Raw genomic sequence first — 227,089 nt, forward strand, 5'->3', positions numbered from 1 at the left:
TGGTGGCCCTGGACGAGGCGGGCGCGGTCGTGCTGCCCGCCTCGCCGGGCTTCTACGCGGGGGCGACGCACATCCAGGATCTGGTGGACTTCGTCGCGGGGCGGGTGCTGGACGCGGCGGGTGTGCCGCACCGGCTGTACCGCCGCTGGGAGGGGGAGCTGGGGGGTGGCTCCCCGGGCTGACCGGGTGATCCGGGCTTTCCGGGGGTCAGCGCTTCTTGGGCGCGCGCCGGGGGCCGCGGGTGCGGTCGGCCCGGAGGGCGGCGGCGGGGTGGTGGGCACGCGAGCGGTTGGCCAGGTCCTGAAGCTCGCGCATGCGGGCGTAGGCCATCTCGATCGTGTACACGGTGTCGTCACTCCTGAAGATTCGTAAGCGATTTTTGGTTGTGCGAGAAGATTTGCAGGCTTCAATGCCTGTGCACCTTGGATTCTACACGTAGACTCGCGGTACTGCTGAACAATGGAAGGTTTCAGTCACATGGACGCGGTGGACAGGCAGCTCATCCAGGCCCTCCGGGAGAACGGCAGGGCCTCGTACGCCGAGCTCGGGCGGCTCGTCGGGCTCTCCGGGCCCAGCGTCACCGACCGCATCAACCGGCTGGAATCCGCCGGTGTCATCACGGGCTACCGCGCCACCGTCGACGCGGCCTCGCTCGGCCTCGGCGTCACCGCCCTCATCGGCATCTCGCTCTCCGACGCCGCCGACCACGAGGACGTGGCGCACCGGCTGAAGGACCTCGCGGAGATCGAGGACGCGTGGTTCATCGCGGGCGACGACTCGTACATGCTCAAGGTCCGCGTGGGTGACGTGGACGGCCTGGAGAAGACGATCCGCCGTCTCAGCTCCACGAAGGGCGTCTCGCGCACCCGTACCACCATCGTGCTCTCCACCAAGTGGGAGAACCGGGTCGGAGACCTCCCCGAGGAGAGCTAGCGCCCCTCCCGGCAAGCTTTGCCCCGTCGCGTCGTCCAGCACGCACGCTCGCCGCGTTGGCCAAAAGCCCTGGTAGCTCCGCTACAAGGACTTCCGGCCGCCTTGCGACCGCACGCACTGGACGACGCTTCTTGCGGGGCAAACATTGCCGGTCGCGGCGCTAGGCGTACGGTGGCTGGGTTCGGTACGGCGAGGAATTGAGGAGCACTGGTGGACGCGGGACTCAAGCGCGAACTGGAGCAGAAGGTCGAAGCCGGTGAGCGGCTGAGCCGCGAGGACGGGATCGCGCTCTACGAGTCCGACGACCTGGCCTGGCTCGGCGGGCTGGCCCACCAGGTGCGCACGCGCAAGAACGGCGACGTCGTCCACTTCAACGTCAACCGTCACCTCAACATGACCAACGTGTGCACCGCCTCGTGCGCGTACTGCTCCTTCCAGCGCAAGCCGGGGGAGAAGGACGCGTACACGATGCGCATCGAGGAGGCGGTGAAGCTCGCCAAGGCGATGGAGGGCGAGAACCTCACCGAGCTGCACATCGTCAACGGGCTGCACCCCTCCCTGCCGTGGCGCTACTACCCGCGCTCGCTCAGCGCGCTGAAGGAGGCCCTGCCGCAGGTCTCGCTCAAGGCGTTCACCGCCACCGAGATCCACCACTTCGAGACGATCTCCAAGCTCTCCGCCTCGGAGATCCTGGACGAGCTGATCGAGGCCGGGCTCGAATCGCTGACCGGCGGCGGCGCGGAGATCTTCGACTGGGAGGTCCGTCAGCACATCGTGGACCACAACACCCACTGGGAGGACTGGTCGCGCATCCACCGGCTCGCCCACGAGAAGGGGCTGAAGACGCCGGCGACCATGCTGTACGGGCACATCGAGGAGCCCCGGCACCGGGTCGACCACGTGCTGCGGCTGCGTGAGCTCCAGGACGAGACCGGCGGCTTCCAGGTCTTCATCCCGCTGCGCTACCAGCACGACTTCGTGGACATGAAGGACGGCAAGGTCCGCAACAAGCTCCAGGCGCGGACCACGATGGCGACCGGCGCCGAGGCGCTGAAGACCTTCGCCGTCTCCCGGCTGCTGTTCGACAACGTGCCGCACGTCAAGGTGTTCTGGGTGATGCACGGCGTGCAGACCGCGCAGCTCGCGCTCCAGCACGGCGCGGACGACATGGACGGCTCGGTCGTCGAGTACAAGATCACGCACGACGCGGACAACTACGGCACGCCGAACAAGCTGACCCGCGAGGACCTGCTCGACCTGATCCGCGACGCGGGCTTCCGGCCCGTCGAGCGCAACACGCGCTACGAGATCATCCGCGAGTACCCGGGCCCGGACGCGGAGCGGCGCGAGTCGCCGCAGCCCATGCGGGTCTGACCCGGCGCGCGCCGCGCGCGCGGCGCTGCACGTACGAAAGCTCCGGCCACCGTCCCCGGCCGGAGCTTTCTCGCGTTCGGGCGCCGGTTGAACCTGCGACCTGTAATAGTTAATCTGCGCCTATGGCTCTTACATTTGAAGTGGACCCGGCCTACGACCGGTCCCTGCAAGAAGGCATCGTCACGCTCTGGGCCGATGTCTCCAACGCGGGCGGCGCGGTGGGCTTCGTGCCGCCGGTGTCGGAGGAGGACGTCCGGCCGGAGCTGCTCAAGCACCAGGTCGCCCTGACCGAGGGGCGGACCCGGCTGGTCGTCGGCCGCGACGAGGAGGGGCGCGTCGCCGCCACCGCGTTCCTGACGCTCAACACGCACCGGTTGATGCGGCACTGGCTGTGGGCGTACACCGTCATGGTCCACCCACGCCACCAGGGCCGGGGGTACGGCCGCGACCTGATGGAGGCGGTCGCGGACGCGGCGCGCGCGACCGAGGGCATCGAGGCGATCCGGCTGACCTGCCGGGGCGGCACCGGCGCCGACCGCTTCTACGCCGCCTGCGGCTACAAGGAGGTCGGGCGCGTCCCCGGCGCGATCCGGGTGGCCGAGGGCGACGACCGGGACGACGTCTTCATGCTGCTGCCGCTGGGCTGAGCGCCTCGGGACGCAGCCCAGCGAATCGAGCGATTGCGGGGCATGCTTCACTGGTCGGGCAGGACTGTCGTACGTAGAGAGAAGGCCAGCTGTGTCCGCTGCCAAGCCGAGCGCAACGATCCGGTACACCGCGATGCGTCTCAGCATCTTCGTCGGCTGCTTCGTCGTCGCCGCCATCGCCGTTCACTTCGGGGTGATCCCGTCCGGGGTCGGCGGGTCCAACGTCGTCTGGGTCATCCTCCTCGCCCTGGTGCTGTCCGCGCCGCTGAGCTTCGTCCTGCTGCGCAAGCAGCGCGACGAGATGTCCCAGCAGATCGTCTCCTCCGTCGACCGCGCCAAGGCCCGCCTGGAGGCCAACCGCACGCGCGAGGACAGTGTCACGCAGTAAAGGGAACGTAAGCTTCCTCACACCTCGCACCTTTCTCCGTCGAACCCCAGCGCGGGAGCAGCCGCTCCTGTACTGGGGTTTTTCGTGTGTCCAGGCGGAGTTGGGGATTCCGGGCGGCCGGAGGCCGGTGTCTCGCATCAAAGAAGACCTTTGAGGTTCTCAAAGTTCAAGTGTTAACGTGTTCGACATGAAGACTGATGTGCGCCTCCGATCTGCCACGAGCGTCCCGCTCGTGGAGCGCCTTCACGTCGATCTCTGCCGCTGTATGTCCGCGGTCTGTTGCCGCAACGTCTGATACCGGCACCATGCAGCGGCGCCGCCCCTGACGCGGGCGCCGCACCCCCGTCCCCCGCACACCGTCCCCGTGCGTCCCGATGCGTCACATCTGGAGTGTGTCCGTGTCCGCGAACCCCGCGTCCACCGCCGAGAAGCCCGCGGGCTCCGGCTTCCGCATACCCAAGGTCCCGTTCTGGGCCCAGATCGTCGCCGGTCTGGTCCTCGGCGTCCTGCTCGGCTGGCTCGCCCGCAGCCAGGACATCGACTGGCTGTACACCACGCTCGACAAGGTCGGCCACATCTTCGTCCAGCTGCTGAAGCTGGCCGTCGCGCCCCTCGTCTTCTTCGCGATCCTGGTGTCGATCACCAACCTGCGCAAGGTCAACAACGCCGCCCGGCTGGCGACCCGCACCCTGCTCTGGTTCATGATCACCTCGCTGATCGCCGTGGCCATCGGCCTCGCGATCGGCCTGATCACCAACCCGGGCTCCGGCACCGGCCTCACCCCCAAGGACGGCAAGCTCCCCGAGCACGCCGGCTCCTGGCTCGACTTCCTGACCGGCATCATCCCGGACAACGTCGTCACGCCGTTCGCCGAGCTGAACGTCCTCCAGATCGTCTTCATGGCCGCCGTCGCCGGCATCGCCGCCCTGCAGCTCGGTGAGAAGGCGCAGCCGATCCTCACCCTCAGCGAAGCCGTCCTGGAACTCCTCCAGAAGGCCCTGTGGTGGGTCATCCGCCTCGCCCCGCTCGGCACCGTCGGCCTCATCGGCTACGCGATCGCCGACTACGGCTGGGACCTGATCGGCAAGTACGCGACGTTCACCGCCGACGTCTACATCGGCTGCGCCCTGGTGCTGTTCGGCGTCTACCCGCTGCTGCTCGCCACCGTCGCCAAGGTCAGCCCGCTCCAGTTCTTCAAGGGCGCCTGGCCCGCGATCCAGCTGGCGTTCGTCTCGCGCTCCTCGGTCGGCACCATGCCGGTCACCCAGAAGGTCACCGAGCGCCTGGGCGTTCCGAAGGAGTACGCCTCCTTCTCCGTCCCGTTCGGCGCCACCACCAAGATGGACGGCTGCGCCGCGATCTACCCGGCGCTCGCCGCGATCTTCATCGCGCAGATCTTCGACGTGCAGCTGGGTGTCGGTGACTACATCCTGATCGCGTTCGTCTCGGTCATCGGTTCGGCGGCCACCGCCGGTCTGACCGGCGCGACGGTCATGCTGACGCTGACCCTGTCGACCCTGGGCCTCCCGCTGGAGGGCGTCGGCCTGCTGATGGCCATCGACCCGATCCTGGACATGATGCGCACCGCCACCAACGTGGCCGGCCAGGCGCTCGTCCCGGTGATCGTCTCGGCCCGCGAGAAGATCCTGGACCACGACGCCTACAACTCGGCCTCCGCCTCCCCGGTGGACGAGGACGAGGTCCGCGACACCGAGCCGGAGCGCGTCCCGGTCGCCGCCTGATCGCTTCGCATCACCCGAGGGCCCCTTCTCCCGTGCGGAGGAGGGGCCCTCGGCATGGCGGCGCACGACGGGGTCCGCGCGGGCCCCGTACCCTTACCAGGGAGTAGTGCTGCGGGGGCGGGAGGAGTCGGCGTGGGTGCTGTGCGGAACAAGCGGATGCCGCGGGCGGTGCGCGAGCGGCAGATGATGGACGCCGCGGTGCAGACGTTCGGGCAGCGGGGATACCGGGCCGCCTCGATGGACGAGATCGCCGAGCTGGCCGGGGTGTCGAAGCCCCTGGTCTACCTGTACCTGAATTCAAAGGACGAGCTGTTCACCGCGTGCATCCGGCGCGAGGCGCAGGCGCTGCTGGCCGCCGTGCGGGGAGGCGTCGAGCCCGGCCTTCCGGCCGACCGGCAACTCTGGGAGGGGCTGCGGGCGTTCTTCACGCACACCGCGGAGAACCCGGACGGCTGGGCGGTGCTCTACCGGCAGGCGCGGACGCACGGGGAGCCGTTCGCCACCGAGGTCAACGTGATGCGCGAGGAGATCGTCGCGTTCGTGACCGGTCTGATCGGCGCCGCCGCCCGCGAGGCGCACCACGACCCGGCGCTCCCGGACCGGGACGTGGCGGGCCTCGCGCAGGCCCTGGTGGGCGCCGCGGAGGCGCTGGCCGGGTGGGCCAACGAGACCCCGGGCGTCTCGGCCCGGGAGGCGGCGGCCACGTTGATGAACTTCTCCTGGGCGGGCCTGGAGAACCTGATGAACGGCCGCCCGTGGCAGGCGCCTAGTCCGTAGTCCCCGTGAGGTGCAGCCGCGCCCCGTCCGCGCCGCCGCGCAGCTCGAACGCGGTGCCGTCGGTGGCGTACGTGACGGTGCCGGGCAGCAGGACCGGGGCGCGGAAGTCGGCCCGTACGGTGCGCAGCGCGGCCGGGTCCGGGATCTCGGCCAGGCAGCGGGCGACGGTCCACATGCCGTGGGCGATGGCCCGGGGGAAGCCGAAGAGCCGGGCGGTCAGCGGGTGGAGGTGGATCGGGTTGCGGTCGCCGGAGGCCGCCGCGTACCGCCGTCCGAGGCTGCCGGGGAGCCGCCACTCGGTGACGGCGGGGAGCGGCGCGGAGGGCTCTGTCTTCGGGGGCGCTTCCGTACGCGTCGCGTGCCGGGACAGATAGCCGCTGCGGGACTCCCACACGAGCGCGCCCGCGAGCCGCGCCTCGGTCACCACCGTGACTTCGGTGCCGCGCCGGTGCGGGTTCAACTCCTGGGCGTACACCGTGAGTTCGAGCGGGTCCTCCGGGCGGAGGGTGCGGTGGGCGGTGATCTCGATCCAGGTGTGGACGAGGCCGGTGACCGGGAGCGGGAAGTCGCGGCGGGTCATCAGCCGCATGGCCTGGGGGAACGCCATCACGTGCGGGTACGTCACCGGCAGCGGCCCGGTCGCCGGGAAGCCGCAGATCGCGCGGTACGCGGCCAGGCGTTTGGGTGCGGGCGGCGCGGCGGGCAGCCGGAGGCGGTCGGCGGGGAGGGTGGCGCCGGGGCGTCCGGCGCGCTTGAAGGGGGAGGTGACGGCGCCCCGGGCCAGCGAGAGGGTGAGGCTCATCGGGTCACGCACCCAGCAGGCTCTGGCCGCAGACCCGGACGACCTGGCCGTTGACGGCGGCGGACGCGGGCTGGGCGAACCAGGCGATGGTCTCGGCGACGTCGACCGGGAGGCCGCCCTGCGCGAGGGAGTTCATCCGGCGGCCCGCCTCGCGGATGAGGAGCGGGACGGCCGCGGTCATCTTCGTCTCGATGAAGCCGGGGGCGACCGCGTTGACCGTGACGCCGTGGTCGGCGGCGGCGCGCGGGGCCAGCGAGCGGACCAGGCCGATGACGCCCGCCTTGCTGGCCGCGTAGTTGGTCTGGCCGTTGTTGCCGGCGATGCCCGCGATGGAGGCGGTGGCGACGATCCGGCCGCCCCGGTTGACCGCGCCCGCCTTCAGCAGCGCGTCGGTGGTGCGCAGGACGCTGTCCAGGTTGACGTCGATCACCTGGGCCCAGCGGTCGGCGGCCATGTTGGCGAGCCGCCGGTCGCGGGTGATGCCGGCGTTGTGGACCAGGACGTCGAGCCCGTCCGGCGCGGCGGCGGCGATGCGTTCGGCGGCGTCCTCGGCGGTGATGTCGAGGGGGAGCGCGGTGGCGCCGAGGCGGTCGGCGGTGCGCACCAGGTCCTCCTGGGCCTGTGGCACGTCGAGGCAGATCACCCGGGCGCCGTCGCGGGCCAGGACCGAGGCGACGGAGGCCCCGATGCCCCGGGCGGCGCCGGTGACCAGGGCGGTCCTGTCGGCCAGCGGGGCGGCCCAGTCGCGGACCGGGCCGGGGGTGGCGTCGGTGACCTCGATGACCTGGCCGCTGACGTACGCGGACCGGGGCGAGAGCAGGAAGCGCAGGGTGGACTCGGCGGAGGCGACGGCGGACGGGGTGATCCGGACCAGCTGCACGGTCGCGCCCTTGCCGATCTCCTTGCCGAGCGAGCGCGTGAAGCCTTCCAGGGCCTGCTGGGCGGCGGCCTGGTGGTGGTCCTCCGGTGACGGCCGCACCCCGAGGACGACGACCCGGCCGCCCGGGGCCAGTGAGCGGACGACCGGGTGGAGGGCGGCGTGCACCGCGCCCAGCCCGGCCGCGGTGTCCACGGCCGTCGCGTCGAGGACGAGCGCGGCGGGCCGGTCGGCGCGGGCGACGACCTCCAGGCCGGTGGCGGTGAGGAGCGCGGCCACCTCCTCGGTGACCGCGGACGCGCCCGCGGTGAGGTGGAGGACGGGGCCGGTGAGCGTCGGCGTCTCCAGGGTCCAGCGGCGCAGCCGGGCGGGCTGCGGGAGACCGAGCTTCCGGGTGAGGAACTTGCCGGGTGCCGTGCCGGTCAGGTGCAGATAGCGGTCGGCCATTGTCCAGACTCCCTGCTCGGTCGTAGATTTACTCTGGAGTAAGGTTACTCAAGAGTCAGGAGCTGGTCGAGATGAGTTGGTCGAGTTGATTCCCCTCGCACTCCCGCAGCCCCGCCGCGTCGCGGTCATCGGCGGCAGCCGCATCCCGTTTGCCCGCTCCGACGGGCCCTACGCCCAGGTCTCCAACCAGCAGATGCTGACCGCCGCGCTCGACGGCCTGGTCGAGCGATTCGGGCTCCAGGGCGAGCGCGTCGGCGAGTTCGCGGCGGGCGCGGTCCTCAAGCACAGCCGCGACTTCAACCTGGCCCGCGAGACGGTGCTCGGCTCGCGGCTGGATCCGCGCACCCCCGCGTACGACGTCCAGCAGGCGTGCGGCACGGGCCTCCAGGCGGTGATCGCCGCCGCGAACAAGATCATGCTGGGGGCCATCGACTCGGCGATCGCGGGCGGCACGGACACCACCAGCGACGCCCCGCTCGGCGTCAACGACGAACTGCGCCGGCTGCTGCTCTCCGTCCGGCGCGCGAAGTCGGCGGGCGCCCGCGCGAAGGCCCTCACGGGCGTACGCCCCCGGCACCTCGTCCCGGACATTCCGCGCAACGCCGAACCCCGCACCGGGCTCTCGATGGGCGACCACGCGGCGCTCACCGCCCGGCAGTGGGACATCGGCCGCGCGGAGCAGGACCGCCTCGCCGCCACCAGCCACCAGCGGCTCGCCGCCGCGTACGAACGGGGCTTCCTGGACGACCTGGTCGTCCCGTACCAGGGCCTGGAGCGCGACCAGAACCTGCGTCCGGGCTCCACGGTGGAGAAACTCGCCACGCTGAAGCCCGTGTTCGGCACGGACCGCCCCGGTGCCACGATGACCGCGGGCAATTCGACGCCGCTCACGGACGGCGCCGCGACGGTGCTCCTGGCGAGCGAGGAGTGGGCCGAGGCGCACGGCCTGGAACCGCAGGCGTACCTCTCGCTGTACGAGACCGCCGCGGTGGACTACGTGAACGGCGAGGACGGGCTGCTGATGGCGCCCGCGTACGCCGTGCCCCGCCTGCTGGAGCGGGCCGGGCTCGGGATCGAGGACTTCGACCTCTTCGAGATCCACGAGGCGTTCGCCTCCCAGGTGCTGGCCACGCTGGCCGCCTGGGAGAAGCAGGGGCTCGCGCCCGTCGACCGGGACCGGCTGAACGTCGCGGGCTCCTCGCTCGCCACCGGCCATCCCTTCGCCGCGACGGGCGCGCGCATCGTCGCCACCCTCGCGAAGCTCCTCGCGGAGCGGGACGGCCCGGGCCGCGGGCTGATCTCGATCTGCGCGGCGGGCGGCCAGGGAGTCACGGCGATCCTCGAACGCGTGTAGCAGGGCGGTGCGTGGCGCGGCCGGGCCGCCAGGACGAAGGTCCCCCGCCCCGCACCCCCGTACGACAGCAGCGAACCCGCCCGTCCCCCTTGCCGAGGAGCCGCACGTGTCCACGCCACCCGCACCTTCCCCCGCATCCGCCGTTCCCGCCCTGGTCGAGCCGACGATGGAACGGGACGCCCACGGCACCGTCCGGCAGGTCTCCGTACCGGCGTTCGCGCCGCCCGTCCGGCGCGGGTCGCTCGCCGAGATCCCGTTCGACAACGCCCGCGAGGCCCCCGCCGACGCCGTTCTCAGCCGCAAGCAGCCGGACGGCAGCTGGCAGGACGTGTCCGCCGCCGACTTCGCCGCCGAGGTGCTGGCCGTCGCCAAGGGCCTGATCGCGGAGGGGCTGCGCGGTGGCGACCGGATCGCGATCATGGCGCGTACGACGTACGAGTGGACGCTGCTCGACTTCGCGGCCTGGGCGGCCGGACTGGTCACCGTGCCGATCTATCCGACCTCGTCCGCCTTCCAGGCCCGCTGGATTCTCCAGGACTCCGGGGCCGTGGCCTGCGCGGTCGAGACCGCCGACCAGGGCCGGATCATCAGCCAGGAACGGAAGCAGCTGCTCGGGCTCGCGCACCTGTGGCAGTTCGACACGGGCGCCCTCGGGCGGCTGAAGAAGCTCGGGCAGCACCTCCCGGACGACGTGGTCGCCGAGCGCCGCGCGACCCTGGAGCCGGAGACTCCGGCGACCCTGATCTACACCTCGGGGACCACGGGCCGGCCGAAAGGGTGCGTGCTGACCCACGGCAATTTCTTCGCCGAGGTCGACAACGCCATCGAGCTGCTGCATCCGGTCTTCAAGTCGGTGAGCAAGTACCCCGCCTCGACCCTGCTGTTCCTGCCGCTGTCGCACGTCTTCGGCCGGATGGTCGCGATCGGCTGCCTGCGCGCCCGGGTCCGCCTCGGCCACGCGCCGTCGATCCGGACGGAGGACCTGCTCGCCGACCTGGCCGGCTTCAAGCCGTCGTTCCTGCTGGCGATCCCGTACGTCCTGGAGAAGGTCTACAACACGGGCCGGGCCACCGCCGAGAAGATGGGCCGCGCCTCCTCCTTCGACCGGGCCGCCCGGATCGCCCAGCGCTACGGCCAGGCCGTCGAGGCCGCCGAACACGGCACCGGCCCCGGCCCCGGCCTCGGGCTGCGCGCCGCCCGGGCGCTGTACGACCCGCTGGTCTACCGCCGCATCCGGGCGGCGCTCGGCGGGCACGTCCGGTACGCGATCTGCGGCGGCTCCCCGCTGGGGCGGCGGCTCGCGGCGTTCTACGCGGGCGCCGGAATCCAGATCTTCGAGGGCTACGGCCTGACCGAGACGACCGCCGCCGCCACGGTCACCCCGCCGCTCAAGCCCCGCCTGGGCACGGTCGGCTGGCCGATGCCCGGCACCGCCGTACGCATAGCCGAGGACGGGGAGGTGCTGCTGAGCGGCGGGCAGGTGTTCCAGGGGTACTGGGACGCGGAGCGCGGGGCCGCCGTGCCCGTGGCGGCCGGCGGCTGGTTCGCGACGGGGGACCTGGGCGCGCTCGACGACGACGGCTACCTCACGATCACCGGCCGCAAGAAGGACATCATCATCACGTCCGGCGGCAAGAACGTCACCCCGGCCCCGCTGGAGGACTGGCTGCGCGCCCATCCGCTGGTCAGCCAGTGCATGGTCGTCGGTGACAACCGCTCCTTCGTCACGGCCCTGATCACGCTGGAGGCGGACGGGCTCGCGCACTGGTGCCGGATGCGCAAGAAGCAGGACGTCCCGATGCGCGACCTCGTCCACGACGAGGAGCTGCGCACCACGCTCCAGCGCGCCGTGGACGAGGCCAACCGCCTGGTCTCCCGCGCCGAATCGATCCGCAAGTTCACCGTGCTGCCGGTGGACTTCACGGAGGAGGCCGGGCACCTCACCCCGTCCCTGAAGCTGAAGCGGGACGCGATCGCGCGGGACTTCGCGGGGGAGATCGAGGCCCTGTACCGGAAGTGAGGCCGCGTCAGGCCGGGGGCTCCGGGGCCTTCGTGTGGAGGATGGCGCGGGCCTGCTCGGCGGCGCGCGCTATCGACTCGGAGACGAAGTCCAGGTAGCGGGACATGTTCTCCAGGCGGGCGCCCGCCGCCGTGTCCGCGCCGAAGACGGGGACGCCCTCGCGGGCGGTCGTGGCGAGCTGGGCGGTCGAGTGGGCGCTCGCCATCATCGACTGGTGCATGATGTCGTCGTCGACGACGTACCGTTCGCGGCGCCCCTCGCGCTCCCGGCGGACCATGCTCTGGGTCTCCAGGAACGCCACCGCCTTGGACACGGAGGCCGGGCTGACCTTCAGGCGGGCGGCGAGCTCGCCGGCGGTGAGGCTGCCGCTGTCACTGAGGATCAGGGCCGCGAGGACCCTCGACATCATCTGGGGTGCGCCCGAGGCCGTCAGGACGGTCGTGAGGATCTCCTCGTACGCGCGTACCGCCTGGGCGTCCCGGCCGTGCGGCTGCGGGTCCGGGCGCGCGTCGCGGGGCGCGGAGCTCTTGCGCCGGTGGGCGCGCTGCTCGGCGGTGCGGTGGGCGACGTCGGCGCGGTAGCCGGCGGGACCGCCGTTGCGCGTCACCTCGCGGGTGATGGTCGAGGTGGGGCGGTCCAGCTGCCGGGCGATCTCGGCGTAGGCCAGGCCGTCGGCGAGGCCCCGGCCGATCTGGCGGCGTTCCTGCTGGGTGAGCCTGCCTCCCGGCATCGCGTACTCCTTCGTGGCGCGGGCCCGGCCGTGCGGTGGCCGGTGGGCCGACTATAGCGTTCGCCGACAGTTCATTGCAACGAATCCTCGCTCTCCCGTTGCGTTATGTCTGAGCTCATTGCTCCAACTTCTCTATTCTGACGTGCGGTTACGCGGATCTGGCGCAACAAGTGTGTTGCCGGGATCGTGAACGCAACGTAGCGTTTCTCTCATCGGAAAGCGCGAGTCGCTCGGACTCGCACACCGCACAAGGAGCGCATCATGCAGAAGTTCGACACCCCCGCCGTCGTCACCGCCCACGTCGACATCTCGGCCGGCCACATCCGGTTCATCGCCGCCGACCGCACCGACACCGTGGTCGAGGTCCTGCCCGCCGACGCCTCCAAGAGCCGCGATGCGAAGGCCGCCGGCCGCGTCGAGGTCGCGTACGCCGACGGCGTCCTGAACATCCGGACCGCCAAGGAGGGGCGCAACCGGCTCCTCGGCGAGACCGGCTCCGTCGAGATCACCGTCCAGCTGCCCGCCGGGTCGCACGTCGAGGCGAAGGCCGGGGCCGCCGAGTTCCGGGGCGTCGGGCGCCTCGGGGACGTCGTCTTCGAGGGCGGATACCGCTCCGTCAAGGTGGACGAGGCCGCGAGCGCCCGGATCTCGGCGCACGACGGTGCCGTGATCGTCCGCCGCCTCACCGGCCCCGGCGAGCTCAGCACCCAGCGCGGCGACGTGACCGTCGAGGAGGCCACCCGCGGCGAGCTGATCCTCAGCACCCAGGCCGGCGACATCACGGTCGGCGCGGCGCGCGGGGTCCCGGCCGTGCTCGACGCGGGCACCGTCGTCGGCCGCATCGACAACGCGCTGAGGAACGACGGCGCGCCCGGCCTGACCATCCGGGCGACCACCACCAAGGGCGACATCACCGCCCGCAGCCTCTGACCAGCCCCCACCCCGTAGAAGCAAAGGAGCCACACCCATGACGAACCCGGCCATCGCGGCGAACGGACTGCGCAAGGCGTACGGCGAGAAGACCGTGCTCGACGGGATCGACCTCAGCATCCCGGCCGGAACGGTGTTCGCGCTGCTCGGTCCGAACGGCGCGGGCAAGACGACCGCCGTCAAGATCCTCTCCACACTCATCCCACCAGGCCAAGGGTCGGGCGCGATCAGCGTCGGGGGCCACGACCTGGCCACCGACCCGCAGGCGGTGCGCGCCGCCATCGGTGTCACCGGTCAGTTCTCCGCCGTGGACGGCCTGATCACCGGCGAGGAGAACCTGCTCCTGATGGCGGACCTGCACCACCTGCCGAAGGCCGAGGGGCGGCGCGTCACCGCCGAGCTCCTGGAGCGCTTCGACCTCACGGACGCGGCGAAGAAGCCCGCGTCCACCTACTCCGGCGGCATGAAGCGCCGCCTCGACATCGCGATGACCCTCGTCGGGAATCCGCGCGTGATCTTCCTGGACGAGCCGACCACCGGGCTCGACCCGCGCAGCCGGCACAGCATGTGGCAGATGATCCGCGGTCTGGTGGGCGACGGCGTGACCGTCTTCCTCACCACCCAGTACCTCGAAGAGGCCGACGAACTCGCCGACCGCATCGCCGTCCTGCACAACGGGAAGCTGGTGGCCGAGGGCAGCGCCGAGGAGCTGAAGCGGATCGTGCCCGGCGGGCACGTCAGGCTGCGGTTCAGCGACCCCGCCGCCTACCGCGAGGCGGCGGCCCACCTCGGCGGTGACGCCGTCCGCGACGACGCCGCGCTGGCCCTGCAACTCCCCAGCGACGGTACGCAGAGCATTCTGCGCTCCATCCTCGACCGGCTGGACGCCGCCGGGATCGAGGCCGACGAGCTCACCGTGCACACCCCCGACCTGGACGACGTGTTCTTCGCCCTCACCGAGGCCGACACCTCCGCCACCGTTCCCGCCCCGACCAAGGAGTCCGTCCGATGAGCACCTTCTCCCTCGCCGTGCGCGACTCGTCCACGATGCTCCGCCGCAACCTCCTGCACGCCAGGCGCTACCCCTCGCTCACCCTCAACCTGCTGCTCACCCCGGTGATGCTGCTCCTGCTGTTCGTCTACATCTTCGGCGACACCATGAGCGGCGGCGCGGGCCGCGACGCGTACATCGCGTACATCGTGCCCGGCATCCTCCTCATGACCATCGGCTCGACCACCGTCGGCACCGCCGTCTCGGTCTCCATGGACATGAGCGAAGGGATCATCGCCCGCTTCCGCACCATGGCCATCCACCGGGGCTCGATCCTCTTCGGCCATGTGGTGGGCAGTGTCCTGCGGACGCTGATGAGCGTCGTCTTCGTCGGGGCGGTCGGGGTGGCCATGGGCTTCCGCTCCACCGACGCCACCGTCCTGGAATGGTTCGGCGCCCTCGGACTGCTCGCCCTGTTCGCCCTGGCCTTCACCTGGATCGCCGTGGGCATGGGCCTGGGCAGCCCCAACGCGGAGGCCGCCAGCAACAACGCGACGCCGCTGATCCTGCTGCCCCTGATCTCCAGCGCCTTCGTCCCGCTGGACTCGATGCCCGGCTGGTTCCAGCCGATCGCCGAGTACCAGCCCTTCACCCCGGCGATCGAGACCCTGCGCGGGCTGCTGCTCGGTACGGAGATCGGCAACAGCGGCTGGATCGCGCTCGGCTGGTGCGTGGGCCTCGCGGTCCTCGGCTACTACTGGTCCAGGGCGCAGTTCGACCGGGAACCGAAGTAGGAACCGCTCGGCCGGCCGGGAACCTCACCCCGGCCGGCCGACGCGCGCGTCCAGGCGGGCCAGCACCTTGCGGCCCGCCCTTCGCACGCCCACCGGGACCAGCGCCGCCCGCCCCGGCACCCGCACCCCGCCCGTGAAGGCGACCAGGGTGTGCCCGGGGCGGGCGGCCGACGGCGTGGCCGCGATGCCGATGAGCACGAAGCGGCTCTGGAGCCACAGCCAGCCGGGCCGCCGCACCCCGTGGAAGCGGGCGCGCATCCCGAACCGGCTGCGGGCCACCGCCTCGACCCGGTCCCCGTCGGCGCGGGTCAGCCGCAGCCGCCGCATGTCGGGGACCAGGAGCGCGAGTTCACCGCCGATGTCGGCGAGCAGGGGCTCCACGGCGGCGCACGGCGCGGCGATCTCGCGGGTGGTGACGCGGGCGCCGGGCACCCCGGCCGCGAGGACGCGGAGGCGGCGGACCGGGTCCAGGGGGGCGGCGTCGGGCCACCGGTCGAGCGGGGTCTCGGTCATGACGTCCATGCCTTCCGGAAGGAGTCCCGGGCGCGGGACAGACGGGACTTGACGGTGCCGACGCGGAGTCCGAGCAGGGCGGCGGCGGACCGTTCGTCCAGCCCCTCCACGTCACGCAGCACGAGCACGGCGCGGTGCTCCGGGCTCAGCCGGGCCAGCACGTCCCCGATGTCGGCGGCCAGCTGGGGATCGCCGCGCTGGGGCAGCGTCGCGAGGTCGGCGGGCACGGACCGGGCCCCGCGCCGGGCGACCCGGACCGCCTCCCGGCAGGCGATCGCCCGCACCCACCCGTACAGCGCGGCCGGTTCCCTCAGCGAGCGCAGGCCCCGGAAGACGGCGACCAGGGTCTCCTGGACGGCGTCGGGCCCGTCGGCGAGCGCGATCGGGGCGCAGATGCGGCCGGCGTACGGGGCGAGGACGTCCAGCAGCTCGTTCATGGCGAGCGTGTCGCCGCGCTGGGCGGCCACCACCAGGCGGAGCGCGCGGTTGCGTTCGGCGTCATCGGGCACGGACGGGGGTCTCCTTCCCGGTCGCCGTGCGGGGCGTGGCGGCGGTCTCTTTTCCGGCCGCCACCCGGAGCGCGGCGGCGGCGAGCAGCAGGCAGAGCGGTGTGTACAGGACCCGGTTGAGCAGCTGGAAGGTCTCCCCGGACGCCGCGTCCAGCCCGGTGCGCAGGCCCACCGCCCAGCCGATGCCGACGAGCCCGCGCAGCGCGGTGCCGCAGGCGACGGCGAGCGTACCGGCCTGGAGGAGGCGTCCGGACCGGTGGGTGCCGCCCAGCCGCGCGCGGGCGGCGACCAGGGCCGCGCCGCCGAACAGCGCTGCGGCCAGCGGCAGTACGACGGGCGGGGTGAACGGGGCGTCGATGCCGAGCACCGCGTACGAGAGGGCCCGCGCGTCCCCGGCGGGCCAGGTGCTCCCGGTGGACCAGAGCACGTGCAGCAGCCCGTCGGCGGTGAGGACGCCGGCGACGGTCAGGGCGGCGGCGCGGGTGGTGAAGGCCATGGTGACTCCTCGGTGGGGGAGGGCGGCAGGACGCCCGGATCACCCCACAGAGGAACCGGGACGCGGATTCGTTCCGGCGCCTTGCGGACTTCATTTATCTCGCTTTCAAGCATCTTGACATCAAGAGAATATCCGGGCAGGCTTCCGCGAGTCGATAGGTCTCTTGATGTCGAGATACTTGGGGGTACGGCGTGGGGCGGGTCCGGGAACAGGCGGGGTTGCTCGCTCAGCTGCGGAACCCGCCGGGCGGCAGGGACGCCCGGATCATGCTGCGCGCCCTGGCCGTCGACCGCACCGGCACCGGCCTGTGGGCGGCCTCCTCGGTCCTCTACCTCACCTTCGTCACCCACCTCAGCGCCCAGCAGATCGGCGTCCTGCTCGGTACGGCGGGCGTCGCGGGCATCGCGGGCTCCCCGCTCGCCGGGCGCCTCGCGAGCCGCTTCCCGGTGCGCCCGCTGCTGATCGGCTGCCACCTGCTGCGCCTGGTGACACTCACGCTGGTGCTGCTCTGTACGCGGTTCGAGGCGCTGCTCGTCGTGGTCGCCGTGACGTATCTGGGGGACAGGGCGGCCAAGACCCTGGAGATGCTGTTCGCCACCCGCGCGGCGGGCGAACGGCGCGCCGCCTACCAGGCGTTGTCCCGCAGCGCCGCCAACGCGGGCTACGGGCTGGGCGCCGGACTCGCCGCGATCGGCCTGGCGGCCGGAACGGCGGACGCGTACCGCGCGCTGATCCTCGGCAACGCGCTCTCCTTCCTCGTCGCCGCCGCGCTGGTGTGGCGTACGGGGGAGCCGGGCGGGGCGGTGAAGGCGGCCCGGTCCGGGGCGGGCCCGTCGAGCGCCACGAGTCCCTGGCGGGACCGGGGCTACCTCCGCTTCGTGCTCCTCGACATCCCGATGAACCTGGACGACTCCGTGCTCGGCGTCGGCCTCCCGCTCTGGCTCGTCACCCGCACCTCCGCCCCGCACGCCCTCGTCCCGGCCTTCCTGGTCATCAACACCGTGCTGGTCGTCCTGCTCCAACTCACCGTCTCCCGCCGGGCGGAGGGCCCGCGCGGAGCGACGCGGGCGGTGCTGCTGTACGGCGTCCTGCTCTTCGCCACCTGTGCCCTGCTGGCCGCGTCCACCGGTTGCGGCACCTGGGCGGCGGCCGGGGCCCTGCTCGCGGCGGCGGTCCTGGTCACGACGGCGGAGCTGATGCGCTCGGTCAGCTCCTGGGAACTGGCCGTCCTGCTCGCCCCGCCGGACGAACGGGCCGCCTACCTGGGTGTGGCGGGCATGTCCCAGTCCATCCAGAAGTCGGCGGGCCCGCCGCTGCTCACGGGCGTGGTGATGGCCGCGGGGCCGGGGGGATGGCTGGCGCTGGGAGTGGCGGTGGCGGGGCTGGCGGTGTGGCAACGGCGGGGTTGCGAGCGCCGGTTGCGGGCGACGGGCTCCCTCGATGCGGTGGCCGCGCGCGTGGGCTGAAGCGCCCCGCTCTACGCTGTGCCGACGCGCCCGCCCCGGAGGCCGGGGCGGGCCGCGATGAGGAGGGGACATGCGAAGACACGTGCTGTGGAGCACGGTGGCCGCCGTGGCGGCCATGACCGTGCTCGGCACGACGGCGGCCAACGCCGAGGGGCGGGGCGACATCCGGGTCACGAAGGGGGTGACCAACAACGGCAAGAGTGTGATCGTGGGAGTCAGCAGGGACGTGACCTTCCCGGTCAAGCTGACGGTCAAGGACGACTCCGGTGTGAAGAGCCTGCGCGAGATCTGGGCGAACAGCTCCACGACGCACTGGGGCGCCCCGCCGGAGTGGGACGGCGCCACCTGCAAGAAGGTGAGTGCCACCACGTCGGAATGCACGGCGACCATGCGTTTCGTACCGGAGTACATGCCTGGCTACAGCGAGGAAAACGCCAACGGCGCGGCCGGCCGTTGGTGCACATACGGCAACGTGAAGGCAAACGACGGCGACTACTGGATCTTCGACTGCGTCGCCCCGTTCAGCCTCAAGCGCGCCACGACCCTGACCGCCGCCGCGACCGGCCCGAGCCCGCTCACCGGCGGCAAGCAGGTCAAGGTCACCGGCACGCTGAGCCGGGCCGACTGGGAGGCGCTGAAGTACCGGGGATACGCCGGTCAGAGCGTCCAGCTCCAGTTCCGGAAGGCGGGCGCGAGCGCGTACCAGACCGTGAAGACGGTGAAGACGAACAGCACGGGCCGCCTCTCCACGACGGTGACCGCGAGCGGTTCGGGAAGCTGGCGCTGGTTCTACCCCGGTACGTCCACCGCCGCACAGATCGCCTCGGCCGGTGACACGGTGACGCTGGGACCGGCGACGATGCGCGCGCCGTACGTCATGCACGCGGCCACCCGGGGCTGACGCTTCTTTGGAGGCGGCCGGGTGACCGCGTACCCGGCCGCCCGCCTGTACGGTCTCGGTTTCACGCCCCTGACCGCATACGTTGGAGCGTCACGGGACAACGACGGAGGTGCCTTCGTATGCGGATCGCCACCACGATCTTCCTCACCGACGAGACGATCACCCCGGTGCGGCTGGCGCACCAGCTCGAACAGCGCGGGTTCGCCGGGCTGTACCTGCCCGAGCACACCCACATCCCGGTGAGCAGGGACACCCCCTACCCGGCGGGCGGCGAGCTGCCCCGAGAGTACGGACGCACCCTCGACCCCTTCGTCGCCCTCGCCCAGGCCGCGGCGGTGACCGAGCGGCTGGCCCTGGGCACGGGCATCACCCTGATCGCCCAGCACGACCCCATCGACCTGGCCAAGCAGATCGCCACCCTGGACCACCTCTCCGGGGGCCGCTTCACCCTCGGCATCGGCTACGGCTGGAACGTCGAGGAGGCCGCCGACCACGGCGTCGAGTGGTCCACCCGCCGCCGCCTGGGCCGCGAGCGGCTTGCCCTGATGCGGGCGCTGTGGGCCGCGGAACCCACGGCGTACGAGGGCGAGTTCGGCTCCGTACGCGCCAGCGAGGCGCACCCCAAGCCGCACCGCCCGCAGGGCCCCCGCACCCTGATCGGCGGCGCGGCGGGCCCCGGGCTGTTCGCCCACATCGCGGAGTCCGCCGACGGCTGGCTCCCCATCGGCGGCAGCGGCCTCACGGACTCCCTGCCCCGCCTCCGTACCGCCTGGGAAGCGGCGGGCCGCGACCCGAAGGACCTCCACGTCGTCCCGTACGCCGTCCTTCCGTCCCCCGGCAAGCTGGCCCGCTTCGCGGACCTGGGCATCGAGGAGGTCGTCCTCCAACTGCCCCCGGCCGAGGAGCCGGAGGTGCTGCGGACGCTGGACGCGTACGCGGCGTATCTGTAGGACCCGCTGTTGCTCCGCCCCACGAGAGGGACCCCTGTGGACACCACCTACGACGCACGGCTGGCCGCGTTCTCCCGTGAGCGGCTGGACGGGCTGCCCGTGCCGGACGACCTGCGGGTGCTGCTGCTCGCGCACTGGGAGGGCCGCACGGACTTCGACCACCTGCTGGGCCTGGAGCACTTCGAGGAGGGCGAGCTCCATCCCTTCCTGGACACCGGCTACCTGAGCGAACAGGAGCTGGCCGACCCGGAGATGCAGGCCGTCAACGCGGGGACGGCGCGGATGGTGGAGTACGTGAAGCTCGTGGCCAAGGGCGGCAAGGGCTGGGTCGGGTACTGGGTCCATCCGGACGAGCCGGGACAGCGGCCCATCGAGCTGGACACGGAGTTCACCCTCTGGCAGACGACCGGCTCCACCCTGACGGAGGCCCTCGCCTTCGAGCAGTCCGCCTTCCAGGACGAACCGGACGAGCACGTCGCGTTCGGGCAGCTGGCCGCCGAACTGGCCGCACTGGGGCTCCCGCTGGGCACGACGGACTACGACGCGCTGGACGACAGCGACTTCGTGGTGGACCCGGAGAAGCTGATGGAGACCCTGATCGAGGCGGAGCGCGCCGCGCGCGGGCTGGGGTGACGAGCGGCGCTCAGGACCGGCGCGCCACGAACACGAACTCCAGGCCGGGGCGGTCGGGCGCCTCGCGGATGTCCTCCACGGTGTAGCCCTCCCGCGTCTCGAACACCAGCCGCCCTCCGGGGCGCAGTGCCTCGTGGGCGCCCCGGAGCGTGGCCCGCCAGTCCCCGGGCTCCACGATGGCCTGGGCCACGTTCGCGGTCATCGTCGCGAGGTCGACGCGCAGGGGCGGAAGGGTCGTGGCGTCACCGCAGATCCAGCGGACGCGCTCACTGCCCGGCTTGGCCCGGGCCACGTCGATCGACGCCCGGGCGGGATCGACACCGACGACCTCCTTCCCGCGTGCCGCCAGCAGCAGGGCGAAGACGCCCGTCCCGCAGCCGATGTCCAGTACGCGGTGCGCGTCGAACTCCTCCGCCATCCGCACATACGCGTCGAGGTCGCCGCGGTCCGGGTCGAGCGGGTCGTAGAGCGAGGCGAGGAGCGGGTGGGCGAAGCAGTCGTCAGCCATGGCGTCGAACGTATGCGGGGCCCGACCGGGCGGCGAGTGGGTTTCGAGCGCGCGCTGGCGGTGGATGTACGGCCGGGGGCCGCTCCCCGACGGTTTCGGTCGTCCGTTCGGACCCCGGTGATAGCTTGGCAGGCCAGTTCTTGGCGTGTACATCGATGCTTGGGGGACCCATGAAGCAGTCCGTGCGGAGTCGGACGGTGGCCGGAGCGGCGGCCGGGACGCTGGCGCTGTTCTTCGTCTCGGGCTGTTCGTTCAGCTTCGGGGGCGACCTGGTCGTCAAGAAGGAGGAGGTCGCCAAGCAGGTCTCCGCCGGACTGGAGAAGCAGGTCGGGCGCGCGCCCGAGGACGTGACCTGCGAGGACGACCTCAAGGGGAAGGTCGGTGAGTCGGTGCGCTGCACGCTCACCGACGGCGGCAAGAAGCTCGGCGTGACGGCGACCGTGAAGTCCGTCGACGGTAAGAAGGTGAACATGGACTTCAAGGTGGACGACAACGCCGGAGCAGGAAGCGGCGCCTCCGCCGACCCCCAGCCCAGCGACTCCGCCCAGCCGTCCGACCCGGCGGGTGCGGACAGCGCCTCCGGCTCCGTGGACAAGGCCGAGGTCGCCCGCCAGGGCAAGGCCGCCCTCGCCGCCCAGGTCGGCAAGCAGCCCGACGCCTTCTCCTGCCCGGAGAACCTGCCTGCCAAGGTCGGCGCCACGATCCGCTGCCAACTGGCCGACAGCGGCAAGCAGTACGGAGTGACGGTCACCGCGAAGTCGGTGGTCGGCGGCAAGGTCAACATGGACTTCAAGGTGGACGAGACGCCGGGCGGCTGAGGGGCCGGGCCGGGCACCCCAGCGCGGTGAGGCCCTACGCCCCCGTCAGCACCACCAGCTCCCGCGTCGCCCGTGTCATCGCCACGTACCGGTCCACCGCCCCGCCGACCCCCTCCCCGAAGGACTCCGGCTCGACCAGGACCACGAGGTCGAACTCCAGGCCCTTGGAGAGGGACGGCGTCAGCGCGCGGACCCGGGGCGACGGCGGGCGGAAGTCCGCCGGGGCGCCGATGACGCAGGCGGTGCCCTCGGAGTGGGTCGTCAGCCAGGTGGCGAGGACGGCGGGCAGGTCCGTGACCGGGCCGTGGGCGACGGGGATGCCGCTGCCGCGGATGGACACCGGGACGTTGGCGTTCGGCAGGGCGGCCCGGATGACCGGCTCCGCGGCCGTCATGATCTCCTCCGGTGTGCGGTAGTTGACGGTCAGCGACGACAGCGTGATCCGGTCGAACCCGGCCCGTTCCAGCCGCTCCCGCCACGACTCCGTGAAGCCGCGCCGGGCCTGCGCGCGGTCCCCGACGATCGTGAAGCTGCGCGAGGGGCACCGCTGGAGCAGCATCTGCCATTCCGCATCGGTCAGTTCCTGCGCCTCGTCCACCACCACATGGGCGAACGGGCCCGCCAGAGCGTCCCGTTCGGCGGTGGACAGCGCGTCCGGGTCGAGCAGCGTGTCCTGGAGGTCCCGGCCGCGCAGCATCCCCACCGCGCCCTGGCTCTCGTCGATCTCCGCGTTCTCCAGGAGGCTGTCGATCGCCTCGGCCCGGCGGGCCCGCTCGGCGGCGGCCGTCGCCTCGTTCCGGCGCCTGCGGCGGGCCGCGTCCGGGTCCCCGAGCCGCTGCCGGGCGGCGTCCAGGACCGGCAGGTCGGAGACCGTCCACGCCTGGGGCTCGGAGCGCTGGAGCCGGGCCACCTCCTCGCGGGTGAGCCAGGGCGCGCAGGTGCGCAGATAGGCCGGGACGGACCAGAGGTCGCCGACCAGCTCCGCCGCGTCCAGCAGGGGCCAGGCCCGGTCGAAGGCCGCCATCAGCTCGCGGTCGCGCAGCAGCGCCCGGCGGACCAGGTGGTCCGGGACGTCCTCGTCCTGCCGGTCCGCGTGCTTGTCGGCCAGGATCGTCAGGATCTCCTCCAGGACCGCGTCGCGCGCCTCGTTGTGGGGGACGCCCGGCGCCGACTCGAAGGCCACCGCCCACTCGGCGGCGGTCAGCCGGACGTCCGCCCAGGGCGTCGTCACGGTCAGGCCGTCGGACGGCGGCTCCTCGTAGAACGCGACGGCCGCCTCGACCGCCCGCACCAGCTCCGCCGACGCCTTCAGCCGGGCCGCTTCCGGATCGGGCTCCGGCACGGCCGCCGCGCCCTCCGGGACGAGGTCGCGCAGGGTGCACGTACGCACCCCGTCCTCACCGAGGCTCGGCAGCACATCGGCCACGTACCCCAGATACGGCTGGTGCGGGCCGACGAAGAGGACGCCGCCGCGCCGGTGCCCGAGGCGCGGGTCCGCGTGCAGGAGGTACGCGGCGCGGTGCAGGGCGACGACCGTCTTGCCGGTGCCCGGGCCGCCGTCCACGACCAGCGCGCCGCGCGAACCGGCCCGGATGATCGCGTCCTGGTCCGCCTGGATCGTGCCCAGCACGTCCCGCATCCGGGCCGACCGGTTGGTGCCCAGGCTCGCGATGAACGCCGACTGGTCGTCCAGCGCGGCGTGCCCGGCGAAGGCGTCCGGGGCGAACACCTCGTCCCAGTAGTCGCTGACCCGGCCGCCGGTCCACCGGTAGCGGCGGCGGCTCGCCAGGCCCATCGGGTTGCCGTGCGTAGCTCCGAAGAACGGCTCGGCGGCCGGGGAGCGCCAGTCCGTCAGCAGACGGCGGCCCTCGCTGTCCGTGAGGCCGAGCCGTCCCACGTACACCGGCTCGGAGCCGTCCGCCCCGGCCATGTGGCCGAGGCACAGGTCCAGGCCGAAGCGGCGCAGGGTGCGCAGCCGGGCGGTCAGCCGGTGGATCTCCGCGTCCCGGTCCATCCCCTGCCGCCCCAGCCCGCCCGGGGCGCGGCGGGCGGTGTCGAGGGCGGCGGTCAGTTCGGCGACGGTCTCCTCCAGGCAGCGCGCGATCGCCGCGAAGTGGAGCTCGTCCCCGGCGATCAGGGCCGGGTCCGCCTTGGCCGCGGCGCGGTCGCCGGTCAGCGCGAAGGAGCTCGTGGTGGCGGTGGTGTGCGTGGGTTCGGGCACTACGTGAAACTCCCCAATGCCGCAGGTGGCTGGCTCGGATCAGCGATTGTGCGGGACGAGGGGGGCCTTGCGGCAAGGCCCCCCTTGCGCTATACGTTGAGAGTGGCCGGAGGTGACTGTCCCTTCCCGGCCCGCCGGTGAACACACCCGGCAGCCCGCAGCACCTCTCCCGCCCCGCCCGTCCTGCCGCGTCATTGGCAGGCACACGGCATACTGGGCCGCCGGAACACGGGGGGAGCGCCGAGCACATGGCGTACGGAGCGGACGGGCCGGAGCTGCCCGAGCGGGTCGGCGGATACGCCGTGGAGCGGCAACTCGGCGCCGGGGGCATGGGAGTCGTCTATCTGGCGCGGTCCCGGGGCGGGCGCGCCGTCGCCGTGAAGGTGGCGCGGTCCGAACTCGCCACCGACGCGCACTTCCGCGAGCGGTTCCGCGCGGAGGTCGAGGCGGCCCGGAGCGTCGGCGGCTTCCACACGGCACCGGTGGTCGACGCGGACCCCGACGCGGCCGCCCCCTGGCTGGCCACGGCCTACATCCCCGGCCCCACGCTCTCCGCCCTCGTGGAGGCCGAGGGGCCCATGGACGAGCCGCGGCTGCGGCAGCTGGGGGCCGCCCTCGCCGAGGCGCTGGCTGCCATCCACCGCTGCGGGCTCGTCCACCGCGACCTGAAGCCGGGCAACATCATCATGGCGGCGGACGGGCCGCGCGTCCTGGACTTCGGCATCGCCAGGGCCCTGGAATCGACCCGGCTCACCGCGACCGGAATGGCCTTCGGGACGCCGGGGTTCCTCGCCCCCGAGCAGGCCCAGGGCCTCCAAGTCGGCCCCCCTGCCGATGTGTTCGCCCTGGGTGCCGTGCTCGTCGCGGCGGCGGGCGGCAGCGCGTTCGGGGCGGGGACGCCCATGGGGATGATGTACCGGTCGGTGCACGAGGCGCCGGATCTGGACGCGGTGCCGGAAGGCGTACGGGACGTGGTGGCGGCCTGCCTGGCGAAGGAGCCCGGCGACCGGCCCGGCCCGGATGCCCTGCTGGACCTGTTCGCGCCCGGCGGCCCGGCGTACGTCCCGACCATGCCCGTACGGTCGCGGCAGCCCGGGGAACCGGCCGACGCGACCCCGCCGAGCCTCGCCGCGCCCCCGGCCGGCGCGACGCCGCCGGGGCACGCCGCCGGGGCGACCCCCTCGCAGCACCCCCTCGCACCCGCGCCCCCCGCCTACCCGCCGGGCGCCGGGGCCCCGTCCCCGTACCCCCCGATGGCGCCGTCCCCCTACGGCCCGTCCCCGTACACGCCCTCGCCCTATCCGCCCGCCGCCGCGACCCACAACCCTTACGCACAGGGGCCCGGTGCGGGGCCCTGGCAGCAGGCGGGGCCCGGCGGGCCCGTCACCGACATCGGGTTCGTCGGCGTGGGCACCGACAGCTCGCTGGTGATCGACGCGCTGGGGGTCGAGTTCCAGGCGAAGAACGGCCTTGAACTGCAGTTCTCCTGGGCGGAGATCGGCCGGATCGACTACGCGGTGCGGGGGCCCAAGCTCCTCGCCGTCACCGTCCGCCTGCGCACCGGGGCCGTCCACACCTGGACGCTGGCCGCCCGGAACCGGGCCCGCCTGCGGGAATGGACCCAGGACCTGCCGCTGATCCTGGAGTACTACGCGTAATCCGGGCGCGGGACACCGCTCGTATGCTCGATGGCATGACCGATCCTCAGAGCGGACCCCCCACCACCAACTCGATGCGGCGCGCGCTCAAGCGCGCGCGTGACGGAGTGGCACTCGACCGGGCGGAGGCCGCCGTGCTGCTCCAGGCACGCGGTGACGACCTGAAGGATCTCGCGGCCTCCGCCGCCCGGGTGCGGGACGCGGGCCTGGAGGCGGCGGGGCGGCCGGGGATCATCACGTACTCCCGCAAGGTCTTCATCCCGCTGACCCGGCTCTGCCGCGACAAGTGCCACTACTGCACCTTCGTCACGGTGCCCGGCAAGCTCCGCCGGGCCGGGCACGGCATGTTCCTGTCGCCCGACGAGGTGCTGGCCATCGCCCGCGAGGGCGCCGCGATGGGGTGCAAGGAGGCCCTGTTCACGCTCGGGGACCGGCCGGAGGACCGCTGGCCGGAGGCGCGCGAGTGGCTGGAGGCCGAGGGCTACGACGACACCCTGGCGTACGTGCGCGCCATGGCGATCCGGGTCCTGGAGGAGACGGGGCTGCTGCCGCACCTGAACCCCGGGGTCATGAGCTGGACGGACCTCCAGCGGCTGAAGCCCGTCGCGCCGTCCATGGGCATGATGCTGGAGACGACCGCCACCCGCCTGTGGTCCGAGCCCGGCGGCCCGCACCACGGCTCCCCGGACAAGGAACCGGCCGTGCGGCTGCGGGTCCTTGAGGACGCGGGCCGGTCCAACGTGCCCTTCACCACGGGCATCCTGATCGGCATCGGCGAGTCCTACGAGGAGCGCGCGGACTCCCTCTTCGAGCTGCGCCGGACCGCCCGGGCCTACCACGGCATCCAGGAGGTCATCGTCCAGAACTTCCGGGCCAAGCCCGACACCGCGATGCGCGGGATGCCGGACGCGGAGCTGGAGGAGCTGGCCGCCGCGATCGCTGTCGCCCGGCACATCCTCGGCCCGTCCGCCCGCATCCAGGCCCCGCCGAACCTGGTCGACGCGGAGTACGCGCTGCTCATCGGCGCGGGCATCGACGACTGGGGCGGGGTGTCGCCGCTGACCCCCGACCACGTCAACCCCGAGCGCCCCTGGCCGCACATCGACGAACTCGCCTCCCGCACGGCCGAGTCGGGCTTCACGCTCCGCGAACGCCTCACCATCTACCCGGAGTTCATCCAGCGCGGCGAACCCTGGCTGGACCCGCGCCTGCTGCCGCACGTACGGGCGCTCGCCGACCCGGAGACGGGGCTCGCCCGCGAGGGCGCGATCCCCGAGGGGCTGCCGTGGCAGGAGCCGGACGAGGGGTTCAACGCTTCCGGCCGCACCGACCTGCACCGCACCATCGACACCGAGGGCCGCACCGGCGACCGCCGCGACGACTTCGACGTCGTGTACGGGGACTGGGAGGCGCTGCGCGAGGCGGCGGCCCCCGGCATGGTGCCGTCCCGGATCGACGGCGACGTGCGCGCGGCGCTGAGCCGGGCGGCGGACGACCCCACCCGGCTCACGGACGACCAGGCGCTCACCCTGCTGCACGCGGACGGCCCGGCCCTGGACGAGCTGTGCCGGATCGCGGACGCGCTGCGACGGGACGTGGTCGGCGACGACGTCACGTACATCGTCACGCGCAACATCAACTTCACCAACGTCTGCTACACCGGCTGCCGCTTCTGCGCCTTCGCCCAGCGCCGCACCGACGCCGACGCGTACACCCTCTCGCTCGACCAGGTCGCGGACCGGGCCGCGCAGGCGTGGGACGTGGGCGCGGTCGAGGTCTGCATGCAGGGCGGCATCCACCCGGACCTGCCCGGCACGGCGTACTTCGACATCGCGCGGGCGGTGAAGGAGCGGGTGCCCGGCATCCACGTCCACGCGTTCTCGCCGATGGAGGTCGTCAACGGGGCCACCCGCACCGGCATGTCGATCCGGGACTGGCTGACCGCCGCGAAGGAGGCCGGGCTCGGCTCGATCCCGGGGACGGCGGCCGAGATCCTGGACGACGAGGTCCGCTGGGTCCTCACCAAGGGCAAACTGCCCACCGCGACCTGGCTGGAGGTCATCAGGACCGCCCACGAGGTGGGCCTGCGGTCCTCCTCCACCATGATGTACGGCCACGTCGACCAGCCCCGCCACTGGCTCGGCCACCTGCGCACCCTGGCCGCGCTCCAGCAGGAGACCGGCGGCTTCACGGAGTTCGTGACGCTCCCCTTCATCCACACCAACGCACCGGTCTACCTCGCGGGGATCGCCCGTCCCGGCCCGACCGACCGCGACAACAGGGCCGTCACCGCGATGGCCCGCCTGCTCCTGCACCCGCACATCACCAACATCCAGACCAGCTGGGTCAAGCTCGGCACGGAGGGCGCCGCCGAAATGCTCCGCTCCGGCGCGAACGACCTGGGCGGCACGCTGATGGAGGAGACCATCTCCCGGATGGCCGGGTCGAGTTACGGCTCGTACCGCTCGGTCCGCGACCTGGAGGCCATCGCGGACCTGGCCGGTCGCCCGGCGAAGCCGCGTACGACCCTGTACGGCGAGGTCCCGGCGGAACGGGTGGCGGCGGCGGGCGCGTCGGACGGGCATCTGCCGGAGCTGCTGCCGGTGCTGGGGGACTGACCGGTACGGCCCGCCGGGCGGCCCGTACAGAGAGGACGCGTTCATGACCAGAAAGCTCGGAATCGCTCTGCTTCCGTGGCCGGAGCACACCCGCGCCGCCGTCCGGCTGCAGCAGGATCTGGGGGTGGGTGAGCCGCTGAGGCCCGTACTGAGCGAGGACGGCAACCTGCCCCACCTGACGGTGTTCCAGGGGCCGTTCGACCACCGGCTGGAGCCCGGGCCGGTGCTGGAGCGCATAGCCGCTTCCCTGAGCCTGCCCGCCGCGATATCCCTCGCCTCGGCCGGGCTCGTCCACCAGCCCTCCGGCTGGCTGTTCCTGTCGGTCGAGCGGCCGGTCCTCCTCGAGAAGCTGCAGGAAACAGTGATCGGCCTCGTCGAACCCCACCTGGACCGGGCAGCGTTCGACACCGCGCGGGACAGGGCGCACTTCACAGAAGCGGAGCGAGCCGGCTTCGCCCGGTACGGGTACCGCTACACCGGCGAGGCGTACGCCCCGCACCTCACACTGGGCCGGACCGACGAGGAGACGGCGGCCGCCCTCGCCCGGACCGGACCCCGGCACACCGCCCTGCCAGGAACCTGGATCTTCGACCGGCTCAGCTGCTACGCGATGGGCGAGCACGGTGCCCACGCGGAGACGCTGGCAGTACGGCCCCTCGGGTAGGGCGGTCGCCGCTCAGCCGAACTCCGCGTGGTCGGCCAGCACCGCGCCGACCACGCGGAGTTCGTTGGCAGCCCGCGCGGGGTCGTCCCCCGCATCCCCCGTCAGATTCAGCAGCGCCTTCCACAGCGCCCAGCCCCGCGCCCGGGCCCAGGTCCCCGCGTCCTGGCGGACCGCCGACCGGAACGCCTCGCGGCTGTCGCCGTCGAACAGCCCCCAGGCGATGACCAGGTCACAGGCCGGGTCGCCCACGCCCGAGGTGCCGAAGTCGATCACGGCGCCCAGTTCGCCGCCCCGGACCAGGAGGTTGCCGGAGGCGATGTCGCCGTGGAACCAGACCGGGTCCCCGTGCCACTCGGCGTCGAGGGCCGCCTCCCAGACCGCCCGCGCCCGGTCCCGGTCCACGCGGTCCGCCAGGGCGGCCAGGCAGCGGCGGGTCTCCTCGTCGTAGTACGCGGGGGAGGCGCCCCGGTACCAGCTGTGCGCGCCCGCCTCCGGACCGCCCGCCGGGTCGCAGCGCTGGAGGGCGCGGATGAACTCGGCGACCGAGACCGCGAAGCCGGGCAGGTCCGCGATGCGGCCGCGCGCCGCCGTCTCGCCGGGGAGCCAGCGCCGGACCGACCAGGGGAAGGGATAGCCCTCGCCGGGCGCGCCCAGGGCGAGGACCGGGGGGATGGGGACCGGCAGCGAGGGCGCCAGGCGGGGCAGCCAGACGTGTTCCTTCTCCACGGCGGGGACGTAACCGGCGGCGGTGGGCAGCCGGACTGTCATCGCATCGCCGAGGCGGTACGTGCGGTTGTCCCAGCCGTCGACCTCGACAGGGACCACGGGCAGGCCGCTCCACTGCGGAAACTGCGCGGCGATCAGCCGCTCCACGAGCGCGGCGTCGATGCCCGCGCGGCCGTCGGGACGGGCGTGGGGGAGGTGTGAGGGCATCGGGCGATCATCGCCCCGTGGGCCCGCGCGCCGCAACGGAATTCGACGCGCCCCGGAGCCGTACAAAAGGTTCCGGCCCCTCGGCCCCCGCGCCTGTTCGATTACAGTGCTGCGCAGTTGCCGCACAGTCGCACGGTCGCACAGGGGAACGGAAACCACGGCATACGGGAGTGGCGCGGTGAGCACAGGGACGTCGGCCGTCTGGGGGCGGGCCGAGCAGCAGGACTTCCGCAGCCGGGTGCGCGGCACCCTCCTCGGCGGTGCCATCGGTGACGCGCTCGGCGCGGGCGTCGGCGGCCTCACCCTGGAGGAGATCCGCGCCGCCCACGGGCCCGACGCCGTCACCGACTTCGTGCCCGCCCACGGTGCGCGCGGCACGGTCACCGCCGCCACCCAGCTCACCCTGTTCACCGTCGACGGGCTGATCCGCGCCCAGGTCCGCCGGGACACCGGCGCCTGGCACCCGCCCACCGATGTGCACCGCGCCCATCTGCGCTGGGCCGCCACGCAGCACGACTGGGGGCCCGACGAGCGCCGCGAGGACAACGGCTGGCTCGCCGGGCAGGAATGGCTCTACGCCCGCCGCGACCCCACCCGGGAGTGCCTGGGCGGCTTCGGCGACGACATCATGGGCACCCTGGACCGGCCCAAGTACCCCGCCGCGCACGACGCCGCCGCGCTCACCCGGTCCGCGCCGTTCGGGCTGCTCGTCGGCTGGGAGCCGCGGCTGGTGTTCCAGCTCGCCGTTGAGTGCGCCGCGCACACCCACGGGCACCCCACCGCCCTCCTCTCCGTCGGCGCCTTCGCGGCCGTCGTGCACGGGCTCGCGCGCGGCGAGACCCTGGACGGCTCCGTGCAGCACGCGCTGGGGCTGCTCGCGGACCACCCCGGCCACGAACCCGTCACCGACGCGCTGCGCCTGGCCCTCGGCGCCGTGCGGCAGGGCATCCCGGGGCCCGCGCTCATCGAGTCCCTGGGCGTCACGGACTCGGCCGAGGAGGTGCTGGCGGTCGCGGTGTACTGCGCGCTCGTCGCGGAGGACGTGCGGCACGGGCTGCGGCTCGCGGTGAACCACGGGGGCCCGTCCGCCGCGACGGGGGCGCTGTGCGGGGCGATGCTGGGCGCCATGCACGGGGAGACCGCGCTGCCCCCGGCCTGGCTTGCCGAGCTGGAGGGGCGGGCCACCCTCCTCGAACTCGCCGACGACTTCGCCATGGAGATGACCCAGGGGCCCGCCCTGCACGGCCCGGCCACCGCCGCCCCGGGGTGGCTGGCCCGCTACCCGCGCTGAGCCTCCCCCTGCGTGCCCTCGGCGGCACCGGTGTCCCGCGGGCCGCCCTGCGCCGGGACGGCCGCCGCGCCGGACGCGCCGGGCCCGTCGCCGTCCGTGTTGATCCGCTCGATCAGCGCGTCCCGTTCCGGGGTGTCCTCCGGGCGTACGAGGCCGATGACCACGTACAGCACCAGCGAGATCGCCAGCGGCAGCGCCACCTGGTACTGGAGCGCCACCCCCTCCTTCACCGAGCCGTCCAGGTCGTAGTTGGTGAAGTAGAAGGCCAGCAGTCCCGCCGCCCAGCTGGTGAGCGCCGCCGTCGGCCCCGACTTACGGAAGCGGCGCAGCAGCCCCAGCATGAACGGGATGGCGATCGGGCCCATCAGCCCGGCGACCCACTTGATGACGACCGAGATGATGTCCTTGAACGTCGGCGAGTTGATCTGCGTCGCCAGCGCCATGGACAGGCCGAGGAAGCCCAGCGTGGACAGGCGCGCGGCCAGGAGTCCGGAGCGGGCGTTCCAGTTGCGGGCGGCCTTGGAGAACACCGGGGCGATGTCCCGGGTGAAGACGGCCGCGATCGCGTTGGCGTCGGAGGAGCACATGGCCATCGTGTGCGAGAAGAACCCGACGATCACCAGGCCCAGCAGCCCGTGCGGCAGCAGCTGCTCGGTCATCAGCGCGTAGCTGTCGGAGGCGTCCGGCTTCTGCGCGTCGACGAGCAGCGGGGCGCACCACATCGGGAAGAAGAGGACGGTCGGCCAGACCAGCCACAGGAGGGCGGAGAGCCGCGCCGAACGGGTCGCGGAGGCGGCGGAGTCCGTGGCCATGTAGCGCTGGGCCTGGTTCCACATGCCGCCGTTGTACTCGAAGGTCTTGATGAAGAGGAACGCCAGCAGGAACGTCACGGTGTACGGACCGGCCGTCGGGTCCGCGTGGCCCTCGGGCAGCTTGTCCCAGACCGTCCACAGGGTGCTGAAGCCGTCCAGCTCGCGCATGACGGTGACGAGCATCGCGAGGCCGGCCAGCAACTGGATGACGAACTGCCCCAGTTCGGTCAGCGCGTCGGCCCACAGCCCGCCGACCGTGCAGTAGACGGCCGTGATGATGCCGGTGATGAAGATGCCCTGGGTGAGGGTGATCCCGGTGAAGACGGACAGCAGCGTGGCGATGGCGGCCCACTTGGCGCCGACGTCCACGATCTTCAGCAGCAGCCCGGACCAGGCCAGCGCCTGCTGCGTCGGCACGTTGTAGCGGTTCTTCAGGTATTCGAGCGGCGAGGCCACGTGCAGCCGCGAGCGCACCCGGTTGAGCCGGGGCGCGAACATCTTGGCGCCGATGCCGACGCCGATGGCGATCGGCAGCGACCAGGTCACGAAGGACGTGACGCCGTACTGGTACGCGATGCCGGCGTAGCCCGTGAACATCACGGCGCTGTACCCCGACATGTGGTGCGAGATGCCGGACAGCCACCAGGGCATCCGGCCGCCCGCCGTGAAGAAGTCGCTGACGTTGTCGACACGCTTGTGGGACCAGAGCCCGATCGCGACCATCACACCGAAGTAGCCGATGAGCACGACCCAGTCGAGACTGTTCATATGTCCCCTCCCGGGGTCCGCCTTGTGAACGGGGTGCGCACTTCGCCAGTACGGCCGCTCAGCGGCGCCCCGTGCGGGAGCGGGGACTTCGGGGATTGAACCGTCTGCGCGGTACCCCGGTCAAGGACTCTTCGGTCATAGATGTGAACACAGATCAGCAAGAGGAACGATTTTACTCGTTCTTGACCCACGGAAGCGTTGTAGTGAACGTGACGGCGGCCACACGATGAGCGGGCGCTTCGCCAGGCCGTGAGCGCAGGGAAGCACGAAGAAGACCGCACGGGATGCGGGTCCCGTGCGGTCGAGAAGGAGGGGAACTGCCAGAGAATCCGGCCCGGAAAAGGCGAGAGCCCTCTCGGCCAGGACGGCGGGCCGGTCGAGAGGGCCTGGTGCGGGCCGCGGCGCGAGCGCAGCCGGGTCGCGCGGTCTCAGAACCCTGCGGTGCGCGAGACGTCCAGGACGAACGCCGACCAGGTCTTCGCGGAGAAGCCGAGGACTCCGCTGCTCACGCTCTTCGAGTCGCGGACCAGCAGCGCGTGACCCTCCGCCGCCTTGACCTCCACGCAGTTCCCATTCGCGGAATAGGAGGACTTCGTCCACTCCGTCAGTGCGTTCTGCCGAATCGCCATAATGACTCCGATGGTTGTGCCGGTCGTTGGGCGGTGCGCCCAGTCGCTGCGCCCAGCGACTTGTGAGGGACGCTACGCCGCAACATCATCGGCCGTGAGTGGCGTTCACTCGTTCGGATGACTTACGCCTTGGCGGTCTTCCGGCACAACCTGGCGGAGGTGTACCTTCCGCGCCGCCCCGGGAACTCCCGTGGCGGACGCGGAAATCGTCACCCTCCGCAGTTCTCCGCGGCCTGGAGGATGTACGCGCGGGACTGCTCCGCGCTGAGCGCTTTCGCCCGCAGGTGTTCGTACATCACGGCGTAGCTCTGAACGTCGGGCGCCTTTTCCAGGTACAGGTCGCTGGTGATGCCCTCGAGATAGACGACGCTCGCGTCCATGTCCTCCTGGAATTCGAGGATCGTGTAGCTGCCGTACATCCCCGGGTGCGCGCCGACGGTGTACGGCAGGACCTGGAGCGTCACGTGGGGCAGCTGGCTCAGCTCCGCCAGGTGCCTCAACTGGTCCGCCATGATCTGCGGGTTGCCGACGACCCGGCGGAGCACGGCCTCGTCGATCACGGCCCAGAACCGCAGCGGTTCGACCGGATCGGTCAGCCGGTCCTGGCGCTTGAGGCGGATCTGGATGCGCTTGTCGATCTCGGTGGGCGTGGCCTCCGGCCACATCCCCTCGATCGCCGCCTGCGCGTACTCCCGCGTCTGCAACAGCCCCGGCACGATCAGGGACTCGTACACCCGCAGGGACGCCGCGTCGGTCTCCAGGCCGATGTACACGCTGTACGGGATGTCCCCGAACGCGTGCCACCAGCCCTGCTGGCGCGAGTCCTTGGCCATCTGCATCAGCGAGTCGACGACGCGGCGGTCCTCGACCTCGTACACCCCGCAGAGATCGCGGACGTCGCGCTGGCTGATGGAGCGGCGGCCGTTCTCCAGGCGGCTGATCTTGGACTGCGACACCAGCAGCCGGTCCGCCACCTCCTCGGCGGTCATTCCCTTGACCTCGCGCAGTCGGCGCAACTCCTGACCCAACCGGCGTCGCCTGACGGTGGGATTGACGTTGGACGGCACGGAAACGGCACCTCCGGCTATGTAGCTGTGCGTATCTACTGCTGAGCAGATTGCCACCCCCGGCCCCGGCCGCGCTGGGAAACGGCCACACACAGCGGCGCGGGGCAGCCGGTGATATCGGCTGCCCCGCGCCTTGGTGCGGCTCCCGGACCGGGTCTGGATGACAACGGTTCGGCGGTGTTCGGTTGTTGACGTGCGTCGTGCTCGCGGTCCTAGTGGGCCGCGGTGTGCGCCATGCTGCCGCGCCGTGACGGCGACGGCACTTGCGGTTGCAACGGGACACCGGCCGCCTGAGCGCGGCGCGGCTGTGCGACCGCCCCGTTCTGTACGTCCATCACGGCGTGCGCCACGAGGCCGCCCATCGGGTCGTGCCTGATCAGATCCCGGAGCCGGGAGCGCGATGAACGCCCCTCGTTCCCGGGGTACAGGTGCTTGCCGAGTCCGACCGCGTGGGCCAGTGCGGCGAGCGCCGCGGTCCGCGGGTCCGGCGGTACGCCGGTGCGGATCGCACTGTCCAGCCGGGCCCTGATGTCCCGGCTGATCGCCGTGTCCGTCGCCTGGTAGCGAGTCGTCGGCAGCACCCCGCACATCTGGCCCTCGACGGCATGCACCATGCCGCACCGCTCCAGATGAGCGAGATAAATCTGGCGGAGCCCCAGCCGGGGTCCGCCGATCCAGTGGACCGCCCGGACCGGACTGCCGCGCCTGCGCAGCAGTTCCAGTGCGGAGTCCAAGGTCGGATCTCCTGTCGGCCGTGGCATCACCACGGCGATACGATCCCCGTCTGGGGCTATCCGTCCTGCCAGGGCCAGCTCCACTAGCTGGGCTCCGGCGAGGCCGAGGTCGAGCGACTGCGGCTGCGCTGTGGTACCCGTGGTCGGGTCCAGAGCGAGCAGCAGAAGCTCCTCCGGAATTGTTCTGCGGCTCCTGCCCATCCATGCCTCCCCGCGTGGATGAATGACAGGGTGACCCCTCTCACATCTTCCTGTCGAGGGTGCCTGGTGGCTTTGTACGGGAACCAGTAGGTATGTCGTTCTCGTCTAGCAGCCCGGCCAAGGGTTCACACGGGACACTGGTAGATGGTTCGGACAGCGCGGGTGGTTCCCCGCGCCGCATGGAGGAGGCATCGGTGGCGGGCGAGTCCCCCGACAAGTCGGAGCAGCAGCAGTCGTCGGGAACGACTCGCAACGAGCGCGATCCGCGGCTCGGCGTCTTCCGTGAGCCCGAACCGGATTCCGGCTCCGCCGGTTCGGGGGCCGGTTCCGCCGGTTCGGCGTCCACCGGTGTCGCCGGGGGGCCCGGCGACGGGGCGGACGAGGTCGCGGGGGCGGCCCCGGAGGCCGCCGACCGCGCTCAGGACGCCGCGAGTCCCGCGGGCGCGCCGGACGAGGACGGCGATGCGGCCTCCGAGGGCGCTGAGAGCGCTCTGGGGGCCGCTGAGGACCCGGAGGCGACGCCGGACGCCTCGGAGGACGGTGAGCCGGAAGCGGAAGCCCCGGAGACCGCCGAGGACGCGGAGGCCGCCGCCGAGCCGGAGGAGGGCGACGCGCGCCTCCGGGCGGCCGTGGCCGCCTGGGTGTCGACGGCCGACGAGGCCGACGCCCCGGAGGAGCCCCACGTGGCCGGCTCGGCCGGCGAGGACCGGGACGAGAAGCCGGAGGCCGGGCCCGAGGCCGCGGCGAAGCCGACGCCGGAGCCGGAGCCGGAGGGTGCCGCCCAGCCGGAGGCCGACGCCGAGGTGAAGCAGGCGGCCGGTGACGAACCGGCCACCGCCGAGCCCGCCGAGGCGGCAGCGCCTGCGGCCGAGGCGAAGGCGCCCGACGACGCGGACGCCCCGGACGCGAAGGCACCCGCCGCCGACCCGGACGCGCCCGACCAGAAGACGCCCGCCCCGGACGAGGAGCCGCCCGCCGACGGCGACGAACCGGCCACCGGCAAGAGCGCCCCGAAGCCGCCCGCCGCCAAGGCGGACGAGCCCGTTGATCAGCCCACCGCCGTCTTCAAGGCCCCCCGCCCGCCCAAGGTCGACCAGCCGACCACCGCGCTGAAGATCACCAGGTCGCCGTCGGGGCAGCCGCTCACCGCCGAGGCGGAGTCGCTCGCCGAGCGCACCAGCCGGTTCGTGCCGCTGCGCTCCGACGACGTACGCCAGGCGCCGGCGCCGCGCAAGCCCGAGAGCCCCGTCGCCGGGCCGCCCCCGGCCCTCAGCGGGGCCGAGCGGACCCGGCAGCAGCCGATGCCGCCGAAGCCGCCGCTCGACCTGCTCGCGGAGCTGACGAACACCCCGCCGCCGCCGGAGACCCCGGTCCGCACCGCGGTGCGCAGGGTCAAGATCTGGACACCGCTGGTGATCCTGCTGCTCATCGTGTTTGCGATCGTGCAGATGGTGCGGCCGCTGCCGGACCCCTCGCTGTCGATGACGGCGAAGGAGACGTACGGCTTCGACGGCGGCGCCCCGAAGCTGCCGTGGCCCGAGCAGGGCCAGGGCTACATGGCGGCCACCGGCCTCGGCAAGGTCGACTCGTTCGGCGAGCAGAAGCCCGTGCCGATCGCGAGCGTCGCCAAGGCGATGACGGCGTACCTCGTCCTCAAGAGTCACCCGCTCAAGCGCGGCGAGAACGGCCCGGACATCAAGATCGACGCCAAGGCGGAGGCGGACGGCAAGCTCTACACCGAGGGCGAGTCCACGCTGAGCACGGTCAAGGAGGGCGACGTGCTCACCGAGCGCGACGCGCTCGCCGCGATCATGATCCCCTCGGCCAACAACATCGCCCGGCTGCTGGCCCGCTGGGAGGCGGGCTCGGAGAAGGCGTTCGTCGCCAAGATGAACGCCACCGCCGACGAGCTGGGCATGAAGAACACCACGTACACCGACCCCTCCGGGCTGACCGCCTCCACGGTCTCCACCGCCGAGGACCTGGTGAAGCTCGGCGAGAAGCTGGTCGAGTTCCCGGCGCTGATGGACATCACCAAGCTGCCGGAGTGGAAGGACCCGTCGGGTCACAAGTGGCGCAACTACAACACCCTCGTGCCGTTCGACGGCGCCCTGGGCATCAAGACCGGCTCCACCTCGAAGGCCGGCGGCAACCTGCTCTTCGCGGCGCACAAGATGATCGACGGCACCGACCAGCTGATCGTCGGCGCGATCCTGGGGCAGTACGACGACGTCTCGATCATCGACGAGGTGAACCGGGTCAGTAAGAGGGTGATGATCGCCACGCTGGACCTGCTGGAGGGCGCCAAGATCGTCAAGAAGGGCGACGTCGTCGGCGAGGTGGACGACGGCATGGGCCACACCACCCCCGTCGTCGCGACGAAGGACGTCAAGGCGGTCGGCTGGTCCGGCCTCACGGTCAAGCTCGAACTGACCGACGACGGCAAGACCATTCCGCACGAGGCGGTCGCCGGTACCCACGTCGGCACGCTCACCGTGGGCGAGGGCCGGAGCCAGGTGAAGGTCGCGGTCGCGCTCCAGAGCGACCTCGCGAAGCCGTCGTTCGGCGACAAGCTGACCCGCCTCGGCTGAGGCCGACAGGACCCATCGGAGGGGGGCGCCCACGCGGGCCGCCCCCCTCCGCCCCCGCGCCGGAAGCGCCCCGCGTGTTAGCGTCCCGGGGGCAACGCGCGGACCCCGGAGCGCGTCTTTCGGCCCATGAGACCCGAGCAGGAGAGCCGGCCGAAACCACGCGTCCGGGAAGGGACGGGGAGAGACGCAGTGACCACCGCCGAGCCGACACGGGCGAAGGACGGCACCGCTTCCGACGGCACCACAAAGCCCGCGGACGATCCGCGCCGGTCCGGCCCCGCCACGGGCTTCGGCGGCCTGAAGCAGCGCTGCCTGCGCCACCCGGTCCTGCTGACGACCGCGGTCGCCGCGGTCGCCCACATCGTGTGGTTCCTCTTCTTCGCCAACAGCGGCGGCGACATCGCGGCCCAGGACGCCTGGGCCGAGTTCGTCGGCCGGCACCCCGGCACGGCGTACAACCTCGCCTGGTACGGGGGCATGCACCCCGTCTCGTACAGCGTCGTCTCGCCGTATCTGATGTCCCTGCTCGGCGTGCGTACGACGATGATGATCGCCGGTACCGTCTCGGCCGGGCTCACCTCACTGATCCTGTACCGCGTCAAGGCCGTCCGTAACCCGCTGGCCTGCTCGATGGCGGGCGTCTTCGCGTACCTGTGCAACGCCCTGTCGGGCCGGGTGACCTTCGGCCTCGGCATGATGTTCGCGGTCGGCGCGGCGGCCGCCGTCTTCTGCTGGCCGCACCGGTGGCGCTACAAGCGGTGGGCGAAGGCGGCCGTGGCCGCGCCGCTCGCCGGACTCGCGACGGCCGGCAGCCCGGTCGCGGGCCTCTTCCTCGGCGTCGTCGCGGCCGCCCTGTTCCTGAACAAGCGGCGCCCCGGCGCGTACGCGCTCGGCCTCGCCCCCGTCGCGGTGGTCGCGCTGTCCGCCTGGCTGTTCCCGTTCTCCGGCACCCAGCCGATGTCGGTCGCGACCCTGTCCGGACCGTTCATCTTCGCGTGGCTCGTCTTCTTCCTCGTGCCGTCCGACTGGAAGACCGTACGCACCGCCTCCGCCGTGTACGGGGTCGGGACGCTGGCGACGTACGTGGTCGACTCGCAGATCGGCTCCAACGTCTCCCGGATGGCGATGCTGTTCGCGGGCGTCGTCCTGCTGGCGGCGCTGCCGTACACCGCGCCCCGCTCGCGGCGCTGGTATGCGATCGTCATCGCGTTCGTCTCGCTGAACGTCTGGATCGGCTTCAAGGGCGTGGACGACATCGTCCGGACCGCCCCCACCGCCTCCTGGACCCGCTCGCTGGCCCCCCTGGTCAACCAGCTCCAGAAGGTCGGCGCCGAACGCGGCCGGGTCGAGGTCGTCCCGCCGAGCAGCCACCGCGAAGCGTCGGCGCTGCCGCGCTCCGTCAACCTGGCCCGGGGCTGGAACCGCCAGGCCGACATGAAGCGGAACCCGCTCTTCTACGACGACACCCTGGACCCCATCAACTACCGCCAGTGGCTCGACCGCTGGGCGGTGCACTACGTGGTGCTGCCGCAGGGCGACCCCGACTACAGCGGCGCCCGCAAGGAGGCCGAACTCGTCGGCAAGGGCCTCTCCTACCTGAAGCTGATCTGGTCCAACAAGGACTGGCGGCTCTTCGAGGTGGACAGCCCGGTCCCGCTGGCCGACCCGCCCGCCACGGTCGAGCGCGCGGGCGAGGGCGAGCTGACGATCCACGTCAAGAAGGCGGGCCGGGTCCTGATCCGCATCCCCTACTCGCGCTGGCTCGCCGTCGTCGACGAGGACGGAAACGGCGTGGAACGCCCCCAGGAGACCGAGGCGTCCAAGGAGCGGGCGGACGAGAGCACCCCGCGGACCTTCGTCAACGAGCACGGCTGCCTGTTCAAGGTGGACGAGGACGAGGAGGGCGACGAGTGGACGGAGCTCCTGGCCCCGCGCCCCGGCACCTACCGCCTGGGCGCCCCGTACCAGCTCCCGCCGGGGACGCCGTGCCCGGACGAGCTGCGATGACGGCCGCGGAGGGGGCTCCGGACGCCGTACGCGCCTCCTGGCGCAACACGACGCACGACTGGGCCGCCGAGGTGGACCACGCCCACCTGGACGCGATCCGCTCGGCCCCGGAGACGTACGCCCCGGGCGGGGTGCGCCACCTGATCCTGGAAGTCCTCGCCTACGCGTCGGACGAGGCGGAGGCCACCGGGAACGGCCGCGCCCGCGTCACGCTGCACGCCGACGGCTCGGTCTCGGTCACCGACGACGGCCGGGGCACCGACACCCGCCTCGACGCGGCGGGCCGCCCGGTGAAGAAGCCGGTCATGGCGACGAAGGACCTCCGCTTCTTCGACGCGTCCGACGCCCCGCCACTGCCCGACGGCCACCCGCGCCGGGGCATGTCCGTCGTGGCCGCGCTCAGCGACTGGCTGATCCACACCAACCGCCGTGCCAACGGCTCCTGGACCCAGCGCTACGAGCACGGGGTCCCGGTCACGGACCTGGACCCGCTCCCGGACGACGGCACGACGGGCACCCGGGTCCACTTCCGCCCGGCCGCCGGCCTGACCGCGGCGACCGGGACCGGGCTGACCGGCTGGCCGGACCACCTCACCGTCGAGGCGGGGCCCTGACCAGCCCCTCCCGCACCGCCGCCCACGGGACGGACGGACCGGCCGCTCAGTCGGCCACCGCTCCCGCCAGGTCGTACACCGCGAAGTCCGTCACGGGCCGGTAGCCGACGCGCTGGTAGACGCCGTTGCTGGTGGGGTTGGCCAGGTCCGCGAAGAGCAGCACCTCCGCCGCGCCCTCGGCGAGCGCGGCCCGGGAGGCGTGGGCGGTCGCGGCGGCTCCGAAACCCCGGCCCCGCAGCCCGGCCGGGGTGTAGACGTGGGCGACCCGGATCTGCCCGGCGACCCGGGGCGTGAGCGCCGCCATCGAGACGGGGACGCCGTCCGGGGTCTCCCAGAGGCTGACCCTACGGTCGGCGATCCGGGCGTCGGCCCACGCCCCGGGGTCCTGGAGGCCGGCGCCCTCGATGGCCCGCACGAACTCCACGTACCACCGCGCCACCAGCTCCCGGTCCCGCGCCTCCGCGAACCGGCCGCGCCCCTCCGGCGCGGGCTCCGGCCACCGGAGCTCCCCGAGCCGGTAGAGCCGCAGCCGCTCGTGCAGCCGGGGCTCCGACCCCGTGAGCGACCGCCATGCCCCGGCGACCGCGGCGGCGGTCGCCTCGTCCGCGTTGACCCCGGGGACCGGGTCGCCCACGGCACGCAGATGCGCGGCCAGCGAACCGGCCTCCTCGGGCGCGAGGGGCGTGACGATCAGCCGGTGGGGCGGGGTCCGGAAGTACGCGGCGCGCACCTCGCCGCCCCGCTCCAGCACCCCGAAGACGGGCGCCTCGTCCCCGTACGCCTGCGGTCCCCGCACGCGCAGGCCCTCGCACGCGGTCAGGGTGACGGTGTGCAGAGCGGGGCGCGACCGCAGGAAGTCCCCGGCACGGGCGAGGAAGGAGTGAACGTCGGGCACGTGAAGCCAAGTTGTGGAATTCATGACACATCCTCCCGTGGAAGGGGAGGGGGTGCCCGCGATTTTCGGCTGCCTACTCGACGTCGATCCCGTACTCCGTCACCAACTCCTCGAGCCCGCCGCGGTATCCCTTGCCGCCGGTGACGAACTCCCAGTCGCCGTGGGCCCGTCGGCGGAACGAGCCCAGGACGAGCGCGGTCTCGCCGGGCCGTCCGTCCGAGACGTCCAGCCGGTCGAGCGGGGTGCGCTCGGCGTCGAGCAGCCGGATTCCGGCGTCGGTGAAGCCGGACAGGTCGGCGTCGGGGTTGGCGACGGGGTCGACCGCTGCGATGAGCACCAGCCGGTCCGCACGCGCCGGGAGCGCGTCGAAGCCGACCTGGATCGCGGCCTTGTCCGGCGCCACGGGGATCAGTGCGCGGACCGAACCGTCAGGCGTGCGCGGGTTGTTGAAGAACACGAAGTGGTCGTCGTCCAGCACGCGGGTGCCCTGGCAGACGAGCGCGCAGACGTCCAGGGCGACGGAGCCGGACCAGGACATGCCGAGCACGTGGTGGTCGCCGTCGCGGCTTTCGTCGTCCGGGCCGGTCCGCTGGGCCGGGACCGGCCGCTCCCCGCCGCCGAGGCGCCCGCGCAGCCCGTGCCGGTGCAGCAGATCGACCAGCTCGGAGCCCGGGACCAGCTCCAGCGGCTTGCCGTTGGCGAAGGTGTGCGAACCCGGGCCGAACTTGGAGGTGGTGACCAGCACGCCTTTGTTGGCGCCGGTGTCCTGGACCGTCCCGTACAGATCGCGGACCGCCGTCGGCGGCACGGTGTTCCGGTAGCGCTTCACCTGGACGACGATCTTGCCGCCGCGTATCGGGGCCGGGTCCAGTGCGTCGACGTCGACGCCGCCGTCGTTGGACCGCTGCGTGGTGACGGCCTGCATGCCCATGGCCCGGAAGAGCTCGGCGATCAGCTCCTCGAAGGCGAGCGGGTCCATCTCGTACAGGTCGGGCTCCTCGTCGCCGCCATGGGTCACGACCCCGTTGCCGACGTCCTCGGGGACCCGGCCGGGCCGCACCGCGGCGTACTGGTCGGGGCGCGTGGACAACTGCCCGCGCAACCCGTCCACCAGGCAGTTCACCGCGTTCACCTGCTCGAGGTGCAGCCGGTCGAAGTCCGCTCGGGTCGCCATGACCGTGCCGAGGAACATGGGCATCCGCCGCCCGGTCGCCGGGTCGTGGTCGTCCACGAAGCCGTTCAGCGCGACCGATTCCAGCGCGCCGAACTCGTCGGCGGCGAAGAGGTCGCGCAGCACGAGCAGCAGGCACTGGGCGAGCACGTCCCGGTACAGGGCCCGGCGCTGCGTGACCGGCCGGGGCGACTCCTTCTCCTGGTCCGCGTTGATCACGTACCGCACGGACTTCGCCTCGGGGACCACGTCGTACCGGGGGAGCTCCCAGTTCAGCACCAGCTGCCGCGCGCCCGAGTCGTACGCCGCCGCCACCTGCCGGGGCAGTTCGTCGGGCCAGCCGGTGGAGGCGTAGAGCGCGGCGGAGAAGTACTCCACGGCCGCCTCGGCGTCCCCGGCGCGCAGTCCGGCGGTCATCTCCGCGATCCCGGCGTTGTGGAGCCGGATCTCCCCGAGCCGCGCGTCCGCCCACTGCTGGTACTGCCGCTGATACGTGGCGAACTGTGCCTGCCGTTGCGCCTCGGCCGCCTGCGCCGCCTGCCGGTCCCGCTCGAACCGGGCCCGCGCCTCGGCCTGCGCCTGGGCCCGCCGCCCGGCGGTCCACCCGCCGCCCTGTGCCTCGTACCGCGCGGGATCGGGCATGGGTACGGGGTGCGCCAGCGGCCCTGGCGCGAACGGCTCGACCCGCTCCGGCCGGGTCAGCGCCGAGGACCGGAACGCCGGCGCCCGGCACCCGGCCGCCAGCAGCCCCTGCAACGCCTCGACCCGGGCGTCCAGCTCCCGCGTACGCCGCCGCGCTTCGGCCTCACGCTGCTCGCGGTAGGCCGCCTTCTGCTCCCGCTGATTCCGGGCGATCTCGCGCTGATACGCCCGCTGCGCCCGCTCCTGATCCCGCTGATACCGGGCTTGCGCCTCCTGCTGCCGCTGCTGCTGCCGCTGCGCCTCGGCCCATACGGCGACCAACCCATTGGAGCGACGACTCATCCCGCCCAGGCCCTCCCCCACCGGGACGCGCCCGGCCCCCTCAACCAGCAGTGATGGCGCAACTTTAATGCGCAACGGTCCGGGGACTTTGGTTGTCCCTACAACCTTCCCGCTCTTCCAGACGTCTGGAAGAGCTGATTGATCTTGATTCCTGGGGGGAACACATGAGAAGACGCACCGTCTCGGTGCTGTGCGCACTCGGCGCACTCGGTGGCGCGCTCGCGACTCCGACGGCGGCGCAGGCCGCCGACCCGCACCCGTCGGGCCCCTTGGTCCGGACCGACGAGACCCGGATCTACGTGGACTTCGGTTCGTACACGCTGCCGAAGGACCTGAAGGTGCTCCTGCGCAAGCCGGGCACCGACACCCCGGTGGCGACCATCGATGAGTTCCAGTTCCTGGAGGACACGGACCCCTGCATGCCGTCCTGCCAGGACGACCCCGGTGAGACCACCGTCGGGACCACCCCGCTGCGCCTGCGGGACCTGGGCCGGTACGCGGTGGACGTCGAGTACGACGGCACCGAGGGTGAAACGATCCTCCACCAGGACGAGACGGTCTTCGACTACCAACTGATTCCGCAGGTCAAGACGTTCGAGGTGAGCGGGAAACCGGACCTGGAGCACAGGACGGTGACCATCGAGGCGGACGCGACGCTGCGCGACCCGCGCGACGGCGCCGAGACGCCGATGGCGAACGGCCGGCTGGTTCTGGAGACGACCGCGGCGAAGACGGGACTGACCACCGATGCCGCGGGTCATGTCGAGAGTTCCTTCACCTTCACGGGCACGGAGAAGCACGACACGACTACGCCGGCGAACGACTTCAAGGCGGTCCTCCGGCCGGCCGGCGCGGACGCCGCACACGGTCTGACCCGCCAGGTCGAGGTCGGCTACACCACGACCGACATCACGCTGGACTCGCCCACGGTGCGGGGAGCGGACGGGACGGACGCCCCGCTGGCCGGCCGGGCCACCTACCGTGACAACAACGGCGTCTCCAAGCCGGTCCCCGTCGGCACGCCGATGTCGGTGTACAACGTACGGACCTTCAAGACGGGGGAGGACGGTCGCTTCACCACCCAAGTCCCTGTCTACGGCACCCGATCGCAGAGCATCGCCCTCCACGGCACGCCGTGGCTGTCCACCAGGTACGCGTATGTGACCCCCGACCCGACGACGAGCGCGGGTTTCCACAGGCTCCCCACGGTCACCGTCAGCCGGTACAAGAAGGTCACGGTGTCCAGCGTCTTCGACCGCTACGAGATCCCGGCCGCGACGACCCTGAAGGTGAACCTCCAGTTCAAGGCGGAGGGCACCACGACCTGGGTCACCAAGAAGACCATCGACAGCCCCGCCGTCGTGGGTGACAGCTCCCGCACGGTCAAGGTCGCGGACCTGCCCTACCAGGGCGTGGGCGTCTGGCGGTTCCAGTTCCCCGGCACCGAGCAGATCCCGGCGGGCCCCGCCCCCGAGTCGTACATCGTGTACCGCAGCATGACGGCCTTCGCGGAGTTCAACGCGAACCCCGAGCCGGTCAGGGCGGGCGCCCCCCTCACGGTCACCGGCAAGCTCAACACGAGGAACGAGGACAACGGGCAGTGGTCCGCGCTTGCCGGGGCGCGGATCGACATCTACTTCCGCGCGAAGGGTACGACCACCTGGCGCAGGGCCGGCGTCGCCGTGGCGGGTGATGACGGCACGTTCAAGAAGACCTTCACGGCCGCCATGGACGGCGACTGGCAGGCCAAGTACGACGGCGACGAATGGAGTCACTTCCACAGCGACAGCCGCCTGGACTTCGTGGACGTCCAGTTCCCGTTCCAGGGCTCTTTCGGGCAGCCGGCGGGCGGGGCCGCCACGGGACAGAAAAGCCACGCGGCCCCGACGCGACGCGGGTGACAGCACCCCGGCGGGCCCCGGCGCCGTGAGCGGCGCCGCTGCCCGGGGCCCCGCGAGGGCCCCGGGCAGCTGTGCCCGCCGTAGTTCATGGGCCGAAGCGTGTTGTGGTGCCGAGGGATTCGTGAGCGACTGGGACGGTGGTCGTGACGCGCGTGGGCCGCGCCGGTCCAGGATCCGGTCGCGGCCCCTCAGACCGGCGTGTCGAGGTCGGTCACGAGCCGCAGCAACCGCCCGCCGGAGCCTCCTCGGCAGGGACGCCGACGGCCACTGCGGCAGGGGAGCCGAGCTGGACGAGCTGGGGTGCCGGTGCGCAGCAACCGCCACCCCGGTCGGGCTCGGGGGCGTCGAAGAGGCCGGCGCCGCCGCACACCCCGGTTTCGGGCAGGGTCAGTTCGACGCGGTCGGCCGCGTCGAGGTCGCCGGCGATCGCGGCGGCCACGGAGCGGACCTGCTCGTAGCCGGTCATGGCGAGGAACGTCGGGGCGCGGCCGTAGGACTTCATCCCGACCAGGTACACGCCCTGCTCGGGGTGGGAGAGCTCGCGGTGGCCGTGCGGGTAGACGGTGCCGCAGGAGTGCTGGTTGGGGTCGATCAGCGGAGCCAGCTCGACCGGCGCCTGGAGCCGTTCGTCCAGGCGCAGGCGCAGCTCGTCCAGGAAGGACAGGTCGGGGCGGAAGCCGGTCAGCACGATGACCTCGTCGACCGGGTCCAGGCGGCGTCCGTCCTCGCCGGCCAGGACCAGGCGTCCGTCGTCCGCGCGCTCGATCGCCTCGGTCCGGAAGCCGGTGACCGCGTCCGCGTGGCCCGCGTCGACCGCGGCCTTCGCCGCCAGTCCCAGGGCGCCGCGCGCGGGAAGCTGGTCGGCCTCGCCGCCGCCGAAGGTCGAGCCCGAGAGGCCCCGGCGCAGAATCCACACACCCTTCGTGCCCGCGCCGTCGTCGGACCTGGCGAGGTCGGCGAGGGAGGCGAGCGCGGTGAACGCGGAGGCACCCGAGCCGATCACGGCGGTGCGCCTGCCCGCGTAACGGGCCCGGATCGCGGGGTCCTTCAGGTCCGGGACGCGGTAGGTGATCCGGTCCGCGGCTGCCCTCTCGCCGAGCGCGGGCAGCCCGCTGCCGCCTGCCGGGGACGGGGTGGCCCAGGTGCCGGAGGCGTCGATGACGGCACGGGCGAGAAGGCGCTCCTCGCGGCCGTCGGCGTGGCTGACGTGCACGACGAACGGCTGCTGCTCGCGGTCGGCGTCCACGACCCGGTCGCGCCCGGTGCGTGAGACACCGGTGACGGTGACGCCGGTGCGTACGCGGTCCCCGAGGACGTCGGCGAGCGGCTGGAGGTAGGACTCCGCCCAGTCGCCGCCGGAGGGGTAGGTGGCCGGGTCGGGGCGGGCCCAGCCGGTGGGGGCGAGGAGCTTCTCGGCAGCCGGGTCGACGACCTCGCCCCAGGTGGAGAACAGGCGCACGTGTGACCACTCGCGCACCGCGGCCCCGGCGGCAGGCCCGGTCTCCAGGACCAGGGGCTCGATGCCCCGGTCGACCAGGTGGGCGGCGGCAGCCAGGCCGGCGGGACCGGCCCCGATCACGACGACGGGCAGCTCGGTGGTGGCGGGCGCGTTCACGGCGACTCCTTGCGTGTTTCGACATCTGTCGATGGCTTGCGCGGCCCAGCATGGCACCTGTATTGATGGGCGTCAACATAGACGTTTATCGAAGCGGGAGGGCTCCCTGCCCGGGTTCCGCGGTCCGTCGCGCCGGCGACGGCTTCGGGGTGGAGCGGGCGGCTCGGTCTGCTGTCCAACCGCCGTGCCCCTCCCTTACTGGTTCGACGTGTGTCAACATAGATGCATGTCGAATGCGAAGGTCCTGCCGCTGCTCGAACCCGACGGTCAGGGCGGGGTGCCGTGCTGCCCGCCGCTGGCCGAGCGCCCGATGACCGTCGAGGAGGCCGGGACCGCGGCGCGGATGTTCAAGGCGCTCGGCGACCCGGTCCGCCTCCGCCTCTTCTCGGCCGTGGCCTCCCACGAGGGCGGGGAGGCGTGCGTGTGCGACATCTCCGACGTCGGCGTCTCCCAGCCCACGGTGTCCCACCACCTGAAGAAGCTCAAGGAGGCCGGTCTGCTCACCTCCGAGCGGCGCGGCACCTGGGTCTACTACCGCGTCGAGCCGTCCGTGCTGGCGGCGATGGGCAGGCTGCTGGCCCTTCCGACCGCAGCCTGACCGGGGCGGGGAGGGGGGAGCGTCGTGGGGGAGGGACCTGCGAGTGCGGCGATCGTGCCGCTCGAACCGGAGCACGCGGAGCAGGTGCTGGGCATCTACCAGGCGGGGATCGACGAGGGGAACGCCACCTTCGAGACCGTCGCGCCGGTCTGGGAGGCGTTCGACGCGGCGAAGCTGCCTGAGCACCGCTTCGCCGCTGTCGATGCGGACGGGGCGGTGCTGGGCTGGGTGGCCGCGAGCCGGGTCTCCGACCGGTGCGCGTACGTGGGTGTGGTCGAGCACTCCGTCTACGTCCACCCGGCCGCCCGCGGCCGCGGAGTCGCCTCCGCCCTGCTGAAGGCGCTGGTGAATTCCACGGAACGGGCCGGGATCTGGACGATCCAGTCGGGGATCTTCCCCGAGAACACCACCAGCCTCGCCGTGCACCGGCGGGCCGGATTCCGTGTCATCGGCACGCGGGAGCGGATCGGGCGCCATCACGGCGTCTGGCGCGACGTCGTCCTCGTGGAGCGCCGCAGCCCCGCCATCACCTGACCGGTCAGGGCAGTTGGGCGATCGCGTGGGCGGCGTCCCGCGCGGTGCGGCCGACGCCGACGAGGGTGGCCGAGGCCGGGCCGGTCCAGTCGCCGTAGCCGAGCAGGTGCAGCCGCGGCTCGCCGAGGGCGCGCGTGCCGTCGGTGGGGATGTGGCCGCGCGGACCCCGCAGGTTCAGCGGGGCGAGGTGGGCCAGGGCCGGGCGGAAGCCGGTGCACCAGATCACCGCGTCCGCGTCGCTCCGGCTGCCGTCGGCCCACCGGACACCGATTGGCGTGAGCTGGGCGAACATCGGCTTCGCGATGAGGAGTCCGGCGTCGCGGGCCGCGCGGACGGGCGGCACGGCCACGATGTCGCCGAGTGAGGCCACCCCACCGGTGTCGGTACGGCCGGCGTCCAGGGCCCGGCGGCGGGCGGTGGCGACGTCGAACAGGGCCCGGCCGTCGATGTCGTCCGGCAGGAACCGTGGCGGGCGCCGGGTCACCCACGTCACCTCGGCCTCGCCGTCCAGGGCGAGATCGGCAGCGATCTGGGCGGCGGAGTTCCCGCCGCCCACCACGACGACGTGCTGCCCGGCGAAGTGGCCCGGGCTGCGGTAGTTCACCGCGTGCAACTGCCGCCCGGTGAAGACCGATCGGCCGGGAACGGCGGGGAGGAACGGCCGCGACCAGGTCCCGGTGGCGCTGACGACCGCCCGGGCCCGCCACGTACCGGAGTCCGCCTCGACCAGGAGCCGGTCCGCGTCGCGGCGTACGGCGTCCACCCGGGTGCCGCGCTGAACGGGCAGGTCGTAGCGGTGCTCGTAGTCGGCGAGGTAGTCCACCACGTGCCCGGCGCCCGGGTAGGTCTCGCCCGCCTGGGCGGGCATGAGGCGGCCGGGCAGGGAGGAGTGCTCGGCCGGGGAGAACAGGTGCAGCGAGTCCCACATGTGCTGCCACGACCCGCCCGGCGCCCGGTCCGCGTCCAGGATCACGAAGTTCAGACGTCGGCGGCGCAGGTGGTAGCCGGCCGCGAGCCCTGCCTGGCCACCGCCGACCACCACCACGTCCGTCTGCCGCTTCACGGGGCTGTCGCCACCGCGTCGGCGGCGAACTTCCTGCGCCAGGCGAGCGCAACGTACACCAGGCCGATCAGCACCGGCACCTCGATGAGCGGGCCGACGACGCCGGACAGGGCCTGGCCGGAGGTGACGCCGAAGGTCGCGATGGCGACCGCGATGGCCAGCTCGAAGTTGTTGCCCGCCGCGGTGAAGGCGAGGGTCGCGGTGCGGTCGTAGGACAGGCCCAGACCCTTGCCGAGCAGGAACGTGCCGAAGAACATGACGGCGAAGTACACCAGCAGCGGCAGCGCGATCCGTGCCACGTCCAGCGGCTGCGACGTGATGGTCCTCCCCTGGAGGGCGAAGAGGACGACGATCGTGAACAGCAGCCCGTACAACGCCCACGGCCCGATCCTCGGCAGGAACCGCTGCTCGTAGTCGGCGCGCCCCATCTTCTTCTCGCCCAGGCGGCGGGTGAGGAACCCGGCGGCGAGCGGGATGCCGAGGAAGATGACCACATTCAGCGCGATCTTCCACATGGAGATGTCCAGTCGCTCGCCGTCGCCGAGACCCAGCCAACCGGGCAGCAGGTCGAGGTAGAACCAGCCGAGCAGGCCGAAAGCGAGGACCTGGAAGACGGAGTTGAGGGCGACCAGGACAGCAGCGGCTTCGCGGTCGCCGCAGGCGAGGTCGTTCCAGATGATGACCATGGCGATGCAGCGGGCCAGGCCGACGATGATCAGGCCGGTGCGGTATTCGGGCAGGTCCGGCAGGAAGACCCAGGCCAGCGCGAACATCACCGCGGGTCCGAGGACCCAGTTGATGACCAGCGACGAGACCATCAGCCTGCGGTCACCGGTGACGGCGTCGAGCCGGTCGTAGCGGACCTTCGCCAGCACGGGATACATCATGATCAGCAGGCCGAGCGCGATCGGCAGGGAGATCCCGCCGATCTCCACCTTCGCGAGCGCGTCATTCAGCCCTGGGACGAGCCGGCCGAGCCCGAGGCCGACGGCCATGGCGAGCAGAATCCACACCGCGAGGAAGCGGTCGAGGACGGAGAGCTTCTTGACGATCGAGCCGTCCCCGGCCGCCTCGGCGCTCCGGGCGTGGGCGGTGGAGGTCACGGGCAGGCCCTCTTGTTCCCGGCGGCGGCGCGGGCGGCTCCGGCGAGCTCGGCGAACTGCGCGGACAGGCCGGCCAGGATATCGGGCCTGAGCCTGTAGTAGGTGAAGCGGCCACACGGCTCGGTCTCCACCAGCCCGGCCTCGCGCAGCACCTTCATGTGGTTGGACAGGTTGGTCTGCCTGGCCCCGGTCTCCTCCACCAGGTGCGTGGTGCACAGCGTCTCGCGCGCCAGCAGGGTCACGATCCGCAGCCGGAGCGGATCGCCCAGCGCCCGGATCACATCAGGATCGACTGAAGTCAGCATGCACTGATACTTTCACATCACCGTTCACTGATACCAGCGGATGCTGATGTCATGTGTGGCGTGCAGCTGCCGCGAGATGAGAGAGCCCCCATGCCTGAGAGCACCGGCACGAAGCCGTCCGTCCTGTTCGTCTGCGTCCACAACGCCGGCCGCTCCCAGATGGCCGCCGCCTGGCTGACCCACCTGGCCGGGGACCGCGTCGAGGTCCGTTCCGCCGGCTCCGAACCGGGCGACCAGGTCAACCCGGCCGCCGTCGCAGCAATGGCCGAGGCCGGCATCGACATCTCCGCCGAGGTCCCGAAGATCCTCACCGTGGACGCGGTGAAGGAGTCCGACGTGTGCATCACCATGGGCTGCGGCGACACTTGCCCGGTCTTCCCCGGCAAGCGCTACCTGGACTGGAAGCTCGACGACCCGGCCGGCCAAGGCGTCGAAGAGGTCCGCCCGATCCGCGACGAGATCAAGACCCTGGTGGAGGGCCTGATCGCCGAGATCGCCCCGGCCCCCCACCCTTCGTCCACCACGAGCACGAAGGCCCTCCCGCCCGACGGGCGGAAGGGCCTCTGACCTGGTGTTTCTCTGTGCCCCCGGCAGGATTCGAACCTGCGACACCCGCTTTAGGAGAGCGGTGCTCTATCCCCTGAGCTACGAAGGCGTCCGCCGGCGGACCGGCGTACCGCCGTCAGTGTAGCGGGTGGGGGCGTGCGGGCTCGGAGGGTAACCCGCCCGGAGGCTCCGCTCGGGGGTCAGCCGTCCTGGGTGCTGGTCGTGGACCACTCGTTCGCGAAGTGCTCCATCTGCTTCAGCACCAGGTCGATGGCCTCCGGCGTTCCGTCCGGCGGGTAGTTGCGGCGGGCCAGGAGGCGCTTGATGGCGCTGCGGAGGCGGGCGCGGACCGGCTCGCGGGCGATCCAGTCCGGCTTGAGCTTGCTGCGGACCTCCGCGACCAGCTCGCGGGCGATGCCGGCAAGGACCTCGTCACCCATGACCGAGCGGGCCGTGCCGTGGTCGGCGACCGCGTCGTAGAAGGCGAGCTCGCGCCAGTCCAGCGGCGGCTCGAACTTCTCGCCGCGGCGGGCGTCCTCCACGACCTCCTTGGCCATCTCCACGAGCTTGGCGATGAGCTCCGCGCTCGTGCACTGCTGCCGCATGTAGCGGACCATGAGGTCCTGCAGCCGCTCGGAGAACGTCGTGCGCCGGACGATGTTGTGCCGGGTGACCTCGCGCATCTTCTGCTCGATGAGCCGCCGCAGGGCCTCCGCCGCCAGGTGTGGAGTCTCGCTGTTCTGCAGTTTCGCGGCGAGCGCGTCGTTGAGGTGGGTCAGGTCGGCGGTCTCCAGGCCGGCCTCGGCGAGGAGGTCGGTCACCCCACCGGTCTCGACGACCGAGGAGGTGAGCTGCGCCAGGTACAGCTCGACGTCGCGGGCGACGGGAAGACCGCGGGCCTTGCGGTCCTCGGCGTCGTACTTCGCCATGTAGACGCGGACCTCGACGAAGAACTGGATGTCCCGCTTCCAGGCCGGGTCGTCCGGGAACCGGGTGCCGATGTCGGCGGAGCTGCCGCAGAGCGCGTGGAAGCGCTCCAGACGGTGGGCGTGCTCGCGGTAGCGCCGGCCGAGTGTCTGGCGGGGGTCGTCCAGCCGCTCGGGGTTGTTGCCGGGTGTGGCCGGGTCCCTGAGATAGCTGGTGGTCGCCATCGCGGCGTTGATGAACGCCTTCGGGGACGGGACCTCCAGCCGCGACCGCCAGTCGAAGCCGCGCAGGATGTCGTTGAGGATGTCGTACTCGTTGCGCAGCTCGTCCAGCGCCCGGTCGAGGTCCTGCCCGAGCGTGCGGTCCCGCTGGTCGGCGTCCGTGTACTCGGCGATCGCCCGCTGGAGGTTCTCGGTGAGCGGTGCGTACCCGACGAGGAGGCCGTCCTCCTTGCCCCGGAAGCGACGATTGACGCGGGCCAGGGCCTGCATCAGGCCGGCGCCCTTGAGGGGCCGGTCCAGGTACATGGTGTGGACGGGCGGCGCGTCGAAGCCGGTCAGCAGCATGTTGTTGACGATGAGCAGCTGGAGCTCGTCCTCCGGGTCCTTGGCCCGGTTGATGACGGCCTTGCGGCGGCTGTCGCTCAGGGCGTGGGCGAGGAGCCGCTGGGGGTCCTTGCGCGTGTTCGACGAGAAGACGATCTTCATCGCGCCCTTCTCGAAGTCGTCGCTGTGCCACTCGGGCCGCAGCTCGCGCAGGGCGTCGTACACGCCGACGCAGATCTCGCGGGTCGCGCACACGATCATCGCCTTGCCGGGCGCCCCGCCTGCCTGGGAGACGCCGACGAACGGCTGCATGGCCGTACGGCGCGTCTCCCAGTGCTGTACGAGGTCGGCGGAGAGGTCCCGGATGCGGGCGGGTGCGCCGTACATCGCGTTCATCGTGGCGACGGCCTGCTCGACGCGGGTGCGCTCGACGTCGTCGAGGCCGTCCGTGATCCGGTCGGCCTCCTCGTCGATGGTCGTCGGGTCGACGTCCCGGTCCATGACGAGCTGGATGACCCGGCTCTCGTGGAAGACCTTGACCGTCGCCCCGTCGTCGGCGGCCCGCTTGAGGTCGTACACGTCGATGTAGGCGCCGAACACCTCGCGGGTGTCGCGGTCGGCCTCGGAGATCGGCGTACCGGTGAAGGCGAGGAGCGTGGCGTGCGGGAGCGCGTCGCGCAGGTGGCGGGCGTAGCCGTCGAGGCTGTCGTAGTGGCTGCGGTGCGCCTCGTCGACGACGACGACGATGTTGCGGCGGTCGGAGAGGAGCGGGTGGTCCGCGCCGGACTCCTTCTCCTCCTTCGTACGCCCGAACTTCTGCAGCGTCGTGAAGAGGATGCCGCCCACCCGCTTGGCCGCGAGTGCCTCGCGGAGCTCGGCCCGGGTGAGGACCTGCTTCGGCGCCTCCGGGAGGATCTCGCTCTCCAGGAACGTCGAGTACAGCTGGTCGTCGAGGTCGGTGCGGTCCGTGATGACGACGACCGTCGGGTTCAGCAGGGCCGGGTCCTTCATCACCATGGTGGTGGTGAGGACCATCTCCTCCGACTTGCCCGAGCCCTGCGTGTGCCAGACGACGCCGGCCTTGCCGTCGCTCGCGGCCGCGACGCGTACGGCCTCGGTGGCGCGGGTGACGGCGTGGTACTGGTGCGGCTTCGCGATGCGTTTCATCCGCTTCGACGGCACGAAGTTGATGAAGGACTTGATGAGGGCGAGGAACCGGTCCTGGGTGAACAGGCCGTGCAGGGCCAGGTTCTGGCCCGAGTCCCCTATGCCTTCGGCTTCGAGCGGGTCGACGCGCTCGCCGAACTCGTCCGTGTTCCACGGCGCGAAGTGCTCGTACGGCGTGAAGGGCGTGCCGTACTTGGCCGTGATGCCGTCCGAGACGAGGACGACCGCGTTGTACCGGAACGCGGTCGGGAACTCCTCGACGTAGCGGGTGACCTGGGTGTGCGCGTCCTGGAGCGTCGCGTCTTCGTCGCCGGCGCGCTTCAGCTCCAGGACGGCGAGCGGCAGGCCGTTGACGTACAGCACGACGTCGAAGCGCCGGTGCTTCTCGCCGTCGATGACGGTGACCTGGTTGAGGGCGCGGTAGACGTTCCCGTCCGGGTCGTCGAGGTCGACGAGGCGAATGGTCGGGTTGTGTTCGGCGCCGAAGCCGTCGGTGTACGTGACGGACCGGATGCCGGCGGTCAGTTGGCCGTGGGCGGTGCGGTTCTCCTCGTACGTGTCCTGGGAGGACGGCGTCGTCGCGGCGCCGACCGCGTCCCGTACGGCCTCCGGCGGGAGGCCCGGGTTGAGCCGCTCGACCGCGTCGCGGAGGTCCGGGTAGAGGATCAGGTCCTTCCACGACTTCCGGTGGCCGGAACCGGGCGCGAAATCGTTGCCGGGGGCGGGCTCCCAGGTGAGCTCGGCCAGCTCGTCGAGGGCGAGGAGCTCCCAGTCGGACTCGTAGGGTCGGTGGTTCCGGCTTCTGTCGCCGGGGGCGGCGGTCATGCGTGGTCCTCGACAATCTTCTCGGCGTCCCGGACGCGGAGACGGCCGGACATGAGCTGGGGGAGGAGGGCGTCGCGGAGGCTGACGAGGGTGCGGTTCTCATCTGCCACATGCGCAGCAGTCGCGTGCAGAGGGGCAACCTTCTGGGCGAACGCCGCGACCTCCCCTGCGCCAGGCAGCCGGATCCGCATGGCCTTGAAGTTCTTCCGGCTGAGCTCCAGGAAGGTGGAGCCGTTCGCGAGGCTGATCATTTCGTCGACGCGGGAGCGCATCTCGTGGAAAAGCCACCAGCGCATATCGTCGTTCGGTGGCAGCACGACGATGAACCCCTGATTCACCGCCGCAGGAATCTGCGGAAGTGCGAACGAGCCGATCGTGGCTCGGGAGGTCATGAAGATCGAATGCGCGGGGTAGAGCTGAGAGGAGCAGCTTTCGAGGCCGGTCTCTGTAATTCTTCGGCTCGTCTCGAACAGGTACGGGGATGGCAGGGCCGTCACGTCGGACGGAGTGGTCCACGAGATGTCCCCTCCCCAGAATTCTTCGACCTTGGTGCTCGGGGTTCCGCCGCCCATGACTGTGGCGATGGATCCGAAGGTCTCCTCTCCGAATCCAAGGTGGCCTGCGGCGTGCAGGAAGACTGCGTCAGTCATTTCCACAGCTGTGGTGGCGATGCGCTCATTGACGGCGATCTTGTCATCCAGTGCGCGCAGAGCGTCCGCGATACCTCGCTGCTGCGACAGGGTGGGGTGCGGAATCTCAAGCTTCTTGAGATCGCTTCCTCTGATGCCGGCGGCCGCGACCTGGGTGACGATCGTCTCCATGTTCGACCGGCCTTGCGGTGACCGGAAGTAGTAGTAGACAAAACGCGGGTCTGAGAGTCTCTTGTCCAAACGGGCGCGGATCAGGTGACTTTCCCAGGTGCGCGGGCCCGTGCCCGAATCCACGAGTACACACCGGCCCGCTCCCGAATAGACCAGGGACTGGCGCACGAACAGCAGGTCCCCCTCTTCCAGGAGGAACCGATCCTGCTCGCGTTCGGTCAGTGGAACCAATTCGCATTCCTGATCGCGAATCACGTCGTACGCGAACGCTTCTCCCATGTTGACCATCGGGATGCCACTGCCGCGCAGCTTCGAGGGGTAACTGACACCGTTCCGAAGCGGCTCGGCAAGAAGACTGTCCAACGGGACCCGGACCCACTCAGACACCGATGCTCCCCAGCTGCTCCCGTACGGTCTTCTCCAGCTCCGCCGACCGTGCGAACAGCCCGAACAACTCCTCCGTCAATGCCGCGATCCTCGCTGCCACAGCCTCCGCGTTCTCCTCTTCCGCTTCGACGGCACCCACATACCGCCCCGGCGTCAGCACGTATCCGTGCTCCCGCACCGTCTCCAGCCCCGCCGAGAAGCAGAAGCCCGGTACGTCCTCGTACGTCAGCCCCTCGGCCTTCGCGGACTCCGTCCCCCGCCACGCGTGGTAGACGCCCGCGATCTTCGCGAGGTCCGTCTCCGTGAACACGCGCTCCGTACGGTCGGCCATCTCGCCCATGTTCCTGGCGTCGATGAACAGGATCTCCCCGCGCCGGTCCGTCAGGCCCTTCGGCCCCTGCGGGGACTTGTCCTTCGCCAGGAACCACAGGCAGGCCGGGATCTGTGTCGTACGGAACAGCTGGGGCGGCAGCGCCACCATGCACGCCACCAGGTCCGCCTCCACCATCGACTGGCGGATCTCGCCCTCGCCGCTCGACTGGGAGCTCATCGAGCCGTTCGCCAGGACGATGCCGGCCGTCCCGCGCTCACCCAGCTTCGAGACCATGTGCTGGAGCCACGCGTAGTTGGCGTTGTTCTTCGGGGGGACGCCGTACTTCCAGCGGGCGTCGCTCTCGTCCCTGGCCCAGTCCTTGATGTTGAAGGGCGGGTTGGCCATGACGAAGTCGGCCCTGAGGTCGGGGTGCTTGTCGTCGGCGAAGGTGTCGCCCCAGCGGGCGGCCAGGTTGCCGTCGATGCCGTGGATGGCGAGGTTCATCTTCGCGAGGCGCCAGGTGCGCTCGTTGAGCTCCTGACCGAAGACGGAGATGTCGGCCTTGTGGCCCTTGCCCCGGTGGGCCTCGATGAACTTGGCCGCCTGCACGAACATGCCGCCCGAGCCGCACGCCGGGTCGTACACCCGGCCGTGATACGGCTCCAGGATCTCCACGATCAGCCGGACCACCGACTGCGGGGTGTAGAACTCGCCGCCCCGCTTGCCCTCGGCGCGCGCGAAGTTGCCGAGGAAGTACTCGTACACCTCGCCCAGCACGTCCTGCGCCGGCTTGTCCTCCGTGCCGCCGAAACGCGCGTCGCTGATGAGGTCGACGAGTTCGGCCAGGCGCTTCTGGTCGATGGCGTCGCGGTTGAAGATCTTCGGGAGGACGCCGGTCAGGGCGGCGTTCTCCCGCATGACCGCGTCCATCGCGTCGTCGAGGAGCTTGCCCACGCCCTGGCTCTTGGCGTTGGCGGCGATCCACGACCAGCGTGCCGTCTCCGGGACCCAGAAGACGTGGGCGCCGGTGTACTCGTCGCGGTCTTCCAGGAAGTCGCCGATCTGGTCCTCGGAGATGCCGTCCTCGGCGAGTTCCTTGGCCAGCTCGTTACGGCGCTCCTCGAAGGCGTCGGACACGTACTTCAGGAAGATCAGGCCGAGGACGAACTCCTTGTACTGCGCGGCGTCGATGGAGCCGCGCAGCTTGTCGGCGGCCTTCCAGAGGATCGCCTGGATCTCCTTGGGCGTGGAGGCGCTGAACAGCTCCTCCTGCTCGGTGGGCTTCTTCTTGCGCGGAGGCATGAGGCGGGCCGTCTCCTTCAGCTGGCGGTTTCGGGGAAGTTCTGAATGGTCAGGGTGGTGTCGGCCATGCCGGCGGCCGTGATGCGGGCCAGGTCGTCAAGGGCCTCGGTCTGTTGCCGCAGCAGCTCCGCCCGGCGCTCGATCTCGGCGAGCACGGCCTCGTACCGCTCCAGCTCCTCGCGGCCCAGGTCGGGGACGCTCAGGTCCTCGATGCCGCGCGAGGCCCGTACGGCGCCGCTGGTGCGGCCGTGTTCGGAGGCGGCGGCCCGCAGCAGGGCCGCCAAGACCCGGGGGCGCACCGGGGGGTCGGCGTCGGGGTGGACGCGCAGGATGCGGGCGGGAGCGACGACGACCGACAGGCCCTCGGTGTCGACGTGGACGCCGAAGCGCGGACTGGTGGTGACGACGAGGTCGCCCGGCTCGGTGAACTGGACGTGTTCGTACGCCGTGAGGACCAGGCCCCGGTCGATGCGGCGGCTGCCGAAGCGCGCGGCGCCGAGGATCTCCTCCGGGCCGAGCACCGCGTAGTGGCCGTCGGAGGAGAGGTGTTCGGGGGCGATGCGGTGGCCGGGGCGGCGGCGCAGACGGCGGTCCTTGAGGAGTCGGCGGACGGTCGTGCGGCGGACCTGCTGGTCCTCGGGGCGGAGGACCGCTCCGGTCCGCAGAGGGCCGTGGCCACCGGTCCGGTGTGTCGCCCGCTCTTCGAGTTCGGCGAGGTGCCGTTCCACCTCGGCGATGCGGGCCGGGCGTTCCACGACGGCCCGGGTGTACCGGGCCTCGGGGGAGCGGTGCTGCGGGGAGAAGGCCGAGCCCGGCCGATCGTCGAGGTCCTTCGCCCGTACGACGGTCGCGTGGCGGAGCTCGTGACGGCGGTCCCCACGCCATCCCGAAGCCCGCCAGATGGCGATGTCCCCGGCGAGCACGTCGAGGACCGGCTCGGTGAGCGGCTGGGCGGAGTAGTCGGCGAGGAGGACACGGCCCGCGCGTTCGTCCTCGGGAGTGCGGGACAGGACCCAGACGGCGGTGCGGTAGCCGGGGCGATAGGCGAAGGCTCCGTCGGGGAGGCCGACCGCCGCCTTGAGGAGGCCTTTGTCGAGGAAGGAGCGGCGCAGCCGGTCCGCGTCACCGTGCCGGGGCAAGGGGCGGACGAGCGCGTCGGCCGGGCCGAGGACGACGGCCGTCGAGCCGTCGCGGAGGTGGTCGGTGAGGTCCTGGACCCGCTCCAGCACCTCCCGGGCGCTGCGGGTCTCGCCCGCCTCGTACGGGAGCGCGCAGGCAAGCACGTCGGGGTCGCCCCAGTCCTCCGTGGAAAGTGTCTCGCCCTCGGTGACGTCGAGCGAGAACTCGTACACGCCCCGGACGAGCATCCGGCGCCGGACGAGACGGGCGAGCGCCGGGTCGGGCTCGGCCGCGAGGTAGGTGTGGCCGGAGTCCTCGGCCGCCGCCGCGTGCAGGGCGGCGAGCACGTCACCGCTGCGGGCGTACGGGGTGGCGAGGACGGACTCGTCGGGCAGGGTGTCGACGCCGGCCAGCGCCGCGAGGGCGCGGGCCACCGCAGGGGTGGGCTCGTCGGCGGCCAGGTCGTGGGAACCGAGGCGGCGGCGGGCCTCCAGGACCCACTCGAAGGCTTCGGCGGGGGTGTAGGCCGCCTCGGTCAGCTCGTCGGCGAGCGCTCCCAGGGCCGGGCCGAGGCGGTCCGGGTCGGGAACGGTCTGCAACTCTGCGAGGAGGAAGGTGTCCTCCGCGTCGAGGTCGGCGGCCTCAGAGAGGAGATCGTCCCAGGCCTTCTCTCCGACAGGGGCGTCGTGCTGCTGGCGCAGGCAGAGCAGGGCCGTCAGAGCACCTACCAGGTCAGGGGCGGAGAGGCCGGAGGACCGCCAGGCGGAGAGGGTGTGCAGGGCCGCCTCCGCCCGCAGACGACGGGGCTCCGCGTTGCCGCGCCCGGTCCGGACCAGCCAGTCCACGACCTCCCGGGCGTCGAAGAGCGGGCTGCCGCTCTCGCGGGTCACCGGTGCGGGAAAGTCGGAGTGTCGCCGGCTCCAGGTGGTGGGGACGGGCCGCTTCACCTGGGCGAGGGCCGCGATCTCGGCGTAACCGATACGCCAGGACAGCGGGCCGGGCAGGACGGGGAAGCCGTCGACCGGCGCCGGGCTGCTCATCGATCCCCCTCCCCTGGGCTTTCGGGTACGTCCACGGAGCCCCGTGGAATCGCGACCGCCGCTACGGCTCCGTGCAGAGCCATCAGCAACGGATGACAAACCTACCGTCGACGCAGGAGAAGGTCTCCACAGGACCTGATAACCCCGGTTACCAGTTAAGCCAAAAAATTCTGTCGCGTCTGCTCTCTAACGTTCCGTCCTGTCAGCAGGTGGTGCACGACACCGCCCCACCCCAGCCACACCGCGCAGGAGGCCCCTCGTGACCGAGACGGAACAGCACCAGCAGACCGCGCTTCCCCTCGCCGAGACGGTGGCGGCGCGCCTGGCCGAGTCGCCTCTCCCCGAGACCGTCAAGGCCCTCGTCCGCGACGCACTCGGCAGCGACACCGCGGAGACCGGCACCGCCGCCACGTCGTCCGCCGCCTCAGGGCGCGTCTACCTCGGCTCCCTCGCCGTCAACGGCTTCCGCGGCATCGGTCCTCGCGCCCGGCTGAGCCTCAGCCCCCGTCCCGGGGTGAACCTCGTCGTGGGCCGCAACGGTTCCGGCAAGTCCAGCCTCGCCGACGCCATCGAGGCCGGCTTCACCGGCACCCGGGCCCACCGGCCGGGCCAGGACGCCACGCGCGGCGGCCACTGGGCCAACCTCCACAACGCCGATAGCCCCAAGATCGAGCTCAAGCTCGCGGTCGGGGGCGACACCGGCAACAGCACCCTCACCCGCACCTGGTCGAGCGAGGAGTTCGGCAGCTCCGAGGCCACCTTCAAGCGCCCGGGCCACGGCACCGTCCCGCTGGCCGAGGCCGGCTGGGACACGGCCCTCGCCGACCACCGGCCGTTCCTCTCGTACACCGACCTCGACCTCATGCTCAACGGCAAGCCGTCCGAGCGGTACGACGCGATCGCCTCCATCCTCGGCATGGACCTGCTCTCCACCGCGACCAGCCGGCTGAGCGCACGGGAGAAGGCCCTCGCCGCCACCGCGAAGGAGACGAGGGATGCCCTGCCCGGCCTGAAGGACGCCCTCTACGCGCTGGAGGACGACGACCGCGCCGTACAGGCCCTGCTCGCCGTGGACACCCCGGGAGCCCTGGACCTCGACACCATCGACGCGCTCGTCGCCGGTCTCCCCCCGGCCGACGACAGCCGGCTCGCCGCGCTCCAGGCCGAGGCCGGGGCGCAGGGGCCCGACCTGACGGAGGTCGGGGAGGCCATCCGGCGGCTGCGGCTCGCCCTCGCCGATGTGAAGGACCTCCACGGCAGCGACGCCGAGAACGCCCGGCTGCGCGCCGGCCTGCTGGAGAAGGCCCTCGCGCATGCCGACCGGCACCCCGACGACGACGTCTGCCCGGCGTGCGGGACGGAACGGGTTCTCGGGCGGGAGTGGTACGACCACGCCTCCCGGCAGATCGCGGAGCTGCGCCGCGAGGCGAAGACCGCCGAGGACGCGCACGCCGCCGTACGGACGGGCGCGCGGAACCTCCAGAACCTCATCGAGCGTCCCGCGCGGATTCCCGCGGCCCTGGCCGGACCGTGGAAGGCGTGGGCCGACTGCCGGCAGATCCAGGACCCCGCCGAGCTCGCCCGGAGCGCCGAGGAGGCCGCCACGGTCCTTGCCGGCGCCTGTGACGCCGTCAGGACGGAGGCGGTCCGCGAGCTGGAGGAGCGCGACGAGCGGTGGCGCGCGCTCGTCACCCGGCTTGCCGCCTGGGCGGACAAGGCACGTGAGGCCGAACGGGACAAGTCTCTGCGGACCGACCTCGGCAAGGCGGTGAGGTGGCTCAGGAGCCTCGCCACCGAACTGCGGGAGCAGCGCATGGAGCGCTTCACCGACGCCACGCAGGGCATCTGGGAGCGCCTGCGGCAGGAGAGCAACGTCGACCTCACGGCCGTGAGCCTGAAGGGCAGCGAGAAGGCGAACGTCCGCAAGCTCGTCATGGCGGCCTCCGTAGACGGCCAGGACGCCCCGGCGCTCGACGTCATGAGCCAGGGGGAGCTGCACTCCCTCGCGCTCTCCCTCTTCCTGCCGAGGGCCACGACCGCGGACAGCCCGTTCGGCTTCCTCGTCATCGACGACCCCGTGCAGTCGATGGACCCGACCAAGGTGCACGGACTCGCCCAGGTGCTGCACGAGATGGGCCGGCACCGGCAGATCATCGTGTTCACCCACGACCCCCGTCTGCAGAAGGCGTTCACCGACCAGGAACTGCCGGTCACGGTCTTCCAGGTGACGCGGCGCGAGGGGTCCCGGGTGAAGGTCGCCCGCGTCGACGACCCGGTCGCGCAGGCCATCGGCGACGCCCGGGCCATCGCCGCCACCCCGGGCCTTCCCGCCGAGACGTACAGCCACGTGCTGCCCGGCCTCTGCCGCATCGCCCTGGAGAACGCCTTCCTGGAGGCCGCGTGGATCCGTCACCACCGCACCGGTGGATCGGAACACGACCTCCAGGCCGCGATCGACAGCGCGGAGAGGTTCCAGGAGGTCGCGGCCTTCGCCCTCTTCGGCGACGTGAGGCGCGGTGGCGACGTCAAGGAGGAGGTGCGCCGCCGCTACGGGAGCCCGGCATGTTCCCTGATCCAGCGGTGCCAGAAGGGAGCCCATCCCGACGGCGCCTCGATTCCCGACCGCCACCGCTTCGTCACGGACGTCGAGGACCTGGCGCGGAAGATCCGCAAGCCGGAGGTGACCGCATGACCACCGCCTCTCCCGTTTCCGTCGAAGGTCTGCTGCTGACCGCCGATCGCCTCCTCCACGGTGGACCCGCCGAGGCCACCACCGCCGGCCGGCACCGCGGCGTCTGCCTCGCGCTGCGGACCGCGCTGGAGATCCGCGTCGACCGGGTGCTGGAAGCCGCGACGCCCGGGCTGTCCCGCACCACGGGGCGTGCCAAGCTGCTCCTCCTGCACTCCGTCGTGCCGGTGGAGACGGCACGACGGGCGAAGGCCCTCTGGTCCCAGCTGAGTCTGGGGTGCCACTACCACCTGTACGAGCTCGGACCCACGTACGACCAGGTACGGGCCTGGCGGACCGAGGCCGACGAACTCGTCCGGGAACTGAGCTTTCGCGTGGACGGCAGCAGCCGCTGACCGCCCCCCCCGGGACGCCCCCTACGACCGCGTCACCTGCACCCGGTAGTCCCCCTTCCCGTCCTTCTCCAGCACCGAGATCCGTATCCCGTTCGTCCGGTCCGTGAAGGTGTCGCCCGGCTGGTACGGGGCGTCCGAGAGCTCGGCGTGGACGTTGGGGAGGCGGGTGCAGCCGGGGCTGTTCTTGGTGCTGTCGGTGACCGAGATGGGGCCCTGGCCCGTGTCCACGTCGGAGCTGACCTTGTAGATGAGGACGCCGGGGCGGCAGACCGCCTGGTCGTTGCCCGCCTGGGTGCGGACCTCCACCGCGTAGCCGGACTCCGCGGTCAGGGGGACGAAGGCCAGCTTCATGCCGCCCCGCGTGGCCAGGGGCTCCAGGACGTGGTCCGTGGTGCCGGGGCGGGCGGCGCAGCTCACCTGGTCGTTGTCCAGCCAGCCGAGCTTCCACTTGTGCCAGCCGAGCAGGTCGTTGTTGGCGCCCCAGTCCTCGGACATGATGTCCCAGTGCCCGACCGAGCCGCCGCCCTCCATCGTGTAGAGGTCGGGCAGCCCGAAGACGTGGCCGTTCTCGTGGGGCAGGACCCGGTAGCCGGTCTGGGCGTAGGAGCCGGAGCCGTCGTCCTGGCGGCTGTAGACGAATGACGTGTTGGACAGCGGCACCCCGTCCGCGACCGGGGCCTCGTCGTTGCCCGAGAAGGTCACCGAGAGCACGGTGTCCAGGGCGGACGGCCCGGCGTTCGGGGTGACCAGGATGTTGACCAGGTCGTACTCGTCGAAGTCCACCCGCGGGTCCGCGGCCGCCACGATGTCCTGCACCAGGTGGCGGTAGCCCGGTTCGTACGGGGAGCCCCGCTCGATTCCGTACTCCTCGAAGGGCAGCGGCATCCGCAGCCAGGAGCGGATCGGGGCCTCCGGTATGTAGGTGAGCCGCCCGTAGGAGCTCGTCCGGAACCAGTCGGTGGTCTGCGGGAAGAACTCCGCCAGCCGGTCCATGGCCGGCTCGGTGCCCTCGGCGTCCGGGAAGTCGATCATCAGGTTCAGCGCGCGGACGCGGCCGGTGGAGCGCGCGTAGCCGGGCTGCGTCGGCATGCCCTCCGACATCTGTACGCCCATGGCCGACGCGATCCGGCAGGGGCCGAGCCCGGTGGCCAGGGGGGCCGTCGCGGCGGGGCCGGCCGACGCGGGGCTCTGGAGGGGGAGCGTGCTGCTCGCGGTCGCCAGGGCCGCGATGACCAGGGCCGTCGCAGCGCCCAGGGCGACCGGGCGGCGGTGCTTGCGTATCCGGTGGCGGGGCTGCTGCATCGAGGCGCCTTCCGGTCCGCGGCAGCCGGCCGACCCCGGCTGCCCTCTGCCGTCAGCCTGTTCCGGGTGATCGCGGGCCGCTCGTTGGGTGCGCCGTTCGGCTGGTTTCCCGGCGATGGGGTGTGCGTGACGCAGGTCACAAAGTCGCGGGAAATAACCGGGGAGGGTTTCCCCGTTTGAACCCGTGTCCCCGCGAAACGGGGAAGCGGTCCCCGGTTGTTTCCCCGGCCGGAACCGCGCAGGGAAGAACCGGAAGACAAGGAGCACCGCCGTGGCCACCACCGCACCCGCGCAGCCCCGTACGCCGAGGCCGAGGGCCGACGCGCTGCGCAACCGGGAGCGGATCGTGACCGCCGCGCGCGAGATGTTCGTGGAGTTCGGGCCCGACGTGCCCCTCGACGAGGTCGCCCGCCGCGCCGGCGTCGGCAACGCGACGCTCTACCGGAACTTCCCCGACCGGGCCGCCCTCATCCACGAGGTCGTGCTCGCGGTCACCTCCCGTACCACCGACCGCGCCGAAGAGGCCGCCGCCGAAGAAGCGGACCCCTTCGCCGCGCTCACCCGCTTCGTCCACGCGGCCGCCGACGAACGCATCGGGGCCCTGTGCCCCATGCTCTCCGGCGGCTTCGACAAGGACCACCCCGAACTGCTCGCCGAGCGCCGGCGCCTCGAAGAGGCCGTCGAAGGGCTCGTCGCGCGCGCCATGTCCGCGGGGCGCCTGCGCACCGACATCGCCGTCGGTGACGTGCTGGTCGCCCTCTCCCAGCTCACCCGGCCGCTGCCGGGCATCGCCTGCCCGAACATCGACCGGTTCACCCACCGCCACATCCAGCTGTTCCTGGACGGACTGGAGGCCCCGGCCCGCTCCGTACTCCCCGGAACGGCGGCGACCTTGGAGGACCTGCGGCGCCGCACGTGACGTGATCCGCGCCCGCCCTTTCCCCCTTATCTGAAGCCCGACGCCTTACTCAGACGCCCGACGACTCACTCCAGAGCCCGACGACTCACCGAAGCCCGGCGCCTCCCCGCCGGACCTGTCCTCAGCCGTGCCCGCGACCAGCGGAACGCACGGTTCGCGATCTCTCGCGCCCTCACGCGCTCCTAGGTGGCTGTTTCCATGTCAAAAACTCCTGATCTCCGACTCCCCGACCCCAGTCGCTGGAAGGCTTTGGCCTTCATCGCGCTGGCGCAGCTGATGGTGGTGCTCGACGCCACCATCGTGAACATCGCGCTGCCGCACGCCCAGACCGCGCTCGGCATCACCGACGCCAACAAGCAGTGGGTCATCACCGCTTATGCCCTCGCCTTCGGCGGGCTGCTGCTCTTCGGCGGGCGCATCGCCGACCTCTGGGGCCGCAAGCGCACCTTCGTGGTCGGCCTGATCGGCTTCGCGCTGGCCTCCGCGCTCGGCGGCGCGGCGCAGAACCAGGGCATGCTGTTCGGCTCCCGCGCCCTCCAGGGCGTCTTCGGCGCGCTGCTGGCGCCGGCCGCGCTCTCGCTGCTCGCGGTGATGTTCACCGACGCCAAGGAGCGCGCCAAGGCGTTCGGTATATACGGGGCGATCGCCGGTGGCGGTGGCGCCGTCGGCCTGATCCTCGGCGGTTTCCTGACCCAGACGCTGAACTGGCGCTGGACGTTCTTCGTCAACATCCCCTTCGCGATCGTCGCCGCGGCCGGTGCGTACTTCGTCATCCGCGAGCCCGCGGGCAGCCGCAACCGCTCGCCGCTCGACATCCCGGGCGTGGTCCTGTCCGCACTGGGTCTGGTCTCGCTGGTGTACGGCTTCACCCGTGCCGAGTCCGCGGGCTGGTCGGACGCGCTGACCGTCGGCTCGTTCGTCGCCTCCGCCGTGCTGCTGCTGGCCTTCGTCCTCACCGAGGCCAAGGTCAAGTCGCCGCTGCTCCCGCTGCGCGTCGTGATGGACCGCAACCGCGGTGGCGTCTACCTCTCCCTGGGCCTGGCCGTCATCGCGATGTTCGGCCTGTTCCTCTTCCTCACGTACTACCTCCAGGTCGTGAAGGGCTACTCGCCGATCAAGACCGGCTTCGCCTTCATGCCGATGATCGCGGGCATGATCACCGGCTCCACGCAGATCGGCGCCCGGCTGATGACCCGGGTCCCGGCCCGCACGCTGATGGGCCCCGGCTTCCTGGTCGCCGCCGTCGGCATGCTGCTGCTCACCCAGCTGGACGTCGACTCCTCCTACGCGGCGGTCATCCTGCCCGGCCAGCTGCTGCTGGGTCTGGGCATGGGTACGGCGTTCATGCCGGCCATGTCGCTGGCCACGCACGGCGTCGAACCGCGTGACGCGGGTGTCGCCTCGGCGATGGTCAACACCTCGCAGCAGGTCGGCGGTGCGATCGGTACGGCCCTGCTGAACACGATCGCCGCCTCGGCCGCCACGGCGTACGCCACCTCGCACGCCGCGCTCGGCGCCAGGAACCCGGAGCTGCTGAAGCTCCAGTCGATGGTGCACGGCTTCACCGGTGCCATCTGGTGGGCCGTCGGCATCCTGGTGGTGGCCGCCGCCATCGCGCTGACCTTCGTCAACGCCGGCCGTCCGAACCCCGCGGCGAGCTCCGGAGGCGCCGCTTCCGGTGACGCGGAGGGCGTCGAGGACGAGATCAGGGTCCCGGTCGTCGCCCACTGACCCCGGCCGCCCGCGCGGATACGTTTCTGCCCCGGTTCCCTCGTACGGAGGAACCGGGGCAGAGGCGTGCCACGGCGTGATTCAGCGCAGCCAGGGGAGGTCGGCGTCCGCGCCCTCCGGCTGCAGCCCGGCCGCCAGGACCTGCATGATCTCGCCCAGCGAGCGCACCTGGTCGGGCGTGAGGCGGTCGAACATGGCCTGGCGGACGGCCTTCACGTGGCCGGGGGCGGAGCGGCGCAGCATCGCGTGGCCCTCGTCGGTCAGGACGGCGTTCTGGCCGCGCTTGTCGGAGGGGCACTCCTCGCGGCGCACCCAGCCGCTCTTCTCCAGCCGGGCGACCGCGTGGGAGAGGCGGGAGCGGGTGATCTTGGCGTTCCTGGCCAGTTCGGTCATCCGCATGCGGTGCCGGGGCGCCTGCGAGAGCTGGACGAGCAGGCCGTAGTAGATGTGCGGCATGCCGGCATCGGCCTGCAACTGGCGGTCGAGGTGATCCTCCAGAAGCGTGGTGGCGTGCAGATACGCGCGCCAGACGCATTGTTCTTCGTCGGTGAGCCAGAGCGGCCCACCGGTTGATGCCGTGGTCATGTACTCCACTGTACGACCTTTTCTTGAAAGTTGAACTAGATAGAGCTAAGGTCTCTGAAGGTAGGAGCTTGAAGATTAAAGAACCCTTCCTGCCGAAGCCCGCTACAGAAGACTTACCTTGAGTAGCCGCAGTTGGGGAGTGTCATGACCATCACCTCGGAGCGCATGCCCGCCCTCTACCTCTCCCACGGAGCCCCGCCGCTCGCCGACGACCCCGTCTGGCCCGGCGAACTGGCCGCCTGGTCGGCAGAACTGCCGCGCCCCACCGCGATCCTCATGGTGTCCGCGCACTGGGAAGAGGCCCCGCTCGCACTCGGCGCCACCGAGACGCTGCCGCTCGTCTACGACTTCTGGGGCTTCCCCGAGCACTACTACCAGGTCCGCTACGCCGCCCCCGGCGCCCCGCAGCTCGCCGCGAGCGTCCGCAAACTGCTGCGCGGCGCCGGTACACCGGTCCAGGACATCCCGGACCGCGGCCTCGACCACGGCGCGTACGTCCCGCTGGTCGAGATGTTCCCGGACGCCGACATTCCGGTGCTCCAGATCTCCCTGCCCACCCTCGACCCGCAGAAGCTCATGGACATCGGGCGCAAGCTGGCGCCGCTGCGCGACGAGGGCGTCCTGATCATCGGCAGCGGCTTCTTCACGCACAACCTCGCCGCCCTGCGGCACACCGGCGGCGGCGTCCCCGGCTGGTCGGCGGAGTTCGACGACTGGGGAAACCGCGCACTGCAGGCGCAGGACATCGACGCCCTCCTGGACTTCGAGCACAAGTCCCCGGCGGGCCGCCTGGCACACCCGCGCACCGAGCACTTCGCCCCGCTCTTCGTCACCCTCGGCGCCGCCGAGCAGGAACTCGGCCGGGGGCGCAGCGTGATCGACGGCTTCTGGATGGGGCTGGCGAAGCGCTCGGTGCAGTACGGATGAGGGCTGTCAGAGCACCGGCGGGTTCAGCTCCACCGAGCGCAGCGCCGCCGCCAGGGCCATCGGGTCGCCCACGTCCAGCGCCGTGTCCGTGAACTTGATGGTGTGGTCGTCGCCGTGCGCCGCCGCCCGCGCGAACACCTCGTCGGCCGTGAGCGACGCCCCGTACCCGGCCGGGAGCTCGGCGGCCGCGGCGGGGGAGTACGCGGCGGTCACCGCCGCGCTAGCCGCCCACGCCGCCCCCGCGCTCGGCGCCCACAGCTCGCGCGGCAGCGCCGGCAGCGTCCGCAGTACGGCGTTGGGCGCGGTCGCCGCGTGCACCAGCATCACCGGCGAACCGTGCCCGTACCCCGCATAGCGGTGGACCGCGGCCCCCACCAGCTCCTCAAGAGCGGCGCGCGCCTCGTCCGCACCGGACGCCGCCGCGCCCTGCCACTGCGGGAACCCCGTGAGCTGGGCCAGCCGGGCCCGGATGCCGCCGCTCTGGTCGGGCACCCGGTCCACGGCGTCCAGGGCCGCGCCGGCGGTCCGGACCGGAGCGAGCGGGGTGAGCGCGGGCAGCGGCTGGTGGCGGGCGGCCCAGTAGCCCAGCGCATGGGCCAGCTCCCTGACCCGGGGCCCGGTCTCCTCCGTCGTCAGCAGGGTGCGCACGCCGTGGCCGACCCGGATCACCGGGTGCGTGGCGCCGCCCGCGATGCCCGGGAGCAGCCGGGGCCACCACTCGGCGAGCACGTCGCGCCAGGGGCGGCCGGCGGTCTCCCGCTCGAAGTACACCGCCCAGTCGGCGATGCGGCGGGGGTCGCCCAGGGCCTCCTGCCAGTTCGCCGGGGTGATCTCGGCGAAACGGTCCGGCATGTCCTCCAGCTTCGCCCGGTAGTGGTCGAGCCAGCGGTGCACGCCGGCCGCCTGGCCGTTGCGGACCAGGGCCTCCACGGCCATGGGCGCGTGATTGGACAGCCAGCCGTCGCGCTCCGGGCCGGAGGAGTGCAGGCGCTCCAGGGCCTCGTCGAGGGTGCCGGTGGTGTCGGGTGCGGTGCGGTGCGTCGTCTCGTTCATGACAGCGACGCTAGGCACCCCGTGCACGCCCGGTAACGGACTGCGGTCCCAAGGTCCCCGGCATGGGGCCTAGGACTCCGGACCGGGGCCCGCGCGCCCCGGGACCGGGACGGAGGTCCGGGCAACCGGCGACCCGTACCCGGCGTCTTCCGGGGTACGGGGATGCCGAGGGCCCCGGAGCGACCCGGGCGCCCGTCCTGACCTGCACGGACGTGCCCGGCCGCGGCATGCTCCCGTTCCGGTGGCGGAACAGGGTACTGCATGATCGCGAAATTGAACGCCAGGCATGGGAATTCTGTCCGGATTCCAGTCGTTGTTTCCATCGGATGCAGGGCACCCGAGAGGGTGTCGCGACCTACTCAGCAAGGGAGCACGCATGGCAACCCGTGCCGTCGCCCGTCGTTCGTCCGCCACCGGCGGGACCAACCGGGCGAGCAGTGTTCGCGCCGTGGGCGGAGAGATCGCCGATCGCGACCTGGTCGGCATGTACCTGGACGAGATAGCGCGCACACCGCTGCTCGACGCCGCCAAGGAAGTCGACCTCTCGCAGGCGGTCGAGGCCGGTGTCTACGCACACCAGATCCTCGACGGACAGGTGGAGAGCGACGCGGGCGGCGCCTCGCGCGAGGAGCTGGAAGCGCTGGTCGCCGAGGGCGAGCGCGCCAAGGACATATTCATCCGTTCCAACCTCCGTCTCGTCGTCGCCGTCGCCCGCCGCTACCCGCGGGCCGGGCTCCCCCTGCTCGACCTGATCCAGGAGGGCAACGCGGGCCTGGTGCGCGCGGTCGAGAAGTTCGACTACGCCAAGGGCTTCAAGTTCTCCACGTACGCCACGTGGTGGATCCGCCAGGCCATCACGCGCTCCATAGCGGACCAGTCGCGCACGATCCGGCTCCCCGTCCACCTGGTGGAGGAGCTGGGCCGCATCCGCCGGGTGCAGCGCGAGTTCAACCGGGAGAACGGCCGCGACCCGGAACACGCCGAGATCGCCGCCGAGCTGGGCTCGACGCCGGAGCGCGTCGGCGACGTCCTCGACTGGGCCCGCGACCCCGTCAGCCTCAACATGTCCGTGGACGACGAGGGCGACACACAGTTCGGCGACCTCCTGGAGGACACCTCCGCCGTCTCGCCCGAGCAGTCCGTGCTCACGCTGCTGCGCAGCGAGGAGCTGGAGGAGCTGATCGGCAAGCTGGACAACCGCACCGCGTCGATCATCCGCATGCGGTACGGAATCGAGGACGGCCGCGAGCGCACGCTCACCGAGGTCGGCAAGGAGCACGGCCTCACCCGCGAGCGCATCCGCCAGATCGAGAAGCACGCGCTCCTCGAATTGAAGCGAATGGCTCACGACACGGGCTTTGACGCTGCGGCCTGAGCCCGAGTCCAGTAACCTCCGAATTGGGCCGCTTCACCAGGCCCCCTGAGCTGAGTCCCGGCGCCCACCCCCCCCTGGCGCCGGGGCTCATCCTTTTCCCGGCCCCCTTCGGGCGCGTGGCCTCACGCTCCGCCGGACCCCGCGCGGCTGAGCCGGCCACCCAGCTCCGACACGTACGCCACCAGCTCCGGCGGCCGGTGCACGGTGAACTCGCAGTCCACCATCGCCAGCCGCACCGCCAGCCACTCCAGCTGGTCCCGCAGCACCGCCCGCAGCCGGCAGCCGCCCTCGCCCTCAGGCTCCAGCGGACCGATCCGGCCGTGCAGCCGCGACGCGACGAACTCCGGCGGCGCCGCGAAGCTCACCTCCACCTCGATCTCCGGCTGCCGCCGCGCCATCGAACTGGACAGGAACTCCGCCGCGTCCCCCTCCGGCAGCTCCCTCGGCGTGAACCGGGCGCCGGTCGCGAACGGCTCGCTCACCCGGTCGACGCGGAAGGTGCGCCACGCCTCGCGCCCCAGGTCGTACGCCACCAGATACCAGCGCCACCCGGTGCTCACCAGCCGGTACGGCTCGACCTGCCGCCGCGACTCCGCGCCGTCGCCCGCCCGGTACGCGAAGCGCAGCCGCTCCTTGCCGGTGACCGCCGACGCCATCACGGTCAGCGTCTGCGGATCGATCGTCGAACCGTCGCCCCTGGCCAGCGGGACCGTCGCGTTCTGGAGGGTGGACACCCGGTGGCGCAGCCGCGACGGCAACACCTGCTCCAGCTTGGCCAGCGCCCGTACCGACGCCTCGTCCACACCCTCGATGGCATGGCCGGCACCGGCCCGCAGGCCGACCGCGATGGCGACCGCCTCCTCGTCGTCCAGAAGCAGCGGCGGCATGGCGGTGCCCGCCACGAGCCGGTAGCCGCCGACCGAACCGCGCGACGCCTCGACCGGATAGCCCAGGTCGCGCAGGCGGTCGATGTCGCGGCGGATCGTGCGCGGGCTCACGTCGAGGCGCTCGGCGAGCTCGCTGCCCGGCCACTCGCGCGGCGTCTGGAGCAGCGACAGCAGATTCAGGAGTCGTGCCGGGGTATCCGTCATGCCTCCAGGATGCGCGCCCATTGGGTCATGACCTGTCCTATTGGCTGTTTAGGTTCTTCCCATGACTTCCTCCGCACCACTGCCGTCTCCCGCGGCACCCTCGGACCGACGCCGATGGTTCGCCCTGGCCATCGTGATGACCGCGGCCTTCATGGACCTCGTCGACGTCACGATCGTCAACATCGCCATTCCCAGCATCGAGCGGGACACCGGCGCCTCGTTCAGCTCCGTCCAGTGGATCGTCGCCGGATACGCCCTGGCCTTCGCGGCCGGACTCATCACCGGCGGCCGGCTCGGTGACATCTATGGCCGCAAGCGGCTCTTCCTCATCGGCATAGGGGGCTTCACCCTCGCCTCCGCGCTCTGCGGCTTCGCCGCCAACCCGGAGATGCTGGTCGCCTCCCGCTTCCTCCAGGGCGCCACGGCGGCCCTCATGGTGCCGCAGGTGCTGTCGATCGTGCACGCCACCTTCCCCGCGCACGAGCGCGGCAAGGTCTTCGGCCTGTTCGGCGCGATCGTCGGCCTGGGCGCGGTCTCCGGCCCGCTGCTCGGCGCGCTGCTCACCGAGTGGAACATCGCCGGTCTCGAATGGCGCCCGATCTTCCTGATCAACCTCCCGGTCGGCATCCTCGGCCTGGTCCTGGGCAGCAAGTTCATCACCGAGTCCAAGTCGCCCAGGGCGCTGCGCCTCGACCTGACCGGCGTCGTGCTCGTCACGCTCGGCATGCTGATGCTGATCTACCCGCTGACCCGGGGCCGGGAGCTGGGCTGGCCGCTGTGGGGCCACCTGTCGATGGCCGGCAGCGTCCTCGTCTTCCTCGTCCTCGTGCTGTTCGAGCGCGCCAAGGCCGGCCGGGACGGATCGCCGCTCATCGAGCTGTCGCTGTTCCGGGTGCGGAGCTTCGCCGCCGGGATCGCCGTGCAGCTGACCTTCGGCATCGGGCTCGGCATCTTCTTCCTGGTCTGGACGCTGTACATGCAGATGGGCCTCGGTTGGAGCGCGCTGCGGGCCGGGCTGACCGGTGTCCCGTTCTCCGTCTCCGTTTCGGTGGCCGCCGGTCTCTCCGTACAGAAGCTGGTGCCCCGCTTCGGCCGCAAGGTCCTCCAGACGGGCGCCCTGCTCATGGCGGCCGGGCTGCTGCTCTACATCTGGGAGTCGGACCACTACGGCATGGACATCACGTCCTGGCAGATGGCGCTGCCCCTGGTCGTCATGGGCGTCGGCATGGGCCTGATCGTGGCGCCGCTGGCCGACGCGGTGCTGTCCGAGGTGCCGAAGGAGCACTCCGGTTCGGCGTCCGGCCTGTTCAACACCGTGCAGCAGATGGGGAACGCGCTGGGCCTCGGGCTGGTCTCGGTCGTCTTCTACGGGGCGATCGGTGACCGCCTCACCCCGGAGCAGGTGGGCCCGGCGTTCGCCAACGCCTTCGAGCAGTCGCTGTGGTGGGTGGCCGGTGTGCTGCTGCTGATCTTCGTCGTGATGTTCGCCCTGCCGGCCAGGCCGAAGCAGCACGTCGAGGGCGCGGCGGAGGACGAGCCCGCCACGACGGAGCCCGCCAAGGAGCCGGTGCTCACGCACTGAGCGACGGCGTACGAAGCGGAGCCACCGGTGCCCGCGTCCCCCCGAGGGACGTGGGCACCGCGGCTTCTCCACGCGGCGGGCGGCCCGTCAGCAGATGCGCGTACGGGCTTCCATCGCGCAGCGCGCCGTCGCCTCGTCGCCGTACACCTCGCACATGTGGCGGCCGTCCGGCGTCGCCGTGTGCTCGACCTCCCACAGGCTCGTCTCACTGCCGTCGAGGAGCAGGAACGCGTGCTCGTACAGCGTGAAACCGGCGTCCCGGCCCTCCACGCGGCACTGGCGGCCGAAGACCTGTGTGATGTGGTGCGCGAAGGCGGCCCGGAGCAGACGGGCGGTCTCCTCGCCGGGCACGTCCCCGTTCTCCGCGCGGCGCAGCACCCGGCGGGCGTGGTCCGCGGAGTTGTCCGGCGCGTACATCCGGGGGTGAGGGGCCGGGGGCGCGGCCAGCAGCGCCGACATGAGCTCCAGGTCGGCCCGGGTCCCCTCGTCGTCGCAGAAGTCGGGGAGGTCCCACAGACTGCCGGTCAGCCGGGCGGCGGCGATGTGGGCATCGGCCTCGTCGTCGTACAGCTCGTGCTGCCGGGTGTCGGGATGGCCGTCCCCGCGCGGACCGCTGTGCACCAGCTCCCACAGGGTCAGCGCGGAGCCGTCGCTCAGCAGATACGCATGGCGGTAGGTCTCGCGGTGCAGGGTGGCGCTGTGGTGCGAGGAGTACAGGGAGCTGCTGTGGGCCAGCGCGGAGCCCAGCCGCTCCACCGTGCTGTCGGGGAGGTCGAACGAATTGAGAGCCCGACGCAGGATTCGCTCGCAGTGCTGCTCGGTCGTCTCGTACGGATCGCTCAAGGTGCTGTCTCCAGGCCGTCGCCGCGTGTGACTTGGTGCGTGCATAACGTAGCCCCTGGGGCTGACATCGGAACCGGGGTTCAGAAAAACGCACGGGGCGCACGGAAGGTTCCACGCACGCGCCCCGGACCTCCTCACGCGGGCGGCACCGGCCCGTAGAGGTCGCCGTACGAGAGGAAGGGGCCCCCGCCGTCGCGGCCCTCGACGCCCTTCGCGGCCCGGACCGCCTTCACGATGGCCCGGGTCACCGCGTCCGCCGCCGCCGCGAGCAGCGGGTTGAGCGCGACCGGATCCCGCGCGTCCAGGTCCCGCCGGCCGGTGGCGAGCGCGAACACCGTGTCCCCGTCGGTCATCAGGTGCACGGGCCGGATGGCGCGCGCCAGCCCGTCGTGCGCGGTGCCCGCCAGCTTCTGCGCCTGGGCGCGGGTGAGCGCGGCGTCGGTGGCGACGACCGCGAGCGTGGTGTTGAGCGGGGGCCGCGCATCCGTGCCGCGCGCCTCCGCCAGGCGCCGTACCGCCGCCGCGTGGACCCCGTCCGGCGGGGCGACGGCCGGCTCCACGCCGCCGTACTCCCCGAACAGCACGCCCGTGCGGGGATCGAGCACCGAGCCCGCCGCGTTGACCACGACGAGCGCGCCGACGGTGAGCCCGGACGGCAGCAGGACGCTCGCGGTCCCCACCCCGCCCTTGAGCTGCCCGGCCACCGCCCCGGTGCCCGCGCCGACGCACCCCTCGGCGACCGCCGCGCCCTCCGCCGCCCGGGCGGCGTCCTCCACGGCCGCCCGGCCGGTCGCCGCGTCCGGCCTGGCCCGCCAGTCGCCGCCCCGCCCCAGGTCGAACACGCAGGCCGCCGGGACCACGGGGACCACCTGGGCCGGATCGGCGCCCACCCGCACCCCGCGCCCCCGCTCCTCCAGCCAGGCCATCACCCCGGACGCCGCGTCGAGCCCGTACGCGCTGCCGCCGGTGAGCACGACCGCGTCGATGCGCTGGACCAGATTGCGCGGGTCCAGCGCGTCCGTCTCCCGCGTCCCCGGTCCGCCGCCGCGCACATCGACCGCGGCGACCACCCCGCCCTCGGGCGCGAGCACCACGGTGACCCCCGTGAGAGCGCCCTTCCCGGGGACTTGAGCGTGCCCGACGCGCAGCCCGGCGACATCGGTGAGGGCGTCCTGACGGGTCATGAGGGCTCCTTCGGGCGAGGGCGGAGGGACGGCCAAGGTATCGCCGCGGGGTGTTGCGGTCTCGAGGGCTTCCCCGGGGCCCCCACCCCCCCCGCCCCACCCCCCGCCCCGCCCTCCCCCTCCCACGACTCACTCACCCCCTGGCTCCACAAAACAGGGCCAATCGCCACACACCGCCCTAACGTGGCACCGTGACCGAGCCACCTGAAGCCGCAGGCGCAGCCGCGCAGCCCGCACCCGGGGGTCGTACCGGGGCCGTCGACGAGGCCGGCGGCGCGTCCGTACCGGGTGGGTCCGGGCGGGCCGGAGGGCTCGTTCCCCGGTCCGTCACCGCGCGGGCGACCGCGGCGGGCGTCATCGTCTCCCTTCTGCTCGTCGTGGCCATCGTGCTCGGCAGCAGATTCCTGGAGCACTTCGACTCCGCGCTGCTGCCGTACGCCGTGGCCACGGTGTTCCTGGCCTTCGGCGTCGCGTACCGGTACACCGTGTGGGTCTCCGCCCCCGGCGCCAAGCGGCTGTTCAAGAAGGGCTGGGGGAGTCTCTTCTCGGTGGACAACTTCCGCCGCGCCCCCACCGCGCTGCCGAAGATGATCGCCACCTACCTCGGCTTCCAGAAGTTCCTCGGCGCCCGCTCGCACGCCCGCTGGGCCGCCCACCAGCTGATCTTCTGGGGCTGCATCCTGGCCGCGCTGATCACCTTCCCGCTGACCTGGGGCTGGTTCACCTTCACCTCGGGCACCGGTTCCGGACCCGGCTACGAGATGCGCATCTGGGGCTTCAAGATCCTCGGATTCGACTCCCTCGACTTCCTCGGTTGGCTGATGTTCCACGGCCTCGACATCGCCGCCGTCCTCGTCATCCCCGGCGCCTCCTACTTCCTGTGGCGGCGGATGAAGGACCGGGCGGCCGTCACCGGCCAGCGCTTCGCCTACGACCTCGTGCCGTTGATCGCGCTCATCGTCATCTCGGTGACCGGTCTGCTACTCACCTTCTCCTCGATCTTCCTGCACGGCGGCGGTTACGAGTTCCTGGCGATCCTCCACATGGTCGCGGTGGTCTTCACCCTCATCTACATCCCGTTCGGGAAGTTCTTCCACATCGTCCAGCGGCCCGCCGCCGTCGGAATGCAGCTGTTCAAGTACACCGGCAGGCAGGACGAGGAGGTCTTCGCCTGCCGCCGCTGCGAGGAACCGATCGACACCGCCCCGTACGTCGACAACCTGCGCGGCACCATGCGCGACCTCAGCCTCGGTTTTGACGAGTGGGCCGAATACTGCCCGCGCTGCAAGCGGGTGCTGCGAGGCAGCGCCTACCTCTCCCAGGTGAAGAAGGGCTTCAAGTGACCGCGGACTCGCGAACACCCGAACCGCATGCGGTCGTTCCCATCGATCCCTCCCTCGCACCGCCGGGCACCCGCGCCTTCCGCGACGCGGGCGGCATCCCCGCCGACCGGTGGCACGCGGACCAGAACGGCGAAACCCTCGTGCCCACCCACTGCTGCTTCTGCGGAGTCCAGTGCGGCATGTATCTGCGCGTCGACCGCGGCGGCAAGGTCTTCGGTGTCGAACCCCGCAACCACGACATCAACCGCATGCGCCTGTGCCCCAAGGGCATCAACGCCTACCAGCAGGTCAACCACCCCGACCGGCTCACCGCCCCCCTGATGCGCCGCTCCCGCGACGAGGACTTCCGCGAGGTCTCCTGGGACGAGGCGCTCGACTTCACCGTCGCCGAGATCCGGCGCATCCAGCAGGCGTACGGGAACGACGCCTTCGGGCTGCTCGGCGGAGCGAGCCTGTTCTCCGAGAAGACCTATCTGGTCGGCAAGTTCGCCCGGGTCGCCCTCAAGACCCGGCACGTCGACTACAACGGCCGGCTCTGCATGGTCAGCGCGGCCGGCGCCAACAAGCTCGCCTTCAACATCGACCGGGCCGGCAACCCCTTCTCCGACATCCTCCTCACCGACTGCCTGCTCATCGCCGGCTCCAACGTCGGCGAGTGCTTCCCCGTCATGACCCAGTACGTGTGGGGAGCCCGGGACCGGGGCGCCAGCCTCATCGTGGTCGACCCCCGCGAGACCGCCATCGCCCGGACCGCCGACATCCACGTCGCCCTCAAGCCCGGCACCGACTCGGCGTTCTTCAACTCCGTGCTGAACGTCGTCGTCGAGGAGGGCCTCACCGACGAGGCGTACCTCGCCGCCCATGCCACCGGCTGGGAGGAGGTCAAGGCCAAGGTCGCCGAATACCCGCCGTCCCGCGCCGCCGAGATCTGCGGCGTCCCCGCCGAACAGATCGTCCAGGTCGCCCGCACCTTCGCCCGCGCCCCCAAGGCCATGGCCTGGCACGCCCGGGGCATCGAACACCACTCGCAGGGCGTCGAGAACTGCCTCACCGTGATTAACCTCTGCACCGCCACCGGCCACATCGGCAAACCCGGCGCCGGCTACGGCACCCTCACCGGCCAGGGCAACGGGCAGGGCGGCCGCGAGCACGGCCAGAAGTCCGACCTCCTTCCCGGCGGACGTTCCATCAACAACGCGGAGCACCGGCGGCAGATCTGCGAGATCTGGGGCATCGACGAGTCCGAACTCCCGCCCGCCGGAACGTCGATGATGGAAATGGTCTGGCAGATGCAGCGCCGCGAGATCCGCGGCCTGATCGGCATCTGCAACAACCCCTTCGTCTCCCTGCCCAACTACAAGGTGGTCAAGGAGGGGTACGACGCCACAGAGTTCCACGCCCAATTCGACTTCTTCCTTTCCGAGACCGCCGCCAACGCGCACGTCGTCTTCCCCGTCACCACCTGGGCCGAGGACGACGGCGTCATGGCCAACGCCGAAGCCCGGGTGGTCAAGCACAACAAGGCCCAGGACCCGCCCCCAGGGGTCCGGACGGACACCTGGGTCATGTGTGAACTCGCCCGCCGGCTCGGCGCCGGCGACAAATTCGCCTTTGACAACTCGCGCCAGGTCTTCGACGAACTGCGGATCGCCTCCGCCGGCACCGTCAACGACTACTACGGCATCACCTACGAACGGCTGGAGGAGACCGGCGGCATCTCCTGGCCCTGCCCGTCCACCGACCACCCCGGAACCCCCCGGCTCTTCGAGGACGGCAGGACCTACCACCCCGACGGCAAGATCCACCTCCAAGTGGTCGAGTGGCACCCGCCGATGGACCCGTACGACGACGAGCACCCCATGACGCTCACCACAGGACGCACCGTCGCCCACTTCCTCTCCGGCAACCAGACCCGCAGACTCGGCGGCCTGGTCGAGCAGACCCCCCGCCCCTGGGCCGAGGTCCACCCCTCCCACGGCTTCCGCAACGGCGAACCGGTCCGCGTCGTCACCCGGCGCGGCAGCGAGGTCTTCCCCGCCCTGGTCACCGAGGCGATCCGCCCCGACACCGTCTTCATCCCGTACCACTGGCCGGTCCCCACCGCCGCCAACGCACTCACCATCGACGCCCTCGACCCCCGCTCCAAGATCCCCGAGTACAAGGTGTGCGCCTGCCGCATCGAGCACGCCGGGCGGATCGACGAGGTCCCCGCGCCCCCGGTCGCCCCCGGCCAGGTCGCCTACCCGGAGGCCCAGGTCTCCCGCACCGACCCGCTGCCGCCCACGTCCTCGCAGGGCCGCGGCACCTCGGAGAGGAGCTGATGCCCGCATGATGGGCCGAACGATCTTCATCGACCCGGGCCGCTGCATCGGCTGCCAGGCGTGTGTCTCCGCCTGCCGTGAATGCGACTCGCACCGCGGCAAATCCATGATCCACCTCGACTACACCGACGAGGGCCAGTCCGTCGCCTCCCTTCCCACCGTCTGCATGCACTGCGAGGACCCCGTCGCCCCGTGCGCCGAGGTGTGCCCGGCCGACGCGATCCTGGTGACCGCCGACGGCGTCGTGCAGCAGGCCGACACCACCCGCTGCATCGGCTGCGCCAACTGCGTCAACGCCTGCCCCTTCGGCGTACCGAAGATCGACCTCCAGGCGAAGCTGCAGATGAAGTGCAACCTCTGCTACGACCGCACCGCCTACGGCCTCGCCCCCATGTGCGCCACGGTCTGCCCGACCGGGGCGCTCTTCTACGGCACCGCCGAGGAACTCCAGGCCGAACGCCCCGGTGTCCAGGTCGCCGACTCCTTCGTCTTCGGCGAGAGCGAGGTCCGCACCGGCGTCGCGATGGTCGTACCCGCCGACCGGGTCCAGTGGCCGGTGCCCGGCGGCCTGCCCGTCGTGGAGATCAACGGGAAGGACGTCCGACGGTGACCGAGACCGGCTATCCGCCCCCCGGGGACCCGAAGCAGCCCCCGCCCCGCGACCCCGGCAGCACGCCGCCCGGCGCCCCCGGACAGCCGGCCTCCGGCGACCCCCGCGAGGCCCTGCACGACCGGATCGCCGCCGACGCCCTCACCACCCGGCGCGACTACCTGCGCATCGTCGCGACCGTGTCCGGCGGCCTCGCCGTCGGCGGCCTCGGCGTCGCCGGTGGCATCCTGCCCCGCCACGGCGACCCCGACGACGGCAAGGCCCCCACCCCCAAGAAGATCGCCGCCCAGCTCCTCCCCGGCGAGTCCATCGCCTTCGACTACCCCGACGAGGAGGACCGCGCCGTCGCCGTCCGGCTCAACGACGGCACGCTCGTCGGCTACTCCGCCATCTGCACCCACCTCGCCTGCGGGGTCCTCTGGCGCAAGGACCGGGGCACCGAGGGCGAGCTGTACTGCCCCTGCCACGAAGGCGTCTTCGACGCCCGCAGCGGCGAGGTCACCGCCGGACCGCCGCCCCGGGGGCTGCCCAAGGTCGTGCTCACCGAGGAGAGCGACGGCAGCATCTGGGCCGTCGGCACCACCCGGTCCGGCGAGAGCATCGAGCACGGGCTGTGCCGCCAGTTCGGCGAGGACCGCCCCGACCTGGCCTCCCGCCTCGGCTGCCCCGGTGTCCGCGACGGCGCCGAGGCACCCGCCGCCCCCGGCGCGACCGGCCGCACGGTGGCCCCGGGCCCGGTCGCCCCCGGCCCGGCCCGTACGCGCACCGGAGCAGGCGCGTCCGACACCCCCGGGAGCCCGTCATGAGCGACGACCACCGGCCCCCCGGGGCCCCGGACCCGCAGCCCGCCCCCGACCCCCAGACCCCCGGCCCCCCGCGGCACCCCGGCCCGCACTACCCCGAGTACCACCCCGGCAGCGCGCGGGCCGAACTCAACAGGCCCGTCCACGAGCGCTATCCGCAGATCCGGCCCACCAGCGGCTACGGCGACCCCCGCGTCCGCCACACCGGGCCCGGGCCCGGTGCCGGGACCGACCAGGAGCCCGAGCGGTCCTCCAAGCTCACCGCCCGCCTCGTGCTGGCCATGTCCGTCGTCATCGGGCAGCTGTGGGGCCTGACGGTCATCGTGGACGAGTGGATGGAGGGCAACTCCGGCACCGCCTGGTGGGGCGCCGGCTTCCTCTGCCTCTCGTTCCTCGTCGTCCTCGGGCTCTGGCTGCTCGACCCCAAGGACCGCTGACCCGCCGACCGGGGCGGGGCGGCCGTACCCTGGAGGCATGAGTACCGCCCCCGCCCCCGGACCGCGAGACGCGGAGCCCACCACGCCGCCGGACCGGCCCAGGCCCAGGCCGGCGCTGATCTTCGACGATCCGCTGGACCAGCAGTCGGCGGACGACACGGACCAGGGGTGGGGCGAGCGGGCTCCGTCCGGCGGCAGCGCCGCGGACCTCGCGCGCTTCCTGGACGAGAAGCCCCCGCACCACATCTGACGCCCGGCCCCGTCCGGGGCGGTGACCCAGCGGCGTACCGCCCGGCTCAGCACAGGACCACCGCGAAACCACCGGAGATCCCCGCCCCCGCCAGGCCGGCCGCCGTCGCCCTGGGCACCGCCAGCACGATCAGCGCGCCCTCGCCCGACGCGCCCCCGGCGTCCGTCGACGGCACCCGCTCCACGCGCGCACCCCTCGCCACCACCCGGGCCTCCGCCGCCCCCGGCTGCCCCGACGCGACCACGTCCACCCGGTCGCCCGGCCGCAGCAGCCGCACGGTCTCCGCGTCCGCGATCCGTACCGGCGCCGACACCAGGCGCACCGGAGGCGAAGCCCGCTCCCGGGACACCGCCCGCGCCGTATCACCGCCCTGCCCGCCCCCGCCGCCCCCGGCCAGTCCGGAGACGGCCAGCGCGGCCGCCGTCAGCGCCAGGCCCGCCGCCATCGACCGGCGCTGCCGCCACACCGCACGGCGCAGCCGTTGACCGGCGCCCCCGCGCACCCGTAGCGGAGGAAACGAGGGCACCCCGCACGGCGGGGGAGCGGGCAGCGGTCCCGGCGGCCCGCCCGCGTACGGAGCGGGGAGAGGGGCCTGGGGGAAGGAGTGGGAACCGGACGAGCGCATCGCGAACACCGCCTGCGTCAGGGGCCGATGGGGCAGGCCGGCGGCTGGAACCCCGAGGTCCCGGCTGCCGGACAACCCCCACGATGCACCGGCCGGCGGATTCCCGCCGGAGCCTGTGGACCGTCCACCGCATGTGGAAAACTCCGTCACCCACAGGCGGAAAACACAGCCAGCCGGAAACACAGCCGGGCGAACAACCCAGCCGGACGGGAACGCGGGCAGCCGGAACGTCCGCTACGGCAGCACGATCCCGGTGTCCATCCCGTCCAGCGCATGCCCGCACGCGCAGCCCCGGTCCTCCGCCGCAGGCAGCGCCGCCACCGCGTCGAAGAGGACCGAGCGCAGCCGGTCCACATTGGCGGCGAAGACCTTCAGCACCTCCTCGTGGGAGACGCCCTCGCCCGCCTCGGCGCCCGCGTCCAGGTCCGTGACCAGGGTCATCGTGGTGTAGCAGAGGCCCAGTTCGCGGGCGAGCACGGCCTCCGGGTGCCCGGTCATGCCGACCACGGACCAGCCCATCGCCGCGTGCCAGCGCGATTCGGCGCGGGTCGAGAAGCGCGGACCCTCGACCACCACCAGCGTCCCGCCGTCCACCGCGTCCCAGTCCCGGCCCCGCGCGGCCGCCAGCGCCACCTTGCGGCCCTCGGGGCAGTACGGGTCGGCGAAGCCCAGGTGCACCACGTTCGGCCGGACCCCGTCGGCCCGGGTCTCACCGTCGTAATAGGTCTGCACACGGGTCTTCGTCCGGTCCACCAGCTGGTCCGGCACGATCAGCGTGCCCGGACCGTACTCCGGGCGCAGGCCGCCCACCGCGCACGGCCCCAGCACCTGGCGCACGCCCACCGAGCGCAGCGCCCACAGGTTGGCGCGGTAGTTGATGCGGTGCGGGGGCACGTGGTGGCCCCGGCCGTGCCGGGGGAGGAAGGCGACCCTGCGGCCGCCGGTCTCGCCGATGAAGACGGAGTCGCTGGGGTCTCCGTAAGGGGTTTCCACGCGGACCTCGGTGACGTCCTCCAGGAAGGAGTACAGACCCGAGCCGCCGATCACGCCGATCTCTGCGTTCGCCATGCGGTCACCCTAGGCCGTGCCCGCAACGCGCCGTCCGGGGGGCGCGGGGACGCGAAAGCCCCGCCGAGCGGGTCGGCGGGGCTTTCGCGAAGGCTGTGGAGCCGGCTGCTCAGGCGGCCGACGTACCGCTCGTCGATGTGGAGGACGCGGACGCGGGGGCGGCCGACGACTTCGTCTCCGACGACGTCGAGGAGCTGGTGGAGGACGATCCGGAACCGGAGGTCTTCGAGGCCGAGGCCGGCGTGCTGCTCGAGGAGGAGCCGCGGCTGTCGTTCCGGTAGAAACCGGAACCCTTGAAGACGATGCCGACCGCCGAGAACACCTTCTTCAGGCGTCCGTCGCAGTTCGGGCACACCGTGAGGGCGTCATCGGTGAACTTCTGCACCGCTTCGAGGCCCTCGCCACACTCGGTGCACTGGTACTGGTAGGTCGGCACTTTGTTCCTCCTGGCACTCTGACTCGATGAGTGCTAACGACGCTCCATAGTGACGTATTCCGCTGGATCAGTCCACCGTGACCGGCCCGCGGTGACCGATACCACGCGCCACGGTCCGCCCCACACCGGCCGGCAGGAGCCTCGAACGCAGCGTCAGCAGGGTCGCCAGGGCCAGCACCGTACCCACCAGCGGGACCAGGAAACCGGCGCTCGCGCCGTGCCCGTCCGCGAGCCGGCCGGCCACCGTCACCGCGGCCGCCTGGCCCAGCGCCACCGCGCCCGTCAGCCAGGTGAACGCCTCGGTCCGCGCCGAGCCCGGCACCAGCGCCTCGACCAGCGTGTAGCCGCTGATCAGGGCCGGAGCGATGCAGAGCCCGACCAGCAGGCCCAGCCCGGCGAGCAGCGGCGCCGAGTGGACCGCCCACAGGCCCGACGCGGTCAGCGCCAGCCCGGTGTAGCCGACCAGCAGGCGGCGACGGGGGCCGGACTTCCAGGCGATGGCCCCGCAGGCGATCCCGGCGAGCATGTTGCCCGCGGCGAAGATCCCGTACAGCACACCGTTGGCACCCGGGTTGCCGATCTCCTCGGCGAACGCGGTCAGCGAGACCTGCATGCCGCCGAAGACCGAGCCGATGCCGAGGAAGGCGACCGCCAGCACGCGCACACCGGGGACGGACAGGGCGGAGGCGTGCCGCTCCGCGCCCGGCAGGGCGCGCTCGCGGACCGGCGGCTGCGTGGCGCGCCGCGCAGCGAAGAGCAGACCGCCGACCAGGGTGAGCGCGGCCTCCGCGATCAGCCCGGCCGCCGGGTGCACGCCCGTGCAGAGCGCGGTGGCGACGACCGGGCCGATGACGAAGGTGAACTCGTCCGTCACCGACTCGAACGCGGCGGCCGTCGCCAGCAGCGGGGACGCCTCGCGGCCCGGTGCCGCGCCGAGCATCGCCGCCCAGCGCGCCCGCACCATGGGGCCGATCTGCGGGACGGACGCGCCGGTCGGGACCGCCGCGGCGAACAGGGCCCACAGGGGCGCGTCCGCCAGGGCGAGCGTCACCAGGAGCGAGACGGAGGCGGCGTGGACCAGGACGCCGGGCAGCAGCACGGCCCGCTGGCCGAACCGGTCGGCGAGCTTGCCGGTCTGCGGCGCGAACAGGGCCATCGAGACCCCGGTGACGGCCGCGACGGCGCCGGCGCTGCCGTACGAGCCGGTGGTGTGCTGGACCAGCAGCACGATGCCGATGGTCAGCATCGCGAAGGGCTGCCGGGCGGCGAAGCCGGGGAGAAGGAAGGTCCACGCCCCGGGGGTGCGCAGCAGCTGCCCGTATCCGGGGCGTTCGGAGACCGTGGACGCCACGGTCCTTGCCTTTCCGCCGCCTGGTGGCCGTGCCCGCGGGGCGGCCGGCACAGTGGTGCGGGCCCGGGCGGGCTGCCGAGAGCTGTCCTCTTCGCGCGGAACTGCGGTAGATGCCGGGCGCTCGCGGCCGGTGTGCGGGGCACAGCCGGTGCGGAGGACGCCACGACCGCCATACGGTCGCGCCAGCTCTGCGTCAGGCAGAGTTGGTCGATCAATTGGTGGTTCTGGGTTTCCTTCATGTTACAGGCAGGGAGGGCGGGGCCCCTGTGTTTGTGTGCGCCCCGCCCCTCGCCGCCTGTGAACACGGTGTGTGCTCAGTGATGTGCCTTCGCGTTGCGCTTCTTGCCGTCGTCCGCTCGTCCGCCGAACTTCTTCACCGCCTTGAGCGCCCCGGCCACCTGGGGCACCGGGGACTCCATTCCGGAGGGGTGCCCGCCGGGCGTGCCGAGCCAGCCGGCCAGCTTGCCGCCCTCGGCGACCGCGCGCAGCCTCGCCTCGGCCGCGTCGCGCACCGGGTCGGTGGCCACGACGAGCAGTTCGTCGCCGCGCCTGAGCACCGTCGACGGGGCGGGGACGAAGCTCTTGTCGTCGCGCACCACGAGGGTGACCGCGGCGCCGGCGGGCATGCGGAGCTCCCCGACCTCGACGCCGTGCATCTTCGACTCCGCGGGGATGGCCACCGACAGCAAGTGCCCGCGCAGCCGTTCCAGGGGCGCCGATTCGATGCCCAGGTCGGCGGCGTCGGACGGGTCGTCCTTGATGTCGAGGGCCTTGGCGAGCCAGGGGAGGGTCGGGCCCTGGATGAGGGTGTAGACGATGACCAGGACGAAGACGATGTTGAAGACCCGGGTGGAGCCGTCGATTCCGGACACCATGGGGATGGTCGCCAGAATGATGGGGACGGCGCCGCGCAGCCCGGCCCACGACATGAGGGCCTTCTCCTGCCAGGGCAGCCGGAACGGCAGCAGCGAGATGAAGACTTCCAGCGGTCGTGCCACCACGGTCAGCACCAGGCCCACGACGACGGCGGGCCAGAAGTCGTCCAGCAGGTCGTGCGGGGTGACCAGCAGGCCGAGCAGGACGAACATGCCGATCTGGGCGAGCCAGCCGAGCCCGTCCGCGAAGCCTCGGGTCGCCGGCCAGTGCGGCAGCTTGGCGTTGCCGAGGATCATCGAGGCGAGGTAGACGGCCAGGAAGCCACTGCCGTGGAGCATGGCGCCGGCCGCGTACGCGGACACCGCGATGGCCATGACGGCGATCGGGTAGAGGCCGGAGGCGGGGAGCGCGACATGGCGCAGCCCGTACGCGCCGAGCCAGCCCACGGCGATGCCGAGGGCGGCGCCGATGGCCAGCTCCAGGGCTATCTCGCCGATCAGCACGTACCAGCTGTCGACCTCGCCGATGGTCGAGAAGGCGACGACGAGGATGACGACGGGGGCGTCGTTGAAGCCGGACTCGGCCTCCAGGACGCCGGTGACGCGGGCGGGCAGCGGGACCTTGCGCAGGACGGAGAAGACCGCGGCGGCGTCCGTCGAGGAGACGACCGCGCCGATGATGAGCGCCTGCCGCCACTCCAGACCGACCAGGTAGTGGGCCCCGGCCGCGGTCACGCCGACGCTGATGCCGACGCCGACGAGCGACAGCATCGCGGCTGCCGGGAGCGCCGGTCTGATCTCTTTCCACTTCGTGCCGAGCCCGCCCTCGGCGAGGATCACGACGAGCGCCGCGTAGCCGATGACCTGCGTCAGTTCCGCGTTGTCGAACTTGACGTCGAAGAAGCCGTCCTGGCCCAGGGCGATGCCGATGCCGAGGTACAGGAGCAGGCTGGGGAGCCCGCTGCGGGACGAGATGCGGACCGCCACGACGGCGACGAGCAGGACGAGTGAGCAGACGAGCAGGAGTTCGTTGAGCGTGTGGACAGTCAGTGGCCGGTCCTTTCCCTGCGTACGCCTGCCGGATCGTCTTCCGGCGGCCGGTACTTCGTTACCTTACCTAATCTTTAACGCTTTCTTGATGCGTTCGAGCATTCGTACGATCGCTACGCAATTCGAGCCATCCTGATACCGCGTCCGAGTGGGTTACGCGCTGCGCCTATGGTTGCTCCTGCACTCCCAGGACCGCCCTGCCCTCGAAGGACAGCGATGCCCGCCACAACAACCGCCTCTTCCGGATCCACCGGTACCGCCGGTGGCGGGCCGCGCAAGAAGAAGAAGGGGCGCCGCGCCCGACTGCTCTTGATCGTCCTGGTGCTGGCGCTCGTCGCGGGCATCGGTTACGGGACCTACTGGTCCGTGTCCACCGTGCGCGCCTCCTACCCGCAGACCAACGGGACCATCCACCTGGACGGACTCTCCGGCAACGTCGACGTCAAGCGCGACGGCTACGGGATTCCGCAGATCTACGCGGACTCGGACGCCGACCTGTTCCGCGCCCAGGGCTTCGTGCAGGCGCAGGACCGCTTCTGGGAGATGGACGTGCGCCGCCACATGACGGCCGGCCGGCTCTCCGAGATGTTCGGCTCCGGGCAGGTCGAGACGGACTCCTTCCTGCGGACGCTGGGCTGGCGCAAGGTCGCGCAGGAGGAGTACGACACCGTCCTGTCCGAGGAGACCAAGAAGAACCTCCAGGCCTACGCGGACGGCGTGAACGCCTACCTCAAGGGGCGCGACGGCAAGGACATCTCCGTCGAGTACGCCGCGCTCGGCCTCACCAACGACTACAAGCCGTCGGAGTGGACCCCGGTCGACTCGGTCGCCTGGCTGAAGGCCATGGCCTGGGACCTGCGCGGCAACATGCAGGACGAGATCGACCGCTCGCTGATGACGAGCCGGCTCGACGCCGACGAGATCAAGCAGCTCTACCCCGCGTACCCGTACGACAAGCACGAGCCGATCGTCACCGAGGGCGGCGTCTCCCCGGTCACCGGCACCTTCGACCCGAAGGCGACGGACACCGGCGCGAGCGGCGCGAACACCGTGGCGGACGCGACCCAGGGTCTGAACACGCAGCTCGGCGCGCTCTCCGACACCCTTGACGAGATCCCCGCACTGCTCGGTCCGAACGGCACCGGCATCGGCTCGAACTCCTGGGTGGTCTCGGGCAAGTACACGACGACCAACAAGCCGCTGCTGGCCAACGACCCGCACCTCGCGCCGATGTTGCCGTCCCTCTGGTACCAGATGGGCCTGCACTGCCGGCAGGTCTCCGAAACCTGCAAGTACGACACGGCCGGGTACACCTTCTCCGGCATGCCCGGTGTGATCATCGGCCACAACCAGGACATCGCCTGGGGCTTCACCAACCTCGGCGCCGACGTCACCGACCTCTTCCTGGAGAAGGTCACCGCAGACGGCTACCTGTACGACGGCAAGACCAAGCCCTTCACCACCCGCGAGGAGACCATCAAGGTCGCGGGCGGCAAGGACCGGCACATCACGGTCCGCGAGACCAACAACGGCCCGCTGGTCTCCGACCGCAGCAGCGAGCTGGAGAAGGTCGGCCAGAAGGCCCCCGTCACCAACTCGGCGCCGGACCGCGCCGACGGTTACGCCGTCGCCCTGAAGTGGACCGCGCTGGAGCCCGGCCACTCCATGGACGCCGTCTTCGAGCTGAACCGCGCCAACGACTTCACGAGCTTCCGCAAGGCGTCCGAGCACTTCGAGGTGCCCTCGCAGAACCTCATCTACGCCGACACCAAGGGCAACATCGGCTACCAGGCCCCCGGCAAAATTCCGGTCCGCAAGCAGGGCGACGGCACCACGCCCAGCCCCGGCTGGACGTCGGCTTACGGCTGGAAGAAGGACCCGATCCCGTTCGCCGAGCTGCCCTACGAGTACAACCCGGAGCGCGGCTACATCGTCACCGCGAACCAGGCGGTCATCGACGAGGACAAGTACCCCTACCTGCTCACCAAGGACTGGGGCTACGGCAGCCGCAGCCAGCGGATCAACGACCTCATCCAGTCGAAGATCAAGGGCGGCGGCAAGATCTCGACCGAAGACATGCAGAAGATGCAGATGGACAACACCAGCGAGATCGCCGCGCTGCTGGTGCCCGAGCTGCTGAAGATCAACATCGCCGACAAGGACGTCCGCGAGGCGCAGAAGCTGCTGGAGGGCTGGGACTACACCCAGGAGGCCGACTCGGCCGCCGCCGCGTACTTCAACGGCGTCTGGCGCAACATCCTCAAGCTCGCCTTCGGCGACAAGCTGCCCAAGGAGATGCGCGTCGAGGGCGAGTGCCTGAACGTGCCCCCGGCGAAGAACTCGGGCCCGGCCGACGAGCAGGACCGGCTGGTGCGCGAATGCGGTCAGCGCTCCCCGGACTCCGCGCAGCCCGACGGCGGTGACCGCTGGTACCAGGTCGTCGCGAACCTCATGGACAAGCCGGACAGCAAGTGGTGGAAGTCGCCCAGGAGCCGCAAGGACAAGGCGACCGAGACCCGCGACCAGCTGTTCGCCCGCGCCATGGAGGACGCGCGCTGGGAGCTGACCGCCAAGATGGGCAAGGACATCACCACCTGGAACTGGGGCCGGCTCCACCAGCTGACCCTCAAGAACCAGACCCTGGGCACCGAGGGCCCCGGACTCCTCCAGCGGCTCCTGAACCGCGGCCCCTGGAACCTCGGCGGCGGCGAGGCCGCGGTGGACGCCACCGGCTGGAACGCGGCCGGCGGCTACGAGGTGGTCTGGGTGCCGTCGATGCGGATGGTCGTCAACGTGGCCGACTGGGACAAGTCCCGCTGGATCAACCTCACCGGCGCCTCCGGGCACGCGTTCGCCGCGCACTACACCGACCAGACCGACAAGTGGGTCAACGGTGAACTGCTGCCCTGGGCCTACGGCACGAACGCCGTGGCCGGGACGACGACGGACACCCTGACCCTGAAACCGTAGGCGCGCCCCCGAGGGCCCCCGGTGCTTCAGTTCACGCCGAAGCGCCGGGGGCCCTCTGGTGTGACCACCGCGTCCACGGGGAAGTCGTGCGGCTCGGCCGGGACCTTTTCGGCCACCTCGTTCGCGTACAGCAGGACGATGAGCGCGGGGGTGGCACCGGCGGCCGTCAGGCGGGCCAGCACCCGGTCGTAGCTGCCGCCGCCGCGCCCCAGGCGCATGCCGCGCGCGTCCACCGCGAGACCGGGCAGCAGCACCGCGTCCGCGTCCAGCACGGCGTCGGGGCCCAGCCGTCCACCGGTGGGTTCGAGCAGCCCGCGCCCCGCCTTCGCGAGCCCTTCCGCGCCCTCGTACGGTGCCCAGTCCAGGTCGTTGTCGGCGAGGAGCACCGGAAGCAGCACCCGTACGCCCCGCGCGCGCAGCGCGTCCAGCAGCGCGCGGGTGCCCGGTTCGCGCCCCACCGAGACGTACGCGGCAACGGTACGGGCCCCGCTCAGCTCCGGCAGTCCGAGCGCGTGGCGGGCGAGGACCGAGGCGGCACGTGCGGCGTCCTGGTCCGTCAGGAGGCGGCGCGCGGCCAGCAGTTCACGCCGCAGCGCGGCCTTTGCGGACATGTCGGTGTTCAACGGGCATCAACCGGCCTCTCGGACAGGTCCATATGAGGACAAAGTTAACCGGAGCCTCATCTTCCGCCCATGTGGCCCCGTTAGGGTTCAGCGCATGACCCAGTCGAACCCCAGGATCAGCAAGGCCGTCATCCCGGCGGCGGGCCTCGGGACCCGCTTCCTCCCGGCCACCAAGGCCACCCCCAAGGAGATGCTGCCTGTTGTCGACAAGCCTGCCATCCAGTACGTCGTCGAGGAAGCGGTGGCCGCCGGGCTGCACGACGTACTCATGGTCACCGGCCGGAACAAGCGTCCCCTGGAGGACCACTTCGACCGGAACTACGAGCTGGAGGGCGCCCTGACCCGCAAGGGCGACGCCGACCGGCTGCGCAAGGTCCGCGAGTCCACCGACCTCGCCACCATGCACTACGTCCGCCAGGGCGACCCCAGGGGTCTGGGGCACGCCGTCCTGTGCGCCGCGCCGCACGTCGGCGACGAGCCGTTCGCGGTGCTCCTGGGCGACGACCTCATCGACCCCCGTGACCCGCTGCTGACCCGGATGACGGCGGTCCAGGAGCGCGAGGGCGGCAGCGTCATCGCGCTCATGGAGGTCCCGCCCGCGATGATCCACCAGTACGGCTGCGCGGCCGTGGAGCCCACCGCAGAGACGGACGTCGTGCGCGTCACCGGCCTGGTCGAGAAGCCGGAACCCGCCGACGCGCCCAGCAACCTCGCGATCATCGGCCGCTACGTCCTGGACCCCGCGGTGTTCGGGATACTGCGCCGGACCGAGCCGGGCCGGGGCAACGAGATCCAGCTGACCGACGCCCTGCAACTGCTCGCCGAGGACGAGAAGGCCGGCGGCCCCGTGCACGGCGTCGTCTTCAAGGGGCGCCGCTACGACACCGGCGACCGCAGCGACTATCTGCGTGCCATTGTCAGACTCGCGTGCGAACGTGATGATCTGGGGCCGGAGTTCCGCAGTTGGCTCCGCCGGTACGTCACCGAGGAGATGTAGCACGTTGAGCAGCACGATCTGGTCGGTGGACGAGCACCTGGAAGACATCCTCGCCGCGGTGAAGCCGCTCGAACCCATCGAGCTGCAACTGCCCGAGGCCCAGGGCTGCGTCCTGGTCGAGGACGTCGTGGTGGAGGTCGCGCTGCCGCCCTTCGACAACAGCTCCATGGACGGTTACGCGGTCCGCGTCGCCGATGTCGAGGGCGCGACCGAGGAGTTCCCCGCCGTCCTCACCGTCATCGGGGACGTCGCGGCCGGGGACGACGGCCTCGGCCCCGGCCGGCGCGTCGGCGCGGGCGAGGCCGCCCGCATCATGACCGGCGCCCCGCTCCCGGAGGGCGCCGAGGCCGTCGTCCCCGTCGAGTGGACCGACGGCGGCACGGGCGAGGGCCCCGCCGCCGCGATGCGCGCCCACAGCGACGCCCCGGAGGGCGCCGCCGGCGAGGTCCGCGTCCACCGCCCCGCCGAGGCCGGCGCCCACGTCCGCGAGCGGGGCAGCGATGTGCGCCCCGGTGACCTCGCGCTCAAGGCGGGCACGGTGATCGGACCGCCCCAGATCGGCCTGCTCGCCGCGATCGGCCGCTCCACCGTCAAGGTGCGGCCCCGCCCCCGCGTCGTCGTCCTGTCCACCGGCAGCGAACTCGTGCAGCCCGGCGGCGAGCTGACCGGCGGGCAGATCTACGACTCCAACAGCTTCGCCCTCACCGCGGCCGCCCGGGACGCCGGGGCCATCGCCTACCGCGTCGGTGCCGTCGCCGACGACGCCGAGACCCTGCGCGCCACCATCGAGGACCAGCTCATCCGCGCCGACCTCCTCGTCACCACGGGCGGCGTCAGCGTCGGCGCGTACGACGTGGTGAAGGAGGCCCTGTCCTCCGTCGGCGACGAGGACGAGCCGGGCGGCGGCGTGGACTTCCGGAAGCTCGCCATGCAGCCGGGCAAACCGCAGGGCTTCGGCTCCATCGGCCCCGACCACACCCCGCTGCTCGCCCTCCCCGGCAACCCCGTCTCCAGCTACGTCTCCTTCGAGCTGTTCGTCCGCCCCGTGATCCGCACCCTGATGGGCCTGCCCGCGAGCGACCGCCCGACGGTGCGGGCCGCCCTCGTCGCGGACAAGGCCCTGTCCTCACCCGCCGGGAAGCGGCAGTTCCTGCGCGGGACGTACGACGCCGAGGCGGGCACCGTCGCGCCCGTCGGCGGCTCCGGCTCGCATCTGATCGCCGCGCTCGCCCGGGCGGACGCCCTGATCGTGCTCCGCGAGGACGTCACCTCCGCCGAACCCGGCTCCGACACCGAGGTGATCCTGCTCCGCTGACCGGGCCCCGGTGGCGGTACGGTATCTGGCGCTGTGCCGTCCGGGGGACACCCCCCGGCTCCCGGACCCGCGCCCCGGTGCGGCCCGGGGAATCCGGCGCCCTACCGCTAGGCGGAGTGAGTTGAGTACGCAGAACAGGCTGACGCACATCGACGAGGCGGGGGCCGCCCGCATGGTCGACGTCTCCGGGAAGGACGTCACCGCGCGCGTCGCCCGGGCCGGCGGGCGGGTCCTCGTGTCGCCGCGTGTGATCGAACTGCTCCGGGGCGAGGGGGTCCCCAAGGGCGACGCCCTCGCCACCGCGCGGATCGCCGGGATCATGGGCGCCAAGCGCACCCCGGACCTGATCCCCCTCTGCCACCCGCTGGCCGTCTCCGGCGTCGGCGTCGAGCTGAGCGTGACCGACGACGCCGTGGAGATCACCGCCACGGTGAAGACCACCGACCGCACGGGCGTCGAGATGGAGGCCCTGACCGCGGTGTCCGTCGCCGCGCTCACCATCGTGGACATGGTCAAGGCGGTCGACAAGGCCGCGGTCATCACGGACATCCGGGTCGAGGCGAAGTCGGGCGGCAAGTCCGGCGACTACGTACGCGCCCAGGCGCCCGGGACCGACGCGTGAGCGCCGCCGACGCCCCGGCCCCGTACCGCGCCCTCGTCGTGACCGCGTCGAACCGCGCATCCGCCGGGGTCTACGCGGACAAGGGCGGGCCGCTGATCGCCGAGGCGCTGACGGGGCTCGGCTTCACCGTCGACGGCCCGGAGGTCGTGCCCGACGGCGACCCGGTCGAGCAGGCGCTGCGGACCGCGGTGGCATCCGCGTACGACGTGGTCGTCACCACGGGCGGTACGGGCATCTCACCCACCGACCGCACCCCCGAGGCCACCCGCCGCGTCCTGGACCACGAAGTGCCCGGCATCCCCGAGGCGATCCGGGCCGAGGGCCGCGACAAGGTCCCCACCGCCGCGCTCTCGCGCGGCCTGGCGGGCGTGGCCGGGCGCACCCTGATCGTCAACCTCCCCGGCTCGACCGGCGGGGTGCGCGACGGACTCGCCGTCCTCGAACGCCTCCTGGTGCACGCCGTGGACCAGCTGCGCGGTGGCGACCACCCCCGACCCGGGAGCCCGAGCTGAACGTCCCGACCTGGCCGGTGATCCTGGTGGACGGCGATGTCGCCCTCCGGCCCATCAAGCTGCGCGACCAGCGCGACTGGCGCGAGGTCAACCGGCGCAACCGGGACTGGCTGCGCCCCTGGGAGGCGACGGTCCCGCCCCCCGCGCCCGGCGGACCGGTCGCCCAGCGGCCCACGTACCGCCAGATGATCCGCCATCTGCGCTCCGAGGCGAACGCGGGCCGGATGCTGCCGTTCGCCATCGAGTACCGGGGCCGGCTGGTCGGGCAGCTGACCGTCGCCGGGATCACCTGGGGCTCGATGTGCTCGGGACACGTCGGCTACTGGGTGGACCGCGAGGTGGCCGGGCGCGGGGTGATGCCGACCGCCGTCGCGCTCGCCGTCGACCACTGCTTCCAGGTGGTGGGCCTCCACCGCATCGAGGTGTGCATTCGGCCGGAGAACGGGCCGAGCCGGCGGGTGGTGGAGAAACTCGGATTCCGCGAAGAGGGGCTGCGGCCGCGTTATCTGCACATCGACGGGGCGTGGCGCGACCACCTGATCTACGCGCTGACGGCGGAGGAAGTGCCGGACGGAATGCTGCGGAGATGGCACCGCTCGCGGCCCCTTCCCCGTACGGATCAGCCGGAGCCTCCCGCGTAATAAAAACTTTGTTCGAATTGCTCTCGATCGGATGATCCGCGCCCTTGTAAAAAAAGTCCGCGATATCGACCGGATCGCGCGACACACCGCGCCAATTGGCGGATCCCTCCGCGCAAACCCCTCTACGGTGTGAGAGTGAGCAGCAGCGGCCTCATCTACGCAGTCATCGTCGGGGCCTGGGCCGCCTACTTGGTGCCGATGTGGCTCCGCAGGCAGGACGAGCTGAACGAAGAGCGTCCGACCGAGCGCTTCAGCACCGCCATCCGGCTGCTCTCCGGCCGGGCGGCGATGGAGCGCCGGTATGCCAAGGGGCTCCAGGAGCGCACCGAGGACGAGGCGGCACCCGACACCGACCCGGACGCGAGCACGGACCGAATGGACCCCGTCGACGTCCGGGCCTTCGCCGCGCCCCCGGCGCACACCGAGGCCCGGATGCACGATCCGGCCGGTACGCCGGAGCGCGCCCCCCGCGAGCGGCGCGGCGCCGAGCCCGCCGTCCCCGGTCCCGCCCGGCGCGCGCGCCCCGGCGGCATCGACGCGGAACGCGCCCGGCGGGCACAGCGCCTCCAGGTCCTCGCGCGCCGTCGGCGCACCACCGTCATCCTCTTCCTCGCCTTCACGCTCGGGGCGATCGTGGCGGCCGTCGGCGGGCTCCGCTTCCTCTGGGCGCCCGCGGTCCCGGCCGTGCTTCTCAGCGCGTACATCGCGCACCTGAGGGCGCACGAGCGGCGGCGGTTCGCCTTCACCATGGACCAGCGGCGCGCCGAGGTGGCGGCCCAGCGGCTCCGCGAGAACCGCCCCCGCCGCCACCAGCCCGCCACCACGGCGACGGCCGAGACCGACGAGGACTCCGAGCCGCGCCACCCGGCCCCCGAGCCGACGCCCACGGTCTCCCCGCAGGAGGCCGGGCGCCGCGCCCTGGTCGAGCAGACGGACCACGCGGAGTGGGTGGACCAGCAGCGCGAGCGCGGCCGCGTCCAGGGCGACAGCTGGGAGCCGGTCCCGGTGCCGCTGCCCACCTATGTCACCGCCCCGGTCGCCCCGCGCGCCACGGGCGGGGTCGAGGTCGGCAACCCGGAGACCTGGAGCGCGGCCCGCTCCAGCACCGCCGAGCCGACGCAGCCGGACCCCGCCGCGCCCCCGGTGGACCCGGCGCCGCGCCAGCGCTCCCCGCAGTCCCGCCGCTCCCGCGACCGGGGCCGCACCCCGCTCTTCGACCAGTACGAGGGCGGCGACCGCCCCCGCGCGGCCAACGAGTGACACCGCGCCGGACGGCCGTGAGCCACGCCACGGCTGACCAGCGCGGAACGGATTTCCGAGCACCCCCTGGAGGGTGCTAGAGTTTCACACGTCGCAAGGGCCTGTGGCGCAGTCTGGTAGCGCACCTCGTTCGCATCGAGGGGGTCTGGGGTTCAAATCCCCACAGGTCCACTGCACAACGAAGGTCCCGTCCGGTCGCAAGACTGGGCGGGACCTTCGGCGTTCACGGGAGGTGTCCGGGCTCCGGACCGGGCGGCCAGGCGAGGGCGAGGAGCGCCGCGTCGTCGTAGGTGTCGGCGCAGCTGTAGTCCTGGGCGTCCTCCTGGAGCCAGGCGAGCAGGTGTTGCGGGTCCACGGGCGCAGGGCGCTCGCGCTGGTAGGCCGTCAGGCGGCCGGCGAGCGGGTAGAACGCCCCGGCCTCGTTCCGGGTCTCCGCGATGCCGTCGGTGTACAGCAGGAGCGTGTCGCCGGGGCGCAGCAGCGTTCCGGCCGACCGCGGGCCGTCCGTGTCGGCGGGGGCGCTCGTGAGGGCGCGCAGCCCCAGGGGGAGGCCGGTGCCGGCCGGGAGCTCCCGGGTCGTTCCGTCGCGCAGCACGAGCGCGGGCGGGTGGCCGCAGGAGTACGCCTCCGTGTGGCCGTCGGGCGCGATCTGGACCAGGAGGGCGGTGACGAACGCCTCGTCGTCGCGCAGGAAGCGGTTCAGGCCGGTGTCGAGCCGACCGGCCAGGTGGCCCAGCGTCTCTTCCTCGTACGCCGCCTCGTGGAACGAGCCGAGGACCACCGAGGCGGTGGACACCGCGTCGAGCCCTTTCCCGCGTACGTCCCCGATGAGCGCGCGGACCCCGAATGCGGTGTCCGCCACGGCGTAGAGGTCGCCTCCGATGCGCGCGTACTGCGCGGCGGCGAGATAGCTCGCGGCCGTGCGGAAATGGCGCAGCGTCTCGGGCGGTGGGCGCAGTACCGCCCGCTGCGCGGTCTCGGCGACGGAGACCACCTTCCGCAGCCGCGCGGACTCCCGCTCACCGCGGCGGACCACGAAGCAGGACAGTGCGGCGATGACGCCGATCACCACGGTGGTGCCGATCGCGGAGCCGATCCGCTGCGGCTCGGTGGGCAGGAGCAGCCAGCGGCACCCCGCCGCCACCACCGCGGAACCGATGATCACCGGCGGCCCGAACCCGAACGCGATGACGGCGGGCACCGCGACCAGCACCGAGGCGATGTGCGAGGAGGGCGGGGTGCTCAACTGCAGGACCACGACGAGGACGCACAGCAGCAGGGCCGTGCCCAGCACCGCCGTCCTCGGGCCCCGGCCGGTCGTGGCCGGGGCGCTGTCCTGCCCGTCACCGTCCGCCACGGACGCTCCTCTCACCGGGCCCGGCACGCATCCCGCGACGCCTCCCTCTGTGTGCTCACGCGACCCCGCCATTGTTGGACAGCCCGTGGCGTCCCGCTCGGGGAAGCGGCGGCATTCGGGCACGTCGCGGAAGGGGACGTCCCCCCGCCCCTCGTCAGGGGTGGTTCAGATACGCCAGCACCGCCAGCACCCGGCGGTTGTTCGTGCCGTCGTCCGTGATGCCCAGCTTGCCGAACAGCGAGGTCGTGTACTTGCTGATCGCGCTTTCGCTGAGGAACAGGCGGGTCGCGATGGACTGGTTGGACAGGCCCTCGGCCATCAGGGCCAGGACCTCGTGCTCGCGCTCGGTGAGGCCGTCGAGGCGGCGGTGGGACGAGCCGCTGGACAGGAGCTTCGCGATGACCGCCGGGTCCATGGCCGTGCCGCCCGCCGCGACCCGTTCCAGCGCGTCGATGAACTGGTCCGCGTCGAACACGCTCTCCTTCAGGAAGTAGCCGACGCCGCCCGACCCGTCGGCCAGCAACTCGCGGGCGTACAGCTGCTCCACGTACTGGGACAGGATCAGGACCGGCAGCCCCGGCATCTCGGCGCGGGCGGCGAGGGCCGCGCGCAGTCCCTCGTCGGTCTGCGTCGGCGGCATGCGGACGTCCACCACCGCCGCGTCCGGGCGCAGCCCGCGCAGCGCGGCCAGCGTCTCCGGCCCGGTCGTGGCCGTACCCACCACCTCGTGTCCGTACGCCTCGATGAGACGGACCATGCCGTCCCGCAGGAGGTACAGGTCCTCGGCTACCACGATTCGCATGGCACCATGATCCTCGTGACGGTCGGCCCGCCGGGCGGACTCGTGATGTCCAGGCTGCCGTCGAACACCGCGAGGCGCCGCCGCAGTCCCGCGAGTCCGCCGCCGTCCCGGATCACCGCACCGCCGTGCCCGTCGTCCTCCGCTTCCACGACCAGGGCCGTCCCGTCCTGGGCGAGGGTGATCCGCATCCGGGTCGCTCCGGCGTGCTTGACGGCGTTGGCCAGCAGCTCGGCGATGCCGAAGTAGACGGCCGACTCGACGGGCGCGTCGAGCCGCCTCGGCACGTCCGCGACGACCTCCGTTTCGAGCGGGCTGTCGAGGGCGAGGGCGCGTACGGCGTCGACCAGGCCCCGGTCGCCCAGCACCGGCGGGTTGATCCCGTGCACCAGGTCGCGCAGTTCCGCCAGCGAGGCGGTGGCGCCCGCCCGCGCCTCGCGCATCAGGGCCCTGGCCCGGTCCGGGTCGGTCTCCATCAGCTTCTCCACCGTGGCCAGGGACATCCCGAGCGCGACGAGCCTGGCCTGCGCCCCGTCGTGCAGGTCCCGTTCGATCCGGCGGATCTCGGCGGCCTGGGCCACCGTCGCGTCGGCCCGCTGACCCGTGAGTTCGTCCACCCGGTCCGCGAGCGCCATCCGGGCGGACGGCCGCAGGAAACGGACCGCGACCGGGGTGACCGCCCGCCAGGCGTACGGGGCAGAGGCGGCGGTCACGAGGAGGCCGAGGAGCCGGACCGGCCGGCCCGTTCCCAGCCCGACGGCACCCCACACCACCCCCGCGAGTGGCACGCACGCCACGATCCCCGCCGTGAACGGGGCGATCACCGTGAAGCGCAGGTCGCGCCAGTTGGCCGGGTCCTTCCAGCGCAGCCGCCACCGCTGGTCCATGAGGGCGTCCCGCCGGGTGCGGTGGTAGTCGAAGCCGTTCCACCAGAAGCCCGTGGCCATGCGCGTCACCGGTGGGGCGTTCCGGTAGCCGGACGGGATCTCGGTCCCGGTCCAGCGGGCGACCAGCGCGCGGACCGCCCGGCACACGGGCCGCGTCAGGGCGGCCGTGCCCGCGCACACCAGCACGAAGGGGCCGACCCACGACCAGGGGTTCGCCGCGCCCCACCCGATGCCCCAGGCCACCGCGCCCGCCCACACGGCCGGGATCAGCATCGTGACGGCGGCGACGGCGCCCGCCCGTACGAACCCGATTGCCGCGCCCGCCGCCCACGACCCCAGCACTCTCATCGCCCGCTGCCTCTCCGCGTCCGTCCCGACGCACCCACTCTGCACCGCGCGGCGGGCGCGCAGGCGCCGCTCGGGCGAGGAGTGGGTCTGGACCCACCCCCTTGTGCGCCCAGACGCATACCGCGCCGGACCGGTGATTCGTAGCGTCGTCACCATGAACACGAACCCGAGCACGAACACGAACACGGACCTTCAGCCCGAGGCCCTGAGGGCCCTCGCGTCGGCCCGCCGGAGCTTCACGCTCTACGGCGCGCTCACCGCCGCAGCCCTCGGCGCGGTCGTCGTGGTGGCCGCCACCGGTCACACGGTGAACACCTTCATGTGGGTCCGCGCAGTCCTGCTGCCGGTGATCGCGTACGTACTCCTCCGTGTCACGGCCGCGGCCGCGGAGGGCTCCCGCAGGGCCTTCGAGCGCGTGAGCACCCTCGCGGTGATCATGCCGATCGCCATCATCGGCGTCGACCTGATCCCGGGCGTGTGCCCGCCCTGGTACGCGGTGGCGCAGGCGCTGTGCATGCTGCCGGTGATCCGCGTCGCGTTCCTCACCCGGCGGACGGCCCTGAAGGCGGCGTTTCCGAAGGCGGGGTGAGGGGAACGCCGGGTCAGCCGGTGCCGTTCCCCCGCAGCGGCTTCGCGAAACAGCGGCTGCTGTCGTACGTGCGGTAGTGGCCGAACTTCTCGCACGGGGTGTAGCCGCTGGAGAGGTACAGGGCGATGGCCTCCGGCTGGCGGTCGCCGGTCTCCAGGACCATGCGGGTGCGGCCCGCGGCGCGGGCGTCGGCCTCCAGGGCGGCCAGGATGCGGCGGGCGAGGCCCAGGCCGCGGCCCTCCGGTATGACGTACATCCGCTTCAGCTCGGCGTCACCGTCCGAGTAGCCCTCGTCGTTGCGCTCCTGGGAGCGCCAGCCGCCCGTGGCGACCGGCTGGTCCGACGCGTCGTACGCGATCAGGTACAGACCGTGCGGCGGGTCGAACATGGTGGGGTCCAGCGGTGTGACATCGCCCCCATCGCCGTAGCGCTCGGCGTATTCGAGCTGCACGCGGTCGTTGAGTTTGACGGCATCGGGGTGATCGAAGGCCCGAACGTGGATATCCATGCGGAGTATCGTACATGTATGCGACAGCCTTGACCGGTATCGTGCCGGAATGCTCACCGTGACCTCCGTGAATGTAAACGGTCTCCGCGCCGCGGCCAAGAAGGGCTTCGTCGAGTGGCTGGCGCAGACCGACGCCGATGTGATCTGCCTCCAGGAGGTCCGCGCCGAGCCCGCGCAACTGCCCGCGGACGTGCGTGACCCCGAGGGCTGGCACACCGTCCACGCGCCCGCCGCGGCCAAGGGCCGGGCCGGGGTCTCCCTCTACTCGCGGCGCGCCCCGGAGCGGGTGCAGATCGGCTTCGGCGGGTACGGGCCCGCCGGGTGCGAGGAGTTCGACACGAGCGGGCGGTACGTCGAGATCGACCTGCCCGGCGTCACGGTCGCGAGCCTCTACCTGCCCTCCGGCGAGGTCGGCACCGAGCGGCAGGACGAGAAGGAGCGCTTCATGGCCGCCTTCCTGCCCTACCTCGTCGGGCTGAAGGCGCGCGCCGCCGCCGAGGGCCGCGAGGTCGTCGTCTGCGGCGACTGGAACATCGCCCACCAGGAGGCCGACCTCAAGAACTGGCGCGCCAACCGCAAGAGCTCCGGCTTCCTCCCCGAGGAGCGCGAGTGGCTGACCCGGGTCTTCGCGGAGGCGGCGTACGTCGACGTCGTACGCGCCCTGCACCCGGACGTCGAGGGCCCGTACTCGTGGTGGTCGTACCGGGGGCGCGCGTTCGACAACGACACCGGCTGGCGCATCGACTACCAGGTCGCGACCCCCGGCCTCGCGGGCCGCGCGGTGAAGGCGTGGGTCGAACGGGCCGCCACGCACGGCGAGCGGTGGAGCGACCACGCGCCCGTGACGGTGGTGTACGAGCAGTAGCGGGTCCACGGGGCGGGCGGGGTGGGCTACGCCCCTACGACCGCTCAGGCCCCGGTGTCCGCAGCATCCGCCCCGCTGTCAACGCTGCCAGGAGCATGCAGAGCGCCGCCCACCACGGGGGGCCGTTGAGCAGGGCGTACAGCGCGGTGCCCAGGGCTCCGGTCAGGTACTGGGTGGCCATCAGGGCGCCCGCCGTCGCGCCGGAGTGGCGGGGGGTGATGTCGATCAGCGCGGCCGTGAAGAGCGCGGCGAGGGTGAGGCCGATGCCGATGCCCGCCACGATCAGGCAGGCCGACAGGGCCGCGTAACCGCTGTCGTCCTCGATGGCGAGAATCCCCAGCGCCACCCCCGCCGCCGTCGTCGGCAGGCCCGTCACCGCCATGCGCGCGGGTGTCATGCCGTCGCGCAGCAGATGCGGCGCGGTCCAGCCTCCGCTGACCGCCACCGCGAGCAGCATCGGCAGCATCGGCCCCGTCCACGGCGCCGAGTGGGAGAACTCGTCGCCCATCATGTCGGCCAGCGGCGGCAGCAGGCCGAGGACGCCGAAGCCGACCAGGCCCATCGTCAGGAAACCGCCCCGGCGTCCGCGGTCGCGGAGGACGTACGGCGGAAGCAGCGGGGCCGACGCCGCCCGCTGCCGCGACGCGAACGCGATCAGCAGCACGATGCCCGCACCGAGCGCGACGCCCGCCTCCTCGCTCACCTGGCCCGACCACGGGACGCCCACCAGCCCGTACATGACGGCCCCCGCTCCCAGGAAGCCCAGCAGCACGCCCGGCAGGTCGGCGGGCACGCCCTGGGAGCGCACCGGGGAGTCCGGCGGCAGCGTCCGCGCGCCCGTCAGGGCCAGCAGCGCGAGTGCCGGTGCGACGGCCGTGACCGGGCCGCTGGCCATGAACGACAGGGCATCGCCTCCGAGCAGACCGAGCATCGGGCCGCACGCGCTCGCCGCCGCGTACGCCCCGAAGCCCCGGCCCGCCCGGCCCCGCGAACCCGCCACCATGGCCAGTGCCGCCGCCGTCGCCAGCGCGCCGAAGCCGCCCTGAAGGGCACGGCCCGCCGTGATCAAGGGTGGCGCGCCGGTCAGGAGGGCGGCCCCCGAGAGCAGCCCCGACACCGCGAAGCCGGTCACGCCGGTGACCAGCGACCGCCTGTGGCCCAGCCGGTCCGCCAGATGGCCGCCCGGCACCAGCACGGCCGCGAAGGCGACCGCGAAGGCGTACGAAACGGGCGAGGGCGTGGGGTAGGGCGTCGCCCCTCCGTCGGGCCCGGCCGGATTTCCGATCACCGCCCCGGCCAGCACCGCCAGTTGCGCCACGACGATCATCGCGAGACCCGGGGTGCGGGACGCGCCGGGCGGCTGCGCGGGAGTCGTCGGGGGGTACGCGGGGGAGGCGACCGGCTCCGTCACGGCGGAGGCGGAAGACGCCCCGGCGCCGGGCGCCTCCGGGTCCGGTCCGGTGGGCGCGGGCCCCCGCGCCTCCGGTACGTAGTCCAGCAGCCGCGCCGATCTCCGCCCCAGCTCCGCCAGCACCTCGCCCGGCAGCCACACCGCGTCCCCGTCCCCGGCCGTGCGGGCGGCGATCTCCTGCGGGGTGGGCCGGGCGGCGGGGTCCTTCGCCAGGCAGGCGCGCACCAGGGGGAGCAACGACTCCGGTACGCCCGTCAGATCCGGTTCGTCCTCCGCGATCCGGAACAGGTGCGCGTTCAGACCGGTGTCCGTGGCGCCGAAGAGCAGGCGGCCCGTCGCCGCGTACACCAGGACCGCGCCCAGGCAGAACACATCGCTGGCCGGGGTGAGTTCGAGGCCCCTCACCTGCTCCGGCGACATGAAGCCCGGTGAACCGATCAGCATGCCCGTGCGCGTGAGCAGGCTGCCGTCCGTCAGCTTGTCCATGGCGCGGGCGATGCCGAAGTCGATGACCCGTGGCCCGTCCACCGTCACCAGCACGTTGGACGGCTTCAGGTCGCGGTGGATGAGCCCCGCCCCGTGCACCGCCCCCAGTGCGAGGGCGAGGCGGTTCGCCAGGACGCGGACCGAGTGCTCGGGCAGCGGGCCGTAGTCCGCCCCGACCACCGTCGCCAGGTCGGGGCCGGGTACGTACTGCGTGGCCAGCCACGGCACTTCGGCCTCGGTGTCCGAGTCGAGGACGTCCGCCGTCCAGCTCCCGGCCACCTCACCGGCCGCCGCCACCTCGCGCGCGAAGCGCTTGCGGAACTCCGGCTGCGCCGCGTACTCGCGCTGCACGACCTTCACCGCGACCGTGCGGCCGACGTCCGAGCGGCCGAGGTAGACGAGGCCCATCCCGCCCGCGCCCAGGCGGGCGATCAGGCGGTAGGGGCCGATGCGCGTGGGGTCCTCGGCGGTCAGCGGCTTCATGCCGGAAACCTAGCGGGGGGCGGCCGGTGCGGGTGGCGGAATGAGCAAGATCCGCACCGGATCTACTCGGTCTCCTCCACCGTCTTCCGCCGCAGCCGCCGGTCCAGCGCCATCGACAGCTCCGCGTCCACCACCGCGCGTGCCAGCGGCCGCAGTTGGGGCGGCTCCGGGTCCGTCTCCGCGCCGTGCTCCTGGAGCACCGCCACGAACAGGTCCGCCAGGGCCTCCGCGTGCCGACGGACCTGGCGGCCCGCCGACAGCACCGCGGAGAGCGGCACGCCCTCCCGTACCAGCTCGGCCGAGACGTCCAGCAGGCGGCGGCTGATGTGGACGATCTCCTCGCCGTCCGTCCCCAGGTAGCCCAGCTCCATCGCCAGCGCCAGGTTCTCCGGCGTGGACTCGCCCTCGAAGTAGTCCGCCAGCTGCTCGGGCGTCAGGCGGACCGGGGTCTCCTCGGACGGTTCGCCCAGGCCCAGCACCTCGGCGACGTCCCGGCCGCTCTCGAACGTACGGGCCAGGTCGGCGATGCCGGTCAGCGTGTGGCCGCGTTCCAGGAGGCCCGTGATCGTGCGCAGGCGGGCCAGGTGGCGGTCGTCGTACCAGGCGATGCGGCCCTCCCGGCGGGGCGGCGAGATCAGGCCGCGCTCGCGGTAGAAGCGCACGGTCCGCACGGGGATGCCGGCCTCCTTGGCCAGCTCCTCCATGCGGTACTCGCGGTGCTCGGGTCCGTCTGCCACCCCCGCACCTTAGACCGTCCAGGGGTGCGCGGCCTCAACTTGTACCGCGGGTAACTTTGCTTCGTCCGCCCCCTACCCATCGGTACTCCGCTGCTCTACCCTCCCAACCATGCCAGTGATTGCTGGCAGAGTCGTGTGACGTACCGCGGGAGGCGGCAGCATGGCCCAGCACGAGCACGTACGCGTGGCGGTGATCGGATCCGGATTCGGGGGCCTCGGTGCCGCGGTCCGGCTGCGACGCGAAGGCATCACCGACTTCGTGATCCTGGAGCGCGCCGGTTCCGTCGGCGGCACCTGGCGCGACAACAGCTACCCCGGCTGCGCCTGCGACGTACCGTCCCACCTCTACTCCTTCTCGTTCGCCCCCAACCCCGAGTGGCCGCGCACCTTCTCCGGGCAGGAACACATCCGCGCCTACCTGGAGCACGTCGCCGACACCTTCGGGCTCCGCGCCCATCTGCGCCTCGACCACGAGGTGAAGCAGATGCGCTGGGACAACGACGAGCTGCACTGGGTCATCGACAGCGCGAACGGCACCACGATCGTCGCGGACGTCGTCGTCTCCGCCAGCGGACCGCTCTCCGACCCGAAGATGCCCGACATCCCGGGGCTCGCCGACTTCCCCGGCAAGGTCTTCCACTCCGCCCGCTGGGACCACGACGCCGACCTCACCGGCAAGCGCGTCGCGATGGTCGGCACCGGCGCTTCCGCCATCCAGATCGTCCCCTCCATCCAGCCGAAGGTCGGGAAGCTGACGCTCTTCCAGCGCACCCCGCCCTGGGTCATGCCCCGCATGGACCGGAAGATCAGCGGCGCCGAGCAGTGGCTCCACCGCGCCCTGCCCGTCACCGGCGCCGCCCGCCGCGGACTCCTCTGGGGCATCCGGGAGTTGCAGGTCAGCGCCTTCACCAAGCACCCCGACCAGCTCGGCCTGGTCGAGCGCATAGCGAAGTCCAACATGGCCCGCGCCATCAAGGACCCGGCCCTGCGCGCCAAGCTGACCCCCTCGTACCGCATCGGCTGCAAACGCATCCTGCTGTCGAGCACGTACTACCCCGCCCTGGCCCAGCCCAATGTCGACGTCGTCGCCTCGGGCCTCGCCGAGGTCCGCGGCAGCACCGTCGTCGCGTCCGACGGCACGGAGGCCGAGGTCGACGCGATCATCTTCGGCACCGGATTCCACGTCACCGACATGCCGATCGCCGAACGCGTCGTCGGCGCCGACGGGATCACGCTGGCCGAGTCCTGGAAGGACGGCGTGCAGGCGCTGCGCGGCGCCAGCGCGGCCGGGTTCCCGAACTGGATGACGATCATCGGCCCCAACACCGGGCTCGGGAACTCCTCGATGATCCTCATGATCGAGTCCCAGCTGAACTACATGGCCGACTACCTGCGCCAGCTGGACCTCCTCGGCGGCAAGGCGGCCTTCGACGCCCGCCCCTCCGCCGTGCACCACTGGAACCGCCGCGTCCAGGACCGCATGAAGCGCACCGTCTGGAACACCGGCGGCTGCACCAGCTGGTACCTGGACGCCAACGGCCGCAACACCACCGTCTGGCCCGGCACCACCACCGAGTTCCGCAGGGCCACCCGGACCGTCGACCTGTCCGAATACCAGGTCCTGCGCCCGTCCGTCCCCGCCCAGCGCACGTCCGGCGACACCGTCTCCGAGGAGGCCGTCCGATGAGCCGCCCGCTGCCCGTCGCGCGCCGCCGACCCGTGGCCGCCCGCGAACTCCTCGCCGTTTCCGCCGACGGCTCCCGGATACACGTCGAGATCCACGGCCAGGAGGGCGCCCCCGCCGTCGTCCTCTCCCACGGCTGGACCTGCAACACCAGCTTCTGGGACGCCCAGATACGGGACCTGGCCGTCGACCACCGTGTCATCGCCTACGACCAGCGCGGCCACGGCACCTCGCCCGCCGCCGCCCGCGACGGCTACACCACCGACGCCCTCGCCGACGACCTCGAAGCGGTGCTGGCCGCGACCCTCGCCCCCGGCGAGAAGGCCGTCCTCGCCGGGCACTCCATGGGCGGCATGACGATCATGGCCGCCTCCCGCCGCCCGAAGCTGCGCGAGCACGCCGTCGCCGTCCTGCTGTGCAGCACCGGCAGCTCCCGGCTCCTCGCCGAGTCGCTGGTCGTGCCGATGCGCGCCGGAGCCGTACGCACCCGTCTCACCCGCGCGATCCTCGGCGCGCGCGCCCCCCTCGGTCCGGTCACGCCCGTTTCGCGTCGGATACTGAAGTACGGGACGATGGGCGCCGGTTCGGCCCCCGACCGGGTCGACACCTGTGCCCGCATCGTGCACGCCTGCCCCCGCCTGCCCCGGGTCGCCTGGGGTCACGTCCTCGCCGAACTCGATCTGGACGAGGGCGTACGGGAGTTGCGCGTGCCCACCGCGGTCATCGCGGGCACGGAGGACCGGCTCACGCCGCCCGTCCACGCCCGCGCCGTCGCGGCGGCCCTGCCCGACTGCCTCGGCCTCACCGAGCTGACGGGCATGGGGCACATGACGCCCGTGGAGGCGCCGGAGATCGTCACGGCGAAGATACGGGAGCTGGTGACCGCGTACCTGCCGTCCGGCCCGGACCGGGACGCGCGGGGTACTACAGACATCGAGGGCAAGGAGGAGGTCGCATGAGCGGCACGGGAAGTCTCGAAGGACAGGTCGTCGTCGTCACCGGCGCGGCACGCGGCGTCGGCGAACTCCTCGCCCGCAAGCTCTCCGCCCGGGGCGCGATCCTCGCCCTCGTCGGCCTCGAACCCGACGAGCTGAAGAAGGTCTCGGCCCGCCTCCACGGCGAGAGCGACCACTGGCACGCCGACGTCACCGACCACGAGGCGATGGCCCAGGTCGCGAAGGACGTCAAGGCCCGCTTCGGCAAGGTCGACATCGTGGTCGCCAACGCCGGCGTCGCCACCGGCGGCCCTCTCGTCGACTCCGACCCGGTCGCCTGGCGCCGCGTCATCGAGGTCAACCTCATCGGCGGCGCGGTGACGGCGCGCGCCTTCCTGCCCGTCCTCACGGAGAGCCGGGGCTACTTCCTCCAGATCGCGTCCCTCGCCGCGATGACCCCGGCCCCGATGATGAGCGCCTACTGCGCCTCCAAGTCCGGCGTCGAGGCGTTCGCGCACAGCCTGCGCGGCGAAGTCGGCTACAAGGGCGTGAAGGTGGGCGTCGGCTACCTCTCCTGGACCGACACCGACATGGTGCGCGGCGCCGACGAGGACGACGTCATGCGGGACCTGCGCAAGCGCCTCCCGTGGCCCACCAACCGCACGTACCCGCTCGGCCCCGCCGTCGACCGGATCGTCGCCGGGATCGAGCGCCGCTCCGCCCACGTCTACGCCCAGTGGTGGCTGCGCGGCATGCAGTCCGTACGCGGCTACCTGCCGACCCTCATCGGCGTCGTCGGCCAGCGCGAGATGCGCCGCTTCGGCCCGCGCATGGAGGGCCGGAGCAGGGGCCTCGTCGGCGCCGGAGGCGCCGCTGACCAGCAGGAACGCGCCGCGCGCACGCAGCGTGAATGATCGACATGCGGAGCGTGGTCGGCCGTGTGAATCTGGTCGAGGCCCCACCGGGGCCGAACCCCCACGCACCACATAGGAGTGAACAGCATGGGCATCGCCGACCAGTTCAAGGACAAGGCCAAGGACCTCGCGGGCCAGGCGCAGGACCAGACCCAGGACCGCAAGGGCCAGGGCCGCGACCGCGCCAAGGACGCCGCCCAGCAGGGCCGCGACCGCGCGAAGGGCACCGCCCAGCGCGCCCAGAACGAGGCGAACGAGCGCCTCGACCGGTAACGGTCGCGCGGTGACGCCGAGGGGCGCGCCCGGATTCTTCCGGGCGCGCCCCTTCGCGCGTGTACGTGCTCCGCGTCAGGCGGCCTTGACCGCCTCGATGAACGGCGCCCAGGCGGTGGCGTTGACGACGAGGGCGGGGCCGTCGGGGCGCTTGGAGTCACGGACGGGGACGATCCCGGGGTGGCCGTCGGCCACCTCCAGGCAGTCCCCGCCAGAGCCGTTGCTGTAGCTGCTCTTGCGCCAGCGGGTGGTGCTCAGGTCAAGGGTGGTGCTGGCCATTCCGGAACTCCTCAGCCGCCTTCTTCAGCAGGGCGAGGGACACCTCTGGCGGCAGCGCGGCGGCCCTGAGGCGATCGTATGCGTTGCGGTACTGCTTAACGAGCCCCGGATCATCGATGGTCTGCCCGTGGTAGGCACCCTCGGTGTAGAGCAACGGCGGCTCGTCGTCGAAGTCCAGGAGCAGCAGCGGCATTTCGCTGATGGGGCGGGTGGCCGCGTTCCACGGGAGGATCTGTAGAACGACCCGACGGCTTTGCACCAGCGCGGCGATGTGATCCAACTGCTCGGCCATCTCCGCCGGTTCCAGCAGTGGGTGGCGGATCACTGACTCGTGCAGGACCACCCAGTACTCGGGCTTCTTGGGATCGGCGAACAGCTTGGCCCGCTTCTGCCGGGCGTCGATCTTGGCCTGCACTTCCTCGGGAGTGTCCAGAGGGTGCGTCGCCTGGATGACGGCTCGCGCGTACGCGGGGGTCTGGAGGAGTCCCGGGATCAGGTTGCCCGACCACTGGCTGATGGTCCGGGCGCGGACCTCCGCTTCCGCGATGCCCGCGAAGAACGCGGCGTGCCCCTTGCTCTGGGCCTCCCGAACGTCTTCACAACGCCGAGTGAAAAAGTCCGTGCTCAGCTTGCGGTCCACGTGTGCGGCGAGCGGAGGCGGCATGCGGCGGTCGCCGTGCTCGACCGCGCTGAGCATGGCGATTCCGTAGTAGCTGCCATCCAGCAGCTTCTCCATGGTCAGGCCCGCCGCCTCCCTCTGGTACCGCAGCTCCTTCCCGTAGAACTGCGGTACCCCCGCCGAACCGTCGATCTCCTTGGCCACCGCCGACCGCCTTTCACGCCTCGCTCTGTGGAGCGGAATCGGCTTCCACGGTAGGGCTCCGTGCGGCAGCGTGTGAGGTGTTCGTCACAGCAAGCAACCGAAAGGTGGGCAGCCTTCATGGACCACGGCCCGTACGACATCGCCCAGGAGATCGACGCACTGCGTGCGGCGCTCAAGGCCAACGGCATCACGCTGCCGTCGTTGGGAGTTGACCCGCTGACTCTCGCGTGGACCGGCCGCCAGCCGCTCGTCGCGCTGGGTAACTGCAATACGGAGACGGCACGTCAGCTGGCCGAGGTGCTGCAGCGGGCGGCCGGGGGATGAACGGGCTGCCGTTGACATGGGAGTTCCTGGCGGTCCCGCAGGCGGTGCCGGAGGTGCGGCAGATGCTGCGGGAGCGGTTCGAGGGCGAGGACGCGGGCGATCTCCTGCTGTGCGTCAGCGAGTTGCTGGCCAACGTGATCACCCACGTGGGGGAGCGCACGCCGGTGTCGCTCCGGCTGAGCGCGACGCCCTCGGGACGCGTGCGGGTGGCCGTGAGCGACCCCGCGGCGACGGTCTGGCCGGTCCTCCGCGAGACCGGCCCGGAGGGCACGTCGGGCCGGGGCCTCCAACTGCTGGACGCGCTCGCCCTGCGATGGGGCGTGGAGCAGGCCCCGTACCGCAAGACGGTGTGGTGCGAGCTGCGGGCGCCGGGAACCCGGACGGGCCTCCGGCCCGAGGGGGCGGGGGCAGCAGGTTCAGGACGCCTGTGAGACCGGTCATGGCCCTGCTGAGCACACTTGCGAGCGGAACTGGCACGTCGTGCCGAGATGACCCAGCCGCAGATTTCCAGCATCGAGGGTGGGGATTCGGTGCCGACCCTCCCGTTGCTCACCCGTCTGGCCAAGGCCCTGGACGCGTCCCTGACGATCGACCTCGACCACGACACCTCGGCCTTCACCTTCACACCGCACGGCAGCCACGACCCGGAAGCGGAGCGCGGAAGCGAACGGGGTTCTGCGGCATGACGAGCTGGCTCCGGCCCCTGCCGGAGCCACCACATCCCCCGCGCCCGCCCTCAGAAGCTGTCGTACGTCGGCCGTCCCGCGGGCCGGTAGACCGCCAGGAGCGTGCCGCCCTTCGTCCCCGTGACCGTGACCGGTTCCAGGGCCGTCGGGATCGCGCCGTCCGCGAAGAGGCGCTTGCCGGTGCCGAGGATGACCGGGTGGATCGTGAGGCGGTATTCGTCCACCAGGTCCTCGCGCATCAGGGTCTGGGCCAGGTCGCCGCTGCCGACGACGTTGATGTTGCGGCCCTCCGTCTCCTTGAGGCGGCGTACGGCGGTGGCGGTGTCGCCCTCCAGGAGGGTGGAGTTCTGCCAGTCCACGGAGGACAGGGTGCGGGACGCCACGTACTTGTGCATGGAGTTCATGCGGTCCGTGAACGGGTTGTCCGGGTCTGCGGTCGGCCAGTACGACGCGAAGATGTCGTACGTCTTGCGGCCGAGGAGCATCGCGTCGGTGTCCTCGTACCAGGAGGCGATCGCCTCGCCGACGCCCTCGTCGAACGTGGGCTTCTGCCAGCCGCCGTGCGGGAAGCCGCTCTCGGGGTCCTCGTCGGGGCCGCCGGGGGCCTGCATGACGCCGTCGAGGGTCAGGAACGTGGTGACGATGATCTTGCGCATGGTGTGTGTTCCTCTCGCGGTGGAGCAGAGCGGCCCCGTCGGCCTCAGCGGACCACGTCGAAGACGTTCTTCTGGATGCCGTTCGGGAACGCCTCGTGCTCCACGAGCTTCAGGTGCTGGGTGTCCTTGTCGGCCTCGCTGAACAGGCGCTTGCCCGCGCCGAGGAGCAGCGGGAAGACGAGCAGGTGGTAGCGGTCGATCAGGCCGGCGTCGGAGAGCGCGTGGTTGAGGGTGGCGCTTCCGTGGACGATGACCGGGCCGCCGTCGGTCTCCTTCAGTGCGGCGACGTCGTCCATGGACCGGAGGATGTGGGTCTCGCCCCACGTGTCCACGAGGCCGTCCTCGGTGAGCGTCGTGGACACGACGTACTTGGGCATCGCCTTGTAACCGGCGAACTCCTCCATGCCCGGCCACACGGGGCTGAACGCCTCGTAGCTGGCCCGCCCCATCATGAGCGCCCCGGCCTCCTCCTGCTCCCGGCCCTTGATCTCGTACGCCTCGGGGAGGAAGTCGATGCCCTTGAAGGTCCAGCCGGAGTTCCGGTAGCCGGGCTCGCCGCCCGGGGCCTCCATGACGCCGTCGAGGGAGACGAAAGCGGTGCTGATGAGTGTGCGCATGGTGTCCTCGGGGTCTGTGCCGCGTGCTTTACATGGGTTCAGACTGTGCCGTCGGGGAAAAGTCATCGGTCCGGCGTTCCGGACGGGTCCCCCGGATGGCAGAGTCGGTACGCATGATCCATGACGCGGTGAAAGAACGCCTCCACGACAACCTGCGGAACGCCCGTGAGGCCATGGTCTGGAAGCTCGACGGGCTCGGCGAGTACGACATCCGGCGGCCGTTGACCTGGACCGGGACCAATCTGCTGGGCCTCGTCAAGCACCTGTCGTTCTGGGAGGCCCGGTACTTCGGCGACGTCTTCGGGCGGCCGTTCCCCGAGCCGCTTCCCCGCTGGGACGACAACGAACCGGCCGGCCGGGACATGTGGGCCACCGAAGGGGAGACCCGGGAAGAGATCGTCGGGCGCTACCAGCGGGTGTGGGCGCACACCGACGCGACCATCGCCGCGCTGCCGCTCGACGCGCCCGGCCGGGTGGAGTGGTGGGGGCGGCCCGAGGTGCGGCTGTTCGACGTCATGATCCACCTGCACGGCGAGACCGCCCGGCACGCGGGCCACGCCGACATCCTGCGCGAACAGCTCGATCACGCGACGGGCAGGACGGCCGCGTACGCCGAGCCGCAGCAGGACGCGGCGTACTGGGACGCCCACCGCGCGAAGGTCGAGCGCGCGGCGAAGGCCGCCGAAGGCGCGTAGCGCCCGGGGCGCCGGTCCGGCAGCAGTCGGGCGCCCCGCCCCGGCGGGGGCGGGGGCCCGGCGCACGCCGCCGCCGAAGGCGCGCAGCGCTCAGCGGTCCCGCCTGCGCAGCGCCTTCACCTCGCGGTCCACCGCCCACGCGTCCGCGACCGGACCGAGGTGGCCGAGCTTGTCCGGGTTGATCACCGAGCGGACCGTCTGGATGCGGCCGTCCAGCACGTCCAGGGACAGGATGTGGAGCACGCCGCCGTCGCGCACGCGGAACAGCGCCCCCGGGCGGCCGTTCACCTCGCGCGGTTCGCAGGTGATGCCCGCCTCGGCCATGAGGGGGTAGACCGTGGCGAGCAGCCGGGCCGCGTTGTCCGCGCCGACGACCGTCCTGGCCAGCTGCGGGGCCTTGCCGCCGCCGTCGCCGACGAGCTGGACGTCGGCGGAGAGCAGGCTCCGCAGCCCGTCCACATCGCCCCGGGACAGCGCGTCGAAGAACCGGCCCGCCAGCTCCCGCTGCTCCGCGCGGTCCGCCTCGAACCGGGGCCGCCCCTCGTGCATGTGGCGCCGGGCCCGTACGAGCAATTGACGGCAGGCCGCCTCGGAGCGGCCCACCGCGGCCGCGATGTCGTCGAAGCCGAAGGCGAAGACCTCCCGCAGCACGAACACCGACCGCTCCAGCGGACTCAGCCGCTCCAGGAGGAGCAGCGACGCCATCGACACCGAGTCCGCCAGCTCGGCGGCCCGCGCCGGGTCCGCGTACGGGTCGTCCAGCAGCGGTTCGGGCAGCCACGGCCCGGCGTACTCCTCCCGCCGCACCCGCGCCGACCGCAGGACGTCGATCGCGATCCGGGTCACCGTGGTGGAGAGGAACGCCTTCACCGAATCCGGCCGGGTGGCCGAGGCGTCGTAGCGGAGCCAGGTCTCCTGGACGGCGTCCTCCGCCTCGGCGACGCTGCCCAGGATGCGGTACGCGATCGAGAACAGCAGCGCCCGCAGTTCCTCGAACTCCTCGGCCTTGCCCATGCCGCTTCCTTTCCCTCGCTGCTTCCGCTCAGTGGAACTGTCCGGGCTGGTAATCGCCCGCGGGCTGCTGCGTGATGATGTTCAGCCGGTTCACCGCGTTCATGAACGAGACCAGCATGACGAGTGCGGTCAGCTGCTCCTCGTCGTACAGCTCGGCCGCCCTCGCCCAGGTCTCGTCGTCCACCCCGGTCCCGGCGTCGGCGGTACGCGTGCCCTGCTCGGCGAGGGCGAGGGCGGCGCGCTCGGCGTCGGTGAAGACGGTCGCCTCCCGCCAGACCGCGACGAGATTGAGCCGCACCGCGCTCTCCCCGGCCGCGAGGGCGTCCTTGGTGTGCATGTCGACGCAGGCGGCGCAGCCGTTGATCTGGCTGATGCGGAGGGCGACGAGCTCCTGCGTGGCGGCGGGCAGCGGCAGGTCCTTCACCTCTCGGCCGCACGCCATGAAGTACTTGATGGCCTTGCCTGCGACCGGGTTGCTGAAGTAGTTGAGGCGAGCGTTCATCGGGTGCTCCTCGGGATCGCTGTGGTGCGTTCATTCCTGGGACGAGACAGCGCGCCGTGTTGTGACATCGCCCCGTTCGCGGTCGTGGGCGGTGCGCAGGAGATGTGAAGCACCCGGGCCCGGCCCCGGGGCCGGCCAACTCGCCTGGCACCATGCGCCCATGACCACCCAGGACATACAGACCCGGGGCGAGGCGCTGGTCGCCGCCGCTCTGGCCAAGGATGTGAAGGCCGCCCACCGGCACACGGACTTCTTCGTGTTCGGGAGACACATCGACGAGGGCATCCCCTACTGGGAGCGGGCCGTCGAGGCCGGGGACATCTGGTCGCACTACACGCTGGCCCGGTACCGGAAGGTCCGGGGCGACCGGGCGGCGGCGGACGCGCTCTACCGGGAGTGGGCGGAGTACGACGGGGGGTGCGCTTGGGGGCTCGGGGTGCTGCTGCGGGAGGACGGGAAGACCGACGAGGCCGCCGAGTGGCTGCGGAAGGGGTGGGAGAACGCGCGGCACCTCGAATGCAAGATCGAGCTGGGCAAGATCATGGCCGCCGAGGGGCGGTGCGCGGAGGCGTCCGCGTTTCTCATGAGCAAGGCCGAGCTCGGTGACATCGCCGTGTTCCGCTGGTCCCGGCTCTTCGACTCGTTCGAGGAGGTCCTCGACCGGGTCGCCGCTGCCCTGGACATCGCCGAGGCCGACGAGGACGGCGCGGCCGCCCTGGCGGCGGTCCGGGGACTCTTCGAGCTGGACAAGCACTTCGCGGACTACCCGGGGCTCGTCCCCCGCGCCGACGCGCTCTACCGCCGGGGCTCCGAGCTCAGCGCCGAGGCGGGGATGTACTACGCGATGTTCCTCACCGAGACCGGCGAGGAGGGCTGGCCCGATGCCGTCGAGCTGCTGCTGCGGGCGCGCGAGGCGGGCGTCGAGCAGGCCGCCGCGCTCCTCGGCAACAAGTGCGAGCAGCGCGGCGAGCTCGCGGAAGCCGAGCGCGCCCACCGGCTCGCCGTCGAGGCGGGCGAGGAGGCGCCCAAGTGGAACCTCGGGATGCTGTGCCTGCGGCTCGGCCGGTACGACGAGGCCGAGCACTGGTTCCGGCAGTTCGGCGAGGACGACAAGGACGCCGTGCAGCAGCTGGCCCGGATCGCCGCGTTCCGCGAGGGCGGCGCCCGTGCCGCCGACGAGCCCGACTACCGGCAGCTCCCCGCGCTGCGCGAGCGGGCCGAGGCGGGGGACGCCGAGGCCGGGTACGAGTACGCCGACATGCTCAACGACTGGGGCGGCAAGAACGCCCGCTACCTGATCCCCTGGATCGAGCCCGCCGCCCGCGCCGGGAATCCGGACGCGGCGTACGACCTGGCGCAGCTGTACGCGAAGCTGCGCCGCTTCACCGACCGCGACACGTGGCACCGGGTGGCCGCCGAGGGCGGCGACCGGCACTCCTGCCACCACATGGGCTGGCTCTCCGACCACCACCGGGACTACCAGGAGTCCGAGCGCTGGTACGTCCGCGCCGCCGGTCTCGGCTCCCGCCTGGACTCCATGATCGCGGGAAAGCTGATGGTCCAGCGCCAGGCGTACGCCGAGGCCGAGCCGTACCTCCGCCGGGCCTGGGAGGAGGGCGACGACAACGACAAGTTCCGCACGGAGACTGCTGGTTACTACGGAGTCGCCTTGCGCCACCTGGGCCGACTGGACGAGGCCATGGACCTCCTGACGCTCGCCGCCGACCGCTGGCGTGAGGACGTGCTGCCCCTCTACGACCTGGACGACCTGGACCTCCACGCCCGGATGATCCGGCCGGATGAGGAGCTGGAGGCGCTGGACGAGCAGCTGGACGCGGAGCTCGACGCGGAGCTGGCGGAGGACGACGAGGAGAAGTGATCCTCCCCCTACCTCGGCGGCAGTGGTGGCCGCCGTAGGTTCGGGGCCGTGTCGTACGTCGGCGGCGTCGCCGGAGGGTGCGCCGCCAGGAGGTCCAGGGCGGTGCGGACCGCGTCGTCCAGGACCGCGTAGCGGCCCTCCGCCCAGTCCAGCGGGGTGCGCAGCGCCTCCAGGTCCGGTTCGACGCCGTGGTTCTCGACGGACCAGCCGTACGTGTCGAACCAGGCCGCGTTCATCGGCACCGTGATCACCGTGCCGTCGCCCAGCCGGTGGCGGCCGGTCATGCCGACGACGCCGCCCCAGGTGCGCTGGCCGACGACCGGGCCCAGCTTCAGCAGGCGGAACGCGGCGGTGATCATGTCGCCGTCGGAGGAGGTCGCCTCGTCGGCCAGGGCGACGACGGGGCCCCGGGGGGCGTTGGAGGCGTAGCTCACCGGCTGGGCGTTGCGGGTCAGGTCCCAGCCCAGGATCGTACGGGTGAGCTTCTCCACGACCAGCTCGCTGATGTGGCCGCCGGCGTTGCCGCGTACGTCCACGATGAGCGCGGGGCGGGACACCTCCATGCGCAGGTCGCGGTTGAACTGGGCCCAGCCCGAACCGCCCATGTCGGGGATGTGGAGGTAGCCGCACCGCCCCCCGCTCAGCTCCCGGACCACCTCGCGCCGCTTGGCGACCCAGTCCTGATAGCGCAGGGGGCGTTCGTCGACGAGGGGCACGATCGCGATGCGGCGCGGACGGCCCCCGCCCTCCGCCGGGCGGAAGGTCAGCTCGACCGTCGTGCCGCCCGCCGCCGACAGCAGCGGATACGGCCCGGCGACCGGGTCCACCGGGCGGCCGTCCACATGGGTCAGCACCGCCCCCTCGCGGATTCCCGTACCGGCCAGCGGGGAACGCGCCTTGGAGTCCGACGAGTCGCCGGGCAGGATGCGCAGCAGGGTCCAGTCCCCGTCCCGGCACGCGAAGTTGGCGCCGAGCAGGCCGATCGCGCGCTGGTAGTGCGGCGGGCCCTCGTTGCGGCGCGCGGGCGACACGTAGGCGTGCGAGGTGCCCAGCTCGCCCAGCACCTCGCGCAGCAGGTCCGCGAACTCGTCGGGCGTGGCGACGCGTTCGACCAGGGGCCGGTACTGGTCCAGGACCCCCGGCCAGTCGATGCCGCACATGTCCGGCTCCCAGAAGTACGAGCGGATGATGCGGCCCGCCTCGTCGTACGCCCCGCGCCACTCCGCCGCCGGGTCCACCTCGTGCAGGATGCGGCGCAGGTCCAGATAGACGGTCGAGTCGTTGTCGCCGGGCTCCGTGGCGGGGACCGCGCGCAGCTCGCCGTCGTCCATCACGACCAGCCGGGACGCGTCGCCGCTGACCTCGAACCAGTCGAGGTGGCCCACGAGTTCGGTCTTCTTCGCCTTGGCGATGCTGAAGTGCTCCAGGGTCGGGCGGCCCGACATGTCCGCCGGGTTGGCGAAGGTCTCGCCGAGCGCCCCGGAGATCGGCCAGCGCAGCCACACCAGGCCGCCGCCGCTGACCGGTGCCAGCGCGGAGTACTTCGAGGCGGAGACCGGGAACGGCGTCACCCGGCTCTGCAGCCCCTCGAACTCGACGGTGACCGTGGACCCCTCGGTCATCCCCGCCTCGGCCGAGTCGACCGGGTCCAGGCCGCCCGCCGCGGGCCGCCCGTCGGGCAACAGGGCGAAGGGGGACGGGGTCGCCGAGGAGAGCGGGACCAGATAGGGGCGGCAGCCGAGCGGGAAGGACAGGTCGCCGGTGTGGACGTCGTACACCGGGTCGAAGCCGCGCCAGGACAGGAACGCCAGATAGCGGCCGTCGCCCGTGAAGACCGGGTTCTCGTCCTCGAAGCGGCCGTTGGTGACGTCCACGATCGCGGGTTCGCCCGGACCGCCGATCCGGGCCAGCTTGATCTTGCGCAGGGAGCGGCCGATGCCCGGGTGCGACCAGGTCAGCCAGGCGCCGTCCGGGGAGAACGCCAGGTCGCGGACGGGCCCGTTGACGGACCGGATCAGCTCGACCGGCTCGCCCGTGGCCGTCTCCTCGTCGGTGTCCAGGAGCAGCAGGCGGCCGTCGTGCGCGGCGATGGCGAGGCGTTCGCCGTCCGGGTCGGAGACCAGCTCCAGGACCCGGCCGATGAGGCCCGAGGCGAGGCGGCGGACCGGGCGGTCGCCGCTGGCGCGCGGCAGCGGGGCGATCTCGACGGCGTCCTCGCCCTCCGCGTCGGTGACGTAGGCGACCTGGCCCCCGCTGCCCAGCATCTCCGGCAGCCGCACCCGGACGCCCGGCGTGTCCGAGATGGTGCGGGCGGGCCCGTCGCGGTGCGTGAGCCAGTACAGGCTGCCGCGTACCGACACGGCGCTCGCCCGGCCGGTCTCGTCCACGGACACCGCGTCCACATGGCTGGACGCCGGGACCTGGTACGTACGCCGCCCCGCGCGCGGGCCGCCGAGCCGGACCTCCAGCTTCCGGGGGACCGCGTCCGGCGTCTCCAGGTCGTCCACCAGCCACAGCTCGCCCGCGCACTGGTAGACGACCCGGCGCCCGTCGCTCGCCGCGTGCCGGGCGTAGAACGCGTCGTGGTCGGTGTGGCGGCGCAGGTCGGTGCCGTCGGGGCGGCAGGAGTAGAGGTTGCCGACGCCCTCGTGGTCGGAGAGGAACGCGATCCGGCCGCCCACGAACATCGGGGTGTCGAGGTGCCCGCCGATGTCCGGGAGCAGCCGCTCGCCGTGCAGCCACAGGCGGCCCATGGCCCCGCCCCGGTAGCGCTTCCAGGCCGCCGGTTCGTGCGGCGGGGTGCCGGTGAGCAGCAGGGTGCGGCGCTCGCCCCCGGTGTCGGCGACCGCGATGTCGGAGACCGGGCCCCAGGGGAGCTTGCCGCCGGGGCTGCCGTCGGTGGGGACGCTGTAGGCCCAGGAGAAGTAGGAGAACGGCTGGTTGTGCGAGGAGACGGCGAGGATCTGCGCCGCGTCGCCCGGGTCGGGCGTCCAGCCGCAGACCCGGGTGTCGGTGGAGCCCCAGTAGGTGAGCCGGCGGGACGGTCCGCCGGCGACCGGGGCGAGGTGGATCTCCGGGTCGAGGCTGCGCCACGACGTGTACGCGATCCGGGTCCCGTCGGGCGAGAACCGGGGGTGGCCGACTCTGGTGCGGTCGACGGTGACCCGCCAGGCCCGGCCGGGGCGCTCTCCCTCGGCGGCGAGCGGGGCGACCCAGAGATCGTCCTCGGCCGCGAAGCAGAGCAGATCCTCGTGGAGGTGCGGGAAGCGGAGATACGAGACGTCGTCACTCACCCCCCAATGCTTTCCGCGCGAAGGGGGCCCGGCAACTCAGAGAGGCCCGCCTTTTGTGGTGCGAGCCACAAACGAAACCGTTTCGTTTCGCTCGACGGCCGGGGTACCGTTCTACTGTACGAAACGGTTTCGTTCGATGATCCATCGGACAGGAGGTCGGCCATGGCACGCACACGGCTCACGCCCGAGCGTGAGAGCGAGCTGTACGCCGCCGTGCTCGACCTGCTCCGTGAAGTCGGCTACGACGCCCTCACGATGGACGCCGTCGCCGCCCGTACGCATTCCAGCAAGGCCACCCTCTACCGCCAGTGGGGGAGCAAGCCCGCTCTTGTCGTCACGGCCCTGCGGCACAACAAACCCGGCAGCCTCGGTGATGTCGACACCGGATCGCTGCGCGGGGACTTCCATGCCGTGCTCAGCCGCGGTGACGACTGTCAGATGGAGAAGGACGCCGCGCTGATGCGGGGTCTGAGCCATGCCGTCCACGACAACCCCGACCTCCTGCAGGCCCTGCGCGAACTGCTGATCGAACCGGAGATGACCGGTCTCGACACGCTGCTGCGCCGGGCCGTGGACCGGGGAGAGGTGAGCCCGGACAACCCGGCGCTCAGATACGTACCGCACATGCTGGTGGGCGCCGTCGCCACCCGGCAGCTGGTCGAGGACCGCCCCGTCGACCAGGCATTCCTCCTCGACTACGTCGACTCCGTGATCCTCCCCGCTCTCGGAGCCTGACTTCACCGGTCCCCGCGCTTTCCGCACGGCCCCCTCCCCAAGCCCCACCTGACACGCCGCTCTCGTCGTCGGGCTGGTTCCTCACGCCCATTTCCACTCAACGACCTGACCGGGAGTACGCCTCCGTGGCCACATTCCTCTACAAGCTCGGACGGCTCGCCTTCCGGCGCCGCCGCTATGTCGCCCTGATCTGGGTGGCACTGCTGGCGCTCGCCGGGTTCGGCGCGTCCTCCGCAGCCACCGCGACCTCCAGTTCCTTCTCCATCCCCGGTACGGAGGCCCAGAAGGCCTTCGACCTGCTGGAACAGCGCTTCCCGGCCGCCAGTGCGGACGGCGCCACCGCGCGCATCGTCTTCAAGGCCCCCGAGCACGAGAAGATGACGGATGCGGCCAACAAGGCCGAGGTCGACAAGATCACCCGGGAGCTGAAGGAAGGCTCCGACCAGATCGCCTCCGTCACCGACCCGTACACCGGCAACGCCGTCTCCAAGAACGGCTCCACCGCGTACATCTCGGTGTCGTACAAGGTCAACTCGATGGAGCTGACCGACGCGACCCGGGACGCGCTGGAGGACGCCGGCACCCACGCCCAGAAGAGCGGGATGACCGTCGAGATCGGCGGTGACGCGCTCCAGGTGATGCCGGAGACCGGCGCCACCGAGGTCATCGGCATCGCGCTGGCCGCCGTGGTGCTCGTCATCACCTTCGGCTCGCTCATCGCGGCCGGGCTGCCGCTGCTCACCGCCCTGATCGGCGTCGGCATCGGCGTCTCCACGATCACCGCCCTGGCCAACGTGCTCGACCTGGGCAGCACCACCTCCACGCTCGCGATGATGATCGGCCTCGCCGTCGGCATCGACTACGCGCTGTTCATCGTCTCCCGCTACCGCGCCGAGCTGGCCGAGGGCCGGGAACGCGAGGAGGCGGCGGGCCGGGCGGTCGGCACGGCCGGGTCCGCGGTCGTCTTCGCCGGGCTCACCGTGGTCATCGCCCTCGTCGGCCTGGCCGTCGTCAACATCCCGATGCTCTCCAAGATGGGCTTCGCCGCGGCCGGCACGGTCGCCATCGCCGTCCTCATCGCCCTCACCCTCGTCCCGGCCATGCTGGGCTTCGTGGGCAAGCGCATCGTGGGGCGCAGGGCCCGCAAGGCCGCCGACGCGGCGGACAGGCCCGAGGCGAAGCCGAACATGGGCACCCGCTGGGCCCGGTTCGTGCTGCGCAAGCCGGTCTGGGTGCTGCTCGTCGGCGTCCTGGGCCTCGGCGCCATCGCCGTACCGGCCGCCTCGCTGGAGATGGGCCTGCCGGACGACGGCTCCCAGCCCACCAGCACCACCCAGCGCCGCGCCTACGACCTGCTCTCGGACGGCTTCGGCCCCGGCTTCAACGGTCCGCTGCTCGTCGTGGTGGACACCGAGGACAGCGCGGACGGCAAGGCCGCGGCCAAGCGGGTCGGCGACGAGATCGCCGGGATCAAGGGCGTCGTCGCCGTCACCCCGGCCACGTTCAACAAGGCCGGCGACGCGGCGATGATCACCGTCGTCCCGAAGGACCGCCCGAGCTCCGTCGAGACGGAGAACGTGGTCCACGCGATCCGCGACGCGGGCAAGGACATCAAGTCCGACACCGGCGCCGAGGTGCTGGTCACCGGCTCCACCGCGATGAACATCGACTTCTCGCAGAAGATGAACGACGCGCTGCTGCCCTACCTGGCGCTCGTGGTCGGCCTCGCCTTCCTGCTCCTGATGGTGGTCTTCCGGTCGGTGCTGGTGCCGCTGAAGGCGGCGCTCGGCTTCCTGCTCTCGGTCGTCGCGGCCCTGGGTGCGGTCGTCGCGGTCTTCCAGTGGGGCTGGCTCGGCTCGCTCTTCGGGGTCGAACAGACCGGTCCGATCATGTCGATGATGCCGATCTTCATGGTGGGCGTGGTCTTCGGCCTCGCGATGGACTACGAGGTCTTCCTCGTCACGCGGATGCGTGAGGCGTACGTCCACGGCGAGAAGCCCGGCCAGGCCATCGTCACCGGCTTCAAGCACGGGGCGCGGGTCGTCACGGCCGCCGCCGTGATCATGATCGCGGTCTTCTCCGGCTTCATCGGTTCCAGCGAGCAGATGATCAAGATGATCGGCTTCTCGCTCGCGATCGCCGTCTTCTTCGACGCGTTCATCGTGCGCATGGCGATCGTGCCCGCCGTCCTGGCGCTGCTCGGCAAGCGCGCCTGGTGGCTGCCGCGCTGGCTGGACCGCGCGCTGCCGAACGTGGACGTCGAGGGCGAGGGCCTGCGCAAGGAGCTGGACGAGCCGTCGTCCGGCGACGCCGGGCCCGAGTCCGGCGGGGAGCGCGAGCTGATCCGCGCGTGAGCCGCACGGAGTGAACTCCGGGGCCGCGTCCGAGCGGTGCGCGGCCCCGGCAGGCCCGGGTTACCTGTGGGGACGGGGGGCCGGGGCGGCGGGAGCCCCCGTGCACGGTGTGCACGGGGGCTCCCGGCATGTCAGGTGCGGGCCGCGGTCTCCGGCCGCGGCGCCTCGTGGTGCGTACGCCGCAGGAAGCGGACCAGCGGGGCGCAGTCGAACTGGACGACGTCGACACCGTCCGCGGTGTGCCGCTCCATGATCACCTGGACCCGGCCGCACGGCCATATCCGCCAGCCGTCCTCCTCGACCGGGTAGCGCAGTCCGCGTTCCAGGAGCTCGCGCTCGACGGCCCACTCCGTGCCGCCCGGGTAGGCGATGCGGATCGTCGCGGGGGAGTCCGCGCCGTCGAACCGCAGCTCGACCGGGACGACGGGCAGGTCGCGGGCGTCGGTGACGAGCCGGGCACGGGCATGGTCATGGATCACGGAGGACATGGGCCGACTCTCCATCCTGCTTCTGCAACTTTGTTATCTAATGTCCCATATTTTACGTAAAGGGCACTATGGAAGCCCTATGCAGTTGTGAGCGACGCGCTCTTGCGAACGCTTCGCAACAAGGTCCTATCATTGAGAGGTTCACGACCCCGCGCACCCGGCGCGCCCACGCGAGAACGCAGGAAGCGGAGCCTCCCCCATGCATGTACCCGACGGATTCATCAACGCACCCGTCTCCGCCGTCGCGGGCGTCGTCGCCGCCGGAGCCGTCGCCGTCAGCCTGAAGGGCGCCCGGCGCGAACTGGACGAGCGCACCGCGCCGCTGGCCGGGCTCGTCGCCGCCTTCATCTTCGCCGTGCAGATGCTGAACTTCCCCGTCGCCGCGGGCACCAGCGGCCATCTGCTCGGCGGGGCGCTCGCGGCGATCCTCGTCGGGCCGTACACCGGCGTGCTCTGCATATCCGTCGTCCTGCTGATGCAGGGCATCCTCTTCGCCGACGGCGGCCTGACCGCGCTCGGCGTCAACGTCCTCGACATGGGCGTCGTCACCACCGTCGTCGCGTACGCCCTCTTCCGCGGCCTCGTCGGCGTGCTGCCGCGCACCCGCCGCTCGATGACCGCAGCCTCCTTCGTCGCCGCGCTGGTCTCCGTACCGGCCGCCGCCGGGGCCTTCACGCTGATGTACTGGATCGGCGGGACCACCGACATCCCGATCGGCAAGGTCTTCACCGCCATGGTCGGCGTGCACGTCCTCATCGGCATCGGCGAGGCCGTGATCACCGCGCTCACCGTCGGCGCCGTCCTCGCCGTCCGCCCCGACCTGGTCCACGGCGCGAAGGGCCTCACCGCCCCGCTCAAGCTCCGCGTCGACGGCGAACTGGTCGACGCCCCGGCCCCGGTGCGCGAGCCCGCCCCCGCCGCGCACCGCCCGACCCGCGGCCTGTGGGCCACCGGCCTGGTCACCGCCCTCGTGCTCGCCGGATTCGTCTCCTTCTACGCCTCCGCCAATCCGGACGGCCTGGAGAAGGTCGCCGCCGACAAGGGCATCGACAAGGAGACCAAGGAGCACGCCACCGCGGACTCCCCGCTCGCCGACTACGGCGTCAAGGACGTCTCCAACGCCCGGCTCTCCGGCGGCCTCGCCGGGATCATCGGCGTCGGCGCCACCCTCGTCGCGGGCAGCGGCGCCTTCTACGTGGTCTCCCGCCGACGCCGTACGCAGGGCGAGGCGGACACCCGCACCGAGGAGAAGGTCTGACATGGGCGCAGGCCACGCGCACAAGCTGTACCGGCACGGGCACTCACCGGTCCACGACCTGCCGCCGCACTGCAAGCTCGCCGCCGTCTTCTGCTTCGTCGTGGTCGTCGTCTCCACCCCGCGCGAAGCCGTCTGGGCCTTCGGGCTGTACGCGCTGCTCATCGCGGGCGTCACCGCGCTCGCCCGCATTCCGGCCGGCTTCCTGCTGAAACGGCTCCTGATCGAGGTGCCGTTCGTCGCGTTCGCCCTGCTCATGCCGTTCGTCGTGCCCGGCGAGCAGACCCACGTCCTCGGCCTGTCCGTCAGCGTCCCCGGCCTCTGGGGCGCCTGGAACGTACTGGCCAAGGGCACCCTCGGAGTCGCCGCCTCCGTGCTCCTCGCCTCCACCACCGAACTGCGCGAACTGCTGCTCGGCCTCCAGCGCCTCAAGCTGCCGCCGCTGCTCGTCCAGATCGCCTCCTTCATGATCCGGTACGGCGACGTCATCACCGACGAGATGCGCCGCATGTCCATCGCCCGCCGCTCCCGCGGCTTCGAGGCGCGCGGCGTACGGCACTGGGGCGTCCTCGCCAAGTCCGCCGGGGCGCTGTTCATCCGCTCCTACGAGCGCGGCGAACGCGTCCACCTCGCGATGGTCAGCCGGGGCTACGCGGGCTCCATGCCCGTCATCGACCAGGTGACGGCCTCCCGCACCCAGTGGGCGTATGCCTCCGCCCTCCCGTTGCTCGCCCTCGCCGTGTGTCTGGTGGGATGGACCGTATGAGCCCCGACCCCGCCCCCGTACCGCCCTCCCTGGAGGTCAGCGGCCTCGCGTACGCGTATCCCGACGGCCACCAGGCGCTCTTCGGCGTCGACCTGACCGTCGGACGCGGCGAACGCGTCGCGCTCCTCGGCCCGAACGGCGCCGGCAAGACGACCCTCGTCCTCCACCTCAACGGCATCCTGGAGGCGGGCGCCGGGTCGGTGCGCGTCGCCGGAATGCCGGTCGACAAGCGGAACATGGCCGAGATCCGCCGCCGCGTCGGCATCGTCTTCCAGGACCCGGACGACCAGCTCTTCATGCCCACCGTCCGCGAGGACGTCGCCTTCGGACCCGCCGCCGGGGGACTGCGCGGCGCGGAGCTGGAGGAGCGGGTCATGGAGGCGCTGAAACAGGTCGGCATGGAGGACTACGCGGGCCGGCCGCCGCACCACCTCTCCTTCGGGCAGCGCCGCCGCGTCGCCGTCGCCACGGTCCTCGCCATGCGCCCGGAGATCCTGGTCCTGGACGAGCCCTCCTCCAACCTGGACCCGGCGTCCCGGCGCGAACTCGCCGACATCCTGCGCTCCCTGGACGTCACCGTCCTGATGGTCACGCACGACCTGCCGTACGCGCTGGAGCTGTGCCCCCGCGCGGTGATCCTCAGCGACGGGGTCATCGCCGCCGACGACCGCACCCAGGACCTCCTCTGCGACGAACCCCTGATGCGCGCCCACCGCCTGGAACTCCCCTTCGGCTTCGACCCGCGTTCCGTGACGGTGAATTCCGGGTGACCCGCCCCACCTCCCACCTGCGGTGCCGTGCACCATGGGGGGATGAGCGGGAGTGCGGCAGCAGGCGTGGACGTACGGGGTACGGCGGCGCCCGGATTCGAGGCGGTCCGGGACGCTTTCGTCCGTAATTTCGAGCAGCGCGGGGACCGGGGCGCGGCGGTCGCCGTCTACCGGCACGGGCGCAAGGTGGTCGACTTGTGGGCCGGCACCAGAGACGTGGACGGCACCGAACCCTGGGCCGTCGACACCGTCCAGGTCGTCCGTTCCGCGGGCAAGGGCATCGCCGCCGCCGTCCCGCTGCTGCTCCACCAGCGCGGCCAGATCGACCTGCACGCCCCGGTCTCCACGTACTGGCCGGAGTTCAAGGCGAACGGCAAGGAACGCGTCCTCGTCCGCCACCTCCTCGCCCACCGGGCCGGGGTCCCGGCCCTGGACCGGCCGCTGACCCCGGCGGAGGCCGCGGACGGGGCGAGCGGTGCGCACGCCGTCGCCGCCCAGGCCCCCGCCTGGGAGCCCGGCGCGGCGCACGGCTACCACGCGCAGACCTTCAGCTGGCTCATCGGCGAACTCGTGCGCCGCGTCACCGGGCGCACCGTCGGCCGCTGGGTCGCCGAGGAGATCGCCCGCCCGCTCGGCCTCGACTTCTGGTTCGGCATCCCCGAGGACGAGGCCCACCGGGTGGGCCGGATCGGGCCCGTCGAGGCACCGGCCGCCGAGAACACCGGGGCGCTGCGGATGCGCCCGAAGCGGTCGGTGGTGGACGCCTACCGCGATCCGGAGTCGCTGACCCGGCGGGCGTTCGGCGCGATCGACCCGCTGCCCGACGAGAACGACGCCGCCTACCGGGCCGCCGAACTCCCCGCGTCCAACGGCACCGCGACCGCGCGCGGCCTGGCCCGCTGCTATGCCGCGATGATCGGCCCGGTCGACGGCCAGCGGCTGTTCGCCCCGGCGACCCTGACGCTCGCCCGCACCGAGGAGTCGGCGGGCCCGGACCAGGTGCTCGTCGTCAACACCCGCTTCGGCCTGGGCTACATGCTCCACGGCCCGGCGAGCCCGCTCCTCGCGCCCGGCTCCTTCGGGCACCCCGGCCGGGGCGGCTCGCTGGGCTTCGCGGACCCGGAGTCCGGGATCGCCTTCGGATACGTGACGAACGGGCTCCAGAAGGGAGTCACGGCGGACCCCAGGGCGCAGGCGTTGGTGCGGGCGGTGCGTTCGGTGCTGTGACCGCTTCGGGCTTCGGGGGAGTTGTTGCCGACCGCCCCCGGGCCCGGGACCTGATCCGCGCGGTACGGTCGGCGCCATGACTCGCTTCGACGGATACGCCGTCCTCATCACCGGTGCGGGCCGGGGCATCGGCGCCGCCACCGCCCGCCTGCTGGCCGCGGAGGGCGCCCGCGTCCTCGTCACCGACCTGGACGGCGACCGGGCGGAGTCGGTCGCGTCGGAGATCCGGGCGGCCGGGCACACGGCCGAGGCGCTGGTCTGCGACGTGGCGGACCGGGCGGCGGTCGAGGCGGCGGTGGCGCATGCCGTGGAGACCTTCGGCGGGCTCGACGTCCTCGTCAACAACGCGTACTCCTGCAGCCTGGACAGCACGCTCTTCGAGGACGAGCCGGACGAGACCTGGCACCGCGACCTGGACGTGTCGCTGGGCGGCGCGTACCGCTGCTCGCGGGCCGCGATGCCGCACCTGGCGGCGTCCGGCCGGGGTGCGATCGTGTCCATCGGCTCCGTCAACGGCGTGCAGGACTTCGGCAACCACGCCTACAGCGCCGCGAAGGCGGGCCTGGCGAGCCTCACCCGCACCCTCGCCGGCCACGCGGGCCCGCGTGGCGTCCGCGCCAACCTCGTCGTCCCCGGCACGATCCGCACGGACGCCTGGGCGGGCCGCGAGGCGGAGCTGGACCGGGTCCGCGCGCTCTACCCGCTGGGCCGCGTCGGCGAACCGGAGGACATCGCGAAGGCGGTGGCGTTCCTCGCGTCGTCGGACGCGGAGTGGATCACGGGGACCTCGCTGTGCGTGGACGGCGGGCTGACGGCGGTGAACACGGGGTTCCGGGCGGCGGTGTCGGAGTAGTCCGGGCCGCCCGCGAACGCTCGGGGCCCTCCTGTGCAAGTACGGGGTGAGACCGCCGCCCCGGCGGTCCGGGACAGGAGACCTCATGGACCCGGACGAGGATCTGCTCACTCGTTCCGCACGTGAACCCACGGCCTTCGAGCCGCTGGTCGCCCGGCACTCGGCCGCCCTGCACGGCTATCTCGTACGCCGAGCCCCGGCAGCCGCCGACGACCTGCTCTCCGAGGTGTGGCTCCAGGCGTACGCCCACCGCGCGACGTTCGACGCCGCGCGCGGCTCCGCCCGGGGCTGGCTGTTCGGCGTGGCCCGCAACGTGCTCTCCCGGCACCGGCAGGCCGCGGCGCGTGCGGCCGGCCGCGCCGGGCAGCGGGACGCCGACGCCACGACGGCCGACCCGTGGCAGGCCGTGGACCAGCGCCTTGACGCCGCCTCGGTCGCCCCGGAACTGCGCCGCAGGCTCGCTGAACTCCCCGCCTCGGAGCGTGAGTTGCTGCTGCTCGTGGCCTGGGAGCAGCTGACCCCCGCCGAGGCGGCCGCCGCCGTCGGCATCCCCGCCGGAACAGCCCGTTCCCGCCTGCACCGAGCCCGCGCCCGGCTGCGCGACGGACTGACCGGCCCCGCCCGTACGACCCTGACGGGAGACTTCGCATGACGCACGAGAACCGCCCCACGGACCTGCTCGACTTCCCCGGCGCCGCCGCCCTGGAGCGCGCCGGGCGCACCGGACCGCTCGACCCGGCGGTCCAGGCCCGCGCGCACTCGCTGATCCTGGACGCCATCGCGACGGACGCGTCGGCGCCCGTGACCGTTTCGCGCTTCGGCCGCCGCAGGGTGTTCGCCCTAGCGGCGGCCGTCGCGGCGGTGGCGGTGGGCGCGGCGGTGCTCCCGGTCACCGACTTCGGGGGCGACGGCCCGGCGGCGAGCGCGTCGGCGTCCGAGGTGTTCACGAGCATGGCGGACCGGGTGGCGGGCGGACCGGCTTCCTCCGCCCCGTACTGGAAGACGACCATCAGGACCTGGGCCGAGGGCTACAAGGCCCACACCGACGACACCTACCTGGGCCGGGACAAGGTCGTCGTCAAGACGCAGAACGGCCGCACGATCACGAAGGACAACCCGAACGGGACGAGCTGGGCCGTCGGGAACGGCTCGGTCGCCTGGGACGACCTGGACACCCTCCCGACCCGCCCCGACGCCCTCCGCCGCACCCTCGCGGCCGGAGCGAAGGGCTCCGCCGCCGAGCAGACCGTCCGCCAGGCCGGCGAACTCCTCACCACCGCCCCGGTCTCCCCGCGCCTGCGCGCCGCGCTCTACCGGGTGCTCGCGGCCACGCCGGGCGCGGTGGTGACGGAGGGCGTCAAGGACGCGACGGGCCGCACGGGCACCCGTATCTCCTGGAAGTGGAAGGAGCAGTGGCCCGTCCACAGCGACCACAACCCGAACTGGATCGTGCAACCGTCCACCGGCCGCCTCCTGGAGCGCAACATGGAGCCCGGGAACAAGCCCGGCCACGTCTCGCAGCGCGACACGTACCTGTACGCGGGGCCGGCGAAGACCACGGGCTGAGGTGCGCCGCCGCCCGTCGGCGGACGGCGGGGCACCACGGGGCTGAGGCCGGCCGAGGGCTTCCGGTGCGGCGCGCACCGGAAGCCCGTCACCAGGGGATCTCGCCCTCGTCGCTGAAGAAGCGGCCGGTCGGTCCGCCGTCCTCCACCGTGGCCAGCCGGATCGCGGCGGTCGCACCCTGCTGCGGGGTGCGCGTCCCGCGGAAGCCGTTGAGGTCGGTCGCGGTGAAGCCGGGGCAGACGGCGTTGATCAGGATCTGCGTGCCGGCCAGTTCCTTGGCGTACTGCACGGTGACGGCGTTCAGGAAGGTCTTGGACGGCGCGTAGGCCATGGAGATCGGGCCGGTATCGGCGCCCGGGGTGGTCTGGAGCGTGAGGGAGCCCACGCTGCTGGACACGTTCACGATCCGGGGCGACGGTGCGCGGCGCAGCAGCGGGAGCAGGGCGTTGGTGACGCGGATGACACCGATCACGTTGGTCTCGACCGTCGCCCGCACCCGGTTCACGTCGACGGTGGTGGGTTCCTGGGGGTGGCCGCCGGTGATCGCCGCGTTGTTGACGAGCGCGTCGAGCCGCCCGGCCCGCTCCTCCACCAGCCGGGCCGCCGCGGTCACGCTCGCGTCGTCGGTCACGTCCAGCGGTACGCCGAAGGCGTCGGCCCCGGCCGCGCGCAGCTTGTCCACGGCGGCCGCGCGCCGCTCCTCGTCCCGCGCGCCGACGCCGACCGTCCAGCCGAGCGCGCCGAGCCCGGCGGCGATCTCGTATCCGATGCCCTTGTTGGCCCCGGTCACCAGCGCGACCTTGGGGTGGTTCACATGCTTCGTCTCAGTCATGTCTCCGATGGTTCTCTCCACCGGGGCGGGGCGTCCAAGACCGACCGGGTGGGCGGCGATACCGTCCGGGTATCGCTCCTGATGAGGCCCGCTACGCTGGCGGGGTGGAGACACGTGAACTGCGCTACTTCGTCGCGGTCGCCGAGGAGTTGCACTTCGGCCGGGCCGCCCAGCGGCTCGGGATCGCCCAGCCCCCGCTCTCGCGGGCGATCGGCGGCCTCGAACGGCGGCTGGGCGTGCTCCTCCTGGAGCGTGGCAGCCGGGGCGTCACCCTGACCGGGGCCGGGGCGGTGCTGCTGCGGGAGGCGCGGGCGGCGCTGGACGCGGTCGAGGCCGCCGAGCGCCGCACCCGCCGGGCCGCTCCCACCGCGGCCGGTCACCCCACGGTGATCCTCGCCGCGAAGGCGGGCGCCTCCGGCGAACTGCTGGCCAAGCTCCTCGACGCCTACGCCGCCGAGCCCGGCGCCGTCACCGTGGACGTCCTGCTGTGCGGGCCGGGTGAGCAGGCGGGGGTGCTCCGCGACGGCCGGGCGGACGTGGCCCTGCTGCACCGGCCCTTCGACGACCTGGCCGGCTTCGACACCGAGGACCTGCACACGGAGGGCCAGGTCGCGGTCCTCCCGGCCGGCCACCCCCTCGCCCTCCGCCCCCACCTGAGCCTCGCCGAGGTCACCGCCCTCCCCGACCTCCCCCTCCCGCGCTGGCCACGCCCCGACGGCACCTTCCCGGACGGCCCCGGCCCGAAGGTGCGCGACCACACCCAACTCACCCAGCTCATCGCCCTGGGCCGCGCCTGCGCGATCGTCCCGGAATCCATCCGCACCGGCCTCCACGAGGGCCTCGTCGCCGTCCCCGTACCCGACAGCCCCCACGTCACCACGGTCATCGCCTGGCCCCCGCACAGCCGCTCGACGGCGGTGGCGGGACTGGTGCGCGCGGCCGTGGGGGTGTGACGGAGCCCGTATCGCGGGCGCCGAACGCCCTTCGAAGCCGCCTGGTCTCGAAGCCGGGTGGGACCTTGTGCCAAGATCGCGGGATGCTGCGACTCACCGATTTCATCATCGACTGCCCGGACACGATGAAGCTGGCTTCCTTCTACTCCGAGGTGACGGGCCGCCCGGTGAAGGAGGACAGCACCGAGGACTGGGCCGGCATCCGGTTCGGCGAGATCGAGCTGGCGTTCATCCGGGTGGACGACTACCGCGCTCCGCAGTGGCCCGACACAGAGCACCCCAAGCAGTTCCACCTCGACTTCGAAGTGGACGACATGGAGTCCGAGCAGCGCCGCGTCCTCGACCTCGGCGCGACGCTGAGGCAGGACTTCATCGGCCCCAACGGCTACGGCTGGCGGATCTACACCGACCCGGTCGGCCACCCCTTCTGCCTGTGCCGCAACAAGGGCGTCGTCTGGACCGACGAGGGGCCGGTCTGGCCGGAGCGCGGCTAGCCCTTCGGCTCGTAGCGCTTGAGGCCCCTCGCGGCCCCGCCCTCATGCAGGTCTCAGGGGGCCGGGCGCGGCGTGCCATCCCTCCCAGGACGGGCCCACACGGCAGTGGGCGGCTCCTCGCTGTCCGGCTGTGGCGTCGACGGCCTTCTGAACCGGTGCCATGCCTCGCGTACTCGGGCGCCCGAATCGATCACATACGGATAGGTCAACCCAACGCCGCCTCGCCTCGCCTCGGGCAAGTTGAGGTGAGGCCGGTGTGTCGGCCGGACTACTTCACAGGGTGCACACGCTCCAGCGGTACGTCCCACTCGATGCCACCGCCGACGGGGCGCATGAACGCCTGACGCCTGACGCCGCTGTTGGTCTCCTTGGTGCGTTCTTCGATCACCCCGACCAAGTGACCGGTGCGCTCCGAGATCGTGTCGATGACCAGGGTGCCCGGAGGGTACGGCAGCTTCCCATGCCTCAGCGTCGTCGGCTGCTTGTCGGTCATCACTGGCGGCCCCCTCGCTGAAGTGCTTCGGCCAGGCGGGCGGCTACATCTGCACGCACGCGTCCCAGCTCGACGAGCCGTAGCGCGGGGGACACGCTGTCGACACCGAGCGAGGGAAGAACGAGTCCGGCGTCGGCCAGCGCTCCCCGCAGAGACTCCATCGCCGCCAAAGCGTCGATGTCCTGCTGTTCCTTGGTTGTTATGAACGAGACGCCAGGAGAGGGCAGTTGCCCGGCGGTATGCTGCTTTCTCAGATTTGCTCGACCGTTCACGAAGATTGCCGGTGTTTTCTCACGCGATCTGTCCGACCTCGTAGAGCCGGGCAGAGGCTCCAGCCATGCTGTTGGATCACGACCCCGAAGGGAGAGTGTCCATGGCTCGTCAGTTGCGCTTCACCGGCACAGACAGCAAGGTCGACGGTTGCCCCGCCCTGCACACGGACGAAGGCACGGGCGAGATCGTCGTGCAGGGCCCGCCGCTCACCTAACCGGAAGACCTGGCGCAGCTCCGGCACTTCGGGCCGAACGATGCTGCGGTGGTCGTGCCGCGCGAACTGCTCGTGAACTGGGGACCGAGGGAGAGGGAGCGGGTGCCGGACCTCGTGGACAGGGCAACCTTCCGCCGCCTCTTCGAGACCTTCGAGCACACGGCTTGGCGACTGGAGACGCGGCGCGGTTACGCGTCCGACCGTGAGGACCCCGACTTTCAGGAGTTCTTGGCCACCGGGTCCGCGCCCTGCGACCTCAGCGAGCCCTGGTTCGTCAACATCAAGGCCCAGACCGCGGCAGGCAAGACGGTCGGCCGGGTGCGCGTTGCCGACCGCCCCATGACCACCGAGCAGCGGTTCCTGCTCGACTACGCGCGACACAACGCGGCGGTCGGCGAGGGCATCCGCTACCTGTGGCGCGAGGACGCGGCCGACCTGCCCGCCGAGGACTTCTGGATCTTCGACTCACGCATCGTTGCCCTGTTGCACTTCGACGAGGCCGACAACATCACGGACATCGAGCTGATCACCGAACCGGCTGAGGTGGTGCGGTATGCCATCGCCCGCGACGCGGCCATGCACCACGCGGTGCCGTTCGACCAGTTCGCCGCGACCGAGTAGAGCGCGGGGCCGGTGAGCACCGACTATCAGCAGGCACGGGAAGCACTGGGGGCGCGGCTCCGCGAACTCCGGTTCTCCTGTCCTGGCGGTCGGCTCACCGGCCAACAGCTCGCCCAGCGGCTCGGCTGGCAGGGCTCCAAGGTCAGCAAGCTGGAGAACGGCAAGCAGACAGCCACCCCGGACGATCTCAGGGCCTGGGCCGACGCGACCGAGCAGCCGGGCACGTACCCCGAGCTTGCCGCCCGGCTGGCGGGGTTCGAGTCCCACATCCGGTCGTGGCGCAGGGCACTCGCGAACGGCTTCAAGCCGCTGCACGAGGGCCTGAGTGCGGAGATCGACCGCAGCTCTCAGGCGTGGATCTGGGAGGAGTCGGTGGTACCCGGTCTGTTGCAGACCTCCGAGTACGCTCGCCACGTCGTCCAGCGGTACGCCAATCTGCTGGGCTGGGCGAGCGACATCGAGGCCGCCGTACGCTCCCGGGCGCAGCGGCAGGAGTGGCTGTACCGGCCTGGCCACAAGCTGTACGTCCTTATGTGGGAAGCCGCGTTGCGGTCGCTGATCTGCCCACCTTCCGTGCTGGCCGCGCAGCTCGACCGTCTCACCGGAATGATCGGCATGGACACGGTGAAGCTCGGCGTCATCCCGTTCACTGCCTCCGTGAAGATCGTGCCCGCCAACGGGTTCTGGGTACTTGACGACCGCCTGGTGGCCGCGGAGGACTGGCACGCCGAGATGTGGTTGGACGACGCCGACAACGTCACCTTGTACTCGAAGGTCTGGCGTCTCCTCCAGGAGTCGGCTGTGTACGGGGCCGAGGCCCACAACGTCATCAACGCGGCCAGACGTGCGCTGAACCCGCGTTGACGGGTCGCCTGCGCCCGAAGGCCGGGGACGGTCTCTCCGTGCCGGCGGGCACGGCCGGCCAGGAGCCGGAGGCCCCACCCGGCACCGCCACCTCCTGGAAGAGTGAAGCCCCATGGCGACCACCCGCATCGGCCTCGACCAGATGCCGCCCGCCGCTCGTACCGCCGTCGAGGAACACACCGGCCCCCTCCGCACGGTCGAAGAAGCGACCGACGGCTTCAACAGCGAGATCGCGGCCCGCGTCACCTCCGCCACGGGCACCTGGCACATCAAGGGCCTGCGCAGCGACCACCCCCGCGCCTGGACCCAGCGCCGGGAAGCGGCCATCGCCCCCTTTCTCACCGGCCTGGCCCCAGCCCTCCGCTGGCACGTCGAGTCGGAGGGCTGGGACCTCCTCGGCTTCGAAGCGCTCACAGGCCACCACGCCGACTACGCCCCTGGCTCCCCAGATCTCCCCGAGGCCGTTTCTCTGCTGCGCCGCCTCGGCGAAGCCCCGTGTCCAGGCATCGAACTCCGCCAGGCCGAACAGCGCTTGGAGCGCTACGCAGCCCAACCGGACGACCTCCGCTTCTTCGCCGGACCCCACCTGCTCCACACCGACCTGAACAACACCAACGTCCTCGTGGACGACGACGCCCCGGCGGGTGATCGGGCCCGGCTGGTCGACTGGGCCTGGGTAACCCGGGGAGCGGTCTGGCTCGACACCGGCTACTGGGTCATCTGGCTCATCGCCTCCGGCCACACCCCCGCCTCCGCCGAGCGCTGGGCCGCCGAGATCCCCTCCTGGCACCTCGCGCCCGCCGAAGGCATCACCGCCTTCGCCGCCGCCGGTGCCAAGCTCTGGTCCGGGATCGCCACCGCCGACCCCAGCCCGTGGACCCGGCGCCTCGCGGCGGCTGCCGCTGCCTGGCACGCCCTCCGTCCGGGCCGGTGACAGCGTGGTGCACATACGCTGGTGACCATGACCTCAGTGGAGGAGGAGCGCCCGCGCGCGCTGCTCGCGGGTGCTTCGCGGCGGTGGGTGCGGGCGCTGCCGTGGGCCGTGGCGTTCGTGCTGTGCGTCGCCCTGCTGCCCACCACCATCCGGGTCCTCACCGCCGACTACGGCCTGAACGGGGGCGTCGCCGCCGTGCTGGCCGTCGCCCAGGCGGCACCGCTCCTACTGGCCGTCGTACGGCCGCTGCGGGCCTGGTACGTGGTGTTCGCCGCAGACGTGGCGGGGGCGCTCGCCCTGCTCGCCGTCGACTTCGAGGACCGGTTGCTCTGGCCGTTCCCGCCCATGCAGATCGTCGGGTACGTCGGGCTCTGCCTCGCCCTGGGCCTGCGCGAGCGGCGCCGGACGCTGATTCGGGTGTGGCTGGTCACGGCGGGGGCGAACGTGGCCCTGGGGTTCGCCGCGCCCCACGGCTTCGGTGCGCGGGACCTGCTGTTCACCATCCTCGGCGGCATCGCGCTCCTGCTGGGCGGCGCGCTCCGTGAGCGGTCCGACGCGCAGCGCAGGCTGGCCGAGCAGGAGACCATCAGCGAGGCCGAGCGCGGGCGGCGAACGCTGCTGGAGGAGCGCGCCCGGATCGCCCGTGAACTGCACGACGTGGTGGCCCACCACATGTCCGTCATCACGGTGCAGGCCGACACGGCGGAGTACCGCCACGACGGGCTTCCGCCGCAGTTGCGGGAAGAGTTCACGTCCATCGCGGCCACCGCGCGCCAGTCGCTCGGCGAGATGCGCAGGCTCCTCGGCGTGCTGCGCAACGAGGACGCGCGCGGTGAGCTCGTGCCCCAGCCGGGCCTCGCGCAGATCGGGCCCCTGGTGGAGGCGACGGAGCGGGCGAGCGGGCGGGTGGACTTCACCCCCTGCGACGCCGAGGTGCCCGAAGCGGTGGGCCTGTCCGCCTACCGGATCGTCCAGGAGGCCCTGGCGAACGTCGTACGGCACGCGCCGGGCGCGCACACGCGGGTGTCGCTGTCCGTGTCGGACCCGACCGCGTCCGCGTCGGACCCCACCGCGTCCGCGTCGAACCCCACCGCGCCCGCCGTCCCGCAGCTCACCGTCCTCGTCGTCAACGGCCCGCCGCCGGAGGCGTCCGGAGGGCCGCTCGAAGCGAGCGGCACCGGGCACGGGCTCGTCGGCATGCGCGAGCGGGTCAGGATCATCGGTGGCACCCTCGACGCGGGGCCGCTCCCGGACGGCGGCTTCCGGGTCGCCGCCCTCCTCCCACTCACCGGAACGGACCTCACGTGACGACACGCGTCCTCATCGTCGACGACCAGGCCATGGTGCGGGCGGGCTTCGCCGCGCTGCTGGCCGCCCAGAGCGACATCGACGTGGTGGGCGAGGCCCCCGACGGCGAGCGGGGAGTCGAGCTGAGCCGGCAGACCCGCCCCGACGTCGTGCTGATGGATGTCCGGATGCCCGGGATGAACGGCCTGGCGGCCACACGCGAGCTCCTGCACCCGCCGTCGGGCGTGACCCACCGGCCGCGCGTCCTGATGCTCACCACCTTCGACGTCGACGACTACGTCTACGAGGCGCTCCGGGCGGGCGCGAGCGGCTTCCTCCTCAAGGACGCCGCGCCGGCCGACCTCATCGCGGCGGTCCGCGTCGTGGCGTCGGGCGACGCGCTCCTCGCTCCCTCCGTGACCCGCCGCCTCATCGCGGACTTCGCCCAGCAGCGCCCGGCCGCCCGGGGCAAGCCCGCGCAGCGCCTGGGCGGCCTCACGGAGCGCGAGACCGAAGTCCTCTCGCTGGTGGCCCGCGGCCTCTCGAACGCGGAGATCGCGCAGACCCTGGTGCTGGCCGAGCAGACCGTGAAGACCCACGTCAGCCGCGTCCTCACCAAGCTCGACCTGCGCGACCGCGCCCAGGCGGTGGTCTTCGCCTACGAGTCGGGGCTGGTGACCCCGGGCGAGTAGGCGGTCCCCGCACGCTCGCTCTCCGCCACCCCCTACGGCCGTAGCATCGCCATCTTGGCTCCCGGGTATGACGCCCCGCGCACAGCCTTCCGCGCACTCTTCACCCGTAGGACAAACGGACGTGTGAGGGAGACCGGAAGATGAGGCTACGCAGGAGCAAGCGGGGGAAGGCGGAGGCCCGGCCCGAGGCGGGCAACGGGCCCGGGGGCCCGGCCGCCACGCCCGGCCTCGCGGTCGAACTGCGCGACGTCCGGCGGCACTACGGACGCGGTGCGGGCACGGTGCACGCCCTCGCGGGTATCGACCTGGCCCTGCCCAGCGGCACGTTCACCGCGGTCATGGGCCCGTCCGGGTCCGGCAAGTCCACGTTCCTCCAGTGCGCCGCCGGGCTCGACCGGCCATCGGCGGGCTCGGTGCGCGTCGGCGGCACGGAGATCACCGGCATGGGCGAGAACGAGCTCACCGAGCTGCGCCGCAGCCGCCTCGGCTTCGTCTTCCAGGCGTTCAACCTGCTGCCGTCGCTGACCGTGGAGCAGAACGTGCTGCTGCCGATGCGCCTGGCCGGGCAGCACCAGGACCGGCACCGGGCGCAGGCGGTGCTCGCCCGGGTCGGACTCGCGGACAAGGCACGGCGCCGCCCCGCGGAGCTCTCCGGCGGCCAGCAGCAGCGCGTGGCCGTGGCCCGCGCCCTGGTCACCGGCCCCGACGTGATCTTCGCGGACGAACCCACCGGCGCGCTCGACACCGGCACCGCCGCCGAGGTCCTCGGCCTCCTGCGCCACGCGGTGGACTCGCTCGGTGCCACCGTCGTCATGGTCACCCACGACCCCGTGGCGGCCGCCTGGGCCGACCGGGTGCTGTTCCTCGCGGACGGCGCCTTCGCCGACCACGTCGAGCGCGGTTCGGCCGAGCAGATCGCCGCCAGGATGGCGGCCCTCACCGCCCGGTCCCGCGCCGGGGCGACGGCCGGGGTGGCGGCATGAGGCGCCCCAACGGACTCGCACGGGAGGCCATCCGCTTCAAGCCCGCGTCCTTCGCGGGCACGTTCCTCGCGCTGCTGATGTCGGCGCTGATCGTCGCGGCCTGCGGAATCCTGCTGGAGACCAGCCTGCGCGCATCCGTGCCGCCGGAGCGGTACGCCGCCGCGCCGGTCGTCGTCGCGGCCGACCAGAACGAGTACGTCGTCACCGGCAGCGGCGAGGACCTGGAGAAGGAGGCGACGCCGCTGCCGGACACCGCCCGGATGGACGCCGGGCTGGCGGCGAAGGCCGCCCGGGCGCCGGGCGCGGCCACCGCCGTCCCGGACTTCACCTTCCCGGTGCACGCGCGGGGCGGGGCGCTCACCGCGCACGGATGGGGCTCGCACAGCTTCACCGGTGCCTCGCTGACCGCCGGCTCCGCGCCCGGCGAGGGCGAGGTCGTGCTCGACGCGGGTGCGGCCCGCGCAGCCCGGGCCGCCGTGGGCGACACCGTCGCGCTGGAGACCGCCGCCGGGCAGCGGGACTTCCGCGTGGCCGGTCTCGCCGAGGCGGGTCCCGCCGAGGCCGCCCGGGACTCCGGCGGCGCGGGCGGCACGACCTGGTTCGCCGACGCCCAGGCCGCCGTCCTCGCCGGGCACCCCGGCAAGGCCGACGCCGTCGTGGTGCTGGCGGAGAAGGGCACCGGCGCCGACACCCTCGGCGACGCCGTCCGCCACGCCCTGGCCGGCTCCGGTGTCCAGGTCCACACCGGCGACGACCGCGGGGCCGTCGAGGAACCGGGCCTCGCGTCCGCGAAGCTGACGCTCTTCGGGATCGGCGGGTCCTTCGGCGGCATCGCCGCCATCGTCGCCGTCTTCACCGCGGCCGGGACCGTGGCGCTCTCGGTCGGTCAGCGCGCCCGCTCCTTCGCCCTGCTGCGCGCCATCGGCGCCACCCCGCGACAGGTGCGCCGTGCGGTCGCCTCCGAAGCGCTGCTCGTCGCCCCGCTCGCCGGGATCGCCGGCTGCCTGCCCGGCATCGGGCTCGCGCACTGGTGGTTCGGGCAGCTTCAGGACCGCGGGGCCGTCCCGCGCGCCGTGGACCTGCACGTCTCCGTGCTCCCGCTGCTCGCCGCCGTCGTCCTGGGCCTGCTCACCGCGCTCGGCGCGGGCTGGATCGCCGGGCGCCGGCCGGCCAGGATCGCGCCGGGGCAGGCGCTGTCGGAGGCGTCGGTGGAGCGGCTGCGGCCCGGCCCGGTCCGCACCCTCCTCGGCGTCGCGGCCCTCGTCGGAGGCGCGATCCTCACGGGCGTGGCCGCCCGCTCCGCGGGGGACGACGCGGCCGGTGCCGCGCTCGGCGTCGTCATGCTCTTCATGCTCGCCGTCGGGCTGCTCGGCCCGCTGGTGGCGCGGCTGTGCGCGGGGCTGTTCGGCCTGCCCCTGCGCGGCGCGGGCCCGACGGCCGGACTCGCGGCGGCCAACTCCCGGGCCAACGCCCGCCGCCTCGCCTCCGCGATCACCCCGATCGTGCTCGCCGTGGCGTTCTCCTCGACCCTCGTGTTCATGCACACGAGCGAGAACCACGCCGCGGACAAGCAGCTGCGCGCGGGCATCACCGCGGACCACGTGGTGACGGACCCGGACGGGCTTCCGGTGGACGCGGTGGCCCGCGCGGCCCGCGCGCCGGGCGTGGAGACGTCCGTCGGGTTGCTGAACACCCAGGTGCTGGTGCCGACCGGCTCGGGCGAGTTCAAGTCGTTGCAGGGTGCGGCCACCCAGGGCGTCACCGGTTCCGGCGCCGCCCTCGCGAAGGTGCAGGACCTGGACGTACGCGAGGGCAGCCTCGACCGGCTCGGGGCGGGCCGCATCGCCATCGACCGGACCCTGGCGGACTCGGCGGACGCCCGCGTCGGCGACCGGCTTCCCCTCTACCTCCCGGACGGGACCGAGGCCGCGCCCGAGATCGTCGCGGTCTACGGCCGCGGCCTCGGCCTGGCCACGGTGACCATGGACCGGGCGTCCCTGACCGGGCACGTCACCTCGGGCTTCGACAGCACGCTGCTGGTACGGGGCGGCTCGGCGAAGGCGCTCACCACCCTGGGCCGGGTCACCGACGCCTCCGGCTACGCCACCGAGCGGAACGCGGAGGCCGAGCTGGGCGCCTGGATGAACACCACCATGGCCGCGGTTCTCGGCGGCTTCGCGGCCGTCGCCGCGGTCAACACCCTGGTGATGACGGTGCGGGACCGCCGTCCGGAACTGGGCGCGCTGCGCCTCGTCGGCGCCACCAGGCGGCAGGTGATGACGATGCTGCGCTGGGAGGCCCTGCTGGTCGCGGGGGCGGGCCTGGTCCTCGGCTCGGCGATCGCCGCGGCCACGCTGATCCCGATGATGAACGGGGTGACCGGCGACGCGCCGTACGTGCCCCCGTTGATGTACGGGGGCCTCGCGGCGGCCGTCGGCGGCCTGGCCCTGCTCGCGGTCACGCTGCCGGCCAGGACGGGGCTGCGCCCCCGGGCGTAATGCAGCGAGGCGGGGAGTCCGGTCGGGACCGGACTCCCCGCCTCCTCGTGTCTGCCGGGCCTCATGCCCCCCGGGGGCAGTCCCGGGGGGCGGCCGCGGCGTTGCCGTCCCCTCAAACGGAACGCCGACGTGGTGGTGTGCCCGCGGAGGTCAGCTGTAGACGCCGAACTCGTAGAGCGAGTACCCCCAGCCCGTTCCCCGAACGGTGCCGTTGACGCGTACGTAGCGGCCCGTGCCGCTGACGTCGAGGTCGTCGATGTCGCCGTTGCCGTCGGTCACGGTCTTGATCGTCGTCCAGTTCTGGCCGTCCTCCGACGTCTGGATCTCGTAGCCCTTGGCGTACGCCGGGTCCCAGGCCAGCTGCACGTGCTTGATGGCCGTGGAGGCGCCCAGGTCGACCTGGAGCCACTGCGGGTCGCTCCAGTCACTGGCCCAGCGGGTGTCGAACTTGCCGTCCACCGCGTTGTCCGCACCGCACGGGCAGCCGCCGGTGGGGTCCGTCTGGAAGGAGGAGGCCGTGGCGGGCTTGCCCCGGGAGACGTTGGTGCCGTCCACCTGCGGCGGGACCACCTTGAGGGACGTGGTCTCGATGCCCACATTGCCGTGGCCGTCCCTGGCCTTCACGTAGACCTTGTAGACGCCGGTCTTGCTGGGCGCCTTCGCGGTCAGCGTGCCGTCGCCGTTGTCCTTCGTCTCGGCGGGGACCAGCGCCTTGTTCTGGTCGATGTAGTTGCTGCTGAACAGGACCTGGTACGTGATCGCGTCGCCGTCCGGGTCCGTGGTGTGCGTGCTGACGCGCACGTCGGAGCCGGTGGGGACGCCCTCGGTGGCGTTGTCCACGGTCATGCCGGAGATCACCGGCGGGGTGTTGTCACCGGAGGTGTCCGCGCCGTAGGCCTTCTTCACCGCGTAGTACGAGAGCCGCTTCTCGCCGCCCGGCAACAGGTTGAACCACACACCGCCGAAGTCGTCCTCGGTGCCGTAGTGGAACATCGTGGCGCCCAGGGCCACCCTCGTGTGCCCGGTGACGCAGCCCCACGCCTTGGTGTAACCCTCGGCCTTCGCCGCGTCGGTGGGCTCCTCCGGTACGCCGTTGGCGTCGTCCTCCACCTCCCACTCGCCGGCCGGTCCGGTCTCCGTGACGATGTACGGCTTGTCGTAACCGCCCTGCTCCCAGTCCGACTTGACGTTGCAGACCGCGTCGTAGGCGTTGACCGCGTACAGGTCCAGGTCCGGGGCGTTCTTCTTGTAGTACGGCCAGGCGCCGGTCCACGCGTCCGTGGAGGTGACCGGGTGATCGGGGTCGACCTCGTGGATCTTCTTCGCGATGTCGTTGACGAAGGTGGTGTACGCGTTGCGCTGGGCCTCCAGCTCGTCGCCGCCGTAGCAGTTCTGCAGGCCGAGGGTGGACTCGTTGCCCACGTTCCACATCAGCACGCCGGGGTTGTCCTTGTAGGTGTCGACCCACTTCGGGAACTCGGCGAGCATGTCGTTCTTGTACTGCGTGTCCGTCAGGTAGTTGACGCAGCCGCCGCTGCCGGGGCCGCCGCCGGGCTGGAGCCAGAAGCCGGCGATCACCTTGACGCCGTTGGCCGCCGCCGTGTCGAAGAGCGGCTTGCTGGTGGCGTCCGTGCCCCAGGTGCGGATCGTGTTGACGCCCATCGACGCCAGGTCCGGCAGATACTTCTCCGCGTCCGCGACCGAGGGGCCCCAGGTGAGGCCCTTGACCGTATACGGCGAACCGTCCACGGTCAGCTGCCAGTCGCCCTGCGAACCGGTGACCTTCACGACGTTCCCGGCCGCCTGGGCCGCGGGCGCCTGGAGGGCGAGCAGGCCGCCACCGAGCAGGGCGGCCGCCGCGACGGGCGCGAGCAGGCGACGGGTCGTGCGGGTGGGGGGATGGTGCATGTGTCTCTCTCCTTGCGTGTGGGGGGAGTCGGGGGGACGAGGAGGGGTCCTTGCGCGCATGGTCCGGGGCCTCCGCGATCTTGGAGAGCGCTCTCCGGCGTGGGCCGAAAAAAGGCCCCGGACCTGTGGGGGTGCGCGCGCCGCCGGTTACGGCAGCTCGTAGTTCCCGTCGAGCACCGCGCCCTTCTCGGGGTGGTTCTCGTCGTAGCCGTGCGGGTCGCACTGGAGGCCGCCCTTGATGCAGTGGGTGACCATCGCGTCCAGCGTGGCGGTGTCCCAGCCGTTCATGAAGTCGTAGTGGAACGAGAAGCCCGCCCCGCTCGCGAGCCTCACCTGCGACATGTCGCCGTTGACCGGCCACGCCATCTTGAACTCGATCATCGGCAGCGCGACCGGGTGGTCCGCCGGGCAGGAGTTGTAGTTCGCGCCGCCCGCGACCGGGTACGCCATGTGGCTCTTGTGGTCCGGCGTGTCCAGGTGGATGCCGTCCCAGCAACTCGGCGCCTGGAGCCGCAGGTTGAGCTGGACGTCCCGGCGGTCGGGGCAGCTGGCCGGGAAGTCGTAGTTCTTGAAGGAGTCACCGCACTCCCAGCCCTCGACGGTGCCCTTCAGGTTCTTGAACTCCTCCTCGCTCTGCATCGGGCTGCCGACCACGTAGCGCAGGCCCTTGGGGAAGGGGCGCACGCTGCGGTAGTCGGTGACCCCCGACTTGTAGTAGATGGTCTGGACGCCGTCCGGGAGGACCTTGGTGTCCCCGTTGAAGAGGCTCGGCATCCAGTAGCCCGACTTGTCGCCGGGCGCCAGGCACGTGGTGTCGCCGGACTCCAGCGAGGCGGCGGTGGTGTACGCGTCCGTCGTGGTGTTGCCCATGAACGTGTGGTCGTGGGACTTTCCGGGCTGGCCCGGGTAGACGATCGGGTCGTCCGGCGCGGTGTGCGTGGGGGCGCACTTGGCCTGGAACTCGTGAAAGTACGCCTGCGGCGGCACCTCCGTCGAGGGGGTGACCCCGGTCACCGGCGGGTCGGCCATGATGTAGCCGTCCCCGTCCGGGTCGTCGCCGGACGCCTGGGTGGACGCCGGCATGCCGGGCATCCCCGGCATGGAGTAGGCCGCGTGCTCGGTGTGCGCGGCGGCGCTCGTCTCGGGAGCCGCGTTCGCCGTCGCCGCGATCCCGGCGATCCCGGCCGTGGTCAGGCTCAGCGAGGTGAACAAGAGCAGTCCGGTGAGGGTTCTGGACCTCCGTGGCATGGAGGGACCTCCTGCGCGTCGTGGGGGAGTGCGGGGTGGGGGAGGGCGCCCGGCCGGGGGGAACGGAAGCACTGCGGTCGGTCTTGGAGAGCGCTCTCCCGCTGTGGAGTGTTCCGTCCCTGACAAGAGCGTGTCAATACTTCGTGTCGCGGCTTCATGCGTCCTCCCCGTCCGTTACGGGGATGCCCAGCGCCTCCAGGAACGCCGTGGCGGCCGGCGTCCGGCCCGACCGGCTCCAGGTGGCGTGCTGGACGCGGAGCGGCGCGTCGGAGACCTCGATCGCGACGATGCCGGTCAGCTGCGCGGCGTACGCCGGTGGCAGCATCGCCACCGCGAGGCCGGGGGCGACGAGGCTCGCGATGTAGTCCGCGGTGGTGACCTCGAAGGCGACGTCGCGGGTGAGTCCGGCGGCGGCGAACGCCTGGTCGGTCTGGGCGCGTCCGGCCGTGCCCGCCGGGAAGTCCGCGAAGACCTCCGAGGAGAGGCGGCGCAGGTCCACGGCGGGCGCCCCGGCCAGCGGATGGTCCGGGGCGACCACGGCGACGAGCCGGTCGCGGGCCAGTTCGTGGCGGCCGACGCCCCGGGGCACGGCGGTCGCGGGCAGCCCGAGGAAGGCCACGTCGAGGGTGCCCTCGCGGACCTGCTCGGCCAGTTCGTCGCTGGCGCCCACCCGGAGGCTGACCCGCACCTGGGGATGGCGGCGGCGGAAGGCGCCCAGGGCGGCCGGGATGTCGACGGCGGTGACGGTCGGGATCAGGCCCACCGCGAGCCGGCCGCGCACTTCGCCGACCGCCGCCGCGACCTCGGCGGCGGCGCGCTCGGCGGCCTCCAGGCACTGGCGGGCGGCCGGGAGGAACGCCTCGCCGGCCGGGGTGAGCCGCACCCGGCGGGTGGTGCGCTCGAAGAGCCGACCGCCCAACTCCCTTTCCAGGCGGGCGATCTGGTGGCTCAGTGCCGACTGCACGACGAGGCACCGCCCGGCGGCCCGAGTGAAGCTGCCGGTTTCGGCCACGGCGATCACGTAACGCATCTGCTGGAGCTCCATGGCTGCATCGTCCATCCATCGCGAACCGAGATCAATGCGGTGACAGACATGTGTTGGACTCATCAATGGACCCGGGCCGAGACTTCGAGACATGACAAGCCGACCCACGCGGGGGGCTGCCGGGGCGCTGCCCCGTACCGCCCTGACCGCGCTCGCCCCGGCGGTGTGGGGCACGACCTACATCGTCACCACGGAGTTCCTGCCGGCCGGACACCCGCTGTTCGCCGGCCTCCTGCGCGCCCTGCCCGCCGGACTTATCGCCCTCGCCCTCACCCGCACGCTGCCGCGCGGCGCCTGGTGGGCGAAGGCGGCGGTGCTCGGGGTGCTCAACATCGGGCTCTTCCTGCCGCTCCTGTTCATCGCGGCGGAACGGCTGCCGGGCGGCGTCGCCGCCACACTGGGCGCCGCGCAGCCGCTCGTCGTCGCCGTCCTCGCGGTGGCCGTCCTGCGCCAACCCCTGGCCGCCCGGCCCCTGTGGTGGGGCGCTACGGGGGTGCTGGGCGTCGGCCTGGTGGTGATCGGGCCCGGGGCGGAGCTGGACGCGGCCGGGCTGGCCGCGGGCCTCGCCGGGGCGGCCACGATGGGGCTCGGCGTGACGCTCACCAAGCGGTGGGGGCGGCCCGAGGGTGTCGGCCCGCTCGCCTTCACCGGCTGGCAGCTCACCGCCGGGGGCCTCTTCCTGGCGCCGGTGACCTTCCTCGCCGAGGGCGCCCCGCCCGCGATCGACGGCCGCGCCGCGCTCGGCTACCTCTGGCTGGGCCTGGTCGGCGGGCTGCTGACGTACGCCCTGTGGTTCCGGGGGATCGGCGCCCTGCCGGTGACCTCGGTCGCCGTCCTCGGCCTGCTCTCGCCGCTCGTCGCGGCAGGTCTCGGCGCGCTCGTCCTCGGCCAGACACTCGGCCCGGTCCAGCTGACGGGCTTCGCGCTGGCCCTCGCCTCGATCGTCGGGGGCCAGCTCCCGGGGCGCGCCCCTGTCGTCCTCCCCACTCCCGTACCGGAAAGGACCCCTCGATGAGGATCGCCGTTCTCGGAGCCGCAGGCATGGCCGGCTCCCGCGTCGTCACCGAAGCCGCGCACCGGGGCCACGCACTCCTCGCGGTGTACCGCTCCACCCGCCCGGACACCCTGCCGCCCGGCGTCACCCCGGTGGCGGGCGACGCGGACGACACCGACGCGATGACCGCCCTGTTCGAGAGGGCCGACGCGGTGGTGGCCGCGACCCGCCCGCCCGTCGGGCGCGAGCACACCATCGCGGCGACGACGACGGCGCTGCTCGACGCGGCGGCGAAGACCGGGACGCGCCTCCTGGTGATCGGCGGCGCGGGCCCGCTGGAGGTCCCCGGGCGCCCCGGGCGACTGGTGCTGGACGACCCCGCGTACGTACCGCCGCAGTGGCGCACGGTCGCCTCAGCCAGCTCCGCCCAGCTCGCCGCCTGCCGGGCGCACGAGGCCGACTGGACCTACCTCAGCCCACCCGCCGTCCTGGAGCCGGGCCCCCGCACGGGCGCGTACCGCCGGGGCACGACCACCCTGCTCACCGCCGGGGACGGCACCTCCCGCATCGCGGCGGAGGACCTGGCGGTGGCGGTCCTGGACGAGCTGGAACGCCCTTGTGGGGAGCGGCACTTCACGGTGGGCTACTGAGGGCGCAGTGCGGCGGCGATCATGTCGTGAACGAGGAATTCGCCGGGTGCGCGGTTCTCCTTGAGCCGGTCCAGCTCCTCGGGCCCGAACCAGTCGAACGCGCTGTTCTTGGACCACTCCAACGCGGGGTGGTCCAGGTCGCCGTCGACCTCCACGAGGTAGTCCGCCTCGTGGCGCAGCCCGCCGCCGTCGTCGCCGGTCCAGGTGGTGACCCCGAGCAGCGCCCGGACCCGGCGCAGGCGCCACCCCGTCTCCTCGCCCAGCTCCCGGGCGAGCGCGGTCAACAGCGTCTCGCCGGGCTCGACATGGCCGCCCACGATGTCCCAGCATCCGGGGAACAGCCGCCGGTCGGGGCCGCGCTTCTGCGCGAAGGCGCGGCCCTGTCCGTCGAGGATCACCGCACCGACGGCCCACGTCTCGCCGTCGGCGGGGACCGGTACGTCGACGCCGGGGTCGACCAGGACGTCCGGGCCCGCAGCCCCAAGCCCCCGCGCCGCCGGGTCGTTCACGGCCCCGCCCGCAGGACCTCCGCGACGACCGGGCCCGCCGCGTCGCCGCCGTGGCCGCCGGACTGGACCAGGGCGGCGGCCGCCAGGTCGTTGCTGAAGCCGGTGAACCAGCTGTCGGAGGTGGCGTGGCCGTCGATCTCCGCCGAGCCGGTCTTGGCGCCCTTGTCGCCGCCCACGTTCGCCATGGCCTGCGTGGCGGTGCCCTCGGGGGCGGTCGCGGCGTAGCGCAGCATCTCCTTGAGCTGCGCGGAGACGCCGGGCGGCAGCGGGGTCGCGGTGGCGAAGGTCCGGTTGTCCAGGGACTGCGGAACGATGAACGGCTGCCGGAAGCGGCCGTTGACGGCGGTCGCGGTGACCGAGGCCATGTTGAGCGGGTTCATCTCGATCTTGCCCTGGCCGATGAACGAGGCGGCGGTCTCGGCGTCGCGGGACTCGGGGACGCTGCCGTCGAACGTGACGATGCCCGACTGCCAGTCCTGGCCGATGCCGAAGTACTGACTGGCCTCGTTGCCCAGTGCGGTGTCGCGCTTGTCGCCCAGGGGCAGCACCGGCTTGATGAACGCGGTGTTGCAGGACCGGGCGAACGCCGTCTTCAGCGTGGCGCTCGGCATCGAGAAGTCCTTCAGGTTGTGGAAGGTGACCCCCACCCAGGGAACGGTGGCGGGGCACTGGACGGTCGCGTTCGCACTGCCCAGGCCGTTCTGGATGATCATCGCGGCGGTGATGATCTTCATCGTCGAGCCGGGGGCGACCTTGCCCTTCCGGGCCGCGTCGAAGCCGTCGGCCCGGTTGTTCGCGATCGCCCGGATGGCACCCGTGGACGGCTCGACGGCCGCGACCGACGCCTCCGCGAACTTCTTCACGCCCCGCTCGGCCGCCGCCTGGATCTTCGCGTCAAGCGTCGTCGGCACCCGGCCCGGCTTGCCCTTGACCAGAGTCAGCAGCGTCTTGTCCGCGCCGTCCGCGTCCGCGCTGTTGATCCAGGTCTCGATGCCCGTCGTGCCGCCGGCCTTCTCGCCGTACTTCTTGCGCAGCTCGTCCAGGATTCCGGCGAGCGACGGGTACTTCTCCTCGGTGAGCACCTGTCCGTTGCGGTCGACCGCCTCGATCGACGCGCTGGAGGACTCGCCGGTCTCCAGCGACTCGCCCTTGGCGAGGTCCGGGTGGATGACGGAGGGCTCCCAGTCGACCAGGGCGCGGCCGGTGGTCAGTCCGCGTACGACGGTCAGCTTCGAGGCGTACGACCAGGACTTCGTCGTTCCCTTGTACGAGACGGTCGCCTTCACGGTGTACGGGACTGTCGAGCCCGTCGCCGCGCCCGGGGTGATCACGGCCTTGGTGACGTGGGCCGTGTCGCTGTAGCCGGTCAGCGCGGTCTCCGCGTCCGCCTTGTTGTTGGTGAGGGCCGCCGCGACCGCCGCGTCGCCCTCCGCCCACGCGGCGAGGAACTTCTTGGACGTGTCGGCGATCTCGTCCTTGGTGACCGGGCCCGACCTCACCTCGGAGGAGTCGGCGGCCGTGCTCGTATTGCCGCCGACGCCGCTGTCCCCGAGCCCGTCCAGGATGTTGTACGCCCCGTACCCCACCCCGCCGAGCACGAGCGCGAACACCCCGCCGACTATGCCTACCTTCGCTCCACTGCGCATTCCCGCTGTCCCCATCCCCCCGGAGCCTGCTTCTCGAAAACGTAAGAAGGCTATGCGAGGGCACACCTTACGGGGCGGTATTGACGTTCTTCCCGCCCCGAGGGGAGGGATTTCTGGCCTCACATCGGCTGGGTACCCGCGGTCCGCCTGCTCTCGCACGACCGGCACCGGCCGGTTGAGACCAGCCCGGATCAGCATCACGCGGAGTCCCTGTCGCCGGGAGACGAGCCCCCGGCACCCGGGCCCGCCGGCATGATCAACGACCAGGCCGGGGCGATCCGGACAAACGTCGGGGTTTTGCCCCGCACGACGATCCACCAACCGGAATTGAATATTCCCGCGAGGGATAATTCCGCCCCTTATCCGACTCCCGACGCCGGTTGCGCCTCATCACCGAGGGCCGGCGGAAGGATTTTACTGAGGAAGATTTGAGGTTGATCCCATTGACCTCGTCAGAATCCACAGATAATAATCTGACCCACGATCAGCGGTACTGATCAGTGAACGGGGGCAGGAAGAGCGAGTATTCGAAACTCCACAGGAGTCGTCGAAAACTCGTCGTAACGGACATCCGCCGAGGTCGCCTTATTTCGACCTTTCCTTCGGCGGCCTTTCGCATCCAGCGGAAGATCGAACTGCGATGTCCATCCTGTAGTTCGGGGGCTTCGATTCAGCGCCACCATCGACCGCCGCGCGAACTCCCCTGGAAAACCGGTCCAACACGTCGGCACCATCAGGGGTGGCGACGTGGTGCCACGAATCATGTGAGCGGGCCCCTCCCGCTCCCACCCCAGAAGGAGTTCCCCTTGACTCAGCGTTGGCTGGTTCGCAGCTCGGTCGCCGCCGGTGCGGCAGTGGCCCTGGCCTTAGGCACAACAGGTCCCGCCCACGCGGCGGACACGCAGATCTTCCTGTACCACAACGGGCACCAGCTCGGACACATGTACCACTCCGACCCGGACCCGGACACCATCACCGTCTGCGACGACTACGCGGACGGTCACGGCGTCCGAGGCGTGATCTTCCAGGCATGGGGTGTGCAGTGGAGGCCCGCGGGCGTCATCGACGACGGTGGTGACGCCAACTGTGACTCGGTGGTCGCCCCCATCGTCAAGGACAGCTTCTGGAAGATGCAGCTCTGCTGGACCGGCGCCGACAACGTGTGCGTCTCCTCGAAGATGTTCACCGAGTAGCCTGCGGGGCGTCGTCCGTGCCCCCGCGACAGCGGTGTCAGCTGCCGCGGGGGCACGGCGGAAGTCCCGGGGGGTCGATCTTGGGAGAATGATTTCTCCCAGCAGCCGGAACAGTTCTCCGTCGACCCGCCCCGCGAAGCGGACAAGAAACAGCCCGCGACCAGAAATGTGAATCGCTGCAGCGGGGAATGAGACGGGATTGTTCGGCACCAAGCACGGAGTTCTCTGCGCTAAAAGATCCACGAAGGTGCCGTATTCGTTCCTCTGTCATCCCTGAGCAAAGAAGTCCTGTCAGATCCAGGTGTCCAGCCACATCCGGTCCCGCCAGGAGTTCTCCGGGATCGGTGTCCCCGTGAACAGCGGCCAGAAATAAATGAAGTTCCAGATGATCAGCAGCACCAGGACCCCGGCCGCCACCGCGCCCAGCGTCCGGCGCCGTTCGCCCGAGGGATCGGGCTTCGCGAGCCCGAGTTCGTACCGCGGTCCCGTCTCCGCCGCGGGCCCCAGCATCGCGCCGATCATCATCGACACCGCCAGGCACAGGAAGGGCACGAACACGACGGCGTAGAAGAGGAAGATCGTGCGTTCCTGGTACAGGAACCACGGCAGCCACCCCGCCGCCACGCCGCAGGCGATCGCACCCGCCCGCCAGTCGCGGCGGAACACCCAGCGCCACAGCACGTACACCAGGGCGAAGCAGGCCGCCCACCACAGCAGCGGCGTCCCGATCGCCAGCACCTCGCGGGAGCACTTCCCGGTCACCGACTCGGCGCAGCCGTTCTGCTCCTCGTAGAAGTACGAGACGGGGCGGCCCAGCACGATCCAGCTCCACGGATTGGACTGGTACGTGTGTCCGGACGTCAGGTGCACGTGGAAGTCGTACACCTGGTGCTCGTAGTGCCACAGGCTGCGCAGCCAGTCCGGCAGCCAGGTCCAGTTGCCCCCCTTGCCGTCGGTCGTCGCCCAGTCCCGGAAGTAGCCGTGCCGGTCCGGGGAGTTCCGGACGATCCAGCCCGTCCAGGACGCGAGGTACGTGGCCAGCGCGACCGGCACCACCGAGACGAACGCCGGGAGCACGTCCCGCAGCAGCACCGCCAGGTACGGGCGCACGGCTCCGGCGGTGCGGCGCGCGCCCACGTCCCACAACACCGTCATCAGGCCGAACGCGACCATGATGTACAGGCCGTTCCACTTCGTCGCGGCGGCGAGGCCCAGCGAGACACCGGCGGCGATGCGCCAGGGCCGCCACCCCAGGCGCAGGGTCTCCGCGACCCCGGCGTCCGGGCGCAGCACGCCGTCCTCGTCCACCGGCAGCGCCGCCGCGAGGCGGCGCCTGGCCCAGTCGCGGTCGATCAGCAGGCAGCCGAACGCGGCCAGCACGAAGAACATCAGCACCAGGTCGAGCAGCGCGGTCCGGCTCATCACGAAGTGCAGCCCGTCCACCGCGAGCAGCGCGCCCGCCAGGCAGCCGAGGAAGGTCGAGCGGAACAGCCGGCGGCCGATCCGGCACAGCATCAGCACCGACAGCGTGCCGAGCACGGCGACCATGAACCGCCAGCCGAATGGCGTGAACCCGAACATCTGCTCGCCGAGGCCGATGATCCACTTGCCGACGGGCGGGTGCACCACATAGCCCGGGTCGGTCGGCACCGGCACCTGCGAGGGGTCGTTCAGGATCAGCTTGTCGACGTCCTTGGGCCACGCGCCCTCGTACCCCTGGTTGATCAGCGCCCAGGAGTCCTTCGCGTAGTACGTCTCGTCGAATATCACCGCGTGCGGGCTGCCCAGCTTCCAGAAGCGCAGCACCCCCGCGACCGCCGCGACCAGCAGCGGACCGCCCCACGCCGACCAGCGCACCAGCCGGTCCGCGAGCAGCGGCGGCACGCCAAGCACCGCCCACAGCTGGTCCCCGGGCCGGTTGTACGGCGGGTCGAGCCGCTCCCGCAGCCCGGTCCCGGGGCGCGGGGAATGGCCGAAGCGGCGCAGCCGCTGCTGCCAGGAGGTCGGCTCCGGGCCGTGCTGTTCCCCGGCGTCTTGGCCCTGCCGGGCTTCGGGCGCAGTACTCGTCACCGCGCCATCGTAGGGAACGCGTCTGTGGGAGAGGTGTTCCCCGTGCGGGAGGATGGGGCTTGTGACTGGAACGACTGGAACGCTCGTGCTCGCAGGGACCCCCATCGGCGACCTGGCGGACGCCCCGCCCCGCCTCGCCGCCGAACTGGAGGCGGCCGACGTGATCGCCGCCGAGGACACCCGCAGGCTGCGCCGGCTGACCCAGGGGCTCGGCGTCCACACCACGGGACGCGTCGTCTCCTACTTCGAGGGCAACGAGTCCGCCCGCACGCCCGAACTCGTGGAGGCCCTGGTCGGCGGGGCCCGGGTGCTGCTGGTCACGGACGCCGGGATGCCGTCCGTCTCGGACCCGGGCTACCGGCTGGTCGCCGCCGCCGTGGAGCGGGACATCAGGGTCACCGCCGTGCCCGGCCCGTCCGCCGTGCTCACCGCGCTCGCCCTGTCCGCCCTGCCGGTGGACCGGTTCTGCTTCGAGGGGTTCCTGCCGCGCAAGGGCGGCGAACGCCTCTCCAAGCTCCGCGAGGTCGCCCGTGAGCCCCGCACGATGGTCTTCTTCGAGGCCCCGCACCGCCTGGACGACACCCTCGCCGCGATGGCCGAGGTCTTCGGCGCGGAGCGGCGGGGCGCGGTCTGCCGCGAGCTGACCAAGACCTACGAGGAGGTCAAGCGCGGTCCGCTGGGCGAGCTCGCCGCCTGGTCCGCCGCCGAGCAGGTGCGCGGTGAGATCACCGTCGTCGTGGAGGGCGCGGGCTCCACCGGCGAGGAACTGGACGCCGATGAGCTGGTGCGCAGGGTGCGGGTGCGCGAGGAGGCGGGGGAGCGGCGCAAGGAGGCGATCGCCGCCGTGGCCGCCGAGGCGGGCCTGCCCAAGCGCGAGGTGTTCGACGCCGTCGTCGCGGCAAAGAATGCTGCTCGGACCGGCCACGCGGACGGCAAAGGTCTATCGTGAAAAGCAAAGCGAGAGCCGCGTACCGGCCCCTTTGACCACGAGAAGGCCAAAACCGCTCCAACACTCGACAGGGCCGGTGCGCTCCCGCCGGTGAAGGCGTCCACTGGAAGGCAGGGCGCATTCCCCGGAGTGCTTGTCCGACGGACAAGAGGAGCAGGCATGAGCGACACCACAGCAGCCACCGCACACGAGGCATACGCCTTCGCCTGCATGAGGTGTGGACACGGGTGGGAGCAGGCGTACGAGATAGAGCACCACACCGACGCGTCCGGCCACGCGTACGTGGTCTACAAGGCGGACGGAGAACGGGTGCCGTCGCCCCTGTCCACCCCGACCTGCGCCAACTGCGGCGGGCACGTCGTACGGATCATGCGGGCCGGCCGGGTCTCCAACATCCAGCGGTTCCTGTACAACCAGAACCGCACCCAGCCCGCCGCCGGGCCGCTGATGCCGGAGGAGCCGGCCGAGGAGCCGGTCGCGGCCACCGTCGCCCCGTCCGCCGGGCACCACTGGCACCTCTCCGACCTCCTGCACCCGTTCCGCAAGTGACCGCGTAGGCCGGTTCGCCGCGGTCCTCGTACGATCGTGGCCATGAGCCGCACCGAAGCCCCGCCCCTGCCGGAACCCCTCCGGGTGCCGGTCGCCGATTCGCACACCCACTTGGACATGCAGGACGGCACCGTCGAGGAGGGCCTGGCCAGGGCCGCCGCGGTGAACGTGACGACCGTGGTCCAGGTGGGCTGCGACGTGAAGGGGTCCCGCTGGGCCGCCGAGACCGCCGCGGCCCACGCGAACGTGCACGCGGCGGTCGCCCTGCACCCCAACGAGGCGCCGCGCATCGTGCACGGGGACCCCGATGGATGGTCGCGGCAGGGGGAGCGCGAGGCGGGCGGCACGGCCGCGCTGCACGAAGCGCTCGCCGAGATCGACGCGCTGGCCGCCCTGCCGCACGTACGCGGGGTCGGCGAGACCGGCCTCGACCACTTCCGGACCGGCCCCGAGGGCATGGCCGCCCAGGAGGAGTCGTTCCGGGCCCACATCGAGATCGCCAAGCGGCACGGCAAGGCCCTCGTCATCCACGACCGCGAGGCCCACGCGGACGTCCTGCGCATCCTCGCGGACGCGGGGGCGCCCGAGCGGACCGTCTTCCACTGCTACTCCGGCGACGCGGACATGGCCCGGATCTGCGCGGACGCCGGCTACTTCATGTCGTTCGCCGGGAACATGACCTTCAAGAACGCCCAGCCGCTGCGCGACGCCCTGGCGGTCGCCCCGCTGGAACTGGTCCTGGTCGAGACGGACGCCCCGTTCCTGACCCCGGCGCCGTACCGGGGACGGCCGAACGCGCCGTACCTGATCCCGGTGACGCTGCGGGCGATGGCGGCGGTGAAGGGCCTGGACGAGGACACGCTGGCCGAGGCGATCGCGGACAACACGGCGCGGGCGTTCGACTACTGAGTGGGGTCCGCGCCGCGTGAGTCGACTTACGTGGCGCGCCTTACGCTTTACAGGTGAGTACCACTGAGCCCGACGCCCTTCTGGGCCCCGCAGACGTCCGCGAACTCGCCGACACCCTCGGCGTACGCCCCACCAAGCAGCGCGGGCAGAACTTCGTCATCGACGCCAACACGGTCCGCCGGATCGTGCGGACGGCGGAGGTCCGGCCGGACGACGTGGTGGTCGAGATCGGACCGGGCCTCGGCTCGCTGACCCTCGCGCTCCTCGAGGTCGCCGACCGCGTCGTCGCCGTCGAGATCGACGACGTACTCGCCGCGGCCCTGCCCGCCACCGTCGCCGCCCGGATGCCCGCCCGCGCCGACCGCTTCGCGCTGGTGCACTCGGACGCCATGCTCGTACGCGAACTGCCCGGCCCGCCGCCCACCGCGCTGGTCGCCAACCTGCCGTACAACGTCGCCGTACCGGTGCTGCTCACCGTGCTCGACCGCTTCCCCAGCATCGAGCGCACGCTCGTCATGGTGCAGGCGGAGGTCGCGGACCGGCTGGCCGCCCGGCCGGGCAACAAGGTCTACGGCGTGCCGTCGGTGAAGGCGAACTGGTACACCGACGTCAAGCGCGCCGGGTCCATCGGCCGCAAGGTCTTCTGGCCCGCGCCGAACGTGGACTCCGGGCTCGTCTCGCTGGTGCGCCGCAGCGAACCCGTGGCGACGACCGCGAGCAAGGAAGAGGTCTTCGCGGTGGTGGACGCGGCGTTCGCGCAGCGCCGCAAGACGCTGCGCGCGGCACTCGCGGGCTGGGCCGGTTCCGCACCGGCCGCCGAGGCCGCCCTGGTCGCCGCGGGCGTCTCGCCGCAGGCGCGGGGGGAGTCCCTGACGATCGAGGAGTTCGCGGCCATCGCCGAGCACAAGCCCGCCGCCGGGACCGGGAGCGCGCAGTGAGTGTCACCGTACGGGTCCCCGCCAAGGTCAACGTCCAACTCGCGGTCGGTGCCGCGCGCCCCGACGGCTTCCACGACCTGGCCAACGTCTTCCTCGCCGTCGGCCTGTACGACGAGGTGACCGTCACCCCCGCCGACAGCCTGCGCATCACCTGCTCCGGGCCCGACGCCGCCCAGGTCCCGCTGGACGCGTCGAACCTGGCGGCCAGGGCGGCCACCGCGCTGGCCGCCCGCCACGGGATCGCGCCCGACGTGCACCTCCACATCGACAAGGACATCCCGGTCGCCGGCGGCATGGCGGGAGGGAGCGCGGACGGGGCGGGCGCCCTGCTGGCCTGCGACGCGCTGTGGGGGACCGGGACGCCGCGCGAGGACCTGCTTGCCCTCTGCGCCGAGCTGGGCAGCGACGTGCCGTTCAGCCTGGTCGGCGGCGCCGCGCTCGGGACCGGCCGGGGCGAGCTGCTGACCCCGGTCGAGGTCGGCGGCACCTTCCACTGGGTGTTCGCGGTGGCCGACGGCGGGCTGTCCACCCCTGCGGTGTACCGCGAGTTCGACCGCCTCACCGCGGGCACCCGCGTCCCGGAACCGGTGGCGTCGGACGCCCTCCTCGACGCGCTGCGGTCGGGCGACCCGAAGGCCCTGGCCGCCACCCTGAGCAACGACCTCCAGGCTCCCGCGCTGGCCCTGCGCCCGTCCCTCTCCGCGACCCTGGCGGCGGGCACGGAGGCGGGCGCGCTGGCGGCCCTGGTCTCGGGCTCGGGCCCGACGACCGCGTTCCTCACGGAGGACGAGGCGACGGCCCGCGAGGTGGCCGCCGCCCTGACCGCCTCGGGGACCTGCCGCACGGCACGCACGGCGGCCTCCCCGGCCCCGGGGGCGACGGTCGTCTAGGGGGCGTCGGTACGGGCGGTCAGCCCACCCGTACCGACTGCTTCGCCAGCTCGTACGCCGGGAGCATGCCCCCGTGCTCGTCCGAGTCCAGGCCGCCCAGGTGGACCACGACCGGGCCCTCGGGGGTGGCCAGGGCGAACGCGTGGGCGGGGCGGTCCTCGTCCATGAGGTCGCTGTGGGCCGTGTACGTCACCTCGGTCAGCCGCTGCCCGCCGCTCGTGTCCTCCCTGTACGCGGCCCCGGAGGCGTTCTCGTCCGCGCCGACGAAGCCCTTCAGCGCCTCGCGCGGGGTCACGGTCGTGGCCTTCGCCCGCCACACCCGCAGGAAGCCGATGTGCCCGGCCGGTTTCGCGTCGATCTCGCAGGCCATGGTGACCGGGCCCTGCTCGGCCAGCTCGGCGAAGTCCGAGTCCGGGTCGATCTCGACGGCCTTCGGCTTCCAGTCCTTCGCCAGGTCGAAGGTCACCGGCAGCTCGCAGCCGGAGCCCGCGCCCCCGACCGTGCCGCCCTTGGCCGCGGTCCTCACCGCGGGCGCCGCGGATCCCTCCGCGGACTTCTCCGGCTTCGCGTCCCCGCCCGCGTCCGCGTCCGACGAACAGCCGGTCAGCGCGGCGGCGGCCAGCAGCACGGGCACCAGCCCGCGAACCGTACGACGTGTCATGACAATCCCACCCCTTGGTCGTGTGCGCGCAAGGTACACCGGGGCCGGACGGCCGCCCGTACGGAGGCCGGTGCGGCGGCGACTACGCTGGAAGGCCGGAGTCTTCCTCGCAGCTGGAGCGTTCGTGGCCGTCAACCTCATCAATGTCGAGCAGGTCAGCAAGGTGTACGGCACCCGTGCCCTGCTCGACGGTGTCTCCCTCGGCGTCTCGGAGGGGGACAGGATCGGTGTCGTCGGCCGCAACGGCGACGGCAAGACGACGCTGATCCGGATGCTCGCCCGGCTGGAGGAGGCCGACACCGGCCGCGTCACGCACAGCGGCGGGCTGCGCCTCGGCGTGCTCACCCAGCACGACTCGCTCGACCCCCAGGCCACCATCCGCCACGAGGTCATCGGCGACCTCGCCGACCACGAGTGGGCGGGCAGCGCCAAGATCCGGGACGTGCTGACCGGCCTCTTCGGCGGGCTCGACCTGCCCGGCTTCCAGAACGGCCTGGACACGGTCATCGCCCCGCTCTCCGGCGGCGAGCGGCGCCGGATCGCGCTCGCCAAGCTGCTCATCGCCGAGCAGGACCTGATCGTCCTGGACGAGCCGACCAACCACCTCGACGTCGAGGGCATCGCCTGGCTCGCGGGCCATCTGCGCGCCCGCCGCTCCGCCCTGGTCTGCGTCACCCACGACCGCTGGTTCCTGGACCAGGTCTGCACCCGCATGTGGGACGTCCAGCGCGGCACGGTCCACGAATACGAGGGCGGCTACAGCGACTACGTGTTCGCGCGCGCCGAACGGGAGCGGATCGCCGCGACCGAGGAGGCCAAGCGGCAGAACCTGATGCGCAAGGAGCTGGCCTGGCTGCGGCGCGGCGCCCCCGCCCGCACCGCCAAGCCGCGCTACCGCATCGAGGCCGCCAACGAGCTCATCGCGGACGTGCCGCCGCCGCGCGACACCAGCGAGCTGATGAAGTTCGCCAACGCCCGGCTCGGCAAGACCGTCTTCGACCTGGAGGACGTCACCGTCCAGGCCGGCCCCAAGACCCTGCTCCAGCACCTCACCTGGCAGCTCGGCCCCGGCGACCGCATCGGCCTGGTCGGGGTCAACGGCGCCGGGAAGACCTCGCTGCTGCGGGCGCTCGCCGAGGCCGCCCGCAGCGAGGGCGAGGTCCAGCCCGCCGCCGGGCGGATCGTCGTCGGCAAGACCGTCCGGCTCGCCTACCTCTCCCAGGAGGTCCACGAGCTGAACCCGGAGCTGCGGGTGCTGGAGGCCGTCCAGCAGGTGCGGGACCGGGTGGACCTCGGCAAGGGCCGCGAGATGACCGCCGGACAGCTCTGCGAGCAGTTCGGCTTCGCGAAGGAGAAGCAGTGGACGCCCGTCGGCGACCTCTCCGGCGGTGAGCGGCGCCGGCTCCAGATCCTGCGCCTGCTGATGGACGAGCCCAACGTGCTCTTCCTCGACGAGCCGACCAACGACCTCGACATCGAGACCCTGACCCAGCTGGAGGACCTGCTCGACGGCTGGCCCGGCTCCATGATCGTGATCTCCCACGACCGGTTCTTCATCGAGCGCACCACGGACCGGGTCATGGCCCTGCTCGGCGACAAGTCGCTGCGGATGCTGCCGCGCGGCATCGACGAGTACCTGGAGCGCAGGCAGCGCCAGGCCGGGACGCCCGCCCCCGCCGCACCGGCCGCCGCCCAGGCCGCCGCCCCGGCACCCGCGGTCTCCGCGCAGGCGGCCCGCGCGGCCAAGAAGGAGCTCCAGAAGGTCGAACGCCAGCTGGAGAAGATGTCCTCGCGCGAGACGACCCTGCACGCGCAGATCGCCGAGAACGCCACGGACTTCGAGAAGGTGGCGAAGCTCGACGCCGAGCTGCGCGAACTCGTCGCGGAACGCGATGTGCTGGAGATGCGCTGGCTGGAACTGGCCGAGGACGCCTGAGCGTCGTTACGTGTGGGGCGGGTGGTACAAAGAACCCTTGCCCGGTGCGGGCCAGGTCCGTGCCACTTTCACCACAGGGGGACGGGTCCGATGAGCCAGCCGCCCGGACAGCAGCCGCCGCAGGGCGAGTTCGGAGCACCGTACGATCCGGCGACCGGTCCGTACACCCAGCCACCGGCCCGGGCCGGCTACGGCTATCCGCCACCGGGGCCCGGACAGCCCCGGCCGGGCCCGTACCACCAGCAGCCCGGCCCGTACACGCAGCCGGGGCTGCACCAGATGCCCACCCAGCAGTACGCGGCGCCCACGCCCGGCGGGGAGCCCGGCCGGGGCGGCCCGTTCCGGGGCCGGACCGCGAAGATCGTCGGGGCGGTGCTCGCCGTGGCGCTCCTCGCGGGCGGCGGGATCTGGTTCGCCACCGGCGGCGGGGACGACGACAAGCCCCTGGCCGGACCCACCCACTCCGCGAAGCCCACCGCGGCGCCGTCACCGACCAAGGGCGGGGCCACTGGGGAGCCGGTGGTCAGCCCCGAGGAGGAGGCCCGGACCATCAACGCCGGGGCCAAGCCCGGTGACGCGAAGGTCGCCTGGATCCAGAAGGGCGGCGTCGACCTCCCGCGCAACGGCGAGGACCAGTTCGGCCCCTGGCTCGCCGGGGACGTCGTCGTCCGGGCGCTGTTCAACACCGTCTCCGGCTACTCGGTCTCCGACGGCACCCGGAAATGGAACCTCCGGCTGCCGGCCAAGATGTGCTCGGCCCCCTCGCAGCCCACCGCCGACGGCAGGATCGTCCTCGGAATCCGGCACGACACCGCCGCCGACGCCGAGTGCGACACGCTCCAGATGGTCGACCTGAGGACCGGCAAGGCCGGCTGGCGCAAGTCGTACGCCCGCACGGGCCTCTGGGACGGGCTCTCCGACCTCGCGATGTCCATCAACGGCGACACCGTGACCGTCGGCCGCACCAGCCGGACCGAGGGCTTCCGGGTCAGCGACGGCAAGAAGCTCTTCGGTGAACGCCCCGGGAAGTGCCAGCCGTTCGGCGTCGCCAGCGGCCCGGTCGCCATCGCGGCCGTCAGCTGCCACACCGCCGACGACCAGTACAAGGACCAGCAGCTCCAGCGGATCGACCCCGCCACCGGCAAGGCGCTGTGGACGTACCGGCTGAAGAAGAAGTGGGAGGTCGCGCAGATCTACTCGGTCAGCCCGCTGGTCGTCTCGCTGAAGCAGCCGGACGACGCCACCAAGTGGGCCGTTCTCGTCCTCAACGCCGACGGCACCTACCGCTCCCAGCTCTCCGGTGGACCGGGCGACTACCAGGTCAAGTGCGAGCGGGACATGACGTCGCTCGGCCGGAACCTGGACAACTGCGTGGGCGTGACCGCCGACGCGAACACCTTCTACATGAGCACCAAGTACGGCGAGTTCGGCGCGCTCCACGCCAACAAGGTGGTGGCGTTCGACCTGGCCACCGGCAAGTTCCGCTGGTCGGCCGACTCACCGGCGGGCCAGGCCGTCACCCCGCTGCGCACCGAGGGCGGCAAGCTGCTGATGTACGTCCACGCGGTCAAGGGCAAGGGCGGCGGGATCGCCTCCCTCCCCTCCACCGGCGGCACCCCGCAGTTCGTGCAGCGCCACCCGGCGTCCGGCGCCGACCTGGAGCGCGGCATCTACGAACCGCGCATCGTGTACACCGGAGGACGCGCCGTGCTGACGCCCTCGCGGCTCAGCGGCATCGAGGGCGACGACGAGGTGGAGGCGCGCTCCGTGGTGGTCTTCGGCGGCTGACGGTCCGAAGCATCACAGCGGCATCACAGCCCGGTCCTCCCTTGGGAACAGGGGTGGACCGAACCGGAGGGCGCCCCCGGGCGGGTGGTACAAAGAAGTCCCGCTCGACTGACGTGACACTGCGGGATCCATGCCCGATTCGCTCCATTCCGTCGTGTTCCAGGGGGCCTTGCCCCCGGTGCCGACGGGATCGCGGGGGAGTCCGGAACGGGCACCGGACCGCACGAAGGGGGACGTGCTGATGACCCAGCCGCCCGGACAGCAACCGCCGCAGGGAGGCTTCGGCGCTCCGCAGGAGCCGCCGCACGGGGTACCGCAGCCGCCCCAGGGCCCGCCGCAGACCCCGCCGCCGCCCGCCGCGCCGCCGACCCCGCCGCCCACGCAGCCGGGCTACGGCTACCCGCAGCAGCCGGGCCCGTACGACAAGCCGCAGCAGCCGGGGCCCTACGGCCAGCCGCAGCAGCCCGGCCCCTACGGTCAGCCGCAGCCGGGCCCGTACAACCAGCAGCCCGGCCCGTACGGTCAGCCGCAGCCGGGCCCGTACGGCCAGCAGCCGCAGGCCGGTTACGGCTTCCCGCCGCAGCAGCACCCCGGCGCGCCCGTGCCGCCCGGCCCGAACGGCCCCGGCGGCGGCAACCCGTTCAAGCGCAAGCCGGCCATGATCATCGGTGCCGCCGTCGCCGCGCTCCTGGTCATCGGCGGCGGCGTGTACTTCGCGACGAGCGGGGGCGACGGCGACGACGACAAGCCGGTCGCCAAGAAGAGCGAACAGGTCAAGAAGCCCACCGGCTCGCCCACCGTCGACAAGGGCGACGGCAACGGCACCGGCCGGGAGGAGGACGACGACCTCAACAGCGGCCGCAAGGACGGCGAGGCCAAGGTCCTCTGGCTGCAGAAGAACGACGTCGACCTCCCGCGCAACGGCGCGGACGTCTACGGCCCCTGGATCGTCGGCGACACCATCGTCAAGGGCATGTACCGCACGGTCTCCGGCTACTCGGTCGCCGACGGCAAGCAGGCGTGGACGCTGAAGCTGCCGGCCGACATCTGCTCCGCGCCCGAGCAGACCACCGCCGACGGCAAGATCGTCATCGCGATCAAGAACGGCACCACCGACAAGGCCGACTGCTCCGCCCTCCAGCAGATCGACCTCAACACGGGCAAGGCCGGATGGAAGAAGGAGGTCAAGAAGAGCGGCCTCTTCGACATGATGTCCGACCTCTCCATGGCCATCAGCGGGGACACCGTCACGGCCGGCCGCACCGGTGCGTCCAACGCCTTCCGGGTCAGCGACGGCAAGGAGGTCTTCGGCAAGCGGAGCGGCAACTGCCAGCCGTTCGCCTTCGCCGGCGGCCCCAAGCTCATCGCCGCGGTCAACTGCCGCACCGACGACGTCGAGAACCCGCAGCAGGAGATCGAGGAGCTCGACCCCAGCACCGGCAGGGCGAAGTGGACCTACAAGCCCGCCCGCGGCTGGGAGGTCGACAAGGTCTACTCGGTGACCCCCCTCGTCGTCTCCCTCACCAAGGGCGACAGCAGCGAGGACAAGAAGTGGAGCGTCATCGCGCTCCGCGAGAACGGCACGCTGCGCTCCCAGCTGTCCAGCGAGAAGGGTGACAAGTTCTCCCCGGACTGCGGCGGCGGTTTCACCATCTTCGGCCAGCAGCTCCAGGGCTGCGTCGGCGTCGCCGCCGACGCCAACACCTTCTACATGTCGACGACGGACGACACCAGCGGCTCCGCCCGCACCAACAAGGTCGTCGCGTTCAACCTGAACACCGGCAAGACGAAGTGGAAGGCGAACTCCCCCGCCGAGCAGACCATGGAACCGCTCGGCATGGAGGGCGCCAACGTCCTGCTCTACGTCGACGGCGGCTACAGCAAGGGCGGCGGCATCGCGACCCTCTCCCCGGCCGGCGGCAGCCCGAAGATGGTGCTCCAGCACCCGGACTCCACCTCGGAGATCGAGCGCTCCTTCTACAACCCGAAGATCCTGTACGCGGACGGGCGTTCGTTCATCGCGAGTGGACGGGTCAGCGCGGGCAACGACAAGGAAGAGCTGGAGACGAGCACCATGATGGCCTTCGGCAACTGACGGCTCACCCCGTCCGGACGAACCCGACCGACCCCCTTCCCCGAGGTACGCAACGCCATGACCCAGCCGCCCCAGCAGCCGCCCAACGACCCGTCCCAGGGCGGTTTCGGCGCGCCGCAGGACCCGCCGCCCGGCGGTTTCGGCGCCCCGCAGGACCCGCCCTCCGGTGGCTTCGGCGCCCCGACCCCGCCGCCGCCCCCGGGCCCGCCCCAGCAGCCGCCGACGCAGCCGGGCTACGGCTTCCCGCAGGGGCAGCCCGCCCAGCCGCCGACGCAGCCGGGCTACGGTTTCCCGCAGGCCCAGCCGCCCCAGCCGCCCACCCAGCCCGGCTACGGCTTCCCGCAGCAGGGCCAGCAGCAGCCGTACGGCTACCCGACCGCCCCGATGCAGCCGGCCTACCCGACGCCGCCGCAGGGCGGGGGCGGGGGCGGGAAGAAGTTCTCCACCCAGGCCCAGATCATCGTCGCGGCTGTGGTCGCCGTCGCCCTGATCGTCGGCGGCGGCATCTGGTACGCCTCCAGCGGAGGCGACGACAAGAAGGACGAGGCGGGCTCCTCCGCCGGCACCTCCGGCGAGAACAAGGGCGGCAAGGGCGACGACGGCGGGAAGGGGGGCTCCACCGGCGGCAAGGAGAAGGCCCCGGCGAACGTCGACTCGGCCGTCGGCTTCCAGCTCCCGCAGCCCAAGGTCACCGACGTCACCACCGTCGACGGCTCCTGGGTCACCGACAAGGCCTACGTGAAGTCGGGCATCAACGAGGTCGTCGGCTACGACCTGGACAAGGGCACCAAGCTCTGGTCGATCCCGCTGGACGGCCAGGTCTGCGGTGCCTCGCGGCACATGTCCAAGGACTACAAGACCGCCATCCTCTTCGAGGAGGGCAAGCGCACCACGGCCAAGAAGTACCAGAGCTGCACCAAGGTCGGCGCCCTCGACCTGGCCACCGGCAAGCTGCTGTGGAGCAAGTCGGTCGTCGCCTCCAACGGCGGTGACGAACCCATCCGCTTCGACGAGGTCACCCTCAGCGGCACCACGGTCGCCGCCGGCGGCTCCCGGGGCGGCGCCGCCTTCAAGCTGGACACCGGCGCCGAGCTGTGGAAGCCGAAGGTCAGCGCCGACAACTGCTACGACGCGGGGTACGGCGGCGGTGAGGCCCTGGCCGTCGTCCGCAAGTGCGGTACGTACGACGAGCCGCAGCTCACCATCCAGGCGCTGAACCCGACGACGGGCGCCCCGCTCTCCTCGTACAAGATGCCGCCCGGCGTCGACTACGCGAGCATCGTCTCCACCAAGCCGCTCGTCGTCGCCGCCGACGTCGGCGACACCGCGGGGGACGGCAGCAGCATCTCGGACTTCTTCTCGATCGACGAGGCCACCGGCAAGCTGAAGATCCGCATCTCCGCCGACGCCGAGAAGTACGCGGCCAGGTGCGGTTCCACCGAGGTCGAGCAGTGCCAGCACCTCGCCGTCGGCAACAACCGCCTCTACCTGCCGACCGAGGAGCACGAGGGCACCGGCGAGAGCTTCAGCCGGACCAACGAGATCGTCTCCTTCGACCTCACCACCGGCAAGCAGACCGGCGACCGGGCCGACGCGGGCGAGAAGTTCACGATGTTCCCGCTGCGCATGGACGGCGGCAACATCATCGCGTACCGGGAACCCCCGTACGACAAGGGCGGTGAGATCGTCTCCATCGACGGCAGCACCTTCAAGCAGACCGTCCTGATGCGCAACCCGTCCGACGAGGCCGTCCGGGACGCGGAGACCAGCTTCTCCGCGGACTACGCCGAGTTCCGCTACGAACAGGGCCGCTTCTTCATCTCCGAGACGATGATCAGCGCGCCGCGCAAGAGCTCGTTCAACGAGAAGGAATACCTGGTGGTGTCCTTCCACACCAGCTGACCGCGCATCACGTGTGGGGGTGGAACCGGCCGGTTCCACCCCCACACGCGTACCCGGCCGTGTAACTTGCAGGCCCTGGAAGGCCGGGGGGCCTTGGCCGGTGCGACGGGGGGATGGGGCGATGGGTGTCCGGCTGATGGTGGTGGACGACCACCGACTGCTCGCCGAGGCGCTGGCCTCGGCGCTGAGACTGCGCGGCCACCGGGTGCTGGCCGCCGCCGCTCCCACCACCGGGGCGGCGGACCTCGTCGTCGGACGGGCCCCGGAGGTCTGCCTGTTCGGCACCGCGTCGCCCGCCGTGCCCGGCACCTTCGACCCGGTCGTCCGGATCAGGCGCGAGCGCCCGCAGACCGCGGTGGTCGTGCTCGGCCCGGTCCCCAGCCCGCGCGGGATCGCCGCCGCGTTCGCGGCCGGGGCCGCCGGTTACGTCCGGCACGACGAGCGGATCGAGGGGGTGGAGCGCGCCATGGTCAAGGCCAGGGCCGGGGAGGCGGCCATCGCGCCCCAGCTCCTCCAGGGCGCCTTCGCCGAACTGCTCGACCCGGTCGCCCAGCCGGACGACGAGGGGCGCAGGCTGCTGCGGCTGCTCACCCCGCGCGAGGTGGAGGTGCTGGTCCGGGTCGCGGAGGGGGAGGACACCCGGCTGATCGCGGTCGGGATGCGGATCGCGCCGAGCACCGCGCGCACGCACGTCCAGCGCGTCCTGATGAAGCTCGGCGTCGGCTCCCGCCTGGAGGCCGCCGCCCTGGCCGCCCGGACCGGGCTGCTGGACCGGGCGGCGGTGACCCGGCAGGGGCCGGACCCCGTCGGCTGACGGGGTCCGGCCCCTGGCGGGTGCGGCGGACTAGTCCTCCGGTGCGTGCTCCGGGGCCTGGGCCGGGCGCAGCTTCATCCAGACCAGGAAGAACAGGCCGAGCGCCAGCATGGCGAGACCGGTCCAGAGGTTGATGTGGACGCCCTGGGCCTTCTTCAGGTCCTCGTCGGACGGGCTGATCCCGGCGATCGTCACGATGATCCCGTAGACCACGAAGAGGCCGCCGATGATCCGCCGGATGTCGAAGAGGCGGGCCGCCGTGGCGGACTTCTGCTCCAGGTCGGAGACTTCCTTGTGCAGGTCGGACATGGTGGGTGGCTCCGATCAGAACGAGTAGGGGACGTAGCACAGGGCGGCGAGCACGATGGCTCCCCAGCCCAGGAGCGCCGGCCTGCGGTACCAGGCGCTGTCGCCCTCTTCGGGCACCTCGGGAGCGCCCGGGGACTCGGTTCCGTAGACGAGGCCGGCGAGTTCGGCCTCGGGCTTGGGAGCGGTGAAGAGCGTGACCGCGACCATGACGACCGCACCGGCGACGAAGCCGACGATCGCGGAGACGAAGTTGGCGCCCTGGTCGCTCGGGATGTCGATGACGCCCTGCTTGTAGATGACGAAGTAGTTGACCATCGCGGCCGTGGTGCCCGCGAGCAGGCCCCAGACACCGGACTTCATCGAGGCGCGCTTCCAGAACATGCCGATGATGAAGACGACGAAGAGCGGGACGTTGAAGAACGAGAAGAGCGTCTGGAGGTAGCTCATGATGTTCGAGAAGCTGGCGGCGATGAACGCGGTGCCGATGGAGGCCAGCACGCCGAGCGCCGTGATCAGCCGGCCGAAGCGCAGGTAGTACGCGTCCGACTGGTCCTTCTTCACGTACCGCGCCCAGATGTCCGTGGTGAACACGGTGTTGAACGAGGAGACGTTGGCGGCCATGCCCGCCATGAACGCGGCCAGCAGACCGGTCACCGCGATGCCCAGCACACCGTTGGGCAGCAGCTCGCGCATCAGCAGCGGGATCGCGTCGTTGTACGTGGTGCCGGAGCCGTCGGTGCCGATGTTCGGCACGATCGCGGCGGCGACGAGGCCCGGGATCATCACGGCGAAGACGATGAACATCTTCGGGAACGCGGCGATCAGCGGGGTGCGCTGGGCGGCCGAGAGGTTCTTCGCGGACAGGGCGCGCTGCACCTCGGCGAAGTTCGTCGTCCAGTAGCCGAAGGACAGCACGAAGCCGAGGCCGAGGACGATCGTCAGCCAGTTGGCGCCGAGCGGGTTGGCGTCACCGATGCCGGTGCCGCCCCAGGCCGACATGAAGTTCGAGCCGTGCTTCGACGTCAGGGAATCACTGAGCCCGTCCCAGCCGCCGACGCGCTTGAGACCCAGCAGGGTAAGCGGGATCAGCGCGGCGAGGATGACGAAGAACTGCAGCACCTCGTTGTAGATCGCGGAGGAGAGCCCGCCGATCGTGATGTAGACGAGGACGAAGAGGCCCGCGACGACGATCGCGACCCACTGCGGCCAGCCGAGGAGCGCCTCCACGACGATCGACAGGGCGTACAGGTTGACGCCCGCGATCAGGATCGCCGAGAAGGCGAAGAGTATGGAGCTCAGCAGGTGCGCGGACTTGTCGAAGCGCTGGAGCAGGAACTCCGGCACCGAGCGCACCTTCGAGCGGTAGTAGAACGGCATCATCACGAGGCCGAGGAAGACCATCGCGGGGATGGCGCCGATCCAGTACCAGTGCACGACCGCGACGCCGTACTGCGCGCCGGTGGCCGCCATGCCGAGGATCTCGGTGGCGCCGAGGTTCGCCGCCACGAAGGCCAGACCGGTCACCCATGCGGGCAGTGACCGTCCGGAGAGGAAGAAGTCGAGGCTGGTCTTGACGCTCGCCCGGGCGGCGAAGCCGATGCCGAGCACCACGACGAAGTAGATCGCCAGGATCGTGTAGTCGAGCCCGTTCGTGGGGAGCCGGAGCCCTGCTGCCAGGTATTGCATGTGGGGGTCTCGCTTCGTTGCGCGAACTGAACTCGAAGGAAACTACGCTCTTGTGTTCGGAAAGTGAACAGTCTCAGAGAGGTTCTTTGTTTGTTTGTGATCGTATTGCCTGAATCACAGGCTTCAAGCGGTCACGATCCGCCTCGTACGGCCCGTCTGCCCCCGATCCGCGACTCATTGACGCATCTGTTGACTTGTGGTTCATTGTGTTTGCTTATGTTTGGTGGGAGGAGTCTGGTGAAGAAGACGGTTACGACGCTCGCCGACGGCCGGGAGCTGATCTACTACGACAGCCGCGACGACCTCGTGCGCGAGGCCGTCGACACGCGCCCTCTCGACGCCGTCTCCACCTCGTCCGAGATCCGGCGCGATCCCCTGCTCGGCGACAGCGTGGCCATCGCCTCGCACCGCCAGGGCCGGACCTACCACCCGCCCGCCGACGAGTGCCCGCTGTGCCCCTCGCGCGAGGGCCGGCAGAGCGAGATCCCGGAGCCCGACTACGACGTCGCCGTCTTCGAGAACCGCTTCCCCTCGCTCGCCGGGGACTCCGGCCGCTGCGAGGTCGTCTGCTTCACCTCCGACCACGACGCCTCCTTCGCGGACCTCACCGAGGAGCAGGCCGGACTCGTCCTGGACGCCTGGACCGACCGCACCGCGGCCCTCGCCCGGCTCCCGCAGGTCAAGCAGGTGTTCTGCTTCGAGAACCGGGGCGCCGAGATCGGCGTCACGCTCGGCCACCCGCACGGCCAGATCTACGGCTACCCCTTCGTCACCCCGCGCACCGAGCTGATGCTGCGCTCGATGGCCGCCCACCACGCGAAGACCGGCCGCAACCTCTTCGACGACGTGGTCGCCCGCGAGGAGGAGGACGGCTCCCGGATCGTGCTCGCCGCCGAGCACTGGATCGCCTTCGTCCCCTACGCGGCCCACTGGCCGTACGAGGTGCACCTCCACCCGCGCCGCCGCGTCGCCGACCTGCGGGAGCTGGACAAGGAGGCGCGCACGGAGTTCCCACAGGTCTATCTGGAACTGTTGAGGCGATTCGACCGGATCTTCGGACCCGGAGAGCCGCCGACCCCGTACATCTCCGCCTGGCACCAGGCGCCGTTCGGGGTTCCCGGGCGTGAGGACTTCGGGCTGCACCTCGAGCTTTTCACCATCCGACGGACCTCCGGCAAGCTGAAGTTCCTCGCGGGTTCCGAATCCGGCATGAGCGTGTTCATCAACGACGTGCCGCCGGAGACCGCGGCCCAGCGACTGCGAGAGGTAGCGAGCCAGTGAGCAAGACCCCGAAGAAGTACCTGGTCACCGGTGGCGCCGGTTACGTGGGCAGTGTCGTCGCCCAGCACCTGATCGAGGCCGGTCACGCCGTCACCGTCCTGGACGACCTGTCCACCGGCTTCCGCGAGGGCGTCCCGGCCGGGGCCGACTTCATCGAGGGCCGCGTCCAGGACGCCGCGAAGTGGCTCGACCCCTCCTACGACGGGGTCCTCCACTTCGCCGCGTACTCCCAGGTCGGCGAGTCCGTCACCGACCCCGAGAAGTACTGGCTCAACAACGTCGGCGGGTCCACCGCGCTGCTCGCCGCGATGCGCGCCGCCGGGGTCCGCACCCTGGTCTTCTCCTCCACCGCGGCCACCTACGGCGAGCCGGTCACCAGCCCCATCACGGAGGCCGACCCCACCGCCCCGACCAGCCCGTACGGCGCCACCAAGCTCGCCGTCGACCACATGATCACCGGGGAGGCCGCCGCCCACGGCCTGGCCGCCGTCTCGCTGCGCTACTTCAACGTGGCCGGGGCCTACAAGGACTGCGGCGAGCGCCACAGCCCGGAGTCCCACCTCATCCCGCTGGTCCTCCAGGTCGCCCTGGGGCAGCGCGACTCGATCTCCGTCTACGGCGACGACTACCCGACCCCGGACGGCACCTGCGTCCGCGACTACATCCACGTCGCGGACCTGGCCGAGGCGCACCTCCTCGCCCTCGACGCCGCCACCCCGGGCGAGCACCTGATCTGCAACCTCGGCAACGGCAACGGCTTCTCGGTCCGCGAGGTCATCGAGACGGTCCGCGAGGTCACCGGCCACCCCGTCCCCGAGACCGCGGCCCCGCGCCGCGCCGGTGACCCGGCCGTCCTCGTCGCCTCCGCCGCCACCGCCAAGGACCGGCTCGGCTGGCAGCCGTCCCGCGCCGACCTGGCCGGAATCGTCTCCGACGCCTGGACGTTCGCCCGCCGAGAGGAGCCCACCGCACCATGACCGTGGACCACGCAGAGCTCACCGCTTCCTTCACCGAGCTGTACGGGAGCGAGCCCGAGGGGATCTGGGCCGCACCCGGCCGGGTCAACCTGATCGGCGAGTACACCGACTTCAACGACGGCTTCGTCATGCCGCTCGCCCTCCCGCACACCGCCCGCGCCGCCGTCTCCCGCCGCACCGACGGCGAACTGCGGCTGCACTCCACCGACGTGCCCGGGGGAGTCGTCCGGCTCCGCGTGGACGGGCTCACCCCGCACGAGGGCCACGGCTGGGCCGCCTACCCGGCCGGCGTCGTCTGGGCGCTGCGCGAGGCGGGCCACGAGATCACCGGCGCCGACATCCAGCTGACCTCCACCGTCCCCACGGGCGCCGGGCTCTCCTCGTCCGCCGCCCTCGAAGTGGTCACCGCCCTCGCGCTCAACGACCTCTTCGGCCTCGGGCTCGACGCGGCCGAGCTCGCGGTCCTCGCCCAGCGCGCCGAGAACGCGTTCGTCGGCGTCCCCTGCGGGGTCATGGACCAGATGGCGTCCGCCTGCTGCACCGAGGGCCACGCCCTGCACCTGGACACCCGGGACCTCGGCCGCCGCCAGGTGCCCTTCGACCTGGCCTCGCACGGGCTCCAACTCCTGGTGGTCGACACCCGCGTCAAGCACGCGCTGGGCGACGGGGCGTACGCGGAGCGCCGGGCCGGCTGCGAGGAGGGCGCCCGCCTGCTCGGCATAGGCACCCTGCGCGACCTGCCGTACGCGGAGCTGGACGCCGCCCTGGACCGGCTCGCCCAGTCCGGCGCGGACGAGTCCGTCGTGCGGTACGTGCGCCATGTGGTCGGCGACAACCAGCGCGTCGAGCAGGTCATCGCGCTGCTCGACGCGGGCGACGTGCGCGCGGCGGGCCCGGTCCTCACGGCGGGGCACGTCTCGCTCCGCGACGACCTGCGGGTCTCCTGCGTGGAGCTCGACCTCGTGGTCGAGGCGGCCAACGCGGCGGGGGCGCTCGGGGCGCGGATGACCGGGGGCGGCTTCGGCGGCTCGGCGATCGTGCTGGTCGAGGAGGCGCGGGCGGACGCGGTGACCAAGTCCGTCCTGGAGGCGTTCACCGCGGCCGGTTACGGCGTCCCGGGCGTCTTTCCCGCGGTGCCGTCGGCCGGGGCGCGCCGACTGGTCTGACCGGGGTCAGCCGCATTCCTTCGTGAGGGTGGTACTCCGTGAGGCCGCGCGGGCAGTTCTCGACCTGCCCGCGCACCTCGTATCCCCGCTTCCGGTGGAAGCCGGGGGCCTGGAAGTCTGTCTCAAGAGGGAACATGCGCCCCACCCTTGGCCGCAGCCCCGGACAAGTTCCGCCATTTTCCCCTTCACCCGGGCCCCCACCCGTACGCTGATGGACAGCGCGGCGGGGGCCTGCGTCGTGCGCCCCGTCACACACAGCATGGGGGTGTCTGTGGCCCGTATCCGGGTTCTCGTGGTGGACGACCACCGGATCTTCGCCGAATCGCTGGCCGCCGCGCTCGCGGCCGAGCCCGATGTCGAGGTGGCCGCGGCCGGGAGCGGCCCGGCGGCGCTGCGCTGTCTGGAGCGCGCGGCGGCCGAGGGCCGGGGATACGACGTGCTGCTGGCCGACGCGGAGCTGGGCGCCGTCGCGCCCGCCCGCGCCGGGGTGGGCCCGCTCCCGGTGCCCGCCCCCCGCTCCGCTCCCGGGCAGGCGGGACCGGTCGACGGGATCGCCCTCGTCGGCGCGGTCCGCGCGGCGCGTCCCTCGGTGCGCACGGTGGTGCTCGCCGAGAAGGACGACCCGGCCCGGGCCGCGCTCGCCCTTCAGGCCGGGGCCTGCGGCTGGGTCGCCAAGGACAGCTCGCTGCAACGGCTGCTGGCGGTGATCCGGGGGGTGCTGCGCGACGAGACGCATCTGCCCGCCGCCCTGCTGACCGGGGTGCTCCGCGAGCTGCTGGCCGACCGCAAGCACCGCACCGAGAGCGAGAAGCTGGTCGAGTCGCTGACCCCGCGCGAGCGCGAGGTGCTGCGGTGCATGGTGGCGGGCCTGGGCCGCAAGGCGGTCGCGGAGCGGCTCTTCCTGTCCCCGCACACCGTGCGGACGCACATGCAGAACGTGCTGGGGAAGCTGGGCGTGCACTCGACGCTGGCCGCGGTGGCGCTGGCGCGCCGGGCCGGGGTCGGCCCGGCCGAGCTGGGACTACCCGGGGACGTTGTCGAACGGGGCGGTCAACTGGCGTAGCAGCCCGGCCAGTTCGGCGCGCTGCTGGCGGGAGAGCTCGCCGAGGATGGCGCGCTCCTGGGCGAGGAGGCCGGCCAGCGACTGGTCGGCCTTGTCGCGGCCCTCGGCGGTGAGCCGGACGAGGACGCCGCGCCGGTCGCTGGGGTCGGGCAGCCGCTCGACCAGGTTCTTCTTGGTGAGGCGGTCGATGCGGTTGGTCATCGTCCCCGAGGTGACCAGGGTCTGGGTGAGCAGCTGGCCGGGGGAGAGCTGGTAGGGGGCACCGGCCCGGCGCAGCGACGTGAGGACGTCGAACTCCCACGGTTCGAGCTGGTGCTCGGCGAAGGCGATGCGGCGGGCCCGGTCGAGGTGCCGGGCCAGGCGGGAGACGCGGCTGAGGACCTCGAGCGGTTCCACGTCGAGGTCGGGGCGCTCGCGGCGCCATGCAGCGACCAGACGGTCGACCTCGTCCTCCATGTGGATCAGTGTAGATGGTCTGTCGACATGAAGTCTCTTGAATTCAAGTGTCTTGACATCAAGATATTCCCTGATCATGCTGGACCCCATGACCGCACCCCTCTGGGATCCGCAGCAATACCTGCGCCACGCGGATCACCGCACCCGCCCCTTCCACGACCTCCTGGCCCGCGTCCCCGACCCGCCCGGCCTGCCCGCGCCCCGCATCGCCGACCTCGGCTGCGGCGCCGGAAACGTCACCGCCCTGCTCGCCGAGCGCTGGCCGCACGCCCGGATCACCGGCTACGACAACTCCCCGCAGATGCTGGAACGGGCCCGCGCCCACGCCACGGAACTGCTGGACTTCGCCGAGGCCGACGCGGCCGCCTGGACGCCCCCGGAGCCGTACGGCCTGATCGTCTCCAACGCCCTGCTCCAGTGGGTCCCCGGCCACGCCGCCCGCCTGCCGCTCTGGCTGGACGCCCTGCTCCCCGGCGGCACGCTCGCCCTCCAGGTCCCCGGCAACTTCGACCAGCCCTCGCACGTCCTGATGCGCGAACTCGCGGAGTCCCCGCGCTGGCGCCCCCGCCTCGGCGGCCTGCTGCGCCACGCGGACGCCGTGCTGAGCCCCGCCGGATACCTGGACGCGCTGACCCGCCCCGGCACCACGGCCGACGTCTGGGAGACCACCTACCTCCACCTGCTCCCGGGCGACGACCCCGTCCTGGACTGGGTCAAGGGCACCGGGCTGCGCCCCGTCCTCACCGCCCTCGCCGACGACGACGAGGCCCGGGACGCCTTCCTCGCCGACTACCGCGACCTCCTGCGCACGGCCTACCCCAAGGGCCCGCACGGCACGGTCCTCCCCTTCCGCCGCATCTTCGCCGTCGCCCACCGGGAGGACCGGTGATCGCCTCGCTCGACCACGTCCAGCTCGCCGCCCCGGAAGGCAGCGAGGAAGCCCTGCGCGCGTACTACGGCGACGTCCTCGGCATGACGGAGATCCCGAAGCCACCCGTGCTCGCGGCCCGGGGCGGCTGCTGGTTCACCGCCGGCCCCGTCCAGCTGCACCTGGGCATCGAGGCGGACTTCCGCCCGGCCCGCAAGGCCCACCCGGGCCTGCGCGTCACGGACATCGAGGCGTACGCGGCCCGGCTGGCCGGGCGCGGCGCCGAAGTGGTCTGGGACGACGGCCTGCCGGGCCACCGCCGCTTCTACAGCCACGACCCGGTGGGCAACCGGCTGGAGTTCCTGGAGCCGGTGACCGGCTGAGCACACGACAGCGCCCCGCCCCCGCGACTGCGGGAACGGGGCGCCGTGGGTCACGCGGGCCTAGTACAGGCCGTTGTAGATGTCCCAGCCGTAGCCGATCTTGACGCGCTTCTCGATCTTGCCCGTGCCGGTGGACGAGTAGCGGTACACGTCGCCCTTGCCGTCGACGCCGACCAGGTCGGCGAAGCCGTCGCCGTCCAGGTCGCCGGGGGCGGCGAGCTGCTTGTACGTGTTGTAGCCGTAGCCGAGCTTGACGCGGGCCGAGAGCGGCTTGGTGGCGTTGCCCGTGCCCTTGTACAGGTACAGGTTGCCCTTGGTGTCGCGGGCCACGACGTCCGCGATGCCGTCGCCGCTGAGGTCACCGGCGCCGACGATCTTGTTGTACGTGTTGTAGCCGTAGCCGACCTTGACCTTGGCCGCGAACTTGGTGCCGAGCCCGTTGCCCTTGTACAGGTACAGGTTGCCGCTGGTGTCGCGGGCCAGCACGTCGCCCTTGCCGTCACCGCTCAGGTCGCCCGGACCGGTGAGGCTGTTGTAGACCTGCCAGCCGGAGCCGATCTCCTCGGCGCCGACCCAGAGGGTGCCCTTGTAGACCTGGAGGAGTTCGCCCCAGCCGTCGTTGTCCAGCGAGGACGCCAGCGACAGGCTGACCTGGTTCCAGCCGGTGTCCGAGCTGTCCAGCTGACGCGGGAAGAAGTTCTCGTTGTTCCGGCTCTGGTACCAGTACAGGCTGCCGCCCTTGGTACGCGCCTCCAGCTCCTGCTTGCCCCAGGCCGGGTTGCCGCCCGCGCCGACGAACAGCGCCGCCGCGTTCCAGCCCTTGCCGCCCTCGACGCGCGGCTCGAAGGTGCCGTAGCCGGTGGAGAGGTACGTGTAGAGCGCGCCGTTCGGCTTACGGGCGACGATGTCGCCGAGGCCGTCGCCGTCGAGGTCGTCGAAGCTGATCAGCTGGTTGTAGATGTCCCAGCCGTAGCCGACCTTGACGCGCGCCTTGAAGGGCTTCGCGGCGTCGCCGGTACCGGCGTAGAAGTACACGTCACCGGCGGGCGTACGGGCGATGACGTCGCCCAGGCCGTCGCCGTTGACGTCGTTGGCGCCCACGATCTGGTCGTAGACGTTCCAGCCGTAGCCCACCTTGACACCGGCCTTGAAGGGCGCGCTGTTCACGTTGCCGGTGGAGATGTAGACGTAGACGTCGCCGGAGGGCGTCCGCGCGATCAGGTCGCCGCGGCCGTCGCCGTCCAGGTCGCCGGGGGCGGAGACCTTGTTGTACTTCTGCCAGCCGTTGCCCGACCAGGTGACGTAGCCGGTGCTGTCCGCGCCCCAGCTCTGGTAGAGCGAGAGCTTGCCCGACGCCGACAGCGTCAGAACCTCGGCCATGCCGCCGCCGTCGAGGTCGCCCGGCGTGATGATGTCCTTGGCGGTCTCGTAGGGGTCGTCGCTGTTGATCGTGTACGGGTGCGAGCCCGAGGAGTCCATGGCGGCGTACAGGTTGCCGTCCAGACCCCGGTAGAGCATGTCGGTGTAGCCGTCGCCGTCCAGGTCCCCGCGCGGCTTGGCCGGGACGACGGAGGACGGGGACTGGGTGCCCGCCACGCCCGAGGCGCCGGACTTCTTCGCCGTGCGCTTCGGCAGGCTGAGCGTCGGCTGACCGCCGAGCTCGGGGGTGAACTGCGCGGTGGCGCCGCTCGGAGCGGGCGCCGAGTCATCGGCCGAAGCCGGGGCCGCCAGCAGCATGCCGGCGGAGAGAACGAGTGCGGTGCAGGCCGCGATCCGGCTCGCGCGCTTCGAGCGCACGACGAAACGGCCGGGTTCCACAGAAGTCAAAGCCCCCCCAAGGGGTAAGTGGTGGAACCGGGGCAAACGCTTTCACGGGCACGTTACGTGCAGGGTGAAGCATTCCCGGGATGTTCACAGACTCTACAACTGCGCACCCCGGGACTGAAGTGGTTTAGCGATGGATCAAGATTGCGGCTTGGCCACACTCGCCGGCCGAACCGGCCCGCCCCCCGACGGGCCGTCAGCTCTTGCGGTGCCCTATCAGCCGCGGCTTCGACTCCAGGTTCTCCAGACCGTGCCAGGCCAGATTCACCAGATGGGCCGCGACCTCCGCCTTCTTCGGCTTGCGCGCGTTCACCCACCACTGGCCCGTCAGCGCCACCATGCCCACCAGCGCCTGCGCGTACAGCGGGGCCAGCTTCGGATCGAAGCCCCGGGCCTTGAACTCCAGGCCGAGGATGTCCTCGACCTGGGTCGCGATGTCGCTGATCAGGGAGGCGAAGGTGCCCGTCGACTGGGCGACCGGCGAGTCCCGGACCAGGATGCGGAAGCCGTCGGTGTACGTCTCGATGTAGTCCAGGAGCGCGAACGCCGCCTGCTCCAGGAGCTCCCGGGGGTGCCCCGCGGTCAGGGCGCCGGTCACCATGTCCAGGAGCTGGCGCATCTCCCGGTCCACCACGACCGCGTACAGCCCCTCCTTGCCGCCGAAGTGTTCGTAGACGACCGGCTTCGACACCCCCGCGCGGGCCGCGATCTCCTCGACAGACGTGCCCTCGAAGCCCTTGTCGGCGAACAGGGTGCGACCGATGTCCAGCAGCTGCTCGCGGCGTTCCTTCCCGGTCATCCGCACCCGGCGGGCCCGCCGGGACGAAGGTGCACGGGTGTTCTCGCTGCCTGCGCTGGAGTCGGTCGCCACATCGTCCATCATGCCGCGTCGGCCGCCGCGCGCTTGCGCCGGGACTCGATACGGGCCTCGTCCGGCCAGCGCACGTCGTACGCCCAGCCGGCCTGCTCGAACCAGCGGATGAGGCGCGCACTCGAATCGATCTGACCGCGCATCACGCCGTGCCGCGCGCTCGTCGGGTCCGCGTGGTGCAGGTTGTGCCAGGACTCGCCGCAGGACAGGACCGCCAGCCACCACACGTTGCCGGACTTGTCGCGGGACTTGAAGGGGCGCTTGCCGACCGCGTGGCAGATCGAGTTGATCGACCACGTCACGTGGTGCAGCAGCGCCACCCGCACCAGCGATCCCCAGAAGAACGCCGTCGCCGCACCCCACCAGGACATCGTCACCAGGCCGCCGACCAGCGGCGGGATCGCCAGCGAGACGATCGTGAAGGTCATGAAGTGGCGCGAGATCCGGCGGATCGCCGGGTCCTTGATCAGGTCCGGCGCGTACTTCTGCTGCGGCGTCTGCTCCTCGTCGAACATCCACGCGATGTGGGCCCACCACAGCCCCTTCAGCAGCGCCGGCAGCGTCTCGCCGAACCGCCACGGCGAATGCGGGTCGCCGTCAGCGTCCGAGAACCGGTGGTGCTTGCGGTGATCGGCCACCCAGCGCACCAGGGGACCCTCCACAGCCAGCGAACCGGCCACCGCCAGGGCGATGCGGAGCGGACGCTTCGCCTTGAACGAGCCGTGCGTGAAGTACCGGTGGAAGCCGATCGTGATGCCGTGGCAGCCGATGAAGTACATCGCCACCAGCAGGCCCAGATCGAGCCAGCTCACACCGCGGCCCCAGGCCAGCGGCACCGCCGCCACCAGGGCCACGAACGGCAGGACGATGAACAGCAGGAGCGCGATCTGCTCGATCGACCGCTTGTTGTCCCCGCCGAGCGTGGCGGAGGGAAGAACCGGATCACCGGCCGCCGGTGCGGCGGCCTCGATCACATCGGGGCTGGTCTTCATGGGGAGTCCCCTGGGGGTGAGAACGGGACGGACAGCCGGGTTACGCACCCGTAACCTACGGCTTCGTAAGTATGGCAGCGCGGAGGCCCGCCCACGAGAGGGCGAAACACCGCGCACAGACGCGCGAATACCGGGTAGACACACACCGCGTACCCCGACCGGACCCCCGGCGCACACGGACGGCCGTCCGGGGCGCGAACAGCACCGAAAGCACGGACACCTATCCTGGAGAGGTCGGACAGCGCGGTCCGCACCCTGCTTTCCGGGGTGGCGTCGGCATCCGCCGACCGCGGTCCCGGGTCCCGTGCACCACCACTGCAAGGAGCCGCACACTGTGAGCAGTGCCGACCAGACCCCCGCCGCCAGCCCCGAGCTGCGCGCCGACATCCGCCGCCTCGGCGACCTGCTGGGCGAGACCCTGGTACGCCAGGAGGGCCCGGAACTCCTCGACCTCGTCGAGCGCGTACGCGCCCTGACCCGCACCGACGGCGAGGCCGCGGCCGAGCTCCTCGGCGACACCGGCCTGGAGACCGCCGCCAAGCTCGTCCGCGCCTTCTCCACCTACTTCCACCTGGCCAACGTGACCGAGCAGGTCCACCGCGCCCACGAGATGCGCGACCGCCGGTCCGCCGAGGGCGGCCTCCTCGCCCGCACCGCCGACCGGCTCAAGGACGCCGACCCCGAGCATCTGCGCGCCACCGTCAAGAACCTCAACGTGCGCCCCGTCTTCACCGCGCACCCCACCGAGGCTGCCCGGCGCTCCGTCCTCAACAAGCTCCGCCGCATCGCCGCCCTCCTGGAGACCCCGGTCATCGAGGCCGACCGCCGCCGCCAGGACCTCCGGCTCGCCGAGAACATCGACCTCATCTGGCAGACCGACGAACTCCGCGTCGTACGCCCCGAGCCCACCGACGAGGCCCGGAACGCCATCTACTACCTGGACGAGCTGCACGCCAACGCTGTCGGCGACGTCCTGGAGGACCTGGCCGCCGAACTGGAGCGCGTCGGCGTCGAACTCCCCGCCGGCACCCGCCCCCTCACCTTCGGCACCTGGATCGGCGGCGACCGCGACGGCAACCCCAACGTGACCCCCAAGGTCACCTGGGACGTCCTCATCCTCCAGCACGAGCACGGCATCACCGACGCCCTCGAACTCGTCGACCAGCTCCGCGGACTGCTCTCCAACTCCATCCGCTACACCGGCGCCACCGACGAACTCCTCGCCTCCCTCCAGGCCGACCTCGACCTCCTCCCCGAGATCAGCCCCCGCTACAAGCGGCTCAACGCCGAGGAGCCCTACCGGCTCAAGGCCACCTGCATCCGCCAGAAGCTCGTCAACACCCGCGAGCGCCTCGCCTCCGGCCGCCCCCACCGCCCCGGCTGCGACTACCTCGGCACCGCCGAACTCATCAGCGACCTCGCCCTCATCCAGGACTCGCTGCGCCGCCACAAGGCCGGCATCGTCGCCGACGGCCGCATGGACCGCACCATCCGCACGCTCTCCGCCTTCGGCCTCCAGCTCGCCACGATGGACGTCCGCGAACACGCCGACGCCCACCACCACGCCCTCGGCCAGCTCTTCGACCGGCTCGGCGAGGAGTCCTGGCGCTACGCCGACATGCCCCGCGACTACCGGCAGAAGCTCCTCGCCAAGGAGCTGCGCTCCCGCCGCCCCCTCGCACCCACCCCGGCACCGCTCGACGCCGCCGGCGAGAAGACCCTCGGCGTCTTCCACACCATCAAGGAAGCCTTCCAGCGCTTCGGCCCCGAAGTCATCGAGTCCTACATCATCTCGATGTGCCAGGGAGCCGACGACGTCTTCGCCGCCGCCGTACTCGCCCGCGAGGCCGGCCTCCTCGACCTCCACGCCGGCTGGGCCGAGATCGGCATCGTCCCGCTCCTCGAGACCACCGACGAACTGCGCGCCGCCGACGTCATCCTCGACGAAATGCTCGCCGACCCCTCCTACCGGCGCCTCGTCTCCCTGCGCGGCGACGTCCAGGAGGTCATGCTCGGCTACTCCGACTCCTCCAAGTTCGGCGGCATCACCACCTCCCAGTGGGAGATCCACCGCGCCCAGCGCCGCCTGCGCGACGTCGCCCACCGCTACGGCGTACGGCTCCGCCTCTTCCACGGCCGCGGCGGCACCGTCGGCCGCGGCGGCGGCCCCTCGCACGACGCGATCCTCGCCCAGCCCTGGGGCACCCTGGAGGGCGAGATCAAGGTCACCGAGCAGGGCGAGGTCATCTCCGACAAGTACCTCATCCCGGCACTCGCCCGGGAGAACCTGGAACTGACCGTCGCGGCCACCCTCCAGGCATCCGCCCTGCACACCGCCCCCCGCCAGTCCGACGAGGCCCTGGCCCGCTGGGACGCGGCCATGGACACCGTCTCCGACGCCGCCCACGCCGCCTACCGCAAGCTCGTCGAGGACCCCGACCTCCCGTCGTACTTCCTCGCCTCCACCCCCGTGGACCAGCTCGCAAGCCTGCACCTCGGCTCGCGGCCCTCCCGCCGCCCCGGCTCCGGCGTCTCGCTCGACGGACTCCGCGCCATCCCCTGGGTCTTCGGCTGGACCCAGTCCCGCCAGATCGTCCCCGGCTGGTTCGGCGTCGGCTCCGGCCTCAAGGCCCTGCGCGAGGCCGGACTCGACACGGTCCTGGAAGAGATGCACGAGCAGTGGCACTTCTTCCGCAACTTCATCTCCAACGTCGAGATGACCCTCGCCAAGACCGACCTGCGCATCGCCCGGCACTACGTCGACACCCTCGTCCCCGACGAGCTCAAGCACGTCTTCGACGTCATCGAGGCCGAGCACGCCCTCACCGTGCAGGAGGTCCTGCGCGTCACCGGCGGCGAGAAGCTGCTCGACACCAACCCGGTGCTCCAGCAGACCTTCGCCATCCGCGACGCCTACCTGGACCCGATCTCCTACCTCCAGGTCTCCCTGCTCGCCCGCCAGCGCCGGGCCGCCGAAGCCGGCGAGGAGGAGGACCCGCTCCTCGCCCGCGCCCTGCTCCTCACCGTCAACGGTGTCGCCGCGGGCCTCCGCAACACCGGCTGACCCGGCACCGCACGACAACGGGGCGCGGGGATCACCTCCCCGCGCCCCGTCCCGCGTTCACAGCGCGATGAACGCCGCCACCAGCAGCACCCCGCCCGCGACCCCGGTGCCCCAGGCCGTCCGCGTCAGCCGCAGGCCCCCGCCGATCACCAGGGCCGCCAGCACCAGCGCCCCGCCCAGTGGCACCCACGCGTGCAGGAAACCCGGCGCCCCGGTCCGCACCACCTCGTCCGTCCCCGGCTTCACCACCACCGGGAAGCGGTCGCCCTTCCGCGCCGCCACCGAGCTGTCCACCGACACCCGCGACCGCGCCGCCGCCCCGTCGCCCGGCGCGAACGACCCCGTGCACACGTCGTCGCCGCACCCCGTCACCGTCATCGTCCCGTGCTCCCGGCCCTTCCCCAGCACGATGTGGTGCGCCGCGCCCCAGGACGTCAGCACACCCGCCACCAGCAACACCACGACGACGAGGCCGAGCACCGCACTGCGGCCGTACAACAGGGCACGGTGGGAAGGATTCCGCTTCATGGGCCCAGATCCTTGGCCAGAGCCGCACGACCGGTCAAGCCATGCCGCACCGCTCAGGAGTTGTACGCCGACTGCGCCCGCTCCAGACCCTCCGCCAGCAGGCACTCCACCGCGTCCGCCGCCCGGTCCACCTCGAACGCCAGCTCCTTGCGCTCCGCGGACGAGAAGTCCTTCAGCACGAAGTCCGCGACCTGCATCCGCCCCGGCGGCCGGCCGATCCCGAACCGCACCCGGTGATAGTCCGGACCCATCGCCTTCGTCATCGACTTCAGCCCGTTGTGCCCGTTGTCCCCGCCGCCCAGCTTCACCCGCAGCGCCCCGTAATCGATGTCCAGCTCGTCATGGACCGCCACCACATGGGCCGTCGGCACCTTGTAGAAGTCCCGCAGCGCCACCACCGGGCCCCCGGACAGATTCATGTACGACATCGGCTTCGCGATCACCACGCGACGGCTCAGCGGTCCGGGCGGACCGATCCGGCCCTCCAGCACCTGCGCCTGCGCCTTCGGGGCGCGCTTGAACTTCCCGCCGATCCGCTCGGCGAGCAGGTCGGCGACCATGAAACCGACGTTGTGCCGGTTCGCCGCGTACTCGGGGCCGGGATTGCCCAGCCCCACGATCAGCCAGGGGTCGGTGGCGTCGGACATCGCGCGAAGTCTCCTCGTTCGTACGCGTACAGCGGGCGTGGACGGCGAAACGGGGCGGTGGCGCTCCCCGAAAGGGAGACCACCGCCCCGTCAGTCAAGCAGGCGGGACGGGACTCAGCCCTCCTCGCCCTCACCCTCGGCGGCCTCGGCGGCCGGCTCCTCGGCCTGCGCGGCGACGACCTGGAGCACGATGGCGTCCTCGTCACCGGCGAGCACGGCGCCCTTGGGCAGCGTGATGTCCTTGGCGAGCACCGAGGCACCGGCGTCCAGGCCCTGCACGGAGACCGTGACGGACTCGGGGATGTGGGTGGCCTCGGCCTCGACGAGCAGGGTCGCCTGCACGTACTCCAGCAGGTTGCCGCCCGGGGCCAGGTCGCCCTCGGCGTGCACCGCGACCTCGACGTTGACCTTCTCGCCGCGCTTCACGGTCAGCAGGTCGACGTGCTCGATGTCGCCCTTGAGCGGGTTGCGCTGCACGGCCTTGGGGATGACCAGGGCGTCCTTGCCGTCGATCTCCAGACCGATCAGGACGTTGGCGGTGCGGAGCGCGAGCAGCAGCTCGTGGCCCGGAAGGGTGATGTGGACCGGCTCGGCACCGTGGCCGTAGACGACCGCGGGAACCTGGTGGGCACGGCGCGCGCGACGGGCGGCACCCTTGCCGAACTCGGTACGGACCTGAGCGGCGAGCTTGATCTCGGCCATGGCTGCACTCCTCGTGAGGTGACGGAAATACGGATGGTCACCCGGCCAACAACTGGCCTGCTACGAAGAGCGCGCCGATAACGGACCGCCGTACATGAGTACGGCCTCCCTCGCCGAGCAACTCGCTGAGTCTACCCGGCGGGGAGGCCGCACCCCAAAGTGGATCAACGGCGGCGCCTGCGCCGCCCCGTCCGCCTGCTCCTACTGCTCCTCGAAGAGGCTCGTGACCGAGCCGTCCTCGAAGACCTCGCGCACCGCGCGGGCGATCGTCGGCGCGATCGACAGCACCTTGATCTTGTCGAGCTCCAGCTCACCCGGCGTCGGCAGGGTGTCCGTGAACACGAACTCGCTGACCTTCGAGTTCTTCAGGCGGTCCGCCGCGGGGCCCGAGAGCACACCGTGCGTCGCCGTCACTATGACGTCCTCGGCGCCGTGCGCGAACAGGGCGTCGGCGGCGGCGCAGATCGTGCCGCCGGTGTCGATCATGTCGTCGACCAGGACACAGACCCGGCCCTTCACATTGCCCACGACCTCGTGGACGGTCACCTGGTTGGCGACGTCCTTGTCACGGCGCTTGTGCACGATCGCCAGCGGGGCGTCCAGACGGTCGCACCAGCGGTCGGCGACCCGCACCCGGCCGGCGTCCGGCGAGACGATCGTCAGCTTGGAACGGTCCACCTTGGCGCCCACGTAGTCCGCCAGGATCGGCAGCGCGAACAGGTGGTCCACCGGGCCGTCGAAGAAGCCCTGGATCTGGTCCGTGTGCAGGTCGACGGTGAGGATGCGGTCCGCGCCCGCCGTCTTCATCAGGTCCGCGATCAGACGGGCCGAGATCGGCTCGCGGCCGCGGTGCTTCTTGTCCTGGCGGGCGTAGCCGTAGAACGGCACGATCACCGTGATCGAGCGGGCCGACGCGCGCTTCAGCGCGTCGATCATGATCAGCTGCTCCATGATCCACTTGTTGATCGGAGCCGTGTGGCTCTGGATCAGGAAGCAGTCCGCGCCGCGCGCCGACTCCTGGAAGCGGACGTAGATCTCACCGTTGGCGAAATCGAAGGCCTTCGTCGGCACGAGGCCGACACCGAGCTGGTGCGCGACCTCCTCGGCCAGCTCGGGGTGGGCGCGGCCGGAGAAGAGCATCAGTTTCTTCTCGCCGGTCGTCTTGATCCCGGTCACAGCACAGTCTCCTCAGACGTGTTCCTGGCGCCGCACGCAGATGTCCCGATGTGCAACGAGCCAGCCGAAATGGGGTGAGCATCTATCACGGTACGCGGTGCTGGACGCACCTGTTTCCGGTCAGCTTTCGCCGGCCGGCCTCTCCTCCGCCGCCTGAGCCGCCTGCGCGGCGGCGCTTCCGGGACGCTTGCGCGCCACCCAACCCTCGATATTCCTTTGCTGGCCCCGGGCCACGGCCAGCGAACCGGACGGCACGTCCTTCGTGATGACCGAGCCGGCGGCGGTGTAAACCCCGTCCCCGACCGTGACAGGCGCCACAAACATATTGTCCGACCCGGTGCGGCAGTGCGACCCGATCGTCGTGTGGTGCTTGGCCACCCCGTCGTAGTTCACGAACACGCTCGCGGCGCCGATGTTGGTGTGGTCGCCGATGGTCGCGTCGCCCACGTACGACAGGTGCGGGACCTTGGTCCCCTCGCCGATCGTCGCGTTCTTCATCTCGACGTACGTCCCCGCCTTGGCCTTCGGGCCCAGCTTGGTGCCCGGCCGCAGGTAGGCGTACGGGCCCACCAGCGCCCCCGGGCCCACCTCGGCGCCGTCCGCCACCGTGTTGTCCACCCGCGCGCCCGCGTGCACGACGGTGTCCGTCAGCCGCGAGTTCGGGCCGACCTCGGCGTCCTCCGCGAGGTGCGTGGTGCCCAGCAGCTGCGTGCCGGGGTGCACGATCGCGTCCCGCTCGAACGTCACCGTGACGTCGATCAGCGTCGAGCCGGGGTCCACAACGGTCACACCCGCCGTCATGGCGCGCTCGAGCAGCCGCTGGTTCAGCAGCCGGCGGGCCTCCGCCAGCTGGACCCGGTTGTTGATGCCCAGGATCTCCCGGTGGTCGCCCGCCACGCAGGCGCCGACCCGGTGCCCGGCCTCGCGCAGGATCGACAGGACGTCGGTGAGGTATTCCTCGCCCTGGCTGTTGTCCGTCCGCACCTGGCCGAGCGCGTCGGCGAGGAGCTTCCCGTCGAACGCGAACACCCCGGAGTTGATCTCCCGGATCGCCCGCTGCTCGTCGCTGGCGTCCTTGTGCTCCACGATCTCGGTGACCGCGCCGCTCGCCGCGTCGCGCACGATCCGCCCGTAGCCGGTGGAGTCGGGGACCTCGGCGCTGAGCACGGTGACGGCGTTGCCGTCGGCGGTGTGCGTCGCGGCCAGCGCGCCCAGCGTCTCGCCGGACAGCAGCGGGGTGTCCCCGCACACGACGACGACGGTGCCCTCGACGACCCCGCCCAGCTCGTCGAGCGCGACCCGCACCGCGTTCCCGGTGCCCTTCTGCTCGGCCTGGTAGGCGGTGCGCACCTGCGCGTCGGCGCCGGTGAGGTGGGCGGTGACCTGCTCGTGCGCGTGGCCCACGACCACGACGAGGTGCTGGGGGTCCAGCTCGCGGGAGGCGGCGACGACATGACCGACGAGCGAGCGCCCGGAGATCTCGTGCAGAACCTTGGGGGTCTTCGACTTCATGCGGGTGCCCTCACCCGCTGCGAGGACGACGACGGCTGCCGGGCGTACGGAGCTCACGGATAGGCCCTTCGGCTTCGGGTGGTGGACATCCGCAGGATACCGGGGGGCGTCGGACCGGACATGGGCGCGGGCCCCGACCGAGGTGGTCGGGGCCCGTACGTGTGGGCTCCGCCGGCTGGATTCGAACCAGCGTCTCAAGGCTCCAAAGGCCTGCGGGATGCCGCTACCCCACGGCGGATCACAGGAGCAGACCCTACCCGAGGCGGAGTTGGGCCTGATCCGCTATGCCGCTCCACCAGCCCTCAATCCGACGATACAACTCGGCGCCCTGAGAAACACGAAGCACGAGGCATCCCCGGTACGCATCCCCTGTGTTCTTGCGAACCGTCTTGGGATTGTGCTTCTTCAAGGTCGTCTTCTGGAGGTCTGCCACATCGATGCCCACCAGGTCGGCCCAATAGCGTTCGGCACCTTCGACATCCGCGCTTTCGTGGATCGTGACTCGGTAGCCCAGCCGGTCGGGTGTGACGCCTAGCAGCCGCAGCCACGCCCGGTACACCTGGATCACATTCGGATCGCTGTTGATGAACATGACGTTCTCGCGCCGGGCGTAGGGCTTGTCCTTGGAGCCCTCCGCCCAGTACAGCGCGACTCCCAGGAGCAGGAGTTCTCGGTCCGTCAAGGCGTCGATCTCGCTCCTGGCCTCTGCTTTCGTTCGCTGTCGTTCCGCGTCCCGCACGGCCAGCTCATGGTCCCACCGCATCCGGCCGGCGAGCTGCGCCTGCTCGACGGCCGAGCGGCTTCGTACCGGCTTCGGCAGATCCCGCACCCACAGCGAGATCGACCCCTTCGAGCACCCCAGCTCCAGCTGGATCTGGTCGTACGTCTTCCCTTCCAACCGCAGCTCCCGTGCTCTCGCCCGCAGGTCGTCCTTCGCGCGCGGGCGCTTCGTCCACTCAGGCGGCGGCTCGCCCTCCAGCAGGCGGTTGAGGATGTCGTTGTTGTCGACGTGCAGCCGGTCCCGGATCTGGCGGCGGCTCAACCCCTCCCGTCGTAACGCCACCGCCCGTTCGCGCAGGCCCTCGAAATCCGCGTACTTGCTCGTGATTTCCGTCATGCGCCAAGCGTTGTCCGGAATCCGGACGTCCGGGTCGAATGGGTGGACGATTCGCCATTTCGGGCGGTTGTTCCCCAATCGGCCTCCGGTCGAACGTACGACGTGCTGTGCAGGTCACCCGAAAATGGGATGCGGGCGCCCGTACGCTGGATGCCATGACCGCAACGGGGGAAGACCGGGAAGCGGCGGGTCCGACCACCCGTGGCTACTGGTGGTGGGAACGGCGACGGAGTGTCGCGCTGGATGTGGGGCTCGCGCTCGTTTCGGCGGCGGAGTGCGGGCTCGAAGGGGTGGATTTCGCGGGGGACGCCGGGCTCCCGGTGCCCTTCGGAGTGGTGTTCGGGGTGATCGCGGGGGCCGTGCTGCTGGTGCGGCGGCGGTGGCCGATCGCCGTGGTGCTGGTCTCGATCGCGACGACGCCCGCCGAGATGGGCTTCCTGATGGGCCTCGTCGGCCTGTACACGCTGGCCGCGTCCGAGGTGCCCCGGCGGATCACCGCGGTGCTGATGAGCATGTCCCTGGTGGGGACGTTCATCGTGACGTACGTACGGCTGCGCCAGGGCGTCGACGAGAACGCCGACTTCGGGCCCGGCGACTGGTACGTGCCCATGCTGTCCCTCTTCATGGCCGTCGGGCTGACCGCCCCGCCCGTGCTGTTCGGGCTGTACATAGGAGCGCGGCGCCGGCTGATGGAGAGCCTGCGGGAGCGCGCGGACTCGCTGGAGCGGGAGCTGTCGCTGCTCGCGGACCGGGCCGAGGAGCGGGCCGAGTGGGCCCGTACGGAGGAGCGGACCCGGATCGCCCGCGAGATGCACGATGTGGTGGCCCACCGGGTGAGCCTGATGGTCGTGCACGCTGCGGCGCTGCAGGCCGTGGCGCCCAAGGACCCGGCGAAGGCCGTGCGCAACGCGGCCCTGGTCGGCGACATGGGGCGCCAGGCGCTCACCGAGCTGCGCGAGATGCTGGGTGTGCTGCGCTCCGGTGACCCGGCGCCCGCCCGTGGGGTGCGGCAGGTGCCGCTGGCTTCCGTGGGCCGGGCGGCCCAGGCGGCCGCGGAGGACGGGCCGCGGCTGGAGGAGGTGGAGGCGCTGGTCGGCCAGTCGCGGGCGGCGGGCATGACCGTCGAGCTCTCCGTCGAGGGCTCCGCCCGCGCGTACGCGCCCGAGGTCGAGCAGACGGCGTACCGCGTGGTGCAGGAGGCCCTGACCAACGTCCACAAGCACGCGGCGGGTGCGAAGACGTGGGTGCGGCTGGCGCACCGGGGTGTCGAGGTCGCCATGCAGGTGGAGAACGGTCCGACGGACGCGGCGACGGCGGACGCGGGTCTGCCCAGCGGTGGCAACGGCCTGATCGGCATGCGGGAACGCGTCCTGGCCCTGGGGGGTGTCTTCGTCTCGGGCCCGACGGACGCGGGCGGCTTCAGAGTCTCGGCGGTCCTCCCGGACGAGGGCGGGGGCATTGCAAGCCCGTCCGGCGTTTGAGGACGGAACCCTCGCGGTGGTGACCGCCTGCCCGGCGTGAACCGGCAGCCCGAGGGGCCCGCGGCGACCGCGCACCCGGCGTGAGGCCCCGGTCCGGTGGGCCTCCTCAGCCCGAGACCAGCCGCTCCGGCTGCAGCCCGGTCACGAGCGTCGCGAGCGCCGTGTCGATGTCCTGGCCGAGGTACCAGTCCCCGGTGTGGTCGATGGAGTACACCCGCCCCGCGAGGTCGATCGCGAGGACGGCCTGCCCGTCCCCCTCCTCGCCGAGCGGCGCGACCTCGGTCGCCAGCGCGCGGCCGAGGTCGCCGAGGGTGCGGGCCAGGTGCAGCCCGCTCAGCGGGTCGATGCGGACGGCCGGAGGGGCGATCTGGCGTCCCGGCGCAGTGGCGGTGATGTGGAGGCCCCCGAACTCGGCCCACGCCTCGACCGCGGCGGGGAAGACGGCGTGCTGGTGCCCGGCGGGCGAGGCGTGCGAGCGCAGGGCGTCGGCCCATTCCTCGGCCTGGCGGATGTCCCAGCGGCCGGGCGCCCAGCCGGCGGCGCGCAGGGCGGCGTCGACGGCGACGGGGAAGCGGGTGGCGGAGTGGCGGTCGGGGCCGGTCTGCCGGGGCAGGTCGGTGCGGTCGTGCATGGACGCGGTCAGCTCTTCTCTGCGGTGGTGGCCGCGCCGTCGGCGGTGAGGTCGACCGGGCGTACGCCGAAGTGGGCGAGCATGACGGCACAGGAGCGGCAGGGCGCCGCGTAGCTGCCGTGCAGCGGGTCGCCGTCCTCGCGGATGCGGCGGGCGGTGAGCCGGGCGTGCTTGAGGGCGCGGCGGGCCTCGCCGTTGGTGAGGGGCTTGCGCTGGGCGCGCTTGGAGCGCCCGGACTCGGCGGCGGTGAGGTGCCGGGAGAGGAGTATGGCCTCGGGGCAGCGGCCGGTGAACCGTTCGCGCTGTGCGCTGGGGAGGGTGTCCAGGAAGTCCTGGACGAGGTGGTGCAGGACCGGCGGCTGGTCGCCCTTGCCGGCGGTGCAGGTGAGTGTTTCGCCGCGTACGGAAAGGGCGGCGGCGACGGCGGGCAGGATGCCGTCGCGGCGCTGGCCGAGCCGGGGTGCGGGGCTCTTCTCGGTGCTGCTCCAGCTCAGTCGTGGGTCCCCGGTGGTGACGGTCTGTGCAGAGTGTGCGGTGTGCATGGTGCTGTGTCCCTCCCGTGCCCGCAGCGGCCGCTGCTTGGTGTGCACGCCCCCGTGTATGCGGGTGACAGCCTGCCAAATGTGTCGGGTCCTGTGAAAGCTGGGTCGCTGAAACGTGTCTGCGTGTCGCGGTCCGTGGACGTTTCCGTCGCTCCAACGTCACGCGGTTGTGACGTTTGGTGACGGTTCTGGCCTGGGGATGCCGGGGCCGGTCCCCGTACGGGTGACACCGCTTAGGCTGTGCCTGGACCGCCTCCTGGGCAGGTCGGTCCTCATCAGCCAGACGCAGCAGGGGGCAACCGCCATGACGACAGGTCGGCTCGGGCAGCAAGCCGCGCCACCGAACGCGGCCTACGCCGGGCAGCTCGTGCACTTCCCGGACCCGGTCCGGGCGTCCCGTCACCCCAGAGGGGTGCGGATGGACGAGAACGGCTGTCCGGACTTCTCGCCGTACGCGCGCGCCGCGGCGGAGATCGCGGAGCCTCCGCAGGGTTTCGGTGTGGACGAGCTGCGGCTCACGGACTACGTGTCCGCGAACGCGGCGCTGGCCGAGGCCGGGCACGAGCTGTGGGACACGATCCCGCCGGTCGCGACGCCGCACGGCTGGACCTGGCACCACGTGCCGGGGGGCCGCCGGATGGAGCTGATCCCGGTCGAGGTGAAGGCGCTGCTGCGCCACCACGGCGGGCTCGCGTCCACGGAGGTGGACCAGGACAAGCGGGGCACGCGCCCGCTCCAGGAGACGCGTCCCGCGCACTTCCGGCTGCCCAAGGGTGCCGTGGCGGTGACCGAGCAGCAGATCCTGGGCGTCGAGGAGGACCTCGGCTACCGGCTGCCGGGGGCGTACCGCTCGTTCCTGAAGGCGGCGGGCGGTTCGGCCCCGGTGGGCACGGCGCTCGACGCGGAGCTGGGTCTCCTGATCGACCAGCCGTTCTTCACGGTGCGCGAGGAGGCCGCCGTGAACGACCTGGTGTACGTCAACAAGTGCCTGCGTGACCATCTGACGAAGGACTACCTCGGGGTCGCCTTCGTGCAGGGCGGTCTGCTCGCGGTGAAGGTGCGGGGCGCGGCCCTGGGGTCGGTGTGGTTCTGCGCGTACGACGACGCCCGGGACCGGGACGGCTGGACGGTGCAGGAGCGGGTGGACCGGCTGCTGTTGCCGTGCGGTGAGGACTTCGACGCGTTCCTCCAGCGGCTGGCGGGCAATCCGCCGGAGCTGGAGACGGTGGCGAACCTGATGGTGGACGGCGGCTTCGCGCAGGCCGTCCTGGTGGAGGGGTGAGCGCGATGGTGACCTTCGCTCAGGCGCAGGAGCGCGCCGAGGAATGGGTGAACGGTGACGTTCCCGCGTACCAGCACCGCGAGGTGCGCGTCCGTGAATTCGAACTCGGATTCGTGGTGTGGGCCGAGGACCGTGCGGACGGACCGGTGTCCGACGGCGGCCGTCAGCGGCTGGTGATCGCGCGGGACAGCGGCGAGGCGACGCTGTGGCCCGGGCTGCCGGTCGGTGAGGTGATCCGGCGGTACGAGGAGGAGTACGGCTCGCAGGAAGTGGAGCCCGCCGCCCCGGCGCCGCCCGAGCGGGTGGACCTGAATCAGACGTCGTTCCTGCTGAGCCCGCCGGAATGGCTCCAGGACGCGGCGGACAAGCTGGGCATCCCGGACCGGCGTGCGGAGCGGGACGAGACCCCGCCGCCCGCGCCGCAGTCCCCGTCGTCCTTCCCGCCGCCCGCCCCGATCCCGTCGTCCCCGACGCCCTCGCAGGGCGGTTCGGTGGCGTACGAGCCGACCGCTTCGGACGGCGTACCGGCGTCCTCGCTCCAGCCGCCCGTGGGGGCCACTCCGTGGGCGGGCACCGATGTGAACGCGGACTCGGACGACGCGGAGGTGGCGCTTCCGGCGACGGTGTTCGCGCCGCCGCTGTCGGGTGCCGACGACGAGGAGGAGTTGCCTCCGGTCGTTCCGGCGGACGCGCCGACGGCGCTGATGTCGGGCGGCAGCGCGCTCCCGAAGACCGCGATCGCGCCGAGTCTGGGCGGCGAGCGTCCGCCGGTGGGGCCGCCGGTGCCGGGTCCGCCCGTGCCCGGGACCGCCGTGCCCGGTCCGCCGGTTCCGGGGCAGCACACGCCCCCGCCGGCCCACCACACGCCCCCGCCGGCCCACCACACGCCCCCGCCGGCCCAGCACACCCCGCCCCCCGGGCCTGCGGGCGGGCCCGGGGACATCGCCGATGCCGCGACGAGCAAGGCGGCCATTCCGCCGCGCGCCTCGCGCGGGGGCACGCCTCCGCCGCCGCCCGGTGCCCCCGGCACCCCGGGTGCCCGGCCCGGCGCTCCGGTGCCGCCGCCCTCGGGCCCGGGTGCGCCCGGCGCGCCGGCGGGCGGCTATGTGCCGACGCAGCTCGTCTCCCAGCTGGGCCCGCCCGGTGCCCCGCAGCCGCCCGGCCCGCCGACGCCGCCGCCCGCCGGTGGCGGGGTGCACCAGGCGGCCACGATGTTCGCCGACGCCTCGTCCGGCGCGGGCATCCCGCAGCCGCCCGGTCCGCCGGGTGTTCCGGGCGCGCCGCAGCCGCCCGGTCCGCCCGGGGCCCCTGGTGCGCCCGGAGGCCCCGGAGCGCCCGTCGGGCAGCAGCCGCCTCCGCCGCCGGGGGCGATGCCTCCGCCCGGCCCGGGTGGGGTGCACCACGCGGCGACGATGCTCGCGGGGCCCGCGCAGACCGGTCCGGGGGCGCCGCAGCCGCCGGGTCCGCCGGTGGGCGCGCCGCCCGCGTACGGCTATCCGCAGGCCCCGGCCGGTCAGCCGACCGTTGGTCCGGGTTACCAGGCCGTGCTGCGGTTCCGGGCGCCGGACGGCAGCGAGCAGCAGCTGATCCGCCGCTCGGCGCCGGGCACGCCGCATCCCGAGTGGCAGATGCTGCACGAGCTGCGGGCGATGAACGTGCCGCCGCAGCAGGTGATCGAGCTGCACACGGAGCTGGAGTCGTGTGAGCTGCCCGGTGGCTACTGCGCCCGGATGATCCGGGAGACCTGGCCGCAGGTGCGGATCACCTCCGTCGCCCCGTACGGGACGGACCACGCGAGCCGGCAGCAGGGCATGCAGCATCTGCTGACGCACCAGGGCGAGCTGCACCAGGTGGCGGACGGCCCCGCGAGGCCCGCGCCGGTGCGGGCGCCGCTGCCGCAGATGCAGCCCGCGCCGCCGGTGCCGCCGGAGGCGCTGGCGGAGGAGATGATGCAGACCTTCGGTCCGCAGGGCATCCTCCGCTTCGACCAGCGCGCGGTGTCCCGTCAGGGGGTGCCCGAGCTCGTGGCGCGGACCCTGGTGTGGGCGGGTCTGCCCGCCGACTTCGGGCCGTTCTTCTGGGCGCAGCCGGGGCAGCCCGTGGTGCCGACGCTGGCGGAGCTGGCGGCCCAGCGGCAGGTGCAGCCCGCGTCCGACGCGGGCTCGTATCTGGTGATGGGTTCGGACTTCGGCCGGGCGATCTGCGTCCAGTACGGCACCGCGCACATCGTGGCGGTGCCGGTGGAGGCGGGTCCGGGCGGTGCGCCGGTGCCGCCGCAGTTCGTGAACACGGGGCTGCCCGAGTTCGTGCGCTGCATGGCGCTGCTGGGCCGGATGTGGCGGCTGCGGTACGGGCTGAATCCGGAGCAGGCGGGCCGCTGGACGGTGGACTTCCAGGCGCAGCTGGTGGCGCTGGACGCGGCGGCGCTGGCGTCGCCGGAGAGCTGGTGGTCGGTGCTGCTGGAGCAGATGTGGGACGGACTGATCTGACCGTTCCGTACGCGGGGCGTGGTGCCCGGTCCCTTTCGGGGGGCCGGGCACCACGCCTTTTCCGTGGGTGATGCCCGTGGCTTCGTGTGATGCCGGTCGCTTCCGTCCGGAAAGCGCCGCATCGATTCAGACTTCCCGACCAATTGCCGCATCCTTGACCTATCGCTCGGTGGCCGGAGCGTCGGAGTCGGGAAGATCGGAAAGAGGCGTCAGGGATGAGTTCTGCACCGGTGTCCGCGTACGGGTTCGTCGGTGTGCGGGGCCGTGGGTACCGCCCGGAGCAGGTGGACCGGGTGGTGGCGGCCCTGTCCGCGGAGCGTGACGAGGCCGTGGCGGGGGTGGCCCGGCTGACGGAGCTCGCGGAGGAGCTGGCGGCTGAGTCGGCCCGGCTGGACGAGGTCGTGGCGCGGCTGGCCCCGCCGGACTACGGGCCGCTGGGGGAACGGGCGCTGCGGATTCTGGCGCTGGCCGAGGAGGAGGCGGGGGCGCTCCTGGGTGCGGCGCGCGAGGAGGCGCAGGCGCTCCGGGACGAGGCGGACGCGGCGGCCCGGGCCCTGCGGGACGCGGCGCGCGCGGACGCGGAGGCGGTCCGGGCGGCGGCGGAGAGCGCGGCCGGTGAGCTGGTGGCCGCGGCGGAGGCGGCGGCCGGTGAGGCGCTGGAGGCGGCCCGTGCGGAGGCTGTGCGGCTGCGTGCGGAGGCGGAGTCCGCGATGGCGGCCACCCGCAGTCGTACGGCGAGTGTGCTGGCGCACCAGGAGCAGGAGCACGCCGAGCGGCACAAGGCGGCGGAGCGGGAGATCGCGGACGCCGAGGCGGCGCAGGCGGCGGAGCACGCCGGGCTGTTGGAGCGCGCGGAGGCGGATCTCGCCGCCGCGCGCCGGGCCAGGGCGGAGGCCGAGGAGGCCGCGCGGCACGGCCGGGAGGATGCGGAGGCGCGGGCGGCCGAGCTGATCGCGCGGGCGCGGGTGCGTGAGGAGCGGGTGGTGCGGGAGACCGAGCGCATACTGCGGGAGCACGAGGAGGGCCGCGACGAGGTCCAGGCGCACATGGCTCACGTGCGGAGTTCGCTCGCGGCGCTGACCGGGCGGGTGTCCCCGGCGGCGGAGCCGGAGCCCGGGCGGGAGCAGGCGCGCGGCTGACGGGTCCTCAGGGCCGGGGCCAGGGGCGCTGCGAGAGTTCTTCGATGCTGCTGTTGAAGCGTTTGAGGTAGCGGGCGAAGGCCGCGATGTCCTCGTCGGGCCAGTCGTGCATGACCTGGTCCAGCGAGCGCACGACGCGTTCGCGCTCGGCGTCCAGCAGCCGGGCGCCCTCGTGGGTGATGCGGAACTTGCGGGCCATGCCGCCGTCGGGGTCCGGGATGCGTTCGGCGAGCCCGGCGCGGGTCACGGCGGCGGTCTGGCGGTTGAGGGTGGAGGCGTCGAGGCCGAAGGCGTCGCTGAGTTCGGGGTTGGACATGGGGCCCTGGACGCGGAGCCGGCTCAGCAGGATGTACGCGCTGCGGTCCAGCAGGGCGTACTTGTGGCGTCCGCCGCGGTGGTCGGCGAGGCTGTGGCGGCCGAGCAGCATCTGCTCGTACTCCACCTCTTCCGTGGGCCTGGGCATGGCGACGGCCTCCTGCTTCTGCTGCTCGTGGGCGGCGCCCCATTCTCGCATGGAGTATGTACGCAGCACATAATGTGTATGACACATTGGGCATGTACGATGCATGTCGCTGTCCCGGCAGGCGGGACCACGCCCCAAGGAGTCCCCCTCATGGATGCCCCCCAGCCGACGGCCAGGACAGGCGCCGTCGTCGCCACCCTGGCCTTCGCCGGCACCGTGGCCGCGGTCATGCAGACGCTGGTCACGCCCCTCATCGCGGAACTGCCCAAGATCCTGGACACCTCGTCCTCCAACGCGGCCTGGGTCATCACCGTGACGCTGCTGGTCTCCGCGGTGTGCGTGCCGGTGTCCGGCCGCCTCGGCGACCTGCTGGGCAAGCGGCGGATGCTGCTCGCCTGCTCGGTGCCGCTGATCGCGGGCTCGGTGGTCTGCGCGCTCTCGTCCTCCGTCGTCCCGATGATCGTCGGGCGCGGGCTCCAGGGCATGGGCATGGGCATGGTCCCGCTCGGGATCGCCCTGCTGCGCGACGTGGTGCCGCCGGAGAAGATGAGCTCGTCCATCGCCCTGGTCAGCGCCTCGCTCGGGATCGGCGGCGCGCTCGGCCTGCCGATCGCCTCGGCGGTCGCGCAGTACGCCAGCTGGCGCGTGCTGTTCTGGGGCTCGGCCGTGCTGGCCGCCGCGATCTGCGCGCTGATCTGGGCCCTGATCCCGGACGTCCCGGCGGGCGCCGCGGGGCAGCGCTTCGACGTGCCCGGCGCGCTCGGACTGGCGGCCGGCCTGGTCTGCCTGCTCCTCGCGGTCTCGAAGGGCGCCGACTGGGGCTGGGCCTCCACGACGACCATCGGCCTGTTCGCCGCCGCCGTGGTGATCCTCCTCGTCTGGGGCCTCTGGGAGCTGCGCACCACCGACCCGCTGGTCGACCTGCGCACCACCGCCCGCCCCCGGGTGCTCATCACCAACATCGCGTCGCTCTTCGTCGGCTTCGGCATGTACGCCGGCATGCTGATCGCGCCGCAGCTGCTCCAGTTCCCCGAGGCCACCGGCTACGGACTCGGCCAGACGATGCTCCAGGCCGGTCTGTGGATGGCCCCCGGCGGCATCATGATGATGGTCGTCTCGCCGTTCGGCGGGAAGCTCACCGACGCCCGCGGCCCGAAGTTCACGCTGATCTCCGGCGTCCTCGTCATCGCCGCCGCCTACGGCCTCGGCATCCTGCTGATGGGCTCCGCCTGGGGCCTGATGCTGTTCCTCATGGTCAGCAGCGGCGGCGTGGGCCTCGCGTACGGGGCGATGCCCGCCCTGATCATGAGCGCGGTCCCGGCCTCCGAGACCGCCGCCGCCAACGGCTTCAACACCCTCATGCGCGCCCTCGGCACCTCGATCGGCGCCGCCGTGATCGGCGCGGTCCTCGCCCAGATGACCACCGAGACGGGCGGCTACACCTTCACCTCCGAGGCAGGCTTCCGTACGGGCCTGGTCTTCGGCTGCGGTGTCGCGCTGGTCGCGGTCGCGATCTCCGCCTTCATCCCGGCGGTACGGGGCTCCGCCCCGTCCTCCGGCCGGACGGACAGCCCGGCCGCCCCGGAGACGGCGACGGCCAAGGGCTGACCCCGCGCACCCCGGACGCCCGGCCCGCCGCCCCCGCACGGGGCGCCGGGCCGGGCGTCCGGCAATCGGCGCGGCCTCACGCCCGCAGGCCGTGGCGCGCCGCCCACGCGCTGATCGCCGAGGCCAGCTCCTCCGGCCGGTCCTCCGGGGAGTGGTGGCCGGCCGGTCCGTGGCGGGAGACCTCCAGGCCCGCGATGTTCGCCTCGCACCAGGCCACGGTCGCCGCGTCGGTCATGGCGCCCGGGCCCGGCTCGAAGGCCGCCAGCAGCTTCGGCACTCCGGGGCTCGCGGCCAGCCAGGCGTCGTACCGCTCGATCCGCGCCACCACATCGGCGGGCTCACCGTCCAGCGGCATCATGCGCGTCCACGCCAGGACCGGGCGGCGGCTGTCCGGGGTCGGGAACGGACGGCGGTAGACGTCGAGGTCGGCCGGGTCGAGCGGGGTGGCGAGCGTGGCCGGAAGCCCTTCGACGAAGGCGTTCCGCTCCAGGACCATGTCCTCGCCCGCTCCCGGCGTCCGCAGGACGGTGAACAACTCGCGTCCGGCGGCCGGGAACTCGTCGCCGTACAGCGGCTTGACGATCGTTTCCGTGAAGGCCAGCCCGCGGACGGTCCCCGGAAGGCGCGCGGCCCGGTCGAAGGCGAGCGCGCCGCCCCAGTCGTGGCCGACCAGCACGGCCTCGGCCAGACCGAGCGCGTCGAACCAGGCGTCCAGGTGACGGGCATGGTCCTCGAAGGAGTAGGCGATGTCCGGTTTACCGGAGTCGCCCATCCCGACGAGGTCGGGAGCCAGCAGCCGGCGCCCGGGCGCGGCCACCTTCGGCAGGACGTCGCGCCAGAGGTGGGAGGAGGTGGGGTTGCCGTGCAGGAAGACGAACGGCAGACCGCCGGGGTCGCCGGACTCGCGGTAGTGGACGGTGGTGCCGAGGACCGGAACGGTGGGCATGAGGGGGCGTCACATCGCTTTCTGTTCAGTGGATTTCATACGTTGAGGCCGAGGACCCGGTCGACGGTGATCTCGATGACCACCAGGTCCGGCGGATCGGGCGGGGCCGCCCCGTAGCGGGCGGTGTAGCGGCGTACCGCGTCCGCCAGCCGGACGGGATCTCCCGTCACCGAGGCCCGGCCTTCGAGGGTGATCCAGCGGAAGCCGTCCGCCTGGCAGAGGGCGACCCGGGCCGCCGGGCCGGCCGCCGCCACGTTGAGGGCCTTGCGGGCCGTGGCCCGGGTGGTCACCCGCGCGAGGCCGGTGGCCGCGTCGACGGTGAAGCGGACCGGGGCCACGTGCGGGGTGCCGTCGGGGCGCAGGGTGGTGAGCGTGGCCGTGCGGTCGAGGGTGAGGAAGCCGCGGGCGGTGGCGGTGAGCCGGTCCCGACTCACCTCTTCCGCACCCCCTCGTTCCAGATCAGCTTGGCGATGTTCGGCTTCACGGCGGTGGTGACGACGCCCATGGCCGTACGCACATGGCGTCGTTCCTCCATTTCGCGCAGCATGCTCGCGGCGAGGTCGGAGCGGGCCGTGAAGACGCCGTCCGCGCTGGACGGGGCGGTGAGGTAGTCCGTGACCTCGGGGTGCTCGAAGAGGCCCGACGGGCGCACCAGGGTCCAGTCGAGGGCCGTGCGGCCGACGACGTCCTCCATGCGGCGCATGTCCGCGTGCAGGGTGCGGCCCAGGCGCCGGTTCACCAGCGGGTCCAGCACGTGGTTGAAGAAGTGCGCCCCGGTGGGCCGCCACCCGGGGTCGGCGATGCTGGAGCTGACGACCAGGAGCCGCCGCACGCCGTGCCGGTCCATGGCCCGGGTGATGGCCCCGGCGCTCCGCGAGTACAGGGTGATGGGCACCTTGCTGAAACGGGCCCCCAGTGCGGAAAGGACCGCGTCCGCCCCCTCGACCGCCGCGTCCACGGCGGCCGGGTCGGTCGCGTCGGCGACGGCCTGGGTGACCCCGGGGCGGGCCGGCAGCGAACCGGGGCGGCGGACGACCGCGGTGACCTCGTGGCCGGCGGCGACGGCCTGCTCGGTGAGATGGCGTCCGGTCGGGCCGGTGGCGCCGAAGAGGGTGATGCGCATGGCGGGGCTGCTTCCTTCGGGGTGCGGTGGGAACGCCCTTGACTGTGCGGACCGCGCACCGCACGCTCAACGCTGATGAATAACGCCGTGGCCGCCCCCGCCCGGCCCCGCGGCCGCCCGCGGGGCAACCCGCCGACCCGCGCCTCGCTCGTCGCGGCCGCGCGCGAGCTGTTCCTGGAGCGCGGCTACCGGGCCACCACGCTGCGCGCCGTGGCCGTGGCCGCCGGGGTCGACGCGGCCCTGATCGCGTATCACTTCGGTTCAAAGCGCGGCCTGTTCGCCGAGGTCATGCAGGTCGGGTGTGCCGAGGCGCTGGCCGTGGACGAGGTGCTGCGGGGCGATCCGGCCACCCTGCCCGGACGGCTCATCGACGCGGTGACGGGCCTGTGGGAGGACACCGGATTCCGTCGGCTCGCCGGCGGGGGCGAGGCCGCCGGGGAGGCCGTCCGCGACTACCTGGAACAGGAGTTGCTGGGGCGGCTCGTTGAATTTCTCGGCGGCCCGGACGCGACCGCCCGCGCCACCGCCGTGGTGACGGTGCTCGGCGGGATCATCTACACCCGCTACCTGAATCCCCTCCCCACCCCGGCGGCCCTCACCCCCGCCGAGATCCGCGCCGCCCTCACTCCGGCCGTGCGCGCGGCGCTCGCCCCCCGGCGCCGTTAGTCCGCGTCTCCACCCCGGGGTGTGGACCCCTGGGGGCAGTCCCTGAGACCCGGGTCCACCCGGGGGGCCAGCCCCCTAGGGGGAGCTCCTTACAGCGGGCCAGGGGCCGTTCCTCCCGGTGGAGGACGCGCGGGGCCGGGGCCCCTCCGTAGCGTTGTCGTCGTACCGAAGACGTACGGCGCGAGCACCGAGGACGCACCGCCGAAGGGCGGACCGCAGGGAACGGGGTGGGGAAAACCCCACCGGAAGACTGCGCTGGGCACCAGCGCGCCGGACCCCCTCCCCACAGCAGACTTCACAGCAGACGGCGACAACCCGTCGCTGACCGACATAGGAGAAAAACCGTGACAACGGCTGTAACCATTCCCAGGCACGGGGGCACTGGAGGGCGTACGGCCGTGGCTGCGCGGGCGCGGCAGGTCGTCAAGGCGTACGGGTCCGGAGAGACCCGGGTCGTCGCCCTCGACCACGTCGACGTGGACATCGCCCGCGGGCAGTTCACCGCGATCATGGGCCCGTCCGGCTCCGGCAAGTCGACGCTGATGCACTGCCTGGCCGGCCTCGACACCGTGACGTCCGGCCAGATCCACGTCGCCGACACCGAGATCACCGGGCTCAAGGACAAGAAGCTCACCCAGCTCAGGCGCGACCGCATCGGGTTCATCTTCCAGGCGTTCAACCTGCTGCCCACGCTGAACGCGCTGGAGAACATCACGCTGCCGATGGACATCGCCGGCCGCAAGCCCGACACCGCCTGGCTCAACCAGGTCGTCGAGACCGTCGGTCTGGCCGGCCGCCTCAAGCACCGGCCCACCCAGCTCTCCGGCGGCCAGCAGCAGCGCGTCGCCGTGGCGCGGGCCCTCGCCGCCAAGCCGGAGATCATCTTCGGCGACGAGCCGACCGGAAACCTGGACTCCCGGGCCGGTGCCGAGGTCCTGAGCTTCCTGCGCAGGTCCGTGGACGAGCTGGGCCAGACCATCGTCATGGTCACCCACGACCCGGTCGCCGCCTCCTACGCGGACCGGGTGCTCTACCTGGCCGACGGCCGCATCGTGGACGAGATGCACAACCCCACCGCCGACCAGGTGCTGGACCGCATGAAGGACTTCGACGCGCGCGGGCGGACCTCATGACCGTCTGGAAGACCTCGATGCGCAACTTCTTCGCGCACAAGGGACGCATGGCGCTCTCCGCCGTCGCCGTCCTGCTCTCGGTGGCGTTCGTCTGCGGCACGCTCGTCTTCACCGACACCATGAACACCACGTTCGACAAGCTCTTCGCCGCCACCTCAGCCGATGTCACCGTCAGCCCGAAGAAGGCCAAGGTGACCGACATCCCGGAGAACGGGAAGCCCGAGTCGCTGCCCGCCTCCGTCCTCGCGAAGGCCGCGAAGGCCGACGGGGTGAAGAAGGCCGAGGGCGCCGTCTCCAGCTCCTCCGTCACCGTGGTCGACAGCCACAACGAGAACATGGGCTCCGAGACCGGCGCCCCCACCCTCGCCGGCAACTGGACGCAGAACGACCTGCGTTCCATGGAGATCAGCTCCGGCCGCGCCCCGCGCGGCCCGGCCGAGGTCATGGTCGACGCCGACACCGCCGAGAAGCACCACCTGAAGATCGGCGACGAGCTGCGCACCATCGCGGCCACCGGCGACATCAAGGGGAAGATCACCGGCATCGCCGCCTTCAAGGTGACCAACCCGGGCGCGGCCGTCGTCTACCTCGACACCGCCACCGCCCAGCGCGCCCTGCTCGGCGCCCCCGACCGCTTCACGCACCTCTCCATCACCGCCGAAGAGGGCGTCAGCGACGCCCAGCTGAAGCGGAACGTGGCCCAGGCGCTCGACGGCTCCGCCGCGTACAAGATCCAGACGCAGGACGAGGCCGCCGCCGACAACAAGGACTCCATGGGGTCGTTCCTCGACGTCATGAAGTACGCGATGCTCGGCTTCGCCGGGATCGCCTTCCTCGTCGGCATCTTCCTCATCGTCAACACCTTCTCGATGCTGGTCGCCCAGCGCACCCGTGAGATCGGCCTGATGCGGGCCATCGGCTCCAGCCGCGAGCAGGTCAACCGCTCGGTGCTGCTGGAGGCGGTGCTCCTCGGCATCGTCGGTTCCGTCCTCGGCGTCGGCGCGGGCATCGGGCTCGCCGTCGGGCTGATGAAGGTCATGGGCGCCGTCGGCATGGAGCTGTCCACCGAGGACCTGACCATCGCCTGGACGACCCCGGTGGTCGGGCTCGCGCTCGGCATCATCGTCACCGTCCTCGCCGCCTACATCCCGGCCCGCCGGGCGGGCAAGGTCTCCCCGATGGCCGCCCTGCGCGACGCCGGCACCCCGGCGGACGCGAAGTCCGGCTGGGTCAGGGCCGGTCTCGGCCTCGTCGTCACCGGCGCCGGCGCCGCCGCCCTGTGGGCGACGACGCGGGTGGACGAGGCGAGCGACGGCTCCGGCCTCCTCGGCCTGGGGGTCCTGCTCACCCTCGTCGGCTTCATCGTGATCGGCCCGCTGCTCGCCGGAGTCGTCGTACGGGCGCTGAGCGCCGTCCTGCTGAGGTTCTTCGGACCGGTCGGCCGGCTCGCCGAGCGCAACGCGCTGCGCAACCCGCGCCGCACCGGCGCCACCGGCGCCGCCCTGATGATCGGCCTCGCCCTGGTGGCCTGCCTCTCCGTGGTCGGCTCGTCCATGGTCGCCTCGGCCACCGACGAACTGGACAAGTCGGTGGGCGCGGACTTCATCGTGGAGTCGGCCAACGGCCAGCTGATCGTCCCGCAGGCCGCCGAGGCGCTGGCCTCCGCCCAGGGCATCGAGCACCTCACGCACTACAAGGTCCTCGGCGCGAAGCTGACCGGCCCGGACGGCAAGGCGTCGGACGAGCACGTCACGGCGGCCGACCCGACGTACGCCGAGGACGTGCGCCGCGAGGTCCTCTCCGGCGACCTGGACAAGGCGTACGGCAAGGACGCCATGTCGGTCGGCGAGGAGTACGCCACCGCCCACCACGTCAAGGTCGGTGACACGATCACCGTCGCGTTCAAGGCGGGCGACACGGCGAAGCTGAAGGTCGCCGCGATCACCTCGGACGAGACCGCCCTCGACCAGGGCGCGATGTACCTGAACACCTCGACCGCGCAGCGGTACGTCCCCGCCGGCAAGATGCCCCAGAACATGATCATGTTCGCCAAGGCGAAGGACGGCCAGGAGGACGCGGCGTACGCGGCGCTGAAGAGCTCGGTCGCGAAGTACCCGCAGTACAAGGTGCGGAATCAGGCCGACTTCAAGGAGAACCTGAAGGACCAGATCGGCCAGCTCCTGAACGTCGTGTACGGCCTGCTGGCCCTGGCGATCATCGTCGCGGTGCTCGGTGTGGTGAACACCCTGGCCCTGTCGGTGGTGGAGCGGACCCGCGAGATCGGCCTGATGCGTGCCATCGGCCTCTCCCGCCGCCAGATGCGCCGGATGATCCGGCTGGAGTCCGTGGTCATCGCACTCTTCGGCGCCCTGCTCGGCCTCGGCCTCGGCATGGGCTGGGGCACCTCGGCCCAGAATCTGCTGGCCCTGGAGGGCCTGGGCGTCCTGGACATCCCGTGGCCGACCATCATCACGGTGTTCGTCGCCTCCGCCTTCGTCGGACTGTTCGCCGCCCTGGTCCCGGCCTTCCGGGCGGGCCGGATGAACGTCCTGAACGCGATCGCCACGGACGGGTGAGACGGACGCCCCCGGCTGACGGAACCGGCCCCGGCACGCTCCTCGGAGCGCGCCGGGGCCGGTGCGTGTGGGATACGGGGGAGGGGCCCGGGGCCGGGGCGCGTGTGTGGCCTACGGGACCCCTGTCGCGCAGCGGCCCCCTTCCCGGAGTCGTACGCTAGTAACCCCCGGCCCGTCATACGTGTCGGGCCCTTCGCGTTGCCCCCGGGGCAGCGCGCCCTGGCGGCAGCCGGCCGTCAGGCCCCTCTTCTCACCCGGACGGAAGCCCTTCATGAGCCTGAACGGTCTGCTGGATGTCGTCGTACGTGATCCGGCGCTCGACGAAGCGGTGAAGGCCGCCGGTGACGGCCACCGGATGCACATCGACCTGGTGGGCCCGCCCGCCGCGCGGCCCTTCGCCGTCGCGGCGCTGGCCCGGGACGCCGGGCGGACCGTCCTCGCGGTCACCGCGACCGGCCGGGAGGCGGAGGACCTGGCGGCCGCGCTGCGCACCATGCTGCCGCCGGACACGATCGCGGAGTTCCCGTCCTGGGAGACCCTGCCCCACGAGCGCCTGTCGCCCCGTTCCGACACCGTGGGCCGCCGGCTCGCCGTGCTGCGGCGCCTCGCGCACCCGCGCGCCGACGACCCGGAGACCGGGCCGGTCTCGGTCGTCGTCGCGCCGATCCGGTCCGTGCTCCAGCCGCAGGTCAAGGGGCTCGCGGACCTGGAGCCGGTCTCCCTGCGCACCGGGCAGAGCGCGGACCTCGGCGAGACCGTGGAGGCGCTGGCGGCAGCCGCGTACGCCCGGGTCGAACTGGTCGAGAAGCGCGGCGAGTTCGCGGTGCGCGGCGGGATCCTGGACGTGTTCCCGCCGACCGAGGAGCACCCGCTCCGGGTGGAGTTCTGGGGCGACGACGTCGAGGAGATCCGCTACTTCAAGATCGCCGACCAGCGGTCCCTGGAGGTCGCCGAGCACGGCCTGTGGGCGCCGCCCTGCCGGGAGCTGCTGCTGACGGACGAGGTGCGGGAGCGGGCCGCCGTGCTCGCCGAGGCCCATCCGGAGCTGGCCGAGCTCCTGGGCAAGATCGCCGAGGGCATTGCGGTGGAGGGCATGGAGTCCCTGGCGCCGGTCCTCGTCGACGACATGGAGCTCCTGCTCGACGTGCTGCCCAAGGGCGCGATGGCCGTCGTCTGCGACCCCGAGCGGGTCCGGACCCGGGCCGCGGACCTGGTGGCGACCAGCCAGGAATTCCTGCAGGCGTCCTGGGCGGCGTCCGCGGGCGGCGGCGAGGCCCCGATCGACGTGGGCGCGGCCTCGCTGCGGGGCATCGCGGACGTGCGGGAGCGGGCCCGTGAGCTGGACATGATGTGGTGGTCGATCTCCCCGTTCGCCGCCGACGCCGAATTGGACGCGGACACCCTGGCGCTGGGCATGCAGGCGCCGGAGATGTACCGGGGGGACACCGCGCGGGCGTTCGCCGACACGAAGGGCCGGCTGGCCGACGGCTGGCGCACGGTGTACGTCACGGAGGGCCAGGGGCTCGCCTCGCGTACGGTCGAGATGCTGGGCGGCGAGGGGATCGCGGCCCGGCTCGACCCGGACCTGGACGAGATCTCCCCGTCCGTGGTGCACGTCTCGTGCGGGGCCATCGACCACGGCTTCGTCCACCCCGGCCTGAAGCTGGCCGTGCTCACGGAGACCGACCTCACCGGCCAGCGCACCGCCACGAAGGACCTGGGCCGGATGCCGGTGCGGCGGCGCAAGACGATCGACCCGCTGACGCTGGAGACCGGCGACTACATCGTGCACGAGCAGCACGGCGTCGGCCGCTACATCGAGATGGTGCAGCGCACGGTGCAGGGGGCGACGCGCGAGTACCTGCTGGTCGAGTACGCCCCGGCCAAGCGCGGGCAGCCCGGCGACCGGCTGTACATCCCGACCGACCAGTTGGAGCAGGTCACCAAGTACGTCGGCGGCGAGGCCCCGACCCTGCACCGGCTCGGCGGCGCGGACTGGACGAAGACGAAGGCGCGGGCCAAGAAGGCCGTCAAGGAGATCGCCGCCGACCTGATCAAGCTGTACTCGGCCCGGATGGCGGCCCCCGGCCACACCTTCGGCCCGGACACCCCCTGGCAGCGCGAGCTGGAGGACGCGTTCCCGTACGCGGAGACGCCCGACCAGCTGACGACGATCGCCGAGGTCAAGGAGGACATGGAGAAGTCGGTCCCGATGGACCGGCTGATCTGCGGCGACGTGGGGTACGGCAAGACGGAGATCGCGGTCCGCGCCGCGTTCAAGGCGGTGCAGGACGGGAAGCAGGTCGCCGTCCTCGTCCCCACCACGCTGCTCGTGCAGCAGCACTACGGCACGTTCACCGAGCGCTATTCCCAGTTCCCCGTCAACGTGCGCGCGCTGAGCCGCTTCCAGTCCGAGGCCGAGTCCAAGGCGACGCTGGCCGGGCTGAAGGACGGTTCCGTCGACCTGGTCATCGGCACCCACCGCCTGTTCTCGTCCGAGACGAAGTTCAAGGACCTGGGCCTGGTCATCGTGGACGAGGAGCAGCGGTTCGGCGTCGAGCACAAGGAGCAGCTGAAGAAGCTCCGCGCCAACGTGGACGTGCTGACCATGTCCGCGACGCCCATTCCCCGTACGCTCGAAATGGCGGTCACCGGCATCCGTGAGATGTCGACCATCACCACCCCGCCCGAGGAGCGCCACCCGGTCCTCACCTTCGTCGGTCCGTACGAGGAGAAGCAGATCGGCGCCGCGATCCGGCGTGAACTGCTGCGCGAGGGCCAGGCGTTCTACATCCACAACCGGGTCGAGTCGATCGACCGGGCGGCGGCGCGGCTGCGCGAGATCGTGCCCGAGGCGCGGATCGCGACGGCGCACGGCCAGATGTCCGAACAGGCCCTGGAACAGGTCGTGGTGGACTTCTGGGAGAAGAAGTTCGACGTGCTGGTCTCCACGACGATCGTGGAGTCCGGCATCGACATCTCCAACGCGAACACGCTGATCGTGGAGCGCGGCGACAACTTCGGTCTCTCCCAGCTGCACCAGCTGCGCGGCCGCGTCGGCCGTGGCCGCGACCGCGGCTACGCGTACTTCCTGTACCCGCCGGAGAAGCCCCTCACGGAGACCGCCCACGAGCGCCTGGCGACGATCGCCCAGCACACCGAGATGGGTGCGGGCATGTACGTCGCCATGAAGGACCTGGAGATCCGCGGCGCGGGCAACCTCCTCGGCGGCGAGCAGTCCGGCCACATCGCGGGCGTCGGCTTCGACCTGTACGTACGCATGGTGGGTGAGGCGGTCGCCGACTACCGGGCGTCCCTGGAGGGCGGCGTGGAGGAGGAGCCGCCGCTGGAGGTCAAGATCGAGCTCCCGGTCGACGCGCACGTCCCGCACGACTACGCCCCCGGCGAGCGGCTGCGCCTCCAGGCGTACCGCTCGATCGCGTCGGCGTCCTCGGAGGACGACATCAAGGCGGTCCGCGAGGAGCTGACCGACCGCTACGGCAAGCTTCCGGAGCCGGTCGAGAACCTGCTCCTGGTGGCCGGGCTGCGCATGCTGGCCCGCGCGTGCGGGGTCGGCGACATCGTGCTCCAGGGCCCGAACATCCGCTTCGCGCCGGTGGAACTGCGCGAGTCCCAGGAGCTGCGCCTGAAGCGGCTGTACCCGAAGACGGTCATCAAGCCGGCGGTCCACCAGATCCTGGTGCCGCGTCCGACGACGGGCAAGATCGGCGGAAAGCCGGTGGTGGGACGCGAACTGCTGGCGTGGACGGGGGAATTCCTCACGACGATCCTGGGGTCGTGAGGGCCTGAGCGTCGCGGGACGGGAACGGGTGCGGTACGCCGACGGCGTACCGCACCCGTTCCCGCAAAGGGGGTCAGCCGATGGAGTCCAGCCGCATCGCGGCAGGGCCCTGTCCGGCGGTGTTGGTGCAGCGGCGGTCGCCCGACGGCTGCTCCAGCTGGAGGGTCAGGCAGGTGCCGAGGGCCTGCTGGCCGTAGCGGTTGGGGTGCAGGGACTCCTGCTTCTGGCCCTGTCCGAGGCCGGAGGTCACGAAGCGGACCCACTCGCTGGTGTCACCGGAGGGGGCATGGGTGGCGTCGGCGTGCCGGGTGGAGGTCGAGCACACCTCGCGGCCCTCGAACGACCGGGAGAGGTCCAGGAACTCCGCGCCGCCCTCGTCGGCCGCGTCCGCCAGGACCGAGCTGATCTCCGGGACCAGCTCGTCGTGCGCCCAGGTGAGGTCCTTGTCGAAGAAGGGGCAGCCGCCGGACTTGAGCCGGTCGTACTTCTCGCCGGGGTAGCGGATGCGGCCGGCGTCCGGGAGCGGGGAGGGGTACGACTGGAGGATCAGCCGGTACGAGCCGGCCGGGTGGCCCGCCCGGTCGAGCGCGGTCCGCACGTCGGCGAGGGTGTTCACGGCCGCCTGCCGCACGCCGGGCAGCCGCTCGGCGACCTGCTCGGCCGCGTCCGGTGCGCACGGTTCGCCGCCGAAGGGCTTGACGAACTCGGTCGCGCAGCCGGTGATGATGTCGGAGAAGCCGAGGTCGTTGCCGCCGATCGACACGACGACCGCGCGCACCGCCCGGCCGATCGCCACGTCCTCCAGCTCCCTGGCCTGCGAGCGCTCGCCCTTGAACGGCTCGCCGCCGCTCTCCGGAAGGAGCACCGCCTTCGAGGTCGCCCCCGAGCAGGCGAGGTTGAGGCGGCTGACGTCGAGCGTGACGGACTGGACCTCGGCCACGTCGGAGCGGTTGCAGCCGTTGTCGTAGGACGACCCGTACACCCGGTACGGGTCGCTCCCGCCGGTCGCCGGGTCCCAGGCCCGGTCGGTGCCGGAGTAACCGTCGGCGCTCCGGTTGCTGTTGCCTGCCCAGCGACCGGCCTCACCGGAGATGAAGCTGTCGCCCACGGACACCAGCAGGGGCGCCTCGGCGGCGGCCGGCACCGCACGGGAGCCGGAGGCGGAGGCGGGCAGCGCGCCCGAGACGGTGAGCGCGCACAGGGTGGCTGCTGCGGCGGCGAGTGTCTTGGAGCGTCGTGAGGGAGAAATGATCATGCGTTGGTTGTCGGCAGCCGGGCGGAGGGGAATGAAGTGCGATCGCTCGTTTGCAGCCGAATGGACCAGTTGTGGAGGCCAGTTGTTGACCGGGGGCGACAGGAGAGGTCGGGACTGATCACGCCCATGGCGAAACGCGAGAGTTGACCCTCATGACGAGGTCTTGAAGATCAGCCACACGGTCTTGCCGACGACGTGGTCATCGACTCCGAAGTCGTCGGCGAGTTCCCGGACGAGGTGCAGGCCGCGTCCGGAGCAGGCGACTTCAGCGGCCTGCTGTACGCGTGGTTGACCGGGTCCGCTGTCGCGGACCTCCAGCCGTACCTGGTCCTCGCTCCGATGGAGGACGACGCTGAACTCGCGGCCGGGCGGAACACCGTGCAGCAATTCGTTGGTGGCGAGTTCCGAGACGCACAGCCTTATGTCCTCGATCAAGGTGTGGAGCTGCCACTCGGCGAGGACGCCGGTGACGAACGTGCGTGAGGCACCCACAGAGGTGCGCCTGCGGGTGAAGCGTCGTTGCTGCACCAGGGACACGGGGGTTCACCGCCTTGCTTGCGGGTTGTAACGTGGCGACGACCTTACTGCTATTCGTGAAAGGCGGCAAGGTGCTCTCTGGTGGGGAGGCGACTGGGCCTCCCGTCCGGAGATGAGGCACGCTGGGTGTCGTGTCGGTGGGAGCTGCGGAGGAGAAGCGCATGGGCGGTAATGAATGGGTCAGTACGTCGACGCCCTACCTCGCCGCGCCCTCCGGCGCTCCGGGCGACACCTGGGCGGCCGAGGCCGCCGCCGAGGGGCGCCGGGGGAGCCAGCGCATCGTCCAAGCGGGCGAGGTGGAGGCCCCGGAAGTGGTCGCGGAGCTGCTCGGGGTGGCGGCCGGGGAGAGCGTCGTCGCCCGACGCAGGATCATGTACCTCGACGGCGAGCCCTGCGAGTTGACGGACACCTACTACCCGCTGGCCATCGCGGGCGGCACCGGCCTCGCCGGGACGGCCAGGATCCCCGGTGGGGCGGTCAGGCTCCTGGCGGAGCTGGGCCACGTCGGCGTACGCGTACGTGAAGAGGTGACCGCGCGGCGGGCGACCGGGTCCGAGTCCGAGCAGCTGGCGATGCCGGAGGGAGACCCGGTCCTCCAACTGACGCGGCTCACCCTGGACGAGGCCGGCCGGCCCATTCAGGTCGACGTCATGGCCATGTCCCCGCGACGCCAGAAGCTGCGTTACGAGACCAGGATCGGATGACCGTGCCCAGACCCGAAGCCGACGCCGCCGACCGGCGTTCCCTGCATGAGCGGATCGCGGCCGATCTCAGGGACCAGATCATGGGCGGAGACCTCGCGCCCGGCGCGAACCTGCCCTCGACGGCCCACCTCAAGCAGCGGTTCGACGCCTCGAACGCCACGGTCCAGAAGGCGGTGCAGCTGCTCAAGGACGAGGGGCTGGTGATCGGCAGGGCGGGTGCGTCGGTGACCGTCCGCGAGCACCGTCAGCGGACCGTTCGCCCGGCCGCGTCCATGGCCCCGGCAGGTGCGGGGGAACCGTACCGCTGGCTGACCGAAGCGGCGAAGGGCGGCTCCCGGGCTCACAGCACGCTGCTCGAAGTCGCCGAGGTCCAGCCACCGGCGGATGTCGCGGAGGCGTTGAGGCTTCCGGGAGGTGATCCGGCACTGCTGCGGCGCCAGTTGCTCGTGATCGATGACGAACCCGCCGAGCTCGTTGCCTCGTACTACCCGCTGGACATCGTCAGCGGCACGGCGATGACGGCTCGCCGCAAGATCCCGGGTGGAACCCCGACGCTTCTCGCGGAGCTGGGGTACCCGCCGCGGCTCAGCGTCGACCGCGTGTCCGCGCGGGTGCCCACCCAGGAGCAGTACCAGGCGCTGCGCCTGCCCGGAGGGCTGCCGGTGCTGCGTACGCTGCGCGTGGTCTACAGCGAGGACGAGCGGCCCATCGAGGCCACGGTCATGGTGAAGGCCGGGCATCTGTACGAGGTCCAGTACGAGTTCACGGCCGAATAGGCCCTCACTGGCCGGACGCGTCCCCGGGGCTGAACACCAGTCGGCCCACGCGGCGGAATACCTCCTCCGGGTCGCGGTCGCCCACCGCGTCCGTCAGGTTGCCGCTGAGGAGCAGTGTGGCGAAGCCGTGGGCGAGGGACCAGGCGGCGATGCCCGTGAGGCGGGGGTCGTCGGCGGGGCTCAGGGTGGCGACGCCCGCGCGTAGTTCCGCCGTGGCCCGGGCCTTCGCGGCCAGGAGGTCCGGGTCGTCCGTGCGGTACAGGTCCGGCTGGAACATCACCTGGAAGTGCGCCGGGTGCGTCGCCGCGAACCGTACGTACACCACGCCTCGTTCGCGGAGATCCGGGGCGGCGGCGAGGGCGTCCGCGAACAGGCCGTAGCCCTCGGCGGCGATCGCGGTGAGCAGGCCCGTGCGGTCCTTGAAGTGGTGGGCGGGGGCGGCGTGGGAGACGCCGGCCCGGCGGGCCAGGTCGCGGAGGCTGAGCGCGGCGGGGCCCTCGGTGCGGATGACGTCGAGGGCGGCGGTGAGGACGGCCCGTCGCAGGTCGCCGTGGTGGTAGGCGCGGTCGCTGGTCATGGACAGCAGGTTACGCCGGATCTAGTCGTTGACAAGTTCGCGGATCGCGCGCACCCTAGGGATCTAGGCAGTGGCTAGATGGTGGCCGGTGCGTGGCGGAAGGTGTGGACATGTCCGATGAGCTGGGTCGCGTACGGCAGCTGTGGCATCTGCTGGAGCCCGTGCACGCCGTTCTCTATTACGCGCCGGAGGCGTACGAGGAGGCCGCCGCCCTCGGGTACGCGGTCGATGAGCGGTGGCCGAGCTACTTCGCCTGGCGGGCGGCGCCGCTGGGCGCGGCGGGGGCGGACCGGGTCGGAGAGGCGTTCTACAGCTTCAGCCCGCGCATGGTCGGTGCGTACGTCCCCGCCGTCTGGTCGGTCGCCGCGCCGGACGCGGTGCTCGCCGCGCGGGGGCGGGCCGTGGACCGCGCGTACCGGGCGCTGCTGGGGGAGGCGGTCGCCGCGCCGGACACGGCCGAGGCCGCCGCTCTGCTGCGGCGCGTGGTGGACGCGGCCGATACGGCGGGCCGGCCGCTCGCTGCCGCGAACGCCGCGCTGCCCTGGCCCGACGCTCCGCACCTCGCCCTGTGGCACGCGGCGACCGTCCTGCGCGAACACCGGGGCGACGGCCACCTCGCGGCCCTCGCGCACGCGGAGCTGGACCCCGTCGAGTCGCTGGTCTCCTTCGCGGCGATCGGGGCCGCCCGGCCCGAGGTCTTCGGCAGCCGGGGCTGGGACGAGGGGGAGTGGCGGGCGGCGCACGACCGGCTGGCGAAGCGGGGACTGGTGGCCGCCGACGGTACGGCGACCGAGGCGGGCCGGGCGCTGCGGGCCGAGGTCGAGCGGCGTACGGACGAGGCGGCGGCGGGACCGTGGCGGGTGCTCGCAGACGCGGAGCGGGAACGGCTGGTCGAGCTTCTGGGGCCGCTGTGGGTGGCGGCGATCGGGTCGGGGCTGCTGCCGTCCGAGAATACGCTGGGGATCGGGAAGGTGTGAGCGAGGTGTGATCCGGCCCGCACGCGGGGACGGGCCGGGGCCATGAAATCCTCCTCGCGGGGAAGACGTTCGTAGAATTCCCTGGTTGGTTCGGCTTTCTCACCGTCAGGACGGCTACGAGTGATATCTCCCCGCGTGTGTCGAGTGATGGCCCCCGCCCTGGCCGCCGCGGCCGTGCTGGCGCTGAGTGGCTGCGACCCCGATCAACTCCCCTCGGACATCGACGCCTCCGGTGGCGGCGCGGATGGCGGCGGCCAGTCCGTCACCGGCTTCGGGGCCAGCCCGCTGACGAACGACGACGGCACGAAGCCCGGCCTCGCGCCCCTGACCTCCGAGGAGGACCGTGCCGCGGCACGGAAGATCATCGAGAAGGTCGCCACCAAGGGCCGCGGCCCCAAGACCGGCTACGAGCGGGACAAGTTCGGGTACGCGTGGAAGGACTCGGTGGACGGCGTCCCCCTGTCCCACAACGGCTGCGACACCCGGAACGACCTGCTCGCCCGGGACGGCAAGGACGTCGAGCTGCGCTCCGGTTCGAAGTGCGTGGTCGTCTCCATGACGCTCAAGGACCCCTACACCGGCAAGACCATCGAGTGGCGCAAGCAGCAGGCGACCAAGGTCCAGATCGACCACGTCATGCCGCTGTCGTACGACTGGCAGATGGGCGCCGCCCACTGGAACGAGGCCAAGCGCCAGCAGATCGCCAACGACCCGCTCAACCTCATCCCCGTCGACGGTCCGGCCAACAACGCGAAGCGCGACGCGGGCCCCGCGACCTGGCTGCCCCCGTACAAGCCGATCCGCTGCGCGTACGTGCTCCGCTTCGCGCAGGTCTCGCTGAAGTACGCGCTGCCGGTGACGAGCGCGGACAAGGACATGATGCTGAAGCAGTGCGGCGGCTGACGCAGGGCGGGCCTCGCGAAGGCCCGCCCTTTCAGAGCCCCGAGCCCCCCGTCGCGTCGATCACCGTGCCCGTCACCCAGCGGGAGTCGTCCGAGGCGAGGAACGCCACGATGTCCGCGACGTCGCGCGGCTGTCCCACCCGGCCCAGCGCGGCCAGTGACGCGGCGCCCTTCTCCGCCTCGGCGTCGCCCCGCAGCCAGTCCGCGTTGATGTCGGTGTCGATGATGCCGGGGGCCACCGAGTTGACCGTGATGCCACGCGGGCCCAGCTCCTTGGCGAGGTTCAGCGTGAAGTTGTCCAGGGCGCCCTTCGTCGCGCTGTAGGCGATGATGCTGGGCATCGCGATCCGGGCCGCGCCGCTGGATATGTTGATGACCCGGCCGCCGTCGCGCAGCCGGTCGAGCCCGTGGCGGACGATGAAGAACGGCGCCCGCACATTGACGGCGAAGACCGCGTCGAACGCCTCCTCGGTGAGCGAGGACAGCTCGGAGTAGAGACCGGCGCCCGCGTTGTTCACGATGATGTCCACGCCGCCGCCGGGCGCGTGCGCGGTGACCCGCTCGTCGAACGCCTCCCACAGCGCGGCCGCGTCCCCGTGCGCGCCCAGCTCGGCGCGCAGGGCGAACGCCGAGCCGCCGTTCTTACCGATGACCTCCACGACCTCGTCGGCCGCCGCCGCGTCCCGGGCGTAGGCGACGGCGACGACGGCGCCCTCGCGGCCCAGCCGTTCCGCGATGGCCCGGCCGATGCCCCGGCTGCCTCCGGTGACCAGGGCCACCTTGCCCTCAAGTGTGCGTGCAGACACGTCTGTTACCCCTCAGCTATTTGTTGAGTGATCGTTCCAGAAAGAACGTAGCACGACTTCTTGAGTGGGCGCTCTAGAATGTGGGGCATGGGTGAGACAGGTGCGGTGCGCGGACGGCCGCGCTCCTTCGACCGGGACGCCGCGCTCGCGGCGGCCGTCCGGCTGTTCTGGGAGCGTGGCTACGGAGCGACCTCGATCGGTGAGCTGACGGAGGCGATGGGCATCCGGCCCGCGAGCCTCTACGCCGCGTTCGGCGACAAGCGGTCGCTCTTCGAGGAGGCGGTCGCCGCGTACGGGACGACGCCCGTCGGCACCTTCATGCGCGACGCCCTGGAGCAGGAGCCCACGGCCTACCGCGCGTTCGCACGCCTCCTGCGGGACGCCGCCCGGATCTACGCGGACCCCTCGCACCCGGCGGGCTGCATGGTGATCACGGCGGCCACGAACGTCACCCCGCAGGACGCCGGGGTCGCCGACCGGCTGAGGGAGGCGCGCAATTCCAACCTCACGGCCTGGGAGGCGCGGCTGCGGGACGCGCAGCGCGCGGGCGAACTGCCGGAGCGGGTGAACCCCCGGGCGCTCGCCGGGTACTTCGCGACCGTCGTCCAGGGCATGTCGCAGCGCTCCTGCGACGGGGCGGGGCCGGAGGAACTGGCCGAGATCGCCGAACTGGCGCTGGCCGCCTGGCCGGGGGAGCGCGAGGCCTGAGACGCGGAAAGCCCGCCCTGGGGGCGGGTTCCGGGCGCGTGCCGCGCTGCGCGGGTCAGAGCTTCAGGTCCCACTGCGTCGACTCGTACGTGAAGCTGGGGTTGACCTCCACGGTGAGGTTCTTCGCGTCGGCCGGTGCGTCGAACGCGTAGAGCACCGTGACCTTCTTGCCCGGCAGGATCGTGCCGGTGAAGCCCGAGCCGACCTTGTCGTCGAAGATCTGCTCCGCGTCCACGCCGTCCTTCCCGGCCCGGCCCTCGACGGTGACCAGCGCGGAGTCGAACTTCTCCTTGCCCGCGTTCTCGATCACGACGGCCACCTGGTACGCCTTGTTGCCCTTGGTGTGACCGGCCGCGAACTCGCCGGGGGAGTACTTCGTCGCGTCGCCGACCGTGACCGTGAGGTCGTCGTCGTACACGATCGCGTCACCGGCCTCCAGCGCCTCGCCGGTCGGCTTCTCCTCCTTGCCGGCCTTGTCGTCGCCGGACTTCCCCTTCTCCTCGCCCTTGCCGGCGTCCCCGCCCGCCTTCGGCTTCGCGGACGCCTGCGTGTCCGACACCGCCGCGTTCAGGTCGTCCACCGCGTCGTCCACCGCCTTGAAGGTGATCACCGCGCCGACCACCGACATGATCAGCGCGATCAGCGCGAGGACCGTGCCGAAGGTGGCCATGTTCTTGTTCGTCGCCTCGCCCCTCTTGGCGCGGCCCCGGCCGACGAGCCCCAGGATCAGCGCGATCGTCCCGAGGATGCCCGCCAGCCAGAAGAGGAACGGGACGAGGCCGGAGACCGCGCCGATGAGCCCGAGGATCAGCGCGGCGATGCCCAGCCCGTTGCGGGCGGGGCGCAGGCCGGGCGCGTGAGCGGGGCCGTACGGCTGCTGCGGCTGGGGGTGCGGAGGCTGCGGGGACTGCGGCGGCTGCGTGAACTGGGACATGGCTGTGCCCTTCGGCAAGTACGGGATGAGTGGTGAGCGGATCCACCTGCGCCGCTCGTTCAGCGACAGGTCAATCACAGCATCATCTGTGAACCGAGTCAACACAGTTCACGGGAAACGGGTTCGTGCACGGTGTGAATCGATGACGAGTGCGCTGCTGTGTACGGGTCGGTATGCTCGCCCCCGACCCGCCCGCGGTACAGCCCAGGGAGACAGCAAGTGCCGGAGAACGCGACAGAGGTGACCGCCGCCGGGATCGCCCGCCTGGCGGGCGTGGGGCGCGCCGCCGTCAGCAACTGGCGCCGCCGGCACGCCGACTTCCCCCAGCCCGTGGGCGGCACCGAGACCAGCCCGTCCTTCGCCCTGCCCGAGGTCGAGCAATGGCTGCGCGACCAGGGCAAGCTGGTCGAGGTCCCCCTCCGTGAACGCGTCTGGCAGCAGCTGGCCGGCCACCCGGCGGGCCCCGTCACCGCCCTCGTCCACACCGGCTGCGCCCTGCTCCTGGTGAACCGCAGGCCCGCCGCCTGGCGGGAGATCACCGGCGTGTCCGACGACCGGATGGCCGGGGTGCTCTCCCTCGCGCTGGGCGACGCCCTCGCCGACCGCTTCGGGCCCGCCGGGAACGGGCGCGCCGTCCGCACCCCGGACCGCGCCGAACTGCTGCCGTCCGTGCCGCTGCTGCGCGGCGCCGCCGAGCTCGCCGCGGAGACCGGCGTCCGGGAGGCGTACGAGTTCCTGCTCGGCCGTCAGCTCGACGCCAACCCGCGCCAGTACACGCTGACCCCGCCCGGGCTGGCCGAACTCATGGCGGAGCTGGCCGGCGCCGGCGGACCGGACGTGCGCACGGTGCTCGACCCGGCGGCGGGGACCGGCGCCCTGCTGACCGCCGCCGGGCAGGCCGGGCTGTACGCCCAGGAGAGCGACCCCGGCCTCGCCGCCGTCACCGCGCTCCGCCTCGCCCTGCGCACCGGGGGCGCCCCGCGCGGCCCCGGCGGCCGCACGCTCGACGTACGCACCGGGGACACCCTGCGCGCCGACGCCTTCCCGGGCCTGGCCGCCGACGCGGTGCTCTGCCACCCGCCGTTCAACGAGCGCAACTGGGGCCACGACGAACTGGCCTACGACCCCCGCTGGGAGTACGGCTTCCCGGCCCGCACCGAGTCCGAACTCGCCTGGGTGCAGCACGCGCTGGCCCGGCTGCGCGACGGCGGCACCGCCGTCCTGCTGATGCCGCCCGCCGCCGCCTCCCGCCGCTCCGGACGCCGCATCCGCGCCGACCTCCTGCGCCGGGGCGCCCTGCGTGCCGTCATCGCGCTCCCGGCCGGCGCCGCACCCCCCTACGGCGTCCCGCTCCACCTGTGGGTGCTCCGCAGGCCCGGCGCGGAATCGCGGCCCGACCCCGAACTGCTGCTGGTCGACACTGCGGAGCCCGCCGAGCAGACCACCGGCGGCGGGCGCGACCGCCTCGACCTGACCGCACTGCGCCGCGCCGTACTCGACGCCTGGCACGCGCACGAGGGACAGCGGCCGCAGCCCGCGGCACCGCACTCCGCCGCCTCCCGCACCGTCCCCGTCATCGAACTCCTCGACGACGACGTCGACCTCGCCCCCGCCCGCCACCTCCCGTCCCCCGCCGCCACCGGCGGACCCGCCGAGCTGGCGGGCGTACGGGAGCGGCTGACCACCACCCTGGGCCTCGCCACGAGCCTCACCCCGCCGTCCCCCGCCCCCGTCCCGCCCGCGCACCGACCGCTCACCACCATCGGCGAACTCGCCCGGGCCGGCGCCCTCCAGCTCCGCCACGGCGGCGCGGGCACCGGGACAGGACCCGTCCTCACGGAGCACGACGTGCTCGGCTCCACCCCGCCCTCCGGCGCCCCGGCCGCGGGCGGCACCCCGGAGGAGCCCGTCCTGGTCGAGGCGGGCGACGTCGTCGTGCCCGTGCTCGGCGGTGTCACCGTCGTCCGGGTCGTGGACGAGGCCACCGCGGGCGCGGCGCTCGGCCGCAACCTCCAGCTGCTGCGCCCCGACCCGGCGGTGCTCGACCCCTGGTTCCTCGCCGGGTTCCTGCGCGGCACCACCAACAACCGGCAGGCCAGCAGCCACGCGTCCACCGCGACCCGGCTCGACGCCCGCCGCCTCCAACTGCCGCGCCTGCCCCTGGCGGAGCAGCGGCGCTACGGCGAACGGTTCCGCGCGCTCGCCGCGTTCGAGGACGCGCTCCGGCTCGCCGGACGCCTCGGCGGACAGCTCGTCCAGGGCCTCTACGACGGCCTGACGGACGGTACGGTCACGCCGGAGTGACCGGAACCACAACGGTTCCGTACAACCCCGGGCCCTCTGTCGGTGTCGCCCCTTACGCTCGGATCCGCACGCACGCCCGTGTGCGCGCGGACGTTTCACGACCAGGCACTCCAGGAGCAGCCATGTACGCCCCGGGTCTTCCGCCCACGGCGCCGCGCCGGGTCCCCAGCAGGGCCTGGATCGTCTCCATGCGGGTGCTGTTCCCCCTGCTCGCGGTCTGCTCCCTCGGACTGCTGCTGTGGACACCGCTGCTCAGGCTGGCGTTCGTCCGCCGCCGGGCCCTCGACTGGTGGATCGCCGGCGCCGGCTTCGTGTTCGTCTGCGCGCTGCTGCCCATCATCGGCAGGGACGACGCGAATCCGGAGCCGAACGGCGTCGACAACGTGTTCATACCGCTGCTGCTCCTGGCACTGGCGGGCGCCTGTGCGCACTACCTCGTCGCCGACGTACGTTTCTACGCGCGCCTGGCCGGGAAGGGCCCCGGGCTCCCGCACCAGGGACCCGGCCACGCGTACGTCACCACCGTGCCCACACCGCCGTACGGACAGCCGCAGCCCTATCCGCCGCACCCCGGTCAGCCGCAGCCCTACCCCCTTCCCCTCACGCGCTGCCCCCAGCCCGAGGACGTCCGCCCCGCACCGCCCCAGCGCATCGACCAGGTCCGCGCCGAGCTGGACGAGCTGAGCGACTACCTCCGCAAGGAGGAGGGCCGGTGAACGGTCGCCTCATCGGCGGACGGTACGAGCTGGCGACGATCCTCGGCCAGGGCGGCATGGGGCAGGTCTGGACGGCCTACGACCAGCGCCTCGACCGCCGGGTCGCGGTCAAGCTGCTGCGCCCCGACCGGGTCACCGGACCCGTCGGCAGCGAGGCCGCCGACGAGCTGCGCCGCCGCTTCGTCCGCGAGTGCCGGGTCACCGCGCAGGTGGACCACCCGGGCCTGGTCACCGTGCACGACGCGGGCAGCGACGGCGACGACCTGTTTCTCGTCATGCAGTACGTGGAGGGCGCCGACCTCGGCGACCACCTCGCCGAACACGACCCCTACCCCTGGCCCTGGGCCGTCGCGGTGGCCGCGCAGCTGTGCGCCGTCCTCAGCGCCGTGCACGCCGTGCCGATCGTCCACCGTGACCTCAAGCCCCGTAACGTGATGGTCCGTCCGGACGGCACCGTGCTCGTCCTCGACCTCGGGGTCGCGTCCGTCCTCGACACCGACACCACCCGCCTCACCAACACCGGCTCGCCCATCGGCTCCCCGGCCTACATGGCGCCCGAGCAGGCCATGGGCGGTGCCGTCGGCCCGTACACCGACCTCTACGCCCTCGGCGTCCTGCTGCACGAACTGCTCAGCGGCGACGTGCCGTTCGCAGGATCGACCGCCCTCGGGGTGCTGCACCGGCACCTCTACGAACCGCCGCTGCCGGTCCGCCAGTTCCGGCCGGACATCCCCGAGGCGCTGGAAGCGCTCGTGCTGCGGCTGCTCGCCAAGGACCCGCAGCACCGGCCGGACAGCGCCCAGGAGGTCTACGAGCACCTCGCCCCGCTGCTGCCCGCGCGCGGCTCGCGGCCGCCCGCCGGACCGCTCGACCCCACTCGCCCGTTCCTGCGCCCGCACGCTCCCTGGCCCGACCGCGCCACCGTCCCGCCGCCTGCCGTGCCCACCGCGCCGCCCGCCCGGACGGACGTCGCCGCCGCCGTGGACGAGGTCAAGCGGCTCCTCGGCGAGGGCCGCATCACCCAGGCCGTGGACATGCTCGGCGGGCTCCTCCCGGTCGCCGCCGAACAGCACGGGCCCGGCTCCCCGGTCGTCCGCATCCTGCGCAAGCAGTACGCGGCGACCCTGATGGACGACGGCCAGTACCGCCGCGCCCTGCCCGAGCTGCGCCGGCTCGCCGACGACCGGGCCGCCGAGGCGGGCTCCGCCGACCTCCAGGTCCTCGGCCACCGCTGCGACGTCGCCCAGTGCCTGGAACAGCTCGGCGAACCCGCCGCCGCGCTCGCGGAGTACCGCGCCGTGCTGCCGTACTACGAGAACCAGTACGCCACCGGCAACGACCCGGCGCGCTCGTACGAGATCCGCCACCGCATCGGCCAGCTGCTGCTCGCCCTCGGCGACCACGCGAACGCGCGCGCCCAGCTCCAGTCCCTGCTGTACGACACCGAGCGCACCTACGGCCCGCACCACCCGCTGCCCGTCGAGCTGCGCCGGCAGCTGGAACGCCAGCTGGAGGTCCGGGGCGGCTGAATCCCGGGGAGGGGCCGTTCACCCGATGGCCGCCCACCGGCCACACCGGGCTCCGGAGGGCGACACTTCGACCGGTTGATGTACATGGGTGCTGATCTCGCTGGTGGTGCCTTGTTTCAACGAGGAAGAGATCCTCGAACGCTTCCATGAACGCGTCACGGACGAAATGTCCCGCCTCGGCCACGCGTTCGAAGTCGTCTACATCGATGACGGAAGTGCCGACCGGACCCTGCCCCTCATCCAGGAGCTGTCCACCGCCGACCCGCGCGTCCGGTACGTCTCCTTCAGCCGCAACTTCGGCAAGGAGGCCGCCATGCTGGCCGGTCTCCAGCACTCCGAGGGCGACGCCGTCGTCCTGATGGACGCGGACCTCCAGCACCCCCCGGAACTGGTCGGCCGCATGCTCCAGGAGCACGCCCGGGGCTACGACCAGGTCATCGCCCGCCGCACCCGCGCGGGCGACCGCGTCACCCGCACCCTCACCGCCCGCACCTACTACTGGCTGATCAACCGCCTCGTGGACGTCGAACTGGTCGACGGCGTCGGAGACTTCCGGCTCCTGTCCCGCCGCGCCGCCGACGCCGTCCTCTCGCTCACCGAGTACAACCGCTTCTCCAAGGGCCTCTTCGCCTGGGTCGGCTTCCCCACCACGACGTTCAGCTACGAGAACGCCGTACGGGAACAGGGCCGCTCCGCCTGGACCTTCGGCAAGCTCCTCAACTACGGCCTGGACGGGCTGCTCTCCTTCAACAACAAGCCCCTGCGCGCCGCCCTCTACCTCGGCCTGCTCCTCACCTCCGTCGCCCTCGCCTACGCCGCCTGGATCGTCGGCGTCGCCCTCGTGCGGGGCGTCGACACCCCCGGTTACGTCACCCTGATCGTCGTGGTCACCGCGCTCGCCGGCGTCCAGATGGTGCTCGCCGGGGTCGTCGGCGAATACGTCGGGCGCATCTACTACGAGGTCAAGCGCCGCCCGCACTTCCTGGTCAAGGCCACCAACACCGGGACCCGCGAAGCCACCGCCGAGCCGGAGCCCCGGGAGTTCGTACGCCGATGACGGTCACCGCGCAAATGGCACGTTTCGCCGTCGTGGGAGCGGTGAACACCGGCACGTACTACGGGCTCTACCTGCTTCTGCTGCTCCGGCTTCCGTACATCGCCGCCCACGTGCTCGCCTTCGTGCTCAGCATGACCGGTTCGTTCTTCCTGAACTCGTACTTCACGTACCGCACCCGGCCCACCTGGCGGAAGTTCCTGCTCTTCCCGCTCACCAACGCGGCAAACTTCGTCATCACCACCGGGGGCGTCTACCTCCTGGTCGGCCTGGCCGGATTCAGCGACCACTACGCCCCGTTGGTGGCCGCCGCGGCCGCCATCCCCATCACCTTCGTGGTCTCGCGCACGATCATGCTGCGGCCGGACACCCCGCCGAAAACGGCCGAACGCGTCGGGTGAGCCGCCCGGCGGCAGGCCACATCCCCAACTCCTCCCGAATCGTTGGTCGAATCAGTGGCCCCGGACCGGTTCCACTCCCTAACATCGATCACCGCAAGGCTTTGTGCACCGCCGCACAATCTCCTCGGGAGGCTCCTTTGCACCGCCGCCGTCGCACCGCGCTCACCGTCTCCGCCGCGCTGCTCGCCGCCGCGCCGCTCCTGTCCGCCTGCGGCAGCCAGGCCCACCCCGGCGCCGCGGCCGTCGTCGGCGGCGACCGGATCACGGTGTCCACCGTGCAGGCGCAGGTGGCCGACGTACGCGAGGCGCAGGGTTCGTCCCCGCAGTCCGCCCAGCTCACCGACCAGTCCGGCCAGCTGGCCCGTGCCAAGCTGCACGGGCTGATCCTGGACCGCGTCCTCGACCGGGCCGCGGCGGACGCCGGCGTCACGGTGAGCCGCGCGGAGATCCAGCAGATGCGGCAGTCGGCCGTCGCCCAGTACAAGGGCGAGAAGGGCCTCCAGCAGGCCGTCCTGCAAGAGCGGTGGCTCGCCCCGGGCCAGATCGACGCCTTCCTGCGCGAGCAGATCCAGATCACGAAGCTCGGCCAGGCCCTGGGCGCCGACCCGTCCACGCCCGAGGGCACCAAGGCCATCGGCGACGCGCTGACCAAGGCGTCCAAGGCGCTGAACGTCGACGTCAACCCCCGCTACGGCACCTGGGACAACCAGCAGATCCAGCTCGCCGACTACAAGGCCCCGTGGATCTCCCAGGTCACCAAGCCCGCCCAGGCGGCCGCCGAGGCCGGGGCCTGAGCCCTCTGCGACGGCCGGGGTAGATTCGGTGCCGTGAACGCTGAAGACCCCGGCCGCATCGTCCTGCTCACCGCCAGCCACCGGGTCGCACCCGGACTGCTGTCCTGGCCCGCCTGGCAGGCGCTGCACGGCGCCGACGAGGTGCGCTGCGGCGAGCCGGAGCAGCCGCAGCTGCCGTATCTGCGCGAGGCCGGTGTCACCGTCGTCCCCGGCGTCCCGGACGCCCAGGAGCTCGTGGACGCCTGCGCGGGCGGCCGGACCGTGGTCGTCCTCACCGGGGGCGCGGGCAATCAGCCGCTCACCGACGGCCTGGCCCGGCTGGCCGGCTCCGGACGGGTGCGGATGCCCGGCCTTGAGCTGCTGCCGGGCTCGTACGACCTGCCGGGCGCCCGGCTCATCGACCTCGTCCAGGTCATGGACCGCATCCGCGTCGAGTGCCCGTGGACCTCGCAGAAGACGCACAAGGGCCTCGCCAAGTACGCCATCGAGGAGGCGTACGAGCTGGTCGAGGCGATCGAGGACGGCGACCGCGACGAACTGCGCGAGGAACTGGGGGACGTGCTGCTCCAGGTGGTCTTCCACGCGCGCATCGCGGAGGAGGACGAGAACGAGCCGTTCTCCGTGGACGACGTCGCCGGCACGCTCATCGAGAAGCTCATCCACCGCCACCCGCACGTCTTCGGCGACGAGACCGCCGAGACCCCGGAGGACGTCCACGCGCACTGGCTGCGCACCAAGGCGATCGAGAAGCAGCGTGCGTCGGTCACCGACGGGGTGCCGGTCGGCCAGCCCGGCCTGGCGCTCGCCGCGAAGCTCGCGAGCCGGGTCCGTACCGCCGGGCTCGACGTGCCGCTCCCCGAGGGCGACGACATCGGCTACCGCCTCCTCGCCCTCGCGGTACGGGCCGAGGAGGAGGGCGTCGACCCGGAGGCCGCGCTGCGCGCCGCGGGACGCGCGTACCGGGACGCGATCCGGACGGCGGAGGGCACCGGATAACGTCGGGGAGTGAACGACAGCCCCGCCGACCGCCCCGCCGAAGCCGCGTCCGTACCCGCCGGCTGCCCCGCCCACAGCTCATCCGCCGCCGTACCGCCCGCGCCCGAGCTCTTCACCTGGGAGTTCGCCACCGACCCGTACCCCGCGTACGCCTGGCTGCGCGAGCACAGCCCCGTGCACCGCACCACACTGCCCAGCGGGGTCGAGGCATGGCTCGTGACCCGGTACGCGGACGCCCGGCAGGCCCTCGCCGACGCCCGGCTGTCGAAGAACCCGGCGCACCACGCCGAGCCCGCGCACGCCAAGGGGAAGACCGGCATCCCCGGGGAGCGCAAGGCCGAGCTGATGACGCACCTGCTCAACATCGACCCGCCCGACCACACCCGGCTGCGCCGCCTGGTCTCCAAGGCGTTCACGCCCCGGCGCATCGCGCAGTTCGCGCCCCGGGTGCAGGAGCTGACGGACCGGCTCATCGACGGGTTCGTGGAGAAGGGGGAGGCCGACCTGATCCACGAGTTCGCCTTCCCGCTCCCCATCTACGCGATCTGCGACCTGCTCGGCGTGCCCCGCGAGGACCAGGACGACTTCCGGGACTGGGCGGGCATGATGATCCGGCACGGCGGGGGTCCCCGCGGCGGGGTCGCCCGGTCCGTGAAGAAGATGCGGGCGTACCTGCTCGAACTCATTCACCGCAAGCGCGAGGACCTGGGCGACGACCTCATCTCCGGGCTGATCCGGGCGAGCGACCACGGCGAGCACCTGACCGAGAACGAGGCCGCGGCGATGGCCTTCATCCTCCTCTTCGCCGGATTCGAGACGACCGTGAACCTGATCGGGAACGGCGTCCACACCCTGCTGAACCACCCCGACGAGCGCGAGCGGCTGCAACGCGCGCTCGCGGCCGGCGACAGCGAGCTGCTGGCCACCGGCATCGAGGAGCTGCTGCGCTACGACGGCCCGGTGGAGCTCGCCACCTGGCGGTTCGCCACGGAGCCGCTGACCATCGGCGGACAGCGCGTCGCGGAGGGCGATCCGGTGCTCGTGGTGCTCGCGGCGGCCGACCGGGACCCCGAGCGGTTCGCCGGACCGGACACCCTGGACCTGTCGCGGAGTGACAATCAGCACCTCGGTTACGGCCACGGCATTCATTACTGTCTGGGAGCGCCGCTCGCCCGGCTGGAGGGACAGGCCGCGCTCGCCACCCTGCTGACACGCCTTCCGGACCTGCGACTTGCGGGAGAATCAGGCGATTTGCGGTGGCGCGGCGGGCTCATCATGCGCGGACTGCGCACCTTGCCGGTGCGCTTCACGCCGGGGGCGCGCGCCGAGGAAAGTGACACTCTGTCAACTCTGTGACTTTCACGTGATCTCTGCTGCATCGACTTGTGACTCACGTTCGAGTTTCGCTAGGTTCACCGTTCGACTCCCCAGTCGCTTGTCAGTCACACGGAAGGCATCTCCCATGGGCTCCGCGAACGGCAGACACCGCCGCCCTCGTCAGGCACCCGCGATCGTGGTCGCCGCAGGCGTCACCGGCTCGGCCATCGCCATCCCGCTGCTCGGCGCGGCAAGCGCGCACGCCGCGGACACCACGACCTGGGACCGGGTGGCCGACTGCGAGAGCGGCGGGATGTGGAGCGCCGACCTCGGTAACGGCTCCTACGGCGGCCTCCAGTTCACGCCGGAGCTGTGGAAGGCGTACGGCGGTGAGGCGTACGCCGAGCGCGCCGACCTCGCCAGCCGCTCGCAGCAGATCGCGGTGGCCGAGCGGGTCCTGGCCGCCAAGGGTCCGAAGGCGTGGCCGAGCTGTGCGGTGATCTCCGGGCTCAGCAAGGCCGCGGGCGCGGCGGACGTGGACCCGGGCGACGAGGACGCGGACGAGTCCGTGCGGGGCGCCGACTCGGGCCTCGACGCCGGTCTCGGCACCGATCCGGTGGACGACGCCTCCTCGGGCGCGTCGGCCACCCCCTCGGACGAGGCGTCCGGCGCGGCCGCCACGGACAAGGACGCAGGTAAGAGCTCCGGCAAGCACGCGGGCCGGAGCGCCGAGGCCGACGCCTCCCCGTCCGCCGGCCCCTCGGGCACACCGTCGCCCTCGGCCGACCCCTCTTCCACGCCCTCGGCCGACCCCTCCGCGGACCCCTCGGCCGGCGCGAAGGGCGACGCGCGGGCGAAGGGCGGCAAGCACCGGGGCGCCCCGGCCGCCGACGAAGCAGCCCGGGCGGCCGACGGGCGCGACGCGGGCCGGCACGCCTCGCGGGGCGACGGCGACGCGCGCGACAGCGCCACGCGGCCGGCTGACGGCACGTACACGGTCCGGCCGGGCGACAACCTCTGGGCGATCGCCGACGCGCAGGACCTGCCCGGCGGCTGGCCCGAGCTGTACGAGGCGAACAAGGCCGAGGTGGGCTCCGACCCGGACCTCATCCTGCCCGGCCAGAACCTCGATCTGGGCCTGGGTGACGCGGCCCGGGAGAAGGCCGCCGAGAACGCCGGATGAGCCGTTAGAGCCCCTTGTGCTTTGGGTGGTTTAAGAGGCCCATGTCCCACTTTTGACCGAGTGAGACATGGGTCTCTTTGCGTGAACTGACGCCCCTTGTCCGGGAGGTCCCGTCGCATCCCTTCCGACCTGCACAAATGAGGGTTCATCGGATGCTCTTACGGGATGATTATCCGGTATGTCCTTCTTTGAATATGGCCGGTGGGTGTGATTACGGTCGGAACCGCTCGCACCGCGGGCCCCGTCGACCGTCACGCCGAATCCTGCCGTCGGTCGAAGGGAACAGACGCGAAAGCGCCGTAGGCAGGAGCGGGGGACCCAGGTAGGCGCTGGGCCCGGTCGTCGGGAGACGAATCGGGGCCGGCTAGGGGTGAAGTCGCGCCAGGAGCGCGGCCGGGCAACTCACTTGGCCCGAACCCGACAGCTCACCTCGCAGGCGTCGGTGAGGAGAAGACTCGATGCTGCTCAACCGCAAGGGCAACAAGCACCGCCGCCCCTCCAAGGCCGTCCGTGTCGCGACGCTCGCCGGTGTCGCCGGTGCCGCCGTCGCCGTTCCGCTGATGGGCGCGACCAACGCCTCCGCCGCCTCCGTCGCCACCTGGGACGCCGTCGCCCAGTGCGAGTCCGGCGGCAACTGGTCGATCAACACCGGCAACGGCTACTACGGCGGCCTGCAGTTCTCCCAGTCCAGCTGGGCCGCCGCCGGCGGTACGCAGTACGCGCCCCGCGCCGACCTGGCCACCAAGGCCCAGCAGATCGCCACCGCCGAGAAGCTCCTCGACATGCAGGGCCCGGGCGCCTGGTCCTGCGCCGGTGCCGGCAACCTGACCAACGACGGTGTCGACCCGGGCGTCGACACCGGCTCCGGTGCCGCGAAGCAGGAGGCCGCCCCCAAGCAGGAGGCCGCCCCGAAGAAGGCCGAGCGCACCGAGGCCCCGGCCACCAACCGCTCCGACCGCTCGGACGCCCCGAAGAAGACGGTCACCACCCCCACCGGCAAGCAGGTCGCCAAGGGTGACGGCGAGTACAAGGTCGTCGCCGGTGACACGCTGAGCAAGATCGCGGCCGACCACCACGTCAAGGGCGGCTGGCAGCAGCTGTTCAAGCTGAACAAGGACATCGTCCAGGACGCCGACCTGATCTACCCGGGCCAGCAGCTCCACCTGACGAAGTAACCGCGATCCCTCCTCGCTGATCGCTCAGGCCGCCCCGGCCCGGCACGCACTCTCCCCCCGTGTGTGCCGGGCCGGGGCACGCCGCATTGGGGTCGGCGGGTGGCCCGTCATCGTTCAACTGTTGTAGTTACCGGTCAGTAGTTATTCGGTCTTTCGCCCCGCTATGCCCGCCCTTGGGTCCTTTTTCGTCCCAGGGGACGGGCGGTCGGCCGACGCCGACGGCCGGGCCGGTTAGGCTCTTGTCGCAAGGCCAAAGTGACCCTGCACAACCAGCGTCATATCCCAGAAGGAGATGCCTCGTGCCGTCCATCGACGTCGTCGTAGCCCGGGAAATCCTCGACTCCCGGGGCAACCCCACGGTCGAGGTCGAGGTCGGCCTCGACGACGGCAGCACCGGTCGTGCTGCTGTTCCGTCCGGCGCCTCCACCGGTGCGTTCGAGGCCATTGAGCTTCGTGACGGCGACCCCAACCGCTACCAGGGCAAGGGCGTCGAGAAGGCCGTCCTCGCCGTGATCGAGCAGATCGGCCCGGAGCTCGTCGGCTACGACGCCACCGAGCAGCGCCTCATCGACCAGGCGATGTTCGACCTGGACGCCACGGAGAACAAGGGCTCGCTCGGCGCCAACGCCATCCTCGGCGTCTCCCTCGCCGTCGCCCACGCCGCCTCCGAGGCCAGCGACCTCCCGCTGTTCCGCTACCTCGGCGGCCCGAACGCGCACCTGCTGCCCGTTCCGATGATGAACATCCTGAACGGCGGCTCGCACGCCGACTCCAACGTGGACATCCAGGAGTTCATGATCGCGCCGATCGGCGCCGAGTCCTTCTCGGAGGCGCTGCGCTGGGGCGCCGAGGTCTACCACACGCTGAAGAAGGTCCTGAAGACCAAGGGCCTGTCCACCGGCCTCGGCGACGAGGGCGGCTTCGCGCCGAACCTGGAGTCCAACCGCGCCGCCCTCGACCTCATCATCGAGGCCATCAAGGAGGCCGGTTACGCCCCGGGCAAGGACATCGCGCTCGCGCTCGACGTCGCCGCCTCGGAGTTCTACAAGGACGGCTCGTACGAGTTCGAGGGCAAGTCCCGCTCGGCCGCCGAGATGACCGAGTACTACGAGGAGCTCGTCTCCGCGTACCCGCTGGTCTCCATCGAGGACCCGCTGTACGAGGACGACTGGGCCGGCTGGAAGGTCATTACCGACAAGCTGGGCGCCAAGGTCCAGATCGTCGGCGACGACCTCTTCGTCACCAACCCGGAGCGCCTGGCCCGCGGCATCGAGGAGGGCTCCGCCAACGCCCTGCTCGTCAAGGTCAACCAGATCGGCTCGCTGACCGAGACCCTGGACGCCGTCGAGCTGGCCCAGCGCAACGGCTTCAAGTGCATGATGTCGCACCGCTCCGGCGAGACCGAGGACGTCACCATCGCCGACCTCGCCGTCGCCGTGAACTGCGGCCAGATCAAGACCGGCGCCCCGGCCCGCTCGGACCGCGTCGCCAAGTACAACCAGCTGCTGCGCATCGAGGAGATCCTCGACGACGCCGCGGTGTACGCGGGCCGCTCGGCGTTCCCGCGCTTCAAGGGCTGACCACAGCCCGGCAGGGCGACCGCCCCCGCCTCCGTCCGTCCCCGCGCCCGGTCACGTACCGTGTGCGGGGACGGACGTCGTAATGGGGAGGCGGGAACATGGCCGTGAAGGACCGGGACCGGTTCTCCACCGCGACCCGGCTGCGGCTGCTCGGTGAGCAGACCGCCGCCCGCGTCTACCGGTCCCAGAACCGGCGTCAGGCCCGCCGCTCCCGGCTCACCGGCCGGGCCGCCTTCCTGGCCCTGGTCGTCTGCTCCCTGGTCGTCGCCCTCGCGTATCCGATGCGTCAGTACGTGTCGCAGCGCGACGAGATCGCCGACCAGCGCAGGCAGGCGCGGGAGGCGGAGGCGCGCACCGAGGAGCTGCGGGACCAGAAGGCCCGGCTCCAGGACGACGCGTACATCAAGCGGCTGGCCCGTGAGCACCTGCACTACGTTCTTCCGGGGGAGACCGGCTACACCGTGGTCGACCCCGACGCGGTCAAGGAGCGCAACGGGAAGCCGGCCGAGACGGACCGGCCCTGGCACTCCAACCTGTGGGACGGCGTGGACAGCGCCGACCGCGGCTGACGGCCGCCCCCATCCCCGTACCTCTGCAGAACCCGCGGTTCGAGCAGTCCGATCAGCACCCAAGGCAGGCATGGAAACGCCCCCTCCCCAGACCGAGCCCACCGTCCCCACCGAGGCGGACATCGCCGCGTTCCAGCAGCAGCTGGGCCGCCCGCCGCGCGGGCTGCGCGCCATCGCGCACCGCTGCCCGTGCGGCAACCCGGACGTGGTCGAGACGCAGCCCCGGCTGGAGGACGGCACGCCGTTCCCGACGACGTACTACCTGACGTGCCCGCGCGCCGCGTCTGCGATCGGCACGCTGGAGGCGAACGGGGTCATGAAGGAGATGACCGAGCGCCTGGGCAAGGACCCCGAGCTCGCGGCGGCCTACCGGGCGGCGCACGAGGACTACATCGCGCGCCGCGACGCCATCGAGGTCCTGGAGGGCTTCCCGAGCGCCGGCGGCATGCCCGACCGGGTGAAGTGCCTGCACGTGCTCGTCGGGCACTCGCTGGCGGCCGGCCCCGGCGTCAACCCGCTGGGCGACGAGGCGATCGCGATGCTCCCGG

205 protein-coding genes, 3 tRNA genes, 2 pseudogenes and 1 riboswitch (2 of these 211 running past the window's edge) are annotated in these 227,089 nt (G+C 72.1%); of the genes and pseudogenes, 125 read left to right on the top strand and 85 right to left on the bottom strand.

Annotated features, from left to right (window positions below):
* Window positions 1–182, top strand: the final stretch of a protein-coding gene (locus AB0L33_RS17025) for a UbiX family flavin prenyltransferase (protein ID WP_365682099.1). It extends 484 nt beyond the left edge of the window; the window shows 182 of its 666 coding nt (coding positions 485–666); the start codon falls outside the window, past its left edge; its stop codon occupies window positions 180–182.
* A gap of 25 nt (window positions 183–207) precedes the next feature.
* On the opposite strand, the gene AB0L33_RS17030 is transcribed toward AB0L33_RS17025, so the two are convergent.
* Window positions 208–345 (bottom strand): hypothetical protein, encoded by a 138-nt coding sequence (locus tag AB0L33_RS17030; RefSeq protein ID WP_365682100.1) that lies wholly within the window; start codon window positions 343–345, stop codon window positions 208–210.
* Window positions 346–477: 132 nt separating this feature from the next.
* Between AB0L33_RS17030 and AB0L33_RS17035 the strand changes: the two genes are divergently transcribed.
* The 6 genes from AB0L33_RS17035 to AB0L33_RS17060 all read left to right on the top strand — a co-directional run bounded on the left by AB0L33_RS17035 (window position 478) and on the right by AB0L33_RS17060 (window position 5,861).
* On the top strand, window positions 478–933 hold the full coding sequence (locus tag AB0L33_RS17035; RefSeq protein WP_365682101.1) for an Lrp/AsnC family transcriptional regulator: 456 nt from the start codon (window positions 478–480) through the stop codon (window positions 931–933).
* Between the two features lie 210 nt (window positions 934–1,143).
* Entirely contained in the window at window positions 1,144–2,307 is a 1,164-nt protein-coding gene (gene mqnE, locus AB0L33_RS17040; protein ID WP_018104321.1) for an aminofutalosine synthase MqnE, read from the top strand.
* Window positions 2,308–2,429: 122 nt separating this feature from the next.
* The gene (locus AB0L33_RS17045) at window positions 2,430–2,954 is read left to right on the top strand and encodes a GNAT family N-acetyltransferase (RefSeq protein WP_365682102.1); all 525 of its coding nucleotides are present in this window, start codon (window positions 2,430–2,432) and stop codon (window positions 2,952–2,954) included.
* A gap of 133 nt (window positions 2,955–3,087) precedes the next feature.
* Entirely contained in the window at window positions 3,088–3,342 is a 255-nt protein-coding gene (locus AB0L33_RS17050; RefSeq protein ID WP_365682103.1) for a DUF4229 domain-containing protein, read from the top strand.
* A 398-nt stretch (window positions 3,343–3,740) separates the two neighbouring features.
* The gene (locus AB0L33_RS17055; protein WP_365682104.1) at window positions 3,741–5,084 is read left to right on the top strand and encodes a dicarboxylate/amino acid:cation symporter; all 1,344 of its coding nucleotides are present in this window, start codon (window positions 3,741–3,743) and stop codon (window positions 5,082–5,084) included.
* A 156-nt stretch (window positions 5,085–5,240) separates the two neighbouring features.
* Window positions 5,241–5,861 (top strand): TetR/AcrR family transcriptional regulator, encoded by a 621-nt coding sequence (locus AB0L33_RS17060; protein ID WP_365682557.1) that lies wholly within the window; start codon window positions 5,241–5,243, stop codon window positions 5,859–5,861.
* Here AB0L33_RS17060 and AB0L33_RS17065 read toward each other — a convergent pair.
* Entirely contained in the window at window positions 5,851–6,663 is an 813-nt protein-coding gene (locus AB0L33_RS17065) for a MaoC/PaaZ C-terminal domain-containing protein (RefSeq protein WP_365682105.1), read from the bottom strand. The genes AB0L33_RS17060 and AB0L33_RS17065 overlap by 11 nt on opposite strands.
* Window positions 6,664–6,667: 4 nt before the next feature.
* Window positions 6,668–7,987, bottom strand: a complete 1,320-nt coding sequence (locus AB0L33_RS17070) for a 3-oxoacyl-ACP reductase (RefSeq protein WP_365682106.1) — start codon at window positions 7,985–7,987, stop codon at window positions 6,668–6,670.
* 76 nt (window positions 7,988–8,063) lie between these two features.
* On the opposite strand from AB0L33_RS17070, the gene AB0L33_RS17075 reads away from it, so the two are divergent.
* Both AB0L33_RS17075 and AB0L33_RS17080 read left to right on the top strand, forming a co-directional pair.
* Complete coding sequence (locus tag AB0L33_RS17075; RefSeq protein WP_365682107.1) at window positions 8,064–9,341, top strand: acetyl-CoA C-acetyltransferase; 1,278 nt, start codon at window positions 8,064–8,066, stop codon at window positions 9,339–9,341.
* 106 nt (window positions 9,342–9,447) lie between these two features.
* Window positions 9,448–11,361: an AMP-binding protein gene (locus AB0L33_RS17080; protein ID WP_365682108.1), complete on the top strand. Its 1,914-nt coding sequence runs from the start codon at window positions 9,448–9,450 to the stop codon at window positions 11,359–11,361.
* A 7-nt stretch (window positions 11,362–11,368) separates the two neighbouring features.
* Here AB0L33_RS17080 and AB0L33_RS17085 read toward each other — a convergent pair whose 3' ends face one another.
* Entirely contained in the window at window positions 11,369–12,091 is a 723-nt protein-coding gene (locus tag AB0L33_RS17085; RefSeq protein ID WP_365682109.1) for a helix-turn-helix domain-containing protein, read from the bottom strand.
* Between the two features lie 261 nt (window positions 12,092–12,352).
* Between AB0L33_RS17085 and AB0L33_RS17090 the strand changes: the two genes are divergently transcribed.
* The 3 genes from AB0L33_RS17090 to AB0L33_RS17100 are packed head-to-tail and all read left to right on the top strand — an operon-like array spanning window position 12,353 to window position 14,806.
* The gene (locus AB0L33_RS17090) at window positions 12,353–13,021 is read left to right on the top strand and encodes a DUF4097 family beta strand repeat-containing protein (RefSeq protein ID WP_365682110.1); all 669 of its coding nucleotides are present in this window, start codon (window positions 12,353–12,355) and stop codon (window positions 13,019–13,021) included.
* A gap of 37 nt (window positions 13,022–13,058) precedes the next feature.
* Window positions 13,059–14,033: an ATP-binding cassette domain-containing protein gene (locus AB0L33_RS17095; RefSeq protein WP_365682111.1), complete on the top strand. Its 975-nt coding sequence runs from the start codon at window positions 13,059–13,061 to the stop codon at window positions 14,031–14,033.
* Window positions 14,030–14,806: an ABC transporter permease gene (locus AB0L33_RS17100; RefSeq protein WP_365682113.1), complete on the top strand. Its 777-nt coding sequence runs from the start codon at window positions 14,030–14,032 to the stop codon at window positions 14,804–14,806. Before AB0L33_RS17095 ends, AB0L33_RS17100 begins: the two co-directional genes overlap by 4 nt.
* 24 nt (window positions 14,807–14,830) lie before the next feature.
* Here AB0L33_RS17100 and AB0L33_RS17105 read toward each other — a convergent pair whose 3' ends face one another.
* From AB0L33_RS17105 to AB0L33_RS17115, 3 genes are read right to left on the bottom strand one after another with little or no spacing between them, the layout of a single operon-like run.
* Window positions 14,831–15,319: a hypothetical protein gene (locus tag AB0L33_RS17105; RefSeq protein ID WP_365682115.1), complete on the bottom strand. Its 489-nt coding sequence runs from the start codon at window positions 15,317–15,319 to the stop codon at window positions 14,831–14,833.
* Window positions 15,316–15,828, bottom strand: a complete 513-nt coding sequence (locus tag AB0L33_RS17110; protein ID WP_365682117.1) for a sigma factor-like helix-turn-helix DNA-binding protein — start codon at window positions 15,826–15,828, stop codon at window positions 15,316–15,318. The genes AB0L33_RS17105 and AB0L33_RS17110 overlap by 4 nt, the downstream gene beginning before the upstream one ends.
* Window positions 15,818–16,324, bottom strand: a complete 507-nt coding sequence (locus AB0L33_RS17115) for a DUF3995 domain-containing protein (RefSeq protein WP_365682119.1) — start codon at window positions 16,322–16,324, stop codon at window positions 15,818–15,820. The genes AB0L33_RS17110 and AB0L33_RS17115 overlap by 11 nt, the downstream gene beginning before the upstream one ends.
* 218 nt (window positions 16,325–16,542) lie before the next feature.
* On the opposite strand from AB0L33_RS17115, the gene AB0L33_RS17120 reads away from it, so the two are divergent.
* The 4 genes from AB0L33_RS17120 (at window position 16,543) to AB0L33_RS17135 (ending at window position 20,274) form a co-directional block, all read left to right on the top strand.
* Window positions 16,543–17,790, top strand: a complete 1,248-nt coding sequence (locus AB0L33_RS17120) for an MFS transporter (protein ID WP_365682121.1) — start codon at window positions 16,543–16,545, stop codon at window positions 17,788–17,790.
* A gap of 70 nt (window positions 17,791–17,860) precedes the next feature.
* The gene (locus tag AB0L33_RS17125) at window positions 17,861–18,691 is read left to right on the top strand and encodes a hypothetical protein (RefSeq protein ID WP_365682123.1); all 831 of its coding nucleotides are present in this window, start codon (window positions 17,861–17,863) and stop codon (window positions 18,689–18,691) included.
* A gap of 119 nt (window positions 18,692–18,810) precedes the next feature.
* Entirely contained in the window at window positions 18,811–19,641 is an 831-nt protein-coding gene (locus AB0L33_RS17130; RefSeq protein ID WP_365682124.1) for an LLM class F420-dependent oxidoreductase, read from the top strand.
* Window positions 19,642–19,677: 36 nt separating this feature from the next.
* A complete protein-coding gene (locus AB0L33_RS17135) occupies window positions 19,678–20,274 on the top strand; it encodes a hypothetical protein (RefSeq protein ID WP_365682126.1) in 597 nt (198 codons plus the stop codon).
* 10 nt (window positions 20,275–20,284) lie between these two features.
* On the opposite strand, the gene AB0L33_RS17140 is transcribed toward AB0L33_RS17135, so the two are convergent.
* Window positions 20,285–20,782: a class I SAM-dependent methyltransferase gene (locus tag AB0L33_RS17140; RefSeq protein WP_365682128.1), complete on the bottom strand. Its 498-nt coding sequence runs from the start codon at window positions 20,780–20,782 to the stop codon at window positions 20,285–20,287.
* A gap of 170 nt (window positions 20,783–20,952) precedes the next feature.
* On the opposite strand from AB0L33_RS17140, the gene AB0L33_RS17145 reads away from it, so the two are divergent.
* Window positions 20,953–21,600 carry a DUF4333 domain-containing protein gene (locus AB0L33_RS17145; RefSeq protein ID WP_365682130.1) on the top strand — a complete coding sequence of 216 codons (648 nt, stop codon included), beginning with the start codon at window positions 20,953–20,955 and terminating at the stop codon, window positions 21,598–21,600.
* A 34-nt stretch (window positions 21,601–21,634) separates the two neighbouring features.
* Here the strand turns inward: AB0L33_RS17145 and helR are convergent, their stop codons facing one another.
* Complete coding sequence (gene helR / locus AB0L33_RS17150) at window positions 21,635–23,821, bottom strand: RNA polymerase recycling motor ATPase HelR (RefSeq protein WP_365682132.1); 2,187 nt, start codon at window positions 23,819–23,821, stop codon at window positions 21,635–21,637.
* A 248-nt stretch (window positions 23,822–24,069) separates the two neighbouring features.
* On the opposite strand from helR, the gene AB0L33_RS17155 reads away from it, so the two are divergent.
* Genes AB0L33_RS17155 through AB0L33_RS17165 form a run of 3 tightly spaced genes read left to right on the top strand, consistent with a single transcriptional unit; the run spans window position 24,070 to window position 28,761 of the window.
* Window positions 24,070–25,479, top strand: a complete 1,410-nt coding sequence (locus AB0L33_RS17155; RefSeq protein ID WP_365682134.1) for a protein kinase — start codon at window positions 24,070–24,072, stop codon at window positions 25,477–25,479.
* Window positions 25,480–25,514: 35 nt separating this feature from the next.
* Entirely contained in the window at window positions 25,515–28,097 is a 2,583-nt protein-coding gene (locus AB0L33_RS17160) for a bifunctional FO biosynthesis protein CofGH (RefSeq protein WP_365682136.1), read from the top strand.
* Window positions 28,098–28,140: 43 nt separating this feature from the next.
* Window positions 28,141–28,761 (top strand): hypothetical protein, encoded by a 621-nt coding sequence (locus tag AB0L33_RS17165; RefSeq protein WP_365682138.1) that lies wholly within the window; start codon window positions 28,141–28,143, stop codon window positions 28,759–28,761.
* A 12-nt stretch (window positions 28,762–28,773) separates the two neighbouring features.
* On the opposite strand, the gene AB0L33_RS17170 is transcribed toward AB0L33_RS17165, so the two are convergent.
* The gene (locus AB0L33_RS17170) at window positions 28,774–29,694 is read right to left on the bottom strand and encodes an aminoglycoside phosphotransferase family protein (RefSeq protein WP_365682140.1); all 921 of its coding nucleotides are present in this window, start codon (window positions 29,692–29,694) and stop codon (window positions 28,774–28,776) included.
* A 178-nt stretch (window positions 29,695–29,872) separates the two neighbouring features.
* Between AB0L33_RS17170 and AB0L33_RS17175 the strand changes: the two genes are divergently transcribed.
* Entirely contained in the window at window positions 29,873–30,985 is a 1,113-nt protein-coding gene (locus tag AB0L33_RS17175) for an ADP-ribosylglycohydrolase family protein (RefSeq protein WP_365682142.1), read from the top strand.
* Here AB0L33_RS17175 and AB0L33_RS17180 read toward each other — a convergent pair.
* The 4 genes from AB0L33_RS17180 to AB0L33_RS17195 form a co-directional block, all read right to left on the bottom strand.
* A complete protein-coding gene (locus AB0L33_RS17180; RefSeq protein ID WP_365682144.1) occupies window positions 30,973–32,565 on the bottom strand; it encodes a sodium:solute symporter family protein in 1,593 nt (530 codons plus the stop codon). The two genes, AB0L33_RS17175 and AB0L33_RS17180, sit on opposite strands and share 13 nt — an antisense overlap.
* A gap of 428 nt (window positions 32,566–32,993) precedes the next feature.
* A complete protein-coding gene (locus AB0L33_RS17185; protein WP_365682145.1) occupies window positions 32,994–33,194 on the bottom strand; it encodes a DUF397 domain-containing protein in 201 nt (66 codons plus the stop codon).
* A gap of 209 nt (window positions 33,195–33,403) precedes the next feature.
* Window positions 33,404–34,261, bottom strand: a complete 858-nt coding sequence (locus AB0L33_RS17190) for a helix-turn-helix transcriptional regulator (RefSeq protein ID WP_365682147.1) — start codon at window positions 34,259–34,261, stop codon at window positions 33,404–33,406.
* A gap of 212 nt (window positions 34,262–34,473) precedes the next feature.
* The gene (locus AB0L33_RS17195) at window positions 34,474–35,196 is read right to left on the bottom strand and encodes a GPP34 family phosphoprotein (protein ID WP_073968696.1); all 723 of its coding nucleotides are present in this window, start codon (window positions 35,194–35,196) and stop codon (window positions 34,474–34,476) included.
* A gap of 179 nt (window positions 35,197–35,375) precedes the next feature.
* Between AB0L33_RS17195 and AB0L33_RS17200 the strand changes: the two genes are divergently transcribed.
* The 3 genes from AB0L33_RS17200 (at window position 35,376) to AB0L33_RS17210 (ending at window position 40,408) form a co-directional block, all read left to right on the top strand.
* Window positions 35,376–37,787: a serine hydrolase gene (locus AB0L33_RS17200; protein WP_365682150.1), complete on the top strand. Its 2,412-nt coding sequence runs from the start codon at window positions 35,376–35,378 to the stop codon at window positions 37,785–37,787.
* Window positions 37,788–37,976: 189 nt separating this feature from the next.
* On the top strand, window positions 37,977–39,794 hold the full coding sequence (locus AB0L33_RS17205; protein ID WP_365682152.1) for an MFS transporter: 1,818 nt from the start codon (window positions 37,977–37,979) through the stop codon (window positions 39,792–39,794).
* Window positions 39,791–40,408 (top strand): ATP-binding protein, encoded by a 618-nt coding sequence (locus tag AB0L33_RS17210; protein WP_365682154.1) that lies wholly within the window; start codon window positions 39,791–39,793, stop codon window positions 40,406–40,408. Before AB0L33_RS17205 ends, AB0L33_RS17210 begins: the two co-directional genes overlap by 4 nt.
* Window positions 40,409–40,454: 46 nt before the next feature.
* Here AB0L33_RS17210 and AB0L33_RS17215 read toward each other — a convergent pair whose 3' ends face one another.
* Complete coding sequence (locus AB0L33_RS17215; protein WP_365682156.1) at window positions 40,455–41,327, bottom strand: GNAT family N-acetyltransferase; 873 nt, start codon at window positions 41,325–41,327, stop codon at window positions 40,455–40,457.
* Window positions 41,328–41,376: 49 nt separating this feature from the next.
* Window positions 41,377–43,458 (bottom strand): restriction endonuclease, encoded by a 2,082-nt coding sequence (locus tag AB0L33_RS17220; protein WP_365682158.1) that lies wholly within the window; start codon window positions 43,456–43,458, stop codon window positions 41,377–41,379.
* 164 nt (window positions 43,459–43,622) lie between these two features.
* Here AB0L33_RS17220 and AB0L33_RS17225 point away from each other — a divergent pair, with 164 nt between their 5' ends.
* A complete protein-coding gene (locus AB0L33_RS17225) occupies window positions 43,623–45,359 on the top strand; it encodes a hypothetical protein (RefSeq protein WP_365682160.1) in 1,737 nt (578 codons plus the stop codon).
* 211 nt (window positions 45,360–45,570) lie between these two features.
* On the opposite strand, the gene AB0L33_RS17230 is transcribed toward AB0L33_RS17225, so the two are convergent.
* Window positions 45,571–46,974: an NAD(P)-binding domain-containing protein gene (locus tag AB0L33_RS17230; RefSeq protein ID WP_365682161.1), complete on the bottom strand. Its 1,404-nt coding sequence runs from the start codon at window positions 46,972–46,974 to the stop codon at window positions 45,571–45,573.
* A 226-nt stretch (window positions 46,975–47,200) separates the two neighbouring features.
* Here AB0L33_RS17230 and AB0L33_RS17235 point away from each other — a divergent pair, with 226 nt between their 5' ends.
* Window positions 47,201–47,572, top strand: coding sequence for a metalloregulator ArsR/SmtB family transcription factor (locus tag AB0L33_RS17235; RefSeq protein ID WP_365682163.1), 372 nt, complete (start codon window positions 47,201–47,203; stop codon window positions 47,570–47,572).
* 24 nt (window positions 47,573–47,596) lie between these two features.
* Window positions 47,597–48,106, top strand: a complete 510-nt coding sequence (locus tag AB0L33_RS17240) for an N-acetyltransferase family protein (protein WP_365682165.1) — start codon at window positions 47,597–47,599, stop codon at window positions 48,104–48,106.
* A 4-nt stretch (window positions 48,107–48,110) separates the two neighbouring features.
* Here the strand turns inward: AB0L33_RS17240 and AB0L33_RS17245 are convergent, their stop codons facing one another.
* Genes AB0L33_RS17245 through AB0L33_RS17255 form a run of 3 tightly spaced genes read right to left on the bottom strand, consistent with a single transcriptional unit; the run spans window position 48,111 to window position 50,577 of the window.
* Window positions 48,111–49,169 carry an ArsO family NAD(P)H-dependent flavin-containing monooxygenase gene (locus AB0L33_RS17245; RefSeq protein ID WP_365682167.1) on the bottom strand — a complete coding sequence of 353 codons (1,059 nt, stop codon included), beginning with the start codon at window positions 49,167–49,169 and terminating at the stop codon, window positions 48,111–48,113.
* Window positions 49,166–50,272: an ACR3 family arsenite efflux transporter gene (arsB, locus tag AB0L33_RS17250; protein ID WP_365682169.1), complete on the bottom strand. Its 1,107-nt coding sequence runs from the start codon at window positions 50,270–50,272 to the stop codon at window positions 49,166–49,168. Before arsB ends, AB0L33_RS17245 begins: the two co-directional genes overlap by 4 nt.
* Window positions 50,269–50,577, bottom strand: a complete 309-nt coding sequence (locus AB0L33_RS17255; RefSeq protein WP_365682171.1) for a metalloregulator ArsR/SmtB family transcription factor — start codon at window positions 50,575–50,577, stop codon at window positions 50,269–50,271. Before AB0L33_RS17255 ends, arsB begins: the two co-directional genes overlap by 4 nt.
* Window positions 50,578–50,667: 90 nt before the next feature.
* Here AB0L33_RS17255 and AB0L33_RS17260 point away from each other — a divergent pair, with 90 nt between their 5' ends.
* Window positions 50,668–51,144 carry an arsenate reductase ArsC gene (locus tag AB0L33_RS17260; RefSeq protein ID WP_365682173.1) on the top strand — a complete coding sequence of 159 codons (477 nt, stop codon included), beginning with the start codon at window positions 50,668–50,670 and terminating at the stop codon, window positions 51,142–51,144.
* A 15-nt stretch (window positions 51,145–51,159) separates the two neighbouring features.
* On the opposite strand, the gene AB0L33_RS17265 is transcribed toward AB0L33_RS17260, so the two are convergent.
* The 5 genes from AB0L33_RS17265 to AB0L33_RS17285 all read right to left on the bottom strand — a co-directional run bounded on the left by AB0L33_RS17265 (window position 51,160) and on the right by AB0L33_RS17285 (window position 59,569).
* Window positions 51,160–51,232 (bottom strand) — tRNA-Arg (locus AB0L33_RS17265).
* A 91-nt stretch (window positions 51,233–51,323) separates the two neighbouring features.
* On the bottom strand, window positions 51,324–54,587 hold the full coding sequence (locus tag AB0L33_RS17270; protein WP_365682174.1) for a type I restriction endonuclease subunit R: 3,264 nt from the start codon (window positions 54,585–54,587) through the stop codon (window positions 51,324–51,326).
* Window positions 54,584–55,795 carry a restriction endonuclease subunit S gene (locus tag AB0L33_RS17275; RefSeq protein ID WP_365682176.1) on the bottom strand — a complete coding sequence of 404 codons (1,212 nt, stop codon included), beginning with the start codon at window positions 55,793–55,795 and terminating at the stop codon, window positions 54,584–54,586. The genes AB0L33_RS17270 and AB0L33_RS17275 overlap by 4 nt, the downstream gene beginning before the upstream one ends.
* A complete protein-coding gene (locus AB0L33_RS17280) occupies window positions 55,788–57,410 on the bottom strand; it encodes a class I SAM-dependent DNA methyltransferase (protein ID WP_365682178.1) in 1,623 nt (540 codons plus the stop codon). The genes AB0L33_RS17275 and AB0L33_RS17280 overlap by 8 nt, the downstream gene beginning before the upstream one ends.
* A gap of 17 nt (window positions 57,411–57,427) precedes the next feature.
* The gene (locus AB0L33_RS17285) at window positions 57,428–59,569 is read right to left on the bottom strand and encodes a hypothetical protein (RefSeq protein WP_365682180.1); all 2,142 of its coding nucleotides are present in this window, start codon (window positions 59,567–59,569) and stop codon (window positions 57,428–57,430) included.
* A 259-nt stretch (window positions 59,570–59,828) separates the two neighbouring features.
* Here AB0L33_RS17285 and AB0L33_RS17290 point away from each other — a divergent pair, with 259 nt between their 5' ends.
* Window positions 59,829–62,261: an AAA family ATPase gene (locus AB0L33_RS17290; protein WP_365682182.1), complete on the top strand. Its 2,433-nt coding sequence runs from the start codon at window positions 59,829–59,831 to the stop codon at window positions 62,259–62,261.
* A complete protein-coding gene (locus tag AB0L33_RS17295; protein ID WP_365682184.1) occupies window positions 62,258–62,653 on the top strand; it encodes a hypothetical protein in 396 nt (131 codons plus the stop codon). The genes AB0L33_RS17290 and AB0L33_RS17295 overlap by 4 nt, the downstream gene beginning before the upstream one ends.
* Before the next feature lie 21 nt (window positions 62,654–62,674).
* Here the strand turns inward: AB0L33_RS17295 and AB0L33_RS17300 are convergent, their stop codons facing one another.
* A complete protein-coding gene (locus AB0L33_RS17300; RefSeq protein WP_365682186.1) occupies window positions 62,675–63,955 on the bottom strand; it encodes a M6 family metalloprotease domain-containing protein in 1,281 nt (426 codons plus the stop codon).
* 271 nt (window positions 63,956–64,226) lie between these two features.
* Here AB0L33_RS17300 and AB0L33_RS17305 point away from each other — a divergent pair, with 271 nt between their 5' ends.
* The gene (locus AB0L33_RS17305; protein WP_365682188.1) at window positions 64,227–64,874 is read left to right on the top strand and encodes a TetR/AcrR family transcriptional regulator; all 648 of its coding nucleotides are present in this window, start codon (window positions 64,227–64,229) and stop codon (window positions 64,872–64,874) included.
* Between the two features lie 198 nt (window positions 64,875–65,072).
* Window positions 65,073–66,605 (top strand): MFS transporter, encoded by a 1,533-nt coding sequence (locus AB0L33_RS17310; RefSeq protein ID WP_365682190.1) that lies wholly within the window; start codon window positions 65,073–65,075, stop codon window positions 66,603–66,605.
* Between the two features lie 81 nt (window positions 66,606–66,686).
* Here AB0L33_RS17310 and AB0L33_RS17315 read toward each other — a convergent pair whose 3' ends face one another.
* Complete coding sequence (locus AB0L33_RS17315) at window positions 66,687–67,199, bottom strand: MarR family transcriptional regulator (protein ID WP_365682192.1); 513 nt, start codon at window positions 67,197–67,199, stop codon at window positions 66,687–66,689.
* A 135-nt stretch (window positions 67,200–67,334) separates the two neighbouring features.
* Between AB0L33_RS17315 and AB0L33_RS17320 the strand changes: the two genes are divergently transcribed.
* Window positions 67,335–68,117 (top strand): class III extradiol ring-cleavage dioxygenase, encoded by a 783-nt coding sequence (locus AB0L33_RS17320; RefSeq protein ID WP_365682194.1) that lies wholly within the window; start codon window positions 67,335–67,337, stop codon window positions 68,115–68,117.
* 6 nt (window positions 68,118–68,123) lie between these two features.
* Here AB0L33_RS17320 and AB0L33_RS17325 read toward each other — a convergent pair whose 3' ends face one another.
* Window positions 68,124–69,170, bottom strand: a complete 1,047-nt coding sequence (locus AB0L33_RS17325) for a questin oxidase family protein (RefSeq protein WP_365682196.1) — start codon at window positions 69,168–69,170, stop codon at window positions 68,124–68,126.
* A gap of 376 nt (window positions 69,171–69,546) precedes the next feature.
* On the opposite strand from AB0L33_RS17325, the gene AB0L33_RS17330 reads away from it, so the two are divergent.
* Complete coding sequence (locus tag AB0L33_RS17330) at window positions 69,547–70,545, top strand: sigma-70 family RNA polymerase sigma factor (RefSeq protein ID WP_365682198.1); 999 nt, start codon at window positions 69,547–69,549, stop codon at window positions 70,543–70,545.
* A gap of 122 nt (window positions 70,546–70,667) precedes the next feature.
* Here the strand turns inward: AB0L33_RS17330 and AB0L33_RS17335 are convergent, their stop codons facing one another.
* Window positions 70,668–71,636: a YafY family protein gene (locus AB0L33_RS17335; protein WP_365682200.1), complete on the bottom strand. Its 969-nt coding sequence runs from the start codon at window positions 71,634–71,636 to the stop codon at window positions 70,668–70,670.
* A 61-nt stretch (window positions 71,637–71,697) separates the two neighbouring features.
* On the opposite strand from AB0L33_RS17335, the gene AB0L33_RS17340 reads away from it, so the two are divergent.
* Entirely contained in the window at window positions 71,698–73,218 is a 1,521-nt protein-coding gene (locus tag AB0L33_RS17340; protein WP_365682202.1) for an MFS transporter, read from the top strand.
* A gap of 87 nt (window positions 73,219–73,305) precedes the next feature.
* Here AB0L33_RS17340 and AB0L33_RS17345 read toward each other — a convergent pair whose 3' ends face one another.
* Together AB0L33_RS17345 and AB0L33_RS17350 are read right to left on the bottom strand one after the other, a co-directional pair.
* Window positions 73,306–74,061, bottom strand: coding sequence for a DUF6227 family protein (locus AB0L33_RS17345; RefSeq protein WP_365682203.1), 756 nt, complete (start codon window positions 74,059–74,061; stop codon window positions 73,306–73,308).
* 134 nt (window positions 74,062–74,195) lie between these two features.
* Window positions 74,196–75,245 carry a P1 family peptidase gene (locus AB0L33_RS17350; protein WP_365682205.1) on the bottom strand — a complete coding sequence of 350 codons (1,050 nt, stop codon included), beginning with the start codon at window positions 75,243–75,245 and terminating at the stop codon, window positions 74,196–74,198.
* Between the two features lie 191 nt (window positions 75,246–75,436).
* On the opposite strand from AB0L33_RS17350, the gene AB0L33_RS17355 reads away from it, so the two are divergent.
* Genes AB0L33_RS17355 through AB0L33_RS17380 form a run of 6 tightly spaced genes read left to right on the top strand, consistent with a single transcriptional unit; the run spans window position 75,437 to window position 81,009 of the window.
* Complete coding sequence (locus AB0L33_RS17355) at window positions 75,437–76,588, top strand: MFS transporter (protein ID WP_365682206.1); 1,152 nt, start codon at window positions 75,437–75,439, stop codon at window positions 76,586–76,588.
* Window positions 76,585–78,909, top strand: coding sequence for a molybdopterin oxidoreductase family protein (locus AB0L33_RS17360; RefSeq protein WP_365682208.1), 2,325 nt, complete (start codon window positions 76,585–76,587; stop codon window positions 78,907–78,909). Before AB0L33_RS17355 ends, AB0L33_RS17360 begins: the two co-directional genes overlap by 4 nt.
* A gap of 7 nt (window positions 78,910–78,916) precedes the next feature.
* Window positions 78,917–79,519, top strand: coding sequence for a 4Fe-4S dicluster domain-containing protein (locus tag AB0L33_RS17365; RefSeq protein ID WP_018104243.1), 603 nt, complete (start codon window positions 78,917–78,919; stop codon window positions 79,517–79,519).
* A complete protein-coding gene (locus tag AB0L33_RS17370; protein ID WP_365682210.1) occupies window positions 79,516–80,325 on the top strand; it encodes a Rieske (2Fe-2S) protein in 810 nt (269 codons plus the stop codon). Before AB0L33_RS17365 ends, AB0L33_RS17370 begins: the two co-directional genes overlap by 4 nt.
* Window positions 80,322–80,759 (top strand): hypothetical protein, encoded by a 438-nt coding sequence (locus AB0L33_RS17375; protein ID WP_365682212.1) that lies wholly within the window; start codon window positions 80,322–80,324, stop codon window positions 80,757–80,759. The genes AB0L33_RS17370 and AB0L33_RS17375 overlap by 4 nt, the downstream gene beginning before the upstream one ends.
* 37 nt (window positions 80,760–80,796) lie before the next feature.
* On the top strand, window positions 80,797–81,009 hold the full coding sequence (locus AB0L33_RS17380) for a hypothetical protein (RefSeq protein ID WP_365682214.1): 213 nt from the start codon (window positions 80,797–80,799) through the stop codon (window positions 81,007–81,009).
* A 46-nt stretch (window positions 81,010–81,055) separates the two neighbouring features.
* On the opposite strand, the gene AB0L33_RS17385 is transcribed toward AB0L33_RS17380, so the two are convergent.
* The 5 genes from AB0L33_RS17385 to AB0L33_RS17405 all read right to left on the bottom strand — a co-directional run bounded on the left by AB0L33_RS17385 (window position 81,056) and on the right by AB0L33_RS17405 (window position 86,387).
* Window positions 81,056–81,511: a hypothetical protein gene (locus AB0L33_RS17385; protein ID WP_365682216.1), complete on the bottom strand. Its 456-nt coding sequence runs from the start codon at window positions 81,509–81,511 to the stop codon at window positions 81,056–81,058.
* Window positions 81,512–81,868: 357 nt separating this feature from the next.
* A complete protein-coding gene (locus AB0L33_RS17390) occupies window positions 81,869–82,702 on the bottom strand; it encodes an S-methyl-5'-thioadenosine phosphorylase (protein WP_365682218.1) in 834 nt (277 codons plus the stop codon).
* 109 nt (window positions 82,703–82,811) lie between these two features.
* On the bottom strand, window positions 82,812–83,138 hold the full coding sequence (locus AB0L33_RS17395) for an FmdB family zinc ribbon protein (protein WP_365682220.1): 327 nt from the start codon (window positions 83,136–83,138) through the stop codon (window positions 82,812–82,814).
* A 67-nt stretch (window positions 83,139–83,205) separates the two neighbouring features.
* A complete protein-coding gene (locus AB0L33_RS17400; protein WP_365682221.1) occupies window positions 83,206–84,489 on the bottom strand; it encodes an MFS transporter in 1,284 nt (427 codons plus the stop codon).
* A 314-nt stretch (window positions 84,490–84,803) separates the two neighbouring features.
* Window positions 84,804–86,387: a potassium/proton antiporter gene (locus AB0L33_RS17405; RefSeq protein ID WP_365682559.1), complete on the bottom strand. Its 1,584-nt coding sequence runs from the start codon at window positions 86,385–86,387 to the stop codon at window positions 84,804–84,806.
* 243 nt (window positions 86,388–86,630) lie between these two features.
* Between AB0L33_RS17405 and AB0L33_RS17410 the strand changes: the two genes are divergently transcribed.
* On the top strand, window positions 86,631–89,384 hold the full coding sequence (locus AB0L33_RS17410; RefSeq protein WP_365682223.1) for a penicillin acylase family protein: 2,754 nt from the start codon (window positions 86,631–86,633) through the stop codon (window positions 89,382–89,384).
* Between the two features lie 26 nt (window positions 89,385–89,410).
* On the opposite strand, the gene AB0L33_RS17415 is transcribed toward AB0L33_RS17410, so the two are convergent.
* The gene (locus AB0L33_RS17415) at window positions 89,411–89,995 is read right to left on the bottom strand and encodes a 5-formyltetrahydrofolate cyclo-ligase (RefSeq protein ID WP_365682225.1); all 585 of its coding nucleotides are present in this window, start codon (window positions 89,993–89,995) and stop codon (window positions 89,411–89,413) included.
* A gap of 106 nt (window positions 89,996–90,101) precedes the next feature.
* Here AB0L33_RS17415 and galU point away from each other — a divergent pair, with 106 nt between their 5' ends.
* The 7 genes from galU (at window position 90,102) to AB0L33_RS17450 (ending at window position 95,525) form a co-directional block, all read left to right on the top strand.
* Window positions 90,102–91,004: a UTP--glucose-1-phosphate uridylyltransferase GalU gene (gene galU, locus AB0L33_RS17420; protein ID WP_365682227.1), complete on the top strand. Its 903-nt coding sequence runs from the start codon at window positions 90,102–90,104 to the stop codon at window positions 91,002–91,004.
* Window positions 91,005–91,008: 4 nt separating this feature from the next.
* Window positions 91,009–92,319 carry a gephyrin-like molybdotransferase Glp gene (glp, locus tag AB0L33_RS17425; protein ID WP_365682229.1) on the top strand — a complete coding sequence of 437 codons (1,311 nt, stop codon included), beginning with the start codon at window positions 91,009–91,011 and terminating at the stop codon, window positions 92,317–92,319.
* 121 nt (window positions 92,320–92,440) lie between these two features.
* Entirely contained in the window at window positions 92,441–92,941 is a 501-nt protein-coding gene (gene moaC, locus AB0L33_RS17430; RefSeq protein ID WP_365682231.1) for a cyclic pyranopterin monophosphate synthase MoaC, read from the top strand.
* Window positions 92,938–93,453: a MogA/MoaB family molybdenum cofactor biosynthesis protein gene (locus tag AB0L33_RS17435; RefSeq protein WP_365682233.1), complete on the top strand. Its 516-nt coding sequence runs from the start codon at window positions 92,938–92,940 to the stop codon at window positions 93,451–93,453. The genes moaC and AB0L33_RS17435 overlap by 4 nt, the downstream gene beginning before the upstream one ends.
* Window positions 93,454–93,470: 17 nt before the next feature.
* Window positions 93,471–94,094 (top strand): GNAT family protein, encoded by a 624-nt coding sequence (locus AB0L33_RS17440; RefSeq protein ID WP_365682235.1) that lies wholly within the window; start codon window positions 93,471–93,473, stop codon window positions 94,092–94,094.
* Window positions 94,095–94,229: 135 nt separating this feature from the next.
* Window positions 94,230–95,354 carry a gephyrin-like molybdotransferase receptor GlpR gene (gene glpR, locus AB0L33_RS17445; RefSeq protein ID WP_365682237.1) on the top strand — a complete coding sequence of 375 codons (1,125 nt, stop codon included), beginning with the start codon at window positions 94,230–94,232 and terminating at the stop codon, window positions 95,352–95,354.
* Window positions 95,355–95,451: 97 nt separating this feature from the next.
* A tRNA-Ala gene (locus AB0L33_RS17450) sits at window positions 95,452–95,525 on the top strand.
* Between the two features lie 52 nt (window positions 95,526–95,577).
* Here AB0L33_RS17450 and AB0L33_RS17455 read toward each other — a convergent pair.
* The 3 genes from AB0L33_RS17455 to AB0L33_RS17465 all read right to left on the bottom strand — a co-directional run bounded on the left by AB0L33_RS17455 (window position 95,578) and on the right by AB0L33_RS17465 (window position 98,745).
* Window positions 95,578–96,711, bottom strand: coding sequence for a PP2C family protein-serine/threonine phosphatase (locus AB0L33_RS17455; RefSeq protein ID WP_365682239.1), 1,134 nt, complete (start codon window positions 96,709–96,711; stop codon window positions 95,578–95,580).
* A gap of 154 nt (window positions 96,712–96,865) precedes the next feature.
* Entirely contained in the window at window positions 96,866–97,513 is a 648-nt protein-coding gene (locus tag AB0L33_RS17460; RefSeq protein WP_365682241.1) for a response regulator transcription factor, read from the bottom strand.
* Complete coding sequence (locus AB0L33_RS17465; protein WP_365682243.1) at window positions 97,498–98,745, bottom strand: histidine kinase; 1,248 nt, start codon at window positions 98,743–98,745, stop codon at window positions 97,498–97,500. Before AB0L33_RS17465 ends, AB0L33_RS17460 begins: the two co-directional genes overlap by 16 nt.
* A gap of 154 nt (window positions 98,746–98,899) precedes the next feature.
* Here AB0L33_RS17465 and AB0L33_RS17470 point away from each other — a divergent pair, with 154 nt between their 5' ends.
* Complete coding sequence (locus AB0L33_RS17470; RefSeq protein WP_365682244.1) at window positions 98,900–99,334, top strand: hypothetical protein; 435 nt, start codon at window positions 98,900–98,902, stop codon at window positions 99,332–99,334.
* A 13-nt stretch (window positions 99,335–99,347) separates the two neighbouring features.
* Here the strand turns inward: AB0L33_RS17470 and AB0L33_RS17475 are convergent, their stop codons facing one another.
* Complete coding sequence (locus AB0L33_RS17475; protein ID WP_365682246.1) at window positions 99,348–99,842, bottom strand: GNAT family N-acetyltransferase; 495 nt, start codon at window positions 99,840–99,842, stop codon at window positions 99,348–99,350.
* Between the two features lie 49 nt (window positions 99,843–99,891).
* Here AB0L33_RS17475 and AB0L33_RS17480 point away from each other — a divergent pair, with 49 nt between their 5' ends.
* Window positions 99,892–100,707: an exodeoxyribonuclease III gene (locus AB0L33_RS17480; protein WP_365682248.1), complete on the top strand. Its 816-nt coding sequence runs from the start codon at window positions 99,892–99,894 to the stop codon at window positions 100,705–100,707.
* Window positions 100,708–100,741: 34 nt separating this feature from the next.
* Here the strand turns inward: AB0L33_RS17480 and AB0L33_RS17485 are convergent, their stop codons facing one another.
* Together AB0L33_RS17485 and AB0L33_RS17490 are read right to left on the bottom strand one after the other, a co-directional pair.
* Entirely contained in the window at window positions 100,742–103,087 is a 2,346-nt protein-coding gene (locus AB0L33_RS17485; RefSeq protein WP_365682250.1) for an MFS transporter, read from the bottom strand.
* 62 nt (window positions 103,088–103,149) lie between these two features.
* Window positions 103,150–103,791, bottom strand: a complete 642-nt coding sequence (locus AB0L33_RS17490; protein ID WP_365682561.1) for a MerR family transcriptional regulator — start codon at window positions 103,789–103,791, stop codon at window positions 103,150–103,152.
* Between the two features lie 193 nt (window positions 103,792–103,984).
* Between AB0L33_RS17490 and AB0L33_RS17495 the strand changes: the two genes are divergently transcribed.
* From AB0L33_RS17495 to AB0L33_RS17510, 4 genes are all read left to right on the top strand, one after another.
* Window positions 103,985–105,511: an NAD(P)/FAD-dependent oxidoreductase gene (locus AB0L33_RS17495; RefSeq protein ID WP_365682252.1), complete on the top strand. Its 1,527-nt coding sequence runs from the start codon at window positions 103,985–103,987 to the stop codon at window positions 105,509–105,511.
* Window positions 105,508–106,467, top strand: coding sequence for an alpha/beta fold hydrolase (locus AB0L33_RS17500; RefSeq protein ID WP_365682253.1), 960 nt, complete (start codon window positions 105,508–105,510; stop codon window positions 106,465–106,467). Before AB0L33_RS17495 ends, AB0L33_RS17500 begins: the two co-directional genes overlap by 4 nt.
* Entirely contained in the window at window positions 106,464–107,357 is an 894-nt protein-coding gene (locus tag AB0L33_RS17505) for an SDR family oxidoreductase (RefSeq protein ID WP_365682255.1), read from the top strand. Before AB0L33_RS17500 ends, AB0L33_RS17505 begins: the two co-directional genes overlap by 4 nt.
* Window positions 107,358–107,444: 87 nt before the next feature.
* Window positions 107,445–107,630, top strand: coding sequence for a hypothetical protein (locus AB0L33_RS17510; RefSeq protein ID WP_365682257.1), 186 nt, complete (start codon window positions 107,445–107,447; stop codon window positions 107,628–107,630).
* A gap of 75 nt (window positions 107,631–107,705) precedes the next feature.
* On the opposite strand, the gene AB0L33_RS17515 is transcribed toward AB0L33_RS17510, so the two are convergent.
* The gene (locus tag AB0L33_RS17515) at window positions 107,706–107,909 is read right to left on the bottom strand and encodes a DUF397 domain-containing protein (protein WP_365682259.1); all 204 of its coding nucleotides are present in this window, start codon (window positions 107,907–107,909) and stop codon (window positions 107,706–107,708) included.
* Window positions 107,890–108,732, bottom strand: coding sequence for a DUF5753 domain-containing protein (locus tag AB0L33_RS17520; RefSeq protein ID WP_365682261.1), 843 nt, complete (start codon window positions 108,730–108,732; stop codon window positions 107,890–107,892). The genes AB0L33_RS17515 and AB0L33_RS17520 overlap by 20 nt, the downstream gene beginning before the upstream one ends.
* 117 nt (window positions 108,733–108,849) lie before the next feature.
* Here AB0L33_RS17520 and AB0L33_RS17525 point away from each other — a divergent pair, with 117 nt between their 5' ends.
* The 3 genes and pseudogenes from AB0L33_RS17525 to AB0L33_RS17535 all read left to right on the top strand — a co-directional run.
* Window positions 108,850–109,056, top strand: coding sequence for a hypothetical protein (locus AB0L33_RS17525; protein WP_365682263.1), 207 nt, complete (start codon window positions 108,850–108,852; stop codon window positions 109,054–109,056).
* A gap of 11 nt (window positions 109,057–109,067) precedes the next feature.
* Window positions 109,068–109,487, top strand: coding sequence for an ATP-binding protein (locus AB0L33_RS17530; protein ID WP_365682265.1), 420 nt, complete (start codon window positions 109,068–109,070; stop codon window positions 109,485–109,487).
* Between the two features lie 36 nt (window positions 109,488–109,523).
* Window positions 109,524–109,742: pseudogene (locus AB0L33_RS17535) on the top strand (helix-turn-helix transcriptional regulator); the annotation flags it as partial.
* A gap of 50 nt (window positions 109,743–109,792) precedes the next feature.
* On the opposite strand, the gene AB0L33_RS17540 reads toward AB0L33_RS17535, so the two are convergent.
* On the bottom strand, window positions 109,793–110,398 hold the full coding sequence (locus tag AB0L33_RS17540; protein ID WP_365682267.1) for a dihydrofolate reductase family protein: 606 nt from the start codon (window positions 110,396–110,398) through the stop codon (window positions 109,793–109,795).
* 44 nt (window positions 110,399–110,442) lie between these two features.
* Entirely contained in the window at window positions 110,443–111,015 is a 573-nt protein-coding gene (locus AB0L33_RS17545) for a dihydrofolate reductase family protein (RefSeq protein ID WP_365682269.1), read from the bottom strand.
* A gap of 113 nt (window positions 111,016–111,128) precedes the next feature.
* Here AB0L33_RS17545 and AB0L33_RS17550 point away from each other — a divergent pair, with 113 nt between their 5' ends.
* Entirely contained in the window at window positions 111,129–111,710 is a 582-nt protein-coding gene (locus AB0L33_RS17550) for a DinB family protein (protein WP_365682271.1), read from the top strand.
* 90 nt (window positions 111,711–111,800) lie between these two features.
* Here the strand turns inward: AB0L33_RS17550 and AB0L33_RS17555 are convergent, their stop codons facing one another.
* On the bottom strand, window positions 111,801–112,724 hold the full coding sequence (locus AB0L33_RS17555) for an RNA polymerase sigma-70 factor (protein WP_365682273.1): 924 nt from the start codon (window positions 112,722–112,724) through the stop codon (window positions 111,801–111,803).
* A 28-nt stretch (window positions 112,725–112,752) separates the two neighbouring features.
* Complete coding sequence (locus tag AB0L33_RS17560; RefSeq protein WP_365682275.1) at window positions 112,753–113,226, bottom strand: carboxymuconolactone decarboxylase family protein; 474 nt, start codon at window positions 113,224–113,226, stop codon at window positions 112,753–112,755.
* A gap of 160 nt (window positions 113,227–113,386) precedes the next feature.
* Here AB0L33_RS17560 and AB0L33_RS17565 point away from each other — a divergent pair, with 160 nt between their 5' ends.
* The gene (locus AB0L33_RS17565) at window positions 113,387–115,105 is read left to right on the top strand and encodes a sel1 repeat family protein (RefSeq protein WP_365682277.1); all 1,719 of its coding nucleotides are present in this window, start codon (window positions 113,387–113,389) and stop codon (window positions 115,103–115,105) included.
* Between the two features lie 8 nt (window positions 115,106–115,113).
* On the opposite strand, the gene AB0L33_RS17570 is transcribed toward AB0L33_RS17565, so the two are convergent.
* Complete coding sequence (locus AB0L33_RS17570) at window positions 115,114–118,398, bottom strand: S41 family peptidase (RefSeq protein ID WP_365682279.1); 3,285 nt, start codon at window positions 118,396–118,398, stop codon at window positions 115,114–115,116.
* Between the two features lie 162 nt (window positions 118,399–118,560).
* Between AB0L33_RS17570 and AB0L33_RS17575 the strand changes: the two genes are divergently transcribed.
* Together AB0L33_RS17575 and AB0L33_RS17580 are read left to right on the top strand one after the other, a co-directional pair.
* The gene (locus AB0L33_RS17575) at window positions 118,561–119,133 is read left to right on the top strand and encodes a TetR/AcrR family transcriptional regulator (protein ID WP_365682281.1); all 573 of its coding nucleotides are present in this window, start codon (window positions 118,561–118,563) and stop codon (window positions 119,131–119,133) included.
* 125 nt (window positions 119,134–119,258) lie between these two features.
* A complete protein-coding gene (locus tag AB0L33_RS17580) occupies window positions 119,259–121,487 on the top strand; it encodes an MMPL family transporter (protein WP_365682283.1) in 2,229 nt (742 codons plus the stop codon).
* Between the two features lie 131 nt (window positions 121,488–121,618).
* Here the strand turns inward: AB0L33_RS17580 and AB0L33_RS17585 are convergent, their stop codons facing one another.
* Complete coding sequence (locus AB0L33_RS17585) at window positions 121,619–121,975, bottom strand: SsgA family sporulation/cell division regulator (protein WP_365682284.1); 357 nt, start codon at window positions 121,973–121,975, stop codon at window positions 121,619–121,621.
* Between the two features lie 199 nt (window positions 121,976–122,174).
* Between AB0L33_RS17585 and AB0L33_RS17590 the strand changes: the two genes are divergently transcribed.
* From AB0L33_RS17590 to AB0L33_RS17620, 7 genes are all read left to right on the top strand, one after another.
* Entirely contained in the window at window positions 122,175–123,233 is a 1,059-nt protein-coding gene (locus tag AB0L33_RS17590; protein WP_365682286.1) for an energy-coupling factor ABC transporter permease, read from the top strand.
* Between the two features lies 1 nt (window position 123,234).
* On the top strand, window positions 123,235–123,996 hold the full coding sequence (gene cbiQ / locus AB0L33_RS17595; protein ID WP_365682288.1) for a cobalt ECF transporter T component CbiQ: 762 nt from the start codon (window positions 123,235–123,237) through the stop codon (window positions 123,994–123,996).
* Window positions 123,993–124,766: an ABC transporter ATP-binding protein gene (locus AB0L33_RS17600; protein WP_365682290.1), complete on the top strand. Its 774-nt coding sequence runs from the start codon at window positions 123,993–123,995 to the stop codon at window positions 124,764–124,766. Before cbiQ ends, AB0L33_RS17600 begins: the two co-directional genes overlap by 4 nt.
* Window positions 124,767–124,832: 66 nt before the next feature.
* Window positions 124,833–125,993, top strand: a complete 1,161-nt coding sequence (locus tag AB0L33_RS17605) for a serine hydrolase domain-containing protein (protein WP_365682563.1) — start codon at window positions 124,833–124,835, stop codon at window positions 125,991–125,993.
* A gap of 76 nt (window positions 125,994–126,069) precedes the next feature.
* Window positions 126,070–126,846, top strand: a complete 777-nt coding sequence (locus AB0L33_RS17610) for an SDR family NAD(P)-dependent oxidoreductase (protein WP_365682292.1) — start codon at window positions 126,070–126,072, stop codon at window positions 126,844–126,846.
* A gap of 85 nt (window positions 126,847–126,931) precedes the next feature.
* Window positions 126,932–127,498: an RNA polymerase sigma factor gene (locus tag AB0L33_RS17615; RefSeq protein WP_365682294.1), complete on the top strand. Its 567-nt coding sequence runs from the start codon at window positions 126,932–126,934 to the stop codon at window positions 127,496–127,498.
* Window positions 127,495–128,412: a CU044_5270 family protein gene (locus AB0L33_RS17620; RefSeq protein WP_365682296.1), complete on the top strand. Its 918-nt coding sequence runs from the start codon at window positions 127,495–127,497 to the stop codon at window positions 128,410–128,412. The genes AB0L33_RS17615 and AB0L33_RS17620 overlap by 4 nt, the downstream gene beginning before the upstream one ends.
* 88 nt (window positions 128,413–128,500) lie before the next feature.
* Here AB0L33_RS17620 and AB0L33_RS17625 read toward each other — a convergent pair whose 3' ends face one another.
* Complete coding sequence (locus AB0L33_RS17625) at window positions 128,501–129,244, bottom strand: SDR family oxidoreductase (RefSeq protein WP_365682298.1); 744 nt, start codon at window positions 129,242–129,244, stop codon at window positions 128,501–128,503.
* Window positions 129,245–129,348: 104 nt separating this feature from the next.
* Here AB0L33_RS17625 and AB0L33_RS17630 point away from each other — a divergent pair, with 104 nt between their 5' ends.
* On the top strand, window positions 129,349–130,197 hold the full coding sequence (locus AB0L33_RS17630) for a LysR family transcriptional regulator (RefSeq protein ID WP_365682300.1): 849 nt from the start codon (window positions 129,349–129,351) through the stop codon (window positions 130,195–130,197).
* 83 nt (window positions 130,198–130,280) lie between these two features.
* Window positions 130,281–130,691, top strand: coding sequence for a VOC family protein (locus AB0L33_RS17635; RefSeq protein ID WP_365682302.1), 411 nt, complete (start codon window positions 130,281–130,283; stop codon window positions 130,689–130,691).
* A 268-nt stretch (window positions 130,692–130,959) separates the two neighbouring features.
* Here AB0L33_RS17635 and AB0L33_RS17640 read toward each other — a convergent pair whose 3' ends face one another.
* Both AB0L33_RS17640 and AB0L33_RS17645 read right to left on the bottom strand, forming a co-directional pair.
* The gene (locus tag AB0L33_RS17640) at window positions 130,960–131,184 is read right to left on the bottom strand and encodes a hypothetical protein (protein ID WP_365682304.1); all 225 of its coding nucleotides are present in this window, start codon (window positions 131,182–131,184) and stop codon (window positions 130,960–130,962) included.
* The gene (locus tag AB0L33_RS17645; RefSeq protein ID WP_365682565.1) at window positions 131,184–131,387 is read right to left on the bottom strand and encodes a hypothetical protein; all 204 of its coding nucleotides are present in this window, start codon (window positions 131,385–131,387) and stop codon (window positions 131,184–131,186) included. The genes AB0L33_RS17640 and AB0L33_RS17645 overlap by 1 nt, the downstream gene beginning before the upstream one ends.
* Window positions 131,388–131,557: 170 nt before the next feature.
* Here AB0L33_RS17645 and AB0L33_RS17650 point away from each other — a divergent pair.
* From AB0L33_RS17650 to AB0L33_RS17680, 7 genes and pseudogenes are all read left to right on the top strand, one after another.
* Window positions 131,558–132,292, top strand: a pseudogene (locus AB0L33_RS17650) (DUF6879 family protein).
* A gap of 12 nt (window positions 132,293–132,304) precedes the next feature.
* The gene (locus tag AB0L33_RS17655) at window positions 132,305–133,156 is read left to right on the top strand and encodes a helix-turn-helix transcriptional regulator (protein ID WP_365682306.1); all 852 of its coding nucleotides are present in this window, start codon (window positions 132,305–132,307) and stop codon (window positions 133,154–133,156) included.
* 112 nt (window positions 133,157–133,268) lie between these two features.
* Window positions 133,269–134,090: an aminoglycoside phosphotransferase gene (locus AB0L33_RS17660; protein ID WP_365682308.1), complete on the top strand. Its 822-nt coding sequence runs from the start codon at window positions 133,269–133,271 to the stop codon at window positions 134,088–134,090.
* A 27-nt stretch (window positions 134,091–134,117) separates the two neighbouring features.
* A complete protein-coding gene (locus AB0L33_RS17665) occupies window positions 134,118–135,398 on the top strand; it encodes a histidine kinase (protein ID WP_365682310.1) in 1,281 nt (426 codons plus the stop codon).
* Window positions 135,395–136,069, top strand: coding sequence for a response regulator transcription factor (locus AB0L33_RS17670; protein ID WP_365682312.1), 675 nt, complete (start codon window positions 135,395–135,397; stop codon window positions 136,067–136,069). Before AB0L33_RS17665 ends, AB0L33_RS17670 begins: the two co-directional genes overlap by 4 nt.
* 140 nt (window positions 136,070–136,209) lie before the next feature.
* The gene (locus AB0L33_RS17675; RefSeq protein WP_365682314.1) at window positions 136,210–137,052 is read left to right on the top strand and encodes an ABC transporter ATP-binding protein; all 843 of its coding nucleotides are present in this window, start codon (window positions 136,210–136,212) and stop codon (window positions 137,050–137,052) included.
* Window positions 137,049–139,550, top strand: a complete 2,502-nt coding sequence (locus AB0L33_RS17680) for an FtsX-like permease family protein (RefSeq protein WP_365682316.1) — start codon at window positions 137,049–137,051, stop codon at window positions 139,548–139,550. Before AB0L33_RS17675 ends, AB0L33_RS17680 begins: the two co-directional genes overlap by 4 nt.
* A 150-nt stretch (window positions 139,551–139,700) precedes the next feature.
* Here the strand turns inward: AB0L33_RS17680 and AB0L33_RS17685 are convergent, their stop codons facing one another.
* The 3 genes from AB0L33_RS17685 to AB0L33_RS17695 all read right to left on the bottom strand — a co-directional run bounded on the left by AB0L33_RS17685 (window position 139,701) and on the right by AB0L33_RS17695 (window position 143,751).
* Complete coding sequence (locus tag AB0L33_RS17685; protein WP_365682318.1) at window positions 139,701–141,458, bottom strand: discoidin domain-containing protein; 1,758 nt, start codon at window positions 141,456–141,458, stop codon at window positions 139,701–139,703.
* A gap of 147 nt (window positions 141,459–141,605) precedes the next feature.
* A complete protein-coding gene (locus AB0L33_RS17690) occupies window positions 141,606–142,706 on the bottom strand; it encodes a DUF1996 domain-containing protein (protein WP_365682320.1) in 1,101 nt (366 codons plus the stop codon).
* A 154-nt stretch (window positions 142,707–142,860) separates the two neighbouring features.
* On the bottom strand, window positions 142,861–143,751 hold the full coding sequence (locus AB0L33_RS17695) for a LysR family transcriptional regulator (protein WP_365682322.1): 891 nt from the start codon (window positions 143,749–143,751) through the stop codon (window positions 142,861–142,863).
* 91 nt (window positions 143,752–143,842) lie between these two features.
* On the opposite strand from AB0L33_RS17695, the gene AB0L33_RS17700 reads away from it, so the two are divergent.
* Together AB0L33_RS17700 and AB0L33_RS17705 are read left to right on the top strand one after the other, a co-directional pair.
* Window positions 143,843–144,766, top strand: a complete 924-nt coding sequence (locus tag AB0L33_RS17700) for an EamA family transporter (protein ID WP_365682324.1) — start codon at window positions 143,843–143,845, stop codon at window positions 144,764–144,766.
* Window positions 144,763–145,395, top strand: a complete 633-nt coding sequence (locus AB0L33_RS17705) for an NAD(P)H-binding protein (RefSeq protein WP_365682326.1) — start codon at window positions 144,763–144,765, stop codon at window positions 145,393–145,395. Before AB0L33_RS17700 ends, AB0L33_RS17705 begins: the two co-directional genes overlap by 4 nt.
* Here AB0L33_RS17705 and AB0L33_RS17710 read toward each other — a convergent pair.
* Together AB0L33_RS17710 and AB0L33_RS17715 are read right to left on the bottom strand one after the other, a co-directional pair.
* Window positions 145,389–145,904 carry an NUDIX domain-containing protein gene (locus AB0L33_RS17710; protein WP_365682328.1) on the bottom strand — a complete coding sequence of 172 codons (516 nt, stop codon included), beginning with the start codon at window positions 145,902–145,904 and terminating at the stop codon, window positions 145,389–145,391. The two genes, AB0L33_RS17705 and AB0L33_RS17710, sit on opposite strands and share 7 nt — an antisense overlap.
* A complete protein-coding gene (locus tag AB0L33_RS17715; RefSeq protein ID WP_365682330.1) occupies window positions 145,901–147,550 on the bottom strand; it encodes a penicillin-binding transpeptidase domain-containing protein in 1,650 nt (549 codons plus the stop codon). The genes AB0L33_RS17710 and AB0L33_RS17715 overlap by 4 nt, the downstream gene beginning before the upstream one ends.
* An 806-nt stretch (window positions 147,551–148,356) precedes the next feature.
* Between AB0L33_RS17715 and AB0L33_RS17720 the strand changes: the two genes are divergently transcribed.
* Complete coding sequence (locus AB0L33_RS17720) at window positions 148,357–148,743, top strand: hypothetical protein (RefSeq protein WP_365682332.1); 387 nt, start codon at window positions 148,357–148,359, stop codon at window positions 148,741–148,743.
* Window positions 148,744–149,034: 291 nt separating this feature from the next.
* Here the strand turns inward: AB0L33_RS17720 and AB0L33_RS17725 are convergent, their stop codons facing one another.
* Window positions 149,035–150,813 carry a phospholipid carrier-dependent glycosyltransferase gene (locus tag AB0L33_RS17725; RefSeq protein WP_365682333.1) on the bottom strand — a complete coding sequence of 593 codons (1,779 nt, stop codon included), beginning with the start codon at window positions 150,811–150,813 and terminating at the stop codon, window positions 149,035–149,037.
* A 52-nt stretch (window positions 150,814–150,865) separates the two neighbouring features.
* Here AB0L33_RS17725 and rsmI point away from each other — a divergent pair, with 52 nt between their 5' ends.
* The 5 genes from rsmI to AB0L33_RS17750 all read left to right on the top strand — a co-directional run bounded on the left by rsmI (window position 150,866) and on the right by AB0L33_RS17750 (window position 155,048).
* Entirely contained in the window at window positions 150,866–151,762 is an 897-nt protein-coding gene (gene rsmI, locus AB0L33_RS17730) for a 16S rRNA (cytidine(1402)-2'-O)-methyltransferase (protein WP_365682335.1), read from the top strand.
* A 159-nt stretch (window positions 151,763–151,921) separates the two neighbouring features.
* Window positions 151,922–152,311 carry a hypothetical protein gene (locus tag AB0L33_RS17735; protein WP_365682337.1) on the top strand — a complete coding sequence of 130 codons (390 nt, stop codon included), beginning with the start codon at window positions 151,922–151,924 and terminating at the stop codon, window positions 152,309–152,311.
* A gap of 42 nt (window positions 152,312–152,353) precedes the next feature.
* Window positions 152,354–153,220: a TatD family hydrolase gene (locus AB0L33_RS17740; protein WP_365682339.1), complete on the top strand. Its 867-nt coding sequence runs from the start codon at window positions 152,354–152,356 to the stop codon at window positions 153,218–153,220.
* Between the two features lie 53 nt (window positions 153,221–153,273).
* Complete coding sequence (gene rsmA / locus AB0L33_RS17745) at window positions 153,274–154,158, top strand: 16S rRNA (adenine(1518)-N(6)/adenine(1519)-N(6))-dimethyltransferase RsmA (RefSeq protein WP_365682341.1); 885 nt, start codon at window positions 153,274–153,276, stop codon at window positions 154,156–154,158.
* On the top strand, window positions 154,155–155,048 hold the full coding sequence (locus AB0L33_RS17750; protein ID WP_365682342.1) for a 4-(cytidine 5'-diphospho)-2-C-methyl-D-erythritol kinase: 894 nt from the start codon (window positions 154,155–154,157) through the stop codon (window positions 155,046–155,048). The genes rsmA and AB0L33_RS17750 overlap by 4 nt, the downstream gene beginning before the upstream one ends.
* Before the next feature lie 19 nt (window positions 155,049–155,067).
* Here the strand turns inward: AB0L33_RS17750 and AB0L33_RS17755 are convergent, their stop codons facing one another.
* The gene (locus AB0L33_RS17755) at window positions 155,068–155,709 is read right to left on the bottom strand and encodes a lipoprotein (protein WP_365682344.1); all 642 of its coding nucleotides are present in this window, start codon (window positions 155,707–155,709) and stop codon (window positions 155,068–155,070) included.
* A gap of 124 nt (window positions 155,710–155,833) precedes the next feature.
* Between AB0L33_RS17755 and AB0L33_RS17760 the strand changes: the two genes are divergently transcribed.
* From AB0L33_RS17760 to AB0L33_RS17780, 5 genes are all read left to right on the top strand, one after another.
* A complete protein-coding gene (locus tag AB0L33_RS17760; RefSeq protein WP_365682346.1) occupies window positions 155,834–157,645 on the top strand; it encodes an ABC-F family ATP-binding cassette domain-containing protein in 1,812 nt (603 codons plus the stop codon).
* A gap of 90 nt (window positions 157,646–157,735) precedes the next feature.
* On the top strand, window positions 157,736–159,433 hold the full coding sequence (locus tag AB0L33_RS17765; protein ID WP_365682348.1) for a PQQ-binding-like beta-propeller repeat protein: 1,698 nt from the start codon (window positions 157,736–157,738) through the stop codon (window positions 159,431–159,433).
* Window positions 159,434–159,674: 241 nt separating this feature from the next.
* Window positions 159,675–161,528, top strand: a complete 1,854-nt coding sequence (locus AB0L33_RS17770) for a PQQ-binding-like beta-propeller repeat protein (RefSeq protein ID WP_365682350.1) — start codon at window positions 159,675–159,677, stop codon at window positions 161,526–161,528.
* Window positions 161,529–161,585: 57 nt separating this feature from the next.
* Window positions 161,586–163,430, top strand: a complete 1,845-nt coding sequence (locus tag AB0L33_RS17775) for a PQQ-binding-like beta-propeller repeat protein (RefSeq protein ID WP_365682352.1) — start codon at window positions 161,586–161,588, stop codon at window positions 163,428–163,430.
* A gap of 121 nt (window positions 163,431–163,551) precedes the next feature.
* On the top strand, window positions 163,552–164,244 hold the full coding sequence (locus tag AB0L33_RS17780) for a LuxR C-terminal-related transcriptional regulator (RefSeq protein WP_365682354.1): 693 nt from the start codon (window positions 163,552–163,554) through the stop codon (window positions 164,242–164,244).
* Window positions 164,245–164,274: 30 nt separating this feature from the next.
* Here the strand turns inward: AB0L33_RS17780 and AB0L33_RS17785 are convergent, their stop codons facing one another.
* Window positions 164,275–164,553, bottom strand: coding sequence for a hypothetical protein (locus AB0L33_RS17785; RefSeq protein WP_365682355.1), 279 nt, complete (start codon window positions 164,551–164,553; stop codon window positions 164,275–164,277).
* A gap of 15 nt (window positions 164,554–164,568) precedes the next feature.
* Window positions 164,569–166,239, bottom strand: a complete 1,671-nt coding sequence (locus AB0L33_RS17790; protein ID WP_365682357.1) for a sodium:solute symporter family protein — start codon at window positions 166,237–166,239, stop codon at window positions 164,569–164,571.
* A 237-nt stretch (window positions 166,240–166,476) separates the two neighbouring features.
* Between AB0L33_RS17790 and galT the strand changes: the two genes are divergently transcribed.
* The 4 genes from galT (at window position 166,477) to AB0L33_RS17810 (ending at window position 170,726) form a co-directional block, all read left to right on the top strand.
* Complete coding sequence (gene galT / locus AB0L33_RS17795; RefSeq protein ID WP_365682359.1) at window positions 166,477–167,520, top strand: galactose-1-phosphate uridylyltransferase; 1,044 nt, start codon at window positions 166,477–166,479, stop codon at window positions 167,518–167,520.
* Window positions 167,517–168,497 (top strand): UDP-glucose 4-epimerase GalE, encoded by a 981-nt coding sequence (galE, locus tag AB0L33_RS17800; protein WP_365682361.1) that lies wholly within the window; start codon window positions 167,517–167,519, stop codon window positions 168,495–168,497. The genes galT and galE overlap by 4 nt, the downstream gene beginning before the upstream one ends.
* Window positions 168,494–169,663 (top strand): galactokinase, encoded by a 1,170-nt coding sequence (galK, locus tag AB0L33_RS17805; RefSeq protein ID WP_365682362.1) that lies wholly within the window; start codon window positions 168,494–168,496, stop codon window positions 169,661–169,663. The genes galE and galK overlap by 4 nt, the downstream gene beginning before the upstream one ends.
* 259 nt (window positions 169,664–169,922) lie before the next feature.
* A complete protein-coding gene (locus tag AB0L33_RS17810; RefSeq protein ID WP_365682364.1) occupies window positions 169,923–170,726 on the top strand; it encodes a response regulator transcription factor in 804 nt (267 codons plus the stop codon).
* Here the strand turns inward: AB0L33_RS17810 and AB0L33_RS17815 are convergent.
* On the bottom strand, window positions 170,685–171,182 hold the full coding sequence (locus AB0L33_RS17815; protein ID WP_365682366.1) for a MarR family transcriptional regulator: 498 nt from the start codon (window positions 171,180–171,182) through the stop codon (window positions 170,685–170,687). The genes AB0L33_RS17810 and AB0L33_RS17815 overlap by 42 nt on opposite strands.
* A gap of 88 nt (window positions 171,183–171,270) precedes the next feature.
* On the opposite strand from AB0L33_RS17815, the gene AB0L33_RS17820 reads away from it, so the two are divergent.
* Together AB0L33_RS17820 and AB0L33_RS17825 are read left to right on the top strand one after the other, a co-directional pair.
* Window positions 171,271–172,071: a trans-aconitate 2-methyltransferase gene (locus AB0L33_RS17820; RefSeq protein WP_365682368.1), complete on the top strand. Its 801-nt coding sequence runs from the start codon at window positions 171,271–171,273 to the stop codon at window positions 172,069–172,071.
* Window positions 172,068–172,433: a VOC family protein gene (locus AB0L33_RS17825; RefSeq protein WP_365682370.1), complete on the top strand. Its 366-nt coding sequence runs from the start codon at window positions 172,068–172,070 to the stop codon at window positions 172,431–172,433. The genes AB0L33_RS17820 and AB0L33_RS17825 overlap by 4 nt, the downstream gene beginning before the upstream one ends.
* A 60-nt stretch (window positions 172,434–172,493) precedes the next feature.
* On the opposite strand, the gene AB0L33_RS17830 is transcribed toward AB0L33_RS17825, so the two are convergent.
* The 3 genes from AB0L33_RS17830 to AB0L33_RS17840 all read right to left on the bottom strand — a co-directional run bounded on the left by AB0L33_RS17830 (window position 172,494) and on the right by AB0L33_RS17840 (window position 176,120).
* The gene (locus tag AB0L33_RS17830; protein WP_365682566.1) at window positions 172,494–174,251 is read right to left on the bottom strand and encodes a VCBS repeat-containing protein; all 1,758 of its coding nucleotides are present in this window, start codon (window positions 174,249–174,251) and stop codon (window positions 172,494–172,496) included.
* Window positions 174,252–174,453: 202 nt separating this feature from the next.
* Window positions 174,454–175,140 carry a TetR/AcrR family transcriptional regulator gene (locus AB0L33_RS17835; protein ID WP_143620829.1) on the bottom strand — a complete coding sequence of 229 codons (687 nt, stop codon included), beginning with the start codon at window positions 175,138–175,140 and terminating at the stop codon, window positions 174,454–174,456.
* Window positions 175,137–176,120 carry a fatty acid desaturase gene (locus tag AB0L33_RS17840; RefSeq protein ID WP_365682371.1) on the bottom strand — a complete coding sequence of 328 codons (984 nt, stop codon included), beginning with the start codon at window positions 176,118–176,120 and terminating at the stop codon, window positions 175,137–175,139. Before AB0L33_RS17840 ends, AB0L33_RS17835 begins: the two co-directional genes overlap by 4 nt.
* Window positions 176,121–176,454: 334 nt before the next feature.
* Here AB0L33_RS17840 and ppc point away from each other — a divergent pair, with 334 nt between their 5' ends.
* A complete protein-coding gene (gene ppc / locus AB0L33_RS17845; protein WP_365682373.1) occupies window positions 176,455–179,184 on the top strand; it encodes a phosphoenolpyruvate carboxylase in 2,730 nt (909 codons plus the stop codon).
* 57 nt (window positions 179,185–179,241) lie between these two features.
* Here the strand turns inward: ppc and AB0L33_RS17850 are convergent, their stop codons facing one another.
* The 7 genes from AB0L33_RS17850 to AB0L33_RS17880 all read right to left on the bottom strand — a co-directional run bounded on the left by AB0L33_RS17850 (window position 179,242) and on the right by AB0L33_RS17880 (window position 184,866).
* The gene (locus AB0L33_RS17850) at window positions 179,242–179,712 is read right to left on the bottom strand and encodes a hypothetical protein (RefSeq protein WP_365682375.1); all 471 of its coding nucleotides are present in this window, start codon (window positions 179,710–179,712) and stop codon (window positions 179,242–179,244) included.
* A 53-nt stretch (window positions 179,713–179,765) separates the two neighbouring features.
* Window positions 179,766–180,359, bottom strand: coding sequence for an aminoacyl-tRNA hydrolase (gene pth / locus AB0L33_RS17855; protein ID WP_365682376.1), 594 nt, complete (start codon window positions 180,357–180,359; stop codon window positions 179,766–179,768).
* A 114-nt stretch (window positions 180,360–180,473) separates the two neighbouring features.
* Window positions 180,474–181,061 carry a 50S ribosomal protein L25/general stress protein Ctc gene (locus AB0L33_RS17860; RefSeq protein ID WP_365682378.1) on the bottom strand — a complete coding sequence of 196 codons (588 nt, stop codon included), beginning with the start codon at window positions 181,059–181,061 and terminating at the stop codon, window positions 180,474–180,476.
* A 201-nt stretch (window positions 181,062–181,262) separates the two neighbouring features.
* Complete coding sequence (locus tag AB0L33_RS17865) at window positions 181,263–182,237, bottom strand: ribose-phosphate diphosphokinase (protein WP_073968578.1); 975 nt, start codon at window positions 182,235–182,237, stop codon at window positions 181,263–181,265.
* Between the two features lie 120 nt (window positions 182,238–182,357).
* Window positions 182,358–183,806, bottom strand: coding sequence for a bifunctional UDP-N-acetylglucosamine diphosphorylase/glucosamine-1-phosphate N-acetyltransferase GlmU (gene glmU, locus AB0L33_RS17870; RefSeq protein ID WP_365682380.1), 1,449 nt, complete (start codon window positions 183,804–183,806; stop codon window positions 182,358–182,360).
* 109 nt (window positions 183,807–183,915) lie between these two features.
* Window positions 183,916–183,987, bottom strand: a tRNA-Gln gene (locus AB0L33_RS17875).
* A 15-nt stretch (window positions 183,988–184,002) separates the two neighbouring features.
* Window positions 184,003–184,866 (bottom strand): hypothetical protein, encoded by an 864-nt coding sequence (locus AB0L33_RS17880; RefSeq protein ID WP_365682382.1) that lies wholly within the window; start codon window positions 184,864–184,866, stop codon window positions 184,003–184,005.
* Window positions 184,867–185,021: 155 nt separating this feature from the next.
* Here AB0L33_RS17880 and AB0L33_RS17885 point away from each other — a divergent pair, with 155 nt between their 5' ends.
* The gene (locus AB0L33_RS17885) at window positions 185,022–186,347 is read left to right on the top strand and encodes a histidine kinase (protein ID WP_365682384.1); all 1,326 of its coding nucleotides are present in this window, start codon (window positions 185,022–185,024) and stop codon (window positions 186,345–186,347) included.
* Window positions 186,348–186,453: 106 nt separating this feature from the next.
* On the opposite strand, the gene AB0L33_RS17890 is transcribed toward AB0L33_RS17885, so the two are convergent.
* Together AB0L33_RS17890 and AB0L33_RS17895 are read right to left on the bottom strand one after the other, a co-directional pair.
* On the bottom strand, window positions 186,454–186,978 hold the full coding sequence (locus tag AB0L33_RS17890; protein WP_365682386.1) for an SUKH-3 domain-containing protein: 525 nt from the start codon (window positions 186,976–186,978) through the stop codon (window positions 186,454–186,456).
* 8 nt (window positions 186,979–186,986) lie between these two features.
* Window positions 186,987–187,520, bottom strand: coding sequence for a YwqJ-related putative deaminase (locus AB0L33_RS17895; protein WP_365682387.1), 534 nt, complete (start codon window positions 187,518–187,520; stop codon window positions 186,987–186,989).
* 304 nt (window positions 187,521–187,824) lie between these two features.
* Between AB0L33_RS17895 and AB0L33_RS17900 the strand changes: the two genes are divergently transcribed.
* From AB0L33_RS17900 to AB0L33_RS17910, 3 genes are all read left to right on the top strand, one after another.
* Window positions 187,825–188,802 carry an SMI1/KNR4 family protein gene (locus AB0L33_RS17900; RefSeq protein WP_365682389.1) on the top strand — a complete coding sequence of 326 codons (978 nt, stop codon included), beginning with the start codon at window positions 187,825–187,827 and terminating at the stop codon, window positions 188,800–188,802.
* A gap of 5 nt (window positions 188,803–188,807) precedes the next feature.
* A complete protein-coding gene (locus AB0L33_RS17905; RefSeq protein ID WP_365682391.1) occupies window positions 188,808–191,291 on the top strand; it encodes an SUKH-4 family immunity protein in 2,484 nt (827 codons plus the stop codon).
* Between the two features lie 215 nt (window positions 191,292–191,506).
* A complete protein-coding gene (locus AB0L33_RS17910) occupies window positions 191,507–192,430 on the top strand; it encodes a cellulose-binding protein (RefSeq protein WP_365682393.1) in 924 nt (307 codons plus the stop codon).
* A gap of 7 nt (window positions 192,431–192,437) precedes the next feature.
* On the opposite strand, the gene AB0L33_RS17915 is transcribed toward AB0L33_RS17910, so the two are convergent.
* The gene (locus AB0L33_RS17915) at window positions 192,438–192,893 is read right to left on the bottom strand and encodes a MarR family transcriptional regulator (protein WP_365682568.1); all 456 of its coding nucleotides are present in this window, start codon (window positions 192,891–192,893) and stop codon (window positions 192,438–192,440) included.
* 150 nt (window positions 192,894–193,043) lie between these two features.
* Between AB0L33_RS17915 and AB0L33_RS17920 the strand changes: the two genes are divergently transcribed.
* Window positions 193,044–194,501 (top strand): MFS transporter, encoded by a 1,458-nt coding sequence (locus AB0L33_RS17920; protein WP_365682395.1) that lies wholly within the window; start codon window positions 193,044–193,046, stop codon window positions 194,499–194,501.
* A gap of 76 nt (window positions 194,502–194,577) precedes the next feature.
* On the opposite strand, the gene AB0L33_RS17925 is transcribed toward AB0L33_RS17920, so the two are convergent.
* Genes AB0L33_RS17925 through AB0L33_RS17935 form a run of 3 tightly spaced genes read right to left on the bottom strand, consistent with a single transcriptional unit; the run spans window position 194,578 to window position 196,570 of the window.
* Window positions 194,578–195,447 carry a haloalkane dehalogenase gene (locus AB0L33_RS17925; RefSeq protein ID WP_365682397.1) on the bottom strand — a complete coding sequence of 290 codons (870 nt, stop codon included), beginning with the start codon at window positions 195,445–195,447 and terminating at the stop codon, window positions 194,578–194,580.
* 35 nt (window positions 195,448–195,482) lie between these two features.
* Window positions 195,483–195,881 carry a pyridoxamine 5'-phosphate oxidase family protein gene (locus tag AB0L33_RS17930; RefSeq protein ID WP_365682399.1) on the bottom strand — a complete coding sequence of 133 codons (399 nt, stop codon included), beginning with the start codon at window positions 195,879–195,881 and terminating at the stop codon, window positions 195,483–195,485.
* Complete coding sequence (locus AB0L33_RS17935) at window positions 195,878–196,570, bottom strand: NAD(P)H-binding protein (RefSeq protein WP_365682401.1); 693 nt, start codon at window positions 196,568–196,570, stop codon at window positions 195,878–195,880. Before AB0L33_RS17935 ends, AB0L33_RS17930 begins: the two co-directional genes overlap by 4 nt.
* A gap of 75 nt (window positions 196,571–196,645) precedes the next feature.
* Here AB0L33_RS17935 and AB0L33_RS17940 point away from each other — a divergent pair, with 75 nt between their 5' ends.
* From AB0L33_RS17940 to mfd, 4 genes are all read left to right on the top strand, one after another.
* A complete protein-coding gene (locus AB0L33_RS17940; RefSeq protein ID WP_365682403.1) occupies window positions 196,646–197,236 on the top strand; it encodes a TetR family transcriptional regulator in 591 nt (196 codons plus the stop codon).
* A gap of 344 nt (window positions 197,237–197,580) precedes the next feature.
* Window positions 197,581–198,369: an ABC transporter ATP-binding protein gene (locus AB0L33_RS17945; RefSeq protein WP_365682405.1), complete on the top strand. Its 789-nt coding sequence runs from the start codon at window positions 197,581–197,583 to the stop codon at window positions 198,367–198,369.
* The gene (locus tag AB0L33_RS17950) at window positions 198,366–200,945 is read left to right on the top strand and encodes an FtsX-like permease family protein (protein WP_365682407.1); all 2,580 of its coding nucleotides are present in this window, start codon (window positions 198,366–198,368) and stop codon (window positions 200,943–200,945) included. Before AB0L33_RS17945 ends, AB0L33_RS17950 begins: the two co-directional genes overlap by 4 nt.
* Before the next feature lie 271 nt (window positions 200,946–201,216).
* Entirely contained in the window at window positions 201,217–204,747 is a 3,531-nt protein-coding gene (mfd, locus tag AB0L33_RS17955; RefSeq protein ID WP_365682409.1) for a transcription-repair coupling factor, read from the top strand.
* A 73-nt stretch (window positions 204,748–204,820) separates the two neighbouring features.
* Here the strand turns inward: mfd and AB0L33_RS17960 are convergent, their stop codons facing one another.
* Entirely contained in the window at window positions 204,821–206,002 is a 1,182-nt protein-coding gene (locus tag AB0L33_RS17960) for a hypothetical protein (protein WP_365682411.1), read from the bottom strand.
* 150 nt (window positions 206,003–206,152) lie between these two features.
* Window positions 206,153–206,539: an ATP-binding protein gene (locus tag AB0L33_RS17965; protein ID WP_365682413.1), complete on the bottom strand. Its 387-nt coding sequence runs from the start codon at window positions 206,537–206,539 to the stop codon at window positions 206,153–206,155.
* A gap of 161 nt (window positions 206,540–206,700) precedes the next feature.
* Here AB0L33_RS17965 and AB0L33_RS17970 point away from each other — a divergent pair, with 161 nt between their 5' ends.
* The gene (locus tag AB0L33_RS17970) at window positions 206,701–207,243 is read left to right on the top strand and encodes a UTRA domain-containing protein (RefSeq protein WP_365682570.1); all 543 of its coding nucleotides are present in this window, start codon (window positions 206,701–206,703) and stop codon (window positions 207,241–207,243) included.
* On the top strand, window positions 207,240–208,019 hold the full coding sequence (locus AB0L33_RS17975; protein WP_365682415.1) for a GntR family transcriptional regulator: 780 nt from the start codon (window positions 207,240–207,242) through the stop codon (window positions 208,017–208,019). Before AB0L33_RS17970 ends, AB0L33_RS17975 begins: the two co-directional genes overlap by 4 nt.
* Before the next feature lie 4 nt (window positions 208,020–208,023).
* Here the strand turns inward: AB0L33_RS17975 and AB0L33_RS17980 are convergent, their stop codons facing one another.
* Window positions 208,024–208,596: a TetR/AcrR family transcriptional regulator gene (locus AB0L33_RS17980; RefSeq protein WP_365682416.1), complete on the bottom strand. Its 573-nt coding sequence runs from the start codon at window positions 208,594–208,596 to the stop codon at window positions 208,024–208,026.
* A 110-nt stretch (window positions 208,597–208,706) separates the two neighbouring features.
* Here AB0L33_RS17980 and AB0L33_RS17985 point away from each other — a divergent pair, with 110 nt between their 5' ends.
* A complete protein-coding gene (locus tag AB0L33_RS17985; RefSeq protein ID WP_365682418.1) occupies window positions 208,707–209,573 on the top strand; it encodes a hypothetical protein in 867 nt (288 codons plus the stop codon).
* Window positions 209,574–209,720: 147 nt separating this feature from the next.
* Window positions 209,721–210,476, top strand: a complete 756-nt coding sequence (locus tag AB0L33_RS17990) for an HNH endonuclease family protein (protein WP_365682420.1) — start codon at window positions 209,721–209,723, stop codon at window positions 210,474–210,476.
* A gap of 31 nt (window positions 210,477–210,507) precedes the next feature.
* On the opposite strand, the gene AB0L33_RS17995 is transcribed toward AB0L33_RS17990, so the two are convergent.
* On the bottom strand, window positions 210,508–211,281 hold the full coding sequence (locus tag AB0L33_RS17995; protein WP_365682422.1) for an SDR family oxidoreductase: 774 nt from the start codon (window positions 211,279–211,281) through the stop codon (window positions 210,508–210,510).
* A gap of 78 nt (window positions 211,282–211,359) precedes the next feature.
* Between AB0L33_RS17995 and AB0L33_RS18000 the strand changes: the two genes are divergently transcribed.
* Window positions 211,360–211,989, top strand: a complete 630-nt coding sequence (locus AB0L33_RS18000) for a TetR/AcrR family transcriptional regulator (protein WP_365682572.1) — start codon at window positions 211,360–211,362, stop codon at window positions 211,987–211,989.
* A gap of 55 nt (window positions 211,990–212,044) precedes the next feature.
* Here the strand turns inward: AB0L33_RS18000 and AB0L33_RS18005 are convergent, their stop codons facing one another.
* Window positions 212,045–212,923 (bottom strand): DUF4190 domain-containing protein, encoded by an 879-nt coding sequence (locus AB0L33_RS18005; protein WP_365682424.1) that lies wholly within the window; start codon window positions 212,921–212,923, stop codon window positions 212,045–212,047.
* A gap of 219 nt (window positions 212,924–213,142) precedes the next feature.
* On the opposite strand from AB0L33_RS18005, the gene AB0L33_RS18010 reads away from it, so the two are divergent.
* The 13 genes from AB0L33_RS18010 to AB0L33_RS18070 form a co-directional block, all read left to right on the top strand.
* A complete protein-coding gene (locus AB0L33_RS18010) occupies window positions 213,143–215,227 on the top strand; it encodes an N-6 DNA methylase (RefSeq protein WP_365682426.1) in 2,085 nt (694 codons plus the stop codon).
* A gap of 122 nt (window positions 215,228–215,349) precedes the next feature.
* A complete protein-coding gene (locus AB0L33_RS18015) occupies window positions 215,350–215,943 on the top strand; it encodes a hypothetical protein (protein ID WP_365682427.1) in 594 nt (197 codons plus the stop codon).
* Window positions 215,940–217,472, top strand: a complete 1,533-nt coding sequence (locus AB0L33_RS18020) for a serine/threonine-protein kinase (protein WP_365682429.1) — start codon at window positions 215,940–215,942, stop codon at window positions 217,470–217,472. The genes AB0L33_RS18015 and AB0L33_RS18020 overlap by 4 nt, the downstream gene beginning before the upstream one ends.
* Window positions 217,473–217,560: 88 nt before the next feature.
* Entirely contained in the window at window positions 217,561–218,529 is a 969-nt protein-coding gene (locus AB0L33_RS18025) for a glycosyltransferase family 2 protein (RefSeq protein WP_365682431.1), read from the top strand.
* The gene (locus AB0L33_RS18030; RefSeq protein WP_365682433.1) at window positions 218,526–218,927 is read left to right on the top strand and encodes a GtrA family protein; all 402 of its coding nucleotides are present in this window, start codon (window positions 218,526–218,528) and stop codon (window positions 218,925–218,927) included. The genes AB0L33_RS18025 and AB0L33_RS18030 overlap by 4 nt, the downstream gene beginning before the upstream one ends.
* Before the next feature lie 137 nt (window positions 218,928–219,064).
* Complete coding sequence (locus tag AB0L33_RS18035; RefSeq protein WP_365682435.1) at window positions 219,065–219,721, top strand: SurA N-terminal domain-containing protein; 657 nt, start codon at window positions 219,065–219,067, stop codon at window positions 219,719–219,721.
* A 33-nt stretch (window positions 219,722–219,754) separates the two neighbouring features.
* Complete coding sequence (locus tag AB0L33_RS18040; RefSeq protein ID WP_365682437.1) at window positions 219,755–220,717, top strand: nucleoside triphosphate pyrophosphohydrolase; 963 nt, start codon at window positions 219,755–219,757, stop codon at window positions 220,715–220,717.
* Window positions 220,718–220,726: 9 nt separating this feature from the next.
* Window positions 220,727–222,073 carry a cytochrome P450 gene (locus AB0L33_RS18045; protein ID WP_365682439.1) on the top strand — a complete coding sequence of 449 codons (1,347 nt, stop codon included), beginning with the start codon at window positions 220,727–220,729 and terminating at the stop codon, window positions 222,071–222,073.
* A 106-nt stretch (window positions 222,074–222,179) separates the two neighbouring features.
* Window positions 222,180–223,217 (top strand): transglycosylase family protein, encoded by a 1,038-nt coding sequence (locus tag AB0L33_RS18050; protein ID WP_365682441.1) that lies wholly within the window; start codon window positions 222,180–222,182, stop codon window positions 223,215–223,217.
* A 285-nt stretch (window positions 223,218–223,502) separates the two neighbouring features.
* Window positions 223,503–223,671: riboswitch (cyclic di-AMP (ydaO/yuaA leader) on the top strand.
* Between the two features lie 4 nt (window positions 223,672–223,675).
* Window positions 223,676–224,392: a transglycosylase family protein gene (locus AB0L33_RS18055; RefSeq protein WP_365682443.1), complete on the top strand. Its 717-nt coding sequence runs from the start codon at window positions 223,676–223,678 to the stop codon at window positions 224,390–224,392.
* Window positions 224,393–224,691: 299 nt separating this feature from the next.
* Window positions 224,692–225,972, top strand: coding sequence for a phosphopyruvate hydratase (gene eno, locus AB0L33_RS18060; protein ID WP_018104074.1), 1,281 nt, complete (start codon window positions 224,692–224,694; stop codon window positions 225,970–225,972).
* A gap of 98 nt (window positions 225,973–226,070) precedes the next feature.
* On the top strand, window positions 226,071–226,541 hold the full coding sequence (locus AB0L33_RS18065) for a septum formation initiator family protein (RefSeq protein WP_164400414.1): 471 nt from the start codon (window positions 226,071–226,073) through the stop codon (window positions 226,539–226,541).
* Between the two features lie 70 nt (window positions 226,542–226,611).
* Window positions 226,612–227,089: the 5' portion of a DUF501 domain-containing protein gene (locus AB0L33_RS18070; RefSeq protein WP_073968547.1), read on the top strand. 62 nt of this gene lie beyond the right edge of the window; the window shows 478 of its 540 coding nt (coding positions 1–478); the start codon lies at window positions 226,612–226,614; the stop codon falls past the right edge of the window.

This window comes from Streptomyces sp. NPDC052299 (assembly GCF_040679335.1).
GTDB lineage: Bacteria > Actinomycetota > Actinomycetes > Streptomycetales > Streptomycetaceae > Streptomyces.

Bases quoted from the DNA above. Each gene is read 5' to 3' on its own strand.
- AB0L33_RS17035 (WP_365682101.1), top strand. From the start codon at position 478: ATGGACGCGGTGGACAGGCAGCTCATCCAGGCCCTCCGGGAGAACGGC.
- AB0L33_RS17045 (WP_365682102.1), top strand. From the start codon at position 2,430: ATGGCTCTTACATTTGAAGTGGACCCGGCCTACGACCGGTCCCTGCAA.
- AB0L33_RS17050 (WP_365682103.1), top strand. From the start codon at position 3,088: ATGCGTCTCAGCATCTTCGTCGGCTGCTTCGTCGTCGCCGCCATCGCC.
- AB0L33_RS17060 (WP_365682557.1), top strand. From the start codon at position 5,241: ATGCCGCGGGCGGTGCGCGAGCGGCAGATGATGGACGCCGCGGTGCAG.
- AB0L33_RS17065 (WP_365682105.1), bottom strand. From the start codon at position 6,663: ATGAGCCTCACCCTCTCGCTGGCCCGGGGCGCCGTCACCTCCCCCTTC.
- AB0L33_RS17070 (WP_365682106.1), bottom strand. From the start codon at position 7,987: ATGGCCGACCGCTATCTGCACCTGACCGGCACGGCACCCGGCAAGTTC.
- AB0L33_RS17085 (WP_365682109.1), bottom strand. From the start codon at position 12,091: ATGCCGGGAGGCAGGCTCACCCAGCAGGAACGCCGCCAGATCGGCCGG.
- AB0L33_RS17090 (WP_365682110.1), top strand. From the start codon at position 12,353: ATGCAGAAGTTCGACACCCCCGCCGTCGTCACCGCCCACGTCGACATC.
- AB0L33_RS17095 (WP_365682111.1), top strand. From the start codon at position 13,059: ATGACGAACCCGGCCATCGCGGCGAACGGACTGCGCAAGGCGTACGGC.
- AB0L33_RS17100 (WP_365682113.1), top strand. From the start codon at position 14,030: ATGAGCACCTTCTCCCTCGCCGTGCGCGACTCGTCCACGATGCTCCGC.
- AB0L33_RS17105 (WP_365682115.1), bottom strand. From the start codon at position 15,319: ATGACCGAGACCCCGCTCGACCGGTGGCCCGACGCCGCCCCCCTGGAC.
- AB0L33_RS17115 (WP_365682119.1), bottom strand. From the start codon at position 16,324: ATGGCCTTCACCACCCGCGCCGCCGCCCTGACCGTCGCCGGCGTCCTC.
- AB0L33_RS17125 (WP_365682123.1), top strand. From the start codon at position 17,861: ATGCGAAGACACGTGCTGTGGAGCACGGTGGCCGCCGTGGCGGCCATG.
- AB0L33_RS17130 (WP_365682124.1), top strand. From the start codon at position 18,811: ATGCGGATCGCCACCACGATCTTCCTCACCGACGAGACGATCACCCCG.
- AB0L33_RS17140 (WP_365682128.1), bottom strand. From the start codon at position 20,782: ATGGCTGACGACTGCTTCGCCCACCCGCTCCTCGCCTCGCTCTACGAC.
- AB0L33_RS17145 (WP_365682130.1), top strand. From the start codon at position 20,953: ATGAAGCAGTCCGTGCGGAGTCGGACGGTGGCCGGAGCGGCGGCCGGG.
- AB0L33_RS17155 (WP_365682134.1), top strand. From the start codon at position 24,070: ATGGCGTACGGAGCGGACGGGCCGGAGCTGCCCGAGCGGGTCGGCGGA.
- AB0L33_RS17160 (WP_365682136.1), top strand. From the start codon at position 25,515: ATGACCGATCCTCAGAGCGGACCCCCCACCACCAACTCGATGCGGCGC.
- AB0L33_RS17165 (WP_365682138.1), top strand. From the start codon at position 28,141: ATGACCAGAAAGCTCGGAATCGCTCTGCTTCCGTGGCCGGAGCACACC.
- AB0L33_RS17170 (WP_365682140.1), bottom strand. From the start codon at position 29,694: ATGCCCTCACACCTCCCCCACGCCCGTCCCGACGGCCGCGCGGGCATC.
- AB0L33_RS17180 (WP_365682144.1), bottom strand. From the start codon at position 32,565: ATGAACAGTCTCGACTGGGTCGTGCTCATCGGCTACTTCGGTGTGATG.
- AB0L33_RS17185 (WP_365682145.1), bottom strand. From the start codon at position 33,194: ATGGCGATTCGGCAGAACGCACTGACGGAGTGGACGAAGTCCTCCTAT.
- AB0L33_RS17195 (WP_073968696.1), bottom strand. From the start codon at position 35,196: ATGGGCAGGAGCCGCAGAACAATTCCGGAGGAGCTTCTGCTGCTCGCT.
- AB0L33_RS17200 (WP_365682150.1), top strand. From the start codon at position 35,376: ATGGAGGAGGCATCGGTGGCGGGCGAGTCCCCCGACAAGTCGGAGCAG.
- AB0L33_RS17210 (WP_365682154.1), top strand. From the start codon at position 39,791: ATGACGGCCGCGGAGGGGGCTCCGGACGCCGTACGCGCCTCCTGGCGC.
- AB0L33_RS17215 (WP_365682156.1), bottom strand. From the start codon at position 41,327: ATGAATTCCACAACTTGGCTTCACGTGCCCGACGTTCACTCCTTCCTC.
- AB0L33_RS17220 (WP_365682158.1), bottom strand. From the start codon at position 43,458: ATGAGTCGTCGCTCCAATGGGTTGGTCGCCGTATGGGCCGAGGCGCAG.
- AB0L33_RS17225 (WP_365682160.1), top strand. From the start codon at position 43,623: ATGAGAAGACGCACCGTCTCGGTGCTGTGCGCACTCGGCGCACTCGGT.
- AB0L33_RS17235 (WP_365682163.1), top strand. From the start codon at position 47,201: ATGTCGAATGCGAAGGTCCTGCCGCTGCTCGAACCCGACGGTCAGGGC.
- AB0L33_RS17255 (WP_365682171.1), bottom strand. From the start codon at position 50,577: ATGCTGACTTCAGTCGATCCTGATGTGATCCGGGCGCTGGGCGATCCG.
- AB0L33_RS17260 (WP_365682173.1), top strand. From the start codon at position 50,668: ATGCCTGAGAGCACCGGCACGAAGCCGTCCGTCCTGTTCGTCTGCGTC.
- AB0L33_RS17270 (WP_365682174.1), bottom strand. From the start codon at position 54,587: ATGACCGCCGCCCCCGGCGACAGAAGCCGGAACCACCGACCCTACGAG.
- AB0L33_RS17280 (WP_365682178.1), bottom strand. From the start codon at position 57,410: ATGCCTCCGCGCAAGAAGAAGCCCACCGAGCAGGAGGAGCTGTTCAGC.
- AB0L33_RS17285 (WP_365682180.1), bottom strand. From the start codon at position 59,569: ATGAGCAGCCCGGCGCCGGTCGACGGCTTCCCCGTCCTGCCCGGCCCG.
- AB0L33_RS17295 (WP_365682184.1), top strand. From the start codon at position 62,258: ATGACCACCGCCTCTCCCGTTTCCGTCGAAGGTCTGCTGCTGACCGCC.
- AB0L33_RS17300 (WP_365682186.1), bottom strand. From the start codon at position 63,955: ATGCAGCAGCCCCGCCACCGGATACGCAAGCACCGCCGCCCGGTCGCC.
- AB0L33_RS17310 (WP_365682190.1), top strand. From the start codon at position 65,073: ATGTCAAAAACTCCTGATCTCCGACTCCCCGACCCCAGTCGCTGGAAG.
- AB0L33_RS17320 (WP_365682194.1), top strand. From the start codon at position 67,335: ATGACCATCACCTCGGAGCGCATGCCCGCCCTCTACCTCTCCCACGGA.
- AB0L33_RS17325 (WP_365682196.1), bottom strand. From the start codon at position 69,170: ATGAACGAGACGACGCACCGCACCGCACCCGACACCACCGGCACCCTC.
- AB0L33_RS17330 (WP_365682198.1), top strand. From the start codon at position 69,547: ATGGCAACCCGTGCCGTCGCCCGTCGTTCGTCCGCCACCGGCGGGACC.
- AB0L33_RS17335 (WP_365682200.1), bottom strand. From the start codon at position 71,636: ATGACGGATACCCCGGCACGACTCCTGAATCTGCTGTCGCTGCTCCAG.
- AB0L33_RS17340 (WP_365682202.1), top strand. From the start codon at position 71,698: ATGACTTCCTCCGCACCACTGCCGTCTCCCGCGGCACCCTCGGACCGA.
- AB0L33_RS17350 (WP_365682205.1), bottom strand. From the start codon at position 75,245: ATGACCCGTCAGGACGCCCTCACCGATGTCGCCGGGCTGCGCGTCGGG.
- AB0L33_RS17365 (WP_018104243.1), top strand. From the start codon at position 78,917: ATGATGGGCCGAACGATCTTCATCGACCCGGGCCGCTGCATCGGCTGC.
- AB0L33_RS17375 (WP_365682212.1), top strand. From the start codon at position 80,322: ATGAGCGACGACCACCGGCCCCCCGGGGCCCCGGACCCGCAGCCCGCC.
- AB0L33_RS17380 (WP_365682214.1), top strand. From the start codon at position 80,797: ATGAGTACCGCCCCCGCCCCCGGACCGCGAGACGCGGAGCCCACCACG.
- AB0L33_RS17390 (WP_365682218.1), bottom strand. From the start codon at position 82,702: ATGGCGAACGCAGAGATCGGCGTGATCGGCGGCTCGGGTCTGTACTCC.
- AB0L33_RS17410 (WP_365682223.1), top strand. From the start codon at position 86,631: ATGCCCGCCACAACAACCGCCTCTTCCGGATCCACCGGTACCGCCGGT.
- AB0L33_RS17415 (WP_365682225.1), bottom strand. From the start codon at position 89,995: ATGTCCGCAAAGGCCGCGCTGCGGCGTGAACTGCTGGCCGCGCGCCGC.
- galU (WP_365682227.1), top strand. From the start codon at position 90,102: ATGACCCAGTCGAACCCCAGGATCAGCAAGGCCGTCATCCCGGCGGCG.
- AB0L33_RS17460 (WP_365682241.1), bottom strand. From the start codon at position 97,513: ATGCGAATCGTGGTAGCCGAGGACCTGTACCTCCTGCGGGACGGCATG.
- AB0L33_RS17465 (WP_365682243.1), bottom strand. From the start codon at position 98,745: ATGAGAGTGCTGGGGTCGTGGGCGGCGGGCGCGGCAATCGGGTTCGTA.
- AB0L33_RS17470 (WP_365682244.1), top strand. From the start codon at position 98,900: ATGAACACGAACCCGAGCACGAACACGAACACGGACCTTCAGCCCGAG.
- AB0L33_RS17475 (WP_365682246.1), bottom strand. From the start codon at position 99,842: ATGGATATCCACGTTCGGGCCTTCGATCACCCCGATGCCGTCAAACTC.
- AB0L33_RS17480 (WP_365682248.1), top strand. From the start codon at position 99,892: ATGCTCACCGTGACCTCCGTGAATGTAAACGGTCTCCGCGCCGCGGCC.
- AB0L33_RS17485 (WP_365682250.1), bottom strand. From the start codon at position 103,087: ATGAAGCCGCTGACCGCCGAGGACCCCACGCGCATCGGCCCCTACCGC.
- AB0L33_RS17490 (WP_365682561.1), bottom strand. From the start codon at position 103,791: ATGGAGGAGCTGGCCAAGGAGGCCGGCATCCCCGTGCGGACCGTGCGC.
- AB0L33_RS17495 (WP_365682252.1), top strand. From the start codon at position 103,985: ATGGCCCAGCACGAGCACGTACGCGTGGCGGTGATCGGATCCGGATTC.
- AB0L33_RS17500 (WP_365682253.1), top strand. From the start codon at position 105,508: ATGAGCCGCCCGCTGCCCGTCGCGCGCCGCCGACCCGTGGCCGCCCGC.
- AB0L33_RS17505 (WP_365682255.1), top strand. From the start codon at position 106,464: ATGAGCGGCACGGGAAGTCTCGAAGGACAGGTCGTCGTCGTCACCGGC.
- AB0L33_RS17510 (WP_365682257.1), top strand. From the start codon at position 107,445: ATGGGCATCGCCGACCAGTTCAAGGACAAGGCCAAGGACCTCGCGGGC.
- AB0L33_RS17515 (WP_365682259.1), bottom strand. From the start codon at position 107,909: ATGGCCAGCACCACCCTTGACCTGAGCACCACCCGCTGGCGCAAGAGC.
- AB0L33_RS17525 (WP_365682263.1), top strand. From the start codon at position 108,850: ATGGACCACGGCCCGTACGACATCGCCCAGGAGATCGACGCACTGCGT.
- AB0L33_RS17540 (WP_365682267.1), bottom strand. From the start codon at position 110,398: ATGCGCAAGATCATCGTCACCACGTTCCTGACCCTCGACGGCGTCATG.
- AB0L33_RS17545 (WP_365682269.1), bottom strand. From the start codon at position 111,015: ATGCGCACACTCATCAGCACCGCTTTCGTCTCCCTCGACGGCGTCATG.
- AB0L33_RS17550 (WP_365682271.1), top strand. From the start codon at position 111,129: ATGATCCATGACGCGGTGAAAGAACGCCTCCACGACAACCTGCGGAAC.
- AB0L33_RS17555 (WP_365682273.1), bottom strand. From the start codon at position 112,724: ATGGGCAAGGCCGAGGAGTTCGAGGAACTGCGGGCGCTGCTGTTCTCG.
- AB0L33_RS17560 (WP_365682275.1), bottom strand. From the start codon at position 113,226: ATGAACGCTCGCCTCAACTACTTCAGCAACCCGGTCGCAGGCAAGGCC.
- AB0L33_RS17565 (WP_365682277.1), top strand. From the start codon at position 113,387: ATGACCACCCAGGACATACAGACCCGGGGCGAGGCGCTGGTCGCCGCC.
- AB0L33_RS17575 (WP_365682281.1), top strand. From the start codon at position 118,561: ATGGCACGCACACGGCTCACGCCCGAGCGTGAGAGCGAGCTGTACGCC.
- AB0L33_RS17585 (WP_365682284.1), bottom strand. From the start codon at position 121,975: ATGTCCTCCGTGATCCATGACCATGCCCGTGCCCGGCTCGTCACCGAC.
- AB0L33_RS17590 (WP_365682286.1), top strand. From the start codon at position 122,175: ATGCATGTACCCGACGGATTCATCAACGCACCCGTCTCCGCCGTCGCG.
- cbiQ (WP_365682288.1), top strand. From the start codon at position 123,235: ATGGGCGCAGGCCACGCGCACAAGCTGTACCGGCACGGGCACTCACCG.
- AB0L33_RS17600 (WP_365682290.1), top strand. From the start codon at position 123,993: ATGAGCCCCGACCCCGCCCCCGTACCGCCCTCCCTGGAGGTCAGCGGC.
- AB0L33_RS17610 (WP_365682292.1), top strand. From the start codon at position 126,070: ATGACTCGCTTCGACGGATACGCCGTCCTCATCACCGGTGCGGGCCGG.
- AB0L33_RS17615 (WP_365682294.1), top strand. From the start codon at position 126,932: ATGGACCCGGACGAGGATCTGCTCACTCGTTCCGCACGTGAACCCACG.
- AB0L33_RS17620 (WP_365682296.1), top strand. From the start codon at position 127,495: ATGACGCACGAGAACCGCCCCACGGACCTGCTCGACTTCCCCGGCGCC.
- AB0L33_RS17625 (WP_365682298.1), bottom strand. From the start codon at position 129,244: ATGACTGAGACGAAGCATGTGAACCACCCCAAGGTCGCGCTGGTGACC.
- AB0L33_RS17635 (WP_365682302.1), top strand. From the start codon at position 130,281: ATGCTGCGACTCACCGATTTCATCATCGACTGCCCGGACACGATGAAG.
- AB0L33_RS17640 (WP_365682304.1), bottom strand. From the start codon at position 131,184: ATGACCGACAAGCAGCCGACGACGCTGAGGCATGGGAAGCTGCCGTAC.
- AB0L33_RS17660 (WP_365682308.1), top strand. From the start codon at position 133,269: ATGGCGACCACCCGCATCGGCCTCGACCAGATGCCGCCCGCCGCTCGT.
- AB0L33_RS17665 (WP_365682310.1), top strand. From the start codon at position 134,118: ATGACCTCAGTGGAGGAGGAGCGCCCGCGCGCGCTGCTCGCGGGTGCT.
- AB0L33_RS17675 (WP_365682314.1), top strand. From the start codon at position 136,210: ATGAGGCTACGCAGGAGCAAGCGGGGGAAGGCGGAGGCCCGGCCCGAG.
- AB0L33_RS17680 (WP_365682316.1), top strand. From the start codon at position 137,049: ATGAGGCGCCCCAACGGACTCGCACGGGAGGCCATCCGCTTCAAGCCC.
- AB0L33_RS17685 (WP_365682318.1), bottom strand. From the start codon at position 141,458: ATGCACCATCCCCCCACCCGCACGACCCGTCGCCTGCTCGCGCCCGTC.
- AB0L33_RS17690 (WP_365682320.1), bottom strand. From the start codon at position 142,706: ATGCCACGGAGGTCCAGAACCCTCACCGGACTGCTCTTGTTCACCTCG.
- AB0L33_RS17695 (WP_365682322.1), bottom strand. From the start codon at position 143,751: ATGGAGCTCCAGCAGATGCGTTACGTGATCGCCGTGGCCGAAACCGGC.
- AB0L33_RS17700 (WP_365682324.1), top strand. From the start codon at position 143,843: ATGACAAGCCGACCCACGCGGGGGGCTGCCGGGGCGCTGCCCCGTACC.
- AB0L33_RS17705 (WP_365682326.1), top strand. From the start codon at position 144,763: ATGAGGATCGCCGTTCTCGGAGCCGCAGGCATGGCCGGCTCCCGCGTC.
- AB0L33_RS17715 (WP_365682330.1), bottom strand. From the start codon at position 147,550: ATGCGCAGTGGAGCGAAGGTAGGCATAGTCGGCGGGGTGTTCGCGCTC.
- rsmI (WP_365682335.1), top strand. From the start codon at position 150,866: ATGGGGCTTGTGACTGGAACGACTGGAACGCTCGTGCTCGCAGGGACC.
- AB0L33_RS17735 (WP_365682337.1), top strand. From the start codon at position 151,922: ATGAGCGACACCACAGCAGCCACCGCACACGAGGCATACGCCTTCGCC.
- AB0L33_RS17740 (WP_365682339.1), top strand. From the start codon at position 152,354: ATGAGCCGCACCGAAGCCCCGCCCCTGCCGGAACCCCTCCGGGTGCCG.
- AB0L33_RS17755 (WP_365682344.1), bottom strand. From the start codon at position 155,709: ATGACACGTCGTACGGTTCGCGGGCTGGTGCCCGTGCTGCTGGCCGCC.
- AB0L33_RS17765 (WP_365682348.1), top strand. From the start codon at position 157,736: ATGAGCCAGCCGCCCGGACAGCAGCCGCCGCAGGGCGAGTTCGGAGCA.
- AB0L33_RS17770 (WP_365682350.1), top strand. From the start codon at position 159,675: ATGACCCAGCCGCCCGGACAGCAACCGCCGCAGGGAGGCTTCGGCGCT.
- AB0L33_RS17775 (WP_365682352.1), top strand. From the start codon at position 161,586: ATGACCCAGCCGCCCCAGCAGCCGCCCAACGACCCGTCCCAGGGCGGT.
- AB0L33_RS17780 (WP_365682354.1), top strand. From the start codon at position 163,552: ATGGGTGTCCGGCTGATGGTGGTGGACGACCACCGACTGCTCGCCGAG.
- AB0L33_RS17785 (WP_365682355.1), bottom strand. From the start codon at position 164,553: ATGTCCGACCTGCACAAGGAAGTCTCCGACCTGGAGCAGAAGTCCGCC.
- AB0L33_RS17790 (WP_365682357.1), bottom strand. From the start codon at position 166,239: ATGCAATACCTGGCAGCAGGGCTCCGGCTCCCCACGAACGGGCTCGAC.
- galK (WP_365682362.1), top strand. From the start codon at position 168,494: ATGACCGTGGACCACGCAGAGCTCACCGCTTCCTTCACCGAGCTGTAC.
- AB0L33_RS17810 (WP_365682364.1), top strand. From the start codon at position 169,923: ATGGGGGTGTCTGTGGCCCGTATCCGGGTTCTCGTGGTGGACGACCAC.
- AB0L33_RS17815 (WP_365682366.1), bottom strand. From the start codon at position 171,182: ATGGAGGACGAGGTCGACCGTCTGGTCGCTGCATGGCGCCGCGAGCGC.
- AB0L33_RS17820 (WP_365682368.1), top strand. From the start codon at position 171,271: ATGACCGCACCCCTCTGGGATCCGCAGCAATACCTGCGCCACGCGGAT.
- AB0L33_RS17835 (WP_143620829.1), bottom strand. From the start codon at position 175,140: ATGATGGACGATGTGGCGACCGACTCCAGCGCAGGCAGCGAGAACACC.
- AB0L33_RS17840 (WP_365682371.1), bottom strand. From the start codon at position 176,120: ATGAAGACCAGCCCCGATGTGATCGAGGCCGCCGCACCGGCGGCCGGT.
- AB0L33_RS17850 (WP_365682375.1), bottom strand. From the start codon at position 179,712: ATGAAGCGGAATCCTTCCCACCGTGCCCTGTTGTACGGCCGCAGTGCG.
- pth (WP_365682376.1), bottom strand. From the start codon at position 180,359: ATGTCCGACGCCACCGACCCCTGGCTGATCGTGGGGCTGGGCAATCCC.
- AB0L33_RS17860 (WP_365682378.1), bottom strand. From the start codon at position 181,061: ATGGCCGAGATCAAGCTCGCCGCTCAGGTCCGTACCGAGTTCGGCAAG.
- AB0L33_RS17880 (WP_365682382.1), bottom strand. From the start codon at position 184,866: ATGACGGAAATCACGAGCAAGTACGCGGATTTCGAGGGCCTGCGCGAA.
- AB0L33_RS17885 (WP_365682384.1), top strand. From the start codon at position 185,022: ATGACCGCAACGGGGGAAGACCGGGAAGCGGCGGGTCCGACCACCCGT.
- AB0L33_RS17890 (WP_365682386.1), bottom strand. From the start codon at position 186,978: ATGCACGACCGCACCGACCTGCCCCGGCAGACCGGCCCCGACCGCCAC.
- AB0L33_RS17895 (WP_365682387.1), bottom strand. From the start codon at position 187,520: ATGCACACCGCACACTCTGCACAGACCGTCACCACCGGGGACCCACGA.
- AB0L33_RS17900 (WP_365682389.1), top strand. From the start codon at position 187,825: ATGACGACAGGTCGGCTCGGGCAGCAAGCCGCGCCACCGAACGCGGCC.
- AB0L33_RS17905 (WP_365682391.1), top strand. From the start codon at position 188,808: ATGGTGACCTTCGCTCAGGCGCAGGAGCGCGCCGAGGAATGGGTGAAC.
- AB0L33_RS17910 (WP_365682393.1), top strand. From the start codon at position 191,507: ATGAGTTCTGCACCGGTGTCCGCGTACGGGTTCGTCGGTGTGCGGGGC.
- AB0L33_RS17915 (WP_365682568.1), bottom strand. From the start codon at position 192,893: ATGCCCAGGCCCACGGAAGAGGTGGAGTACGAGCAGATGCTGCTCGGC.
- AB0L33_RS17920 (WP_365682395.1), top strand. From the start codon at position 193,044: ATGGATGCCCCCCAGCCGACGGCCAGGACAGGCGCCGTCGTCGCCACC.
- AB0L33_RS17925 (WP_365682397.1), bottom strand. From the start codon at position 195,447: ATGCCCACCGTTCCGGTCCTCGGCACCACCGTCCACTACCGCGAGTCC.
- AB0L33_RS17935 (WP_365682401.1), bottom strand. From the start codon at position 196,570: ATGCGCATCACCCTCTTCGGCGCCACCGGCCCGACCGGACGCCATCTC.
- AB0L33_RS17940 (WP_365682403.1), top strand. From the start codon at position 196,646: ATGAATAACGCCGTGGCCGCCCCCGCCCGGCCCCGCGGCCGCCCGCGG.
- AB0L33_RS17950 (WP_365682407.1), top strand. From the start codon at position 198,366: ATGACCGTCTGGAAGACCTCGATGCGCAACTTCTTCGCGCACAAGGGA.
- mfd (WP_365682409.1), top strand. From the start codon at position 201,217: ATGAGCCTGAACGGTCTGCTGGATGTCGTCGTACGTGATCCGGCGCTC.
- AB0L33_RS17960 (WP_365682411.1), bottom strand. From the start codon at position 206,002: ATGATCATTTCTCCCTCACGACGCTCCAAGACACTCGCCGCCGCAGCA.
- AB0L33_RS17970 (WP_365682570.1), top strand. From the start codon at position 206,701: ATGGGCGGTAATGAATGGGTCAGTACGTCGACGCCCTACCTCGCCGCG.
- AB0L33_RS17975 (WP_365682415.1), top strand. From the start codon at position 207,240: ATGACCGTGCCCAGACCCGAAGCCGACGCCGCCGACCGGCGTTCCCTG.
- AB0L33_RS17980 (WP_365682416.1), bottom strand. From the start codon at position 208,596: ATGACCAGCGACCGCGCCTACCACCACGGCGACCTGCGACGGGCCGTC.
- AB0L33_RS17985 (WP_365682418.1), top strand. From the start codon at position 208,707: ATGTCCGATGAGCTGGGTCGCGTACGGCAGCTGTGGCATCTGCTGGAG.
- AB0L33_RS17990 (WP_365682420.1), top strand. From the start codon at position 209,721: ATGGCCCCCGCCCTGGCCGCCGCGGCCGTGCTGGCGCTGAGTGGCTGC.
- AB0L33_RS18000 (WP_365682572.1), top strand. From the start codon at position 211,360: ATGTGGGGCATGGGTGAGACAGGTGCGGTGCGCGGACGGCCGCGCTCC.
- AB0L33_RS18005 (WP_365682424.1), bottom strand. From the start codon at position 212,923: ATGTCCCAGTTCACGCAGCCGCCGCAGTCCCCGCAGCCTCCGCACCCC.
- AB0L33_RS18015 (WP_365682427.1), top strand. From the start codon at position 215,350: ATGTACGCCCCGGGTCTTCCGCCCACGGCGCCGCGCCGGGTCCCCAGC.
- AB0L33_RS18030 (WP_365682433.1), top strand. From the start codon at position 218,526: ATGACGGTCACCGCGCAAATGGCACGTTTCGCCGTCGTGGGAGCGGTG.
- AB0L33_RS18050 (WP_365682441.1), top strand. From the start codon at position 222,180: ATGGGCTCCGCGAACGGCAGACACCGCCGCCCTCGTCAGGCACCCGCG.
- AB0L33_RS18055 (WP_365682443.1), top strand. From the start codon at position 223,676: ATGCTGCTCAACCGCAAGGGCAACAAGCACCGCCGCCCCTCCAAGGCC.
- AB0L33_RS18065 (WP_164400414.1), top strand. From the start codon at position 226,071: ATGGCCGTGAAGGACCGGGACCGGTTCTCCACCGCGACCCGGCTGCGG.